Origin of the sequence: Alkalicoccobacillus porphyridii, assembly GCF_007293315.1 — a bacterium.
In the GTDB taxonomy this organism is placed as follows: Bacteria; Bacillota; Bacilli; order Bacillales; family Bacillaceae_D; genus Alkalicoccobacillus; species Alkalicoccobacillus porphyridii.
The window spans coordinates 115,344-346,029 of the sequence record NZ_VLXZ01000003.1; the positions used below are offsets into that span (position 1 = coordinate 115,344).

Sequence of the window (230,686 nt, forward strand, 5' to 3'; positions counted from 1 at the left end):
GATTGTCCAGGCTGCTACGCGATTAATACTTGCATCAAAGAAATCTAATCCAATATTCACTCTCTCAAGCGCATCTGACCGAACGATTTCATGTGCAATCTCTCTTAACTCATCATCAAAGGTCACCACATGATCACTATCCCAACGCACCGGACGCGAAACATGAAGCGCCACTCTCTCATTAAATAGAAGCAAGGATGATAGTTTGTTAGAAACGGTTTCTGTCGGATGGAAATGGCCAGAGTCAAGTAAGCAGAGCTTCTTATTTTGCTGGGCATAGCTCAGGTAGAATTCATGGGACCCTACCACATAGGCTTCTGATCCGATGCCGAATAATTTACTTTCGACAGCATCTAGAACTAGAGATTCATCATAGGACTCTGTAAAAATTTCATCTAAAGACTCTTTTAATCTTTTTCGAGGTGTGAGTCGATCACTCGGTACATCTTTATAGCCATCAGGTACCCAAATATTAACTAGAGAAGGCGTGCCAAGCTGCTCTCCAAAGTAGGCTGCAATCTTACGGCTTGCCTTACAATGATTGATCCAGAACTCTCGAACCTCTGGGTCTGGGTGACTTAGCGTTAAGCCGTCCTCTGCTTTTGGGTGTGCGAATACAGTTGGATTAAAGTCTAAGCCGAGACCCCTTTCCTTTGCCCATGCTACCCATTTCTCAAAGTGCTTTGGTTCGATAGCATCCCGGTCTATATCCTCTCCATCTGTTTCAGCGTAAATCGCATGCAAATTCACACGATGCTTTCCAGGGATAAGCGCCAGTGCCTGATCTAAATCTGCACGAAGTTCATCCCCGTTCCGTGCTTTTCCTGGATAATTCCCCGTTACATCTATACCTCCTGAGAGTTCATTTTGAGCGACTTCAAATCCAGTAATGTCGTCTCCCTGCCAGCAGTGTACAGAAATCGGTACGTTCGCTAATGTTTTAAAAGCCTCTTCTACATCAACACCAAACCGTTCATAATGTGTTTTAGCTTCAGTAAATGCTGTGTTAGCCATGATGAACCTCTCCTCTATGTGGGTTGTAGTATTTTAACGGACATGATCGTGCCACTATTTCTCGAGCCTCTGCTAAATTCCTAATCTTTCCCTTGGCGATCATTTGTACAATGACATTCCCAATAGCTGTAGCTTCAATTGGACCTGCGACAACTTTTTTTCCCGTTTGATTGGCCAGTAGCTGATTCACGTATTCATTCTGAGCCCCGCCGCCAATGATATTAACTTGATCAAAGGTGTTCCCTACGATCTCTTCTATCTGATTGATTGAAGCTTGATAACTGTGAGTTAAACTATGAAACACACATGCCGCCACGTCGCCAGATTTTGCTGGTACTCGCTGATTTGTCTCGATACAAGCAGCTTGTATCTCTTCAATCATATTGAGTGGATTCAAAAAGCGGGGTTGATCGACATCGATGATTGCTGGATCCTCTACTTTTTTACTTGCTTGCACAAGGTCATCAAAGGAATGGATGTCCCCATAAAGCCGTTTTACCTCTTGGATCATCCAAAAGCCCATAATATTTTTCAGAAATCTGAATCTGTAGTCGACACCGCCTTCGTTAGTGAAGTTATACGCCAACGCTTTTTTACTACAAATGGGTTCTTCATTCTCCACCCCAAGCAAGGACCACGTTCCAGAGCTAAGATAAATCGTTTCTTTAGATTCGGGTACAGCCGCTACTGCAGAAGCTGTATCATGTGTAGCTGGAATAATAACCTCTAAATCAAAGCCGAATTCATCAACAAGCTCTTCTCTAAGTCCACCTAAATGAGTTCCTGGCAAGACAATCTCTTCGAATAACTCAGAACGAACGCCAATGCTTTTAAGTAGAACAGGGTCCCATTCCTTGGTGAAGGCATTCATTAATTGTGTTGAGGTCGCGTTGGTATATTCATTGACCTTTTTTCCTGTTAGTAAAAAATGAAAGTAGTCTGGAAGCATTAAATATGACTGCGCTTGCTCAAGGATATCCGGGTGTGTTTTTTTCAAAGCTGCCAGCTGATAAATCGTATTAAACGGTTGGAATTGAATACCCGTATAGGAATAGATCTTCTCCTTCATCATATGCTGAGTGATTTCTTCCATTACGCCATCCGTCCGCGCATCACGATAGGCAACCGCTGGAGTCAGCATCTGACCTTCTCCATCTAACAACACAAAATCCACTGCCCACGTATCAACACCAATGCTGGTTGGTATAATGCCTTTGTCACGACACGCATGAACTCCCTGTTTGATCTCACTAAACAATGCGTCAACATCCCAGACTAACTGTCCAGATTTGCTTTTCATTTCATTTGAAAACCGATGAACCTCCTGAACAGTTAACTTCTGATCTGTTATACTTCCCGCCATCACTCGTCCACCAGATGCCCCAAGGTCTACTGCTAGATGATGAGTTGTCACTTTGAGTCAGTCCCCCTCCCGTGAAATCGCTTTCTTTTTTCAGTATATAAAAAGAATAGGAAAGCCAATAGGTCCTCATTTATCTAATTCTATGTCCTTATTTGCAAAAGAAATATTAGTATGATTTCTACTCTATTTTTATAGCTTGTTATGGTATGATTTTACTTAAAACCAGTAAAAAGGAGAATAAGAATGGATATAACACTTGGACTCATAGCACTTGGTGGAGGAGTAGCCATCGGCGGTTATTTTATTGGAGATGGACTAAAGAATTTCAAAAACCCTTCGGCTAGTAGTAACCATACAGAGGAGCTAGAAGATTGGGGGCAGCCTAAACTAATCAAACAAAAAGATGTACATCACCATTTAGGCATTTCAAAAGAAGATGCACACTCACTTATAAAAGATTACCCTACAATTCCTCACCTAACCATTAATGATCAAATCTATTACCCTACTAAAAAGCTTAAAAAATGGGCTAACACTTTGTCTGAGGAGCAATAAGACAGGGTAAGGCCCTTATATTTTGTAAATACGGATTCCAATCCCTCTCTAAACAAGCGGAGGAAAATGAATGGCCGACACCTGCGAGATGAAAAGGAGTCCACTGAAAAAGTCATATAGAAATGAGCTCATGTGCACCGCTACAGGAGAAACCTACGCTTTCCACGGGAACGGCCTCAGCCCTTGAAGTGGAAGTGCGCCACTTCAATGTCTTCACACTCGTTCTGTTCCGTAAGAGTCTCCGGTTTCTCCTTCCGCTCCTGTTCCCGATCAGACAAATGACCAACTTTCCTATTTAGGGAAATGAGGTCTTTTAAGTTTAAAAGATAAATACCCGCATCCCTGTGTAAAAAAATTATGTGGTACCTGCGTGTGTCACCTCTCACATGCTCGATACCTGCCCCACACCAAGCGGACGAAAATGGTGGGCCGACACCTGCGGGATGAGAAGGTTCAATGAGATAAATCGACGGAGTCGAGTTAGCTCATTACCTTCCCGCGGTAAGCGTGCCACCATTTTTGGGAGCGACAGCCGAAGACCCCCCACCTATTAAACAGATGCCCGAAAGTCCTTTGGAGTCATACCAAACTCCCTTTGAAATACACGATAGAAATAACTGACGTTGTCATAGCCTACCTCGTGAACGATGGTGGTAATCGGCAGGTCTGTTTTTGCCAGCATTTCCTTTGCCACAGCCAGGCGTTTTTCTTTTAGCAATTGCTTGAAGGTTTGGTTGGTAATTTGCTTAATGATTTTACTTAATGCATAATCCTGTAGCTCCAGCTGTGAAGCCATATCTTTTAACGTCGCTGTTTTATACGAACTATTAATATATTCAATTGTCTCTTGGACCCAGCTCGTATGTAGGGTTAACGTTTCGGCCCCTCCAAACTGATAATCACTTTGTGACAGCTCTACCAAGAGCAAACCCACCTTTAACTTCACTCGCGCTTTTGTCGCTTCCTGTGGTTGAAGCATTTCGTAGATAATAGATAGAAGAAGTTCCTGAATCGATTCATCTCCATTGGTGTTAAAAGTAAGATATTGTCCTCGATAAGAATACGTATACAAACTATCCATTAAAAATCGGTAAATCGGTCCTTTCATATTTAAAAAGGAAAAGATATACTCAAAGAAATTCGGCTGGATAATAAAATTGATGATGATATCCTCTTGTTTGCATGGCTGTATTTCATGATTAATATGCTGATTTAAAAACATCAGGTCTCCCTCGTTTAATGTGAGGGTTTTGTCTGCGACCGTTTGAGTGAGTGAGCCTCTTAGTACATAGCTGACCTCAATATAATCATGACTGTGCTTTGGAAAATGAGCAAAGCGTGTATGCTTACGTATCATCATCGATTCATCGTCAGCTAGAAATTTTTTGCTTTCCACCTGTGTAAAATGTGGTTGTGACGTATACGTTATAGTAGAGACCTTTTTATTTGAAAGGATCTCCTTTTCCTCCTTCGTTAATGGAGTAAGCTGTTTCAAGATGCGTTGCTTCATTTAATATCACCACTTCCGCTTTTTAATGAGGATTTATCTAAGTGAGGGCCTGTTATGATTGAACTTCTTGTTCCCATGCTTGAACGGCTGGGCATTATTGTTATGATTGCTTTTATTTTAACTCGATTTAGCTTCTTCCGACACCTTATTACATCCAACCATTTAAACATTCAACAAAAGCTGATTGCGGTTGGATTCTTTGGGTTGTTCGGCATTATTGGTACCTATTCCGGTTTAACCTTTAGTACAACAACTTCAGAGTTTGCACTTTGGGCAACAGATATAAATTCAGATGAAGCAATCGCTAATTTTAGGGTAATAGGTGTAGTCCTCGCAGGGTTGCTCGGTGGATATAAGGTTGGACTTGGTGCAGGATTGATTGCTGGTATTCATCGTTTCTTCCTTGGAGGCTACACGGCCTTTCCGTGTGGAATTGCAACCATCCTTTCAGGTTTATTTGCTGGATTTTTCCGGAAGGATCATCAACGTCCAACCATATCTAAAGCTTTAGTTATCGGGGCCGCTGCAGAGGCGGTTCAAATGCTTTTGATCCTGATCTTTGCCAGACCCTTTGACCGTGCTATGGTATTAATTGAAATGATTGCTCTTCCGATGATTATTGCAAACGGACTAGGCTGTGCTCTCTTTCTTCTTATCATCAAAAATGTAATTGATCAAGAAGATAAGGTTGGTGCCTCTCAAACACAGCTTTCTCTACGGATTGCCGACCAGACGCTTGCCTATTTACGGAAGGGACTAACCGTACATTCGGCTCAAGCCGTCTGTCAGATCTTACACAATGAGACACACACCATTGCCGTAGCAATGACAAATAAATCGAATATCCTTGCCCATGTCGGTCTAGCAAGTGACCACCACCAACAAAAAAGTCCGATTCAAACTCAGGTAACTCGTGATGTCATCCAATCTGGCCAATTAGTCATTGCCAAAAATCAAATGATTCATTGTTCTCATTCATCCTGTCCACTTAGGGCAGCCGTCATTGCTCCGCTTAAACTAAGAGGAGAAACCATTGGTACGTTAAAGTTTTACTTTCATTCTGAGAAGGATATTGGACCTCTTTCCATGGAACTCATCTCCGGATTAAGTGTACTGCTGAGTAGTCAATTGGAAATTGCGAATGCTGACCATGCGTATAAACTAGCTCAAGAAGCGGAAATCAATGCTCTGCAGGCACAGATTAGCCCGCACTTTCTTTTTAATTCTTTAAATACCATTACATCTTTAATAAGAATTGATCCTAAACAGGCTAGGAAGCTGCTTGTCTCTCTCTCGCATTTCTTAAGGCAAAATCTATCAGCAACAACGGAAAGCTCCATTACTCTTGAGCAAGAGCTAAAGCACCTGCAAGCCTACTTAACCATTGAGAAAACGCGTTTCTCAGATAAATTTATGGTTACATATGATGTGGATGAAACCTGTCTTAATCAAAGAATTCCTCCGCTCACACTGCAGCCGATTGTTGAGAATGCGATTAAACATGGGATTTATCCGTTAGATCGTCATTGCACATTAGAAATCACTATTAAACAGGATGACCAGAGGATGATTGTTGCTGTAAAGGATTCGGGAAATGGGATGAATCAAGACCGCGTTGAAGAGCTTGGGCTAGGCTATGTCTCCTCAGAGAAAGGAACGGGACTTGCTCTTCACAACATTAATCGCCGCCTTTCATTGATGTATGGTTCAGAAGCAGCATTGACTATTCAGAGTGCGCCGAATAAAGGAACCAACGTGAGTTTTGCCATTCCATTTAAAGGGGGGAGCCTAAATGCCACAAATGATCCGCACGTTAGTAGTTGATGATGAACGCTACAATCGAGAAGAGCTTATATACTTACTCAGTCAATATGAGACGATCGAGATCATCGGTGAAGCAGATACGGGAGAAGCATGCCTTGTACAAGCGATGAAGCTACAGCCCGACCTCCTGTTTTTAGATATTGAGATGCCCATTATGAATGGTATGCAGGCTGCAAAAGCACTCCAGGAGCTCAGGAACATTCCTTTAATTGTGTTCGCTACAGCTCATCCCCAATTTGCCGTAGAAGCCTTTAAGTATGAGGCAATCGATTATTTATTAAAGCCGTATGATGAGGAGCAACTCTACAAATCAATTGAGCGAATCAAACAGAGGCTACTAATTGAGGAGGCTCCTCAGCCTACAACCACTGGTAAGCTACCTGTAGAAGCGAACGGGGATGTTTATTATTTGGAACCAACTGACATTCTCTATATGTATCGAGATGAAAAGCTATCAAGAATTGTTTCAAAAAAGGGCAGATTTGAAAGCAAGACACCGTTAAAGGAATTAGAGTTGCGGCTAGAACCATTCTCCTTCTTCCGCATTCATAAAAGCTATCTTGTGAACCTGCAGGCGGTGACTAGACTTTCTCCATGGTTTAATGGGGCTTATCACCTTGAACTAGAAGGCGTTAAGGAACAGCTTGCTGTCAGTAGAAACTACGTTAAAGAACTAAGGAAACGATTGGAACTCTAGTCTACTGACCCCGAGTTCCTTTTTACATTTCAGCTTCAAATTCCTGCACCATGAGACCCATTTTTAACATGTTACTCTCTAAAAGAACTACACAGCTTCTATTCCTATTATACTAATGAAACCGTATTCAATCGTTGTAGGAGGAACAGTATGTATACTTTTTTAGGTGGTATTCTATTACTTATTGTCGGCTATTTTACATATGGTAAAATCGTTGAAAAAATCTTTATTCCAAAGGCTGAACGCACAACACCAGCCTATACAAAGGCAGATGGTGTTGATTACCTGCCCATGAGCCAAAATAAAAACTCATTAATTCAATTAATTAGTATAGCCGGGATTGGACCTATATTTGGACCAATTATGGGGGCTCTTTATGGACCTGTTGCTTTTTTATGGATTGTATTTGGTTGTATATTCGCCGGAGCTGTTCACGATTATCTAACAGGCATGATTTCCATTCGTAATGGTGGAGCTCACTTACCAGCACTTGCAGGGAAGTTTCTAGGTAAATCTATGAGGCACGTTGTAAATGCCTTTTCTATTCTTTTACTACTTCTAGTCGGAACCGTTTTTGTCACATCACCTGCTGATCTACTTGTTGATCTAGTGAATGGATCAGTTCCTGCTATTGTCTTTATCGTGATTATCTTTATCTATTTTGTACTAGCAACGATCCTTCCTATTGATAAAATCATCGGAAGCATTTACCCATATTTCGGTGCGTTATTGCTAATAAGTGCGCTAGGGATAGGTTTGGGATTAATTGTGAATAGGGCGGCAATTCCTGAGCTAAGCTTTACCAATTTCCACCCAGAAAGCGCACCGATCTTTCCATTATTATTCTTAACGATTTCCTGTGGAGCATTATCCGGATTTCACGCTACACAGTCGCCAATCATCTCTCGAACTACCCAGAATGAGAGTCAGGGCCGTAGAATTTTTTATGGCATGATGATTGCAGAAGGTATTATCGCGATGATTTGGGCAGCTGCGGCTATGAGCCTATTTGATGGACCGGTCAGCTTAAACGAGCTAATTAACACGATTGGTACAGCTGGTATTGTGGCTGAAGCTTCTACGCTTATGCTCGGTTCAGTATTTGGAACGCTAGCTATTCTTGGTGTTATTATTCTACCAATCACATCAGGGGATACGGCCTTCAGAAGTGCGCGGATGATTATCGCCGATTATATTAATGTTCCACAAAAAAAGATTGCTAGTAGACTATGGATTGCATTGCCCCTGTTTGTCATCTCAGTTTTCTTAACGACGATTGACTTCACCCTATTATGGAGATATTTCTCTTGGGCGAACCAGTCAACAGCTGTGATCGCACTTTGGGTTGGAACGATGTATCTATTTATTGCTAAACGAAACTATTGGATCTCCATCATCCCTGCCATATTCATGACAATGGCGTGTGCTACCTATATCTTAAACGCACCAATAGGATTCAACCTTTCTATGGCCACCTCCTACCCAGTTGCCGCTGTTATCACACTAGTGATCATCGGATTATTCTTTAAAGCAGCGAGGAAGGCTAGAGCTGATGGTCTGCCGCTTGAAGAGGATATTTCGGACTGGAAGAAGCCGGCGTAAGTTGTTTGAAGAGGCTAGGAAACTAACTAGCTAAAAAGGCAAAAAAGATCTCCCTCAACTCTATTTACGTTGATGGGAGATCTTTTTTATAATTTAACTGGTTTTTATCTCATTCATTAAAATTTATTCTGTACCAATGTATATTTCAAATTTGCCTATAATGGTTTTACCATCTTCTTTGTATAAAGGGATTTCAATATCCTGATTACGTTCCCTCTCTTCCTGTTTCTTTAGTGCTTCTACTGGTGATTTAGGTTTATCTGCTTCCCCTGTAACCTCATCTAAATCTATTTTTTTAACATAGCCGTTCGTTCCATTTGTTCCAATAGCAGAGATAAGATCAGGCTCCTCTTCGGAAGATTCTACAAATAGAGCAGACCCGTATGTTTCTCCTGCACCATTCTTTGGATAATCATTTTCTTCTAGCCCACCACCAAATGCTGTTTGAATAGAAAAGACCCCAACTAATACTCCGATCAGAAAAGTAGCTACTATCACGCTTATTTTTAGTGACTGTTTTATCATATTAATTGCTCCTTTGCATATTCAATTTGTTAGTTTTCGTGAAGTAATAGTGACATCCTTACCATAAATTATTCTCTTCTTAAGTATATATCAAATTTGTAAATTGAATAACAATGTAAATCCATTATTTTCATAAAGTTTAGTTCAAAGGATCCGCTTTATTTCCGACTTCTAATTCAAATTCGACAGCATTTTACATGACCCTGCTTTTCACGATATAGTAAACAGGATTTATTAAAAATAGAGAGAAAATTAGGAGTGTGAGTAACATGCGTGTAAACAAGACATTTGGATTAGGGTTATTTGCATTGTCAATGAGTGCAGCCGTGATGGTAGGATGTTCCAGTGATGACCTTTCTAGTAACGAGTCTGAGGAAGGTAATGGAGGTGGCGGAGATTTAGTCGTAGATATGCAATCAGATGCTGTTTCCTTAGATGTACACGGTTCAAACGATACGGCCTCTAGTAATGTAACTTCTAATATCTTTGAAACCCTAGTGACTCAGGATGAGAATTTGGAGTTGCAGCCAGGATTAGCTGAAGACTGGGAGCAGATCAGTGAAACCGAGTGGGAGTTCCAGCTACGGGAAGGTGTTACGTTTCATGATGGGACAGAGTTTGATGCAGAAGCTGTAAAAGCCAATCTAGATCGTGTATTGGATCCAGAGGTAAGCTCTCCACGTGCTTTTTTATTTGAAATGATAGAAGATATCGAAATAGTAGATCCTTATACAGTCCGCTTTACAACAGAATATCCGTTTGCTCCACTTGCAGCAAACCTTGCTCACTACGGCGCCGCCATCATGAGTCCTGCTGCAATTGAAGAGGACTATCAAGGAATGGAAGCTGGAGACGAAGCAGGTAGTTTCCTTAATGAAAACCCTATTGGAACGGGGTATTTCACCTTTGACACATGGAATACAGGACAATCTATCACATTGAATAAGAACGAAGATTATTGGGGCGATGAAGCAAACGTAGACACGGTAACATTCCAAGTCATCCCAGAAGGAAACACTCGTATCGCTAATCTTGAAACGGGTGCTTCTCATATTGCCAATAACATTAGCTCAAGTGATCTGAATCGCTTTGAGCAAACAGAGGGCATTAAAACGAACCAAACTGAAAGTGTTGGTATGCTTTACCTAGGCTTTAATAAAAATAACGAAACACTGAATGATCCACTTGTCAGAGAAGGACTTTCGTTAGCTATAAATCGCGCTGAGATCGTAGAGGGAATCTTTAACGGAGTAGGAGTTGAAGCAAAAACACCTCTTGCGCCAAAGGTATTTGGACATGATGATTCCATTGTTTTTAATGAGTATGATCTTGAACGAGCAAAAGAATTATTAGCTGAAGCTGGTTATGAGGATGGCTTAGAGATTGTTCTAAATACAAGTGATCAACGTGAACGCCAAGACATCGCCGCTTATATTCAATCAGCTTTAGTAGAAATTGGCGTCACAGTATCAATTGAAACAACCGAATGGGGTTCTTTCCTAGACCTAACCTCTCAAGGAGAGTCTGAGCTCTTTATTTTAAGCTGGTCTACAGTGAACGGGGATGCTGACATGGGACTGTATCCTTTATTCCATACTGATAACCAAGGTGCTCAAGGGAATCGTACATTTACCTCGGACGAGCAACTGGATGACATGCTTGAACAAGCAAGAATGAGCGAGGACGAGAATGAACGTTTAGCTCTATATAATGAGATTCAAACGTATGTCGCAGAGGATAGCACCATCCAGCCATTGATTCATGAAGAATATCTTGTCGGTCTTCAAGAAAATGTGCAAGGCTTCTGGCAAAGCCCAACAGGAGTGCTTGTCCTTCATGATGTTTCTATTCAATAACAAATGCAATCTTAACCTCGTACCATGCATGTGATGGTGCGAAGTTTTTAATTGATTATCTTGCATAGTCAATAATTCTTATAAGTTTTATCGGTTTTTTACCGATTAAAAGACTTACAAATTTTTGGTGCAGTGATATAATCAGTACAATACGTACTCGAACACTGCTTTAATATCTATGCTAGGAGGTTGAAACGATGGAATGGAAGATTCAAGATAAACTCATTTTAATTGGAGACAGCATAACAGAGAATGGACGATTTGAAGATCCTGAGGATGTTGGTATTGGCTATGCTTCCTTCATTCATCACTATCTCACAGTAAAACATCCTGAAGCAAAGCTTCAGATTTTAAACAAAGGCATTAGCGGAGATCGTATTACGGATCTTGAAGCAAGATGGGATCGTGATGTTCTCGCTCATAAACCTGATTGGGTATCGATATCCATTGGAATTAATGATGTGTGGAAGCAGTTTGAGCATCCTGAGATGGAACAGGTTGATATCCAACGATTTGAGCAGACCTATGAATATCTAATAAAACAAACTTTAGAGCAGACAGAGGCTAAGATTATATTGATGGAGCCAACGATTATTGAAGAGCATGCCGATTCTGATGAGAATCTAGCTCTTAAGTCATATGTTGAAGTCGTTCACCGCCTTGCTGAAACCTACAAGCTGTTGCTCGTCCCTACTCATCAAGCATTCATAAGCTATCTGAACTCAGAATCACCTGTACCTCTTACTACTGATGGTGTACATATGAACACGAAAGGTGATATTTTAATGGCATCAACCTGGCTAGAGACTTTCTACAAAGGCTAAAAAGAAGCCACTGAAAAAGTCATCTTGTAATGAGCTCATGCACCGCTACAGGAGAAAACTTCGCTTTCCACGGGAACGGCCTCAGCCCTTGAAGGAGAAGATCACTCCTTCAATGTCGGTCTGCCGCGTTCTGTTCCGTAGGAGTCTACGTTTTCTCCTTCCGCTCATGTTCCCGATCAGACCAACATTCCTAACTAAGTGGTTTAGCTGCGCTTACTGGCTTTCGCGCACGCACTCCACTTTTTCGCGCAGCACATGATCCTTTACGCGCATTTTCGTTTTTTTCGCGCGCTGACTTGATCTTTTCGCGCATGACCCGATGTTTTTCGCGCATTTTCCATCCGTGGGGTCGGGATGGTGGTGGATTGGCTGTGCTTACCGACTTACGCACTCGAGTTTAGATATTCTTCCGATGTATTTTCTGCACTTTGCGATGTATTCGGCTTTCTTCCTATGGATCTTCCTCTCATTCCTGATATTCTTGTGATAAGAGGGACCTTGTTCATATTTCACGTCATTAAACTAGCATTTATATTTAAGGTAATACGTCTTTTTCTGTGACCTCGACGAAAAGGTTCATTGAGATAAATCGACAGAGTCGAGTTAGCTCAATACCTTCCCTCAGGTGAGTGCCCCCATTTTCGGGAGCGGAAGCCGAAGAACTAATACTCAGATAAACCTCCAACGTATTTCTGAAGCAACTTTCTAACTTCGTTTAAACAACAAAAAAGCTGAATAATGAATGGAGAGACCCCAACATTTCCAGCTTTTTTTATAGTTATAATACTTCTCTCGACCACGTTTATTTCTTGAATGGTTGCTTATCTACATCTCCAGTCAGGTTAAGTTCAAAGAGACCGGACTCCTTTGCTGAACGGATGGCGATATAAACAAATGGTCCAAGAATTAGGCCCATCACGCCAAAGAACACATACCCAAAGTACATGGAAAGTACCGTCGGCAGAGCGGCAAGACCGATCGAATCTCCAAGGACCTTAGGCTCAACGATGCGCCGTACAATCAGCAAGACAGCTGCAAGGATAATCAACTGCACCCCTGTTTGCGCACTCCCAAGCACCATCGCCAAAATCCCCCACGGAACTAGGATTAAGGCCGGTCCCACATAAAGAGGTATAATGTCAACCAACCAGATCAATACCGACATAATTAATGCATACTCCGGTGAGATGAATAAAAGGCTGACATATGTAACAATAAATACACCAACACTTAAAATAAACTGCGCTTTCCAATAACCAAGAAACACCTTACTCATTCGTTGAAATACAAATCTAAGCTTACTTGCTGTTTCCATTTTGAATAAATTAAAAAATAAATTAAGCAGCCTTGGTAGATCAAGACTAAATAAAAACAAAGTAATTAAGTATACAAGCGATACAAATAACATGTTTGGAATAGCTGATAAAATAGACGTTATCGTAGAGAGAATATCAGAAGTAATGCCTACAGCACGGTCAAATAACCCTTCTGATTGCCTTTCCAGCTCTCTCACAATTTGATTTCCCTGCGGAATCTCAGCAATTGTCTGGTTAAAGCTTACAATAAAATTATCTATAAAGAGTTGAATCTCTCGTGCCGTTTGCGGGAGCTCAAGTGACCAATCATAAATAATTTGGATGACTCTCGTAAAGGTCAGGTATAACAGATATCCACCAACCGTCACAAATAACGTAAAAACGATGGTTACAGGCAGAATTCGTTTCTCTGTTTTAAGATGCTTTTTAAGCATTTTGACAAACGGCTCAAAGATCATAGCCGTTAGCAAGGCAAACAAAATCGGTGAAAATATTGAGAAATTAAAATAAACAAAGATCGCAACGGCAATAATAGCAATCAAGGTCAATATCCGTTTGACTAGTACTTGATTCAACAATTAGCATCCTCCTGACAACGTTTAAAAAAGGGTAATGCCTTGTTATTATATCAGGATAAATAAACGATAGACAATTTATTCATAACAATAATTTATAATTTAAATGCAGAAACTGATTTCTGAAGCTCTTCAGCAACGTGAGTTAAATAAACCGATGCACTTGCTACCTCTTCCATGGCCGCTGCTTGCTCCTCAGTCGTTGCAGCAACCTGTTGAGAGTGCCCGGCCGCTTCAGATGCTACTTTAGAAGCGGTCATGATCAGCTGATACATATTCTCTATTTTAGTTGACACATCATTCACCCAAACATTTGCCTCGTTCACTTGATCAGAGACCTTATGAACAGAATCAGAAATCTGATTGAATTCAACTCCCGCGTTCTCAACTAAACGTATCCCATCCCTAACAGCGAGGTTGGTTTCATGAATCGACTGCGTTGAGTGTGTGATCTGATTATCGATTCGCTGTGTGAACTCCTTTATTTGGGCAGCAGATTGCTGTGATTGTTCCGCCAATTTTTTAACCTCTGAAGCAACCACCGCAAATCCCTTTCCTCTTTCCCCAGCATGCGCTGCTTCAATAGAAGCATTAATGGCAAGCAGGCCCGTTTGTTCTGCTACATCTGTTACCAAAGCTGTCATTCGGTTGATTTCAAGTGACTGTTGTCCGAGCTCTTCTACTGCTTTAGTAACATCTTTGGCTCGATCATGTATAGATTTCATCTGCTTAAGACTCTCAGTGACAATGCCCACCCCATGTGCTGCTTTTGTTTTTGTTTCAATAGAGCTTTGATCTACTTTTTCCATAAAGCTTCTAATCGATTCTGCACTCTTGCCTATTTCACTCACAGAGTCTGTTGCCTTCGTCATTTGTTTCATCTGATGATCTGACCCTACAGCAACCTCCTGTATCACCGTAGCAATCTGCTCTACAGCTTGGTTGGTCTGCTCTGCGCCAGCAGACAACTGTTGAGACGAAGAAGCTACCTGCTCGGATTTAGTTAAGATTGACTGCATAAGGATGATTAAGCTCTGCCTCATCCGCTCATAATGCGTAGATAATTGACCTATCTCATCACGAGATGAGTCAGTAAGAGTGGTTGTAAAGTCTCCTTCTCCCGCCTTCATTAATGCATTACCTACATTTACAAGCCTTTTTTTGATTCGATGTGTAAACCAAAATACGCAGCAAGAAGCCACAATAATTCCACCGACCAATACTCCCCCAAGCCCAATCAAGATGGTTAAAATCGTTTGGTCAACTAACGCCTGCGATACACCTGTGTACCACATACCAATGACTTCTCCATTTGCACTATGTATGGGTTGGTATGCTGTTTGAGTCATAACTCCAGCTACATTTGCTTCACCATAGTATACTTCTCCGTTTGTTAGGACGGTCTCAATCACTGCATCTGAAGCTTTAGTTGAGATCGCTCTTTCTCCATCTACTTCAACATTTGTCGCTACCCGTGTGTCCCCTTGAAAGATTGTAACCGTTCCACCCGTCATATCTGCAATCTGATCAACTAAATCAAAATTCTCATTCAGTACTGTATCTCCTTTATATAGTTGGCCCGACTGAATGGTCCACTCTCCTGGTATTTCTCTTTCCAACGCATAAAAAGAAAGAGCTAAATCGGACTCCGCTTTTTCTAGAGCCATCTCTTTTATCCCCGATGAAACCATGTTCTGTATGACAATGCCTAAGACACATCCAAAAATAATAAGTAGTGATAGAACTAAAGTATTTAATTTAAATGAAAGTCCCTTTGTTTTTAGCATGTTCAATTCTTATACCCCCATATAAAAATTCTTTCTACTTTTTATATCGAGTTTGCATACCATATGTTGATTGGTTTTCCTTTTTATTGTGGCTTTACAACAAAAAAATAAGGGGGAGTTAAGAATAGAACCCACTAGCCGACATACCAAAAAATCCGAACGTAACGCTCCATACCAATATCATGGACGTTATATTCGGATTTCTTTAACTAAACAGGTTATACTGAGCTTGCTCCTTGTCCTCCATCAATTCTGTAGTACGAACCAGAGATAAAGGATGCCTCATCTGAAGCCAGAAAGGCCATAAGATTAGCAATTTCTTCTGCCTTTGCATAACGATTTAGGGGAACACTCGCTTCAAATTGTTTTCTTGGATCTTTGGCGCCTGTAAGTTCGGCATTTGATTCAATGGACCTCATCATTTGCGTATCTACTCCAGATGGAGCCACAGCCGTTACACGAATATTATTCGGCGCGCCTTCCAAAGCTGCTGATTTTGTTAATCCAATGACCGCATGCTTTGATGCTACATATAGAGCCATTCCAGGTGCACCAAGTAAACCGCCGTTAGAAGCTGTATTCACAATCACTCCGCTTTTTTGCTCCGTCATCACCTTCATGACATGCTTCAAGCCGTAAAATACACCTTTTACGTTAACGTTCATGACCGCATCAAAGTTCTCGGTTGTTTGCTCTGTTAAATTTTTGAAATCTCCGTTAATTCCTGCATTATTGATAAAGACATCAATGCGACCAAATGTTTCTTTTGTCTGGTTAACAAAGGCTTCTACATCTTCCTCTTGTGTGACATTGCCGTCCAAAAGTAAAAGGTCTGTAGCATCCATTTCTTCTACAGCTTTTTTTAAGCTATCGAGCTTCAGATCAACGAGCGCCACCTTCGCGCCTTCTGTTAAAAACTTCTTAGCGGCAGCGATTCCTATTCCACCTGCAGCTCCTGTTATGAGCACAACTTTGTCTTTAAAATTCATCGTACGAACCCCTTATTTAGTAATTTTTTACTTTTTACATACGAAATCTAATCACGTTAGCGTGATAAAGGAAAAAATTATGCTTTGTCCGATCTAAATTCGTTTGGTTCCTGATCGTTGATATCACTGTGATTTTTAGTTTGGCTCAGTCTGCCGTTCCGATGCTCGCCATGATTGGTATTTTCTTTAAATTGATTGTTATGCTTTTTATCTTTGTTTGACATGTTCATCCCTCTTTTTTAGTTAATAGTATTAGAATTCATCATTATTTCTAAACTATACATAGGGATTAGCCGCATACTAACCATTAGTATCATTCAGGAAACTATATTACTTTAAAGTGCGTACTATCTCCCCCCATCGTGTCGTTATATAATGGGCAAATACAGAAAAGACTGTATGTAAACAAACTTCTTGGAGGGACTTACACTAATGGCTAAAGTATTATTTGTTAAAGCGAATGATCGCCCTGCTGATCAAGCAGTAAGCGTTATGATGTACGACGCCTTTTTAAAGGCATATAAAGAAGCTAATCCTGGAGACACAGTAACAGAATTAGATCTTTTCAATGCTGATCTTCCTTACTACGGGAACGATGCTATCACTGCAAACTACAAAAAGAGCCAAGGCATGGAATTAACTGCTGAGGATCAAAAATTTGTTGATTTAACAGAACAATATCTTGCACAATTCTTCGATGCAGATAAAGTTGTTTTTGCTACTCCTTTATGGAACTGGACGGTACCGGCACCACTTGTAACGTACATTTCTTACTTGGCACAAGCTGGACGTACTTTTAAATATACGGCTGAAGGTCCAGTTGGACTTGCAGGTGATAAAAAAGTAGCTGTTCTTACTGCTCGTGGTTCTGATTATGCACTTGATTTCATGGCTGATAGTGAAATGGCTGCGAAGTTTGTGAAACAAGTTCTTGCATTCTGGGGAATCCTTGAGCCAACTGAATTGACGATCGAAGGTCACAACCAATACCCTGAGCGCACTCAGGAAATTATTGCTGACGGTTTAGTTGAGGTAACAAAAGCTGCTGCTTCATTCTAAGCTGACATAGAAGCCATTCTCTTTGAATGATTAATTTTAATCGGAGAGATATAAAACCCCGTATCGCTATGATGAATAGCGGTACGGGGTTTTTGATGATTACCGGGAGCACTGAACAAACAACTGCAATTATTTGAATTGAGATTTAGGCTTCGGCGTCGCTCCCGGAATGTGCCACGCTTTCCTACCGCGGGCGTTGAACTTAACTGGTTTGACGTCAGTGTTATTTCAACTCTGCCCGTAATCCGAGGTCACTGAAAAAGAAGCTTTATATGAAAGTGAATCTTCTTATAAACAAAAAACAGCCTTCATTTCCTAAAATAGAAACGTTCGTCTTTTGTTTGTTCAAAAAAGTAGCGGAAGGAGAAACCGAAGACTCCTGCGGAACAGAACGAGTCTGAAGACATCGAAGTGGTGGTTTTCCACTTCGAGGGCTGAGGCCGTTCCCGCGGAAAGCGTAGGTTTCTCCTGTAGCGGTGCATATGAGCTTAGTTCTGGATGACTTTTTCAGTGGCCTCCCGTAATCTCCTCAGTAGTCGGACCTATTCCGTACGCTGGGAAAGTGCATTAATCTGAACTGTATTCTTGCTTCTATTATTTTTTGCTAATTGATTGCTGTTAAACAACGTAGTATAACTTAATCAAACAATAACGGGCGTGCAATTTTATTTATTGCTGCTCCGTCTACCATTAATGTTTGCCCGCTGACGTAAGTAGCTTCATCTGACACCATAAATAAGCAAGCATTGGCAATGTCATCGACTGTGCCGATTCTTCCAAACGGCTGAAACTCTAGCGTCTGGTTGAATGCCTCTTCTGGGTCTTCAAGGCTTGCGAAGGTTTTTTGTAATAATGGTGTATCCACCGTACTTGGACAAACCGCATTCACTCGAATATTATGCGGTCCCAGATCTAGTGACATCTGTCTGGTAAGCGCGGTTAAACCGCCTTTTGATGTAGCATAGGCTGCCAAACGCGTAATTGTTTTTTCTGCGTGCCAGGACGCAATATTAACAATTGCGCCGCCTTCACGTTGCTTCATTTCTGGAATCGCATATTTTGAACAAAGAAAAGCACCTGTTAAATTAACGCCAAGTATTTGCTGCCACTCTTCGAAGGATGTTTCCTCGACAGATTTACGAACTGTCACAGCCGCGTTATTGACTAGGATGTCTACTCCTCCAAATGTGGCGGCGGCTTCTTTAATTAGCTCAATAACCTGCGACTCTTGGCTAACATCGGTCTCTACAAAGTGCGCATCCCTGCCTGCTTCCATTAGCTCTTGGACAAGCTTATCCCCTTGTTCACTATTCACATCTGCAATGACTACCTTGGCGCCTTCCCTTGAAAAGGTTCGGGCAATGCCTTCACCTATTCCTTGACTGCCTCCAGTGATAATCGCCACTTTATTCTTTAGTCTCATATGGACGCCTCCTATAGTAAAAAAGGAACCCTATGCTGAAACAGGGCTCCTTTTATTAATTTAAGCATTAATTTAAGCTACTTAAATCAAGCTTGTAACCGTTCTCGTCATTACTTTCTTTTTCAGGTGCATTAAAGAGTGTATCTTTATTAATCTTGTGTTTTTCGGCTGCACGGTCTGCATAAGCATCTGCTATTTCAGTGTCTTCGTTTAACACAAATTCAAGTGCATTAATTTGAGTACGAAGTCTTTGCACGGTACGATCCAGATAGATGTATACCTGTTGATCATATTGAGATAACTCTCTGAATGCCTTCTCATCAACCTGCATTTCTTTTACCTTTTTAATGCAATTTACAAGCTCTCCACGAAGCTCGTTGCGTTTTTCCTTCACTACTGCAAGATCTCTCATTTCCATGCCACCCTTTCTAAAGATGCGGTTTCTTTTATCGTACCCAAGTGTCCAACTACTTCTAGTATAGCTTGATCAGTCTCCCTTTTAAAGGGAAATTTTTCATTCAACGAGCATCTAGGTTATTTTTTCTTCTACTTGTTTATCCTGCTTTGCTCTGCTACCATGGAGTAATGTTTTGCAGGAAATGAGGACGTTACATCATGACAAACACACATGTACAATGGTCATCAAAGCTTGGATTTATATACGCTACAGCAGGTAGTGCAATTGGACTTGGTGCCATTTGGAAGTTTCCTTATATTGCCGGCCAGAGTGGCGGCGGTGCTTTTTTTCTAGTCTTTTTATTATTAACACTCTTTCTAGGGGTGCCACTTCTTATAGGTGAATATGTGTTAGGCAGACATACTGGTAAGGATGCCATTCTTACCTATCAAACATTGGCTCCACGTTCTTCATTCCAGTTAACAGGCTGGCTCGGAGTGATTTGTTGTTTTCTAATTCTTTCATTTTATAGTGTGATTGGTGGATGGTCCTTGCTCTACTTGGGATCTTCTCTTACTGGTCAGCTTTCCGGATTATCATTAGAGGAATCTCAGGATTATTTTGGTCATTTAATTGCCAGTCCACAGCTAGCACTTGGTGCTCAATTACTATTTATCCTCTTAACCGCCTTTGTAGTTGCAAGAGGGGTGCAAAAAGGAATTGAACGAGCAAGTAAATGGATGATTCCATCTCTACTCATCTTACTCGTAGTTCTAGCCATATACTCACTGAATTTAGACGGTGCTTCAACGGGATTGCGCTACTTACTAGCTCCTAATTTTGCCGCCGTTGATGGTGAGACAATTTTGTTTGCTTTAGGACAATCCTTTTTTGCATTATCTGTAGGAGTTTCCGTGATGGTAACCTTCAGTTCATATGCCTCAAAGGAGCAAAATCTACCAGCATCGGCCATGACGCTCGCCTTAATGAACATTTTTGTGGCTTTACTTGCTGGACTCGTTATTTTTCCAGGTGTTTTTACATTTGGCTTTCAGCCTGACGAAGGCCCAACACTGATCTTTGCCGTCCTTCCAGCAATCTTTGAACAAATGGCCTTTGGACAGCTGCTGCTTATTGCTTTTTTTCTATTATTTTTGTTTGCGGCGCTCAGCACGGCATTTTCGTTACTTGAAATTATTGTTGCTGCTTTTGTACGAGGTAATCAAGATAAACGTAAGAAGGCAAGCTGGTTCTTCGCTATTCTTATCTTTATCGCAGGAATTCCCTCTGCACTCTCATATGGCTTGCTTGCTGACCTAGAGATTTATGGACGATCCTTCTTTGACACCGTTGATTATCTGGCAAGTAACATTTTAATGCCTCTAGGTGCGTTATTAATCTGTTTATTTATCCCAAGAAAAATCAGCAAAGAGACACTCTGGCTTGAATTTCGCTCTGGATCAAATACAGGAAAACGACTATTTGCGTTGTGGTATGCCTTAATTAAATACGTTGTGCCACTTGCAATTTGTATTGTATTTATTGATCAATTATTCGGGCTCTTCGGAAAGTAGATCAATTACACCTAAAAAGAAACGGACACAGGTAATGTTGGCTGGTCCGTTTCTTTTTGTGCTCTTGGTTTTTGCTACTGATCATCTAACCTTTCTTTCACTTCAGAGGGTACATCCGACTCATCAACCTCTTCATAAGTGATCGCTCTATCCCCATTCATTTTCACTGTTAGATAGGCTCCTTGACGAAGTTGCTTAAGCCCCATAAATTCAATGATTTCACCTTCGCCATCCTCTGTAATACCAAGCGTTACATAATTATGGGTAGAGCGTTCATTTTCGTCCGAAACATCGGCAGTAGCTTCGCCCCCGTCCACAATCTTCACATAGTAATCTTCTTGTTGGATCATATTAAAAATCATATATCCTGCAATCGCCATGACAATGATAAACACTAATGTTAATCCTGCTTTTTTCATCTACATCATCTCCCTTGTCTATAAGTCTAAAGGAGTATAGAAACAGGAACTATTGAATTCACTTACAGTAACCTTACATTTTTGTTAGGTTTCTAAAATAACGCTTGGCTGAGATAGATAAAGAAGGTGACTGTGATACAGCTGGCAATCGTAGAAATTAACACAGCCTGAGCTGCATATTCCGGATGATTATCATATTCCAACGCAAACAGTGCGCTATTTCTCGACATTGGAAAAGAGCTTGCAATCAACAACCCTTGTGCTACCGTACCATCAAGACCCATTAGCCAGATAATCACTAAACCGATAAGTGGGGCCGCAATCAGTCGCCCAAAAATGGATACAAAAAAAATGAACGAGAATTGCTTTAAGCTAGGGTATGCAATTTGTGCTCCCAACACGAGTAGCGCTAAGGCAATAAACCCATTCGAAACTTGCTGCATAGGCGTTTGAATAAATGCTGGCAGCTCCCAAGGCATCTGATAAAAAATCAAACCCAGTACCAAAGCATAGATAATCGGTGTTTTAATAAGCTCTGCCAGATTACTCCAGAGACCCGTAGATCTAGTTGATGCTGAAACCATGACTCCATATGTATAGGTGATTAAATTTTGGAACATCAACACGATCACCTGGATAGAGATCCCAAGTGGGTTCCCAGCAAACACTAGTTGGCTGACTGGCAGCCCAAAATTACCCGAGTTCATTAATACAATGCTATTTTGAAAAGTGGGTGCAAGCTTTCGATCAATATTTAAAAGCTTCACAAGACCCCAACTCAATAAAGCCAGGATAACAAATTGAATGATTAAGAAGCCACCAATCTCCAGTAACAATCCTCCATCAAGCTGACTGTTCGATATATTCACAAATACCACAACAGGCAGAAAAAAGTAGGTTAATAGCTTCGATAAGGTAGCTAGATGAAAAGAGAACTTCCGATGCAGCAATGCTCCCGCTATTAACAACACAAAGATTGGCAGCATAACTTGAATCGTAATCTCAATTAAAAATGTCCACATATCCTGCTGATCCCTCTTTTTTATCTAATCTTTTAAGAATGAGCTAACATATTCAGCAGGTACCTCATTCAATGATTGAAAAATAAACGCTGGTTTTGAACCGCGATCCACTAATAAACAACGTACCCCTTCATAAAAATCCTCACACTCCATAAACTTTGCTGCTACCTGCTTATCACGTTCCAGAGCTTCTGAGAAAGAAGAAAGCTTCTTGCTTTGCTTCAGGTGAGCAAAGGTCACCAGTAACGAGACGGGTGAACGCTCAGAAAATAAGTTAATTAATCCCTTGGCCCATTCAGTTGAGTTACTTTGAAGTGACTCAACGATCTCAGGAAAGGACTGGTGCAGAAAGTGCTTTTTTATTTCAGGAGCAAGCGACTCTAGCTCACTTTTAATCGGAGTCTCACTGGCATCCTGAATGTGTTTTTTTAGTAGACGATCTACATTCGATTCCATTAACCAATTTGCTCGTAGTAAAGCGTCTCTCAGCTTAGATAAAGAATCGCTTGTCATGTAATAATCCGCAGCATTTATATACAGGACATCCTCTGCCCTAATGACCTTGCCCGTTAACCCAAGGTACAATCCTGTATTATCAGGTGCTTGATTTAGAAAATATCCTGCCCCAATATCCGGGAAAAAGCTGATCGCCGTTTCCGGCATCGCCCATTTGGTATTCTCAGTAACAATGCGATAGTTGGCCCCGTAAGAGAGACCCACTCCGCCGCCCATGACAATGCCATCCATCAGGGCAACAATAGGCTTGGGATAAGTGGATAGATAGCTATCCATATCATACTCTCTGTTAAGAAACGCTGTTGATTTTTTCCTACCTTCAAGTGAGGATCCGTTTTGGTAGAGCTCCTTAATATCGCCCCCTGCACAAAACGCCTTTGCTCCAGAACCTTCTACTAAGATAATACGTACAGCTTGATCTGTTTCCCATCTTCGCAGTGTGTCATCTATTCCTTGAATCATCTCTGAGGAAAGGGAGTTAAGTGCCTTTTCTCTTGTTAGCGTAATGATTCCCACTCCAGTATCCGTTACTTCTACATTTATATCTTTCATGTGTTTCCTCTCTTCCTACCTTCAGTCTACCATTCTGCGATACTTCCATCTTGATGTCTCCATACAGGGTTCCGCCAATTGTGTCCCTTTTCTGCCTGTTTACGCACATAGTCCTCATTAATTTCAATGCCTAACCCTGGTCCATCCGGTATTTCAACATACCCGTTATGATAGAAGAAAACAGTCGGATCCTGTATATAGTCGAGCAGATCATTTGTTTCATTATAATGAATGCCCAGGCTTTGCTCCTGAATAAAAGCATTATGACAGGTAGCGTCTACTTGAAGACACGCTGCAAGCGCAATTGGGCCTAGTGGACAATGAGGTGCGGCGGCTACATCAAAGGCTTCAGCCATCGATAGAATCTTTTTACACTCTGTAATCCCACCTGCATGAGAAAGGTCCGGCTGAATAATATCCACATAACCTTCTTTTAGAAGATTTTTAAATTCCCACTTGCTATACATGCGTTCTCCGGTGGCGATTGGAGTTGTCACATGATGCGCAAGTTCACGCAACCCTTCATTATTTTCTGGGAGTAATGGTTCCTCAATAAACATCGGTCGAAATGGCTCCAGCTCTTTTGCTAGCACCTTTGCTAAGGGTCGGTGGACTCTTCCATGAAAATCAACACCAACTCCAATGTGGTCCCCAACCGCTTCACGTACCGCAGCCATTCTCTCAACGGCTTCGTCAATTTTACTAAAGGAATCAATATATTGCAGTTCCTCGGTAGCATTCATTTTGACAGCTTGAAAGCCCTTCTCTACAACTGCTTGAGCTGAAGTGCCGATGTCACGTGGACGGTCACCACCAATCCAAGAGTAAACCTTCATCGAATGTCTTGCTTTCCCCCCAAGCAGTTCATGAATTGGTGCGTTATAAAATCTCCCTTTAATATCCCACAACGCCTGGTCAATGCCAGCAATAGCACTCATCAGGATCGCCCCTCCTCGGTAAAAACCAGAGCGGTACATTTTATTCCAATGGTCTTCAATATGCAGCGGGTTTTCTCCAATTAACCCTTCCATCAGCTCATCTACCGCGCCGCGAACCGTTGCGGCCTTGCCCTCCACAACAGGCTCACCCCAACCTGATATGCCTTCGCTTGTTTCAATCTTTATAAATAACCAACGAGGTGGTACTAAAAACGTTTCATAGGCTGTGATCTTCATTCTGTTCACCCTCCAGATACAAGATATTTACGTCCTTCTTTGAACATATCAGAAGAACAAGAAGAACTGCAAGCGCTTGCTCATTGAAGTGTTATGCTGAATGCTTTTTGACTGGGCGCAAATTTTTGTGTAAATGTTTATGAATAGAATGCGAGTGCGGCGAGTATTCCAGTGCACTTCGCTCGCATAAGTACGTGGAGTAGTTGGAATCCTTTCTTCGGTTCCGCTCCGAAGATAAGGAGATTTACCGAGGTCAGGTACCTGTGCTACGAGCATATCCTTTTATCTCAATGAACCTTTTTAGCTAGGCAACTGAAAAAGAAGGTTTTATATGATGGTGAATCTTCTTTTAACAAAAAAACAGGACTCATTTCCTTAAATAGTGTTGGTCATTTGTTTGATCGGGAACATGAGCGGAAGGAGAAAACGGAGACTCCTACGGAACAGAACGCGTCTGAAGACATTGAAGTGGCGCACTTCCACTTCAAGGGCTGAGGCCGTTCCCGTGGAAAGCGAAGTTTTCTCCTGTAGCGGTGCACACGAGCCCATTTTCAGATGGCTTTTTAGTTAATTTCTCATATTTTATTCCCTAATTTTCGTTAGGCAATGGAATAACTATTTACACAATAATAACTTGAATAAAAATAAAAGAGCTGAGTCACTAAGTAGGTTTCCTACTTAATGGCTCAACTCTCGATTAATCACCAAGTAACAGTTCTGGTAAAAACGTTGCAAATTGCGGAATAAAAATAACAATCATGATGGCGATCAAATATATAAACACAAAAATTAATATATACTTCAGCATCTTCATCATATTCGTTCCAGCAATTTTTGATGCTAACAAACTGGAAAGACCGTACGGCGGCGTGACTGTTCCAAGTCTAATCGCCATAACGGTGACAATTCCCGCTAACACCGGATCAATGCCAAGTGCCGTTTTAATTGGCAACAAAATAGGAACAAAAATCAACATCGCAGAGTTTGGTTCCATAACCGTTCCTACAATAAGGTAAAGAAGGGTAATCATAAGTAGGAATGTAACAGGTGAGAAGTTATTCTCTACAAACACATTAACAATCGGGTCTAACGCTTGATAATAGGTTAATACCCAAGATAGTAAGGAAGCTGCGGCTATTAATATGTAAATGGTAGCGGAATCAATGGTCGCTCTTTTTGTAACTTCATAATATTTCTTTGCGCTCCGTTCTTTCTTAATAAAGAAGGCTACAAACAGAACGTACATCACGGCCATTGCCGCTGCTTCTGTCGCTGTAAAGATCCCTGCTAGAATTCCTCCAATTACAGCTACAAACAGAGAGATAGGAAAAATACTTTTACGGAGTGCAACTGCTTTAGAAAGCTTTTCATCCTCCTTTAAACCAAGGAGCTCGTTATCAATTTCTCCAATATCATGTTTTCGTGCATAGATATAAGCATAAACCATTTGAGTTAACCCAATTAATATTCCAGGAATGATACCAGCTACAAAAAGTGCTGCAACTGACGTTTGTGCTAGGGCTCCATAAACAATGAGCAGAATACTTGGCGGGATAATCGAGCCAATGGTTGAGGAGGCTGCGGTCACCGTTGCTGCAAACTCTCGACTATACCCGGCTTTAATCATGGCTGGAATTAGTAATCGTCCCATGGAGGCAACATCCGCAACCGAAGAACCTGAAATTGCCCCAAAAAAGATACTCGTTACAATGTTCATGTGAGCTAGACTGCCTTTAAATTTCCCAACTAGTGCCTTTGAAATATAGATGAGATCATCTGTTACTCCCGTCAAATTCATGAGAGCCCCAGTGAGAATAAATAAAGGAATAGCGAGTAATGTAAAGCTCGAAAATGATTCAATCATGATGGAACTGGCCTGAGTTAAACTGACTAACGGCTCAAAAAGAAGGGGTAATGATGAAGCAATAATTAAGCTAAATACAACGGGCACCCCTAGGAACAAACAGATGAGGAAAACGACCATAATTGTTAATAATATCATTCGTCGTCTAGCCCCCTCTCAACTTTACTAAATACTTTTTTGGCATTAAGAAGATGGAAATAAAGCATAAAGATCGCTCCAAACAAAAGAGCTGCATAGTAGTACGTTAGTGATGGTCTAAACGATAAAAAACTAATTGGAACAAGCTCTCTTCTGTCTAACCCCGCTTGGAAAGCAGCAATGCCAATAAATAGCAAGATAACGACAGCAAATAAAGTGAGTGCCCACACAACGATGTCTTTTATCCTTGCTGATGCCTTACTCATATACTCACTAAATATATCTACTTCCAGATGCTGTTTATCCTTAATCGCTAGAGCTGACCCAATAAAGACAAGCCAGGTCACACATAGCTTTCTCACGACTTCAATTTCAGGAATTGAAATGGAGAATACATATCTCGCAATGACCCCTGAGAAAAGAGCAAGAGCCAACGCAATAATGGAAAGAACACCGATCACTTCAGCGATATTTACAAAATGCTTATTAAATCGTTTGATTAGCATGATATCCCTTCATCCATTCATAGATTTGGTTAGTTCCATTCGTTTAAAAGGCTGATATATTAATCAAAAATATCAGCAATAACTTCCTCTGCTCCTAGCTCTCTAGCAATTTCCATTCTCTGATTACGTGAAATTTCAATAAATTCTTCTTTGTCAAAATCCGTAAAGGTAATATTAAAATCTTCTACTAATCTGTCTTTATAATCATCTGCCATTTCGAATGCATGATCCGTATATTCAGATTGAACACGATCAGATGCGGCTGCAATCGCTTCCTTATGTTCGTCCGAGAGGTTGTCATAGCGTTCGCCATTCATGACCACAAAGCCTAATGCCAATACGTGCTGCGTTCTCGCTACATAGTCAACAACCTCGCCAAAACGGTTCTCAACCATTGAATCCAAGCTGTTATGGCCTCCATCAACAACTCCCGTTTGAATGGCGGAATACACTTCACTAAAGTTTACATTCAACGGATTCGCACCAAGAAGCTGCCACCATTCAAGCTCCGGTCCAGACCCACCGGTTCTCATGTTACGCCCTTGAAGATCATTCACCGATTCAATTGGAAACGTACTCATAATATTTCGTTCAAGTCCTCCAGTGTACATAATGGTTTCTAGACCTGGACTTTCACGAAGCAAATCCTCGAAATAGGCTAATCCATCAGTCTCATTCACGATAGAGTCGTAATGCTCCTGATCATCAAATAGATAACTTGTTGCTAGCACATCAAAAATCGGTTGATGCTCAGCAAACCATCCTGTATCTGTATAAATAATATCGATGTCACCCGATATGACGGATTGATAGCTGCTGGACGCATCTCCAAGCTGTCCGCCAGTAAAGACCTTCACGCTAATTTCGCCATCACTTTCCTCTTCAATCGCATCAGCAAACGCAATAAGCGCTTGTCCAAAAAACGTACTAGAGGAATTAATCGTTGCAGCTACCAATTCAACTTGGGGTTCATGAGCGTCTGCATCTACTTGCTCTGTACTTGAGCATGATGCCAGCAGCCCGACTGCACCCGTTATGGCGATTAATGAATACCATGACTTCCTCATCTCGCGAGTCCCCCTTTTTCACCTATAGAAGCTTATAGGTAGAATGCTGAATATGTTCACGTAAGAACGTAAAGCTAACATGTAAAAGATTATCATGGCCTTCAAGAATAGAAGGATATGAAAATTCTGGCGCACTGTAATCAGATGAAACATCTTTTTCACTTGCCACAACCGCTAGCTCATTCCATGACTTCCCTTCATCTGTTGATTCTGCTATTTTAAGCGGACTCCTCACCACTCCCCAGGTTGCACTTTCAAGCGTTTTAAGATTCAATCCGTCAATATCAGCTTTATCAAACCATGGAGGACGATTCTCTTTTGGTGGTGCCTGCTCTGCGTTGATGTGATTATAAATGACTAAGATGGACCCTTTTTTACTTGAAATCGCTTGGATCGAAGCATTATTGTTTGGCAACTCGATTTTCGCTGGTTTTGTCCATGTCTTTCCATCATCTGAGCAGGTTGTACGGTAAATGGCATCTGCCTTTCTACTACGGAAAAAACCAATAAGTCCATTGGATCCGCTTACAATTGACATATGCACTAAACCCTTACTCTCCGGCACTTCATATTCATCCCAGGTTCTCCCCTGATCCCGACTGATTTTCACTACACTGTAGTCATCCCCAAGAAATCCATTAGACGCTTTCATACTGTAATACGCCGGTAAAAGAATTGCCCCATCCTCTAAAACAACAGGAGGGTTACGAACGAAGGACCCTGGTTTATCAAAGAGCACAGAAGCATCTCCCCAAGTCTGACCGTTATCCGCAGACTTACGGATGTAAACAATAGCCGTATCTTGATGAATATCGTATTGAGCTGTATACATTAACCAAATTTGCTGATCTGGTGCCTCAAACAAGATTGGGTTTTGTTCTGAGCGCTCTGAATTCCCTTTAAATATAATAGGCTCGCTCCATTTTTGTTCTCCTTTAGCTAACCTAGAACATAATATCGAGACATCTGCTTTTCCTTCCTTTGTGCCTCCAAACCAAGTACATAATAAGTCACCATTCTGAAGCTGAAGTAAATTAGACGCATGATTGTGAGAAAATGGAGATGGAATCTTATTTGTAGATACATAGTTAAGCTGCATAACACGATCTCTCCTTCTTTATATTAAAAATTTCGTTGCCAAATGAATCGATTAGTTTAAGCGCTTTCAATGTTTACAATTATATAAACAACAGTTCCATTTTACAACCATAAGTTTTCTAAAATATTGATTTTTATATCTCTTGTTTCATATTTAAACACTAGACAGAAAGATTTACACATAGACAAGTCAATTATTGTAATTAATGACCAGTAAATCCATTCATTTTATCTGTTGCTATTTAGATAATTCACTTAGGGAGAGTGATCAGCCTACAGACCATTTTTATTAACTCATTCCATCGTTGTATTATTAAACGCACGTTATGATATATAGAGATACGACTCTTAATAGCAACGATATAGAGCTAAACATTCTATTGAGCACATAGCTCCTAAGATCGTGTGCTTGAATTGATCCCTTTATTAAAATATGGAATACTATATCCATGTCTCCTTTTTTGTAGACACCGCAAAACATCTATCAAGTGAAGTCAGGAGTTTTCCCTATGTATGCCTGCAAAGTGACTTGTCGAACGACCGTTTTTATCAAATACGATGAGGACACCCCCACACTTCAATCGACGAAGGCTTTCTTTAAACAACAGCTAAAAAAACGGTACAGATTGGTATCTGTCCGAAAAATATACGATCATAAACATTGGAAAAATGATTTTGGAGAGGTAGCTGCAACCATTGAGGTGGATGTACTTGTTAAGCACGATCCCTATGTAGAGTATACTTCTGACTATGAACTAAGAGCCTGCAGAATTGTACGCGAACATTTTTTCACCGGTGGAACGGCCACTCAGGCATTATATTCGAAGCTGTATCAGCCATTACGCACAAGGACGTTCAACTAAAAAAACAGCGAGTACGGGGAAGCTCCCGCTCGCTATTTTTGTTTAAACGTTTATTTAACACGTTAAGCCGTTCGTCTATATATGAAGAAATAAATCGATAATGGCCACCACAACACTGTAAAGATTGGATAAACGGCCCAAATCACGTTTGGTGAGGTTAGCACATTCACATTTATAAAGAAGATGGTGACCAGAAATGATCCTAAAACTGAATAAAGCATGGGTCGCCTAGCAAATGTAACAGATAACGGCCACCATAGGATGACAAATGTCGGAAAAATAAACCATGGAAATCCTGGTTCAAAGAAAAGATTTAATCCAATATAGTACATTATTAAGGCGATACTCGCTAAAACCGCAAACGTGGGGTTTCCAGCTTGTCGCCCTGCAAACGAAATAAGGGGCCAATACAGCAGTGGAAGCCATGCATATAGAATCCATAAATACTCAGGCGTTTGCACAAGATTAATCGTTAGTAGAACTATGATTAGAAGAAGAGAGGCAATAAGCGAGTACCACTTATAACCATTCTGTAATTTAAATAAGACGTTAAGAGGCCAAAATAAAATAAAGATGGCTGGGTAAATAGCCCAAATTTCACCCGGTGTAGTCAACCAATTTACGATAAAGAGAAATACAATTGTGAAAAGCGACGCGAACATAGAAAAAGGTACATACCCCTTCTTCATTACTTCCCTCCCCCTTGTCTTCGCCAGTAATAGTACATTGATAATGGCCACCACAGGATGACAAACGTTGGATACACAAACCAAATATTGTTCGGCGTATACTCTATATTCATAAACCACATTAGTGCAATAAAGAGGCCACTGCCCCACACAGAAAACCATAAATTCAAGCGCGTATGTTTCTTTTTCGTATGGCTAGATTGTACAGGTGTCTGCTGCAATTCAGCTTTGATCTCATCAATATCACCAAAATCAACAATTGTTTTATTTATAGCATCCTCTTCTGTTTTCCCTTGGATGATTAAATCTTGCGCCTTCTCTTGCAGGTCTAGGATAATTTCTTCTTTTACTTGAATGACCTCTTCTGTTTCAGGCAAATCGCGAAATAAGCGGTCCACATGATGCTGTATCTTTTTCATCAATCAAGCCCCTCCATAAATAAGTTCATAATTTCTTTCATTTCATTCCATTCCTTTATTGTTTCTCTTAAATAAGCTTTACCAAGGGTTGTAATGGTATAGTACTTCCGTCTCCCGCCTTGCGATTGTTCGCCAAAGTAGGAGGAGATGAGCTCTTTTTTCTCTAACCTCTGAAATACGGCATAGAGGGTAGCTTCCTTTATTTCAAAGTTACCCTCTGTTCGTTGGCTAATTTCCTTGGAGATTTCGTAGCCATATCGATCTTTTTCGTACACTAAACGAAGAATAATTGAATCTACGTGTCCCCTTAACATGTCACTGCGAATAATCTTACACCTACCTTTATATTACTCTGTCTGATAGAACTATATCTGATAGAGTAATTGTATACTGGATTACTCTACCTGTCAAAGTAATTTTAAAATTTTCCTACATGCGTAAAAAACGAGGTTACTGAAAAAGTCATGTAAAAATGAGCTGAATGGCGCCGCTACAGGAGAACCCTAGCACCCGCAAGAACGGCCTCAGCCCTCAAAGTGGAAAACCACCACTTCGATGTCTTCAGACACGTTCTATTCCGCAGGAGTCTACGGGTTCTCCTTCCGCTAACGTTCTGAATTAAACAACTGAAGAACGTTTGAAATCTTATAAAGATAATTTTCAATGATCTCAAAAAAACAGCGAGTGGTCACCCACCTCGCTGTTTTTCTTCTTATTCATCTAGTAACGCCTCGTACAAATCTTCTTCTGTTGAAACATCCATCAAGCTATAAGCAGTATCTCCGTCGATATCTCTATATGCCGGATCTGCACCGTAATCTAATAAGAGAATCGCTCCATCATAAAATCCAGAATAAATAGCAGTTATCAGAGGAGTCGTTTCATAAGAATCTAAAACATTAGGATCTGCGCCAGCAATGAGTACTTCTTCAAGTATATCCTGGTCAAAGGATTCTACTGCATACATTATGGCTGTATCACCATAAAGATCCTGTTCCTCAAGATCTACATCTTGGTTTATTAATTCAGTCACTGCTTGTAAATCTTCTTCATAGATGGCAATCATTAAGTCTGTCATTTCGTAATCATTATAAAAGTCATACTCGTCATAAGAACCTTCAAATTCTTCAGGTGACTCTCCAAATGCCCAATCGGAGCTTTGACCAAACTCATCAAATTCATCAACAAAAAGACCTGCAAATATGGCTCCAAGCGAAGTACCTACAAGGATTAGACCTCCTATGAATGCTAAGTATGCAGCCATCAGCACAGCCCCTAGTATCGTAACTCCGACCGCTACTTTACCTGCATTTTCCTTATACACTGGTCTTTGAGCGTTCTCCATAAATAAACTAACGGATTGAACACGTTTTGGTAAATTGGGATGTGTTGATAGAATTTCACTAATCCACACGGCCCCGTGAGATTCATTTTGGATTTGCTCTACAAATGCATCTTCATTCACTTCACGATAAACCTGTTTACCCACACTTAGAATAGTTAAAGCTCGCTTAGCAGCTCCCACATCATTAATGGTATATGCCGCCTCTCTGTCACATGTATATTCACAAGAGCGACTATAAGCCTGAGATAAAAATGGAATAAATTGTGCCGGGGCAATCAGAATACTCTTCCACACATGTCTTCGTTTAACATGAGACAATTCATGCGCAATGATAAAATCGAGCTCTTCCTTCCCTTCTTCTCGACCTAAGTCAAAAATCTCTGAGTAGAGTACAACCATGTTTCTTCCCCAGAATCTTGTGGCAAATGCATTAAGTATCCCTTCAGATTGAATGACAAATACATCGGGCACATCTTTTAAGCCCATTTGGTTCGACATTTTAACGACTCGCTCATAGACATCAGGGAATTGCTTTTCATTAATCCGTACGCCATTACCGCGTATCGATCCAAGCATCCGTATATTAAGAACCATCATTAATAGAAAAAATAAAAGAACAATAGCTATTCCAATAATGGAAACAATCGCAAATATGTAAATCATAATACTAAAAATTAAAGCTAGGATAAAATATACTGTTTCTCTGGTTGATACGATGTTCTGTTGGTCCAATTTCTTTCCTCCTGCAAATGAGTAATATAATTATCTATACCATCATAAGGAAAGTACGTTACATTTTCTACTATTATTTGCAGTTATCGATAGCTTTCATAAAAATAGTTCATGAACCGTTCCTCAGGATCATACTCTCGTTTCTTTTCAAAAAACTCATCAATACGAGGATACGCCTGTTGAATCTGATTCTTATCCGGAAACGTTTGATAGGTTAAATAGTAGGTGCCCTCTAGTTGGATAGCGGCGTCCACCATTCGTTTTGTAGCAGCCTGCATTTTTTCTTTACCTTCATCTGAAAGCTCATGATTAAACAGCAGGACAATAGCTAACGTGTCCTCACGTGCATAATTTAAATAAGCTTCGTCATTTTCTGTTGTAAAACGAACTGTAGCATTCAATAAATTAAGCTCTTCCTCTTCAACAATAGCTTTTAAATCCTGTATAAACTCAGGAAATCTATCTACTGGAAGAAAGTATTCTTGAAGAATATCAGTATCTTTGTCTGATTCATAATCTAAGAATTTCACAGGGGGACGCATAGCATTATTACGAGTGATGATGTCTGTTTCATCGGCATTTGCATAGAGCCTCTGTTGAAGATACCAAACAGCATTTTTCCCCCAATCATAGGAGCGCGATAGGTTAAGAAAAAAGGCATCTCGTTTAACATTTTTCTCTTCTTGTAACTCCCATACCTCGTCTTCTTGACCGGGATAAAGCGCATCCTCTGAATCTATTTTATAAAAAGTGGTCGCATACATTTCATCAAAAAGACTACCAGGTGTAGCTGATAATCTAGCAAAATGAAGACCAACCTCCTCCTGTTGCTTAATCGATTGCTTTATAAACTCAGGATACTCTTCAAACGTCAGTGATTCTGTTTTAGATACATAGACATCATTTTCCGTTAACTCAAGGGTCACATCTAAGATCACTCCATAAAGCCCAAAGCCACCAATGACTAGGCTAAACAATTCTTCATTTTCATCTCTGCTCACATTCTGAACGGTACCATCCTCACGTAATAGCCTAAAGGATTCAACCGTTTCAATGATTGGACCGAAGCGTGGATCACGTCCGTGAACATTTGAGCTTAACGAGCCACCAATTGTAAAGATATTTGAGGACTGCATCACTTTAACCGATAATCCATAAGGGTTGATATACTCCTGAATCTCTTCCCACGTAATGCCACTTTGTACTGTAATCGTCTGATTGTCTTCATCTAAATCAAGGACCTGATTATAGCCTTTCATATTTAACCATACAGAATCCTCATAAAAAGCATGCCCTCCCTGACTATGGCGGGCGCCGGCAATAGACACATTAAGCCCATCTTCCTTTGCCTTTAAAACCGCATCTATTAACGCTTCTTCTTCCCTGCCCTCTACAATTTCACTAACATGCACAGACTGATGACGGCTGACATCATGCGCTAATAATGGGTCATCCTCTTGTTGATTAAAAGAAACATAGGCAAAAAACAGCAGTGCAACCAGGCCTATACTTAGTAGCAGAATGAATACTTTTTTCACATGTTTATCCTCGCTTTGTAAGATGATTTTTTTATGTAAATGATACCATATCAGGAAGTTATCCATTGCAAAAAATGCGAAGTAGACGCACAAGGTATTCTTTGATATATTTTATAGATGATAATGATTTTCATTACTGATTAATATTGGAGGACGAAATAGATGATACATAAACAGCTGTCATTACTAGGCATCACACTCGCAGCTTTGCTTTTTGTGAGCGCATGCAATTCGAATTCAGAGAATACTCAGGGAGACGAGCAAGCAGAAACAAAAACATTTCAATCCGTTAGTGGCGATGTTGAGATTCCCGCTAAGTCAGAACGAATTGTCACAGACATTTATGCTGGTGAGTTCCTTTCCGTTGGTGCGAATGTAGTCGGTGCCGGTTCTTGGATCTTCGGTAACCCAACACTTAAAGAGCAGCTATCAGAAGTAACAGATATTGGTGATCCTGTAAATGTAGAAAGTGTTCTTGAGCTCGATCCTGATCTTATTGTAGTGATGTCGGACGAGCATTATGAAGAGCTTTCGCAAATTGCGCCAACCATCGTGATCCCCTATAACACAACAACAAATATTCAGGATACAGTAGAGATGTTTGGCGAACTTGCTGGAGCCCAAGAGCAAGCAGCGAATTTCATTCAAGACTTTGAAGAAAAAGCAGCACAAGCAAAAGAGGAGATCTCTGGCGTCATAGCAAAAGACGCAACAGTAGGCATCTATGAGATAACAGACACAGGATCATTCTGGGTCTTTACTGACAATGGTGGACGAGGCGGACAAGCGCTCTACAATGCTCTGGATTTAGATGCACCAGAGATTATTCAATCAGAGATTATAGACACGGGCGAAGTGAAAGAGCTTTCGCTAGAAGTTGTACCTGATTTTGCGGCCGACTATATGTTTATCACAGACTATAACCCTGATGGTACGAGCGACAGCCTCGACACGATGGAAAGCTCAGCCATCTGGCAGGATCTAGATGCTGTTCAAAACAATCGTGTGTTTATTAATGACTTTGACACGTTTTATCCGTATGACCCGATTTCCGTCTCACATCAAATTGATTTGTTTGTAAAGATGATTCAGGAGCGTTCGGAGGAGAATGGAGAATAATCCATATTAAAGTTAGCACCAGGAATTAAAGGGAACGTGCACCTCGCCAAAGAGATAGTACAAATAGCTGATGATATTCGCGCTTCTGTACATTGTTCATTGAATATTGTATGGTTAAATCACTAAATTCCATGAACAATCAATGCTTAGGATGTGTGAACGATGCGAATTAATAAATTCATTAGTGAAACGGGAAAATCTTCAAGACGCGGGGCCGATAAGCTTATTAACAGTGGACGCGTTACGATAAATGGAAAAGTCGCCAAACTAGGCGATCAAGTAAACCCTGGTGATCATGTAGTGGTGAACGGTGAGACGATTAATATCGTCAAAAACAATGTTTATATTGCCTTAAATAAACCCGTTGGTATCACGAGTACATCAGAGAAAAAGGTAAAAGGAAATATTATTGACCTGGTTAATCATCCACTCAAAATTAATCATGTGGGCCGTCTCGATAAGGATTCTGAAGGATTAATTCTACTTACCAATGATGGGGATATAGTCAATGAAATTCTTCGTGCCGAAAATCGCCACGAAAAAGAGTACATCGTCTCTGTTGATAAACCAATCACTCCTGAGTTTCTTAAGAATATGTCAGAGGGTGTGCGTATCCTTGATACCAGAACACTTCCATGTAAGGTGACTCAGCTTTCAAAATTCGAATTTGAAATTATCCTAACGCAAGGCTTAAATCGGCAAATCCGAAGAATGTGCGAAACATTAGGCTACGAAGTCTTTCGCCTACAACGAACACGAATTATGAACATCCATCTCAAGAACCTGCCCGTTGGCCAATGGCGCGATCTTACAAAAAAGGAACGAACACAGCTTTTTAAAGAATTGGACTACGAACCAAGAGAGTGGTAGATCAATAAGCCCCACTTCCAGAGGGAGAAGGGGCTTATTTTTCTCGTGGGCAGCGCGGATATACCGACTGCGTCCAAGTTTATGTGTAAATAAAGTCTGGAAGTTTTAGGACAGAGGGTTGCTCATGATTTATTTCTTCGTCTGTCGCTCCCAAAATTGGGGGCACGCTTACCGCGGGAAGGTAATGAGCTAACCCGACTACGTCGATTTATCTCATTGAATCTTTTTATCGAAGCCACTGAAAAAGAAGCTTTATATATGATAGTAAGTCTTCCCTCAAACAAAAATTGCGTTCATTTCCTTAGATAGGAATGTTGGCTTGATCGGGAACAAGAGCGGAAGGAGAAAACGTAGACTCCTACGGAAAAGAACGCGTCTGAAGACATTGAAGTGGCGCACTTCCACTTCAAGGGCTGAGGCCGTTCCCGTGGAAAGCGAAGTTTTCTCCTGTAGCGGTGCATGAGCTCATTTCTAAATGACTTTTTCAGTGACGGCCTTTTCCCCCGCAAGTGTCGGCCATCCTATTTTGTCCGCTTGTTTTAGGGTTGGCATCAGTATGACTATGTATAAAATAATAAAGACTTGACCCACATACCTATTTTGATAAGGAGAGTTACTATGAAACGAATTCCATTAAAAATGGTGAGAGCAAATACGTTAGAGATTCCTCAATATGCACTTCCTGCCGGGTTTACAATAAAACCATATGTGCCAGGTGATGAGCAGCATTGGGCAAGAATTGAAACGAGTGTAGGAGAATTTAAAAATGAAGAAGCAGCACTAGAACGTTTCCAAAAAGAATTCGCTCCGTATAAGGATGAAATGGAGAAGCGTTGTCTTTTTATTGAAAACGACCAGGGGGAGTACATTGCCACAACTACTGCGTGGTATGGCGACTTAAAAGGCGACGGTGAAATTTCAGGTAGAATTCATTGGGTTGGTGTGGATCCAAGATATCAAGGGAAGAAACTAGCCAAGCCCTTATTAAGTGCAGCAATGAATATACTCGCTCAGATTCACTCCAAAGCCTATCTCACGTCTCAAACAACAAGCTATCAAGCCATTAATATGTATTTAAATTATGGTTTTAAGCCGTATCTTACTGAAGAAAGTTGCGAGGAAGCGTGGAGCTTAATGGAGAGTACTTTAGATCGAGTGATCCCTCATAAATAGTAATCTAGATTTCGCAGGCGGCTGGTGAGCCTCCTTGTGCTGACGCACTGAGGTGTCTCACCTAGGCCAAGACCCACAAGTCTTCGTGCATTCCCTATGCTGGTTGCTTCCGTTGCTTTTTCACTTAGTTAAACCCCTTGACGACAATCTTACCAATCATCTTTCCACTTTCTACTTTGGCGTGGGCTTCTTTTATGGTTTTTGCTTCAATGGGTGATAGGGTTTCGGTTAAAGTGGCCTGCAGATGCCCTTCTTCAAATAGCTGACTAACCTGGTTTAATAGGTACTGTTGCTGGCTCATATCCTCCGTTTTATACATCGGTCGGGTGAACATGAATTCCCAAACAAATGTCACGCTTTTGCTTTGCAGTACATTCAAATCCAGCAGCTCTGGACTCTCTACAATGGAACAAATCTGGCCTTGAGGTTTAATGATTTCTCCCATTGCTTGCCAATGCTGTTCCGTACTATTCAAACAGAGGATGTAATCTACCTCTTCCTGCAATTGTTCCTTAAGGGACTCATGGTGGTTAATCACATTGTCTGCTCCTAGCTTCTGCACCCATGTTGTGGTTTCCTCACGAGAGGCTGTAGCAGTCACTCTGAGACCCGCTAGCTTAGCTAACTGAATCGCGATGGAACCCACTCCTCCTGCGCCTCCGATGATTAATAGATGCTTCTGCTTATTCTCTTCCTTAGCTTCTAACTTCACATCAAAACGCTCAAATAACGCTTCCCAGGCAGTGATTGTCGTTAGTGGTAAGGCAGCTGCTTTGGCAAAATCAAGAGAGCTTGGCTTTTTGCCAACAATCCGTTCATCCACAAGCTGATATTCACTATTGGAGCCTGGGCGTGTAATACTGCCTGCATAGTACACTTCATCTCCGACCTTGTAATCGCTAACCTCATCGCCAACTTCCACCACAATCCCACTCGCATCCCAGCCAAGAATACGCGGCTCCTCCTCTACCTGATCCTTTGGAGCTCTTACTTTTGTATCAACTGGATTAATTGAAACGGCACGAACGTTTACAAGAAGATCTCGTCCGGTTGGCACTGGCTTTGGAATCTCTACGTTTAAGAAACTCTCCTCATGTTCAATCGGTAAATATTTTTTCAAACCAACTGCTTTCATGGTTTCTACTCCTTTTCTTTATCCTGTTCACCTTCTTCCCTATTGCAAAGGGTACTTAAACGTTTAAAATGCCCCAGTCGGTGCCTCCATGTTCACATAACTCTAATAGACGAGCATATACTTGTACAAAATCTTTTTCGATTGAGTTAAACTTCCACTAATGTAAAGAGATAGAGGACGGCTAATGGTTTAGTTCTTCGACTGCCGCTCCCGAAAATGGGGGGGCACGCTTACCGCGGGAAGGTAATGAGCTAACTCGACTACGTTGATTTAGCTCATTGAACCTTTTCGTCCCTCAGGTGTCGGCCCTCCATTTTCGTCCGCTTGTTTAGATAGATATTAACGTCAGTATGTACACAATCAAAAGGACTTCACCTTTTTTTCGGAAAGGAGTCATCTATGAATACTGCTAACCCCTCAGTGGCTGCCTCTATGTATGCCTTTCTTTCTATTAGCTTTTGGGGTGTGTCTTTTGTATCTACTAAAGCTGTGCTTGGGGTGCTGGATCCTCTTTCATTATTGGTTCTACGTTTTGGAATTGGCGCGTTATTTCTTTTCTTATTATTGTTCGTTCAGCGAGCCCACTTGCGTCTTCGTTTGGCATATGTGCCTCATCTTCTTATCCTTGGTGTATTAGGGGTGTTTGTTCACCAATTAATTCAAGCAACTGCTCTTTTAACGATAGATGCTGCAAATGCGGGCTGGATGATTTCTTTTTCCCCGATTTTCACTGTCGCTTTGTCCATTCTCTTTTTGCATGAACGTGTGTCTGTATTTAAAATCGGTGGGATGATGATGGCAGTGATCGGCGTTCTTTTCATAACATCATCTGGACCCTCGCATACATTATCTTTCTCGCTTAACATTGGATACTTACTCATGCTCCTTAGTACATTAAATTGGGCCGTGTATTCTATCCTTCTCAAAAAGCTTTATATCCCCATGCCTTCCATCGTGATTACCTTTTATATGTGCTTGATTGGTTTTCTACTCACTCTACCCTTTATGATTCGACAGAAGGGGTGGGAGGCTCTGCCCTTGCTTTCGCAGGCTGAGTGGGCTCATCTTTTGTTCTTAGGTGTATTTGTTTCAGGCATTGCCTACTGGTTTTGGGCAAAGGCCTTAGAGGTCATGGAGGCTTCAAGAGTCTCTTCGTTTCTGTATTTAGAGCCACTTACCACACTGATTGCCGCTATAGTTTTGTTACACGAGCATATTTCACTCATAAGTGTACTTGGGGGTCTCATAATTATAGGAGGAGTAGTGTTAGTCAATCGGTCCAACCCAGCAAAGTGATAAGGAGGCTGGCATGACTTATCTTGAGCGAGTAAAGCTTCACTTACAGCCATTGGCATCTCCCAGTCCACAAGATATGCGACGTGCTCTGATTTCTTTAAATACCAAGCTTGAAGAACTTCTACCCTTTTTACATTCAACTGATAAAAAACCATACTATCGCAGACTGCTTTTTCAAAATGAGGAGGTTGAGCTCCTAGTTATGAATTGGTCTCAATTATCCTGTTCACCACACGATCACGGGGATTCCCAAGGGTGGATCCAAGTCATCAGTGGTTCAACCATTAATACGATATACTCGTGCAAACATGGTGAACTGCCAGAAGCCCTCTTCTCGAGAAAAGAGCAGAATGGATCTATATTTTATGCACCTAAAGCAGGTATTCACCGGATGAAAGCAAATGGAGGGCATGATTTAGTCACCCTGCATCTCTACTCCCCGCCCATTCAGAATATGAAGGTGTATGACCTAAAAGCGTGTGCGGCTTGTATCGTTTCGGATGAATGCGGAGCGTGGTGGCCAGAGGAACAGCATCAGAAAATAAAAGAAATGAAGCTAAAAAAGCCCGGTGCCCAGCCACTCGAAAAGCCAAAACAAAAACGGTAAGGTCACTGATGCAAAAAGTGTAGACACAAGAACTGAGACGGTAGCAAGCTTAACGTCTCCACCATATTTTTCTGCAAACAAACTAATGGTTGGAGCACAAGGTGTAGCTGATAACAACACAGCAACTAAAAGCCAATCAAGTGGCAGATGAAGGAAGAGGACGGGTAGAAATAAGGCAGCTGGTAGCACAAGCAGTCTTAGCAACGTAATGAGCCACACCAAGCCAGATCCCAAATATTGTTTTAAGTCATTTTTTGAAATAGAAGCGGTAAAACAACCAATCACAATCATCGACAGTGGCACCGTCATCTCGCCAACACTACTTAATGCGTTATTTAATGTGGCTGGCATCGAGATAGGAAGAAAAAATAAACAAAGTCCTACTAATGTGGCTACAAAACCAGGATTTCCCCAGATAGTAGAGAGCTTCATTCCTTCTTTCCCCTGACACATCAACCATATTCCATATGTCCAAATTAGAATAAAGTACACAAGATTAAATACAACCGCTATAAATAAAAACTCTGGCCCAACTAAATGTGATACCACCGCCACACCAATGAATCCTTGGTTACCAAATAAAAGTAAGCTCTGATACACTCCCGAGGTAAAAGGGTTGAGATTTAACATAACGGAGGACCATTTGGCAATACATGCTGTACCGGCTAGAAAATAAATAGATAAGAGGATGAGTAGACCAACCCCTTTTCCAAGGCTTGAATCAAACGGTACATCCATGGAGGTCACAATCAAACAAGGGAGCGTCACGTATAGTAAAAGATTAGTTAATACTGGCCTACCCACTGATGGAATCCAGCCAATCCAATAAGCCACCAAGCCAACAAAAAACATAAGGTATAGCTCAAGCAAGTCTCATCCCCACCCTTATAGAATAATGGTTGAGGTATTTTATTCATGGGTAGAAAAATCGGCACAAAATAAAAAAGCTTGTCGACCTTTCATTTAACGAAATGATGTCGACAAGCTTTTATTAGGCACCAGCGTAATCAAAATCAAACTGTGCATGATGAAGGCGACTGTAGGCTCCTTTTTTCTGGAGCAATTCCTGATGAGTTCCTTCTTCTTCAATTCCGTTTTCAGTGACAACAAAGATCCGATCAGCTTCCTTAATCGTGGCCAAGCGGTGAGCGATAATAATGGTCGTACGCCCAACCGCAAGCTCAGCAAGAGCACTCTGAATTGCTGCTTCTGTTTCCGTATCTAAAGCAGATGTTGCTTCATCCAAGATGAGGATAGCAGGGTTTTTCAAGAACATACGGGCAATCGATAAGCGTTGCTTCTGCCCACCTGATAGCTTCACTCCACGTTCGCCAATGAGTGTATCCAAGCCCTCTGGAAGAGACTTTATAATAGTTGTCATCTGCGCACGCTCTGCCGCTTCCCAGATTTCTTCATCTGTTGCATCAAGCTTCCCATAGGCAATATTTTCTCTGATCGAAGCATCAAATAAAAACACATCCTGCTGCACCACACCGATTTGCTCTCTAAGAGAAGCCATCGTTAGATCATGTATATTGTAGTCATCAATGGATATTTCTCCATTATCGATCTCATAAAAACGTGGTAGCAAAGAACAAATCGTTGTTTTTCCGGCACCAGAAGGCCCAACAAGGGCAACTGTCTCTCCAGCTCTAATAGAGAAGTTGACGCCATTTAACACCTTATCCTTGTTTTCATAACCAAAGACGACATTCTTATATTCAATGTCCCCCTTTAGCTTTTCCACATGGATTGCATTGGGGTTGTCTTCCTGTTCTGGCTTCATATTTAGTAGGTCGAGATAACGTCTAAACCCTGCAATACCCTTTGGATACATTTCCATCACAGCATTTAGCTTGTTAATGGGACCAATCATTACATTCGCCAATAGAACAAAGGCAACAAATTCTCCATACGTTAGCTGTCCATTAATCACAAACCATGTTCCACATAATAAAACAAAGATTAAAAGAAACTTCATAACAATTTGGCTTGAAGCCGTATATTTTGCCATAATCTTATAGGCTTTAAGCTTTGAAGCACGGAATCCCTTGTTATTATGAGAGAATTTTTCAGATTCATGACCTTCATTTACAAATGCTTTGACCACACGAATACCTGTTACATTATTTTCGACTCTCGAGTTAAAGTCGGCAATGCTAGAGAACATCCATGTCATTGCCACTGACATTTTCTTTCCAAAGAAGTACGTAAAAACAATCAGAAATGGTACAAGAACAAAGGTCATGACGGCAAGCTGCCAATTAATTGAAAGCATAATACCAAACGCACCAAGCAGCGTCATAATAGAAATTGCAACTTCTTCCGGACCATGGTGTGCTACCTCGCCAATATCCATTAAATCATTGGTTAAACGAGAAATTAAGTGACCCGTCTTTGTATTATCAAAATACTGAACCGATTGCTTTTGAATATGGTCAAATAATTCTCTACGCATGTCCGTTTCAATATTGATCCCTAACTTATGCCCCCAATATGTAATCACGTAATGGAAGCCACCATTAAAAATATATAAGGCCAATAAGCCAACTGCACTCCATAGGATAATCGTCCAGTTACCTGATGGAAGTAAGTTATCAATCACTTGATTAACAGCAAGCGGAAAAGCAAGTTCAAGCGCACCAGCTAAGATTCCGCAAAATAAGGTAAAAGCGAATAATCGTTTATATGGTTTATAATAGCTCATAAAAGCACGTAACATTTATGTTCCCCTTCTCTTACATCTGATATTCATTCTCAATTATATTCTACGCTACTCATATTTACTTGGCAATAACTAGTTTGGGAAGAAGTGAAGATTTAGGGAGTAACTCTGAACGTAAGGTATTCACAGAAAAAGAATCCGAACAACGTTTTCATACCGTTGCTCAGATTCTCAAATAATTCAAATGCTCTCTTTCTATGAATATGCTTGAATGACTTCTTTTATGGTTCCAATTAAAAAACGCAAGTCCTCCTCTGTTGATGTTAAAGGGGGAGCAACGATTAATACATTTCCACCTTCCGGAACAGTATCACTATTTTTTCCAATAATGAGACCCTTCTTCTGGCAGGCAGCAACTATTGCTTTCATTGTCGCATCTGACGCTGGCTGCTTACTTTCTTTATTTGTCACTAGTTCAATCCCATACAGAAAGCCAATGCCTCGAACATCACCAATAATAGAAAGCTCACTCAATTGGTGTAACTCAGATAGAACCGTTTCCTCTAACTCCTCCACTCGTTCTACAATCTCTTTACGCTCTATAATATCAATAGCTTTTAATGCAACGGCACATGAAGCAGGATGTCCCCCATATGTGGAGATATGTCGAAAATGGTTATCGGTAGAGCTCTCTTTAAATGAATCGTAAATACTATGCTTTACACAGGTTGCGCCTAATGGCAAATAACCACTTGTTAAACCTTTTGCCAAAGTGATGATGTCTGGTTTGAAGTGCTCAGCATGTAAATGACCAAACATTTTGCCCGTACGCCCAAAGCCGGATACTACCTCATCAAGGATTAATAAGACATTATACTTATCACAGATTTCTCGAACTCGGTCAAAATATAAAGAAGTTTGAGGATAAAGTACACCTCCACCGGAGATAACTGGCTCCATAATAAATGCTGCTACAGTTTCCGGCCCTTCCCAGAGAATCGTCTGTTCAAGATAATTTGCTGTCAACTCATCATCCCTCTCAAAATTTCCGAAGCTTGAACGATAAGCATAAGGTGGCGGAACATGTAAAAATCCCGGAGCCGGCGGGTCGTATTTCATCTTGCGGTTAGCCTGTGCTGTCGCACTCAGGGCACCCAAAGAGTTCCCATGATAGGCACGATAACGCGAGATGATTTTGAACTTCTCAGGATTTCCAGTCTGTTTGTGATGTTGTCTGGCGATTTTAAAAGCCGTTTCATTTGCATCTGAACCACCATTGGAGAAAAACGTTCGATACCCACCAAGAAGGTGATCAAGCTTTTCAGCTAGATCAATCGCTGGTTGATGACCAAACGTCAGAGGAAAATAAGCAAGTTGACTCATTTGCTCGGTAGCAGCTTCAATCAATTCTGTTTGACCATAGCCTAGATTTAAGCACCATAATCCCGATACACCGTCCATAAATCGATTTCCGTTCGTATCCGTAAACCACGACCCCTCACCCTTCTCGGCAATAAAAGGCACTGCGTCGGGATGGTAACGATGAAAGGCATGCCATAAAGACGATTGATCCTTTTCCTCCAATGTTTTGTTCATCGGCGTATTCATCATGCTACAAGCCCCCCTTTATAACAATTCCGTCAATTCAAGCACGGTTTCTAATAATACGTTTGCCCCGTTTTCACATTCCTCCCAGGTCGTGAATTCATCCTCATCATGACTTTTTCCACCTGCGCTCGGAACAAAGATCATAGCCGTTGGTAACAAGGAAGCAATAAACTGGGCATCGTGCCCCGCACCACTTACCATCTGTTTATAGGATAAATTTAATGAATCGGCTGATTTCTCAATAATTTGTCCTAGCTTTTGATCAAACCACACTGTTTCTCTAGACCATAGTTTCTTTGTAGAATATGAGCATACCCCGTCCATCGAATCTATTACGTTACCTAGAATTTGTTCCACCTTCTGTAATATGGCTTCCTCTCGATGCCTTGCTTCTACAGTAAAAACAACTTTATTTGGAATCACCGTATGAACATTCGGATAGACGTTAAATCGCCCCATGGTGTAAACCAACGTCTCATCTATATTTCCTAAACCCTGATGAAGCTCAGTTAGACATTGATTCGCTGCTGTTAATGCGTCTTTTCTCATATGCTGTGGGGTGGTTCCTGCGTGGTTCGATTCACCAGTAATCTCTATTTCATAGCAAACCATGCCTACGACGCATTCAACTGCACCAATTTGCAAGGACTCTGCTTCTAAGATTGGACCTTGTTCAATGTGAAGCTCCAAAAAAGCCTTTCCTTGTGTAAGGCGATTTTCAATTGATCCCTCAAATCCACTGTTGCTTAATGCCTCGGCAAATGACATTCCCTCTGTATCTGTTTTCTTCATCATCGTATTCTTATCAAACTTTCCAGCAATCACACCAGATGCCATCATTGAAGGCTCAAATCGGGCTCCTTCTTCATTTGTAAAATTAACAATGATAAGCGAACATGCCGGCTTCAGATTATGCTCAACAAAGGTACGAGCAATTTCCAATCCAGCGATTACGCCAAGTACCCCATCAAAACGACCGCCTTTTTTGACCGAATCAAGATGAGACCCTATATAAATCGCTGGCTGGTCAGGATCCTCTCCTTCTAATTTGCTATACATAGTACCTAAATCATCAACGCTCACTTGCATGTTTAGTGACTCACATTCGGTGCGGAAATATTCTCTAGCCTGTACGTCATCCTCCGTTAGTGAAAGTCTAGTCACTCCCTCATTTTCGGTCGCTCCAAATGAAGAGAATGTTTCAAGTGTTTGTCGTAATTGTGTTCCATTAATAGCTAGCTTCTGTTGTTTCATACGAGTCTCCTCTCATTCGCTAATTGGAGAGAAAGGATCGTTGTGAGATATTTCCTTGCATTCGCGTTTCCTAAAACGAGAGTAACCAATTCAGATTCCTCTGGCTTTTTCATCAAAACATCCGTTCCATTTAAGTGGTCCCTCATGTTATAAATCTGGTAGCCCTGCTCCAACAGCTGCTCAATTTCCTGCTTCTCGCTTATATACTGCAAATACTCAGCCATTTACCTTCCTCCTCATAGCGACTGATGTTTTATTTCTTCAACCAGCAGCTCATTAGCTTCATCTGTCTCATCAATGGTCCAATCTCTACCCACTGATAGCCCTAAAAAAAGTTCGTCCTTTGGATTCTCGAGCTCTGCTTGTTTGTAGATTTGAAACCACCAATACTTTGCACTTACGTAATATAACAATCCCCCAGTCACAAAGCCGACCAAGTAGGAGTAGCTAGGCACGAATAAGGATACACTTCCACCAATGATCCAAGATAACAAACCAGCTAGGTTCAATCCGTTCCAGTAGTGATATTGACCTTTTTCTTCATAAAGCTCAGTTACATTCACTCGCCTTTTACGAATGAAGTAATAATCACTTACCAAAATACCTACAATAGCAGCTAAGATGCCACCTACAACTAACAAAGCAGGTACAATAATCGCAAACAAATTCCAAGGCTGAACAAGCACCCCGATCACCCCGGCAATGAGTACACCTATCCAATGAGGTACACGAGGACCCCCAACATTTGAGAATATTGTAGCCGCAGGAATTAAATTAGCTGACGTATTTGTTGACCATTGTGCCAATGCAATCATCAGCATTAACACCCCGAGTATCAGAACATTACTTGTTGTCTCAAGCAATGCATCAACAGGGTTAGAGATTGAAACAGCAATATAAGAGACCGCTCCAACAATGACCATAAAGGTATGAACCACTGGCATCGCTATTAAGCTGCCAATCAATTGTCCTTTATTACGTTTAAACCAGCTCCTTTCATACTTTGGTGCTTTAATAAACCTGGATATGGAGGGCATATCGGCAGCTAAGGTTCCCCAGAAGCCCATAGTGGCCATCGCAATCACAGCAAACGAACCAACTACTGCCGTTCCCGTCACCGGGTTCTCGACCCAACCCCAAATGTCCCTCCCCGCAATCTGCGCTTGTTCTGATAAGGCTAAGTACATCCAACCAGATATAATCACAATAATAGGAGCTGCCAAATTGGCAAACCTTTCTACCGCCTTAATTCCAAAGGCTGTATTAAAAAGCTGAAGAGCAGCAAAGATGAGAAAACAGAGGAACCATTGATCGACCCCAAAAACCATAACTAAAATGGCGTTGATTCCTGTGGCACCAAAGAAGGTATTCACACCAAACCAGCAGGAGGCTACAAATCCTCTCATTATGGAAGGAATATGTGTGCCAATTGTGCCAAACGGAGCTCTTAAATAAACGGGGAAAGATAATCCATGTTCAATTCCGATATCTCCCGTTAACGTCATACAAATACCAATGCCAAGAGAACCGACAAGTGTTGCCAATATGACAAGGTGAAGTGGGAGCTGTTGAATCCCATCTCCTCCAATAGCAAATGCCGCTAAGACAACTGCCATACTCACCCAAAGAATGGCAAAGCCAGTGGTACTCATTTTTCGACCTTGCTGAGAAACAGGAAACAAATCAGGAGACTTCAAATACCCTCGTTTGGACATGTGAACACAACCTCTCATTTGCAATCTATTTAGTTTTTTTGTTACACATGCTCTGCTATAGCCGCATTTCTTAATGATTGACCGTATTTAGCTCGTTTGATATAGGTTCCATCTCCAACTGTTCCTTTGTATTCATTGTCCTGAATAATGACCTTCCCTTTTGACAATACCACCTCTACAGCTCCCTTCACTTGCTTCCCTTCAAACGCGTTATAGTCAACCTTCATATGATGTGTCTCGCTGGATATCGTTCGAACAACAAACGGATTAAAGATAACAAGATCTGCATCTGCCCCAATTGAAATTGAGCCCTTTTTAGGATAAAGCCCAAAGAGTTTAGCCGCCCGGGTTGACGTCACATCTACAAATTGATTCAAGTTAATTTTGCCCTCTGCCACACCCTCTGAATACAAAATACTCATGCGGTCTTCAATCATCGGCCCACCATTTGGTATCTTTGTAAAGTCGTCTATACCGAGTTCTTTTTGTCCTTTGAAGTCAAAGGAGCATTGGTCACTACCTATTGTTTGTAATCCCCCCGTACGTAAGGCATTCCATAATACGTCTTGATGCTTTTTTTCACGTAAGGGTGGTGACCACACATACTTTGCCCCTTCGAAATCTGGTTTCCTTAGCTCATCTATATCAAGTGTCAGATACTGCGGGCACGTCTCCCCCCAAATATCTGCTCCTGCACGACGAGCACGTTCGATCTGTTTTACCGCTTCCTCGCAGCTTACATGAACAACATAGAGCTGCGAGGAAGCCAGTGCCGTTAACTGACATGCACGACCTGTAGCTTCCCCTTCTGCTTCTACCGGTCGCGTTAAGGCATGATAAATCGGATCCGTTTGACCATTTGCTAATGCCTCTTTTGTTAGATAATCAATGACATCTCCATTTTCCGCGTGCACCATTACAAGCGCACCTAGCTCTTTTGCTTTTAGTAACGTACGAAATAAAGTTGCATCATCCGCTTGAAAGACATCTTTGTATGCCATAAATACCTTAAACGATGTAATTCCTTCCTCTTCAATCACCATTGGTAGCTCTGTTAATACTTCATCTGACATTTCTCCAATCATCAAATGAAAGCTATAGTCAATCGCTGCTTTTCCCTTTGATTTTTTGTGCCAGTTTTTAATCGCTTTATTAAGCGGCTTGCCCTTTTCTGTCAAACAGAAGTCTACAATGGTGGTTGTGCCACCAAACGCGGCCGCCGTTGTTCCCGATGTGAAATCATCCTTTGTCACCGTTCCTCCAAAGGGCATGTCTAAATGTGTATGTGGATCGACTCCCCCCGGAAATATGTAGCAGCCTTCTGCATCTATAACAGTGGCGTCACTTAGAGGAAATCCACTTCCAATAGCCGAGATTTGCTCTCCTTCAATTAAAATATCAGCTTCATATGTGTCTGACGCCGTGACAATAATTCCATTCCGAATAATGGTTTTCATCGTTATCCCTCCTAAGAATTTGAAGCATGTAAGGTGTTCATAGCCGTTTGCCTTTCATTCCACGAGAGTGGCGGTAAACCATTTGCTACCTTGACCATATCAATGACCCCATCTACCGGACAAACAATGGAACAAAGATTACAACCTACGCACTCGTCCTCATTTACCAATAAATACGATTTCCCAGCTCCATCTTTATAGCGGCTGATGCATTGATGCGCGGTATCCTCGCAGGCTATTTGACATTTATTACAGTTGATACAGGTCTCTGTGTTGATACGGGCAATGATTTGATGGTTGAGATTAACATTGCCCCAATCCGAATATTTGTGGACCGAACGACCGATTAGCTGATCCACCGAATCAAGCCCTTTATCATCTAAATAATTACTCAAACCATCAATCATATCCTCAACGATTCGAAAACCGTGATGCATGGCCGCTGTACACACTTGAATATTCGAGGCACCCATTAACATAAACTCCACAACATTCTGCCAGTTCGAGATGCCACCAATTCCTGATATGGGTACGGTTACTCGCTCGTTTTTAGCACACTCTGCGAGCATGTGAAGTGCAATGGGTTTCACTGCAGGACCACAATACCCCCCATGAGTTCCGATGCCATCAACATTTGGAACGGTATCCCATGTATGAATGTCCACCGCTGCTAAGCTATTCATTGTGTTGATGAGACTAATAGAATCGGCCCCACCCTGAACGGCCGCTTCCGCTGTGGCAGTGATGTCCGTAATATTTGGCGTAAGCTTAACGATGACAGGTGTCTCTGCTACCTCCTTAACCCAATAAGTCTGCTGTTCAACTAAGGCTGGCACTTGACCTGATGCTGCCCCCATTCCTCGTTCAGCCATTCCATGCGGACATCCGAAGTTTAGTTCTAATCCATCCACCCCAACCGCTTCCACTTGTTTGACAATCTCATGCCACTTTTCTTGCTGCGGCTCTACCATTAATGACGCAACAATTGCCCGATCCGGAAACCTTTTTTTGGTTTCGGCAATCTCACGCAAATTCACCTCAAGCGGTCGATCGCTAATGAGCTCAATATTATTAAACCCAGCAACCCTCTGCCCATTAAAGGAAACAGCAGCAAAGCGAGAGGTGGAATTAATAATCGGTTCTCCAAGCGTTTTCCAAACAGCCCCACCCCAGCCAGCCTCGAACGCTCGCTGTACTTGGTAACCTGAGTTTGTTGGTGGAGCACTGGCCAGCCAAAACGGATTAGGTGATGAAATCCCAGCAAGATTGCTATATAAATCTGCCATATACACTCCCCCTACGCACTTGTTTCTGTTCGTTGTCCAAGTAGCTTTTGATGAACACTATATGCGGTTTGTTTTCCTTGCTCAGCCGCAGACACGACCATCGCTTCACCCTGTCCATGTCCAAAAATCACATCTCCACACGCAAATATTCCACTAACCGATGTTTCTAATGTCTCAGGATTCACTTTAATGACTCCATGGTTTGTTTCAATCCCCGCCTGGTCCAACCATGTATAACGGGATTGGCCGATAGCACGGATAACAAAATCGACATTTAAAGAAAAACTACGATTGGTTTGCCTTGTTTTCCTTCTTCCATCAAGATCAGGTTCCGTAAGCTCCATTTCTACGCACTCTATCGATTTAACCCTTCCCTTCTCATCTCCAATAATTTTGGTTGGGGAGGTTAACCAGCGAAATTCAACACCATCCTGTTTGGCAAACTCATACTCAAAATCATAGGCAGTCATTTCTGCTACCGTCCTTCTATATAAAATTTTCACGTTGTCCGCTCCTAGTCTTACCGCACAGGTAGCCCCATCAATTGCGGTATTGCCTGCCCCAATAACGACTCCGCGTTTTCCAATAAATTGTTGGCTTAACTGTCCATCTTTCGTCGCCTTCACAAATTCAATGGCATCGTATACGCCTTCAAGATCTTCTCCATCGATGTGCAAAAGCGGCACGTTTGACATACCTATGGCCAAGATCACAGCATCGTATTTTTGTCTCAATTTATCAAAGCCAATGTCAACACCTACACGCGTATTCGTATGAATGGTAACACCCACAGATTTCACTTGCTCTACCTCCCAAAAGGAGACCTGCTTTGGGAGTCTGAAAGAAACTATGCCATATGTGTTCAAACCACCAGCTTCCTCCTCCGCTTCATAAATAGTGACATCATACCCCATCACAGCCAGTTCCCTCGCTGCCGATAATCCAGCTGGTCCTGACCCAACGATTGCCACCGACTTCCCTTTTGATTGACCAGCTTTAAACAAAACCTTTTCATTTTGCATCGCCCAATCTGTCGCATAACGCTGTAGCTTTCCTATTAAAATAGGTTTGGTAGATTCATTTAGTACACAAGCACCTTCGCATAACTCATCAGTGGGACATACTCTGGCACAGCTCGCTCCTACAGGATTCGCTTCCATAATGGTGCGTGCCGACCCTAGCAGATTATCTGTCGTTACCTTTTTAATAAACGACGGAATATCAATACCAGTCGGACACGCAGTTATACAGGGCGCATCGTAGCAATATAAGCAACGGCTCGCCTCCTCAAACGCTTCCTGAGCGGATAAAGGCGGTTCTACTTCTTCAAAATTCAAACGTAAACGCTCCAAATAAGCACTACTCAATGACAAATCCCTCCCTATAAGCTGACTAATAAAAATTTTTCTTCTTATGCCCACCATAAAAGCGCAATATTCAGATATCAATGACCTTGTCAGATAATGTGATAGATAATTCAATTACAAGCACAAATCCGAGAAAATCTGACAGGATCTGAGCGTCATTTACTAAGGCGCGTAAGAGATAGTTGTAACAATAAATTCCTTGTAATTCTTTTCACAAAATCATGACATCTTTCTTGGATTCCCAATAGACTTACATGGTATGATGAGGTATACAACTATTTTCGGGGGTGTTACTTTGGGTAAACGCTTGATGCTTTTTCTTTTAACCAACGTTTTGGTTATGACAACCGTCCTTATTGTTTGGGGACTGATTGTTAACTTTACTAATTTTGATTTGAGCTTCCAGGCTGGAGGTGAGATTAACTTAGTCGGTATTGCGATCTTCAGTTTAATCGTCGGTTTCGCTGGATCCTTTATCTCACTCGCGATGTCTCGTTGGGTAGCGAAGATGATGATGAAGGTCAAGGTACTAGATCCAGATGGTTCTCTTTCTTACGAGGAACGTGCAATCGTCGAAAAGGTTCACCGCTTATCACGAGCTGCTGGCCTTATGCATATGCCTGAGGTCGGGATTTATCAGTCTGGTGAAGTGAATGCTTTTGCAACAGGTCCATCTAAAAAGAGATCATTAGTAGCTGTTTCTTCTGGTTTACTACAAGCCATGGATGATGACGCAGTTGAAGGCGTTATTGCTCACGAGGTGGCTCACGTCGCGAATGGTGACATGGTAACAATGACGCTTCTACAAGGAATTGTGAACGCATTTGTTGTCTTCTTATCACGTGTGCTTGCTATTATTCTTTCTCGATTTGTTAGACCGGAATTGCAATTTATTGTTCAATTAGCATCAATCATTATTCTGCAGATTCTCTTCTCTATTCTGGGAAGCATTGTCGTCAACGCCTTCTCGCGTTACCGTGAATTCCACGCAGACCGCGGAGGAGCCGATCTAGCAGGAAACGATAAAATGATCCACGCACTTCGTTCATTAAAGCAACACGCCTCTCGCGCAGTTGTTCAAGATCGCACAGATGACTCAGCTGTACAAACAATGAAAATCAGTGGTAAAGGCGGCATGATGAAGCTGTTCTCTACTCACCCTGATTTAGATGATCGAATTGCTCGCTTAGAAGAGCGCTAAGAAAAAGCCAAACTTGCCGTCACCTTTCGTTAACCGAATAGGGCGGCAAGTTTTTTTGGAGTGAATTGAGGGATCGAGCTTCTTGCTAAAGTAGGCTATTTTCGTGGTAATGGATGTAAAGCTCTTGGTGAGGCTCTTCTCTTCTTGGTAAGGAGCTGGTCGCTCTTGGTTTTCAGCTGATTCTTCTTGGTATCGCCCTTCTCTTCTTGGTAAGGACCCGGTCGCTCTTGCTATTACACTGTTCCTTCTTGGTATCGGCATCCTCCTCTTGGTAAGAACCGGGTCGTTCTTGCTCTTACACCGATTCTTCTTGGTATCGACATCCTCCCGTTGGTAAGGACCCAGTTATTAATGCTTATTGTTCAAAAGTGATGGAATAAAGAGATACAACCTTGATTTCTCTTGGGACAATGGATAAGAGGTGATAGGGAATCGGCACGAAGCCTACGAAAGCGGCGGGAAATGAGACGGTATCGGCACGAAGCACTCAAAAGCGGCGGGGGGAGAGACACTATCGGCGCGAAGCCTATCCCCGCCTCTTGCTCTCCTAACGTTTCTTCTTGACACCCCCCGCAAATCCGCACACCTCTCACCCCCACCTCCCAACTCATAAGAAAAAACCGCAACCTATTCGGTCACGGTTTTAACGGTCCATCCTCTGCAAAAAATCGATCCACTCTACGTTCGACTTCTTCATTTTCAATAAGTGGCGGTGCATGGTGCGGCTTGATTCTGGCGTCAATGATGGTAACCTCACATCCCCAATGCTTATGACGAGTAAAACTGTTCACTCCGTACATATCATGAGACGGGTTACTTCGTGTAAAGGTTGTCCAAAGGAAATTGACCTTTGTTGCACTGACAAAGCGGCTATCGTCGGCCAAAATAAGTAATGGGCTCGAGGAGAGGTCTCCTACTTCAGCCAACTCACGGGTCAATGATTCAAGCTCCTGTTCAGCTTGCTCATAGCTTACAAAAGGGTCTAACTCAAAACTAACAACCCCAGGAGTTACAAGCTGAGCGTTTTTTACAGCTTGAAGTGCTACAAGTTTCTCTGGCACAGCCTCGCATAAGCTTCGTTTCTTCTCCCCATAGGCCGCAAACACAACCTTGCTCCCACTATTTAAACCAGTCCCACTGTAATCCAGTGTATCAATAGTGGTGTTCGTGTAAAAATGGAGATCGCGGCGCATATCCATTCGTTCCAGCACATAGCGGATAAAGGCTAGCTCATCATGAGTATCAATTGGCTCGTCCTCTTCTGCTGTAATGAACAAATATTTGGCTAAGCTAAGTTGCCCAAAACCAAGCACCCGATTAGCGATGGTTAATAACTCCGTAGGCTGCTTCACTTTTTGATAAGGTGTATATCGCTCACTACCAATAGCAAATAAGAGCGGGTGTACTCCAGCGGCATCTACAGCATGCACCTCTTTTACACCGGGAAGCTCCTGCGTTACGGCCTTACCTGTTAGTTCGTGAATGATCGCACCAAAGCTTGTGTCCTCCTGTGGCGGTCGCCCAACAACTGTAAATGGCCAAATGGCTTTTGGCTTCGCATACACTTTATGTACTTTTAAAACAGGAAATTCATGAATTAAGCTATAATAACCTAAATGATCACCAAACGGCCCTTCTGGCTTCGTTTCATCTGGATGAATTTCTCCGGTAATAACAAAGTCCGCATCATGACTGATGCAGTAGCCATCTTCATAGCTGTAACGGAATCTGCGTCCCGCAAGCAATCCAGCAAATAAGGTTTCGCTTAATCCTTCAGGTAATGGCATAACAGCAGATAACGTGTGAGCGGGTGGCCCCCCTACAAAAATACTAACCTTTAACGGCTCACCTTTTTTAGCGGCCTCCGTTTGATGTACGCCAATACCACGTTGAATTTGGTAATGAAGACCGATCTCTTTGTTCGGTTCATACTCATTCCCGTCAAGCTGCACTCTGTACATCCCCACATTCGCACTCTTTACACCTGGATTTGCGGGGTCCTCACTATAAACCTGTGGTAGGGTGACAAAGGCTCCACCATCCATTGGCCATGAATGAATGGGAGGAAGATCTGAAATTGAGATCTCTTCAAAACCAGCACCAGCAAGGCTAAACTTCTTTAGCGGCAAGGCTTTTAATGCAGCAAATCCCTTACTCGCATTTTTCAACGGCTGTTTAGCAGCTTTCATTGGATCGTCTCGCAGTTCAACAAGCTCTTTTATCTCATCCCAATTTTTTCGGAACATGAATTTACTACGCTCAGGCGTTCCAAATAAATTTGAAACAGCACGATACTTTGATCCCTTTACATTTTCAAACAGAATAGCTGGTCCACCCTGCTGATAGACTCTTCGTTGAATAGAGGCCATCTCCAGATAAGGGTCAACCTCTTCTTTTATACGGATTAAATGTCCATTTTTCTCTAGGTCTATAATTGTTTCTTCTAGGTTTCGATACATTTGAATTTATTGGAGCCTCTTGCTCTACCGCCCCATTCCTTTCTGCTGTCTATCAGCGCTTCTTACCTTCTATTGTATCATTAGTTACGGAGGGACTTGCAACCTTTGCCCTACCTGATTCAAGCAATATCCGTACCTTTAGTATCGCCACGTTTCTCAAGGAATAAAGCAATCAGTGCCGCACTTATTCCTGCCACCAACTTTCCAATCATCATATAAATCACCATATCACGATTCACACCTGCAACAAATCCAAGATGACCTCCAAGCACAAAGGCACCGCTTACGGAAAAGGCGACAACCACTACCTTGCCTCTAGGTGACATCTCCTTTAAAAGGAGAAAGGCCGGGATAATGTGAGCTAGCGACGCAATGAGCCCCGTGACCGACTTTCCATCCAACCCAATGACATGCCCTAGCTTTTCAAGGTACTTGTCCAAGAACTTAGATACAAAAGCTACAAGCGGAAATGCACCAGCCAAGACAATCGCAATCGAACCCACAATCATCAACCCCTCCGAAAAAGAAGCCGTATTTGAACTAATCTGATACCCTAATAGAATCTCTAAACCAATCACCATTAAGCCAAAAATGGCTAACACTTGAATGAACTTACCAAAATAAATAAACACCTTAATGGATTGATTCGGAATCTTCCATAAACCGATCATAATTAGGATAGAGAAAATAAATGGAATAAGTAAGTTTACCAGCATCATGCCTAGCTGAAAGCCACCCAACGCTCCTCCAATAAAGCACCCAAGAGGAATGGTGCTTAAGCCGATTAATATTCCTTTAGCAAAATATCGATGATCATCCTTTTGAATAAGCGTCAATGCCACCGGAAGAGTAAATACAATCGTTGGTCCTAACATAGTCCCGAGAAACACCCACGAGAATAACGCCGCTTCTGGATCGAGTGACATTCTTTCTGCTAACGCATAGCCTCCCATATCAAGCGCCAATAGCGTATTAGCGAAGGAAGCAGGATCTGCACCAATCCAAATATATAGAGGCGAGACAAAAGGGATTAATAGCTCTGCCGCAATAGGAGCTAACGTAATGATGCCAATCATCGCTAATGCCAACGTCCCCATACTAAACAAGCCCTCTTTAAAGGACTCACCCATACCAAATTTGTTCCCAATCATGAGATCTAGTGCACCGATCAGAAAAAATATCGCCAACACCAGCATGACCGCTTCGTTTATCCACATCATCCTACCAACAACAGCCTCTCTACCAATCTAGTTAATATTAAAATCAGTATACAGTTAGGAATGATTTTATGAAAGAAAAGTCCTGAGGTTACCCTAGACAGATCGTGACTAAAGTAGGGAATGATCGGATGACCACCCATTTTTATGCCATTAATTTCTTATTTGAGATATGCTTACATTTATAGTTATTTAATAGATAGTAAGGAGGAACATATGACAAGCGAACCAGTAAGAGATGCAGATGTAGAAGATGTACCAGTTTCAGAAGAGGAAGCACTAAAGCTTTATGTAGGAGACAAATACAATTACTATCAAAAGAAATGGGCAATTGGGGAGGATGGTAAACCAAAGCTTTTGAGCTTTAATGTTGGAGGTTTTTTTGGCACGTTTTGGTGGGCAGCCGGCCGCTCTATGTATCTATTTGCCACGTATTTCTTTTGCTTAGTGATTGGTGCGGATTTATTATTTTTACTAACAGACATCGCTTTGTGGGAAGGTGTAAGCTTTGGACTCATCGGTTTAGTGGTGTACGGATTATTCGGAAACCACACATACCATCACTACGCAACGAAAAAAGCAAGAAAAATGTTGGCAGAAAACCGCTCAAGGAAAGAAATTATGGATGCGGGCGGCTTCTTGTGGAGGAGATTCTTCGCCTGCCTCGGCATCTATTTTTTATATGCCAGTTTTAGCTTATTTGTACTTGGTATTGAATAGGAGTATTTTTAAAGAAGCCCCAGGCGGTTAAGCTTGGGGCTGTTATTGATGAAATGTCCTTGATTCTTTGTAAGTGTAGCGGTTTTTTTGGTTCTGTGATTAAACCTCTTGGTATCGCCTCTCCGCTCTTGCTAAGCAGCCGGTTCTTCTTGATCCCGCTCTCTTTCCTCTTGGTGTTGCCCCTTCACTTCTTTTCTATCTCTCCCTCACTGCTGCAGCCTCTTTTTCTCCTTCAGTAATGCCTGAAACTGCTGATCTAGCTTACTTTTCTCCTCTTCATTCATAACGGTGGAGAGGCGACCGAGTGTTTCGGTTAGCTGCATTTCAATAGTCAAGAGGTCTGGTTCATGGGCTTCTTCTATAACCTGTGGACGCTTGCTTGAATTAGAAGCTTTTACGACTGGCAAAGCATCGTCCAAGGATAGTTGATGAGTGGCCAGCTTCTTTACAAAGTCACGGTCATGACTAACAAAGATTATTGTACCTGGATAGGCAGATAACACCTCCGTTAATGCTTCTTTTGTTTCCAGGTCTAGATAGTTTGTGGGTTCATCAAGGACAAGAACATTATAATTGCCTAAAAATATCTTGGCCATGGAGGCACGCATGCGTTCTCCACCACTTAATACTGAAGCTTTCTTATGAACATCCTCACGTTTAAATGCAAGCTTTGCCAGAACCTTACGAACGAAGGTTTGATTATACGGACTATCGTTCATTACATTTTCTAAGATGGTTTGCTGATTATTTAAATTCATCAGATGCTGCGTGAAAAATCCTATTTTTGCGGGCTGTGCGATTGACAGCTGGGAACGTCTTTCCACAATGAGATTTAAGAGGGTCGTTTTTCCCGAGCCATTCTCTCCAACAATCGCTAACCGCTGTCCCAGCTTGACCTCTCCTTCAATCCTTTCCTTTAACAACCGTTCGCCAATCGCAAGCGGACATCCATTAAATTGAAGCACTCGTTTGCTGTGCAATACCGGAAACTCTGCTAGATCAAAGACGATGGTATCTTGGTCCTTTGGCCTTTCCTTTTTATCCAGCTGCTCCATCCTCGATTCAATTGCCTCTGCCGCTCGATTTAATTTTGCTTTTTGTTTACCGGCGCTTCTTTTGTGAAGCCTGGCCTCGGAATTGCCCATTCGAGTTGGTGCTTTTTTTATTCCATCAGATTTCACGCGCAATTCACGCGCCGCTTGCTTTAACCGATCTTTTTCTTGAATATATTCCTTATACTCTCTTTCCTGCTTATCTTTTTGTAGCTGCTTCTGTTCTATATAGGCGTCATAGTTTCCTTCATAAACCGTCACGCCCCCATCAGCGATTTCCCAAATGACTGTGCATAGCCGATTTAAAAATTGTTTATCATGAGAAGTTAATAACATAGCTCCTTGATACGCGGATAGCTCGCGTTCTAGCTGTCCAATGCCTGCCGCGTCTAAATGACTGGTTGGCTCATCGGCAATTAACATATGTGCATTTGATGTAAGTGTACTTGCTATCTTTAGCCGGGTTTGTTCACCACCACTCATTTGTTCATTAGAATGGTAGGGCAACTGCCACTTTGCATGGAGCTCAGCTGTGACAGATTGACTTACATCCTCTAACTGAGGAATATAAGCAATACTTCCATACCGTTCAATACTTCCTGCATCAAGCTCTGCCGTTCCAGCTAATGTTGTAAGGAGCGTTGATTTCCCCTCCCCATTCCGGCCTACAAGACCAATACGATCATTGTGGTACACATATAAGCTATCTATGGAAAAGATCGTGCGGCCCCCATAGCTTTTTTCTATATGCTCTGCTTTCAAAAACAACATAAAAAAACCCCCTCCAGTTGCTAGAGAGAGTTCGTCTGATGCTAATAACTATACCCAAATAAGGCCACACGCCTCCTAAAGACAGACGTAGGCTGGTTATAGATTTAGTACCCATACAAACATAGACGAATCTCATCTCTAAACATACTCGTTAATTTCCATTTAAATAAACGCGGACTGATAGCGCCGGCTATTTATTCAAATTCATTAAGATGTACTGTTTATTTGATAAGATTCTACTTCATTGTACGAGGTACCATCCTTTCCACTTAATTGCTATTATCTTTACACAAAAACAATCTCAATGTCAAGATACGGGTTCATTTTCAACAGCGGGCTGCTTAAATGAAAACAGTGCGAATCCGATGGAGAGTATGACTAAGATACTTCCTCCTATGGGCGCAGCTTCAACGGAGAAACCATTTACAACCAAGCCGCCAATTCCTGATCCAATAGCAATCCCAAACTGTAGAGCTGAGGTATTAATACTTTGCTGAATATCCGACGTACGCGGAGCCGTTTTTATTAGATATCCTTGTTGAGCAGGAGCAATCGACCAGCTCAACATGCCCCATATGATCAGGGAGACTGTAAAGAGAATGACCGATTGATTTGTTAGTGGCATTGTTGCTAATACAACAAAGAACAACACCGTAAAAAGAAGAACGGTTCGCTCCGGCCCAATTCGATCCGTCACCCAGCCACCAATTCCGCCACCACTCACAGCTGAAATACCAAAAACAAAAAACGCTACACTCACCCAATAAGGCTCGGCATTCATCGTGACATTTAGGTATTCCGCGAAATACGCATACATGGTGTAATGCCCCGCGAGTACCAACAGTGTAACCACATGTGCACTGGACAGCTTGACATTTTTAAGTGAACGAAGCTGATCACGTACCGAGCTTACCTGCTCAGGCGGCACAGGGTCTAAGAACTTCATAATAATCAATCCAGCAATGAGAGTGAGCACAGCAATAATTAAGAATAATATTCTCCAACCATACGCTTCACCTATCAACACACCAAGAGGTACACCGAGGACAAGCGCCGAGCTTACGCCCATCGTAATAATACCGATCGCACGAGAACGATACTCTGGCTTCACGATCTTTGGCGCGATGGTGAGAGATAGCACAATAATAAGAGCGGCACTCATCGAAGTAATGACCCGAAAGAATATCAGAACCCCATAACCAGGGCTGAGAAATGATCCAATATTCGCTAGAAAAAATACTCCTAATGCTATTAGATATAAACGCTTTCGCTCATATTTACTCGTCATTGATAGTAGCACCGGGCCAGAAATCGCAAACACTAGCGCAAAAATGGTGATGAGCTGACCTACCGCACCTACTGACACACCTAAATCCTTAGACATAACAGGGAGAATCCCCCCTATAATTAACTCCACCATTCCAACTACAAACGCCGAAACAGCGAGAACATATACTTTAAAATTCATGTTGAGGCACCTTCTTCTATGATGTAAAAATCCACCTGTGTTAGTTTACCTCACAAGTTCATAAACAACAAGAAGCCGGCTCAAATAGTTACTGGGAAAAGGAGGGCTAATCTCTTCCTTTAGGTTATTGCTTTGTTTTATTCTTGCATGTCATTCTAGCTTTCCTGCATGTCAAACTTCCCTCTCGCATGTCATTCCAGCTTCCTCGCATGTACATCGGCCCCATCTCCCACTTCGCTCCAAACCCAAAAAGAGCTTCCGCCACGGGAAGCTCTCCGTTGTTTTATAATGTCACCGCAGCAATCCATCCAAAAATGATAAGAGGGATGTTGAAGTGAATAAATGTCGGAACACAGGTATCCCAAATATGATTGTGCTGTCCATCAGCATTTAAACCGGCTGTTGGCCCAAGTGTACTGTCAGATGCAGGAGAGCCGGCGTCTCCAATGGCTCCCGCCGTTCCAATGAGAGAAAGCGTAGCAAGGGGGCTAAAACCCATTGCCGCACACATTGGTACAAAGAGGGCGGCAATGATAGGAACCGTAGCAAATGATGATCCAATCCCCATGGTAATTAGAAGCCCAATGAGGATCATCAGAATAGCGGCAAGACCTTTGCTATCACCCATCCAACTGACTGATGCTTGTACCAATTGTTCTATTTCTCCAGTTTCCCTCATCACTTCGGCAAACCCAGAGGCTGCGATCATAACAAATCCAATAAACGCCATCATTTTCATGCCTTCAGTTAATAAAGCATCAGACTCTTTAAAGTGCACGGATCCACTGCCAACTAACACAATCAAACCCGCAACTCCGGCAATAATCATAGATTCAGACGTCACCTGAACAATCACTGTCGCCACTATAGCCGCTGATGCACTAAGCAACGAATAGGTTGAATATGAGGAAGGCTTTACTTCATTTATAGCCCCAGCTTCTAGTGGCTTATTTTCATATAGACGTGACTTTCTATATGTGATAAACACAGCAATGATGAGACCGATCATCATCCCCAGTGTAGGAAGCAGCATAGCATAAGGCATATCAGTTAGAGAGGCGCTCATGCCATTTGCCTCAATATTATCTACAACAATGCCATGAAAAATGGCTCCAAATCCAAAAGGTAAGAGCATGTATGGAGCTTTTAAACCAAACGTCATGATGGTTGCGACAGCACGTCGATCCACCGTCAATTCATTTAGCACCTGCAAAATAGGAGGAATTAGAATTGGGATAAACGCAATATGAATAGGTACTAGGTTCTGGGACATACACGAAACAAAAAAGATGACCAAAAAAATAAGTACCTTTGGCAAAGTTTTAGAGCGGGCTTCCTCTCTTTTCCCGATTATTTTTATCGAAAAATCAACTAGTACCTGGGGCAGTCCCGTTTTTGAAAGGGCTACTGCAAACGCACCAAGTACAGCATAGCTTAATGCAATATTTGCGCTCGCACCGAGTCCTTCGGTAAATACCTCAACCGTGCCATTAAAGCCTAGGCCGCCCAAAACCCCTCCGGCAAGAGCTCCCATAATTAAAGCAATGACCACGTGGACACGTAACAAGCTAAGAACGATCATAAGTAAAACAGCTATAACAACAGCATTCATAAAAAAACATCCTAACATTCGCTTTAGTTCGATAAATCACTAAACCGAACTTTACCATCCTATTTGAGAGGATGTCAACCTTTCTAAATCCTCCATACTTTTTTCATTTTAGTTTTTGTTTGAGGATCCAGGGCACAGCGGCCTTCAGATCCTTACATACTAAATCTGCACCAAAGGACTGTTTGGTTCGTGCATGAACAAGAACGGTTCGACAGCCTGCATTTTGTCCCGCAAGAATATCAGGCTCCCGGTCGCCAACCATGATGCTTTCTCTGAGATTGATCTGATGCTTCTCTGCCAGTTTCTCTAGCATATAGGCCTTTGGTTTTCGACATGGGCAGTCTGAATTAGGTTTGTGAGAACAGTACATGATGTCATCAATAACGGCGCCATCTTGAGAAAGTTTTTCTTTCATACTCGTATGAATGGTCTCTACCTGCTCCTCACTCATATGTCCTAGACCCACGCCACCTTGGTTCGTGACAACCAGAATCGTAAAACCCGCCTCGTTGAATTGTCTTATGGATTCACCTACTCCGGTAAGTAAGTATAAATCACTTGGACGGTTAACAAATCTCACTCGATTTGATAGTACCTCATTAATGACACCATCACGATCTAAAAAAACGGCTTGGTTCATTCTCGACTTATTCCTCCGTATATTTTCCATAGTCAGGTACTGCATATTGATCAAAATGGTGGAGAAGTTGTTGCAATCCTTGCCTAAACTCTTCACCAAACATCGGCAGCCCGTGCCCCGGTCCGATAAAGCTTGGTTGATGCTGAGATAGCCTCTCGACAGAATCCTTAGCCGCTTTCCAATCGGTAGTAAAATACCGAGGTGGTCCTTGAAGCTGAGTCGACTGAGTTAGAACATCATAAAGAGAATCTTGCTTTACCGTAATGATTGCGTCACCAGATAGTAGCGCACCATCCTTCTGCCTGTATAGGGCGATTTGTCCTGGAGAATGACCTGGCGTGTGGATCCATTTCCATTCAGGAAAACCCGGTATTTTCTGATCGTCCGGAAGAGCACGAACAATTGGTGTTAAATCGATGGCTTCATAAGGAAATGTTTTAGATAATTTGGCTACTACCCCACCCTCGACGGTTGGGTCTGGTTTCACATAATCCTGCTTCCCAGTGAGATAAGGTAGCTCAAGCTCATGGCAATAAATATAAACTCCCCAGTGTGCGGCTAATTCGTATGCCGCTCCAACATGATCAAAGTGACCATGCGTTAAGATAATTCTCTTTGGCGGATACACATCGCCAAACTGTTCAGATAACGTTGATAAAAAGTGAGAGCTTGTTCGACTAATCCCACAATCCACAAGAAACCATTCTTCCGACTGACCAGGATGTCCGACCACAAAAATATTTACTATTTTATCAGTAAAACAGTAAATATCATCTGTCAGTTTTAAAAATAAGCCATCATGGGCCGAGCTTAAAGGTAAAGTTGGTCGTGGTGCTTTGTTTTGTTGGATGTCCATTTTATAATTCCCTCCAAGAACGTGCTATTTACATTCTATCTTATGTTGGCTACTAGAGTTGAAACCTATGCGGAAAAGTGTGAATAGTTCAACATGTTTACACGTCAAATCCACGGGAATTATACACCCTGTAAACAGAAAGAAGGAGAGATCTTATATGTTAAGTTTTATTTGGAGTTTAATTATTGGTGGACTAATTGGTTGGGCTGCAGGAGCGATTACAGGTAAAGGCGTACCATTTGGTATCATCGGTAACATCGTTGCAGGTTTTATTGGAGCCAATTTAGGAACGGCTATATTTGGCAGCTGGGGACCTTCTTTAGGTGGGTTTGCGATACTACCTGCTCTAGTTGGAGCCATTATTTTAATCTTAATCGTGAGTGTCTTACTTCGCGCGATTAGAAAATAAATATGAAGACCTAAGACTTCAGCTAGCCTGAAGTCTTTTTCTGTAAAATTCCAATAAAAAAATCTTCATGTTTAATTCATATCCGTCTGGGGTAATTTTCAATTATTTAGCATTATAATTTCTATAGTAGATAATGGCGGTGCAAAAAGATGAAGTCAGATAAACATTTGGTTAAACGCATGGATTTAAAAATAACGATCCCCTCCATTCTTATTGTAGGAATCTTTAGCTTACTGTTTGCTTTGTATACAAACGAATCTACAGAAACACTAAATTCCATATTTGATTATGTGGTTGAACAATTTAGATGGGGCTATATTTGGTATGGGGCTCTCATAACAGTAGCTGCTTTATATTTTTCATTTTCTAAATATGGACAAGTTGTGCTTGGTGACCCAAATGAGAAACCAAGATTTACGTTATTTGAATATTCCTCCATTCTCATAGCGATGGGGCTTGGAGCTACTATTATGAGAACAGGTATGATTCAGTGGGGCGAGGTTGCTGTAGATCCACCATTTGGATTAGAGCCAGGTTCGAATGACGCAATATTAGCAGGTAATTCATATAGTATGTTCCTCTGGAGCTTCCAAACCTTCGCCATTTTTGTCATGTGTGCTCCCGCTATGGCTTATATTCTTCACGTTCGCAAAAAACCTAAAATGCGTATTTCTGAAGCGTGTCGTTGTATTTTTGGGGATGCCTTTACGGATGGTCTTGGGGGGAAAGTATTAGACATCCTTTTCCTAGTCAGTATTTTATCTGGAGCTGCCGTTACCCTTGGCTTAGGTACTCCCATTGTTACAAATAATTTGGCCGACCTATTGCAAATGGAAGTTACACTTACAATGACCATTATTGTCACCCTGATTTGGGTAACCGTCTTTACGATAAGTGCCTATGTTGGAATAGATAAAGGAATAAAAAGATTAAGTACGATGAACATGTATCTAGCTGGCCTATTTGCTCTTTTTATTATCCTAATTGGGCCTGGAATGTTTATTCTGAACTATTTCACTGATTCGATTCGATATTTATTCTCAAGTTATATTGATTTCTCTTTTTATACAAACTCACTAAATACAGGTGAAAGTACACACGTGGAGAGTCACACCGTCTTTTGGTTTGCTTACAATGCTACATGGGCTATGCTACATGGTGTTTTTGCCGCTGTCGTTTCTAAAGGGCGAACCATTAAGGAAATGATCCTTACTTACCTATTGGCACCCACTCTTCTTTCTTGGGCAGCAACGGGTCTTTTAGGAGGTCTCGGTGTTCATCGTTTTATCACCGGAGAAGTGGATGTGTTAGATTTAGTTCAGAATCAGGATCCTGTTGCAGCTGTGCCTCATATTTTAGCGACATTACCAATACCTGAGATATCCATGGTTATATTTATCATCATCGCTGCTATATTTATGATAACGACACTTGATTCAACTACGTACACGATTGCAACATATATGTCCAAAGAGGACATGAGCAAAAAAGCACCATCAAAATATTTACGTATTTTTGTTTCTGTTGTCATTACTGTTTTGGCCTTAACATTACTTAGCATAGGAGGGTTAGCCCCATTAGAAGTTCTTTCTGGATTAATGGGCATTCCTATCATCGTCATTCAAATTCTAACAGTGTTTGCCGCTAAGAAGATGATTGACCAAGATCAAGCATTCATAACCAATGTTAGAAAGTCATAAGATATAATAAAAAGCTGCTCTCTATGGTCAACCATAGTTGGAGCAGCTTTATCTTATTCTATTTCCATCCACGTCTCAGCATACTTTTCCATTTCCTTCATTATCGGTTCAAGAGCAAGGCCCTTTTCTGTAAGTGAATATTCAATTCGCACAGGCGTCTCAGGTATCACATTTCTTTTGACAATTCCCTCAGCCTCTAAATCTTTAAGCCGCTCCGAAAGTACTCTGCCGCTGACGGCCATGGAGGATTCAATATTACAAAAGCGTTGAGGCCCGTGGGTGAGCTGATAGATGATTAGCCCAGTCCATCTTTGACTTAAGATGCCCATTGCTTTTTCGAATCTTGGACAAATTGACGTATCCATAAAGATCACTCCTCCCTTCTATTATATACCCGATTACCAAAAAATAAATTACTTTTTATAAAAAAGTTACTTGACACTATTAACTAATAAAAATATAATTACTTACATAAAGTAAGTTAGTTACAAGCTAGACGAATATTTTTCACATCTTTAGAATATATAGTGCAGGCGGTGTTTTACGCAATGGGATTCATAAATAAATTATTTGGTAAAGATCAAAAGGAGGAAGTAAACATGGCACAGGAACCATTAAAAATTGGAATTATTTTAGGAAGTACTCGTCAAGGCAGATTAAGCCCTCAAGTAGGAGAATGGGTGAAGAAGCTTGCTGACGAACGTGAAGATGCATCTTACGAAATTGTAGATATCGCTGATTATGAACTACCTTTTCTAGGGACAACTGATGGCACAGAACCTGGCATTGCTGGCTGGAACGAAAAGCTTGCAAGCTTAGATGGATTCGTTTTTATTGTTCAAGAGTATAATCATAGTATTTCAGGAGCACTAAAGAACGCGCTCGACTTTGCTCGTGACGCTTGGTATAACAAAGCAGCTGGTATTGTCAGCTACGGTTCAACGGGTGGTGCACGTGCAGCCGAGCATCTTCGTGGAATTCTTGGAGAATTAAAAGTGGCTGATGTTCGCACACATCCAACATTGTCTTTATTCTTAGATTTTGAAAACGGTCAAAACTTTACACCACAGGATCTTCACCATGCTAACATCACTGCGATGCTAGATGAGGTTAATGAGTGGAGCACCGCTTTAAAAACAATTCGTAAATAACAACAGGGAAGAAACGGTCACGCGTGGCCGTTTTTTTGTGTATGATTTTCTTGATAACTGCCTTATTTCTCTAAGTAAAGTCAACTTACTCTTGGTAATTTCTATCACTATTAATAACAGGTCGCTTCTTGGTAAATGTGTCGATCTTCTTGGTAAATCCAGTCTCGCTCTTGGTAACAGGTCTTCTCTCTTGCTAAGTTCTGCGCCTTTCTTAGTAATTCCAGCTTCGCTCTTGGTAACGGCCTCTTTCTCTTGCTAAGTGCGGTCCTCTTCTTGGTAAATCCAACTTCCCTCTTGGTAACAGGTCTTCTCTCTTGCTAAGTTCTGCGCCTTTCTTAGTAATTCCAGCTTCGCACTTGGTAAAGCACCTTGCTTCTTGATAAAACAACACTGCTTCTTGGTATTGTCCTCCTCCCTCTTGGTAAGGCCCGCTGCTTCTTGGTCTATCACTCATTCATCTTGATAAAATAACCACTCTTCTTGGTAAACTAAAAAAACCGCAGAGTGCATTTCACCCTGCGGTTCCTATTTTTATAACTCTTCCCCATTCGTTGCAATCACATTCTGATACCAAGCAAAGGAATCCTTCTTAGAACGTTTTAGTGTTCCATTGCCTTCATCATCTTGGTCAACATAAATGAATCCGTAACGTTTAGACATTTCTGATGTCGACATACTGACAAGGTCGATTGGACCCCATGCTGTATACCCCATTAGATCTACCCCGTCTTTAACAGCTTCTTTCATTTGCTCGATGTGCTGACGAAGATAATCAATTCGGTACGGATCATGTACGGAGCCATCTTCCTCTACTTTGTCGTACGCACCTAATCCATTTTCTACGATAAATAGTGGTTTGCCATAACGAGAATGGAAATCTCTTAGCGTGACGCGTAATCCTTTTGGATCAATTTGCCAGCCCCAATCAGAGGACTCAAGGTATTGGTTTTTGACGGCTCCTTCAATTAAATTACCGGCCGTTTCTTCAAATTCACCATGCGTCGTAACAGAGAGTGACATATAGTAACTAAACGAAATAAAATCTACAGGATACTTCTTAAGAATCTCATCGTCGCCTTCCTCTTTGTTCACTACAATGTCGTTGTCCGCAAAATAACGGTTCATGAAGGAAGGGTATTCCCCTTTAGCATGTACATCCGTGAAAAATAGATTTAGGTCATTATGTTCTTGCGCCTTTAGAATATCATCCGGATGATTTGTTACTGGGTATGTTTGCATACGAGCAAGCATACACCCTACCTGTGATCCTGGAATGATCTCATGTGCAAGCTTTGTAGCTAATGCACTTGCTACAAACTGATGGTGGGCTGCTTGATACGCAATCTGATCACTTGTTTTCCCTGGAACTTTATCAACTAACACACCACCACCAGTGTATGGGCTATGAACCATTACGTTGATTTCGTTAAATGTTAACCAATATTTCACAAGGTCTTTATAGCGTGTAAATACTGTTGCGGCGTAGTTGACGTAGAAATCAATCACTTCACGACTGTACCAACCATTGTATTTACGCGTGAGTTCAAGTGGTGTCTCATAATGAGATAGTGTCACTAGTGGCTCAATGTCATATTTGCGTAATTCTTTAAATACATTCTCATAGAACTGCAAACCTGCTTCATTTGGTTCCGCATCATTACCATTTGGAAAAATACGTGCCCAGTTAATCGACATGCGAAATACTTTAAAACCAAGCTCTGCAAATAAAGCAATATCTTCTATATAGCTATGATAAAAGTCAATTCCGTCACGTTTTGGGTAACGATCATGAATTTCTCCCGCAAGAACACCTTCAATATATTCAGAAGTAACATCCATAGAAAAGCTTAATCCGCGTTTTTCTTTCGGAATAAATGGGACCATATCTGCAGTTGACAGACCTTTCCCATCTTGATCAAAAGCTCCCTCTACTTGGTTAGCTGCTGTAGCGCCTCCCCATAGAAAATCGGGTTTAAATCCTTTGATTGCTTTAGTCATCTTCTCCACGTCCCTTTCTCTTTCTATTTTCTTTGGGGACCACTGCTCTGTAGTCCCCAAAGCTATTATTTGACTAGTGTTAACAGTTGTTCACCTTCAAAAATTGGACCTGAATCATTAATACTTAATACATCTAGATATTCAGAGGTATTGGTTACAATAATCATGGTTACCGTCTGCAAATTAGCAGCTTTAATAGCTTCACGATCAAATTCAATTAATTTTTGACCAATTTCAATCCGATCTTCTGCTTTAACTAACGCGTTAAAATGCTGACCTTTTAGTGATACGGTATCAATACCAATGTGAATCAAAATCTCTTCACCATTATCCCCTTTAATGCCAATTGCATGCTGTGAATCTGGTAAGACCATAACTGTTCCTGAAATAGGCGCCACAATATGGTTTTCAGTAGGCTCGATAGCAATCCCTTTGCCCATTATTTCCTGAGCAAATGTTGGATCGGATAAATCTTTTAGTGGAACCAGATCTCCTTTTAGTGGTGATTTAACGACGGCTCCTTTACCTGTAACAACGACTTCTTTTTTCTCTTCAACAGCAGTTGTAGGAGCTCCTTCTTCAGGAATATCCTTGAACCCTAACACTAGGACCAAAATAAACGGAAGTAAAAGTGATAGAACAAACAGAATTATAGCAACAACAATCGCCCCTACCGCACCACTTGGATCTGCGAATACCGGTAATGCGAACACGCCAACTAGACCACCAAGCGCATATGCTTTAAAGCCGTACCACCCTGCAAATGCCCCGAGTAAACCACTTGAGATCATCGCTAGAACAAATGGCTTTTTCAGCTTCATGTTTACCCCGTACATGGCTGGCTCCGTAATCCCAATGGTTGCAGAAATCCCTGAAGATACAGCAAGCTGTTTCATTGCTTTATTTTTTGAACGAACCGCTACCCCAAAGGCTGCACCGGCTTGTGCCAAGTTACTAATAAACATCATCGGCTGTAAGAATGAATCATTTCCGATCGTGTTGATATTTTGGATAGCAATAGGTGCAAATGCATAGTGCATACCTGTCATAATAATAAGTGGCATAAATCCACCTAATAACAATCCAGCTACTGGACCAGCAAAATCAAATAACCAAACAAAAACTTGTGATAACCCTGCTCCAATGTTAGTTCCTAGTGGTCCAATGATCCAAAGAGTGATTGGAACAACAATTAAGAATGTAATCATTGGTGAGAACATAAGAGATATAGCGGATGGCATAAACTTTTTGATCACATTGTAAACATATTTTAATAACAAAACAGCTAAGATAATTGGTATAACACTTGATGCATAGCTGAGAACAGGAATCGATATAAAGCTAAGTCCATATATAGAAAAGCTGGTTACATCGGTTAAACCATTTGCTGCATCAATAAAGGTTGGATACATCATCGTACCTGCAATGACTAATGCTAAGTATTCATTTGTTTTTACCTTACGAGCTGCAGAAACAGCTAAGAAGAATGGTAGGAAGTAGAATACACTATCTCCAATAGCGTTCAAAATTGCATATGAATCTCCCTCGTTATTTAACCATCCCAGAGTTACAAACAAAGCGAGGAAACCTTTTAATAAACCAGCCCCAGCTAACGCAGGAAGTATTGGAGTGAACACTCCAGAGATAAAGTCCATTGTTGCAGATACAACACCCTGCTTTTGACCTTTTTTCTCACCACTACCAGACCTACCTTCAAGCATTGGCTCCAATTCCTCAAAGACATCTGATACTTTGTTACCAACAATAACTTGGAATTGATCTCCTGAAAACTGTGCCCCAAGTACCCCATCAATTCTTTTTATCGAGTCCATATCCACTTTTTCTTTATCATTAAGATTAAAGCGAAGACGTGTAATACAGTGCCACGCTTGGTCTACATTGCTAGAACCGCCAACATTACCTAACACTTTTTCTGCAATTTCTTTATACTTTGACATGATAATTCCCCCTTTTTAGCCATAAAAAATACCCAAACAGACGGCCAGTGGCTCGTTCCATTTGGGTAATGCCTGATCAAATCAGTAACAATCCGCCATGATACTATTTAGTTGTTTGTCGATTAGTTACTCTCCAAACATGCAGTGTTAAATACAATCGTTCGTTTGATGATAAACTCCAACCATATCTCTTTTCGAGCAAGGTAGAAATTTTTTCAACTGCTTGATATGCCTTTTCATACTTTGTTTTCACAAGTTCTAGAAGTGTTAAATCCACTTCCTCTTGTTCTGTTTGATCCTGTTTAAACTGCCTGATAAAGAAGTAGCGTAGATGAGTAATAAACCTAGTATAATTAAGCGAATCCTCATCAAGCTTAAGCTGGAAGTGATATTGCACAATCTCAATGATTCGATTGATAACCTCTGTCATCTTAAGCGTTTCTTCAATCTTAGTCTTTTTAGCCTGCTGCCCATTAACAAAGTGATACGTAATAAAGGTTTCTTCACTTTTAGGAAGCAAGACATCAAGACGGTCAAACACCTGACGAATCGCATCTTTAGCTGCTTCGTATTCCTTTGGGTATAGATTCTTTACTTCCCAACGGTTTGTATCTGCATAATCAATCTGTTCATTCGCCCGTTTTACAGCAAAATTCAAATGATCCGCAAGAGTTAAATAGATATTGTTATTAAATGTAATACCCAGCTGCGCTTCTGTATTTTTAATAATTTCAACCGAAACATCGAGGACCTCAGAATCAATTTCATCCAATACCTGCAGCAACGGCTTGCGAGTTGATGATTGCTCAGCAACAAACTTACGACGTATGTTTTCTTCAGAAATAGAATCTCCCTTATTCTTTTGAAATCCAACGCCTGTGCCCATTACAATCCATTCTACTCCAGATGAATCCTTAACCAGTGCCACATTATTATTGAATGCCTTTGTAAATTTCATGGAATGTCCTCCATATCTCATAACACAACAAAATCCCATCTTAAAAACACATTTATAAACAATGCGCTCTTAACATAGGTAATGCCTGATCGAATCAGTAACAATCCTGATATGATGTTGTACCCATACTATACAACTGAATGTAAACGATGTCAATCTCTTTCAAAAAATATATCTTAAAGAAAAAACTGAAAGGATGTATATCCCTTCAGCTACAGTCACTTTATTACTTCTCATTTACTTCTCTGTCGATATAGTTTATTCCAACATTTTAGCTCTCCCTTTGAGGTGTCCTTCCGCCTCTAGCTAAAAATGTAAAGGATAAAAACGCACCAACACTCATCAAAAAGATGATAAGGCCCATTGGGACGGCTGTGTCTTCTCCGGCAATTCCTACTAAAGGTGCAGTCATAGCACCAATACTAAATGGAAGTAGTCCTAATAAAGCAGAGGCACTGCCTGCTTGTTCTGATTTACTCTCCATCGCTAGAGCAAAAGAGGTCGTACCCACCATTCCGATCATAGAGACAAAGAAGAAAATCGGGATCACAATAAAGAGTAATGGTCCTTCAATGAGGGTCATAACAAATAAGAAACCGCTGGCAACTACCGCAATAATTAACCCAATACGTAAAAAAGTGCGTTCTAGCACAATCCCTGCATAACGCCCAACTAAATGAGTACCTAAGATAATTCCAAGTCCATTTACACCAAATAACAGGCTAAATGTTTGCGGACTGACCTCATAAATATTCTGGTATACAAATGGTGTTCCAGACACATATGCAAAGATCCCTCCTACCATTAGACCCTGTGTTAACGCTAGTCCCATGAATAATCGGTCTTTCAATAAGTGTTTAAAGGTTTGTAATGTGCTTTTTATAGAGCTGGGTCTACGCCTTTCAACAGGTAGAGATTCCTCAAGCTTTGTGACAACCAGTAGCATAATAGTAAGACCGAGTATGGCAAGGACAATAAAAACCCAATGCCAAGTAGCTCCTGGTACAAGTAACACAGCTGCTCCAAAAACAGGTGCCATAATTGGAAATAAGCCATTTATGAGCATTAAAAGGGAGAAGAACTTAGTTAAATCATGCCCACTAAACAAATCACGAACTACAGCTCTAGAGATGACGATGCCTGCTGCGGCTGTGAATCCCTGAAGAAAACGAGCCCCTATTAATATGTATATGTTTGGTGCAAAGGCACAAATCACAGATGCCCCCGCGTACAATGCAATAAATAGAACAAGTGGTTTTTTTCGGCCTTGTGCATCACTTAATGGTCCGATCACAAGCTGACCAGCCGCAAGTCCTAATAAACAGGCAGTTAAACTTAATTGAACTAATGAAGCCGATGTTTCAAGATTCCTTGCAATATCCGGAAAGCTCGGCAGATACATATCAATGGTCAGTGGACCAAATGCGGCAAGCATCCCTAATAGTATAGCTAAACCAAGCCGCTTCTTTCCTGTAATTTGTTGTTCCAATCCAATCCCTACTCTCCTGTAAATCTTCATCATATGTGTTCTTAGCGTATACACGTACTCTCGTTCATGGTAAGATAATAAAGAGACTTTATAAACAAGGTTTATTAAGTAAACATACTATGTATCTACGATCTTTTCACAATCAATCTGTATGTAAGAACAGTATAAATCAATTTAATCAAAATGGAGCATTTAATGCTCAGAATTATCTATATAGATTTGGAGGAAAGCTATTTGAGCAGTTCAAATGGACGTTTTGTAAAAGAAATAAATTTGAATAACGTTCGAAATAATCTCGCACAGCTTGAACTAGCGACAAAACCTCAGCTTGCAGACGCCACGGGTTTGAGTGTCGTAACCATTAACTCCTTAGTCAAAGAGCTTCTTGTAACAGGAGAAATCCAGAAAGACGAGACAACTCCTTCTACAGGAGGTCGCCCCGCCGCTACATATCGATTTAATTATCAATATAGCCTTGCGCTGATCCTCCTGTTTAACGAACATCATTGGAAGGACGAGCTTGTGGCCTCCGTCGTGGATTTAAGAGGCGAAACGTTAATCAGCGAAACACATATTATTCCGGTTTTTCATTCCTCACACTTTGAGGACCTAATTAAACGTCTGCTCTCTTTATATCCTGCGATCAAAATTATTGCCATTGGTATTCCTGGACAAGCGGTAAATGGAGAGATTACTGTAAGCAGTCACGAACGATTAAAGGGCTTACGAATGGTTGATACATTGCAGAACACGTTTACTATTCCTGTGCTTTTGGAGAATGATGTAAATGCGGCTGTAAGTGGTTATTGCGCTCATACCTGTCAGGAGAAAAATACCTGTGTAGTCGCCGTATACTTTCCAGATAAATACCCACCTGGTGTTGGAATTTATCTGAATGGCCATATCGTAAAAGGTAAAAACGGCATGGCTGGTGAGATTAAGTTTCTCCCTTTAGATGTAACCTGGGATGGTGGTTGGGAGTCCGAGGAATTTATTGAGGTTGCTTGTACAATCGTACAAACACTTAATGCCGTCCTAGCACCTGATCAAATTGTTTTATATCAAAATGTAGTCTCAGAGAATCAATTTCAAACAGCATGGTCTCATTACGAATCAAAATATGAGATGGCATCTAAGCCAGATATCATCCTATCACGTCCTTTCCAGGATGATTTTCATGAAGGTATTCAAAGTCTTGCTCTCAAAGAGCTTAGACCAGAAAATAAATTATAAATAGTTAGGAAGTTACATACTTATGAGAAAGTTAATTTGGCTGGCATGCTTTGCCTACCTACTTACTGGATTTGGTCACATCATTATCGGCTCCGTGCTTGAACCAATGATCCATCATTATAATCTTAGTTATGGTGATGGTGGCCAACTAATTATGAACCAGTTTCTTGGATTCTTAGTTGGGGTGCTGATTGCTCCATTTTTATTAAAAGCGTTTGGCCGTAGAAGTGTTCTACTCTTGTCTTTAGCTTTGTTTGCCATCGCTCAGCTATCGTTATATTTGCTATTACCGTGGTCCATATTGTTAATGATTGTTCCATTTGGAGGAGCAGGATTTGGCATGATTGAAACAATAATAGCTGGAATGATTATCGGAAAATTACAGGAAAAGAAAGCATCGATTATGGTGCTGACAGAGGTCTTCTTTGGGGTTGGAGCATTAGCTGTGCCAGCACTGGCTGCCTTTTTTATTGCAACTGGCCAATGGAATGATATCTTTATTGTTGTTAGTTTAATTGTCTTTACATGCTTCTTGCTCTGGATGTTCCTGCGTTTTGATGAGTACGAATTTCTTCTAAAAAAAGAAGCTATCGATAAAAATGCAGCTGCACCCATTAAATTAAAATACCCAAAACCCGCTTGGCCCATTGTACTATTTGGCTCGTTCTTTTTCTTTTTGTATGTTGGGGTGGAAATGACATTCCCTAATTATCTTCCATCGATATTGTCACTCACCTCAGACCTCTCGCCTGCTGTTCTAGCGCTAAGTATTACGATTTTCTGGGGGGCTATGACCATTGGTCGCTTGATCATGTTTTTTATTGTCGAGCGAGTTGGTTTTTACCGATTGTTTGTGATCAGTGTAATTGGTCAAATGGTCACACTTGGCTTGTTTGCAGCGTCTCCTCATTACATCGTAAGCTTTATTGTTATATTCTTTGCCGGGTTGTTAATGGGTGGGATCTTCTCGTTAGGTCTGCTTGTTATAAATGAAGGCATACCCGGACTGGAGGATCGTACAACAAGTCTGATGATTGCCATGGGTGGTCTTGGGGGAGCTTTTCTGCCAAGAATAGCAGGAAGTCTTCTAGACCATTATCCCGTTGAGGTAACACTGTGGGCAATCTTTGGCATGGCTGTACTGATGGCGATACTTATGCTGATTATATCCAGGGTAAATAAACGATCAAACGAAATAGGTAAAAGCACTATGTAATTTGAAATAGTAAAGCCTAACAATTAAGATAGTCTCCTCTTAATTGTTAGGCTCTTATTATATAAGCTCTTCTCTTTTAAGCACTAATCACCGTGTAGCGCTGGTTTTGCTCTGTATGAAATGAAACAACGTCCGTATCAAACTGGTTGGTAGTAACATCGTGCCCTTCTTTGTTTTTAACTCGTATAGGAGTTAAACTTCTAATGAGACAATCGCCACCCAAGTGACTGATAATCTCTCCACTTTTTAATGAATGATCCGCCCATTTTAGTTCTAATTCAAATCCACCTCGTGCCTTTAACCCCTTCACAGAGCCTTCAGACCATTCATCCGGCAAGGCTGGAAATAGGTGAAGCTCTTGATCATGGCTTTGTACAAGCATTTCTGCAATAGCCGCTGTCCCTCCAAAATTCCCGTCTATTTGAAACGGTGGGTGATTATCAAAGAGGTTAGGCAACGTAGAATGGCTTAGTAAAGCAAGGGTGTGCTCATAGGCTAGATCAGATTTTCCAAGGCGTGCCCACATATTGATAATCCACGCCCGGCTCCAACCAGTGTGACCACCACCATGCTTTAGCCTTTCCTTGAGTGTTTTCACAGCGGCCTCAGCTAGTTCAGGCGTTTTATTTACCGTAATTTGATTTCCAGGGTGCAAAGCAAATAATTGAGAAATATGACGATGGCCAGGCTCTGCTTCTTCATAATCTTCAAGCCACTCTTTAATTTGCCCTCTTCCACCTATCTCTGGGGTAGGAAGCTTTGAGCGTAGTTCTTTTAAATCAGTGGCAAATTCATGATCACTATCTAATAATTCACTAGACTGTATACAACGAGAAAAGAGCGCGTGTAGTATCTGGCTATCCATTGAAGGACCTACACAAAGTGTACCTGATTCTCCGTTTGGCAAAATATAGACGTTCTCTGGAGAAACAGATGGCGCTGTAACCATTCTGCCTTGATCATTCTCCACAAGAAAATCAACAAAAAACAGCGCCGCTTCTTTCATTGTCTCATAGGATTTTTTGAGAAAAGAGAGATTCCCTGTGAACTCATAATGCTCCCACAGATGCAAGCTAAGCCACGCTGCCCCAAGAGGCCAGTTGGTGGCAGGCATATGTAGGTCCTGTGGAGCGGTATCCGCCCAAATATCTGTATTATGGTGAGCAACAAAGCCCCTGCAGCCATACATAGATTCTGCCGTTTCACGACCTGTCACCCTCATCCTCTCAATTAAATCGAATAACGGTTCGTGACATTCTGATAGATGGCACACCTCAGCTGGCCAATAGTTCATCTGTGTATTTATATTAATCGTAAATTTACTGTCCCAAGCAGGCTGCATATCTTTATTCCATATTCCTTGAAGATTCGCGGGTAAAGAGCCAGGTCTACTAGAGGAAATGAGCAGATATCTTCCATAATGAAAGTATAAGCTTATTAACCCGTTATCAGGCTCTCCGGCTTTTACTTTATCAAGCCTTTGATCTGTTGGCAGATGAGATAATGCCTCGTCATGTGTTCCTAAACCTAATTCTACTCTAGAATACAGAGCTTGATAGTCTTTTATATGGTTATCTTTTATCTGTTTGTACGTTTTAGAGCTGACTCGATCCAATTGATTGTTACACCACTGAGTAGGATCTTTATGCCGATAGGAGGTAGCAGCCGTTAAAAATAGCGTGACACTATCCGCATCTTTGACAATAAGGCGATTACCAATCGTTTGTACACTGCCCCCTTCAGTTGAGGCTTGTAATATACTCTTAAAACGGATGCCATCCTCTCCGCCGGTCACGCCCCCCATAAGCAAACGTTGACCAGGCAACACCTTGGATTCGTCTAGGTTGGTACCCTGTTTCCGATCCAGCATCGCTTTAAATGAAATAGAGTTCGGCTTAGATGAGGTTAAACGGATGACAAGCGACTCATCAGGAAAACTAGCCAGAATCTCCCGCTGATATTCAATACCTTCATATACATAACATACCTTGACTACTCCCGTGTTTAGATCTAGCTCTCGTGTATATTCTGAAGTCTCTGTATGATCATGATCAAAGGTTAGAAAAAGCTCCCCTAACGGCTGATAATGACGTTGCCTTTCAGGTACACCTGTCAAAGCTAATTCAGCAAGCTCCTCAGCTTCCTTTAATCTCCCTGAGAAAAGCAATTCTCTTACTTTTGGAAGATTGGCTAACGCATCCGGATTGTTTCGATTCCGCGGACCACCGTACCAAATCGAGTCCTCATTTAATTGAATTTGTTCTTTAGATTCATGCCCAAAAACCATTGCTCCTAACTTTCCATTGCCCACAGGTAATGCTTCATTCCATTTCGTAGCAGGTTGTAAATACCACAGCTTGTGCTCTGACATCTAATAATCGTCCCCTTTTTCCACTTAATTTCACGGATATGACTATGATTTTATTAGTAAAAGAGCTCTAATAAAGCGCTTTCATTATAATCAAACTTAATGCTACCATGATGGTTAATTCAATGGAAGTCGGAAACGGAATTTTCAGAATAAAACAGGATGGAATATTGAAATTAATTATTCTTAAAAGAACAACTGTTTCTGTCAGAAGTGAACAATCAGGCATCTGCACTCAAACATTCTGATGCAAAAGGAGATTTTTTCCCAATGTCTGCTTTTTACAGATCGTGCTACTCTTAGGATATCTTATACATGCGGGGTGAGGCCTATAGTGTTCACATAAAATTAGTTGGAAGGAGAAGCAGGTAGTTGAGTTGTCTGTGCCTAGCCTTAAAAAACTAAACTATGCGAAAGTAGGGATGAAAGTTGAAGTCAATCTTCTCCGTATTCATTGCCATGGTGCTCATGTTAGGTCTGTTTACTGCTCCCGTCAATGCAGAAAATGAAAGCGCTAACATAACAAGTGCTAATTTTGCCATGCAAGGTTTTGCGACACTGAATGGTGGTACAACCGGTGGTGCTGGTGGTACAACCGGTGGTGCTGGTGGTACAACTGTAACCGTGACAACAGGAGATCAACTACTTGCAGCGTTAAAGAACAAACCAAACAATACCCCTCTAACGATTTATGTGAATGGCACGATTACCCCTTCCAATACATCAGCTAGTAAAATTGACATCAAAGATATAAACGACGTTTCCATTCTAGGTGTGGGGACACGCGGTGAATTTAATGGAATTGGAATCAAAGTATGGCGTGCGAATAATATCATCATTCGTAATTTAAAGATCCATCGTGTAAACACCGGTGATAAAGACGCCATCAGTATTGAAGGACCTTCTAATAACATCTGGGTCGATCACAATGAGCTTTACAATAGCTTAGATGTGCATAAGGATTATTACGATGGTCTATTTGATGTAAAAAGAAATGCTAATTACATCACATTCTCGTGGAACTATGTACATGACAGCTGGAAAAGCATGCTGATGGGTTCATCAGATACTGATTCATATAACCGGAAAATCACATTCCATAATAACTACTTTGAGAACTTAAACTCTCGTGTCCCATCTGTGCGCTTCGGTGAGGCTCATATTTTTAGTAACTACTACAGCAACATAATTGAAACGGGAATTAACTCACGAATGGGAGCTCAGATACGTATTGAAGAGAACGCGTTTGAGAATGCTCGTAATCCAATTACGAGCCGTGACAGTAGACAGGTTGGTTATTGGCATCTAATCAACAATACATTTAGTCAGTCTACTGGTGACATTCCGACCTCTTCTACGACAACATATAACCCGCCTTATTCATTTCAGGTGACGCCTGTCAGTCAGGTAAAAGACGTCGTCCGCCAAAATGCTGGAGTAGGAAAGGTTTCACCATAGTATCAAGCCTTAAAAAAAGCCGTTCTCCCGGGGAGCGGCTTTTTTATCGTTCTAATTGGATGAAGAATTTATAGCGGTCCGCTCGATAGATCGATTTTACAACCTCAAATGGCTTTTGATTTTCTAGATAGCCCGTACGATGAAATAAAAGCACAGAGCTTTTTTCCTCAATCTCTAAGATCGTTGCTTCTTCTTTTGTAGCAGAACTCGCCTCAATGGATTGAGTCGCTTTTTTAATGCTTTGTTTCTGTTCATTTTCGACGTACCCATATAATGAATGGGAGGCCACCTCTTCCGTTAAACGAGGGAGAAGAGTTACGGGCATATATGAAGTTTCATAAGCCATTGGAATTGAATCTGCCAGACGAATTCGTTTAATTTCATAGATCTCAGTGCCTTCCTCCACCTCTAACCTGTTAGCTACATGATTTGTTGCTTTAACTCTCTGAAAGCTCAACATACGAGAGCTTGGTTCCATTCCCCTGGCTGCCATTTCTTCTGAAAAACTAGTAAGGCCCTGCAACGATTGCTCTAGCTTGGCTTGAGCGACAAATGTACCTTTTCCACGCTGCTTCTCGAGGATGCCTTCACTTGTCAGATTATTAATTGCCTGACGAACGGTCATTCGACTGATTTCATGTGTTTCTGAGAACTCTCGCTCTGAAGGAATGAGATCTCCCGGCTGCAATTGCTTCTCTTCAATCAGCTTCTTAATTTCTTCCTCAAGCTGATAATAAATAGGAAGATGTGATTTTTTATTAATCATTGATTAGTGCGCCTCCGCTTTTTGATTGACTACTGATAATGCCTCCTGATCGGCAATAATCGTAACATGAGGATGCTTCTGCAAAATAGATGCCGGAATCTGTTCATCTATTTGTCCATATAAACACTGGTAAAGAATCTCTGCTTTTTCTATCCCACTTACAATTAACAAGATCCGTTTGGCTTTCATAATGGTGGCAATACCGAGTGTGATAGCCTGTGTTGGGACCTCCGATTCACTTGAGAAATACTTGGCATTAGCCTGGCGGGTTGACGGTGTTAGCTGAACGACATGTGTCTCTGAATCAAAGCTTGTTCCAGGCTCATTAAAACCTATATGACCATTTTTCCCAATACCCAAAAGCTGTAGATCCACACCACCAAGTGATTGAAGTGTGTGAGTGTACCTCTCTGCTTCCTCTTCAAGATTCGCCGCTAAACCATTTGGTAAATACGTTTGAGTTTTTGGTATATTCGCAGGTTCAAAGAGATGTTTATTCATGTAATACGAATAACTCTGCTCGTCGCTTGGGGCTTTGCCGACATACTCATCCAAGTTAACCGTATGCACCTGTTTATACGAGGTCCCATTCAGCTGATGGTCCCGTACAAGATACGTATATGTACCAAGTGGTGTTCCTCCAGTTGCTAATCCTAGCACTGTTTGCGGTCGATCCTGAACGGTCTCAATGATGATTTTTGCCGCTTGCTGACTCATCTGATCATAGTTCTGTACTTCAATGATTTTCATTCTTTTCCTCCATTCCATTATACACAAGCTGCCCCCGACAAAATGTCAGCATCACTCGATTTTTATCGTTAAGGATCACGATATCGGCGTCTTTTCCAACGGCAATACTACCCTTACGATCATCTATATTTAACTGTTTTGCTGGATTGAGTGAGGCCATTTTAATTGCATCTGCTAAGGAACACCCTGTAAATTCAAGCATATTTCTTATCGCTTCATCCATTCGTAAAAGGCTACCAGCAAGTGTGCCATCTACAAGACTCGCTCTCCCATTCTCCACGTACACATCCTGTCCACCCAGATCATAGATGCCATTTTCTAAGCCCTTTGCACGAATCGAATCTGTAATTAAGATAATATTCTCAGATGACTTTTGTTGGAGGGTTAGGTTTACGATCCTAGGATCTACATGAATGCCGTCTACAATCAGCTCAGCCTTTAGTTTGTCCTCTAAAAAACAAGCACCCACTACTCCCGGTTCGCGGTGATGAAGACCACTCATTTGATTAAATAAATGCGTTACTTGCTTTGCTCCCGCTTGAACAAATGTATCTACTTCATGACAACTCGCATTTGAATGACCAATGGATGCAACAATTCCTTGTTTATCTAGATAGTTAAGTAACTCAGCTCCACCCTCCTGCTCTGGTGCTAATGTAACCAATTTTATTTGCTGGTTCGCTGCTTGCTGCCACTTTTGAAATAAGGATATATCTCCAGGCATAATGTGTTCCTTTGGTTGTGCTCCTGCCATGTCTGGATTAATAAAGGGGCCTTCTAGATGAACACCAAGTACCTCTGCTCCTCTAACCTTCTTCTGCTGAAGGATGTACTGACCTGCATTCTCTAAACTCTTTGTAATTGCTTCTTTACTCTGCGTCATGGTGGTCGCTAGAAAACTTGTTGTTCCCTCTTGCGGAAGTGTTTTTGCCATTGTCTCAAAGGAATCGTAATTGCCATCCATGGCATCTGCCCCGCCTGCCCCGTGAGTATGAATATCAATAAATCCCGGAACAGCTTTTATATGTGGTTGTAGGCTAAAGTCCAATATGTCATATGAATTATCAGGTTCTGCCCAATCTTTCATGGGTCCAAACGAATGAATGAAACCATCTGCTAGTATAAGAAATCCCTTTTCTATCGTCTGCTTTTCTATATATAAATTAATGTTTGTTAAAACATTGACTCTTTCCATATTAACCCCCTAATATAGTTGTCTATACCAGTTCTTTTTCCTTACTATACCTACCTTTAATTTCTCCGTCAAGAAGAGAAAAGTACGTTAGATAATCTATCGCACTGAAACAATGGCACCTAGACAAGCTGTTAAGGTGAAGGGATAACTAACTTGAAGAGGTGAACAGCATGAGAAGAGAAAGCAAAGCATTAAGTGTATTATGTATCGTTACCATGACTCTATCCATGTACCAGCCTAATGTTGCATCTGCCGAGTCCATCCCTTTCCCATTAAACAAGGATAATGACTACAACTTGGACGGAGATCATTTCTTACCATCTAATTTAGATACGATTAGTTGGGGGCATTTGCCGAACCGCCAATCAGAAGCCGTGATGGAGATATCTTCGGGTGAGACGATTACCGTTGATACCGTATCACATGAAGGCATTTTGGATGATCAAGGCAGAGATCCAGTAGAGTATTTTGCCGAGTACGGAATTAGTGAAGATGAAATCCTTGAAGAAGCTAAGACCATTGCCTATTCAGATATTGATCACGATTTTGATGATCACGGACCACATATCGTTACCGGACCTGTTGCCATTGAAGGCGCTGAACCCGGAGATGTGTTAAAGGTTGATATTCTCGCCCTGACACCACGTGTTCCATACGGAGTCATCTCAAATCGGCATTACAAGGGGGCTCTGCCAGAAGAATTCCCAGAGAACGAAGGGCCACAAGAAGGGGCAAGTGCAGATCAACCCGAACTCTATAATAATGTTTCCTTATTTACACCGATTGAGTTGATTGATGGTCAATGGTATGGAGAGATTATTGGAGAAGATGTACATTTTCCAATTGATCCATTTATGGGCATGATGGGTGTAGCTACGGATACCGATGAAGAGGTTCACTCCGTCCCCCCTACTCATACAGGCGGAAATATTGATATTAATGACCTAACAGCAGGAGCCACCCTCTATCTACCAGTTGAAGTAGCGGGGGCAATGTTTTACACAGGAGATCCTCACTTTGCTCAAGGGGATGGGGAAGTAGCCCTTACCGCACTTGAAGCCTCATTGCGCACAACCTTTCGCTTAACTGTACTCAAGCAGGGAGATGAACGAATTCCAGGTAATGCAGATGACTTCACACACCCATTCGGAGAAACGGATGAATTCTGGATCCCAATTGGACTAGATGAAGATCTAAACGAAGCGATGAAGGATGCGACAAGAAGATCCATTGATTTCCTAGAGGATGAACTAGGCATGGACCGCGCTAAAGCTTATGCCTACCTAAGTGCTGCGACGGATTACGAAGTCTCACAGGTTGTTGATATCACAAAAGGCATTCATGGCATGATCCGCAAGTCCGATTTTGCCAATAAAGTTGAGGCTCAAGATGGAGAAACCTTGCCTGATACCGCAACGAACAACGGAGGCTGGCTTGTGATTGGCGCTGGATTACTACTAGTAGGAGCTATCTTTTTCCTAGTAAGTAGGAGACTCAGAGCTTTAAGAAATTAATATAAGGAAAACACAGTGGCAGACCGTGGTCACTGTGTTTTTTTGTGTGGCGTGCGGTGGGCGTGTGAAGACTTTTGAGCATGCACGTGCTAGATTCGCGCATCTCGGGTCTATTTGAGCATTTCAAGAAATATTTTACTGATAGTAGCCTGGTGTTTGCTCACGCCCTCCCTTACTCGCCACCGCACCTCTACTCACTTCATATGACCAGTTCCATTCTCCCTGATCTAACCCTTTTTCCCATGTTTCCCGAAAGGTAACAATATAGACTTCATTGTCAATTTCATTAACAGTCACTTCCTGTTGCACGTCGTACCCATTAATAACACTCGTCCAAGTTCCTTCTTCTTTTGGAAAGTGATCATACTCTACATCACGAGCTGCATGGGCCTCTACTATGGCATCCTGCCTAGTAAATGGAGGTTGCTCGGGCGAGAGCCCTGTAAGAATAAAGGCTATAGCAACGGCTACTATAAGAGGAATCGAGGGCAACGTAAAGAACCTTGGTCTCTTTTTTCTAATAAAGTAATCTATCAATCCATAAGTTAAAGCAGCTGCCCCACCTATCACTGCTCCATTAAAGGATGAAATTAAACCAAAGGGCAGACCGAACAGTCCGTGTATCAACACATATATCCAGCCGGCCATCTGAATAAATGTTCGATCAACCCACTCAATGAATATGGATACTAATGATCCGTATATGAGGATAACGACACCGCTATACACAAAATAAATCATAAGCCACGATAAAAAATGAGTACCTAGCTCATATAAATATTGCTCACGTATGGCAATAGTATAGTCGGCTGATAAGTAGATAGATAGCATGCTTGTAGCAAAAAATGCAGCCTGAAGCTTTCTCGAGAGCCAACCCTTCTCCATAGAGAACTTTCCCCACTTTTGTTTTCTTTTATCATACCATATGTGAAGCGATGAGCAATATCAAATGATAGATAAAACAGACTCTTAGTATTTTCACTAAGAGTCTATTTAGTCACTTAATTTATGCTGCAATCCCCCATGGAGAAAAGACCCAATAGGTTAAGAGAACTATGATGACAATGACTGCACTGAGCCACTTTGCATGCTTCCAAGGAGTCAGATCGACTTTAACTTCAGCTTTTGGAAAGGTAAACGTTTTGGCTGAAGGTTGAAAGCGGCTAATGGCCCAAAGTAAAAGCAAGTCCACAAAGAATATGACACTAAACACGTACAGATAATGAATATCCGTAAACAGCTGCGTGGAGCTATATACGATTAAGTGGAAAATAAATGTCACCTTTGCAGCAAACGGTGTGGCATATTTAGAATAAAATCCAAGAATAATGACTGCCAAAAGCGGCATGCTATACAACCCATTAAACTGCTGGACGATGTGGAATAATCCAGCCGGAGCGAATGAAATCAATGGGGCGATGATTGTTGAAATCAGCCCAACGATGATCGTAAACATCTTTCCTGCTCTGGCAACCTGAGCATCCGTTGCATTTTTCTTTAACGGTTTATAAAAATCCAACGTCATTAATGTCGTCGTTGCATTTAATGCCCCAACAAATGAGCTTAGAATCGCTCCAAAAATGACAGCTGCAAAAAAACCAAGCATCCATTCTGGAAGAATTTCCGTCACAAGCATAGGATAGGCATTATCTGCTGGTTCTACTGAGTCCCCGAAGAAGTTGTAAGCAACTATTCCCGGAAATACTAAAAACAGAGCACCAAAGATTTTAAAGAACCCTACATAAAGAGCTCCTTTTTGCCCTTCTTTTAAATCTCGTCCCGCCAAGACCTTCTGCACAATTAATTGATTGGTACACCAAAAAAACAAGTTATTAAAGAACAACCCAAGAAACAGCGTAGGCCATGGCACCATCAGAGAATCAACCGCACCAAATGAATTTAATTTCTCTGGGGTTTGCTCTCGAATCGTTTCAAACCCTCCTAAAAAACTGCCATCTCCGAGTACAATTAATCCGAGGATCGGTATGGAAAGACCAGCTACTAAAAGTCCGAACCCATAGACTGTATCACTAAAAGCACTTAGTCTTAACCCACCAATTAATAAATAGAGCAGACCAATCACCCCGATAACTCCGGAGATTAGCGAAATAGCGACAAGAGATGAAACATTTAATATGCCTTCAATCGAAAAGATTTGGTTAAATACTAAGGCACCCGAATACAGAACCACAGGTAAAAACGAAATAACATATGTAAAGATAAATAATAACGAGGCAATTCGTTTCGTCGCCGTATCAAACCTAATTTCGATAAAATCTGTGACCGTATCAACGCCATGCTTTAAGTATTTTGGTAGGAAGATTAATGCAAGTGCAACGATGGCTATCGCCGCCGTTACCTCCCACCCCATCACTTCCATCCCAGTTTCATAGCTCTGTCCATTTTGACCCACTATTTGTTCTGTGGATAAATTGGTCATAACAACACTACCAGAAATGGTGATTCCAGTTAAACTACGACCACCTAAAAAAAGGCCTTCAGAGCTTGTTAAATCGACTCCTCTACTGCGCTTATAAGCGAACAGCCAGATGGCAGCCACCAATACAACAAATGTGACCACTGAAAATATGCCCAATCCAACCACTCCCTATCATATGACAATGTAATAATCTGTATAAGACATTATCTTTCCTTTTTTATTTATCGTTAAACCATTGAGTGCGCTTACCTGAAAATAAAATTTTTGTGTGGGAATGGAGGTGTTATAATTTGTGGATATAAGTGTGGATATTAAGTGTTTTCATTGCATCAATATTATTTTAGTTGTGCACTAAAATAAATTTCCATACAATAGGAATAAAAGATGATCTGGAGTGAGGACATGAAGATCTATCAAGCTACGACAAATGACATTGAGCAGGTTGCCTATCTATTTAATTTGTATCGGCAGTTTTATCATCAACCTTCTAATATAGATGGTGCTGTTTCATACATACGTGAACGACTGGAGCAAAAGGACTCCACGATATTTATAGCTGAGATGGAAGGATCTTATGTTGGGTTTGTGCAGCTCTACCCTACGTTCTCATCCATTGCGATGCAAAAAGCACTTATTCTAAATGACTTGTTTGTTTTGGAGGAAGCGAGAAAGATGGGAATTGGGGATATCCTGTTAGCAAGTGCGAAAGAGCACGCACTTCGTGAAGGCGTTACACGTTTAAGCTTAAGTACCGCTATTCATAATCATGCAGCGCAAGCCCTCTACAATAAACATGGCTATGAGCGTGATCAAGATTTTTATCATTACCAGTTGACCATTTAGGGAGAATGAAAGAGAGGGAGAAGACATCATATGATGCCTTCTCCTCTTTTTGAAGCGTACGATAATCTTGGTAAGTATATGTATCTTCTTGGTAACTCCAGCAAAGTTCTTGGTAACATGCTTTCGATCTTGGTAAAAAGCCTATCGTTCTTGGATAGACAGCAGATTTTCTTGGTAAAGCCGATTCCCTCTTGGTAACAGCTCAATTCTTCTTAGTATTAACTCAACTCTTCTTGCTTTAACCTAAATTCGTCTTGGTAAACTTCCACACTGCGAGTCAAGTCCTTATTATTGTGTAAATAGTAATACCGATACCTACCTTAAAACAAGCGGACGAAAATGGAGGGCCGACACCTGCGGGATGAAAAGGTTCAATGAGATAAATCGACGGAGTCGAGTTAGCTCATTACCTTCCCGCGGTAAGCGTGCCCCCATTTTCGGGAGCGGCAGCCGAAGAAACAAAATATTATCCGTCCTCTACCCTCTCCAGAGATATACGTGCCATACCTGTTACTCTCAGAGTATCTCCTTCTCCAAATGTAAGCGTGACTGAAGTTGCTTCCACGGTATCTTCAGGCATTTCATCCATTTGCTCTTGACCTTCTGCTTCTAAACCAATGATTTCAAACACTCGAGGTTCAGCTCCGGCAGTGAACAACTCTAGATTAGCAATGCCTGCAACGTTCGGGGTGATTTGATAGGTGCCTGGCTCAATATCTAGTCCAACCTCCCAAACTCCAGAGAAGAGTTCACTTGTATATTCAGTGGCTAAAGGCTGTAAAACGAGAGCTTGCAGTCCATCGAAGGATACGGTGTCCGTCTCTTCTAGCGTCATTGCGATGACATACGTACTATAAAATGGTCCATATAATGTATCATGGAAAAGCAGCTCACCCTCTTCAGAGTGTATATATACATTACCCGCTGACCCTTCTCCACCCTCTATCATCCAACCACCATCTGCTATCGCATAGCGTCCAGTTGGCACCTGAAGTTCGTGAAGCATTTCATCCTGTTCCATTTCTATGACGATCGAATCATCTGGACTCGCAGCCGGTCGCTCAGAGGTCTCTGGCCGTGGTTCACCAAACCGCTCTAATATCTCCGCCTTCTCTTCATTTAACAATTCTCCATTCTCCTCATATGCCTCCGCTTCGTCGGTTTTACTTTGACATCCGAGAAGGAATACCAAACATAGACCAAAAAGAAACCATTTATCCATACGAACCCCTTTAAGCATAGAATTTCTCGTAGTATTCTAATGTACCGAGCGGACCTATGGTTAAGTCTGTCCCTTTATACTCTAACAACCGTTGGATCCATTCTGTCTGTTGCTCGGCTGACAGAACATCAAAGGGAATACATAATAATCGGTTCGCCAAATATACATGATTGTCGGGCAAGGAAACAGCTGCGCATAATTGATCGTATTGATCTTTTTTGATGCCCACTTTTATATAATCACTCTGTTTCTCATGAAATCGTTGCTCATGGATAAATTGGCCATCCCGTAGATACAGAACACGATCTGCATAAAGGTCTAGGTTTTCAAGCAAGTGAGAGGCAACAAAGACAAGCTTATCTTGTTGCTTAAAATCAAGGAGTTGCTTTGAAATAATGGCTACATTCTCTACGTCTAGGCCATTCATGACCTCATCTAAAAGCATAATTTTCGTATCCGCGGCAACCATCATGGCAAAGCAGAGGCGTTGGCGCATGCCTAACGAGTAGGTTTTAACTTTTTTCTTAACGTAATGATCCATTTTTAACGATGCAGTAAGCGTAGGGATATGTGTTCTTGTGCCTTTCCACATGTCTGCATATAGCTTGAGGTGATCCATGCCCGTTAACTCTGCAAATAATTCGCTTTGATCAGGGAACGTAGTAAGCTGTTTATGGATCGCGACCTGCTGCTTCTCTGACTGATAGGAATAGGTTTTGTCGACGGTGACCTTTCCACTGTCCGGTTTGATTGAATGACTGATTACTTTAAATAACGTTGTTTTGCCCGTTCCATTAGGGGCAACCAGACCGATAATTTCTCCCTTTTTAGCTGTTAATGAAAGGTTCTGAAGCACCTGCTTATCTTTATATGCAATCGATACTTTCTTTAATTCAAGCAACCTTCTCACTCCTCTGCTTGTTAAGATAGGGTTTCTTGTGCAACAACGAGATTAGAAGCCATTGCACAAAGATAAAGGCTAGAAGGACAATCATTGCATAGCGGATATCAACCTGACTATTGCCTAAATCTAATGCCATCTCTCCCGATAAAACATAGGGTACATCCAAAAAGGAAGAGACATGAAGCCATGGAATCGTCCAATGAAAAATAGTTAGTAGATCCGCGACAAAAAAGAGAGCTATTGCAATAAAGATAGTCGCGTACGTATTTTTAACAAGCATATTTAACAGGATCGTTAAAAAGAGAACCGCCCCGATTCCAATCGTTAAACCAGCGAATACATAGAAAATATAAATGCCCGTTGAGACTGCCTGGTACTCCCCATTGAAATAGATTGTGACTGGATAAAGAAAGCTTCCTGTACCAGCCTCTAAATAACTAATGAGAAAGGCCACTCCAATGCCAAGTGCTAAAATAAGAAGCGTACTTGTAAAATAAACGGAAAACTTAGCTAAAATCTTATTGATAGCTGAAAGAGGGAATCCGTGCATGATCGTTTGGTGTGTTTTTTCATATACAACAATGGAGCTTGCAAACACAATAATAAAGACAAAAAGATAGAGCCCACTAATCGTTGTTAACGCATCAACTAGATAGTCGCTAGAGCCCTGTTCGTCTGTCATCAATGGCAATTGGTGCTCTTCCATGTAGGATAAAAAAGCCTCATCCTTATGTATCTGTTCTATCGGCACAATCAATCGTTCATGTATTCCAATGTTATCTAGCTCATAATTTCTTAATCTATTCGCATTAATTAGCCTTCCTTGTTCAATGTATTCTTCGAGCTCATTTTCCCTCAGATGCCAAATTTGCATATTCACTGCGGATAACTCTGCAAGTAAATTTTGATAAACCTCTTCGCCTTCAGGCTGTTCCCTCAAGTCCTCGGGGAAAAAATCAATCTGATAATTCACCGAACCACTTTCATATTGTTTTTCATGGTATAAATTTTCCATGTCTGTATCGTGATAGGTGTAGTAAAAGAGGCCAAAGAATAAAAAAACAACAAGACCGAGAAACCAATTTCGTTTGGTAAGAAACAATAGCTTTGTCTCAAATGCAGCAAATCGCCTAAACATACATGCCCCCCTCCTCTCACGCATAATATCTCTCTTTTGTGATGATCTTACTGAGGGTGAGTAAAAGTCCTTCGACCATAACAACGGTTAGTAACAGTATGACTAAGCCACTAATAAAGGTTATTGAATCTGTCATAAATAAATAATTCATTTCACCAGCTGCTATTTTTCCAAAGTCAATATATGTCTGGGGCCAGTACCCTACATCTATTCCTAAAACCGTTTCAGATGTCCGGTCTCTAAATACGCGTTCAAAGAGTAGAATAAACGACGTTACACCTAAAACAAGCCATGCTTGTTTCAATAAAAGACTGCCTACCATCGTCAGTCGAATAAATAAGAATAATAGAATGACTAAATAGACAAGCGATTTCAGCAAAAATGTTCCCATCGACATCAAGTCGTACTGATCAGATGTGAGATCGTCAAAGCTGGTCAAATATGGAATGGCTAAATCAAGATGCCCAAACCCATTTAAGATAGAAACTAAAAGCATACAAAAAGCGAGTAGTAAGGCAAGTGCCGTGGCAGTGTATGTCAAAACAACTCCACTCTTAAGATTGATGATTTTGTACCAGCTTATTGGCATTCCTTGCTTAATGGACGGATGCTCTCGATCTCGCATGAGAACATCGCAGCTAAAGTAAATAGCTAGAAAAATAAACCAAGGACCAGCAACGAGTAGTGCTTGCTCAAGTACTTGAATCGCCGACTTTTGTTCAAGCATTGAAAGAGTAAGCGGTGAATCCATATGTAATAATGACTGATAGCGATGATCTGTATAGTACTCGAAGTGCATTCTGTCCATATTCGGATAAGTTGAGCCTTCAAACATACTTGGATCAGATATGACTGTAAGCTCTGTCACATCGTATTGCAGCTTTAAGCGCAAATATCGTGCAGCATCTTGGTTTTCATACGCATGGATTAGCTTAGAACGGAGCTGATTATGAAAGAACGTCTCTACATAAATCGCTCGTCCCGTACGTGAATTTGTACCTGTGTAGCCTGATCGCACTCTTCCTTCCAGCATAAACTGATCATTTTCCAAATCAATCGCAATCTCCTCATGATCAAGCACATGAACCGTTTGCTTATCAGGAAGAATAATCAAGCAATAGCAAGCCACACCAAGTAATAAAAACAATATAAAATATAAATTCTTTTTACTCCTCACCATTAACCCTAGCTCATGAGTAAAGAATGAACGATACATAGCATAGCCTCTCTTATCTAGATGACATCCACAATATAAACAAAATTATCCATATTAATTGTAGCAGAAGAAATAATAGAAGTATATGAATCTTCGAACAAATTGTATGATCTACCAATCTCTCCCTTTCGAATTAGCGAACATGCACATTGTATAAAAACACTGGCTTGATATACTTGCGCTAATAAATTTCGTTATTGAAAGAAGGGACAAACAATGAGCTTGGTTGTATCAGAAGTAAATAAATCATTTGGTCAGGGGTCATCAAAAAAGCATGTATTAAAAGATATCTCCTTCACCGGAAAGGAACATGAATTTATTTGTATTCTTGGCCATAGCGGCTGTGGGAAGTCAACGCTTCTTAATGTGTTGGCGGGATTTTCTGCTCCTGATGATGGGAGTGTGACAGTAAATGAAAAGGCGATTAAAGGGCCGCACCGTGAACGTGGCGTTGTTTTTCAAGAGCATGCCTTATTTCCTTGGTATACCGTTTTAGATAACATTGCGATGGGACCAAGTCTAGAAGGGCTTTCTAAATCAGAGTCTCGAGAAATTGCCTCTTCTTATCTAGAGCTAGTTGGTTTATCAGATTGCGCCGATCAATTTCCAAATCAGTTATCTGGTGGGATGAAGCAGCGCGTGGGAATTGCTAGAGCACTAGCAAATAAGCCTCGCATTCTCTTGATGGATGAACCGTTTGGCGCCCTTGATATTCTTACTCGAGAGACGATGCGTAAGGAGCTGCTCTCTATCTGGTTACAACTTAAAACGATGGTTATTTTCGTCACCCATAGTATAGAGGAAGCGGTCCACCTGGCTGACCGAGTTCTTGTCATGAAACATGGAGAGATTGCTTTAAACAAGGAAATTACACTTGAGCGACCAAGAAAGTCAGATGATTCTGAATTCATTTCTATCTCCAAGGAGCTGCAATCTGTTTTAGAAACGATTGAATCCACACGGGGGGTGTCCTAAATGGCGGCAACGGATACACCTAAGGAGACCTTAGTCACAACGAAAAGAAAGCCTAAAACAAACTCGCTTCTCTTTGATCGTGAAGGTTTGTTTCGCGGAATCACCGTCGCTAGCTTTTTTATCATTTGGCAACTGATTGGCATGCTTAATCAACAAATTGAGTGGATGAACCCAACCTTCCTTCCTACCCCCGTTAACGTAGCTGAAGCTGCATTACGTTTGCAGGAGCAAGGTGTATTATTTGCACATATTTGGTCAAGTACTTGGCGGTTATTGTTAGGTTTTATACTAGGTGTTGTCATTGCGGTCATTTTAGCTTTTCTCGTTGCAAAATTTAAACCAATCCAAAATGTGATAGAACCACTTATCAATATGATTGGCCCTATCCCTCCCTTTGCCCTATTGCCAATTTTTATTATTTGGCTGGGTGTTGGTGAACTGCCAAAGCTCACACTTATTATGTATGCAACAGCCATTCCGATGATTGCCTATACAGTAGATGGGATCCGCAATGTGAATCCACTGCTGATACGATCAGCTTTGTCACTTGGGGCGACTCAATGGCAGGTATTTAAACGAGTGATTTTGCCATCGTCACTGCCTCCCATTTTTGTTGGAATGCGTGTCACTCTGGCGATTGCCTTTTCAGCGATGGTGGTTGCTGAAATGATCGGCTCGCATTCAGGGCTCGGTTACTTAATTATTGATTCGAGAAACTTCTTTCAGATGGACAATATGTTTTTAGCGGCAGCCTTAATCGGGGTACTTTATTCAATTTTTGCGCTTATTTTAGGTCAAATCGAAAAACGACTATTCAAATGGAAATATGGAACACAAATGAACGACGCCATTTCAAAATAAAAAATACGATCAGGAGTGGATATACGTTATGAAAAAAACAATAAGATGGATGAGTGCTGGAGCTGCGCTCTCCGCTATTACTCTTTTAAGTGCATGTTCAGATAATGAAGCACCATCAACCACAGGAGACTCAGACCTTGAAACAACAGATGTTACTCTTTACGGCGTGATTGATACTCAAGTATCTGCACAGCAGGTGATTGCTGATGAGATGGGATTTTTTGAGGATGAAGGACTAAATGTGACCAACACGATTGTCCAATCCGGACCTGATATCGGTCCGCTCATTGCAAGTGGGGATGCTGAGGCAAGCTTTGAAACAACGATTACCAACATAACCTTAAAAGCATCCAATGTAGATAATGTAATTGTTGCGCCAATGGCGAATATATCAGGTACTCAGGCGGTGATTGCCAGCCCTGAGTTCGAGATCAATAGCGCTGAAGACATTGAAGGAGCCACTATTGGTATGGTTCAGGGGGCTGGGGTGACCATTGCTCTTCAGAATATGGCTGATGAACTTGGTGTCGATATGGACCAGGTAGAATTTATTAATATGTCACCTACTGATCAAATTGCCGCTCTCGATAATGGGAACATAGACATCATGGCTGCTTGGGAGCCTTGGATTACAACCGGTGTAGAGCAGGGAGCGGAGTTTTTATTTAGTGGAAACTATTCTGAGCTACCTGGTGCAGAGGGAGAAGTGGAATGGATGCAATATTATTCTACCTTCCAAGTATCTGAGGAGTTTTTAGAAGAAAACCCTAACACGGTGAAAGCATTACTTCGCGCCCTGCAGCGTGCAACCGATTATATCAATGAAGATCGTGAAGGTGCTTTGGATATTATGGATGCATCTATTCAGAACCTTCCTCGAGAACAGATTGCAGAAATTATGGATCGGAATGTCTATTCCATGGAGATCAAGGACGACTTAAAACCAGGATCAGATACCATAGCTGACCACCTTGAACGTATGGGTAGCATTCAGTCGGTTCCCGCATTTGAGGACTATACTGACTTTACCCTGTTAGAAGAGCTTCAAGCCGAATAGCACATAAAGCACCAGATAAGGCAGACTGCCTTATCTGGTTTTTTGTGCGATGAATGCACCATGTATAAAACTCGATTACTCCACACATGGTAAGGGTGAGTACATAAAGTCCAATTGGGGGTGTGTCGTGTTTAGAAAATGGAAGCAGCATCGTCTTCAAAGAAAAATAAATCAGTCGACACGCCCCTCCACCCATTCCTTTGAAGAGCTTTTAAAAACCTGCAGGCTTTCTTCTGATTTCGAGATATATCAACTCTCAAAAAATAGTCCGATCACGCTCTATTATTATGCGTCTGTTATTAAACCGGAAATCCTCCATGACGAGATACTTCCTGCTCTTCAACAAGTGAATCAACTTTCCTTGGAGGAATTAAGACAAGCCATTTCTATTGAAAACAATGAGATTATAGAAGCTGTGGAAGACTTAATGGATGGCTTAATGCGGGGCAGTGTGATCATCCACTCCACTCAAACACCAAAGCAATTTCTATTAGTGCCAGCAGAGCATATAGAAAACCGTTCTGTCAGCCTACCTGAGGTGGAATTCAGTGTGGTTGGGCCAAAAGAAGCCTTTGTTGAACCTTTGCAGACCAATCTAAATCTTATACGAAAACGAATACCTATTCCTGAATTAGTCGTTAAGGAATACACAATTGGTGATCTCAGCAAATCTAAAACGGCAATTCTATATCTTCATGGTATCGCAAATGAACAAGTCGTTCATACGCTCACACAACGCATCACCGACATCCAATTTGATCAAATTGTCGATAGTTCGTTTGTGGCACAGCTGATCGCGGATGATTCCAATTCTGTGTTCCCACAATTAATTGATACAGAACGTCCAGACCGAGTAGCCTCCCTTTTGGCGGAGGGCAAAGTTGCAGTCATCCTGGATGGCTCTCCCCATGCACTAACCGGGCCTACTTCTTTTGTTGAATTTTTCTCAGCCTTTGAGGATTATTTTTTACCTTGGCCGATTGCATCTATCTTTCGGTTGATTCGGTTATTTGCCATCTTATTTTCCGTGTTATCTACCGCGTTATATGTAGCGGTTCTAACGTATCATTATGAAATGATTCCTACTACGCTACTTAATACATTAGTTTCTTCTCGAAGTGGTATACCGTTTCCACCGGTGTTTGAGGCGTTAATTCTAGAATTGGTCATCGAGTTATTACGCGAGGCTGGTGCTAGACTGCCCGCAAAAATTGGGCAAACCATCGGGATTGTGGGCGGTATCGTCATTGGAACAGCGGCTGTAGACGCCGGGCTAACCAGTAATATCCTATTAATTATTGTTGCCTTAACAGGACTTGCTTCCTTCACCACCCCCATCTATCAAATGGGTAATACCATTCGCCTCATTCGTTTTCCATTTATTTTAGCTGCTCAATGGCTTGGTTTTTTGGGTGTAGCCGCTTGTTTTGCCTTATTCTTGAGCCATCTTTTGGCATTAACTTCACTTGGTCACCCCTACTTAGTGCCTATCTACCCATTAAGAGTAGCGGACTTAAAAGACTCATTCTTCCGCTTGCCTTTTAGACTACAAACAAAGCGCCCGCAAAGCATAAGAGCACAAAAGCAAAACAGATTTAATAAACCTAATGAAAAAAATCACTTGATTCAACCTGATATAGAAGAATAGGAGGAGACAATGATTCCACATCAAAACACACCCTCAAAAAGTAGACAGCTCTCCCCTTTCTTTAGTTTCTTTATGACAACAGGTGTGCAAATCAGTGTGGGTATTTTAGGATTTGAGCGAATTCTAACAAAATATTCAGGTCACGATGCGTGGATCTCAGTCGTATTTGTTGGCCTAGCCGTTCATTTTTTTATGTGGTTATCGTACCAAATGTTGAATCATTACCAAGGTGATCTTGTTGATGTTCATACACAAACATTCGGTGCCTTTGTAGGCACGCTGTTAAATATCTATTTTCTATGGTATTATTCGTTACTTGTTTTCACGGTCATCAGTACGTACATTGAGGTCATTCAAATCTGGATGTTTCCTGATGTAAAAGCTTGGGTCCTATCTTTACTATTACTCGTAGTCTCCTATGCTTACGTAACAAAAGGACTACGTGTGGTTCTCGGGTTAGCTGTAATCAGCTTACTAATTACACTCCCGTTGTTGTTCGCTAATTACTTTACCCTTCCCGATACACATCCTGATAATATACTTCCAGTGTTTGATCATTCACTGAAAGATATCTTGGCTGGCTCCAAAGCGATGACCCTGAATATCCTCGGTTTCTGTGTGCTTTTTATGTGTTATCCTTTCTTCCGCAAAGCTCCTTTATCACAGAAATGGAGTCATCTTGGCATTGCCTTTAATATGTCGCTTTACCTTCTAGCCATTCTTTTAACCACCATCTATTTTAGCGAAGATCAACTCGAACAAACGGTGTGGGCAACGATTACTCTGTGGAAGGTGGTAGACCTTAGTGTGGTCGAACGGTTTGAGTATATCGGAGTCTCAATCTGGCTTTTTGTTGTCCTTCCCTCTATTTGCCTTCTTTTATGGTCAGCCAGTAGGCTCTTAAAGCGAATGCTACCTTGGAATCAGCGACAGCGAACCGGTCTAAGAATAATCAGCCTGCTTTTATTTGGTGGATCATTTTTTGTGGTAGGTAGAGAAGGAGTCGAAGCTCTAAATGACTTCACAGCAAAGGTTGGATTTTACACGATTTATGGTTACATTCCAATTCTATATCTCGCATTTCGAATACGTGTTTTTTGGAACAAAAGGAGGAGTGGGTAATGAAAAGGCTCTTGATAGTAATGGTATGCCTCGTAGCTCTTACCGGCTGTGCGCCTCGAACTAAAATCATTGAAGAGCTGCAATTAATTCAAGCGCTTGGATATGACTTTGAAAGTGATAGTGACTTTCGAACGGTGGCTGGCTCTCAGATTATCCTACCCCAAGTTGAAAACCTACCTGAAACTGAAGTGTTTTCTGCTGTTGGAAACACTTCCAGAATCACACGCAAAAAAATGCAAACCGAATCCTCAAAAACCTTGGTTCTAGGTCGTGTAAACCTAGTCCTTTTTCAAGATCAGCTAGCTGAGGAGGGGATCTATTATTTTTTGGATATTCTACAACGAGATCCTGTCATCGGGCGTAATGTTAGACCTGCAGTAGTGGAAGGAAAAGTGTATGATTTACTATCTCAAAATTACAAACTAGACATCACTGTTTATCAATATTTAAATGAGCTAATTGAGCAGAGTGAAAGTGAGATTTTACCCCAAGTCACCCTTCAAACACTGCTCTACCATTATTATGATGAAGGTAGTGATATGTACATACCCATGATTAAACAATATCAGGACCGTGCTCGAGTGACCGGCCTTGCATTGTTTAAAGGTGATCAATGCGTTCATAAGCTCTCCGTTAGAGAATCATCATATCTTAAGCTACTCAAAGAACCCTTTAACGGAGGATTTTATCAAATTGATCTTGATAACGGGGACTACGTTAGTTTAGAGAACGTGGATGCAGACCAAGACTTTACAATTAAAAACACTGAAAAAGGTATGCGTGTCACGATCACCGTAAATATCAAAGGCATTATAAATGAACAGGGTGATGTGAAGGGACCAAATCATTATAACGGGAGTGCACTTACTCATTTAGGCACGGAGCAATTTGAAAAACACTTAAAGAGCCTATTGAAGACATTTCAAGAGCTAAACGTCGATCCCGTTGGATTTGGCGCTAACGCCAGAAGTAAAATGAGGGACTTTGATATCGAAGAGTGGAAACGTGCGTATCCTGATTTAGATATTCAAGTGAAGGTGAACCTAGACTTAATTAGCAGTGGAATTACAGAAGAATAAAGGAATTGGTTCAATTGATGTTTTTAGATGATACTGACAGGGAACAAATTAAGGTCTCCCAATTCTTTTAATGTTCATGAAAGGATGGCTAATTTGAACCCAATCAAATATATCAAACGCACCTATAAAAAATTAAACAGCTTATCCTACCACCAAGTTATATATGAACTGAGATCCAACGTCTGGCTCATCTGTTTATTCTACGGGATAGCGGGATCTCTAATAGCCGCTGCTGCTTATGTTGGTGATATGCATATGCTCCTTGGAGAAGACGCTCCAGGATTTTTTCAAGCTGATTACGAGTTAACTCGGCAAATTGTTAGTTCCCTTGTTGCCGGTATTATTACACTGAATGCTTTTACACTGAACTCTATCCTCGTTGTGTTGACTAACTTTTCAGGCCAATTTACGCCTCGAATGCTGACAACCTTTATCTCAGATCGACGTACCCAGCATTTAATCGGAATATTTAATATGGCGTTTGTCTTTATTTTACTTACTTTCTTCTTAATTGATGAAGAAGTAACTTCCTATTATGCCATCATTCCTAGTTTAACGATTCTCGTTATGTTGCTAACAGTGGGCACCTTTGTCATTTTCATTAATCACACGATTAAATGGATGCAAGTACCTAATCTTATGCAAAATATGAAAAATGAATCACAGCAGCAAATTCTGACGACTCTTATTAAAGATCTTGAAGAATATCGTACGACGGATCCTAGTATGTCGATCTCCAAGCAGTTAATGGGGGAAGGTGTAACCATATCTGCCTCAAGGACGGGGTATATTCAAATTGTTGATTATAAACGGCTTATTCACTATGCCCAATCCGTTGATACGGTTATTCGTTTTGAAAAACGTATAGGAGAGTTTGTCCTAAAGGGCACCCCCTTACTAACCTATTGGAAAAATGGTCGTTTCCCTATTGATGAGAAGAAAATTATTAGTAGAGTGTTTATTGGTTCAAAGAAAACAGAAGTTCAGGATATTGAATTTGGCATTAACAAGCTTAAGGAGATTGCGATAAAGTCACTGGGTAATGACGACCCGGATACTGCTTCAAATGCGATATATCAGTTGTCGGATTTATTGCTGTCCATTTCTAAAGTGTCGAGATTCACTCCGTATTTAACAGATCCAGACAATGAGCTAAGGGTGATTATTAAAGAAGAATCCTTTGAGTTTTATTTATACTCAACCTTCTCTCACATCACGATTTATGCTAAAGAAGATCCCATTATCACAAACGATATTTTAGAAGCGATGAGTTTGCTTGTTCAAACCATTGACAAACAATTTCATAAGACATCCTGGGATTTTGCCTTAATGGTGGCTAAAGGATATCAAGCTCCCTTCTCATTTAAATATAATGAGAAGAAGTTCTATCGCTCACTAGAGAAAATCTCTAAAACAACAGGAAATGAGCAAGCATATCAAACTTTTATTGACGAGCTAAAAGAAAATCAGCAACAATCTCCTCCAGAAAATTAAATGTTTAACAACTCTCCATAGCGGTAACAGATGCTGTACACCATAAACTAAGGAGAGTGCTAAACATGAAAGCTGTAACTTTTCAGGGAAAAGAAGATATACAGATGAAAGAAGTAAGCGCCCCTTCTATTCAAGAGAACACAGATATTATCGTAAAGATCACAGCAAGTGGTATTTGCGGTTCAGACCTTCATTTATATCACGGGGGTATTGTCCCAGAGCAAGACTATGTCATTGGACACGAACCAATGGGCATCGTTGAAGAAATTGGCTCTGAGGTCAAGAACCTTAAAAAGGGTGACCGAGTTGTCATTCCATTTAACATAAGCTGCGGCGATTGTTTCTATTGTAATCACCAGATGGAAAGTCAATGTGATAATTCTAACGAAAGCCCACATTCGGATGCGGGAGGTCTCTTCGGCTTCGCTGATGACTTCGGAAACCACCCAGGCGGACAAGCTGAATACCTGCGTGTGCCATACGGAGACTCCACATCATTTAAGGTTCCTGAATCAAGTGAGCTTGAGGATGAAAGTGTCGTCTTCCTATCAGATGTCATCCCAACCGCTTATTGGAGCGTTAAACATAGCGGAGTAAAAAAAGGCGATACTGTCATTATTCTTGGTGCTGGTCCAATTGGTCTTATGGCACAAAAGTTTGCATGGATGGAAGGCGCCAAACGAGTGATTGCAGTGGATCAGGTTGAACATAGACTCGATCATGGGAAACGCACAAATCATGTAGAAACCTATAACTTCAAGGATAACCCCGAGCTCGGTCAGCAGTTGAAAGAAGAAACACAAGGTGGCGCCGATGTGGTCATTGACTGTGTAGGCATGGACGGGACCGTACCAAAAGGAGAAACCTTTGGCTCCGAATTCGATAATCAATTCGGTACCATCTCTCCTATCGTTACAGCCAGTGAATCCGTGCGCAAGTTCGGGACCGTACAATTAACCGGTGTCTACGGAACAGAAGCAAACGGATTCCCAATCGGAGACTTCTTCACCCGAAACGTATCATTAAAAATGGGACAAGCACCTGTTGTGCATCTTATGCCAGAGCTTTATGAAATGATCGAAGCCGGTACCTTTGACCCTACAGATATCATCACACATAAAATGAAATTTGAGGATGCATCAGAGGCTTACCGCATCTTTGACGAAAAAGTAGACGGCAGTATTAAGACGATTTTCAAGCCGTAATCAAGGGACTCTAGTCCATTAAAAAATCCGAACCGCCAATATTGGCGCGTTCGGATTTTTTGTGTGTATTGAATGTGGTGCAGCGTAGAGTGGATGTGCATGTGATGAGAGCTTTCCGATTTCTACATGCTGTTGTAGCTAAACCAGCTTCATAACGAGCTCTTCAAATGCTAATGTCTCCTCTGATGGAGATTTTGTTATCAGGTACGTTGATACCAAGGGTAGATTGAGCATTGGGAGCTCTGCTTCTAGCATTCTTCCTTCTGCCAGCTCTCGACGTACTGCCGAACGCGGTAGAATCGAGCACCCTAGACCTTCTTCGATAAAGCGCTTCGCCACGTGGACCTGGGACACTTTCATTTCCCTAAGACCTGGCACCAAATGCTTACATGAAAAAAGCACCTCATCCCAATACATCGGATGATTATGCGTTAATAACACGTGTTCCTTAAATACCTTTTCATAATCAACATAACCACCGGTTTCTGCGTCTCTTCCATCATGAGGCACCACAAAAAACAGCTTCTCTGTTTGAATTTCCCTACATGTCACTCCTACAGAGGCATGTGGCATGCGGGATATCCCGATATCTGACCTACCTTCCTCAACAGACGAACCAATTAATATAGATTCCATCACCTCTACCTTTACTTCGGTGCGAGAATTAGTTCGCACAAAAGCTTTCACCCAATGTGGAAGATAGCTAGTTGCCACAAGAGGTGAGACGGCAATTTTTACTTCGCTTAGATAACCTTGAATCTTTCTATCCATTTTCTCCATTCCAACAAGATAAGCATCATACATTGAATGTGCGTGCGATACAAACTCTCGACCATAATGGGTCAGCACAACCCTTCGACCCGTCCGCTCAAATAAGTCCACGCCTACAAGTTTTTCTAACTGTTGGATATGAACCGTTACAGTTGGTTGAGACACATATAAAGAAGAGGCAGCCTTTCTAAAATTCTCGTACTTGGCAGCTGCTAAAAAGCTTTCGATCCACTGTATATTCATCTGAGCTCCCCTCTCTGATTAATAATCTTAATCAGTACTACCACTATTTTTTAATTTTTATAATCATACCATCCAAGTACACTAAGGAAAATGATTGAAAGGATGATGATGATGTTTTCAAAAGGATTAGAGGGTGTTGTTGCTGCTCATACAGCTATCAGTCATGTAGATGGAAATAAGGGTAAATTGCTTTACAGGGGCTATGATGCAGGAGAACTAGCACGAACTAAGAGCTTTGAAGAGGTGGCCTATCTGTTGTTGAACGGCGAACTCCCTTCAAATCAACAGCTTGAAACATTCACTTTTGAGTTAGTAAAGAAACGAAAACTATTATCCGCACTTGATAATGTGATAACTTCACTGCCAAAAGAGCTCGAAATTATGGACGTTCTGCGCACCTGTATTTCATGTTTAAATCCACAGACAAACTGGCCACCTACAAAGGAAGAAGCCATCCACTTAATAGCTCTCTTCCCCACCATCATCGCCGCATGGATTCGTTATGAAAACGGGGAGAAGCCCATTAAACCAGATCAAACACTAGGTCATGTTGAAAACTATCTATATATGATAAATGGCGAAATTCCAACAAACGCACACAGCTCTGCCCTAACCGCTTATCTTATCCTCACAATGGAGCATGGCATGAACGCCTCAACCTTTGCAGCAAGAGTCGTCTCGTCTACAGAATCAGACTTACCATCGGCTATCTGCGGAGCGCTTGGTGCCATGAAAGGTCCCTTACACGGAGGTGCCCCCACTGGAGTGTTACAGCTACTAGACGATGTAACCTCTCATGCAGAAGGGCCAGAAAAGTTGTTGCGTCAAAAACTAGAGCGTGGAGAAAAACTAATGGGCTTTGGTCACCGAGTCTATAAAACTACGGATCCTCGAGCCAGCGCCTTACGTGACGTATTATCATCATCAGGAGGGGAGGATCACACACTTTCTAAAGCAGTAGAAGTGGAAAAAACCGCTACCCTATTACTTGCCGAATATAAACCCGGACGAGCGCTACACGTAAACGTCGAATACTACGCAGCCACTGTGATGGATGCCCTTTCTTTTAAATCAGAGTGGTTCACCCCGACCTTTTGCGTCAGCCGAGTTGTCGGTTGGTGCGCCCATGTACTTGAACAAGCTGAGGATAATCGAATCTTTAGGCCGGATCAGGAATATATTGGGGTGAGGGAAAGATAGTTTGTTAGAGAGGTGCAGTCACAAATTGCGTGGCTGTGCTTTTTTAATTGCCGCTTTTTTAGCTGCGCGTGGGGCTTCCCGCCGATTCCTCCTCTCTCCCCTACACAAATAGAAGCAGCGAACACAATGTGTTCACTGCTTCATTACATTTTTAATACGGACTAGACGGCTCGCTTAGCTCTTGTGCTTCTTTTACTGCAGATGATTTGTAAGGATCTCCTTTAGCTGCCTTTTCTAGTCCTTCTTTGACTCTGCGGCCATATTCTTCATTGGCCTGGGTGAGATTGTCCACCATTTGCTTCTGGACTCGTTGATCAGCCTCAAAAATTCCTGAGACAAGGTTTTTGATGAGCTCGTCTTTTTCCCAGTCTGATAAGCGTTTGTAGGTTTCACCGGCCTGCCCGAAGTTATTTGGTCGGTCGATTGGGGCTTGAACGACTTTGCCGCTTACTTCCGGTTCATGCGGCTTACCATTTCGATCTGCTTCCTTTAACCCTTCCACAGAGGGTTCAAAGTTAATATGTGGGTTGTGGGATGGCGGTGTGTCTACATGATAGGCCATCTGTCCATCTCGTTGATTGGTCGCTACCCTTTTCTTAGGAGCATTGATTGGCAGCTGCAGATAGTTGGCGCCGACGCGGTGACGTTGCGTATCTGAATAGCTAAATGTACGCCCCTGTAACATCTTGTCATCAGAGAATTCTAGCCCGTCCACTAAAACACCCGTTCCAAATGCCGCTTGCTCTACTTCCGCAAAATAATTCTGGGGATTTTTATTTAAAGTCATCTTCCCAACTTTATGCCATGGAAACTGATCCTTATACCAAAGCTTTGTGTCATCAAGTGGATCAAAATCCAAATTTGGATGCTCATGGTCTTCGATGATTTGCACATATAACTCCCACTCAGGAAAGTTCCCTTCCTCAATCGCATTGTACAAATCCTCGGTCGCATGGTTAAAATTTTCTGCCTGAATTTTTTCGGCTACTTCCTGGGTGAGATTCTTGATTCCCTGCAAGGGCTCCCAGTGATATTTCACCAGCACGGCCTTACCTTCTGCGTTCACCCACTTGTATGTATTAACGCCTGAGCCTTGCATCTGACGGTAATTTGCAGGAATGCCCCACGGCGAGAAGAGGAAGGTAATCATGTGTGTGGCTTCAGGACTTTGAGAAATAAAATCAAAAATCCGCCCGGGATCTTGGAGGTTTGTGACCGGGTCTGGTTTGAAGGCATGAATGAGATCGGGGAATTTCATCGCATCTCGAATAAAGAAAATCTTGAGGTTGTTCCCGACTAAATCCCAATTTCCATCCTCCGTATAAAACTTCACGGCAAACCCTCGTGGGTCGCGTAATGTTTCAGGTGAATGGGTACCGTGGGTCACTGTAGAAAAACGGACAAATACCGGGGTTTGTACCTCTGTATTGGTGAACACCTTAGCCCGCGTGTAGTTGGAAATTGGATCATCTCCAACCTTTCCATAGGACTGAAAAAATCCATGGGCACCAGCACCACGACCGTGCACCACACGCTCAGGTACTCGTTCTCGGTCAAAGTGACTGATCTTTTCAAGAAAATCATAGTTTTCTAATGTTGATGGTCCTCGATTCGTGACTGTTTTGATGTTTTGATTATCAAGAATAGGTTGTCCTTGACGATTTGTTAGGGTTTGATCCGTTTCATTTGCTGCCATACGCTGATCATGTGCATCACCGTCGTGACTCGCACTCGTTTCGGGATTCTTTTCCATGTTATAACGCCCCTTTTATTGGTCAATTTTGGATCGCACTTATTGTTGACCAAATTCGGCGTATTATTCTTGAGAATTTGTTAAATCTTCTTTTCCATAATGTAATCATCCATCACAAAGCCATTTCCGATCTCTTTCACCTCGGTGCGTATTAGTTCAAAGCCTTTTTTCTTATATACTTCTATCGTATGTGTATTTTCACGATTAACAGTAAGCCAAATCGCACCTAAGCCTCTCTGCCTACAAAGCTCTTCCAAATAAATAAGAGCTACACTAGCATACCCCTGACCCCTATACTGCTTTAGCAAATATAGCTTACTTAAAAATAGCTTACCGACCTCTTCTTTTACGCCTATATACCCTATTGGCACACCACGTAGATTCAAATCAAAGTACTCGTACCCTTCGTGATATATCTGTTTTTTTACAGCTTCTGCAGATTGAAACTGCTGAATCATATAATCAACCTGTTCTTTTGTAATAATCCCTATATAGTGTTCATTCCAGATACCAATCGCTAATTCGGCTAATGCCCCTATTTCTTCGTCGGTTTGGACAGTAGAAATTTCTATAATCATTCCTTCATCTCCTTCATCAATAACTCCATTATACGCCCATAAAAAAAAGAGCTAAATACATAATGTATTTAACTCTTGTCTTCTTGATATGTTCATTTATAACTCAATTTTCATTTACGGACGCTGTATCATGTGTCGGCTCTAATATATTCTCAATGTAGTCTTTGCCCCATTCATACATCGCATCCAAAATTGGCAACAAAGTTTCGCCATGCTTTGTAAGCGAGTATTCAACTTTTGGTGGAACAACCGGGTACACTTCACGATGCAAAATTTGATGGTCCTCAAGCTCTCGGAGTTGAGTCACAAGCATTCGCTGAGTGATGCCAGGCATAAGTGTCTTTAGTTCACCAAAGCGTTTTGTTCCTTCTTTTCCTAAATGCCAAAGTATCAGCATTTTCCACTTACCTCCGATGACAGAAAGAGTCAGCTCTTTTTCACAAATAAATACCCGATCACCTAAGTTTGGCATGGGAATCACCCCTTTTTCCTAGCGTACCATACAGTATACTTTTTAGCACTATGTGCGATTAAAATGCGTACTTACATAATTGATATGTACTTAGTATACTGTGTCTCAGACAGATAAATAAGATCATCAGTAGTTGAAGTTGATCTCGTTATGCGTCAAATCAGATTTTCAGAAGGAGATCATTTATTATGAAATTACAATTAGCATTAGACCTTGTAAATATACCCCAAGCCATTGAACTTGTAGCTGAAGTTCAAGACTCAATCGATATCGTAGAAATTGGTACACCTATTATAAACAGCTTAGGACATGAGGCAGTGCGTGCTATGAAAGAAGCCTATCCAAATCTAACTGTACTCGCAGATGTAAAAATCATGGATGCTGCTGGTTATGAAGTGCAACAAGCATCTAATGCAGGCGCAGATATTGTTACCATTCTAGGTGCTGCAGAAGATAGCTCAATCCGTGGTGCTGTGAAAGCAGCTAAAAAAGAAGGTAAAGAAATCTTAGTTGATATGATTGCCGTTAAAGATATCGAAACACGTGCAAAAGAATTGGATCAGCTTGGAGCAGATTACATCTGCGTTCATACTGGGTATGACCTTCAAGCAGAAGGCAAAGATTCTTTCGAAGACCTTCGTAAAATCAAAACAGTTGTCAAAAATGCAAAAACAGCAATTGCAGGCGGTATAAAGCTTGAAACCCTTCCAGAAGTGATCAAAGTCGGGCCGGATCTTGTGATTGTTGGTGGTGGCATTACATCCAAAGAGGATAAAAAATCAGCTGCACAAGAAATTAAAGCACTTATCAACCAAGGTTAATACATGAATATAACTAACTACCTAGAAGAGATCATCCACGAGCTGCAACATACCACTCAAGCAGTCTCAGAAACTGAAGCTGAGCAACTAGTGGATGCTATCCTATCCGCCAAAAAAGTATTTGTAGCTGGGGCAGGCCGCTCTGGATTCATGGGTAAATCATTTGTGATGCGTATGATGCATATGGGCATCGATGCCTATGCGGTTGGTGAAACGGTTACGGCCAACCTTGAACAAGGGGATTTATTAATTGTTGGAACAGGATCTGGAGAAACCAAAACCCTGATCCCATTAGTTGAAAAGGCGAAAAGCCTTGGAGGTACTGTGACCGCAGTCACTCTATCTCCGCAATCAACAATTGGAGAGCTTGCAGATCTGAATGTTATCCTGTCTGGAGCGCCTAAGGATAGACAAGATGTTCATTACGAAACGATTCAACCTATGGGCTCACTCTTTGAACAAACCTCTCTCCTTTTTTACGATGCAGTCATACTGCGTTTTATGGAGAAAAGAGAACTTGATTCTAAACAAATGTATGGCAAACATGCAAATCTTGAATAGCAAAAAAGAAGCAGGCATTCATCATGTCTGCTTCTTTTTATTTGAGTATCTAATTTAACTCCTCAGCAATCTCATCAACAACAATATTAAGCGCAATCGGTGAATAGTATCCAACCCATAATGCTGTGTCTTTTTCATAAACTTGGTCTTCGGTAACGGCCTTTAGTCCTTTCCATACAGAAGTGTCCATAAAATCTGCTGTTAGTTCTGCATTGGTAGCATCTTGAAGTAGGAAGAAGTGGTCAGCATCCATTTCAGGTAGGATTTCAATAGAGATCATGGAGCTTGTGTCAGCTTGCCCCTCTGCCAATTCAGGAGGTGTAAGTCCCAAATCATTATACAAAATTTCTGCCGTCCGATGATCGGTTGTATGAAGTCGGATCATATCGTCTCTCGGACGAATTAGAGCTACTGTCTCTCCCTCCATCTTATCTGCCAACTCTTCTTTTAGTCCACTTACTTTTTCATTGTAGTCATCCACAATTTTTTGCGATTGTTCCTGTTCATCTAATAGTTTTCCTATATTTAGCTGCACGTCTTTCCAGTCCTCCATGCGGTCAAATACAAGAGTAGGAGCGATACTATTCAGTTGATCATACATATCTTCATGTGCATCCGTCGCGATAATGAGATCGGGTTCAAGCGAAAGAATTTGTTCAACATTAGGCTCTTCATAGGTTCCAAGTAATGTAGGATCACCTGGTAGCTCACCTAGATACTCAGGAAGTCCTTGATCAGTTCCTGCATATACCGTTCCAATTGGCTGTTTGCCCAATGCTAATAGATGATCTAGATATTGTACATCAAGGACCACGATATCCTCTGGTATTTGATCGAAGGTGATTTCACCTTTAAGATGATCAATCGTCACTTCACTTTGTGATGAAGACTTTGCTTCTGCCTCAATTTCTTGTTGATCATTTTCCTCGTCTGATTGATTTGCACATGCCCCAAGCATCAAAAGAATTCCTGCTAATAGATTTATGGTCCATCCTTTTTTTATCATTTTAACGATCCCCTCTAATCTAATTGATATTGATAATCATCTCCACTTATACTACTATAAAGGTGCAATCCTTTACCGTCCATGGACATTCCCGTTGTACCATGTATGATAACGACACATTTGATTAGAAGGAGGGGATATTCTCATGCAAACGAACGAAAACCTCAAAAAAGATTTGTCAGCTTTTTTATATACATTAGAAAGTGCTACTTATTTTGAAACAACATCAACTTTAAAACAAGAACAAGCGCTTCATAGCTTGATTATTTTAAAGGAGCCGACTGGATGGATTGATCTAAACGGAGATATCCACCATATTGATGAGGACTCCATCTTTTTCTTACATGCTGACATACACAAACAGCAAATGATTCAGTTCCAACAACGTGTGTCCGGGTATCACTTTCAGTTTTTTTCATTAAAAGATAAAGGAAAAGGAAACTACGAAGCTAGCTCTCTTGCTTGTCCGCAAAAGCTAGTCACGGCTCAATCTTTATTACTCCAATCAAAAGCACAAGAAGTCATGAATCACCAAACTCAGGACAAGATGATGAGCAATATTCTATTTCAGACATTAATACACACCTTACTTAACGAACTAAAAATCGAAAAATCTGTATCGATTGAACAACTTATTCACAAAAGCAGAGAATACATCGACAACCATTACCAATTAGAAATCACTCGCGAACAGCTTGCTCAAATGACTGGACTGAACGCTGATTATTATTCAAGAAAGTTCAAACAACGCTATCAAAAAAGTCCCATCGCTTACTTAAATGATGTGCGACTGCGTCAAGCTAAACAAAGATTGATCCAAACAAACGAACCGATTCGTTCTATTGCGAAACAGGTTGGATTCAGTGATGAGTTTTATTTCAGTCGAAAATTTAAAGCAAAGGAAGGCTCTTCGCCTACCATTTATATCAATAAATTAAAACAATCAAACCGTGTTGCTTCTCTTAATCACCTTGTCACTGGTCACTCCATAGCACTTGGCTTAGAGCCATACGCAGCCATTAGGAATGATTCCTTTCCAATTACGATCAAATCTATTGAGATTGGTCATCATCAGCCTAACCTAGAAAGACTGTTTACTGTAAAGCCAGATCTCATTGTACGATGTGCAACAGCAGATCAAAAGCAAACTACTAAAGACGAATTGTACAATCAGATTGCACCTACAGTCACCCTAGCATTCCAAGACAGCTGGCAAAAAAATTTAGGTATTGTTGCCCGTCTAGTAAATAGAGAACAAGAGGCTAAGACCTTTTTGGAAACCTACCATCAAAAAGCTGAAATCGTTAGTAAACAAATAAAACAGAGCATCGGGAGCGGGAGCGTTTTAATACTCGGAATTGGAGAAGGCTCACTTTGTATATATGGCAAGCGGAATCTTGGTACCGTCCTTTATAACGACTTACACATCTCACAGGCTTCTGGTTTTGAAAACATTGATCATTTGAAAGTCATTTCTCTTCATGAATTGTCGATGATCAACCCTGACCATATATTGCTAACCATCTATAGAGATAAACATAGACTTCCTAGTAAACAGGCCATTCGTAAACAATTGCTGCAGCTACAGCAAAGTGCTGAATGGGCCTCTCTACGTGCAGTCAAACATAACAGAATCTATTCTATTTTGGACACGAATCATTTATATACGAGCTATAACGCATACTCTAACAGCCTATTTCTTAATAAAATGAACCAGCTACTAGTTAACGGTCAGTGAATAAAGTCTTAAATGTTCAGCAAAATCTCGTAAATGTCTATGTTCAACTTTTGCCTACTAACGAATAATGAATAATAACAGTTAGCTAGGAAGGTGAATTATGGCAATTAAGACCTCACAAATGGAACAACTTAAGCCTTTTAGCATTCTTCCCTGTGGCGCGAAAGCAGAGGGTTTACCAGCTAGTCATCTATTGGACGAAGAACTATGTCGTTCGTTTCTTTCTCAATATATGCTAGATATCAAGGCACCTAATCAAAGGGTTGCTGCCTCATTATTTATGAAGCAATACGCTAGAATAACCGTTGCAGCAGCTCTTTATCACATAAGCTTATATAATGGATTTGTATCTTTACCTATTGAACGATGTCTGTTTAGTAAAGACCGTACATTGCATATTCAACAAGATGAATGCGAGTGGATAGAATGGGACTGTGGAGATCGTGAAACGTGGCTAACGGAGATGTTGCACCCACTTTTTGCAGAGCACTTAACTCCTATGATTTTGGTGCTCCAGCGAGAATCTAAGCTTCCATCAAAAATCCTTTGGGAAAATGTAGCCGTGCGTATAAACTCTTTTTATCGCAAGATGTTGACACAGGAGCTTACCCCTGTAGAATCTACACAGATCAAGGATGACTTTCATTTCCTCAAAGAGGCAAGCGGAGACCTTTTTCAATTAAAAAAGAACCCCCTAGCTACCTTCTTACACTTAGAAACTGAGGCCTGCACACGTCGCACCTGCTGTATGTATTACTTAATGGGTAAAAATGAGTACTGTGGCGTATGTCCACTACCTAAAGAGGCTGGGACAAAAGTAATTAAACATAATGAAAAGACGAATGATCCTAAGTGAATTCATTCGTCCTTTCGTATTTTATTATTTTAACAAGCGTAAGGAGAACCCGAGACTCCTGTGGAAAAGAACGAGTCTGAAGACATCGAAGTGGTGGTTTTCCGCTTCGAGGGCTGAGGCCGTTCCCACGGAAAGCGAGGGATTCTCCTGGAGCGGATTTGTTGCAATGTTCGTGTTTTAAGTGAAGGTTTTATGTTTTGTCTCAGCCTGTTAGTATATTTGGCTCTAACAATTGAAAAATCTAGTTTATGAAATCCCTATTTCTACTTCTGTTAAAGTTTTATAGAAGTGTCCTACTCTTCCTTCTTTTTTGCTGTATACTTTCGAATCGCTGGCAGAATTTTTGTTCCAATTAACTCAATATTTTTCTCCAGCTTGTCAAAAGGTACGCCACCAAAGTCCATTTGCGCGACATATCGTTGGTGCCCATACAACTCGTGTTGATAAAGGATTTTCTCTATGATTTGATCAGGGCTGCCCACATTAATGATACTCCGGCTGTCAGCTCCCTGGGCAAAATGGTGCTCTGGAAAACCTCCTCCGTTGGTACGTTTCATACCTTCATTGATATGTGGATAGTACTCTTTGAGAGCCTGCTGTGTGGTTTCAGCCGCATAAAAGAAACCCGCTGTGGCCACAGGCAGCGTCGCAGGATCAATTCCTTTTTCTGTAGCTGCCATTCTGTAGGCATCAATCGTTTGCTTAAATGCTTCGGCAGGCCCGCCAAGATGGGCCATAAACATCGGCACTCCGGCATGCCCGGCTTTGATCGCACTGGCTGGTGATCCACCTACCGCGCGCCAGATTGGAAGCTTTCCACCTACTGGTCGAGGAAGAACCTTGGCATCTTTTAGTGGGGCTCGAAACGCTCCACTCCAATTGACCGTTTTCTCTGCATTAATTTTACGCAGCAAATCAAATTTCTCTTCATATAACTCTTCATAATTGTGTAGCTCATAACCAAGCAGCTCAAATAAGCCCACTCTTGAAGCCCGTCCCGCTACAATTTCGGCACGCCCTCCTGAAAGCAGATCAATCGTTGAGAAATCCTCATACACCCTCACTGGATCAGACGTACTAATAATCGTCGAGCTACTAGCTATTTTAATTGTACTTGTAGCTTGAGCAATCGCTGAAAGCACAACCGAATGCGCTTGTGTTGCAAAGTACTCCTGATGGCTCTCGCCCACACTAAAAAAATCCAACCCCGCTTGCTCAGCTAGCTGGGCCAAACGGATAATTTCCTTTAATCTCTGTTGTGCCGGAATTCTCTCTCCCGTCCATGGATTTGGCAAATGATCACCTAATGTATATAACCCAAATTCCAGCCCTTTTGCTGGATCCATTCGGTATGTCTCCACTCTTATCACCTCTGAACCATTATACGAGCCGATAGGATAAAAGAGCAAAAAATACCTTCTAACCATTACCCCTATCTTTTTTAGAAAAATAGTCACTGTGATTAAATCTGAACAATAACTTAAGCTAATTCAAAATCACAGCAGTAAGGAGGACTTCTCTACGGCTGTGATTTTTCTTGTAACTATTCAATTTTCTTTAGTTGGACAGGGATTAGAATGTTGAATCCTGGTCTTTCGGATAACACATCGTCATACGGGTGAATTTCCACCTTGATAGGCAATGGATCATACGTTTCAATTTCCGGATCTAGATATGGTTTATACGTTTGATTCTCTCGAAAGAACTCTGCCACTTGGTCGTAAGCTGTAGATAAGTCATCTTCTTTTTTATGAATAAACTCAGCATACGAATTAGCAGGAAGTCTAATTGGCTGCATACCTTCAAGTAGAGGACCAAAATCCAGTACTTCCATTGCGGCGTAGTAGGTAAATCCATCTGGACGGTCATGAATGCTTATACCAAGAGCCTGATTTGGATTAGCAAGCTGCGGGATGAAATCCGAGAATTTTTTTAATGTAGTAATCGTATGATGAATATCCCCTCGAATTGCTTCGTCAAAGGTACCGCTCCATTTATACCCGACAGCTAGAATGTCTTTTCTGACTTTTACTAAAGCTGAGTTCATCTGTTCCCCTCTTTACCTGCTATTTTATTTAAACAAACGTTTCATTAATTATTTGTTCTCACCAATTGGAATAAGAATCTCTGCTTTAAATTCATGCATATCATCCTCAGGATAAAAAATTTCAACTGGCATTGTATTGTTTAAATGAATTTGACTAAAGCCCTTCTCTGCCATCCAAGTAAATAGACGTTCATAGCCTTCTCCTATGGTTTGGTTAGAGCATTGTATTTTTGCATAACGCACTTTAGGCAAGCTAAATCCTATCATTCCCTCGGGTACATCTTTAATCTCTGAGACTTCCACGCAAGAAAAATAGGTTGCAACAAAGTTATTGCACATGTATGGGCTGAATATGACATCTCTCTTTTTAGATTCTCTAATCTCATGGACACGTGATTCGAAATCCAGCTGCAGGTTGATGGCTGCTTCAGGGAAAGCATTCGGAAAATTAGCGGTTGTACTTACTCCAACAAATTGAAAAGATGTGGTGATCGTTTCACACGTAAATGTAGCGACAGCTTGATTCATCTTATTTTCCTCCATATCTATTTATAGACTTTATACATCCACAATGATAGAAAATTGATTATCCTCACAATCAAAGAAGTCAAATCCTTTAATCGGTCCATGTTCTCTAATCTCTGTGACCTTTACACTTTTCTTTTTTAATTCAGAATGATAGTCTTCTAAATTTTCTACCGTGAAATTGTAAAAACTGTTTTCAAAACCAGTATGGTCAGGAAATGTAAGCTTTGGCTTATTATTTACCTTTACAAGAGTAACGTATTGTTTCTGTTCGTTAAAATAAAAATCAGCTCCTTGGTGCTCTGGCCATACACCAACTAAATTCAATCCAAAGGTATTTTCATACCAGCTACTGGCAGTCTGCACATCAAATACTGGAATGAACACCGCTCCTATTCGAACCATCTCTTCACCTCCCTCATCAGTTGTTATAGATACTAACGAAGAAAGAGACAGGTTTCTTACATTCTCCTTGTATTTATTTATATTTCTTTACAAATCGAAATTAGGTTTCCTTCAATATCTGTAAATAGAAAACAAAAAGTACGAGCAGAGTGTTGCTGTGTAATAGTGATTTCTCTCGCTGCTATAGTTACATATGTATCGTAAATTAGTTGAACATCTCTTTTTCGAAAGCCATCCATAAATTTCTCAAATTGCTCAGGCTCGATCATCTGTTGGTTTTCTTTGGACCTCTTTGGCGACATTCCTTTGTTTAACAGCTTGATTGAAACATTCTTTAATTTTTCACGCGCCCGATGGACACTGGTATGAACAGCCGATTCACTGTCACCTAATAAGCTTGCTGCTTCTTTTCCAGTAAATCGGAAAACATCTATTAATAGAATTAAAACAAACTGCTTTGGTGACACATAAACAGATAAAAGCTCCAGTGTTTCTCTGACTAAATATTCAGCTGGGTATTCCCCTTTTACTTGCTCTTCCACATATTCTTCTGTCGGTAGCTTCTTTTTTCTTGCGTAATCAATCCATGTATTTCTAGCTATTTTATATAAGAAAGATTTTGAGACATTACGATGTTGGTCTTTCCCCATAGCTACATAACATTTTAAAAACGTTTCTTGCAACAAATCCTCTGCTTCCCACGGACTAGAGGCTAAATAGCGACAATATACCTTCAAATCGCTATACCAATTGAGCATTAATTGATGGTTCATCTCCACACTTTTTCTGTTCATGCTTCCCTCCCCGAGAGTAAGTTAATGAATATTCAGATTTTTAACGCTGGAAAATTTACTGAAAATGATTCTGTGCCTTTATTTTAACAAAACAGGTTGGTTTTGAGGGGGGCGTAGAGATGTTTTTTGTTTGTTCTTATGTTTATTCAACCTTTCAGAAGGTAAGACAGACTAGATTGGTATCAGTAATTTGATTGGAGTCCGATCCCTGACCAGGACCTTACCTTTAGTTTCAATGACATTCCTTCCCTACCGCACAGTAAGATAGTGATGCAGGAAATTAAATTGAAATGACATTGTAAACATAGATAAACCGTTCTGCTTTTGCAGGACGGTTTAGTTGTACCTAAAGTTTTTGATAAAGCTCTCGTTGTTTTTTTAAAACATACTCAACGAATACTTCTTCGACATCATTTCTAGTAGCCTGATCCCAGCTATACTGTTCCCTTTATCATCTAGTGATGGCCCACAAATACCGATTCCGCATGTGCGTGGCAGTGAACCCATAATGCCTCCTGCTACACCACTTTTTGCCGGAATACCTACTTTAATCGCAAATTCGCCAGAGGCATTGTACATACCACATGTCACCATAAACGTTTTTGCGATACGCGCAAAATCTCGCGGAATAATTTGTTCACCTGATACAGGATCTGCGCCATCCATCGCTAACACACATCCAATCCGAGCGAGGTCTAAGCAATTCATCTCGATGGCACATTGTTTCGTGTATAAATCCATTAGATCTTCCACTGGTTCATCAATGACACCGTGCTGCTTCATAAAGTAACAAAGAGAGCGGTTTAAATGACCAGTTTTAAGCTCCGATTGAGCAATGATTTGGTTATAGTTAATGGATGGGTTCCCTGAGAGTTTTCGAATAAAATTCAACAAACGCTCTAGTCTATCCTCTACCGTATCCCCAATAATCATATGAGTAATAGCAAGCGCACCTGCGTTAATCATTGGATTTAAAGGTTTGGATGGTTTGTTGGTCTCAAGCTTGGCAATGGAATTAAACGGATCACCCGTCGGCTCCTGGCCTACGTGATCAAATACATACTCCTCCCCACGATCCATTAAAGCGAGTGCTAGTGTTAGCACTTTTGAAATGCTTTGTAATGTAAAATTCTCCTCCGTATCCCCGGCTGAATAACAGCGCCCATCCGGATAATACAATGCAACTGAGAGCTTATCTTGATTTGCGTGCGCAAGAGCAGGAATATAATCGGCAACATGTCCATCCACTGTCAGTTGCCTCGCCTCTTCAACCAGTCCTTCTAGTTCCTCACTTGAATGACACTGCATAATTGTGGCCTCCTATCCAGGATTACTTACTATTATCTAATAAAAATGCACATAACATTTATAAAGTTATGTGCAATTATATAGGGATTTATGATATTTCTAAAGTCTATACAATTATAATCCTGGCGTTAGTGTATACGAATTACCTGTTCCCGAAGTCACTACATTAAAAATGGTATAACGACGTTCCGGAAATTTTACTGCATATGTTGCATTACTATCAAGACCTTGAATAGTCACAACACTTGGTACAGGAACCGAATAAGCAGCCACCGAAGAGGTTAAGGTATGACTTTCCCGTAGTACCTGACCATCAACGATAATTTGTACCTTATCCTCTGAATCACCAGTGAAATCCCATATTAACATACGTGCTGTACCACCATCAAAATCACCAACTTCAAAATCTCTCGCATCAAGCTCAACTTCACTCATATCAGTTATGGTGAACCCAGATTCAATTGAGGAAGATGTACGATTTGCTATTTCCTCTAACCCTTGTTCTTCACTTAAGTTAGAGGAAATACTAAAAGCTATAATAAGAGTTACTAGTGATGTAATTCCAAATATGAACCGCATCTTTTTGGCTGGTTCTTGTATGTGTGAAGTAATTCTTGTTTGCTTTTTTCTTTTATGACTTTGTTTTTGTTCTTGATCTGGATTCATAGAAGGGTTTGGTGTCCATTCCTGTTTCTGAACATTCTCTTTTTGCTTTTTTTCTTGTTGATTCATTCAAACCCCTCCCCGGATTGATGGATTGGAGCAAGTGGATTTTTATAAAACCACCATGACATAAATACACGTACACATAAAACACTCAAAATTCCTAGAGAGATGGCAAAACCACGAGAAGGTATATTATATTCCGCCCAATAGTTAATAATAGTTGCCGCTATTCCAATTCCAATAAACATAAATAATGCAAGTTGTAAGATTGGCCATAGGATTGGTATCATTCGATAGTACACTTGGAAAGCTGGAACTCTAACAGACAAATAAAGAATAAAACAACACATACTTACCATAAATAAATACAAACCACCGTTTGGAGTACCATACTGTAACATAGTTCTAATATCTGAAAATGCCATTAGAGGTCCAATGACTGTTGTTATTGCGACAAAAATAAAAACAGGTGCAAATCCAACACCAAGAGTGGTGTTCATCATTTTTTTTAGGATATTCATGATAGTTCCTCTCTTTGCGCAACGTCTTCTTCCAAAATCGTTGTTAAAATCTCCATAGAAGCTTCACTTTGATCAACTAACCGGACGGCATGCTTTCTAATAGATGCTTCTACTACATTACGAACAAAACGTCCATTTCCACTAGATGCACTGTTTTCTTCTTTTACACATTGGGTTTCGAGTGTAATCTCAGCTTGTTTCGAGATGCTGTAACCTTTTTTCTGAAGCATGCCTCGGGCAATTTGTAACATTTCATGGGCTGTGTAGTCTGGAAATGGCATATGTTGAGGAAAACGTGAACGAAGTCCTGAATTTGAACTCCAAAAACCTTCCATCTCTTTTTCATATCCAGCTACGATAACAACTAGCTCCCCTTTTAAATCTTCCATCGCCTTCACAATCGCATCAATGGCTTCTTGACCAAATGAGTCTCCCGCTAAACTATACGCTTCATCAATAAAGAGTACACCTCCACGAGCACTTTCAATAACCTCTTTGGTTTTTAATGCTGTTTGCCCTGAATACCCGGCAACAAGCCCACTACGATCCGTTTCCACTAAATTATAAGAAGGAATAACCCCTAATTCGTTTAACCTTTTTGCAACAATCCTTGCTATAGTTGTTTTTCCTGTACCAGGATTTCCTGTAAAGGACATATGAAGACTTTGACCACTAATTTCAGGTAATCCCAATTCTTTACGTCGCTCATTCATAGCGACTTGTGCGAATAGATTTTCCATTAGCGTCTTTACAGACTGTAATCCTATGATATTAGTAAGTTCTTCCTTGGCGGTCGCTTCGTCTTCAGCTTTGGATTGAACCTCAAAATCCTCCAATCGAAGTTCTATAAGCGCATTTCCTATGATAGCTTCTGAGTCCGCTACACGTACCGACTGACGTCTAATCGCAGACTCTAACACATTCCGAACCATACGACCATTCCCGCTTGCTTCCCGCTTTTCTTTTTGCTTTTGATCAAATAAACGCTCCAACGTAAGGTCATGTTCATTAGAAAGTAAGAATCCACGCTGTTCAGTAAACATATGTAAAATCCTTACCAATTCACTCGGCTCATAATCTGGAAAGTGTACATGGAGCGGAAACCTAGATTCCAGACCAGGGTTTTTACTAAGTAAGGTTTTCATTTCGTCATTATAACCAGCCATGATAACAATCACTTCGTTTTTGTGAAGCTCTATTAATCTAACTAATTCATGGATAGCTTCATCCCCAAAACCTGACCCTTCCTCAGCCAGAGCATAAGCTTCGTCAATGAATAACACACCACCTAGAGCGGATTCAACAACTTCCTTTGTTTTTTCAGCCGTCTGACCAACATACCCAGAAACAAGTTCACTCCGACCTACTTCAACAAGATGGCCCCTTTTTAAAATGCCTAATTCTTTTAACATAAGCGCAATGGTTTGTGCAATCGTTGTTTTCCCTGTACCTGGATTTCCTGTAAAGACCATATTAAGTACTTGCTCTGTTCTTACTTCAAGTCCGGCTTCTTTACGACGTTTATTAGCAAAAAGTTGTTTTTCAAGCGTGCGCACAAATTCTTTTACAGAAGATAATCCAATGAATTTAGATAACGCTTCTTCCAACTGAAAGCTTTCCTCTTCCTCTGCACCAAAATCAAACGTGTGTAAAACATGAAAGTCGCCACCCTCTTCTGAAATTCGAGCAGCTTGCTTTCGAATAGCTTCTTCTAATATGTTTCTTACAAGACGACCATTTCCACTGTCATTCCTACCAGGGATTTGCTTTCGTTCAAACAAATTTAAAAGAGCAGGTGCAGCTTCGGGGGCTACTTGATAATCTCTTCCAACAGCCATAAGTTGAAGCATGGTAAGTAATTCTTCTGGTTGATAATCGCTAAATTCCACTTGTAAAGGAAATCTGGAAGGTAGACCCGGATTGGTTTTTAGGAACCCTTCCATCTCTTTCGTGTATCCCGCTAATATGACTACAAGATCCTCGCGATAATCCTCCATTCCTTTGACAAGCGTATCAATTGCTTCAGTCCCAAACGTGTCCTGCTTATTTCTTGATAACGCATAGGCTTCATCAATAAATAATACCCCGCCTAAGGCTTCTTGAACTTTGGCCATCGTTTTAGGACCGGTATGGCCTACATATTCGCCCACTAAATCTTGTCTAGCGACTTCAACAAGCTGACCTCTAGAAAGCACACCAAGTCCCTGCAAAATACCAGCAACTAACCTAGCAACTGTCGTTTTCCCTGTACCAGGGTTCCCGGCAAAAATCATATGTAAAGTTAATGCGGTATTTTGCATGCCCGCTTCTTTCCGTTTTGCCTGAAGCTCAATTGTGCTTGCTAATTCATGAACAAACGTCTTAACTTCTTGAAGTCCAATAAGTTGTTCTAATTTGGCAAAGGATTGTTCTACTGATGTTCTTTCCATTTGCTCTGGTTTAAATAGTAACGTATCATTTATTCTTAAATAAATTGCCCCATCTTTCCAGATTAGAGATTCTGATTCACGAAGCTGAGCCTTAGCTCTTTCACTGATGAGCCTCTCCACCACCTGCCCCATCGTCCACCGATGAATCAAACTACCGAACCCTTTATGTTCAATGGATAGCTTCGCTAAGTGCATTGGCATGTCTGATGTATACGTAACCTGTAATCCTGTTCGTTCTTTTACATGGGTTAATGCTCTTTCAATCATTTCAGTAGTGATTTGATACATTACATCTTGTGTTAGAGGAATGGTTTTAAGCTTTTCAACTAATTGGTCGCTGATAATCTTAGGTAAGTCTCTTTCCTTTTCTGCAACAAATACAAGTAAGTGATCTGCAGCATCAATAACAATTCCTGATTCCGTTCGAAACCAACCTTGCTTCACTAATAAAGTAACGTAATCAAGCACTGCCTGAGTAGCGCCATCTAGACCCTTCAACACAACAGTTGCTTTACCTAATGCAAAAGCGCTTGAACAATCACGAATAAAGTTAGAGTGTACATCCTTATCACTATAGATAGACATATCAAGTGTCATAACTTGAGGAGTAGGAAGCACCTTGTAATGATGAAGAGCTTGAACAGTTTGTTCAACCCCTTTCTTTTTCCCAGTACCATGTGGACCAAATACAGCAATTGCATTGGCTTTTCCATCAAAGCTTCCACCAAGAAGCTGTTGCTTCTTAAACCACAATAGGAGACCGTCAACATATTCTGATTGGCCATACACTTGAGATTTAACCATTTGTTCAGCTAATACAAAGGTTTGATCGAGTTGATCTGGTATCACCGCTGACTTCTTACGCTCTTTTGATGTCTGCTGAACACTTATTTCTTTAGGTAATGCTGCCCCTCCAGATGTAGAAAGACCAGGTGCAACTTGTTGATTCCCCAATTGAATAGCTTGGGGAGTCTGTTGTATCATTTGCTGATTTGGTTGTTTTTGTACTCTTTCTCTTTTCTTAAAATCTAATAGTTGCAGCTCGGGAAGCAAAATTCTAGACCATTTTTTAATTATCAACAATGTATTCCCCCACTTTAAAATGTTTAGTAGAATTTAATTTCTATTCATTAACATAATATATAGATACAGTATAAAATTATTTCTTCTGCATATCTAAAGAACTATATTTAATTCATCATAAACTAATAGAATTACTTTTATATTTCCTTATTATACTAGTAATATAGGTATACCGAAACACTAGAAGTTAAAATCAATAAAAGTGAACTAAAGTGGCTTGGCTTATAACAAATAATACAATGTTACGCAAAGGGAGCAGAGGGCTGATATTCATAAAATGTAAGAAACAACGTGATGGGCGAATGACGCTATTCAAACATGGCTTTACCAATTATAAAAACCAGCTGAGATGACCTCAAGCTGGCTATCACACATTATGACATTTTTAACTTTTGCCCTTCATTGTCTCGGTAAAAGTCCACCTGCTCCCGTACACTTTTTACGACGAAGGCAATCATTTCTTTATGCTGCTCTTCTAACCTTTTTGGATAAATTAAATAGAAACGCTGACAGAGATTCTCTTCATGTGGATCATAAATGGATAATCCTTCTGAATCTAACCATAGACTTGAGCGTGGTAATAATGTATATCCTACCCCTTCTCTCACAAGAGTCTTAGTATCACAAGAGTTTTCTAGTTCTATAATCTGTTTAGGGCGTATATTAAATGCGCGAAAGAACCTCTCTTCTATTAGCTCTCTTAATGGATAGCCTCGCTTTGGAATGATAAAGCGTGCATCTCTTAATAAAAAACTAGTGTGTCTGATATCTTGATATTTCTTATGTTTCTTTGAACCAACGAGAAGAATCGGCTCTTTAAACAATTCAATGCTTGCCACGTTATCTGGAATATAATCATTTTGATTTACTATAGCCATTTGCACGACTTCACAGCTTGTTAGCATAGGAAGTTCTATTGACGTACTTAGTTGAATTTTCCACTTTTTATAAAGATTCTGCTTTTCCATCATAGGCAAAAGTATCGGTGATATAACCCTAATCACTGGATTATTCACACCAAATTGAAATACTTCATTATCTTCCTCATCAGAGTATTGAGTAATTCGAATTCCTTCGTTTAGAGTAAGTAATGTTTTGTAAGCAAAATAATAAAATTTGCGTCCCTCTAATGTAAATTCAGCTCCAGCCTTGGTTCGAATAAATAATTTTTTTCCTACCTCATCCTCTAGTAGCTGCAGGCGTTTAGCGATGGTAGAATACGAAAGTGGATACGTTAAAGCTAGCTTATTCATACTTCTGTCATGGGCTAACGATGTAAATAACTCTAAATCTAACTTGTCCATGTTTCGCCTCCACTTTCTACTAATCATAATTCAAATCCTGTTAAACCTAGCATAAATGTGAGATTATATATCAGAAATAATTTACACATCTACCTGTACAACGTTATCATCTTGTTTGCCTACCCTTTTAAGCAAGTTCACAGTGAATAAAGCAAAAACCGATAAAATAAGCCCTAACAGTAAAAATGATAATGTATAACTCAAAAAAGGAAGAACTAAAGAAAAGTACATCGGATTTAATAGCTGGGCTGCACGGTTCATTAATAATCGTAAGCCAAAGGCAGTTCCCCTTTCCTGACTCGTGGTATGTTCTGAGATTAGAGACATGGAAACCGATTGATTAATGGCTAATGAAAACCCAGAGACAGCGAGCACGGCTGATATCAAGATGATGTTCTGGGTGATAGGTACAACCATCAGAAGCAGCATTGAGAAAAAGAAACTCCACATTAAAATGGTAGACATTGACCATACTTTTGTTAGTCGTTCATACACCGCTTTAACCAATAATCCTGCTGCAGATGCTATAGTTAAAAGAATACCAATTTGTAGATAATTAAAATCATTTACTTCTAAATAAAGAGGGACATAAGACATACGCGTGTCCACTATAAACAGCATCACAAACGAAGCGACTAAACCAGCAGCTACACCTTTATTTCTTACCAGGGCAAACGCTGGTGTCCTTCTTTCAGGTTGAACGGCTGATTCTTTATCTACATGTATTTTTTGTATGCGGTAGCCTGCAAACATAATGACCACGCAAATAACTCCATATAAAAGAAATACACTGAAATAACCAGCCCATTCCAAACTAAAACCTGCTGTAACGGGTCCTAGTAATTGACCAAGCGCCATATAAAAAGAAAATGTGGCGATTCTTTTGGCTTTACTAGGCTTAGCGGCCTCCCCTGTGATCATCACTTGAACGGTAAGCCAGACAAATAATTGCCCAATACCAGCAACGATTTGAGCAACAATTAATATAGAAACCTCCATAGATAGGAGATAGAGAATTGCACTAATACACATAAGCCAGGCTCCCCAACGAAACAAAACCTCTGCCCCGACCTTCTTGATATAACCTCCGATCGGAATGGCTAAAAGTAGGGGAACAACTGCATATATAGCGAGAATTAAACCAATTTGCAGCTCAGATGCTCCAAAAGAAAGTCCATACAATGCAATGACCGGTCTAGTTAACGAATGGGCAAACCAGTACAGTCCACAGCATATAGAAATAAATAGCCATTCTTCTTTTTTTCTTTCACCCATAGGATATCTCCGCTTTCAATCTAGAAAATAAGGTCTGGAAGAAATTCCAGACCCCAAAACACATAGATAACTATTCCACTGTCACCTTATTCTTATATTCACCAAAATCCATTAAATGATCGTAGAGGCCTGTTTCAAGTGTAGTCATATAGCTAAGTGTGTCGTCCAACGCCATGCAGTCTGCATATTTCGCATTCATATCATACAGGGCCATAGCATGAGAGGCCTGTCCTCGGTCAAACGTGCATTCTTCCACCACACCAATTCTATAGTTATAGGAGAAAGCATCTACAACGGAGGCTCTTACACATCCGCTTGTTGTGGTCCCCGTCACTATTAATGAATCCACCCCTAAATGTATGAGATGAGTTAATAGATTCGTACCATGAAATGCACTCGGCTTAAGCTTTTCAATATATATATCCGTTTCTAGAGGAGCAATTTCGCTTACAATATCGTTGCCTCTATACCCTGGGACCCCTTGCTGTTTTTCCACTTTTGAGTTTTTCCAAGCCCAACCTCCCCTATCAAATTTATCTGGCCTTGGGTCAATGCCTGTTGTATAAATAATTGGGATTCTTTTTTCCCTTGCTTTTGCAATTAACGTTTCAGTGTGGTGAATCGCATCCCACGCTTCTTCTCCACAGCTTAGCTTCCACGTTTTCACTGAGTCCTGTACTGGTTCACGCTTATGTCCGCTAAAATCATAGCTTACATCAATGATTAATAGCGCCGGTTTTGACCCAAGTCCCGCTCCTTGTCCGAATCCCGCTTCACCAAAGACTTCTCTATCTCGGTCCGTTAGAAACTCATCCCATACTTTCTTCATAGAATCTCCTCCTTATTTTTGAAAAAATGATGATTCAACTATATCTTCATAGGAAATAACATTGGGCTCTAGCATTTCTGCATTTACCACAACTTCTAAGTTTGTCTGAATCGATTGTTCTGTGATTTCTCCTGAAAACTCCCAATGCTGATCCTGAATTGCTCGGTCCATCATGCTTTTTAACATATCATCTTCAAAGGTAGGAAACTCCTTTTTGGCGATGGCTAATGCTGCTTCTGGGTCCTCTTCTATATATGCTAATCCTTTTTTCATTCCTTCAACAAAGGCTTCCACTTGCTCGGGATGCTCTTCTATCGTGTCTAATTGCACATTTATAGTAGAATATGCGTAATCTCCCATTTCCTCTGGAATATTATAAAACGGGGCTGTCCAAATACCCTCATTCATACCTTGCTGCAAGATTGGATCTGCTACTACTGCAATTTCCGCTTGACCCTCACTTACTACGCTTGGGATAGAGGATTGATCTACCTCCAATAACGTTACATCCTGATCAACGTCAAGACCCCATTCATTGAGCAAATAACGTGTAATTGAATTTGGCGTCCCGCCATAAGCAGTGGTTACTATTGATTTACCTTTTAGAAAGGTTGCCATATCCTCTTCAACACCTAAACCTTCTTTCGCAACCATATAGACATTTCCACGATTTACAACATTAATGATTGCCTTAAGGTCAGCATTTTTAGCCTTTGCAAATGCATTATGCTCAGGACCTCCAATAAATGCCCAGGCTTCATTCGTTAATACAGCATTTGTATGGGCGCTCCCTCCGGCAAGCGTGGTAATTTCGATATCGACCCCTTCAAAGTAATCCTCTTGTACGGCTACATAAAGAGGAAGATAACCAAAACCTCTCAGTGGCTCAGCAATAACTAGCGTCGGCACATCTCCATCCGCACCTGTTGAAGCACCTTGGCTACTTGAGCCGCCGCATGCACTTAAAACTATCAACATTAAGCTAGCAAATGTATAAAGTGTAAACTGCCTCATCTATATTCTCCTCCTATCCTTTGTGAAGGACACCTTGTAGTAGTCTTTTTTCTAGCCAAGAAATGATGAGATACAGGAACATTGAAAGTAATGATAAATTAAAGATACCTGCCCAAATCAACGAAATTTCGTAAGTCTGACCTGCGTAGAATATCATCCTACCTAACCCACTACTTGAACCGATGTATTCCCCAACAATGGCTCCCGTTAAGGCTAGGCCAATGTTAATTCTTAGAGCAGAGATGATAGCTGGCATCGTCCAAGGAACAACCACCTTCAGAAATACCTGCCACTTTGATGCACCTAGCGCAAATATCATTCGAATAAGATCTCGGTCCACTTGTTTCATGCCATTATAGGTCGTTAATGTAGTAATAATAATGGTAATCGCAATAGCCATAGCAACCTTTGAAGAAAGACCTATTCCAAAGATAAGAACAACAATTGGGGCTAGGGCTAGCTTAGGCATCGCTTCAAAAATAATTAGAAAAGGCTCGGCCACCTTTGCATAATACTTTGACCACCAGAACGATAACCCGATAGCTGCTCCACCCAATGTACCGATGAGAAATCCATAAATCGTTGATTGAAACGTATAAAACGTGTCATACCAGATAGAACCATTTGCTGCAATCACTAGCCAGGTCTCAAGAATTTCGGACGGCATACTCCAAAAAAATGAATTGATGATCTCTAATCGTGCAAGTAACTCCCATACGAGAATACCAAGGATAAAGACCCCCGCCCTACCAACATGTAAAGCCCATTCTTGAGGTTCCTTTTCCACTGATGACCATGTCTTCCGTTTAGCCGATTTTCTTATTTTTTCGAGATTAGAAGGTAGTGAGACGTTCTCTGCTGATTTAACATTACTTGTCAACTTACACTCCTCCTTATGCGCCTTCTTTTTGGCTCTTTCTCACTTCCTGTGAGAGGAGCTGAAGGGCTTCTTCTTTTAACTGAGTAAATTCGGGTGATGTTGTAATCGTTGGCTTCCTAGGTCTATCTAAATGAACAGGTAAACGAGACTTCACGGTTCCTGGTCTCGCCGTCATAATATAAATTTCATCTGAAAGATAGATTGCCTCATCAATATCGTGCGTTACAAATAAAATCGTCTTCTGAAAATCATCCCAGAGGTCAAGTAACCACTCCTGCATGTTCGCCCTGGTCTGAGCATCCAATGCCCCAAAGGGCTCGTCCAACAAAATAATATCCTTGTTATATAAAACGGTTCTCAGCAAAGCTGCTCGCTGTCTCATTCCACCTGATAATTGTGAAGGATAGCTATGTTCAAAGCCTTTTAATCCATACTTTTCTAAAAGGGGCATGGCAATTTCCTTTGCCTCTTTTTTAGGGGTTTTTAAAATCTCCATCCCGAGAATGACATTATCTAAAATAGAGCGCCATGGAAGCAGCAAATCTTTTTGCAGCATGTACCCAACAAGACCAGTCGCACCATTTACATTCATTCCATCAACAATTAACTCTCCATGACTAGGCTCATCAAGACCTGAGATAATGTTAAACAATGTGGACTTCCCGCAGCCACTTGGGCCGATGATACTGATAAATTTATGAGGGGGGACTTGCATTTCCACCTTATCAATCGCTGTCACCATCCCCTTCTTAGATTCGAAGGTTTTGGTTACATTTCTCAGTTCTACTTTAAAAGGTTGGTCCTCCATCTTGTTACCTCCTTTGTGTGTGTAAAAGAATTCTAGCACCTAAGAAAGTTCTTTCGTTCACGGTAGAATAATGAACCGAACGAGAGATTTATTGACAAAGTATTTTAATTATTCTGATATTATCATTGACAATGCTATGAGTTGGTCCATAAACTTAACTATTATTTTGACTTAAGGAGTGATGTTATTGTTAGATTCTACAGAGCAACAGATGCAAAGCAAGGGGATCTATTTACCAAGTCCAAATTTGCCTCTCAACGGTTACGTTTCCGTGAAGCAAGTGGGAAATTTATTGTATACAGCTGGACAGGACTGCCGTGTGAATGGAGAACTTCAATACAAGGGGAAGTTAGGGAAAGACTTAACAATAGAGGAAGGAAAACACGCTGCAGAAATCGTGATGTTGAACCTTTTAGCAGCAATCAAATTACATACGGGAAATCTTGACGAAATAAAACAAGTCGTAAAGCTACTAGCCTTTGTCAATTCCACAGCTACATTTGCGGACCAGCCCCTTGTCATAGATGGTGCCTCAGCACTGCTTATCAAATCATTAGGTGAAAGAGGGGAGCATGCACGCTCAGCTGTTTCAGCCAATTCTCTGCCGTACCATACACCTATCGAGATTGAAATGATTGTCGAACTAAAATAAAGGAGTAGGAACAATGCCGTTCCCTGCCTTACATGCAGTTAATAAACTGTTTAGCAAAGGGAGGAGGGGCTGATAAGATAACGCTCATTTGGATAATAAACAGGAGCGTATATTATTTACAGTCTATTGTGCTATGTATACCTATCTAGCAATTGGTGACTCTTTAACAACAGGCAGAGGATCTAACCGAGGTGGATTTGTACCTATATACAGACAGATGATTGCCCAGCAACTGCACCAACCCGTTCATTTAAGATATCTAGCCAAAAGCGGGCTTACATGTAAGCAAATTGTTCGCCTTACAGCTCGTCATACTAGCAAAAAGAAAATTTTCCATGCGAATATCATTACCGTGACAGCTGGGGGAAATGATTTGCTTGCGGCTTTATGGCAGCTACAGAGAGACCAATCCGCTGAAATGCTGATTAATACAAGTAAACAAATTAATCATTGCCTACACGAGCTTGTGCACCATATTTGTGAAATAAAGAAATCCTGTGAAAGTCCTTATATGATCAGGGTGTTTAACATCTATAATCCCATCCCGGGCATCCCTCTTTTAGATCGGCAGTTATCCCAGTTTAATCGAAGCTTGTATTCACTCGAACGAAATCGTCATGTGGAAATCGTTAATATTGGGAGCTTATTCTATGGAAAGCACGAGGAGTATCTTTCAAGTGACCGAATTCATCCAAATCAATCAGGGTACAATATGATGGCAGAAGCCGCTATTCAGACAGGGCTTTATCCACTATAAAAAGAGTGGAGATTCATCCACTCTTAACTTGCTCTTTATAGCTTCATTGATCCAATCTCTTCTCTTTTTGAATAGATCCAAAGGAACATGTCTTGATTACTGGCAACCAGTTCTTTATCCCCTTTAAAATAGGCCATAAAAATCATTTGAATGCAGAGCATCATGGTCCAAATAGAGTCTTGTTCTTCTTTTGTTAACGGACATTGACTATGATAACCTGCTACAAGATGATTGACAAAGTCTATCCACACTTCTCTTAAGGATTCATCCTGATACACTTCACTCAAGACACCTGTGGCACAATAACAAAGGTCAAACAGCTTTAGATTGACCTCTGCTAATTCAAAATCAATCACCCAGGATAATTGATAATCCTGAAAGATCATATTATGGATATGTGCATCGCGGTGGATTAGCTGCTTTGGTAACGATACGTTCATAAAGCGTATACTTGGTTCTAATTCATCCATCTGTTGTACAAATGTTGCAGGTAGATTCATGCTTACAATTTGCTCGCGGGCAAAGCCAAAAACTAATTGGTAGAAGTCTTTATTTTCATACCTCGTAAGATCATGTTTTTTCGCTAATTGCTGATGCATGTTGGCGATCGTCTCACCTAATAAATTTGGCACCTCTTTGTCACGTAGGCTTTCACTAGCGCTAAAGGGACGTCCTTCTAAATAAAAATAGACACAGTAAATAGCTTCCTCATCCTGTAACAGAAATTCTCCATCGGCATGTAAAAGTGGCGTCTGAACTGGAAATTTACGCAGTTCAAGAAACTCTATGATCTCTAGCTCCCGCTCAAGAGAGTCTTCATCCACTTTTCCCTTTAAAACTAGCTTATTTTCCTCATCTTTTATAAGTAGGACAGCCCTCTCTGAAAGCTCCTTATAATCATCTAATTCTATACCATAATTTCGACTAACCCATTCTATTATCATCTTACCACCTCTACTTTGCGTATTTATTTGGTAAGCCCTTCAAATATCATCTAAGATAATTTTATCATCTTTCATACGTTATTTTCTAAAATGATCCCAAGTAAAATCAATACTTAATATACCAATGGGTTTCTCCTTTGCGATATACGTTTCGCTACTGGCACTGGCAGGCACCCTAAAACAAACAAGATTTTTATAGTAGCCGAATGCTCTGCATATGGACGGGCGTTCGGAATGAATGCCACACTGATCTCGTGATTCATCAAAAAAGATACATGTCCCCAAAAGCCGTGGTTGGTTTTTTAGTTCCAAAAGTTTCTTATTTGGCATTTTACGTATTGCTTTTTTTATGTTGATTTTTTCTTGTTGAGTAATCGGAACCGGTCCACAGCATAAACCTTTACAGCCCTTACAAGGCAAATCTTTCATCATATACCCTCCTCTAAAGCAACACGACAAAAAAGCCTTTAGACGCAGAAAGAGTCGCTCTTTCAGTGCTGTCCAAAGACTTCGTTCGTATTTGTATTTATGTACATTATAACACTATATACTTTTTTCTAGAAGCGTTTCATGAGGTGTTTCCCTAAATACAAGCCACTCGCAGCAGCTTGAGAAAGTGAACTTGTTACGCCCGAACAATCCCCGATGACATAAAGTCCTTTAATGTTTGTCTGGAACTGTTCATCTGTTTCAATGATTGGGGAATAGAACTTACCATCAATCCCGTATAAAAGCGTGTCCCCATCAATTTCTTGACCAAGAAAACTTTGTAATCTAACAAAAAACTCCTCTACAATGTCTGAGTAGAGCGCTGGAACTTCTTCGTAAAGGTTCCCACAATCAGCTTCTAGACTCGGTCGTATTTGATTTTTTGCTAGTTGGGTGTTCTCGGTAGATTTCTTATTCAAAAAATCCTCTAGTCGCTGTACTACAATCCGGTCACCACCATCATTAATTTGCCCAATCACCTGCTTTGCATAGTCATTCGCTTCTTGCAAACTAACAAAGTAAACTGGTGTAAATAATGTAAAATTCAAATTCGAGGTGTCCGCTTCTTTCTCACGAAAATTTTGCCCATCCGGCATGACGAGCCCCTCTTGATATTTGCGGATAATCTCCCCTTTTGGATTCATACAATAGGTGGTGGATGTTGTATGTTTATATGTAAGAGCCAGCTTGGTTTCGAAAGTATCCTGCAAGACTTGCCGCCATTGTTGCTCGTGCATCTCAATTCTAATTCCTAAGTCTAGTCTTGTTTTCCCTCGTTTTACTCCTAAAACAGCGCATTGTTCTTCTAACCACTCTGTACCAGACCGTCCAGTGGCTACTACCAGTTTCCGAGAGGCAAAGCCTCCTTTATTGGTTGATAAAAAGAACCCATTCTGATCTTTTTCTATAGCTTCTATATCCACTTCAAAGACCATATCTATCTTAGAGCTTACACTTAGCACTTGATAAAATCGTTGAAAAACCTCGGTAGACAGCTTACTTCCTAAATGCCTCACTTCAGTTGATAACATCTGCAAACCAGCTTTTTTAGCTTTCTCGTTTAATGTTTCATTTGAAGTTGAATATTTAGCCACCCTATCTCCACCAAATTGGCAAAGAATCTCATCAACCTCGTTTAATAATTCGTCAAGTGTCTCGTCACCAAGTTTCCGTGACAGCTCGCCCCCAAAGCCACTTGCATAATTAAACTTTCCCTCAGACTTACCTAATCCAGCAAATCCGACATAGTTGTCTTGGTTGATGGAACTGTTTCTATCTGCCAACGGTTTACCCTTTTCAAGGATGAGAATCTTCTGGTTGTCATCAGATTCAGATAATGTTAATGCTAAAAATAAACTACTAACACCTGAACCTACAATGATGATGTCATACATTCTCTCATTCCTTTCCATTGCAAAGGTGAAATGTATTATCCATTCGTTTGATAGATGGTATCAAACGAGTCATATACCTTTACTTGATTACGTCCATTTCTTTTTGCTTCATATAGTGCCTGGTCGGCTTTTTTTATGAGTTGATCCAGTGATTCTTCAGAGTGAACTGAAGTCTCTGCTACTCCACTGCTAATGGTAACAGAGATGGCAATTTCTTGAGTTAAAAGGGGCTCAGACTCAAGTGATACTCGCAGTTGATTAGCCAACATTTCTCCTTCTACCGCTGTATAGTTACGTAAGCCTAGCACAAATTCTTCTCCCCCGTAACGGGCAAACAGTATGTCTTCACCTAGCTGAGTTTGACAAATGTACACTACATGCGCGAGTAATTGGTCTCCAACATCATGACCATATGTATCATTAACCTTTTTAAAATAGTCGATGTCAAAGATGATGAGTGTATAGGGCAACTCTTTCTGCTTAGCTAATAGTAACTCTTGCTCACAATTCTCGAAGAAAGCTCTCCTATTATAAATTTGCGTAAGTTCATCATGATACGCGCGATGCTCTAAAGTCATCTGTAGTCGCTTAAGCTCTGTCATTTCAGTGAAAATAAAGAGCAGTCCCTTTTGATTACCCAATTGCTTTAATGGGGTAATACGAACCTGATAGATGGATCCATGATGCGTGATCTCCAACTGAGCTTGCGCTTCTTTGGACCAATCTATTGAACTGAGCTCTAAAGGGAAGTCCGCTCCGGAAAGGCTATTCCAAACCTCTTGAAAGTCCAATCCATACCTTGATTTAGTCACCATATCAAACATGCCTTTAAACGCCTGGTTGTATTCAATCAGTCGGAGCTGAGCATCCAGGACTAATACACCATCATTAATGCTGTTAAAAATAGCTGCTTTTGCTACTGGCATCACTGAAAACATTCTTGAGGATTGAATCGCATACAAATATAAAATTGAGGTCAGCCAAAGGACCATTGGAACAGGATCTACACCAGGAGGAGTCCAGCCCTGAAGATAAATAAACGCAGTGACCATTGGAATTAATTGCCCAAACATCAGGCTAATCATTTGTGGCCAGTATACTGGTGCTGTCTCTTTCCAACGAAAAAGTAGTAAAAGAAAAGCAACAAACATACACGCAAATGTAAATGTTCCATAGATCCCATACCATATGCCGATTTCTAAATAAAGAAAAGGAGGTCCAAGGACAGGATCAATTTCAAACACCTTGTAGTGAAGATGGTGAAAATCATTGGTTGCCACCATAAAAAAACTAATTACTGGAATAGCAAACAGAGCAACCAATGACTTCTTAGAGGTATTAATTCCAAGATACTTCATGATAAATAATAAGCCAAGCGGAGAAGCAAACGGCAGTCCTATGTAAATCATAACCGTCAAGAATTTCATTTCTTCTAAGCTTGATCCCATTAACCCAAACGCTGATGCAAAACAATACACACTGATGGTGAATGTATATACGATAAAATATAGAGCGATATTCGTATAGTGATGCCTTCTTAAAAACACATAGATACATAGAAAAAGGTTAAACACACCCGAAGTACAGATCAATGCGATATACGCGGTTAAATTGGAAGTCAACTGGTTCTCTCCGCCTTTAGTCTGAATTTATAGTATAAATGTAGCATAAAAAAAGGTGTAGAGTTACGTTCATTTTACGAACGAAATCCAGTTAGACCATAATTTGTGAAGTGATGAATGAGAGACGCCATTTCTGCCGTTGATTCCTGTCTTCCATTGCCTAACCAGTTCTTAATCACTTCAATACTGCCACTTAGAATCAACAGTGGAATATAATCAGAAAGCTTTCCTCGCAGGTGATAATCATCTAACCATTTTTCCATGATAATTTGTTGCGTTAACTTCATGACTCTTCTCTTAAATGCTGTCTCGCCATGCTCACTTAAAAGCACCTGACAGATCTCACTCTTTGTAGCCACATATTCAAGAATTTTCTCAGTCATCTGCAGCACTTCTTCTTCTTTTTTAAAATTATAGCTGTTTAAGGTAGCGGTCATATCCACTACAATTTCTTCACCCATTTTATCTAACAAATCATAGGGATCCTTATAATGACTATAAAAGGTAGAGCGGTTCACATCGGCCAGCTCGCAAAGCTCTTTCACCGTTACAGATGAAATAGGCTTCTCCTTTAACAATTGAATTAACCCATCCTTGAGGACCATTTTTGTATATTGTTTTCGTCTATCTATTTTATTTGACATGATATGTCACAACCTTTTATCCATTTTATCCAACATATTCACAATAATTGTTGGTTAGCTAACACTTTTTAATCAACTGTTTGTTGTTTATCCAACACTGTGTCTTTATACTATTATGGGAAATCAACGAAAAGTCAATATAGGTGGGGAACATATTGCTCATTCAAAAAATCATTCAATATAAACGGTCTGTCGTTTGGTCTTTTGCTGCGCTGACCATTATTGCAGTTATCGCTCAATTTTTTGTATCCGTGAATTACAACATGGTGGATTATTTGCCGGACGAGGCACCTTCAGTTATTGGTCTAGAAGAGATGGAATCTGAGTTTACCGCTTCCATTCCGAATACAAACGTTTTGATAAAAGACGTATCAGTTCAAGAAGCCTTGAATTATAAAGAAAGGCTCGCCAATATCGAGGGAGTAACAGATGTCACCTGGTTAGATGACGTCATGGACGTGCGAATTCCATTAGAGATGGCCGATGTCAGTATGATCGAATCATATTATAAGGACGGCCATGCATTATTGTCGTTAACCATTGAATCGGAGGCTGAAGTAGCAGCGACAGACTCCATTTACCAACTTATAGGTGAAGAAAATGCCGTGTCAGGAGAGGCTGTAAACACAGCAACTTCTCAAAATATGACCAGTTCAGAGACGATATACGCTGCTGCACTTTTGGTCCCGATTATTATTATTATTCTGGTTGTCTCAACTAAATCATGGGTAGAGCCTATCTTCTTCTTAACAGCAATCGGCGTTTCCATACTCATTAATTTAGGAACAAACATTTTTCTAGGAGAAGTCTCCTATGTTACACAATCCGTTGCACCGATCTTGCAGCTAGCCGTCTCCTTGGATTATGCCGTCTTCCTGCTTCACAAATTCTCCGACGAGCTAAAGCTCGGGAAGAAGCCAGAGGATGCGATGGCTGTTGCTATGAAAGCCTCATTTCCGGTCATCTTTGTTAGTGCCCTTACAACCTTCTTTGGTTTTATGTCGTTAATGCTGATGGACTTTGGTGTAGGTGCAGATCTTGGGTTAAATCTGGTAAAAGGGATTGTCTTCAGCTTTATTTCAGTTGTGGTTTTCCTTCCTGCACTCACGCTTTACGGGTATAAATGGATCGAAAAAACAGAGCACCGAAACCTTATTCCAAGTTTTGAAGGAGTAGGAGCCAAGATTCTGAAATGGCGTATCCCTGCTCTTGTTATTGTATTTCTACTACTTGTTCCTAGCTTCCTTGCTCAAAGTAGTACCTCGTTCACATATGGACTCGGCGAGCTTCCTGAGGATACACGATCTGGTCAAGATATCAGAGAGATAGAAGAGACATTTGGACAGTCAACACCGATTGTATTGCTCGTACCAAATGATGATATTGCTAAGGAAGAACAGCTTGCGGTAGAGATTGAACAGTTGCCACATGTGGACTCAGTCATGTCCTATGCCACTGCTGTTGATCCTGCTATTCCGATTGATTATCTTGATGAGTCGATTGTCAGTGAATTTCAATCTGAGAACTATAGCCGCATGATTGTCATTACAAACGCTGGTGTAGAAGGCGATATCCCCTTCCAGCTCGTTGAGCAGACAAGGGAGCTAGCCTCCTCTTATTATGGGGATCAAGCACATAGCTTAGGAGAGAGTGTCACTCTGTATGACATGAAGGACATTGTAAGCAAGGATAATCAATTTGTTAATATTATGACGGTCATTACCATAGCGACCGTATTATTAATTACATTCCGCTCTGTGTCTATACCGATCATTCTACTCCTAACCATACAGGCGGCAGTTTGGATTAACTTATCCATCCCTTATTATACGAATGATTCGCTTGTTTTTGTTGGGTATTTAATTGTCAGTACCGTTCAATTAGCTGCCACCATTGATTACGGCATCCTATTAATGGAAACGTATAAGCATCATCGGGAGAACATGCCCGCTTTTGAAGCAATGAAAAAAGCCTTAGACGAAAAACTATTTTCAATTATTATATCTGCGGCCATTTTATCAAGTGTTGGCTTTATACTCTGGTTTACCTCATCAAATCCAACGGTATCCTCGATTGGACTACTACTTGGAAGAGGGGCAGCGCTCGCGTTTATTCTTGTTACCTTTTTCTTACCAGCATTATTACTTATTGGTGACAAACTGGTCAAAAAGACAACACTTAAATCAAATTTTTATGAGGAGGAAAAGTAATTGAAACGGACTACAACCATTACACTCGCGACAGCTCTTGTTGCTCAGCCCTTTATATTTACTTCCACTGCCTTTGCCGAAGAACCAGCGGAGGGCACAGTCTCATCAAAGGATGAAGTGGTTTATGCAAACCTTCTTGCAAATGGATCTGTCGAGGAACTGTATATAGTTAACGCCTTAAGTATTACTGAAGAGGGTATCATTCGAGACTACGGAGCCTATAACCAAGTAAAGAACTTAACCTCTCTATTTGACATTCAGCAACCGTCTGAAGACGAGGTTGAGCTCGAAGCTACAGAAGGCATGTTCTACTACCAAGGGAATCTACCTGGTGACACGCCTCTTCCATGGGATTTTGAGATTAGCTACTCAATAGATGGACAAAAGATTCAGCCAGAGGAGCTCTTAGGACAGGACGGTTCTTTTCAATTAGATATTGATGTAACTCAAAATCCAGAGGTGGACCCAGCTTTTTTTGAAAACTATCTACTTCAAATCTCAATCCCTTTGGACGGGGAACAGTTTTCACAAATTGAAGCGCCAGGGGCAACAATTGCTAATGCGGGACAAGATAAACAGCTTGCATTTACAGTCATGCCTGAAGAAGGCGGTTCATTTGAAGTCAATGCAGAGGTCAAAAACTTTGAAATGGATGGGATTGAAATTTCCGCTCTCCCTTCATCCTTCGCCATTGAATCACCTGATACTGAAGAGCTTACTGGTGAGTTTGATACGTTAACCGGAGCGATTTCTGACTTAAATGACGGTCTGGGTGAAGTGAAAAGTGGACTAGATGAATTGTCTTCAGGCTTAAGCCAACTTGAGGACGGCTCAAGCCAATATAAAAGTGGACTAAGTGAAACAGCCAATGCTGGTTCAGAGTTAGTGGCTGCTTCAAGCAGTATCCAATCAGGGCTGCTAGAAATTAGTGAAGGTTTAAATGGAAGCGATATGGATATGGACATTGGGCTTGATGAAGGGTTATTTGATGCACTTAACCAATTTGCAGCTGGCATGTCAGAGCTCGCTGGTGGAGTAGATGAATTAAAGACAGGCTATGAGCAGGCCTATGGCGCACTCAAAGAATCGATTGATGACATTCCCTCACATGAAATTAGCGAGGATGACATCCAACAGCTTTACATGGACAATCCAGAATCAGAAACAGTCCAGCAGCTTGTTGACACCTATGTTGCAGCTCAAACAGCTAAAGGCACATTTAATGCGGTAAAAGAAGCCTTTGATGCAGTCGGGCCTGCATTAGAGGAAATTAGTTCTTCCGCCTCTCAATTAGAGGAAGGCATGAACACATTCACCGCATCTGTGCAAGAGGCCTTTCAAGATCTTAATCCTGGTGAAGGCTTAGAGGAATTGAGTAGCGGGATTGCAGAGCTCGCCAGCCAATATGGAAGCTTCCATATTGGATTAACTGAGTATACAAACGGTGTTAGCCAGCTTTCTACAAGTTACAGTGAGCTCCACTCCGGTATTAGTGAGTCTGCGAATGGTTCGTCGCAATTATCTGGAGGCTTATCTGAAATACGTGGCGGAATGACAGAGCTTGAAACAGCCACTGGTGAAATTCCTGAACAAATGCAAAAAGAAATTGATGAGATGATCTCCCAATATGATAAATCAGATTTTGAAGCCATCTCTTTTACGTCAGAAGAAAATAACGATGTCATAAATAATGTCCAATTTGTTATTCAAACCGCAAGCATAACCTCGCCAGATGACAGCGAGGACGAAGTAGAGCAAGAGGAAGAACCAGGTATCTGGCAACGCTTTTTGCAGCTGTTTGGATGGAATTGATACAATGAGACGAGCATACAAGTGCTCGTCTTTTTTGGGGGCTGTGAGTGTCGCACATGGCGCGGGCTGACGGTACAGGTTAGGTGGTCAGATCTTGGTAAATTGGTGTTCTTCTTGGTGAGCAGGGAGTCACTCTTGGTAACAGGCTTAGGAGCTTGGTAACGATGTTCTATCTCTTAATATGGACCTTGTTTTTCTTGATAAAGGCATCTTACCCTTGATAACCCCTGGATTCTTCGTGATAAAGAGTATGTTTTTCTTGGAGAACTTCAAATTCATCTTGGTCATGCTCACGCCACTAAGTCTCCGCCAAAATTATTCATACTCTTTCCACTCCAATGCCCCTTCCTCTTCCAACTCCTCTATTACTTCTAGGAGTCTATTGTGATTTTGAACACGATAAACTTCATGTCTAAATCCTATATATTCCTCGGCAACCTCCACATCTCCAGAATAATTTCCTCCTCTAATGTTTAAACGGTACAGCCAGTCCGCACCAACTCTCTCTCTCATTTTACGCAGCTCCATATCCGCTGGTTCATTCATCAAACGTTGCATGATATCCTCTTCCTCAATTTTCGCAATTGGATCGATTCCTAGGCCGTCGACGATGGTAACCTCCACCTCATTCACATCCCAGTCCTGATCCTCCACCACCTGCTCAAACATAACAATGCGCACATGGTCATAAACGTAGTATCCAATCCTTCCTATAATAATAAGAATCAACGTAATTAAAAGAACTAATACTATAATGGCTAGCTTATAATTCTTCATAAAAAACTCCTTCAAGGTGAATTCCTGGGTGCATTTAGTAATAAATACCCTTTGTTATAAACTGATACTCCTGTATATTGGATAAATTGAAACGATTTCCAAATGAGATCGGGAAGTTTATACAAAAGGGTGATTAAATGAGAACACAGAGAGTATACGCGATGCATGTTGTAAGTTTGATCATAATAACTATTGTACTTGTATCTTGCCAGCCTGAAGATAGCACAAGCCTAGAAGTCGAGGATGTACCCGAGAACACTCAGCCTCCAGAGGTGGATGAAGAAGAAGCTGTATCAGAAGAACCTTTTGAGGAGGAGGAGCCAGAAGAAAATTCCTCACAAAAAGCAGAAGTGACAGACACTGTCCTTGATCATGACATCAAAACATTGGATGACTATGATGAAGATACCTTCCGCACGTTAAAGCAAGATTCTATGCAGCCGAGATTATTTTTAGGTAACGAGGAAGTCATTGGCGTTCAGCAACACTTAGGACTTTTTAAATACAATTTAACAGCTGAAGAAGAAATATGGAGAAATGAAGGTTTTATAGACGGTGAGCATGCTCAAATTGTTGATGAACTGCTGTACATCTATAAATCGAGCCAGCTTGTATCTATAGATATTCATTCCGGAGAGGTTCATCAGACGTACCCTATTGAAAAACAATATGATACGAAACCCTATATTTTTGAAGATTACATTGTCTGGTTTGATCAAAATGTCATGGAGGCATATGACATAGAGAGTGCCGAGCTGATTTGGGAGCATCCCTTTGGTCGAATAAATTCAGGACTTGCTGAAAGTGATGATGCGTTTTTTTATGAATCGGATATGAGTCTATATGCAATTGAAAAGGATACAGGCGATGTCATTTGGGAGGTAGAACGTCCTAATACAGTGACGGAAAGCTCTTCAAAAACCAAGTACCCTTACGTTCATGAGGGCTCTGTTTTTGTACAGTCGTATAATCACCCTGACGATGAAGTTGTTCTTATAGAGGTTGATGCTTCAACAGGAGAAACATTAAATGAGGCTTCCTTTGAAAACTCATACATGTGGTATAGGCAGCCACTAATGACCGACGATGGACTTATGATTTCCACTGACGTTGAAGGAGATGGAGACATTGTGTATATTGATTTTTCCATGGAGGAGAAATGGCGTTTTGATCATGCAGGTTGGACTTTAGTTGATTACCTTTATGATGATGGGATGTTTTACATCATCGCTTCAAAAAGCGAACCTGGGGAAGTCACGATTGGTGATTATCACCTTATTGTATTAGACACGGAAACAGGTGAAGCAAAAGATGTCATCGAGATTGGAGACGGTCTTATGGATGATCAGCTATATACTCAAAATGGAAAAGTGTACATAATGATTCAACAAGGTGATATTCAAACGTTTATTTATGATTATCAAGGTGATACCAATCGCCCTTTTGAATAAACGTAATACTATTAAAAAACCGCCTCATCGTTCTCAAGGCGGTTTTTTAATACTTTAGATAATAGAATCCATTGCTTTTGCTTTTTTCCGAGCTTCCTCAGAAAGGGGTTTCTTCAAAAATCCAATCATTATGCATGTTACAACGGATCCAAGTAAGATACATCCGATGTATAAAAGTGGAGCACTACTTGCAATCGGGATAACAAAGATTCCACCATGTGGTGCTTTTAGTGAAATGTCTAAGGCCATACATGCAGCACCACCAATAGCAGCACCTACGATGTTCGCTGGGATAATCCGTAATGGATCGGCTGCCGCAAAAGGAATGGCACCTTCAGTGATAAAGCTAGCTCCGAGTACATAGCTTGCTTTTCCAGCTTCGGTCTCTTGAAGAGTAAAACGATTTTTGAAAATGGTTGTGGCAAGAGCAATCCCAAGTGGCGGGACCATTCCTCCAACCATTAAGGCTGCAGAGGGTTCAAAGATATTTGCAGCAAACATCGCTAGCCCGAATGCAGATGCGGTTTTATTAATAGGCCCTCCCATGTCAGAGGCCATCATGCCTGCTAATAATGCACCTAAGATGGCTGCATTCACACCTGTAAGTCCTGTTAACCAATTTTCTAAGAATACATTCAACAATGACATTGGGGTATTTAGGATAAAGAACATAAAGGCCCCAACAATGAATGTACTCAATAATGGAACTAATAAAACTGAAATTAAACCTTGAAAAGCCTTAGGTACACCTTTGAAAGCTCGTCCAATATATTTAGCAGAAAATCCACCAACAAAACCTGCAATCATCCCACCTAAAAATCCAGACCCTCCAATGGTTGCAATCATTCCACCGATCATGGCCGGAGCAAGTCCTTGTTTGCTAGCAATACTAAAACCAATAAATCCTGCTAGGATAGGAACCATTAAAGCAAAGGCCGCTTCTCCTCCGACTTGACTAAAGAATTCAGCAAAGACATTGTATTGGTCACTTTCTGGATTTGCCGCGTCGATTCCAAACATAAACGATAACGCGATAAAAATACCGCCGACCACTACAAATGGGATCATGTAAGAGACGCCACTCATAATATGTTTATAGAAATTAATACCTGATTTTTTCTCTGGCTCTTCTTCATCAGATATATCTATGTTAGCTGATGAGTCTCGAATATCATACGAAAGAGCTTTATCTATCAATTGGTCAGCTTGACTAATTGCTTTTTTGACTGGTACATCAACAAATCGTTTTCCTTGGAGACTTTCTGTATCTACAGCAACATCATGTGCAACAATGATCGCATCGGCATTGCGAACATCAGATGCTGTCAATTGATTCTCTGGTCCGTTAGCACCGTTTGTTTGAATCTTAACTTTCATGCCACGCTTAGCTGCTGCTTCCTTTAAGGATTCAGCGGCCATATACGTGTGAGCAATTCCAGTCATACACGCAGTGATTCCAATGATATATTTTCCAGAGTCGGGCTTATCAGCGCTCTCTGTATCCTCAGGAATATCATGATCTTCAATCGCGTTCACAACATCATCTACCGAGGTAGCGACGAGTAATTTTGCACGGAATGTTTCACTCATTAGAAAGGTTGAAAGCTTAGACAGAAGAGAAAGATGTTCATCCGATGCATTTTCAGGCGCAGCAATCATGAAGATTAAATTAGTGTGCTGACCACCATAGTCAACACCATGTAGAGTTCTGCCCATCAAGATGGTTGGCTTAGTCACTGACTTTGACTTTGCATGAGGTATCGCTACTCCATACCCCACCGCTGTAGATATCTCATTTTCTCTTTTATAAATAGCCTTTTTAAATGACACTGGATCACTCGTCAGGTTATTCTCTGCTAATTTATCAACTAATTCATTAATTACATCGTCTTGATTGGTCCCTTTCAGATTTAAAATAATCTGATCTTTTGTCAAAATATCTATTAATTCCACAAAAAATCCCCCCTCGTTCTGCCTACTTAACTAAAGTAGTGATGCGCTTGATTTGTTGAGTTAAACAAGTCCATCTTCTTCTTCACGACTTCTTTTGCTGCTTTTCGTGCGCTTGGCATAATGACATCTGGCTCATAAGCTGTATCGTTTTCAATAAGGAAGCGACGCATCTCTTTAAAGAAGGCATTTTTCATATCTGTAGATAGATTAATCTTGGCTACTCCATGAAGGTACGTTTGCGAAATCTCTTCATCCTTGTTGTCACTTCCTCCGTGAAGAACAAGAGGGATGTCTACTTTCTGGTTAATCTCTTCAAGTAGATCCAGTTTTAATTCAGGTTGTCTAGCGTGTTTATACTGCCCATGAGAGGTACCAATTGCTATAGCAAGCGTATCAATACCTGTCTGTTCAACAAATGTTTTGGCGTCATCTGCATCTGTGAAAAGAATTTCATCTGCTCCACCTTCTGAGCTTCCTTCATTTGAACCAATTGTTCCTAGCTCCGCCTCTACAGAAACATTTACGCTATGAGCTAGCTTCACGACCTCTTTAGAAATAGCGATATTATCTTCAAATGAAGCGTGTGAAGCATCAATCATTACAGAGGTAAAACCGTTTCGAATCGCTGTCATAACATCCTCAATGGAACCACCGTGGTCAAGATGAATGACCATAGGTACTTTTGCATTGCGGCAGGCTTCACGTACATACGTAATAAAATCATTGCCTAAAAGTGCCACTTCGTTCGGATGAATCTGAATAATTGCCGGGGCATTCTGTTCTTCTGCTGCTTCAATAATGACTCTTACAAATTCACTGTTTGCTACGTTGTAAGACCCCACGGCAAAGTTGTTTTTGTACGCTACTTCTAGTAAATCCTTCATATTCATTAACATAATAAATCTCTCCTCTTCTTCATTAAATTTGATTCCAAATGGCCAGAAACTCTTCTTCATTCGTTGTATGGACAAGAGACCTTACACGTTCAATACTCTTGGTTTTTTGAAAAAACTCTGTAAACACGTATTCATTCCGCTCTACATCTGATGAGGGGATATAAATAATGACAAGCTGAACCTTTTCTGTTCCCCATTGAATGACATGATCGTTGACACCTATAACGACACGTTCCTTATACTCTTTCCTTTCAAAATATGGATGGGGAATCGCTACTAAGTTCCCGATAGAGGTATAGGACATGGTTTCTCTTTTCATAATGGGATCATAAAAAGTGTCTAGCTCACTAATTTCCAATAGATGCCGAATGGCTTTTTCAGGGCTTGTCTCATTTATCCAATAAATATCTGCTCGTTCAATAACCATATTTTGAGCTTCAAGAAAGAATCTTATCCTTTTAATATCCGCACTCTTAAAACTACTTTGGATGGAAACAACATTTGCATTGTTTTGAGCTGCCTCCGTTAAGTCCACACCTATATATAAATAGAAATCCGCAAATTCATATCCTGTCGAATACTTTTCAATCCCAACAATGTCTAATTCATCAAAGTAGGTTGTAATCTTTGAAGCCAGAAGCTCTGTACGCTCATACCCTCTTGTATAGAGTAGAATGGTTTTGCGCTTCTTTTTATCCTTTGACTGAATGATGACCTGGATGTGATAAGCCAGATAGGCAATTTCACTATCCTGTATCTCAACATGAAACTCTTTCTCTATTTGCAAAGCCAGATTTGAGGCTACGCTAAACGAAAAGAAATACTCTGCTTTTGTTTCTTTTACAAACGGATTATAGATCAGTAAATTGTGAGAAGCTGGATTTATAATTCGATAGATGTGATTAAGAATATTGTGCCTAAATCGATTCTTCGAATAGGTCGGCACATGATACACCTGTTCTACTTTACGTAGAATGTCTTCAATTCTTTTGACAATATCTGAATTGTGATTCGTGACGTCTTCTTTTTCCAGATCAAGCTGAAGCGACATGAGGTAATTGACTAAGAATACGACCTCATCCTCTGTAAAGCTTACATAGTCCTTTAATTGAGTACGAAAAGCTTGGGCCACTTCAAATTCCTTAAAGGATTTAAGATTATGAAGCTCATTGTTTTCTATCACAACAAACCGCTTCTGATTCATTTGATGGATCATAATAAGCAGTTGTACTGCTAGCTTTTTATACACCGTAAATTCAATGTTAAGCTGATACTCTATATTTAATTCATCCATTCGTTTAAAAACGTTTTCAATTGTTTCTGCATTGACCCATGAACGAAAATGATCAAAAACAAAATCCTTAAAGTTCTCTTTTTTAACGGGAATGGATGTAAAAAAACTCTCAAGTAACGTTCTTTTTTGAATCTCTGTTCCATTCAGCTTGATCCCTTTGAATACTCTTGTATTAATAGAAACGTCGATGCCTAAGGAATGGATATTCATCGTTAATCTTTGCATTCGACTTCGTATGGTTTGCGGTGAATAGAAAAAGGTTTCAGCTAATTCTTCATATGTTGTGTAATCATCACGGTTCATTAAATATTGGATGATTTCAAATTCAAGAATTGCTTCTTCAGGTTCTTTGTTAGTTAGATCAACCTCCTCTTGATTTCCAAGACTGTCATCAGTCACAATGGCGTATCCCTGCGGAGAGGAAATGATGACAATGTCACTGAAGTTTTCGTTAATATCCTTTATATAATTACGGATGGTTCGATCCGTAACATTTAACATGTCAGCAAGCGTTGCCGCTGATACGAAGCCTTGGTTTTGTTTTGATAGAAAGTCAATTAATTGTTTACGTTTTTCTTGCAAACGAACCACCACCTTTCTATATGTCCACTGTACGGCAGGGGATGTGAAAGCGCTATATCACTAGATTTTCCTACCTGTAGGAAAAAATTCACCTCTGTGATAAAAACATCTCAAGACAAAAAAAAAACAAACCCGTTAAGGTTTGTTTGTTGTCTTAAGGCACCATATTCCCCGCCGCCGCATAAAGCTCAAACCATTCCTGTCTCGTAAGCGGAATCTCTGATCCTGCCGCTGACTCTTGTAAGCGGGCTGCATTTGTTGTGCCAAGCACAACTTGAATATTAGCTGGGTGTCGTGTGATCCATGCCACAGCGATAGAAGTTGGAGTGACATCGTACTTCTTAGCGAGTCGCTCCAACACTTTGTTTAATTCTGGAAATCTTTCATTGTCACCAACAAATACTCCATCGAAGAATCCGGTTTGGAATGGCGACCATGCTTGCAAGGTAATGTCGTTTAAGCGACAGTATTCAAGTGTGCTGCTATCGCGATTTACAGCATTATCTGTATTCATGTTGAGTGATACGCCTGAGTCAATGAGTGGTGTATGAGCGATGCTAAGCTGCATTTGATTAACCACTAGCTTTTGCGTAAGACTCTTTTGTAGGAGTTCTATTTGTGTAGGGTTGTGATTGGATACTCCAAAGTAGCGAACCTTCCCTGAATGGTGTAGCTGGTCAAAGGCCTCTGCTACTTCATCTGGCTCCATAAGTGGATCAGGACGGTGCAGTAATAGGATATCTAGGTAATCTGTGTCTAACCTCTGCAGAATTCCGTCTACCGAGGAAAGGATGTGTTCTTTAGAGAAATCGTAATAGCCTTTTCTTATCCCACATTTACTTTGCAGAATTATTTTTTCCCGTATACTTTCATTTCCAGAAAGCGCTTTCGAGAAATGTTCTTCACAGCTACCCCCACCATATATATCTGCATGGTCAAACACATTAATACCCGCTTCAAGCGCTGTATATATTAACCCTTCCGTTTCCTTTACAGACAAATTATTAATACGCATATTGCCCATTATAATATTGGATACATTCAAATCCGTTCCTACTAAATCAATTTTTTTCAAGTCACTTCCTCCTTAAGATAAAAGTTAAATGTAACAACAGCTTACTAAAATGAATCGAGCCTGTATACTTTTATCCCTTTTTGGCGAGTTTTTAAACAAAGGAAAGGTTGCACCTACGACTTGTGTTAGCTGAAAATAGAAATATAAAGGAATTTGATGAACGATATCTCTACACTAAAATGGTCAGCATTCCCCGGGCATGACTCTTTCAAACCATGCTCTCTTTTACATCGAATCCTTCAAAAACTGCTTTGGCGACATGCCAATGTATTTCTTAAACACATGGCTAAAATATTTGTAGTCACTAAAGCCTGTTGTTTCAGCCACTTCATAGACGAGCACCTTTTCATTTTGTAGCTTATCAAGTGCTTTTGTAATTCGGTATCTTGTGAGAAATTCGTTAAAGCTATAACCTGTTGCTTCTTTAAGCTTTGTGTTCATACTCACAGTAGAAAGACCCACTTCCTCACTTAGCATAACGAGGGTAATCTTTTGATCATAGTACCTTTTAATAAAACGAACGGCCTCTGCGGCATAAGTCGCTTCTCCATCTGATGCTACGTTAAAAGAAAGTAAATCCTTCATCACATTGGACTGTTGTTTTTCATTCTCTTGTTGCTTATGCTCTTTAATTTCGATTGATAGTCGTTTTAAGGACTCAGCTAATTCATTTAAATCAATTGGTTTTAGGAGGTAATCACGAACCCCAAGACTAATTGCTTGTTGAGCATAGTTAAATTCGCCATACCCTGAAAGAATGATTGCTTCATATTGATAAATTTCCTTTGTCTCCTTAAGCATCTCAAGCCCATCCTTGAAGGGCATACGAATGTCAGTGATCACAATATCGGGATTGGTCTCAGCGATAAGTTGAGCGCCTTTTACTCCATTTTCTGCAGTTCCAGCAACCACACAGCCGCTATGAAGCCAATCCATGCGATATAAAAGTCCTTTTAATATAATTGGCTCATCCTCAATCAGTACGACCTTTAACATTCCTTCTCACCCCTTATATGGAATTCGCAAAGAAATAACCGTTCCTTCTTTAGGTTTCGTTTGTATCTCAAGCCCATACTCCTTACCATACAAAAGCTGAATGAGTTGATGCGTATTTTTTAGTCCGGTATGCTCTGTTTCTTGTATATCACCCGCTATAATAGACTGGATATTTATGAGTCTGGACAATTCTATTCCTAACCCATCGTCGCTCACTCGGATAAGCATTGTATCTTCTTCAAGCAACTGAATATCTAGTTCTATAGATAGGCTGCCCACTTCATTAATGTTGTGCTTAATCGCATTCTCTATTAAAGGCTGAATCATGAGCTTCGGAATGTTAGCCTGAGACAATCGAGGTTCAATTGATATCGAATACTCAAGCCTTTTTCCATAACGCATCAATTGCAGAGAAAAATAATCTTCAAGATAGTCCAGGTCTTTTCCAAGCGGTACGGTCGTATCACCAAAGTTTGAATTATATCGCATCAGCTTTGCTGTTTTAATAATCATCGTTGAAGCATTTTCAGGGTCAGCCAATGTCTCATATTTAATCATCTCTAATACATTAAATAGAAAATGAGGATTAAATTTTGCTTCTAAATGCTTTAGCTCACTCAAGCGCTTTTTCTCCATTATCTCTTGGTTCTGATCCACAAGCATTTGGATTTCATTAATTTTACTTTTGTATTCTTCATAAATCATTTGTACCTCATCATACATAAGCTCCGTTTGAAAGTGCTGATTGTGATTTTTTGTAGATATCATGCTAACCAATGCATCAAATGGCTGTAAGGACTTCTTAAGAATCTTAGGAGTGGCTAACCACACCACCGTCATAATAATAAAGCTACTAACAACCATCGTTAGAATGCCGTACAGTAATAACAAACGAAAGACATTAATCGAGGTCAGTGTAACCACCTTAGATTGATTCTCTTCTATAACGGTTTGTGTTTGATAGAAATAATCTCCCACATGAGGAATCAGCTTAGCATCGCTTTCAAGATGAAGCTTACCAAGAGGGCTAAGTGGAAATGAGTGATTATAAAAAATCACATTGTCATATGGATCGGTTACAAAGATCAGTTGATTGTTTAGTGGTTGAAGCTGGTTTTCTAGAAAAAATAATAAATAGCCTACTATCTTCTCATCGTCCTTTAAAGCAATAGCAAAAACGTAGGAAGCGTCATGATTCACATCTTGTATACGCTTAGTTAATCTCTCTTCCACCATTCCAATAGCCGCTGCTTTTTGAATGAACGGATGTAGGCGCTTACTTTCGTTGAGTTCTTGTTCTACCCCATCATAGTAACTAGTAGCTACAATCTCTTCTTCACCATTTACTAAGACAAAATCAGCATACATTTGACGTTGATTACGAAAGTCATACAGTATTCGATTCACCCCACTTGGCTCCTCCTCACCAGAGAGAAACCGACGAATGGATTCATCTTGCGCTAGAGCTACCATACCGGTTCGATATTCATCGAAACCGACCTGAACCTCTGAAGCTACTTGTTCATTTATCTTCTGATTCGGGTGAACAATCGTTAAATTAAATACAAGATACAATGAGAGCAAATAGACGATGAGTATAACTGCTATGATTACGACGGCATATTTGATAAAAGAACGTTTAATATCATCCTTCATTTTTCTACTCGCCATATGTGCCAACTCCACTACACACAGTTTTAAAAATAGGGCTACCTCGATCCTTGATCTAAAGGCAGCCCACTCTGCTTTTTATAAATTCATTTCCTTTTTGCCCGTTAGCTTAAAAAACAACAACAGGGAAAGGATTGATGTAACGGTTAAAATAGCTGAATAAGCGGAAGCATTTCCGAAATTTCCACGAATAACCTCCGAATAAATAGATACAGCTAACGTTTGTGTACGGCTTGAATAAAGAATGATTGAAGCACTTAATTCTCCAAGGATGGTAATCCAGCTCATAATCGCACCGGCTAACACACCTGGCATCATCATTGGAACAATGACTTTAAAGAATGTTCTTTTTTCAGAGGCACCTAAGCTAATCGCAGCTTCCTCCATGCTAGGACTTATCTGACTCACAATGGCTGTACTTGAACGGATCGTATATGGCATTCGACGAATAACAAAGGCCAAAATCATAATGAAGGCTGTACCCGTCCAGAAAAACGGAGAGTCATTAAAAGCAAAGACCAATGCTATACCCAATACAGAACCCGGGATAACAAACGGTAGCATGGAGATCGTATCAAGCAATGACGTAATCATATTTCGTTTACGCACCGTTAAATACGCAATAAAGATTCCTAACAATACAATGATAACGATTGCAAATAACCCTAGCTTATACGTGTTTAAGATCATCGATAAATCTCGATTAAACAAGATTGTTTCATAATTTTGTAAAGAGAAACGTCCTGTATATACCTGTCCACCTGTTGTTTCTAAGAAAGACGTGTACACAACGACTAGCTGCGGCAGAATGGATAGAAGCGCGATGACATATACAATGCCATGACTGAGCACGTTTTTAATACCATAGCTACGCTTAACTTCCATTGGCTTTAGAGCAGACATTGAATAAGAATACTGACGTGAAATAATACGTTGAACAAGGAATAAAGCAATCGTGACGATAATAAAGATTGCGGCAATAGCTGCGGCAAATCCTGCATCCCCACCAACCTCACTCATAAATTGAGTATATATTAAAACGGGGATGGTCCGATACCCTTCTCCGATAAGCATTGGCGTACCAAAATCTGCAATGACTCGCATAAATACCAGTAAGGAGCTTGCAAGAATCGTTGGTGTTATTAAAGGGACCACGATTTTCATTACGCGTTGAATTCCAGAATAACCAAGACTTTCCGCTGCTTCTATTAAAGAATTGTCTAAGTTTTTGAGTGCACCCGAAATGTAAATAAAGATTAACGGGAATGATTGAAGTGTTAACACAAGGACAATTCCAGCAAATCCATAAATACCATCATAATTTAAATTAAATGTATCATTGATAAATTTAGTGATGACTCCACCTCTACCTAATAACTGAATCCACGCATAGGCTCCAATAAAGGGTGGTGAAATATAAGAAACAATGATCAGAATTTGAATCGTCTTGCTTCCTAAGATTTTTACTCGTCTTAGGATGTAGGCAAGTGGCAAGCCAATGATAACTGCAAGCAGAGTACTAACAATGGTTACTTTAATACTGTTCCAAAGTGTTACCCAGTAGAATTTACGTTCAAAGAAATGGGCAAAATGCTGTAAGGTAAATGTGCCTGACCCAGAATCGTAGATACTTTTATTTAACACAAGAATAACGGGAAATAAGATAAATAAAGCGAAAAATAGCATAATAAATAATGTGATCAGGTTCCATCCATTCAGGCTTTTTCGAAGCATATTACTCACCTGCCTTAATCAGTGTCATCTCACTTGTCGCATCAAATACATTGATTAACCTAGGTTTCACCTTTACGTTCACCGATGTACCTTCAGGAATGATTGAGTGATCTTCAATATTCTGTACGACCTCTACAGATTCACCTGTCTTTAACGTAATAAAGTAATGCGTGTTGATTCCTAAGAACATGGTTTTATCTACAACACCAGAGATTGCATTGGCATCCTTGCTAACGACAAACTCTTGAGGTCTTACAGAAACAACAACCTGTTGTCCATCCGTCACAGTGTCCAGAAGATGATCCATTCTCTCGCTATATCCATCATTAAAGACAACAAAGGTTCCATCCTGTTGCTTTTGTACCGTTCCTTTAATTAAGTTTGAAGTACCAATGAACTGTGCAACGAATACATTATTTGGGCGTAAATAGATATTCTCCGGTTTCCCAATTTGTTGAATAATCCCCTTGTTCATGACGGCAATCCGGTCGGAAATAGCTAATGCCTCTTCCTGATCGTGAGTTACATAAACAGTCGTAATACCAACCTTTTGCTGAATATCCTTAATCGCATTACGCATCTCTACACGAAGCTTTGCATCCAAATTGGAAAGTGGCTCATCCATTAAGAGTACTTTAGGGTTTATAACTAAAGCACGAGCAAGCGCAACCCGTTGCTGCTGTCCACCAGAAAGCTTATCTGGCTTCTTAGCATGATGATCCTCAATTCGAACCACCTTCATGATCTCATTAATTCGATTCTGCATATCCTTCTTCCCTTGATTCTGAGCCTTCAGTCCAAACGCAATATTCTCCTCTACGGTCATATGTGGAAAAATCGCGTAGTTTTGAAAAACCATGCCCATTTTACGTTTATTAACGGGGATCGTATTGATGACTTGATCATCTAACTTAATTGCTCCACCTTCAATCGAGTTAAACCCGATAATCATTCGTAGCAAGGTCGTTTTTCCACATCCTGATGGCCCCAGCAATGTAAATAGCTCACCCGGTTTAATTTCTAAAGATAACCCGTCAATTACTGTATGGTCCTCGTATTTCTTTACTACCTTTTCAATGTGAATAGCTACACTCATGGTTGATCTCTCCTTTACCTTCTGATAAAAAATAGATATGCAGAGCGAATGATGTACTCTGCATATCCAGCTCATTAATTCATTGTTTGCTCAAGCACATCTACATAACGAGCGGTAATTTCATCCGTATGCTCGATAATATAATCCTCATCGTATTCCTCAAATAAGGAAATTTCATCCTGAGGAGTCATATAATCCGCGACCTCAACACCCTCTCGAAGTGGACGGACGGTTAATTCCATTCCCGTGCGACTTTGGACTTCCTCAGATAATACATAGTCTATAAATTTCTGTGCACCTTCTAAATTATCCGTGCCTTTAATAATCTGAACCGATTGACCAGGATACACGACACCTTCCGTTGGGAACACGACATCAACTGCTGCTCCACTTTGCATATAGTGAATGACCGGATCCTCCCATGTCAGTCCAACCACATACTCTCCATCAGCGACTCCTCGGTGAACTTGGCCAGAGCTACCTTGAACCTTGCCATTAAGATTAGCTAAAAATTCTTCAACAAAGTCCCATGCCTCATCTGCCAGTGGGTCTCCCTCTCCAGCCGCATACAGCATTGCCACCAATGATTGAAAAGCAGAGCTTGAGTTGACAGGGTCTCCAAAAGCGATTCGCCCTTTTAACTCAGGATTTAAAAGGTCTTCAAAACTATCTATTTGAATATCACCAGCAAGATCTGTGTTAACGATAAATACCGTTGGATCTGAAAAGGCTGGTGAGAAAAAGCCAGTTGTGTTCTTAAAGCCTTCCATCATGAATTCATCTTCTGGAGAAACATACTCCTCAAACAAATCCGTCTTATCATGTAGCATCGTTACGTCCGCTGCCCAGAGAATGTCCCCTTGTGGATTGTTACGCTCCGACTCCACACGCGTGACCACCTCACCCGTGCCTGCTGAAATCGTTTGAACCTTAATCCCTGTTTCCTTCTCGAAGTTTGGAATAACCGCTTCATTTAAGTTCTCGCTTCGAGTCGTATAAATAACAAGCTCACCTTCATCTGAGCCTGACCCGCCACAACCTGTCATCACCACTGCAGCTCCCGCTGTTAAAACCATATATTTAAGCGCTTTCATAATGAACCCTCCTCTTTACTTGCTAGCTTTATCTTATAGCAGCAATCAAAAAGTCGTAATCCTAAAATTGATAAAATGTATCTGATATTTGTATGAATTTGTATGAATAATGACATTTCCACCTATTCCTATATAGGAAAAATAAAAAAACAGCCATCGAGTGGCTGTTCGTTAGAATGATTATGTCCTTTAAATGTGTAATCGCTTTCCATTAATTATCCTATTTCAATGGTTGTAAAATCAAGATTTGCTAATGCTTGTGCAATTGATGAATATACCTTGTAACCTTTGAAGTCTATACCCAATTGAATGGACGTTTGTGCAATCTCAGGACGAACCCCAGATAGCGAAGTTTGAGTTCCGACCAATTTTAGTCCATTAATTAATTGAAAAAGCTGATTTGCTACTTGAGTATCAATGATTGGCACACCGGACAAATCTAACAGCAAACAGTGCACCCTTTGCTCTGCACAAAAATTAATTGTATTTGTAAATATAACTTTTGCTCGATGAGTATCAATCTCACCTACTAAAGGTAATAAAGAAATTTGATCATTTAAATGAATGATTGGGGAACTTAATTCTGTTATTAATTCACTTTGTGCATGAATAATTTGTTTAGATTTGATTTGCTTCTTTAAGCTAAATTGCACAACAATCTGTCTAAATGTCTCTGTGATTCTATCTATACTAATACCGTAATCTTCAAATGTGTGGTCTGCTCCATATATTGCAAAAAAGGATTTTACTCGATCTAAGTAAATTTGCTGGTTTCTCAGAAATTCATCTATAATCTCAGGTAATGGAGTCTCTAAATGACCTTGATCTGAGGTAACCTCTTCAATCCATTTATGAAAAGAATCTTCTCCAAACTCTTTTTCATCATTAAAGATTTCAATAAAAATCTCATGAAACTGATAATTTAGATCTTTAAGTGTTTCAACCTCACTAGAATTATCCGAGCTATAAACCCCACTTTTGTTTTTATCCAAACCATTATACCACTCTTCAGTTAATGAACAGAGATTATTTTTTAAATATTCGTAAAATTTCATTGTAATAGCATTCTCCTTGTTAGATTCATTGTAGTATAGGTTTTTTTGAAGCACAGAATGTATAAATGAACAGACAAATAAAGCAATGATCCTAAGCAACCTTTCTCCTATTACCCTATTAAACATTTTTTAAGCATGTTTTTTTAATATAATGATAGAAATGCAAAAAAACATGGCTAATCTGTGACCAAATGCAAAGGGAATAAGCATTTGCAGCAAAAAAAGCAGACACCGTTTGTCTGCTTTTTAAACTTTATTTATGCTTGTTTAAGAAGAGTAGATTTTTCCTTTACCTCTTCTAGTCCTAACACTTCTGCTGATGTCGTGTGAACATGATCAAGCAGCTTCTGATTTTCCATTAACGTCTGTCCATATGATGGCACCATTTCTTTAATTTTCGGCTCCCATTTAGCCATATTTTCAGGAAAGCATCGTTCGAGCACCTCAAGCATTACTTGCACGGCAGTCGACGCGCCTGGAGAAGCCCCTAAAAGCGCGGCAATGGATCCATCCTCTGCACTTATGACCTCTGTTCCAAACTGAAGTGTCCCTTTTCCTGCATCTGTATCTCTAATAACTTGCACGCGTTGACCTGCGACTACTAAATCCCAATCCTCAGTCTTTGCATTTGGAATAAATTCGCGTAGCTCTTGCATACGTTGTTCCTTAGAGAGCATCACCTGCTGTATTAAATACTTTGTCAGCGACATGTTTTTAGCACCTGCGGCAAGCATGGTTACTAGGTTATCTGCTTTTACTGAGGTGAAAAGATCTAAGACAGAGCCATGTTTCAGGAATTTTGGTGAGAAACCGGCAAAGGGTCCAAATAAAAGCATCTTTTGATTATTAATAAATCGTGTATCCAAGTGCGGAACCGACATCGGTGGCGCGCCGACCTTGGCTTTTCCATACACCTTGGCGTGGTGCTGCTCGACCACAGCTGGATTATTACAAGACATAAAGATGCCGCTTACCGGAAATCCACCAATATGCTTGCCTTCAGGAATGCCTGACTTTTGCAGTAGATGAAGACTTCCACCACCCCCGCCAATAAAAACAAACTTGGCTGTGTGACTAGCTATTTTACCGCTTTCAAGATTTCGAACCTTGACTTCCCACAAGCCGTTATCGGTACGCTTCATGTCCGTAACCGCATGATTATAGTGCATATTAACGCCTTCATCAACTAGATAATCAAACATCTTATGAGTTAATGCACCAAAATTCACATCGGTACCAGTATCAATTTTGGTTGCTGCGATATTATCGCCAGCTGGGCGATCCTTCATCATAAGTGGGATCCATTCCAGTAATGTCTCTGGATCATCTGAGAATTCCATCCCCTTAAAGAGAGGGTTGTCTGAAAGCGCTTTAAAGCGTCTTTGTAAAAAATCTACATTTGCTTCTCCTTGAACCATGCTCATATGAGGCAATGCTTTTATAAATTCCTGAGGTGAATCAATTAACTTTTGTTTAACGAGATAAGACCAGAATTGCATGGACACTTGAAATTGCTCGTTAATCTTAATCGCTTTACTAATATCGACCGTTCCATCCGGCTTTTCGACGGTATAATTAAGCTCACAAAGGGCCGCATGTCCCGTTCCTGCATTATTCCATTCATTGGAGCTTTCTTCACCTGCTCGAGAAAGCTTCTCAAAAACCGTCATGTTCCAATTAGGTGCTAATTGCTTTAAAATCACGCCTAGTGTTGAGCTCATGACACCAGCACCAATCAATATAACGTCCGTATCATGTTGTGTGTTCGTCATATAGTTTCAGTCCTTATTTATTAAAATTCGCAGAGAGGTTTTAAGTATGTTTGCTATATTACATTGTAGCACTATTATTATGAATTTAAAATAACTCCCGATTTTTTACATAAGAAATATTTACCTAAGCATTGTACGTATAGATATTCCAAGCGTTTTCATTCGATAAGAAAGATTGACTTGAAGTACACTTTAACCATTATAATCATTTTCATACAAGGCTGGCTACTAGGGAGAGAGGGTCATCATGGAGCGATTATGGACCAAATCATTTATCTTACTGACAATTGGACTATTTTTCTTGTTTACTGCTTTTTATATGCTCTTTCCAACATTGCCGCTTTTTATTGTTGAAATTGGTGGAAATGAGTCGCATGCTGGCTTAGCAATGGGTGCGTTTATGCTCACCGCTGTTCTATTCCGCCCCTTTATTGGCGGATTAATTGATCAATACGGAAGACGTGTTTTTCTTATTGCCGGTGTACTCCTCTTTGCGCTCTCGATGTTCTCTTATCAATTCGTTGGTGGCATCGTCGCATTGATTTTATTAAGAGTTCTTCATGGCTTGAGCTGGGGCATGTCAACAACGGCATTCCTCACTTCACTAACGGATATTATTCCCGTAAAAAGAAGAGGAGAAGGACTAGGATGGTCGGGCATGGCGATGACTTTGGCCATGGGTGTTGGACCCATGATTGGCATTTCGATCGCTCAAAATTCCTCCTATCAAGTGATGTTCCTCGTAGGCTGTGCGTTAGGTATCCTTGCGCTATTGTTAACACTTGTAATAAACATTCCTTTCACTGCACAAAAGGGAACGCTACGCATTGTATTCTTTGAGAAATCATTAACTTCTGTGATGTTGACCACTTTTTTGTTTTTTATCTCGTATGGAGGCATTACTACGTTTATTCCTCTTTATTCTGCGTCTATTGGGTTTAACTCAGGAACGTTCTTTCTTATATATGCTGCTACGTTAATTATTTCTCGGCCCTTATCAGGCAGACTAGCTGACAAATATGGATATGCCATCGTTGTTATTCCTGCCATTTGTACAACCATCCTTTCCTTAATTGTATTGGGCCTATTTACTAATCCACTCGGTATCATTCTGTCGGCTGTTCTATATGGGATTGGGTTTGGCTCCACCCAACCTGCTCTGCAAGCTGCGGCCATTCGTCTTGTTGCCCCCAACCGAACAGGTGTAGCAAATGCTTCATTTACGACGGCTGCTGATTTTGGGATTGGTCTAGGTGCAATCATTCTTGGACTTTTGGCCCCTTACACGGATTATTCCACTATGTTTATCATTAGTGCTATGTCAGTAGGAGCCGCTTTGTGCGTGTTTATTTTTCTTGTGAGAAAATCACTCGCTATCCAAACTCAATCTAGCATGACTTCTTCATAAACAGTTTGTTCGCTTCATCTTACTCTTTTAGATAAAATAAAATCATCTCATCTAAAGGAGTGGACGTATGCAATCAATTACAGGAAAAATAGCATTAATTACCGGAGCAGGTCGTGGCATTGGCAGAGCAACAGCCGAAGCATTTGCGAAGGAAGGTATTCATGTCGGATTAATTGGCCGAACGATCGAAAACCTTCAAAAAGTTCAAGAGGAGTTAAAGCAATATGATGTAAAAACTGCCATTGCCTCAGCAGATATCGCTGACTTAGATTCCATCACAGCAGCCGTTGAATCTATTCGTGGGGAGCTTGGTCCCATTGATATTCTTGTGAATAATGCTGGCATCTCAAAATTCGGTGGCTTTATGGACCTAACACCCGAAGAATGGACCAACATCATTGATGTGAATGTAAAAGGAGTTTATTACACAACACGTGCCGTACTACCGGAAATGATTGAGCGAAATACAGGTGATATTATTAATATTTCTTCAACTGCCGGTCAAAAAGGTGCGCCTATTACAAGTGCTTATACAGCATCTAAAGCAGCTGTGATTGGATTAAGCGAGTCATTAATGATGGAGGTTCGTAAGAAGAACATTCGTGTCACAACCCTTACACCAAGCACTGTTGCTACAGATATGGCAAAAGAGCTTAATCTGACTGATGGCAACCCGGATAAAGTGATGCAGCCAGAGGATTTAGCAGACGTCATGGTCGCTAACTTGAAGCTTCATCCGCGAGTTGTACTTAAAACAGCAGGGATTTGGTCGAATAATCCATAAGAAGAAAAAGGAGAAGCTGAGTAGTTACTTGATCAGCTTCTCCTTTTTATGTTGCAATATGCGTGAATAATGGCAGCAATGGCATGCTCCTCATGATGAATTGTGATCTCTGATGCGATGGCTTTTAAAGCTTCATGGGCATTTCCTACTGCATATCCATAATCCGCCTCTATCAGCATGGAGGAATCGTTGAGCTGATCTCCTACAGCGGTTATATAGGACCCCGCAAATATTTGCATCTGCCTTAATTCTTGCAGTGCTCGCCCCTTTGAAATACCGGTTGGCAGGAGTTCTAAATAGGTGGAGTCGGACTGTACATACTCGGGAAGTAGCTCACCTACAGCCTGCTGCGCATCTATAATTTCCTCACCGATTACAAGAAGCTTATTCAGCTTAGAGGGACTAGTGAGACATTCCTCGCATTGTACATTGTCTTTTTGTTCATATTGTAATATCAATTCGTTTCGATAAGGCACAATGATTCGATCTCCAATATAGCCAAGCACTGCCACTCGCTCCGATCTTAGCTTCCATAACCGATCAATCTCTTGATCTCTATCTGTAAGCAAATAGGTGCGAAGCATTTGCTTGTCCTTTGGGCAATAAATACAGGTCCCATTGCCAAGGATGACAGGATTTTGGATATCAAGCTTATGAATAAACGGTAGAGCAGAAGGCAGCAGGCGCCCAGTGGCTATCGTAAATTTCCCACCACTCACTTCAAACGCCTTAATCGCTTCTTTGTTTTCCTGACTAATCTGTTGGTTTCTATTAAGCAAGGTGCCATCTAAGTCTGAAATAAGCACCTGCTTACACATAGACATGTAAGTCCGTTTGATGGCTTTGCTCTAGAACGTGATTGACACGTGCACCCGTAGCACGATCATAGATGTTTAGCCCCTCTGCTTTTACTTTGATATATACAGTGCTATCGGGTAAATAGTTCCCCACTCCAATTTCTTTAGCCAACAACAGCGACTCTCCACATCGAATGTGGACAATAGTTTCCGAACCAGCTGGTAAAACGGTTTTAATTGTGCCTGTCACAGCATTCTTTAACGGGGTTTTCGATATGCTTATATCCTCTGGACGAACAGTTAAGACCACGTCCTCCACCAACTCAGACACCCACTGTTTACTCATCTCAATCTTCCCGAGATCAGACTGTATTTGCACCGTAGTCTGACCATGCTCTTTGCATGTAGCATCTAAAAAGTTGTTAGCGGGGTTTCCTATAAACTGAGCCACTGTGAGATGATTCGGATATTGATAGAGCTGAATGGGTTTATCCACCTGTAAAATCCGTCCCTCTGAAAACACAGCGATTTTTGTAGACATTGTCATCGCTTCTATCTGATCATGGGTCACATAAATCATGGTTGTTTTTAATTCATGATGCAATCGTTTTAATTCTGCACGCATCTCTACTCGTAGCTTTGCATCAAGATTTGATAAGGGTTCGTCTAATAGGAGGATTTTAGGCTCTGTTACAATAGCGCGAGCAATAGCCACACGCTGCTGTTGTCCACCTGATAATTCAGAAGGGTATCGGTCCTTGTAGGTTAAAATTTGCAACTTCTCAAGAGATATCTCTACTTTCCTCTGAATCTCTTTTTTATTTAGCTTGCGCCCTTCCAGCCCAAAAGAAACATTCTCGAACACTGTCATATGTGGCCATAACGCATAGTTTTGAAAGACTAGGTTTAATTGACGCTCAGCTGGAGGAGCAAAAATATGAGCTTTGCCGTCAGCAACAATCTTGTCACCGATTACGATAATGCCTTCCTCTTGCGTCTCAAGACCAGCAAGCAAGCGAAGAGTGGTTGTTTTTCCACAGCCAGAGGGTCCAAGAAAGGTCATAAAATCCCCTTCTTCAATTTCTAGGTTTATGTCCTTTAACACGTGTTGCTTATCAAAATACTTGTTGAGACCTTGCAATGTAATGAATGCCATGTCTTACCCCCCAATTCCTTTTGTAAAATCGATCTTTCCTAATTTACTGGCTATATAATAGGTGATCAAAATAATGACGACAATGATCAGCATTAAGGCGTTGGCGTATTGCTGGAACCCTGACTCAGCATACTTAAACATAAGCGTAGGCAGCGTATTATTTTCTGGCGTAATTAATAGAATGATTAAGTCTAATTCTTTAATGACACTAATAAAGAGCAACAAAAAGACGGAGAAGAGTGTTTTTTTACTTAATGGAAGTAAGATTTTAGAGAATCGCCTAAACCAAGAAGCTCCCTGCACATATGCTGCTTCCTCAAGCTCTCCACCAATTTGATGCATCGTGCTTGCGCCGGAGCGAGTCGCTATCGGCAGCTCATTTACTACGCAGATTAAGATAATAAGCGTAAGTGTTCCGTATAATCCCGGTAACAGCCAGCTTGGTGTGGCGAACATGGATAAATAAATAGCAGAAAAAGCAATGCCTGGAATCAAATAAGGCAGATAGCTGAGCTGTTCAATCGAGCGTCCATCAAAGCGATTTCTGCGCTTTGAGATAATGTAACCAAACACTATCCCCATTAAGGCTGCAATGCTTGCTGCCACAAAGGAAATTTTCAATGAATTTCCTATCGCAGAAAAGAGGGCATCATTTTTTAGCACGCCTACCTCACCTGAAGCAATCGCAGGATTAGATTCACCTAACCAGAAATGAAGCGTAAAGTTATCGAATGAAAATTGGCTATTTGTCATCATAAAGGTCTGCAGAGTTAATACAACAAGAGGGACTGCTGATACAGCGCCCATGCCCCCTAGTACGATCCATGTTAATGGACGACGCCATCTCTTGAGAGAATAAAGGTGTTTACGAGAATCTTTGCCTGTAATCGTAGCAAAGCTCTTTCGTTTGCCAACTGCTTTCTGATTAAAGAAGATTAGGAGAGCACATACCATAAGTAGGACAATACATAAGACATAGGCTTCTGAAACCATACGGTTTTGAATGCTAGAGTGAAGCATCGTTGCGATCGTGTAATATTTAGTAGGTAGTCCTAAGAAGGCGGGTACACTAAAAGAGCCTAAGGATTTAGAAAAGGTCAAAATAAAAGCGGATGAGATGGCCGGAATAATAAGTGGCAAGGTAATCTTGCGAATGGTTCTGGCACTACTTGCTCCCAATATACGAGCGGACTCTTCTAAACTAGCATTTACCGCTCCTAAGGCGACCGATAATAACAAAAAGAAAAAGGTAAAATAATTTAAAGTCATGGTTAAGACAATCGGGACAAAGCCATAGGCTAGCCAATCAGGTGGACTTATTTGAAACAGGGAATAAAATAGACCCTGTCCCCCACCTATTCGATCATTTTTGAACACCGACATCCAAGCAAAAGCCATGACCCAAGACGGTAGCATATAAGGAATAATCGCTAGCATCGTAACCGATTTTTTATAACGAAAATCTGTCCGCATGACTAACCAGGCAAGCCCTCCACCTAACAAAAATGAAAGCACAGACACGCTTAATCCGATGGATAGGGAGTGCATTAACGGTCTATAAAAGATTGATTGACTGATACTTCCTGAGAATACGTTCAGCCAGTTTTGAATGGTAAACCCTGTCCCATCGGAGCGGGCATCCTCCTGAAAGCTTTCCAGGAGAATTTGTCCAATGGGGAACGCCACCATATATAGAAGAAAAAGAAGAGCAAGCGCAGACATGAGATAAACTGGGTTTGTAAGGACTTGTATCAGTCTATTCACGACTGGAATACGTGAGTGAAAACTAGTAATCATCTTCACGGGAAGGCCCTCCTATTCTTATTGATTCTCTAAGATAAAATTACGGACCTCATTTGTATGGTCATACAGGTATTCACCATCATACGGCCAAAGATCTAACTCATCGCTTGAACGCTGTCCTTCTACAGAAACATCGGTTCTAGTCGACCACGAACCAGGCACGTTATATGGACGGAAGCCTTCTCCTTGTCCGTCAGCCTCCCCAGCCATCCAGCGGATCAACAGTTTTGCTGCTGCCGTATGCTCAGCATTGTTTGCCATATATAAATATGACGTGCCAGCCACGGACATTTTTGGATTTACATCATATAAAAATTCTGCGTGATAGCCTTGCTCCTCAATATGACGAGACTTACTAGATGTTGTGATCCCTACTGGTGGGTTCTCTTGTCCAGGGGTCCCAACCGCTTCTACCACATCATCTCCTGAGCTAAGAAACACAGGATCATTGGCTAATAATTGCTTAATAAATTCATATCCTGCATTATCAGTACCATCTAGCTCAATGTCTGTTCCAAATTTGTCTTTATAAGCAGCTTCCATCTCATCTGTATTTTGAACGATGGTTGTTAATAAATCTAAGGTATCAGAGGAAAGCAACGGATCATCCATTACAATTTTGCTCTGCCACTGATCATCGGTTAAATCCCACCAGTTATTAATTGGTGATTCATCGTAGGCTTCCGTATTCACAAAGATCGTTCGAGTGGAGAAATAAAATGGCAGACCCGGTTCATCTAAGAAAGGCTCGTCTAAGCTTGCTACTAGATCATCCGGAGCATACTTATGGAGCATCCCCTCACTTAAGAGCTCACCGGAAACAATCCCCCCTCCATCTTTTACAAACACTACATCGGCAGTATTTAACCCTGCCTCCTGCTCTCGGGTAACCTTTTCAACGATTTCAATGGTCCCTAAATCAAATGCTTCTACTTGAATACCAGGGTACTCCTTCTCAAAGCTTGCTTTCACATCCTTAATGCGGCTCGATTGGGAGTAAACAACAACCTTTCCTTCTTCTTTTGCTGCCTCATACAACTCCTCAGGGGTTTCATTTGCTTCAAGGTCAGCTTGCTCAAGCCAGGTTGAGTCCTGTGCCGTCGCACTGTTCGAATCATTGCTTCCACAAGCAGAGATTACAAATAATGAAGAGAACACGAGTCCAATTGCTGGCCATTTATAGGTATTTTTTTTCATGGGGAGCACTCCTTTTTATACACTCGTTAGTGAGTGGTTATCTTTATTTTTCTTCCATACTTCCTTCAACATGTCTGCCGCACCAACTCTGGTCTTTAATACAGGGGAAATTCCTACACGGTACGCTCGCTCTTTAATTGCAGCCTTTAATTCCAAAGCCGTCTGACAATCTTGATCAAAATCGTTAAACACAGCACCGAATTGGATAGGCAAATGCGTGTCACTTCCACAGACAACAGGCTTACCCACATTCTCGGCAAATTTAGCAACGTTTATTTGAGTCTGTTCGAATCCTTGACGGAATAGGTCACGGCCGTTTAAGTCAAAGGCATCTAGCTGAGACAGTTGCTCTAGATTGAGCTCAGTTAGAGGGTTACTATCTCTTAAAGGATGGGCTCCGATCTTTAATAATGGATGACCTTTAGCAAGCTTCATTAACTCAGAGAAAGGGATAAAGTGATTTTTTTCAGTGTAATCATCGAGCTTTGAACGAATGTCTTGTATAGAAGTGCGTGGACCAATGAAGAGAATATGGCCCCCTTCCTTTACATCGATCTCTATACCTGTAAATATTTTAAAGCCATCTACATCGTAGTGATCTCCTATGTACGGGTACTTTGCGTCCAGCGTCTGCATCACATCATAAAAGTGGTGCGTGTTAAAATGCTCTGTTAAGGCCGTTGCATTCAGTCCCGCATCACGTGCGTTTTCAATCATTTCCTCAAAATAAGGTAAAGAGAATTCCGTTTGTTTTGTCCATTTGCCATGAGTGTGAAAATCAATTCTCATAATGACCTCCTGTATATAACGTGTACGACCTAAGCATGCACGTGAAGTGTTAAGGAAATATAAATTGATTGTAAAAAAAGCATCATAATTCAAAAATGTATGTTTTTATACATTTATTCCTTGTATACTTTCCTTAAATGAAGGGAAGGGGAGGGTATGATTGATACCTTTTGAGGAGAATGAGCTCACTAAAAACCAGCAACGAGTTGCTAACTACATCTCTAAAAACATTGAAAACATCGCTTTTCTAACAGAAAAGGATATCGCCGATGCATGTTTAGTTAGTAGTGCCTCTGTATCTAGGTTTTGGGAGGCTATTGGCTACAGAAATTTTAAATCGTTTAAACGGAATCTGCGAGAGCAATACACCTCCACTCCAGTAGCAAAAACAGAAAAGACGATGCAAAAGTATGGACAACACCCTTTTTTACCGATGATGGAAGCACACATTCACAACCTAGAAACGACTCTAGCACGATTATCAGAGGACGACTTCAGGACAAGCCTGTCTCTGCTTATCCAGGCTGACACCATCCATTTGTATGGAAACGGAGCCGCTCAATTTATGGTCGACCTCGTGGCGTTTCGTTTAAGACGGTTTGATTGTAAGGTCAACACACTCGCTCCAAGTGGGCATGAAATCTTTGAAAATTTAATTCATATCCATCCCCCAGATGTGTTAGTGGTATTTGGATTTATGAATTTTTCTCCCGAGCTGCAGGTCATTTTTGACATGGCCCAAAGACGGAACATACCGATCGTGTTGATCACAGATCGACTGATTTCTCCCATGAGAAAAAAAGCAGCAGCCATTCTTTATTCGGAAAGAGGCGAAAACAACGAGTTTCACTCTTTAGTATCGACACTGGCTATTGTTGAGGCTTTAGTGCTTGAAGTCGGGCGTGGTAAAGGCGCTACTGCCATTAGCAAGCTAAAAGAATTACAGGAGCTACGTAAGCAATATGCGAGTAAGCTGCCGAAGCAATAAGGGTAGGAGAGGAGATAATGATGAACTATTACAACGATGGAAAGCTAGTCATTCGTCCTTTGATCGAATCTGACATTCCCAAATTGGTTGAAGGATTTGCTGCTCAGAAATGGCAGAAACCACGGGAGCTTTTTGAAGAGTATTACCGTAGACAAAAACGAAACGAACAAAAAATGATTCTGGCTGAAAAAAACGGAGAGGTCGCTGGATACGTCACCCTACTACCAAGTGCTAATCCAGGTCCTTATGCAGCTCAGAACTTTCCAGAGGTTGTTGATTTTAACGTACTCATTAAGTATCAACGGTCTGGTATCGGAACCAAGCTAATGGATGTAGCAGAAGAATTGGCTACCTCCTATAATCGTTATGTGACTCTAGCTGTTGGCTTACATTACGGGTATGGAGCTGTTCAAAAAATGTATGTCAAACGGGGATATATCCCTGATGGCTCAGGGGTTTGGTACAAGGATCAGCAATTGGAGCAATACGCTCCATGTGTAAATGATGATGACTTAATTCTATACTTTATAAAGGCTTTATATTAAAGAGAAACGGACAGGTGTCCGTTTCTCTGTTTTATCGCGGGCGAGGCCGACTTCTGAGTAGAGGTTGCGTTACTCTTAATTTTCTTCGTATTGATTCATACTTCTTAATAAAACTCGGTTCCTCTTGCTAATAAAATCATTCTTCATGGTGTCGCATTACACTTCTTGAAAAAATGGTGCTCTAATCATATTTCTCTCAATCATGTTTACTTAACACATCATGCTATCTCACTTCACCTGATATAGCACCTTTGACCTTAGCTCATGTACATCCTTTATAACATAATCGGTGTAAGAGGAGAGAGTTGAGTAGGTTCCGACACCCGATAGGACACCCACCCCATATAAGCAGTGCTTTGAAAAAGCGAGATCTACATCGGTATCTCCCACGTGAATAACTTGCTCAGGCAATAAATTCATTTCAGAGCAAAATGCTTCCATCGCTTCTTTTTCTGGTTTTTTGTTATAGCGATCAGCCGTACCTACAAAGTCAATATACTTATCAATTCCGAGCTTTGTTAACGTAGCCGCTGTACTATTATAATTGTCTGCGGTCACAATACCAATGCTGTAACCTGATTGTTTCAACTTAGAAAATAAGGACGGTAGATCACCAATAGCCTCGATCCGTTCAAGCTTATGCTCAATGTCTTCATCGTACGCTTGGTTTATTTCTTCGAGTACTTTATTCTCCGGTGCATGTAGGATTTTTGCAAAAGCGGAAGCAAAATCCTTTGTGGTTCCACTAGCTAAATAGCCATGCTCACTTACGCAATTGCCATATAATCCAATGCTGTTTGCTAGCTTTGATATTATGCTTTCGTCGTTAGGGTAACCATTTGCAGTAGCTACCTTTTCTATGACTTGATAGGTAGCCTCAATCCAAACGGATTCAAAACGAATAAGGGTCCCATCCTTGTCAAATACAATTCCTTTTACATTTATACTCATGCTAACCAAGCCTTTCTAAGACATCTCCCCAAGTGTGCAGGGATGGGGTGCGCTCTCCAAAGTAGACTGGATTAGTGAACCCAACCAAGGTTCCATCTTGTTTTCGAATGGTCAGACGTAGCCACGAGTAGGTGTGCTCATCCCATTGAAACTCAAAGGTATCCTTGATTCCCGATGATTCTCTGATCACTTCCCCTTTTTCAACCCATTGAATGACAAGCGGTTCATCCGAATCCAAAGTAACCCTGGCGATACCTACTGCTGTTGTAAGCTGACTTCCAGCCCGTTGCCCTTCTGCGTCAAAATCTATTTGGAGATTCTCTCTTGTAACAAATACATGTCCTTTTTTCACGTTTCGTAATAGCGCCTCTGCGCTATTGGACTCACTCCATACGAAGGTACCAGGGTCGCCAATAAGGGATGGCTGTTCACTTTCAGGGTAGTGATCCTCCGGCCTAAGATGAGAATCGGAGCCTCCGATGCCTGTCAGTCTCCAGCCATCATTCGTTAACAGATCCCACGCTTCTAGCGCATGTTCCGTTGCTTGTGCATTGTCTATATACGTTGGATCATTCCATATTTCAAAGGTGTCAATGAGCTCAAGCGGAGTATCTTTAAACAGCCATTTCCATATGGTTAAAAAGGGATGGTTTATCGAATTTAACGATCCTGCTTCTCTAGACTTATTAAGGATGGCATTCATTCCACCTTCTGTTTCCATGGCAGCCACATCAAAATCTACAAAGGGATACTCCTTTGCGCCTAGAATATTAAAGTGTCCAGCCTTAGCTGTTATTTCGATCCCGGGAATAACTCGGATTTGTTCAGAAGCACACCATGAGGTTGGCACGAGATTATGATCGGTTGCTACGAAAAAGTCCAACCCTTGCGCTTTAGCACTTATTAAATTTTCTTCTCTAGTCATTTGACCGTCTGAGGCAATGGTATGAGTATGGAAATCGCCCTTGTACCATCTTTTTGTTTGTTCAGATGCTTTTGACCACGGAAACTGCTCCAATAAAAATTGGCCATTATCCTTTGTCCACGAGACACCATATTCTGCCTTAGAAGCTTCATTCGTTTCAATTAATTTAATGGTTGCGACCTCAGTATGAGCAATCTCTTTCCCAGCCACCTGTACTTGTAATGTCCAGTCCCCTTTTGGCAACGGACCTGAAATGGTGTTGGGACTAGTGCTTTGACTTGTGTGACTCACCACAACAGGCTGAATGGTTTTGCCACTAACAAATTGAGCTCTTACTTCTTGATTAGCATCAATGATCTGGTACTGCAGCCACACTTCCTGAAGCATATTCACATGAATCATTAAATGGCTAGCGGCTCCCTGCTCCCATTCAAAGGGTATGCTAAACGAAGCTGTATTCTCTGCAGTCATTTTTACTGATATCCATTGATTTAACATGAGTTGACCTCCTTACTCATTGACCTTATCCAACGCAGCCTGAGCCTGCTCTTTTGCCTCTGCCAACGCTTCTTCAGCAGGAATGTTTTCGAGCTCGACCTTATCCGCTGCGATATTTAAGGCATCGATAATTTGATTGCCTGTAGGATCAATAAAAGCAGAAGCACCAATTTGCGCTTGCTCAAATGGAATCATCAAATAGGGATTTTCTTCAGCAAATTCAACATACGACGGGACTTCCATAGCTGATTCACGAACTGGAATGTATCCAATAGTTTGTGCCCAATCTGCAGTCACTTCTGGAGAGGTAAAGTAAGACATCCACTTCCATCCTGCTTCTTTTTCTTCATCAGACAAGTCGTTTGGAATAGCCATGACCAGTCCATCAATCGATGGCTGTGCTGGATTTCCGTTCATCCCGGGTTGGATCGCTGAATCAATGATGTCAAAATCGAGGTTCCCTTTATCCCCAGAAGAGCCTGTGTAACCCGCTACACTTCCATTTATCACATCATCAATCGTTCGATACCAATATTCCCAGCCTTGTCCTCCAGAGTTAATTTTCATTAAGTCGTCCTCGTGAAGAGCTGTACGGATAAACTCCCATGCCTCTACCCATTCTGGACTATCAATTAAGACTTCAGTTCCCTCATCATTAACAATGAGCCCGCCGTTACTCTGAGCTATATCTATGAGATTTGATTCTCCCCACATAGGAGCCCAGCCATATGACGCATCAGTCTCTTCTATAATTTTATTCCCAGCTTCAAGTAGACTTTCCCAAGAAGAAAATGCTTCGTCTGCATCAATATCTGCCTCTTCAAACAAATCCGTCCGATAATACATCACTTGTGTGGTTCCGTAACCTGGTAAGCCGTAATATGTATCATCCAGCATGACATTTTCCATAAATACAGAAAGATAATCCGCTTCTTCAAACGATTCATCGGTATCCATAAACTCATTAAGTGGGGCTAGTATGTCTCGCCCTGCTAAATCGACCATCGTTGAATTCTCTAATAGTGCCACAGCAGGCGCTGTATTAGAAGCGAGTGCCGCTTGGAGATTTTGATAGGTTTCCGAATAGTCAGCTTGAGAAACCCCTTTAAGAACAACCTCATCCTGGGATTCATTAAATTCAACGATGAGCTCCTCCATTTTATTCCCTGCCTCACTACCTAGACCGTACCAAAATTCGATTTCCACGGGGCCATCTGTTGACCCACTTCCTTCTGTAGAGCACGCAAAGAGTCCTGACATTAAAGCCACTCCACCTAATAGCATTCCTAGTTGTTTTTTCATCTTGATTACCTCCTGGTTTTTTGGAATTTATCCTTTTACACCATTATCACTAATGCCTTTAACAAACCATTTCTGCAAAACTATAAACAAGATAATGAGAGGGGCTACGGCGAACACATTGGCAGCCATAATAAGCGGCCACTGGCTAGAAAACGTGCCTTGAGCGGTAAAAAACTGACGAAGCCCTACAGTAATTAAGTATTTTTCTTGGCTTGAAACAATTAAGGAAGGCCATAGATAGTTGTTGTACATCTGGACAAAGCTAATTAAACCCACGGTAAAGATAGATGATTTGGCCATTGGAAACATTATGCGCCATAGAATTTGCCAATCCCCTGCTCCATCTGCCCTTGCTGCCTCAACCATTTCTTTTGGCACTTGCAAGAAGGCTTGTCTAATCATAAAAATACAAAAGACACTGGCCAAATTGGAGATAATAATACCTGATAACGTATCTAATAATCCGAGTCTTGCCAATATCACGTAGCTCGGCACATAGGTTGCAGCTGCCGGCAGCATATAGGAACCGAGAATAGCCATAAACAGCAAATGCTGCCCCCAGAATCTCAGCTGAGTTAATGCATAAGCAAGCATACAGGATAAGATAATTTGGAAAAGCACGATCATTACAGCTGTAAAAATACTGTTCCATATATATAAACCAAAAGGCGCCATCTCCAGGGCTTCAATGAAATTTTGCCATTGTGGACTTTCCGGGAACCATGTAAGCGGGACAGCAAAAATCTCCTCCCCCGTTTTGAGTGCGCTCAATAACATCCATATAAATGGAAAGATCATAACTAAACTAATAATGCTAAGCGTCCCGTATAATAGGGCACGCTTTGGCAGGTGATGCCAAGTGGTTTGCTCCATAATCGGGACCTCCTTAATAATGGACGTACTTTTTAGTTAGGCGAAATTGCAGGGCCGAGATGAGACCCGTAATCGCTACTAGTAGGGTCGCTACAGCCGTTGCCTGACCCATATTAAACTGCTCAAAGGCTAGCTGATAATAATAATATAAGAGAGTACGCGTACTACCGGATGGTCCCCCTTGCGTCATAACTTGGATTTGATCGTATGCCTGTAACGCATCGACGGTAGTAATGATACTAAGAAATAATGTGGTAGGCGATACCATCGGGAGAGTGATGGTTCTAAGCCTCTGCCATGCCGTAGTATCCTCTAAATGACTGACTTCATATAGATCCTTTGGAATACGCTGAAGCGCCTCACTGTAGAAAATCATCGCCCAACCTGCATTTTTCCAAACTGTAACGATAATAATGGCCCATATTGCAAACTGGGAGCTTTGGAGCCATGCTGGCTGTGGTAAATTTAGCCAGCCTAAGAGCTCATTCATTAACCCAAGATCAGGCTCAAATATCCAGGTCCATACGATCGACATCGCTACCATAGGAGTAATCCATGGCGAGAATAAAAAGGCTCGAAAGATCGTGCTTCCCTTCAGCTTACGATTTAGCAGCAAGGCTAGTAAGAGTCCGATTACAAGTGTAGGAATGATCGTCATAATCGTGAATACAAAGGTATTATTTAGTGCCTGATAGAAGGCGCCACTCGTTAAAAGTGTTGTATAGTTATCGAGACCAACCATATTGTAAGAAGGACTAATATAATCCCAGTCTGTCAAACTTAACCATAACGATACGGCCATTGGTACAAACCAGAATACGATTAACGGAATCATTGGAATCCCCACAAATACGAGTAGCTTCACCACGCTTACTGATCGCTTCATAGCTTCAGAGCCTCCTCTGTCACTGGATCAAAGAAGCGGCACTGCTGTTCCTGAAAACATACTCGGATTTGATCGCCTAGTTTTACATTGGTAGCACCAGGTAGCCGTGCGATGATCTTATCTTCACCAGTATTTAAGGTAGCAAATAAATGAATGCCGGTCTGCTCCGTATATTCAACGACCACTTCCAAGCCTTCTGTCTCAACAATCTGTATATGCTCAGGGCGAACACCAACAAGTATTTCGTTTCCTCTAACTTCTTCAGGTATTGCGTTAGTTGTTTTGATTATTTGTGATTGAGAAATCCTAACTCCATAGCTCATCACTTTTCCTACTATTACATTCATTGGCGGAGAGCCTAAAAATCGAGCGACAAAGAGATTAGCTGGATGCGTGTAAACATCCATTGGACTGCCAATTTGTTGTATAAGACCATCTTTTAACACCACAATTCTGCTTGCCATAGTCATCGCCTCTGTCTGATCATGGGTTACATAAATCGTGGTCGTATTAAGTTTTTTATGTAGACGAGTAATTTCTGCTCGCATTTGTACTCGCAATTTAGCATCGAGATTAGATAGTGGTTCATCCATTAATAGGATTTCAGATCCCCGTAAAACCGCTCTTCCTAGAGCTACTCTTTGTTTCTGACCACCCGATAAGGCCTTAGGCTTCCGGTCGAGTAAAGGCGACAAACCTAACAGCTCCGCAACGGAATGTACCTCTTTGATGATCTTCTGCATGGGAACCTTTCGCATTTTTAAACCGTAAGCCAAATTATCAAATACCGTCATATAGGGAAAGAGTGCATAATTTTGAAAAACCATTGCCACACGGCGTTCTTTTGGGCGAGCGCGATTCATATTCCTCCCATCAATTTCAAGCTCTCCGTTTGAGATCTCCTCCAACCCAGCAATCATCCTGAGCGTGGTAGTCTTACCGCAGCCCGATGGACCAACAAATACAATAAATTCCCGCTCTTGAATGCTTAATGAAAAATCCTGAACAACTGGTTTTTGGTTGTCATACGACTTTTCTAAGTTACGAATCACAATTTTCCCCACATAATCCCCCCTTGATACTGTGCATTTAATTGTTTTATTGTGTGATTACAATTTACGATAACATATATTTGTGGTTTTTTGTTGAATATTGTGTTTATTTTTCGTAAATATCATTATTACATGGGTTTTAGATTGGATTTATGTGGACATACATAAACGGTTCAGTTTAAACTGAACAAGAGAATCATCTCGGCTCTTCCTTAGAGATAATATAAAGAAATATGGTGATGAATAAGAATGTTAGCTCATGAAAGATATCGCTTGATCCTTGAAGAATTGGAGCAGCATGACATTGTTAAAGTCGGAGGGTTAACAAAGAAGTGTAATGTCTCAACTGAAACGATTCGTAGAGACTTGGAGCATTTAGAAAAGGAAGGCCTACTAAAGAGAGTTCACGGCGGTGCCATTCCTCTGCCTACAAATATTACTCAGACAAATTTTGTTCTGAGAGAAGAGCAATACCAGCTTGAGAAACAAGCGATCGCTCGGCACGCTATAGAATTTGTTACTGAGGGTCAATGCATCGCTCTAGATGTCAGCACAACCAATACCGAAATTGCCCGAACGCTGGCAAAGAACTTTCAACAGCTTACGATCATTACTAATTCTCTTACCATAGCAGAGGAACTGAAAAACACAGCCTTCACTGTTATTCTTCCTGGAGGAGTTTTGCGTAATTCAGAGCTTTGTATTGTGGGAGATTCGGCTATCCAATTCATCAATGGCTTCCACATCGATTTGTTCTTTATGAGCATTAGCGGTATTTCATTGGAAGAGGGTTTGATGGATTACGGGGTAGGGGAATGTGATGTAAAACGTACCATGTACAAAAATGCAAGACAGGTTTATGTGGTAGCTGATCATAGTAAGTTTAATGTCACCGCCATGCTTCGTATTTGCCCAGCAGATGCTACAAATGGCATTATTACAGACGCTGGTGTAGAAGAAGTAACACTGAAAGAATATGAAGATGCTGGCGTACTTGTCTTCCCAGCAGAACAAAAATAAGAAGCCAAGCGGATATCCCACCTGGCTTCTTCCACTTACATCCCCAACGAAAAGAGAACAATCGCTAACACCAAACCAATAAATGGGACAATCACAGTGACAGCTCCATACGCTGGATACGCATCCTGATATCGCTCTCGACATATTGAAGCAATCGTCGTGACCGTGTATCCTCCGTGTGGCAGTGAATCCAATACACCTGAGGATAGTGCCGCAACCCGGTGTATTTGGTCAGCAGGCACACCCATATCCATGTAATGAGGGGCAATTAGCGGTAAAGCAATCGTTTGTCCGCCGGATGAAGATCCTGTGATCCCTGCTATTAACAGGATTGCAACGGCACTTCCAATCAGAGGGTTCCCAGGTAGATCCGTCATAAAGGCAACCGTCTCAGAAAATGCGTGTGTATTTCTGGCTACACCACCAAAACCCACGACTGCAGCTGTGTTACCAATAGCAATTAACGCACCTGTTGTTCCATCTGTAATGGTTTGACCTAGATGAACAAAGTATTTGTAGTTAAACAGTAAAACCATAATACTTCCACTCAATAAAGCTACAATTAAAGCTGAATGCTCCAATGTATCATGAAACGTAAACGACACAGCTAACACTGTAAGTAGTGGAAGAAAACTAATAACAGGGTGTGGCAGCTTTTTGTTCTCAGCAGTTGGGTCCCCTACCCTTAACACAAAGGTCTCACCCTTCTTAACAGCTCTTTGGATAAACATTCGCAACCACCAATATCCAATAATCATCATGACTACCGCTACAACCAAGCTCACTTCCCAAGCTGCATAGGGGGAGGTATTTAGAATTGGAATTGGAATCCAGTTTTGAATTTCTGGTGAGCCCGCTGAAGTCATTGTAAACGTAACAGACCCAAAACCAAGCGCTGCAGGGATAAAGCGTCGTGGTAGGTTTGCCTCTTTGAATAGGCTGATTGCCATAGGATACACAGCAAATGCAACAACAAAGAGACTGACTCCTCCGTATGTTAATATAGCGCAGGCAATCACAATTGCCAGGGGTGCATTCTTTAAGCCGATCCGCCTAACAATCCACTGAGCCACACTATCTGCTGCTCCACTGTCCCCCATCAGTTTGCCAAAAACTGCTCCAATTAAGAACATAAAAAACCACGTGGCTACAAACCCTGAGAAGCCTTCCATGTAACTACCGAGAAAAGATGGCTCTCCTTCTTGAACAAGCTGAGGAAAAACTCCTAAATCACTTGTAATGGCTACAATGAATGCAGCGATTGGAGCTGAAATTAATAAATTCATTCCTTTTATAGTTAAGTAAATAAGTAAGGCAAGACCAAAAATTAATCCAATGAAACTAAGCAAATCGATCCCTCATTCCCACGCTAGGAAGCGCTTTCCTGATAGGGATAGGAGGATCGCTTGCCAGTTCCTCCTACCCTACTGTTTTTCGTTCTATTAACTGCCCATCAAATGACAGGCGAGCAGGCTCGATTTGATTACCCTCAATCTCCTTAACAAGTAGTTCAACAGCAGCATTAACCATCTGGTCCATTGGCTGACTCCATGTTGTTAGCTCATACGCTGGCCAAGAAGCCATGGAAACATTGTCAAACCCTATAACCGACACATCTTCAGGGACTTTTAATCCTTTTTGTCTAATTGCATCCATTGCACCAAAAGCCATAATATCATTGCCACAAATGATCACTTGAGGACATCCGCCTTCAAGAAGGTCCATTGTTGCCTGAAAGCCACCTTCGTAGGTGTAATTCCCTTGTTTCTCATGTGTGATCGTGGCTGACAGGGTTTGAATACAATCCTTCAACCCCTTCAAGCGATCCATCGCTGTTGAGGTTTCCATTGGTCCTGAGATAATAGCCAGATCTTCATATCCTCGCCCTGTTAAATAGGATCCAATTTCAAAACCCGCCTGATAATTGTTACAGCATACAGAATTAGTTGAAGGCGTATCTATATATCGATTAAACAAAACTACCGGTACTTCTGAAGTTAAGAAAGGCTGCAGAGCATCTGAAGTTGGAGTTGCATCCGTAATGATGACGCCATCTACCTTATAATCTAAAAGGCGATGCAGTTCATCTTCATTCACTTCTTCATTTTTGGCACTAATGAATATTAGGTGATAGCCCTCTTTAGACAGCTTCTGAGAGAAACGCTCTAGCACCTCTGGATAGAATGGATTTTTAATATCCCTCATAATGATGCCAATCATATTCGTTTTTTGGGTAATCAAACCTCGTGCAATGGCATTCGGACGATATCCTAGCTCATTAGCAGCAGCCATTACGCGTTCATAATTCTCTTTTGACACGTTTGCACCCGATCCAAATACTCTGGAAACGGAGGACTGTGAAACGCCAGCAAGCTTTGCGACATCTATTGCGGTTACATACTTCTTCATATGACCCTCTCCTATCTTCCGACAAGAAAGAGTATAGCACACCTAACGCGATTAATTAGTTCCCGTATCGTTTAACACGGAGAGTGGCCTGTGCTTTATGACCATGAAATCCTTCAAGCTCGCATAGACGTTCTGCATATCGGCCAATTTCTGCGCTTGCTTCTGGCGTGCACCGTTGATACGTACAGTTTTTCAAGAACTTACCAACCCACAATCCACCAGTGTAACGCGCAGCCTTTTTAGTAGGTAGCGTGTGGTTTGTACCAATCACCTTATCCCCGTACGCTACATTGGTTTCTGGTCCAAGGAACAGTCCTCCAAAATTGGTCATATTCTCTAAGAAATAATTCGGATCCTTTGTCAGCACCTGAACATGCTCATAAGCCAGCTTATCAGCCTCAATGACCGCTTCTTCAAGGCTATCAACTAGAATAATAGATCCATTATCCTGCCAAGCCACTCTTGCAATATCAGCAGTCGGAAGAGTTTCTAGCTGTCTTTCAATCTCAGTTAACGTCTCCTCAGCAAGCTGCTTTGACGTAGTAATAAGCGCTCCCGGAGAAGTAGGACCATGCTCTGCCTGGCCAAGAATATCTGTAGCAACCATCTCTGCATCAGCCGTCTCGTCTGCAATGATTAAGGTTTCTGTAGGACCAGCAAACAAGTCGATTCCAACTCGACCAAACAGCTGTCTTTTTGTTTCTGCAACAAAGGCATTTCCTGGACCAACAAGCATGTCGACTGGCTCCATGTTCTCTGTTCCAATGGCCATCGCTGCCATTGCTTGAACGCCACCTAGAATATAAATCTCATCTGCTCCCGCCATATGCATGGCTGCAACCGTAGCCGCAGGGATCTCTCCGTTAATTGGAGGAGTGCACCCAATGACTCTTTTTACGCCAGCTACTTTTGCCGTTAATATGCTCATATGAGAAGAGGCGACCATTGGGTAACGACCACCTGGAATATAGCAGCCTACACTATTAACCGGAATGTTTTTATGACCTAGAAATACACCAGGTCTTGTTTCAATTTCAATATCTTGAATCGATTTTCTCTGCTCCCTTGCAAAGTTACCAATCTGCTCTTGTGCAAACTGAATATCATGAATGGTCTGCTCTGGCAAAGAATCTATTATTTCTTTTATCTCTTCTTCATTTAGAAGAAAGGATTTCGGAGACCACTTATCAAATTTCTCCGAAAGATCTCGAACCGCCTTTTCCCCTTCATTTTCAATTCGATCAATTAATTCTTTCACCGTATTTTCAACCTTAGAGTTAGACTCCTGAAGCTCTAATTCACTTTTTCCTGTTTTCAAAAATTCAGCCATTTAAATTCCTCCTATCTTTTGAATACGTATGCAAAAATCTCATAACTGAATACGTATGCAACTATAGGCAAAAGTATAATCGATCCAGGTTCATCTGTAAACCCTTACATATCTATTTCTTTTAGATAATTATTATCACAATTAAATAACCCATCTACACCATACAATGTAAATGGGTTCATACAACGTTTATAGCTCCTTTACTTCTCCTTCTGCCTCGACTTCCTCTTTCACTTCTATGGGCAACGTTTTTTCCTCTGTTAGCAAGGCAAGGGCTAAGGCAAAAAAAGCGAGACCTGTCACTGTGCTACCTATGATTGTCGGCACACTTATTTCTGAAATAAGTAATAGACTGACTGTGACAATGAGCGCTGGAGTGATCATTAAAATTTTTTTTTGATTCAATGCAAAAACCCTTTCTATGTTTTCATTCAAATCGAACCAGCCTGGCTTTTAGTTCCATTGGAGGTGCCGTAGTGTATCAAGACCGCCACCATCCTTGCTCAAATTTTTTCGTTAGAATGTACTTGTTATGTAGCCGATTCATTAGAAGTTAAAACCTTTAAAGGTTCCTATAAAATGAAAAAATAAAAAAGAGGCGCTTTAGGCCCCTTTCAAAAAAGAATTAAAAATGTTATTTTACGTAAACTCACGGAGTCCCTTTTCTGTCGGAACCATGTGGCTTTCATAGTTGTGGACTTTAAATTTTAAGCGATCGACAGCTCGTTGCATGGTATCTATTCGATGCTGTAAATCCTCAAGTTGACCATTTAAAATATCTAAACGTGCAGGGATCGTGCTATCATCACTATCTTTAAATAGCGAGATGTATTCAATAAGTGCCTCGATTGAAAGCCCTGCATCTCGCATATGTCGAGAAAACTCAATCCAGCGAATATCTTCGTCATCAAAGACTCGTACCCCGTTAATATTCCTTTTCACTGTAGGGATTAGTCCAATACGCTCGTAGTATCTAATCGTATCTGCTGAAACACCTGTTTTTTCACTAACAGCTTTAATGTTCATCTAATCACCTTTCTTATTTTGTTTGATTTTAAGGACTAATTTCAATACCGATCTAAACAAGCGAACGAAAATGGAGGGCCGACACCTGCGGGATAAAAAGGAGGCAACTGAAAAAGTCATGTAAGAATGGCTGAATGGAGCCGCTACAGGAGAGCCCTACGCTTTCCGCGGGAACGGCCTCAGCCCTCGAAGTGGAAGACCACCACTTCGAGGTCTTCAGACTCGTTCTGTTCCGCAGGAGTCTACGGGTTCACACCCGCTAACGTTCTGACTTAAATAATTGAAAAAAGTGCGCAATCTTATTGCGCAGTCTTATTGCGCAGTCTTATAAAGACGTTTTTCAGTGGCCTCGTTAAAGTATAAACCTTGAAGTGGACTCCAAGACAAGGAAATGTAATAGCTATCAAACATTTCAAATACTAAACTCCTCTGCTTGACTTAGAGTGAACTCCAGGGCTTAGTCTAAGCTAAAAGAGGGTACAGCTCTCTTAACCATAAGGAGGTAGTTTATAGTGATAAAAGCAAAAGCACGAGCAGTAGATGGACCCGATCAATCCTTCAGAGTCGCAGAAATTAATAGAAGAGATTTAGATTTGCACGATGTCCTCATAGAAATCAAATATGCAGGGATTTGTCATTCAGATATTCATACGGCTCATGGAGAATGGGGAGAGGTAAACTATCCCTTAGTCCCTGGGCACGAGATTGCTGGTGTTGTTACAGAGATTGGACCCGAAGTTACCCAGTATAAAGTCGGTGACCGTGTAGGGGTAGGCTGTATGGTTGATTCATGCGGAACCTGCGAGAATTGCCTAGAAGGTGAAGAGCAATACTGTTTAAAAGGAAATGTACCTACTTATGCGGGTGTAGACAAGTATGGTGAGCCCACACAAGGTGGCTATTCAACACATATCGTTGTCACCGAAGGGTTTGTTGTAAAAATCCCAGACAATATTGAACTTGATGCAGCTGCGCCCCTTCTTTGTGCGGGCATTACAACCTATTCTCCATTAGTAAGATGGGGAGCAGGACCAGGTAAAAAAGTGGCCGTTGTTGGTATGGGGGGCCTTGGTCACATGGCTGTTAAGATTGCTCACGCCATGGGAGCCGAGGTAACCGTACTTTCACAAACACTAAATAAAAAAGAAGACGGATTACAATTTGGTGCTGCCCACTATTATGCAACAAGTGAACCTGACACATTCACTCAGCTAGCTGGTACGTTTGATTTGATTATTAATACAGTCAGCGCAGAGATTGATATGAATGCGTACCTCTCATTACTTACTCTTAATGGCACGTTAGTTAACGTCGGAGCACCTGGCGAACCTCTGTCATTAAATGTGATGTCACTCATTAGTCATCGCAGATCATTTGCAGGTTCAATGATCGGTGGAATAAGAGAAACCCAAGAAATGCTCGATTTTTGTGCCAAGCATGATATCACACCGAATATTGAAGTGATTTCTGCTGATGACATCGACCATGCGTATAAACGTGTGTTAGCTTCAGATGTTAAATACCGTTTTGTGATTGATACGAGTACACTGTAAACGAATAAAAAAATGCTAGCCCCACCTACTTAGGATGGGAGCTAGCATTTTTTATACCATCCAACTTCTACGCTTCGACCGTAAATCCATGATATGATGCTTAATGATATGGATGGAGGATGCAACATGAACACACATCGTTGGATGAGTACGCGCTTTTTTAGTTTCTTTTTAACATGGGGAATTTTCCTGCCTTATTGGACGGGCTGGCTCGTTTATTCAAAGGAATTATCAGTCACTGATGCGAGCCTAATTATGAGTATGGGGTTGATCGCAAGAGGACTTTCTACGTTGTTTGCTTTTCCCTATCTATCAGGTAGGTTCAGTAATAAAATCATTTTACGAGCTGCTGGGGTAGGTACACTTGCCTCAGTTCTCTGCTATATTCCCGCACAATCGTTTAGTCAATTATTAATTGTCACGATTCTATTTCATCTATTCTATCCGCCATTAATGCCAATTTTAGATACAGCGGCAGGCATGCTTGTTCAGCATAAGCAGCTACAGCATTACGGAAAAAGCAGGCAGTGGGGATCAATCGGATTTGTAGCCGTTGGAATCGTACTAACACTTTTCATCGCCACCTTTGGAGATGACGTTATATATTATGCCTTGCTACTGGGTGTTGCTGCTTTAGTCTACCTTAGCCTTCGACCTGCGCCAGCTATTTTATCTAAAAAGCCACCCTCAACCCTAATAAAGACGGGCGGTTTGCTTAAAATGTTTCATATGAAACATTTCTGGTTAGTATTACTGATTGTTATTTTGATACAGGCTGCACACGCCTCCTATTATAATTATGGTTATCTCTATTTACAGGAAATTGAAACACCTGGCTACTTAATTGGGGTTATTATTAACATCGCAGTGCTTGCAGAAATCGTTTTTTTTGCCATGGCCGATCGACGGTTTCAACGGTTTTCCATTGGCTCGCTATTAGCACTAGCAGCTTTTGGTGCAACATTGAGGTGGGTGCTTGTATTTGCCTTTCCAAATGTCTGGGTCTTCTCAATTGCCCAGCTTCTACACGCCTGCTCCTTTGCAATGGCTCATTATGCCTTTATGCAATATCTAATACAAAATGTTGCATCCGAGCTTATTCCTAAAGTTCAAGGCCTTTATTCAGCTCTTGCTCTTAGCTGGAGTACAGCGGTGTTTACGCTATTTGGTGGATATTTATATGCAATTGAACCGGGATATGCATTTTTGGGCATGGTTGTGAGTACGGTGCCGGCATTGGTATTGGCCCTTATTTATCGACGAGTGGGCGAGCCTGAGGTTTTTATGGATAGAGGGCAGCATTGATTCGTTTCTTCTGCTGCCGCTCCTGAAAATGGAGGCACTTACCTGAGGAAAGGTAATGAGATAACCCGACTACGTCGATTTATCTCATTGAATCTTTTTATCCCGCAGGTGTCGGCCCTCCATTTTCGTCCGCCAAACACTTATCAAGAACAATCCACATAATACCAAGAGAGAAACGGATTTTATCAAGTAAATTCATTATGTTAGCAAGAAGCAACCGGCGTTACCAAGACGAATGGATATATAATCAAGAGAATCGGGACTTTTACCAAGCTCTGAGGTCACTTACCAAGAGCTTCTCATGCTTTAACAAGAGGAATTCATATTTACCAAGACCCCCTCCGCCTCCACAAAAAAGAGGAAACGGCCCCCGTCTCCCCTTTACCAACTTCTCTTATCTCCAAAACGTAATCTGCTCTGCATGGATTTGGCAGGCACCATTAAAAAGGACAGCGGGCATTAATCTGCCGCTGTCCTTTTTCCATTATGCTTTTGTTCGTGATTAAGCAACCATTCCTTACGCCATACTTCGCCCGCATAGCCCGTCAAAGTCCCGTTTGAGCCGATAATGCGATGACAGGGAATAACGATACTCAGCACATTTTTCCCATTTGCATTTCCTACTGCCCGAACGGCTTTTTCTTTTCCAATGCTCGTAGCTAACTCCTTGTATGTGCTCGTCTTCGCATAGGAAATGGCTTCCAGTGCCATTCACGTACTCCTCTGAAAATCCGTGCCCTGCACTTCATAAGGAAACGTAAACTCCATCCGCTGCCCTTTAAAATATTCATCAAGCTGCTGATAGCATGTTCTAAGAACAGATGGTGTATCTGAGCATGGTTTTTGATCAGATAGCCCCTTTTTTGAAAACATAATAGATGTTATCACTTCTGTTGTACCAATGATCTCGATCACACCAATAGGAGAGGTGTAGTCTACCTTATACAAAACTGTCATACAATGACCTCCAAAGATAAAAGACGGCATATGCCTGCCAGCCTTCCCAGTTTACAGCGTATGATTGGATTTCCTCTATAGATGGCTTTTGTTCCAAGCCTAATTGATGCTGTAACGCCTGGTGTAAGCCAACATCCGCAATCGGAAAAGCCGATGGAATGTGCAGGCATTTCATCATGACGTAATCAGCGGTCCAAGCTCCTACGCCTCTGATGTTGGTGAGTTCTTTATGAAGCTCATGCTGATCCATCCCTTGTAGGGTCTCTTTTGTTAATGAACCCTCGGCCATCATTTCAGCGATTCCAGTGATGTATTCAGCCTTTCTTGCACTGAACTGAAGCTCGCGAAGCTCAGCTACTTCCACGGAAGCTATCTGCTCTGCTGATGGGAATATCCAATATGTTTCTCCACTGTCGGAAAAACTCTCTCCATATTGTTCAACAAACCGTTTCTTTAATGTATAAGCAAACGTCAAATTAATTTGCTGGCCTAAAATGGCCCAAACCAACGCTTCAAATAAATCAGGCATACAGATGATACGAAGACCAAAATAGCTGTGAGCTAGTTTTTGCAAGATTGGATCCTGCTCCGCCACATAATAAAAAGCAGCAAGATCCTGGTCTAGGTCAAACCATTCCCAAACAAAAGCAGCAATCTCCTCACGAGTAGCTGCAGATGAGATGTCACCGTGAAGAAAATCTATCCTTATCACTTTATCAGCCGATGTAACACGGATAAGTATGTTTGATTTATTTAGATTAAGGAGCTTATAAACCGCCTCTTCTGTTGTACGATGTAATACTTCATGATCGGCTCTGCCTAAAAATACTAAACACTCCTCAAAGCAAAATTCAGGCGGAGGAAGTAGTTCCACATATGTTTCATAATCAATCCAGTTCATATATGAGTCGCCTCCTGTACTCGCTGGGAGAGCAGTTCTTTACACGTCGAAACACCTGATAGAAGGTCGACGGACTTTGGAACCCAACCTCATAACATATCTCAAGATTGGTTTGCTTTGTATGTGTTAGGAGATAGGCCGCCTTATCAATTCGTATTTTGTCTATATACGTGCGAGGCGTTTCCGACATCTCCTGTTTAAATAAACGCTCTAAATAAAATGGACTGACCCCAACATGCAAAGCAATATCGCGTAGCTGCAATGGCTTCTGATACTCATTTATTAAAAATGATGTCACCTGTCTAATTAGCTGGCGGTGCGGCGACTCCTCTCGCTCAGGCTGGCATCTTTTACACGCACGGTATCCTGCCTCCTCAGCTTGCTCTTTCTCCAGATAAAATTCCACATTCACTTTCTTAGGCTTCCTTGATCGACAGGAAGGCCGACAATAGATTTTTGTCGTTTTTACTGCAGTAAAGAACAAACCATCATAGGAAGCATCGCAATCCAAAATATGATCCCACATCTCTTCAAATGAAAGCTGGCCTACCCTATTACTCGTTTCCATTCACCTATGCCTCCCTATCTAATCGAGGTACCCTCTAATGTGCTTATCTTAACAAGAATGCATGACCCATTTCATCCTAATTCTTGCGCTTATGGTCTGAGAATATGTAAAGTTTAATACACTGACATGATAGAAATGAACGTTATTTTTCTCCATCAAGGTTAAATCTTTTTTAAGTAGGTTATAGAGAACTAGTTGGGCTACTATTTTTAAAAGGGAGCGAAATGTTATGAGAATTGTTGATGTTCAAGAAAAAGCGGTACCTATTAGTAGTACGATTAGCAATGCATTTATTGATTTTAGTAAAATGAACGCTTCGATTGTTGCTGTGAAGACGGATGTCATTCGAGATGGAAAGCCCGTTGTGGGTTATGGATTTAATTCAAATGGCCGCTACGCCCCTAGTGGTATTTTAAGAGAACGCTTTATCCCTCGTCTATTAGAAGCAAGCCCCGATGAGATGTTAAATGAAGCTGGTACGAACCTATCCCCAGAGAAGATCTATGACATTCTAATGCAAAATGAAAAGCCCGGTGGTCACGGGGAACGAACGGTTGCAGTGGGAACGCTAGATATGGCAATCTGGGATGCTGTAGCCAAAATTGAAGAGGTCCCACTTTACCAATTATTAGCGGACCAGTATGGTGATGGCACAATTGATGAAAAAGTATTTGTGTATGCAGCAGGTGGCTACTACATGCCAGACAAAGGTCTTTCTGAGCTAAAGGATGAGATGAAAACGTACTTGGACATGGGCTATTCAAAAGTAAAAATGAAGGTTGGTGGCGTTCCGTTAGAGGAGGATTTGAAACGAATTGAAGCCGTCATTGAAGTGGTTGGCTCTGGAGATAATCTCATGGTAGATGTGAACGGACGTTTTAACCTAGAAGAAGCCATTCGCTTTGGAGAAGCGATTAAAGATTATAAGCTGTTCTGGTACGAGGAAGTTGGCGATCCTCTTGATTACAAACTGCAGGAGGAGCTCTCAAAAGTCTACCCTCATGCCATTGCAACCGGCGAGAATCTCTTCTCTGTTCAGGATGCAACCAATCTTATTCGCTACGCCGGCATGAACCCAAAAACCGACTTTCTTCAGTTTGACTGTGCCCTCAGCTACGGACTGGTCGAGTATATGAAAATACTTAACATGTTGGACGAGCACGGTTGGTCCTCCCGCAACTGCATCCCACATGGAGGACATCAAATGTCGCTTAATATAGCTGCCGGACTACATTTATATGGAAACGAATCCTACCCAGGTGTGTTCCAACCATTCGGCGGATTTGCGGACGGACATTCTGTAGAGGATGGGTTTGTTACACTGCCTGATGCCCCAGGGGTTGGCTTTGAGGCGAAGAATAACTTGTATGATTTATTAAAAACGTTGTAGAGAGTATTGGAAACGAACAAACCGTTCGTTTCTTTTGGAGTGGGGGCGGCTCTTGCTTTGACGCTCGTTCCTCTTGGTATCCGGAGCTTCTTTCTTTGTATCAGGAGGGGGCTCTTGCTTTGGCCCTTGTTCTTCTTGGTATCCGGAGCTCCTTTCTTGGTATCGAGTGATGGCTCTTGCTTTGGCCCTCGTTCTTCTTGGTATGCAGGGCTTCTTTCTTGGTATCGAGGGTGGGCTCTTGCTTTGGCCCTTGTTCTTCTTGGTATCCGGAGCTCCTTTCTTGGTATCGAGAGTTGGCTCTTGCTTTGACGCTTGTTCCTCTTAGTATGCAGGGTTTCTTTCTTGGTATCGGGGGTGGGCTCTTGCTTTGACGCTCGTTTCCTCTTAGTATGCAGGGTTTCTTTATTGGTATAGGGGGTGGGCTCTTGCTTTGGCCCTTGTTCCTCTTGGTATGCGGAGCTTTTTTCTTGGTATCAGTGATTGCCTCTTGCTTGACGCTCGTTCCACTTGTTATGCGGAGCTCCTTTTTTGGTATCGGGGGTTGCCTCTTGCTTTGACGCTCGTTCCTCTTGGTATGCGGGGCTTCTTTCTTGGTATCGGAGGTGGCCTCTTGCTTTGGCCCTTGTTCCTCTTGGTATGCAAGGCTTCTTTCTTGGTATCGAGAGTTAGCGCTTGCTTTGGCCCTCGTTCCTCTTGGTATATAGGGCTTCTTTCTTGGTATCAGGAGGAGGCTCTTGCTTTGGCCCTTGTTCTTCTTGGTATGCGGAACTTCTTTCTTGGTATCGAGGGATGGCTCTTGCTTTGACGCTCGATCTTTATTTTGTACAATTTACCAACTGCCATTCTTGACACATAAAATGAAACCGCTTTAAACTGAAATGGAAATGACATAAATGGGAAAAACGAATAAGGAAGGATGTGTGGAACGTGAGTATTATTGAAAAGTTTAAACTAACCGGAAAAAAAGCCTATGTAACAGGAGGTGCAAGAGGTATTGGCAAAAACATCGCTACCGCTCTTGCAGAGGCAGGTGCAGACGTAGCCATTGTTGACCTTGATTTGGACGAAGCTCAAAAGGTTGCCACCTCCATTCAAGAAGCAACTGGAGCCCAAGCCATTGCCGTTCAAGCAGACGTTACGAAAGCCAATGATGTTAACCATATGATTGATCAAATCGTCACTCAGTTCGGCACCATTGATATCGCCTTTAATAATGCTGGTATCTGTATAAATGCTCCAGCCGAAGAGATGACCTTGGAACAATGGAAGCAAGTCATTGATATTAACTTAACCGGCGTGTTTCTAACCTCTCAAGCAGCCGGAAAGGTCATGATCAAACAAGGAAGCGGCTCAATCATTAATACAGCATCTATGTCAGCACATATCGTCAACTTCCCCCAGCCACAAGTCTCGTACAATGCCTCTAAAGCAGGCGTCATCCAGCTAAGTAAATCACTTGCTGTAGAGTGGGCCAAAAAAGGTGTACGCGTCAATACCATCAGCCCAGGATATATTGGAACAGAATTAACGCTTAACTCACCCGATCTGCAACCTCTTATTAAAGAATGGGAAAGCGTATCACCTTTAGGTCGCATCGGCAAGCCAGAAGAGCTACAAGCTATCGCCGTCTACCTAGCAGGGGACGCCAGCTCCTTTACTACCGGATCTGACTTTGTTATTGATGGGGCTTTTACGAGTATCTAGCTAGCGGCCACACATTCTGGTTAATTCTTTCGTTTTCGTCTACATTGAAAATGATAATTAGATAGAAAAGGGACTCACGCTTGCTCATGAGTCCCTTTCTTTATGAACGATTATTTTTAAGTAAACTGTTGTAGTCAAAATAAATAATAGATAGAACCAAATGATAAGTTCACCTACACTCTTAATAGAAAAAGGCAAACTAAAAAAGGTGACTGCCATTATGACAGAGTAAACTCCATAGCTTTTAGCAATCTTACCTTTATTTGCAGCATTCAATCCCTTCAAAAATACCAATGAAAAGAATGAAATGAACGCTACTTTCCTTTTTACACCCACTAAATAAGAGAGCAAAAAAAGTACTAGAGACAAGATAGTACAAATTAAAAAACCTTCAGGCATGGTAGACTCCTTTTGCTATTGCAAGTACTCACTAAGCTGAAAAGACTGGATGAGCTTATCAAAGGTTTCTCGTTCCGCTGAAGAGCTTGTCGTATAAATGATCGTGAATGCTTGAGAATCCTCTTCCTCTTCTGGGAAAATATATGCCCAATAAATTTGATTTTCTTCTTCCTCAAGTGCACCTGTAAAATATCTCATGCCTTGCTCCATTTCATGGTTCACAACACCGTTATAATTGAGAGAATCAGTGAACTCTCCAACATGACCATCTCTTAATTCCTCTGTCACACCACGATCATACGTAAGCTCTACAATTAGTTCCTCTTGTTCACCCACAGAATACACAAAAGCTTCTTCGCTATCATCTATTACCGTATGTGCGTCTTCATCCATCACTGCATCACGTGGAATAAGCATATCAAACCCATCCAGCTCTCCACGCATTCGATAAAAGCCTTCTTCCTCTTCTTCGTTTGATACAAGGAATTGCTGTGTGTACTCATCTTCAACAGCCCGTCCATCCTCATTCTCCTCTAGAATCTCTTCCTGAACATCAGGCTCACTCTCTGGCTCTTGAATCGTTTCAGCCTCACTACATCCGAGCAATAGCCCAGCACACAACATACCAATTGCAGCTGTCCTCCATTTCATCGTAGAACTCCTCTCAAATGGTCTTAATACGTTTTATCCATAGTTACTCTACTTCCACAGAAAGTGAAATTTCCCTTTAATTAAAATGTATAGACTGCTCCATTTTTTGATGTATGGAACAGCCTAAGGTTAATTCATAATGTATTTTAAATAATCTTTTATAATCTCCTTACTCTGTTCTCTATTCACTAGATGTGGTTCTAAGTAGAGATTCAAAGCTAATCCATTTATAAAAGCATATAGCTTTTCTTTTTCTTTCTCTTCATCTACATCTTTAAGCAGTGATTCATTTTTTAAAAACACGATTGCAGCTTTAATGGCCTTTTCGAGCTCCTCATTATTAACAGTAAATCCTTTTTCCGTTTTTCCATATGTGATAAAAGCAAACCAAACCTCCATTTCTAATAGAGTCTGTTTGTCAGTAGGGATAAATTCCAAGAGGTATTCCACCACTTTATCTTTTGGCTCCATCTGTTTGTTATCCAGCTTGATTAATCTGGTGACCAGCTGTTCCTTTACTAGCTCCATGGCAAACGTTAATAGGCCCTCTTGTTTGGAAAAATAGTGTCGTAAAGCCCCTTGTGACAACCCAGCTTCACTAGCGATTGTCCTAGATGTGGCATGATGAATACCCTGTTCACTAATGACTTTCCACGTCGCTTGAGCAATTAATTGCTTTCTTTTTGTATGATCAACTATTTTTGGCATACATGTAGAATATCATTTATTTTAACTCAAGTGAATTAAAAAATTGATCCTACGCTCTTTTTATGTTATGTTTTAAATAATTCAACTGAGTTAAAAAGAGGTGTTACAAATGAATCAATGGATTATCAATGTCCAGTGGGAACTATTTATTGCCATTGAAGTATTAGGATTTATCTCTCTCTTATTATTTGGTTACATCAGATATAAATTAAAAAAACCTAACCTATCTAAAGGATTTATCATAAGTTTTATTGCTTTAACTGTATTAGAGATGATATTAGCTTGGTATGTTTATTCGTTAACAGGCGAGATCTCTGCGTTCCAGATCATTATTAGCCTGTTTGTTTTATACGCAGTGACGTTTGGAGTGCGAGACTTTAAGAAGCTCGACAGATGGATGAGAAAGAAAATTGATGAAGACAATCTTATAACTGACGCGGACTATCGAGAAATGGCGAAGCAAAAAGATTCACGATATCAAGCCAAATACTATGCCATTTCATGGGTATCTCATCTACTTATTTTTCTAGGGACACAAGTATTATTTTTTGGTCTTAGTGGACTTAGCTTTGAGGAATCAATGGCTTATTTATCAGATTTAGGTTGGATGGGTAGCGAAAGCTTTGAAGAAACACCTTATGCTAATCAAGCGTTCCACTCAACCTCAATGATATGGGGAATTATTCTAGTGGTCGATGCCATTATATCTGCAACCTATGTGTTCCAAAAAAAAGATAAAAAGGGTGATTAAGTCGATGTATAAGTTTTTTTATGTATTACTCATCTCACTTGTAGCTGACTCGTATTGATCTTCTGTTGCACACGCTACTAGTATACCTGTACATACACATATCATAGCTAGCATCCATTTCAATAGCCCACCTTCCTTTCCCGTGAACAAAACAGCTATCAGTGAGAAGAAGCTGTTTAACTCTTGAAATGTTAATCTTTTGGCACCTGCATATACGTAATAGTATAGGGCTGTGTTTTCATATCATTTACCTGTTGCTCATACTTTTGATGAAATGTAATGAATTCATCAAGGGCCGTTTGCAAACGTTCTTGTCCTTTTATTGTGCTCTCCTCAACGGCTTCAATTGTAGCTAAAATGGATTCCCCTTCACTTGAATCAAGGATACCTTTGACTTTATGTTGCAAGCCGCCTAGACCACTCATCATCTCCTGAACATGGTGGGCGACATGATTTCTCTTTTGATCATAACAAGCTTCTCCTTCAAGTTTATAAGTCCCTCTTAAACCATAAGTCTCCAATATCATTACCTCCTTTAAATCTCACCAGATAGATATTTAAACATACCAGCAACATTATGATCCCTATCAAAAATTAATTCAATTCCTTCCCGCATCGCATTAGCAGTTGTTTCAATTTTTTCTCGATTCATCCGGGACATAACAGCTAGGCCTTCAATAGGAGGATCTATCAGTGCATTAAACTCCTCATGAAACCTTAAATTTTCTATTAACCCATGATTACTTGAAGGAATGAGATGTTGATAGGCACGATAGTTACTTTCCATCGTATTCATTTTTTGTATTAATGTTTGTTTTTTATTTTCGTAAGCATCTACATATATTTGTTGAATCATAGCTTGGTAAGTTTCCACCATATTCTCTTGATTATTTAAAACATCAATCATAGCCTCATACGCATCTAAAGTTCTTGATAGATTTAACTTAATATGATTCTGACCGCCCCGACCTTCGATTAATTCAAGATACATTTCATCATTCTGATAGAACTTCCCTTCTGATAATTCATTCATCAAAGCTTCAAGACTGTGATGTTTGTAGGCTGCTTCTGCTACACCTTCAAAGTGTTCTTGAATTCTATCGATAGCGCCTTTCATATTCATTTGGTATTGATAAAATGTCACTACACCATCAGTGATCATTCTAAGACCACTTGTCCCCTCTCCTTCATATGCTCGTAAATAAATAACCTCCACACTATTTAATAATGTATCAAGATCTTCATTCATTTCTTTCGCTTCTTTAGAAGAAAGATAACCAGACTTCTCCAAACCTTCTACTAGACCTACCATTGAACTCTTTAATGAATCAAAATCAATTGGATCTGAACCAGGTTGGTTTTTGTAAAAAGATAAGGCCGCTTCTTTTGCTGCTTCAATTGCCCCATCCCTACCATCTTCGGCGTATACTTCACCGAATGGAGCGAGAAATTCACTAAGAAGACGTAAATCTTCTTGCGGTATGGCCTCGACAGCTTGAACAAACCCAGAGTTTTGACTATCTGTCTCATACTCCGACACATTACCCACTACAAACATTCCGGGAAATGCGTCTAACGCGTAAAGAAAGTCACTTGTTGAGCGGGATTGATTGATATTGATGCCCTTTTCCTTATAGTACTCTACTGCGAATTCCTCTATTTCATGAGGAGGAATGGATCGAATATCAGAATCTCTATATTTATTAATTATTTCCCTTCTAAATTTCAAATCAATTTCGTTTTGCTGATAAACATTGGACTGAGCTCCATTAAAAGTATCAATTGATTCAAATGTATTAGAGTTTAATTGCATCGAGGATAAAGTGTTATGTGCCTTAGAATGTCCCAATCCATAAAACACTATTTCTCCACCATAAACTTTTTCTACTTCTTTTAAAAACACACTAGATTCTCTAGCATATTCTGCACCACCACTCCCAACTCCAACTCCAAAAATGTTATCTACCCAATCTTCGGAAGACACACTCCCTCTAGAAATAAAAACTAAATCAGTCTGTTCTTCCTCTTTAAACACTAAAGCTGTACCTTTAGCGTCTGTACTAAACTCTTGTTTATCGTTAGGGTTGTTCATGTGATGAATATCAAAATCCTTTTCAAGAGATCTACCCTTCTCTTCTAGATATATCCTTTGTATAGCTTCTTTTATTTCTTCATTACTCATATTTGGAAATTCATATTCTAAATCTACAATTCTCATCTGCAACACTTCATCCACAAGAATTGAATTCTGCACATCTATTCCCCCATTTATTCAACCTTAAAAAGTTAAAGATCTGATAATGTCATCAAATATCTTTTTATGATCCTCAATATTAATTTCATTATTATCTTCACTAATCGCAGTAATGTTATAGATTAATGATATTGCTTCTTCAGATTCATCTGAAAAAACATAAGCCCAAAGAACATAGAATGACGGATTATCTTCATATTCTTCTTCAAAGAAACCTTGATATATTGTAGTTAGTTCAACCTCTTCACTTTTAATCTCACCATCATAATCTAAACCCTCAACAAAACTCTCTAAGTATGACTCCCGAAGATCAGTTGAGAAATCTCTGTGGTAATAAATATCAAAGCTTAGATTATAGTTGTCATCTTTATTAATATCCCAAAATATGAACTTTTCTACTGCATTATCTGTTATCCTATAATCTTTGTGATCAACCACCGCATCCCTCGGTATCAACATCTCAAACCCACCTAACTCCCCACGCATACGGTAAAATCCTTCTTCCTCTTCTTCATTGGATACGAGGAATTGGCTTGTAAATTCGTCTTCTGCTGCTTTACCCATGTCTTCTTCAGCTCCTTGCTCGTTATCATTTGGTATGGGTTCAGGCTCATTTGCGTTCCCGCATCCCATTAGTAAAGCACTGGAAAGTATACCGGCCACTATCAATCGCTTCATCTTGTTGTCTCCCTTTTTTGGTTGAAGGTTTTATGTTCATCCCTTACATAAATTGTCTATTTTATTCCACTACCCTTATCCAAGCATATAAAAACCTAAATTTTCCTTCAAGTGGAATTCCCTGATTCAATTAAAACCATACTTACCTCCTAGTGAATCCTGCTTATAATAATTCACTTCAAATTCCAATAGCCTTTCCTCTTTATATTCGGTTATACGTTAAAGAGGAGGACGAATCATATTCGACGTGGTTCAACATCTTTTTCACTATTTAGATTAGGAATACTGTAAAATAAACATATGAAATATGAACTATATAATTATTAATTGGCAATCAACACGAACTTATTTTATAGAAACGATGTAGATATCTCATACGACATAAACCGACTACTACAGATGATGGGAGGCTTTAAAATGCCTGAGGAACAAACGAGGTATTCTCGACTTGCGAATATTACAAAAATGATCAACATGAAGCAGGATCTTCGTGAGGCATTGGAGCAAGTAACACTGGCCATCTCTGAGGAGATTGTGCAATGTGACTCTGTGGGTATTTATTTGCCACAGGAGGACGGAACATTTAGAGGTTATGTTGGTAAACCAGATGTTATCAATGGTATGACATTGGACATGCATGTCATTGATACGCAATATGATCTACTGGCTAAAGAAGTGATTGAAACCAAAAAAACGATTTATATCCCTGATACGTCTAAAGATTCCCGTCCCGATCCTCGTGCAGTAAAAGGCTTTCAAATTAAATCCTTATTAGTGCTCCCTATTTCTGTGGAACAGGAGCTATTTGGTCTGATGTTCCTATTTGATTATGGAATTCCTATGAACTTAACAGATCAAGAGATTCAAACGGTTGAGGCCTATGTGAACATGGCCGCCGTTGCTATTCAAAATGCAAACAATCTAGCCTATAAACAACATCTGATTAATGATAAACAGCTACTGCTTGATGTGAATCGTGCTTTATCCATGTGCTCAACCTATCAAGCGAGCTTAGACACATGCTTCTCCTACCTAACAAAGGTACTTAATAATTCAAATATAGGCGTTCACTTATTGGACCCAATCGCAGGAAAACAAATCAAACCCGCTAATTTAAGCAAGGACAGTGATTGGACCGAGGAAAATTGGATCAAAACTCATGAGAAGACACAGTTTGACCAGGATAATGATCCATTAGTGCAGGAGGTTTCTGAAACAAAAAAACCGATTCAGATTCCAAATGTATTTGAGGATGACCGACCTAACCATGACTTATGCCGTAACTTTGGTATTAAGGGGCTAGCAATGTTTCCATTGATCTCAATGGGGAAATTTCTGGGTCAAATATCCATTGTCAACTTAGATAAAGAGCCGTATTTGTATCTAGATTCAAAAATGCAGCTTGCTCAATCCATTGTTGATGTAACAGCCTCCACCCTTTCTATTCTCCTGTATGTTGAAAAACAAGAGATTATGATTGAGAAGCGCACCTTTGAAGTGATTGAAAAAAACAAAGAACTAGAGCATGTTGTTACAGAGCTGAGACAGCTAAGCCGTGAGAAAGAGTTAATTCTTAATTCTGCTGGTGAAGGGATTTTTGGGTTAGACCTCAAGCGGAATATCACGTTCTGTAATCCAGCTGGGGCTTCTATGCTCGGGTATGAATCTGAGGCTGAATTAGTCGGGCACCCCGTTGAGCAAATTATGTATGGAAAAGAAAATATAGAAAGCTGTTTAGTACATGTCTCATCAACTCAAAGATATACGACGGACACGATTTTTTATAGAAAGGACCTTTCTAGCTTTCCAGTAGAATATGTGATTTCTTCCATTAAAGAAAAAGATCACATCGTTGGCGAGGTGGTTACGTTCAAAGACGTAACCCAACGAAAACAGCTTGAAGAAAAGATTAAATACCATGCGTATTTTGATAGTTTAACAGATCTGCCTAACCGGGTTCTATTACTAGACCGCCTTACACAGGGCTTAGAATATGCAAAACTCCACAATGAAAGGTTAGCTGTTCTCTATTTAGACTTAGATCGCTTTAAGCTAGTAAATGATTCGCTTGGTCACAGCTATGGCGACCTATTGCTAAAGCAGGTCGCTAAACGTCTGTCTGAATGCGTATCAAAGGGTGCTACGGTGTCGCGGCAAGGAGGAGATGAATTCACGATCTTTTTGCCAGCTGTCAAAAGCGAAAAGGACATTGTGAAGGAAATACATTGTATTCACGATGCCTTCTCTATTCCGTTTCAGCTCGGGGATCATGAGATGTTTATAAAAACAAGCATCGGTGTTAGTCTTTTCCCAGATAACGGAGACACAACCGAGATGCTGATTAAAAATGCGGACACGGCTATGTATAAATCCAAGGACACGCCTGGGAACAGCTTTCATTTCTTCAGTGAAGGCATGGATACAAGAACCTTTGAGAGCATCCGTTTGGAAAATGACCTGTACAAAGCTTTAGAAAACGAGGAACTAACGATTGTCTATCAGCCGCAAATTGAATATCAAACGAAGACCATCCGTGGCGTTGAAGCTTTGTTGAGGTGGAATCACCCAACAAAAGGGATGATTTCACCAGATACCTTTATCCCCATTGCAGAGGAAACTGGCTTAATTGTGCCGATTGGAGAATGGGTGTTACGAGAGGCGTGCAAGCAGCTGAAAGAATGGCATCAAAACGGATATCCTTTGATTACAATGGCGGTGAATCTCTCGGTACAGCAATTTGAGCAGAGTCAGCTGTTCACAATGGTTGAGCACGTATTAGAGGAAACAGGGCTGTCACCAGAGTATTTACATCTGGAGATTACAGAGAATCTAATTGTCAAAAACACCGAACGAACTGTGACCACTATGAAGCAATTAAATGATCTCGGGATCAAACTAGCAATTGATGATTTTGGCACAGGTTATTCGTCACTAAGCTATCTGAAAAAATTGCCAATCTCTACATTAAAAATAGATAAATCCTATGTGCAGGACATGCTTCGTGACAATGCCGCCATCACCAAAACGATTATAACGCTCGCGCACAATTTAGGTCTTGAAGTGATTGCTGAAGGTGTCGAAACGAAGGAATTAGCCGATTATTTATCCGAGTTAAACTGCCAGATGATGCAGGGATATTTTTTCAGTAAACCAGTACAATCGTCTGATATTATGATAAAATATTTCCAATAGTGTGTGAATCTATAAACTGAGGGAGATAGGATCATGAAAGCAGCGCGTCTGGTATTAGACTATCTAAAAAGTAATGGTGTCAGTCACATCTTTGGCATTCCAGCAGGATCCGTTAATGCATTTTTTGATGAACTTTATGAAATGACGGAGATCACCCCTATTGTTACAAAGCATGAAGGTGCCGCATCCTATATGGCTGCCGCTTACGCCAAGTATTCAGGAGAGCTAAGCGTAGCCATTGGCTGCAGCGGTCCAGGCGGAACCAATCTTGTCACAGGAGCGGCAAATGCCATGCGTGAGCACCTGCCCGTTTTATTTCTAACAGGTGCCGTACCGGTGAATACCGTTGGCCTAAATGCATCACAAGAATTAGATGCTGAGCCAATCTTTCGTCCCGTCACCAAATATAGTGTAACGGTAAATGAAGCTAAGGACGTTTTGCCGGAACTAGCAAAAGCCGTTGAGATAGCGATATCAGGCGTGCCCGGTCCTGTTCATGTCGCTATTCCGATTGATGTACAGCATGGTGTGGTGGATGTCGTCAATATGCCTGCACCACCTGTCAGAGAGCAGATGGTTCCCGACCTTGAAAAGATTAAACAGGTAGCTGATGCACTTGTCACTCGAAAAAGCGGATATCTCTTTGTTGGTCAAGGCGTGCGCAACTCCGTGGAGCAGTTACTAGAGCTTGCCGAAATGCTTAAGTGGCCGATTATCACAACCCCTCAAGCAAAAGGCTATATCCCAGATGACCATCCCCTTCTAGTTGGCGTGTATGGCTTCGCCGGTCATGAAGCCGCGTCCCAACTCATTGCAGGAGGCGAAGGTGAGATTCTATTTATAGTCGGATCGAGTCTTGGTGAAACGGCAACCAATAACTATAACGTGAAGCTTGCAGAAAACCGTTTTACCGTGCAACTGGATTTTGACGAGACTGTTTTTAATCGTAAATACAAAACAGACCTGCCCGTACTCGGAGATATTAATCTGAGTCTATTATTCTTAATTGAAGAATTGAGAACAAGAGGCCTAACACGAACCGAGCTTGGCGAGAAAGAAAAAACGACTGATACTGAAGATGTAGCAGAGTACAACACAAAGAATGTGCTCTTGAACCTACAGCAGTACCTGCCTGCCTCCACTCGTTATACGATTGATATTGGTGAGTTCATGGCCTACGTCATTCATCATATGAAGGTAGTCGACTCAGACACCTATGGCATCAATGTACACTTCGGCGCCATGGGAAGCGGAATTGGCTCAGCAATCGGCTCCAAGCTCGCCGAACCAGATCGCCCAGTTGCTTGCATCACCGGGGATGGCTGCTTCTTCATGCACGGGATGGAGATTCTAACTGCTAAGGAATACAACCTACCGATCCTTTTTGTTGTTATGAACAACGCGCGCCTCGGCATGGTATACCATGGACACTCGCTGCAATTTAAACGTACGCACCCAACCTTTGAACAGCAGCAAATCAACATCAGCGCCATGGCCGCCTCGATGAACATTCCAACCGTTCGCGTCTCTGATATGTCCGACCTTACTCAGAACGTGGTTGATCAACTAACAAACCTCGACGGCCCCGCCGTTCTCGAAGTCGCATTGATTGATCAAAACACACCCCCAATGGGAGATCGCGTAAAGTTCCTATCATCGTTCGGTAAATAGATTATGAAAAAGGGGGAGATCGGCATGTTACGTTGCCTGTCTCCCCTTTTATTTTTTGGCAGTGGGGTTGGGGGTTCTTGCTATTTGTGGTGGGGCTCTTGGTATTTTCAGCTTTGCTCTTGGTATCAGGGCTCGCCTCTTGCTACATGCGGGGCTCCTCTTGGTATTTTCAACTTTGATCTTGGTAACAGGTCTTCGCTCTTGCTACTTGCGGCGCTTCTCTTGGTATTTTCAGCTTTGCTCTTGGTAACAGGTCTTCGCTCTTGCTACATGCGGCGCTCCTCTTGGTATTTTCAGCTTTGCTCTTGGTATCAGGTCTTCGCTCTTGCTACTTGCGGCGCTTCTCTTGGTATTTTCAGCTTTGCTCTTGGTATCAGGTCTTCGCTCTTGCTACTTGCGCAACTCTTCTTGATAAAATCAGCCTCGCTCTTGGTAACTGGCCTCGCCTCTTGCTACATGCGCAGCTCTTCTTGCTAAAAAAAGTATTCCTCATTATAAAATTTAATCGACTTCCCTACATTTATAAATGGGAATACGCTCCGCGAATTACTTGAACAACCGCGCCAATAGTTTGGCCTTTGAAAGCATCTTGTACAGCTTCACCTGTAGGGCTCACGTAATAGCAACCACCCGTCTCCTCATTGTACGAGTAGCCTAAGTCTGTGAGGGCATCTTTCAATTCTTCAGGAATGGTGGATGCACCTGTTTGTTCTATAAAATATGACGTTGGGTATATCTTTACATCCAGATCACCTGGGCCGGTCCATACCACAAAAAGGTCGGTTTCATTTTGAATGACCCACTGATCCTTTGAAAATAGCGAAATTTTCGCCCCGTCTAAAGCAGAAATCGCATCTAGATTTACACCAAACATTTCATTAATAAATTGGCGGATTTCTGGTCCCGTAAGCTCTCCATCGTGTTGAGCGAGGCGAGTGGCGATGGCCTCTTCAGCTGTTGTACCTGGAGGAAATACGGCCCCAGAAGATTCAGTAGATACAATCGGAAGCTCGTTTAGGTTGATGGTGTAGACGGATTGAACGATGGATACAATACTGGCTGTGGTGATAGATGTGCTTAAATTATGTAGCTGGTTGTCCATAGATTGTGCTTTATTCATGTAGGTGGCCTCCGACAACAAATTGTATTTTTTTTTAGTTTATCATGTTGTACTCTTTTTTTATCAATATAGCTTGCCATTCTACCTGTTCCACCTAATAAAAGCTCAAAAAAAGATGACTTTGGCTCATTCCAAGTCATCTATCTCTAGCTTATTCTTCAAAGGTATCTTCAAGCTCGCCATCAACAACCTCAACACCTTCTGGGGCTTGAAATAGCGATTCATCAAACTCTGGATTTACTTCATACTCCACTACTTCAATTGTGCTATCTGTATCTCCTGCAGCATTCTCTGTATCAGCCACAGTGGAATGTTCTGTTTTAATTTCAAAATAGGTTTCTTGATCAAACCAATAACTGGTTACTTCCCCATCCAACGTGGCTTCAATCTGATAGGTAAGATAGCCATTTATTTCTTCCTCACCAACGTACGCCAATTCTGCCTCTTCTAGTAAGCTCTGATATTCACTCGCCCATATCGTCATGTCCTCTTGGTCGGCACTCGCTCCCGTTTCGAAACGAACAGCCTGATCATCGCCTTCATCGTAGGTAATCGTATAGTTGGGATCATCTAAGTCACTAAATTGAATGTTTGTTTGTTGCTCAGCAGCAAAATCTTCGCCTTCCTCTTCCCCGTCTACGAAGCTTTCTAACTCAAGCCGAGTGAACAAGGCTCCATCCTCAATGAAGTTCCATTGGGTTTCTTTTGTACTCATAGAAATACTGCCTTCTGGAACATTCTCTTGTTCACCATCTAATTCGACATCACTCTCTCCATCCACTACTATGTATAGGCCTGTGAGATCGTCATAGAAAGCGATCGCCTCGTTTAAAATATCTTCAGGCGAAGGAGTGTCCGCATCTAATTCATTTTGATCAGAATCATTTTGTTCCACTTCTCCGTTTGCTGCGCCAAATTCCTCCTCGCCCTGCTCCTCTTCTACACAGGCACTTAAAAACACTAAACCTGTAAGGGCACAAACCAATAATTTCTTCATACACTCATTCCCCTCTAGATGATTATGGCTGTTTACCTCCTTATTCACCACATCCGCCTCATTAAAACTTTATTCTTTTTACCGATCTTCCCTTCTTTGCTGACTTGTCTACTAATTCCACACAAAAAACCCACAGCTTCTCAAAAGCGTGGGCTCCAACTGACTCACTTATCCTTCTTTTCTTGCAAGTTTCACGAGAACATGGGCCAAATGATGCTTCTCATCATCGTCACTGACTTTCCATAATTCTTGGAGAAGCTTTTCTTCAGTATTTTTAGGGTCTTCATGGTTTTTCAGATACTCAGCCACCCGTTCTGCCCCTTTAGCCAACTGATTTTCGCTTAGACCGAGTTTTTCACCTTTATTTATCTTATCGCTTAAATAATTTTGGAACTCATCAAAACTATTTAAAATGTCTTGTTTCTGATCTGAAGACATATTTTCGAGTTGTTCTTCGGCTTGTTTCTTTGGATCTGCCACAATAATCCCTCCTAAATTTGGTTCTACTGTATCGCTTCCCCCTCTAAGAATGCCCTAAACAATTAGAGTGACATTCGTATAAATTTTCTGAAGAAAACCTTCCCGCTCTTTTATAAATGAAGTAGTAACCTTTATCCGTTTAATCCTATTAACTCAGGGTATAGCGAGAATAGACAGGATATTCTACCATTTGTAGGAGGCTAAACATGAGAGCAAATCAAATCCCCCGCTCCCCGGACTCTATATGGCTTACTGAAGCGAGCCAATCTACTTTTCCTAAGCTCGAGCAGGATCTTGAAGTTGATGTTGCAATAATTGGAGCCGGGACGACTGGGGTAACGGCTGCTTATCTATTAAGTCAGGCCGGTCTCGGCGTAGCTCTTATCGAAGCCAATCACGTCCTACATGGAACAACTGGCTATACGACGGCTAAGATCTCCTCCCAGCATGGAGCACTTTATCATAAATTAATCAAACAAGCAGGAGAAGAGAAGGCAAGATTATATTACGAGGCTAATGAGAATGCCTTAAATTTTATTAGAGAACTAGTAGAAAAAGAAAACATAGACGCAGAGCTAGAGACAAAGGATGCCTTTATTTATGCGACGAGTGAATCTTATGTTGAAAAAATCAAAAATGAAGCTGACGCATATCAACAATTAGGCATTAAAGGGATATTAGAAGAAGGCGATGTTGGATTGCCCTTTGACGTGTTGAAATCCCTCCGTCTTCCCAACCAAGCGCAGTTCCATCCTGTAAAGTTTTTTGGAGGCTTGGTTCCATCCATCTTAAAAAACGGTGGGCAGATCTATGAAGGGACTCGTATTGAGACGGTTAAAGGGAAGAGGAATCCCACTGCCATAACAACGGATGGGTATACCATAAAGAGCAAGCATTGCATCGTCAGCTCACATTTCCCACTTAATGATAAAACAGGACTCTACTTCACTCGTCTACATGCCCAGAGATCTTATTGTTTGGCCGTAGAGCCCAAATCAGACCTGCCAGATGGTATGTCATTGAACATCGAACCAAATGGTACTTCCCTACGGTCGGCAACAGGACCGAGTGGTGAGCCTCTACTGTTAATTGGGGGAGCTGGTCACACTGCTGGAAAAATAGAAGACAGCAGCTTTCAATCCTACGAGCAACTTAAACAGTTTGGTGAAAAGTGGTTTGGGGTTGAGGACATTCCCTATCGTTGGTCTTCTCAAGATTTAATCACACTAGACTCCATCCCTTACATCGGTCAAAATGTCGCCGGGGAAGACCATATCTATGTCGCCACAGGCTTTGGCAAATGGGGAATGACGAACGGGGTAGCCGCAGCGCTTCTGATACGCGATCTGATTCTTGATCAAGATAACCAGTACACCACTTTATATGATCCACTGCGAACCAAATTAAAGAAAACAAGCATCGCTAGTTTTGTACAAGAAAATACCGATGTCACCAAGGAGTTCGTTAAAGGTAAGGTGCAAAAAAGAGATAAGGAGCTAGAGGATTTAGAGAACAATAAAGGGGCGGTAATTAAATATAACGGGAAACAAACTGGCGCGTACAAAGACGAGCAGGGGAACGCCCACCTTCTCAATATCACCTGTACTCATATGGGCTGTACCCTAAATTGGAATGATGCCGAACGTTCATGGGACTGTCCGTGTCATGGAGGTAGATTTTCTTATACAGGAGAGGTGTTGGAAGGCCTTCCAACAAAGCCGTTGGATCGAGTAAAGTAAAAAAGCAGCTGATACTCGCTGCTTTTTTTATACTTTTCTTCAATCCTGATGTAAAATAAAAACATCATATCTGAAGTAGGAAAGGACGTACACTCATGACGAAAAAACCCGCTGAAATCAGCAAAGATGGTTCTTTTAAGCGTCAAACCAATCAATTCACCACCCCATTTGGAAATAATTCAAATGAACTACCAATCGAAGCAGGACGGTACCGACTCATTTGGTCAGCTGCCTGCCCGTGGGCGCATCGCGCAGTGATTGTCCGCAGGATTCTTGGCTTGGAGGATGCCATTAGCTTAGGAACGGTTAGTCCGACGCGTCCAAGACTAGATCGGGTGGACTGGGAGTTTTCGTTAGATTCAGAAGGAGTCGATCCTGTTCTGGGTGCTCAGTATATGAGTGAACTTTACCAAAATACAGATTCAGACTATTCCGGTCGTCCAACGGTGCCTGCGATGGTTGAGGTTGAGTCCAAAAAAGTTGTGAACAATGACTACTTTACACTCACTAATTCCTTTGAAACTGTTTGGAAGCCTCACCACAAAAAAGAGGCACCGGACTTATATCCAGAGCATCTTCGCGAAGATATTGACTCGTTAAATGAAGTCATCTTTCACGAGATTAATAACGGGGTTTATAAATGCGGATTTGCCCGCTCTCAGGAATCATATGAGACCGCCTACGAGACGTTATTTGCACGGTTGGACGACTTTGAACAGCGACTCTCCACCCAACGATTTTTGCATGGTGACTTTATCACGGATTCTGATGTCCGTTTGTATTCAACCCTTGTTCGTTTTGATGCAGCTTACTACACGGCCTTCAACACGAACCGAAATCTAATTCGTGAATACGAGCACATGTGGGGGTATGTGCGTGATCTCTATCAAACAGCTGGCTTTGGTGACACAACTGACTTTGATGCCATCAAACGGCACTATCACTTATCGATCACCATCTCACCAGACAAAGCAGAGCCAACCATTTTGCCAAAAGGTCCGGACGTAGCTGTTTGGGATTCCGCACATCACCGCGAAGAGTTAAGCGGAAAAAAAGAAATGTTTTTCTACTCTTAAATAGATGGGCAGATGATAACAATGAACAACCTACACATTCAGGATGCAACAAAAGAGATGTATCCTGCCATAAAAACACAACGCATTGAAGCCTATCGCATCTATAAGGACAAGCTTCCTGTGGACCACTGGAAGGCTCTAGAGCAAACCCTCTCCTCAGATGCCGATGAGCAAGAGGGTGTGGAGCTAATGGTCGCCATTCTTAATGAAAAAATAGTTGGCAGCGTGGTCCTTTTTCCAGCCAAGACCACCGCCTATGAATTCATTGACGAGCTCGACTATCCGGAAATCCGTATGCTTGCGGTCGCCAAAGAAGCACAGGGTAAGGGTGTTGCCTCTGCCCTAGTGAAGGAATGTATCAAGCGCACTCACGCAAAAGACCTACCAGCTATCGGCCTGCACACCGGAGAGTTTATGACCGATGCCATTCGCCTCTATGAAGGGTTCGGGTTTCAGCGATTGCCTGAGTTTGACTTCGAGCCGGCAGATGATGGCATTGTAGTGAGAGCATATCATTTAGAGTTAGCGGAAAGAGCCTCTGTGTAAATTACGCAAAGGCTCTTCTTACTTTTTCTGATGCATATAGCGTCAGCCAACGACTTCATTCCTTGAAAGGATCGTAAAAAGATGTTCTGCAATGTCTTCACTTGAATACTCTAGTGAATTCTTGATCCACCATTCAATCACCCCAATAACGGCCACGGTCCAAAATTGAGCAAAAATCTCTCGATCCATCCCTTGGTTGATTCCCTCCAACTTCACTTCAATGAACATATTCTCTTTTAAAAGGGTTAATAATTTTTCTCTGAATGTTTCTACACCCTTAGTTTCTAACAACATGATAAAAATATCAGAATTACTCTTAATATATTCTAATGTCTGTAAAAGCAATGCTTGCTGACCAGCTTCATGAAGACTGCTTTGATTAGGGGTACATGATTCAATCAATTTATTTAATTCTGCATCCATACATTTGTGCAAAATATGGTATTTATCTTCATAGTTTAAATAAATCGTTCCCCGACTCACATCTGCTTCTTCAGCAATCTCATGAATGGTGATGTCTTCAAAGCTTTTTTGGTTCATTAACTTTATTAGGGATGCTTCTATAGCTCTTTGTGATTTCTTTATTCTTCTATCCACTCGTCTTCACCTTCATTATTTTTATTTTCAATGAACAATGTCACTGATTCTGTTCAGTAATGTACAGTAAAGCAATTATTAACCATTGATATAGCCAATTGTATCACGAATAATAAACATATGTTTATTAATAAACATATGTTCATTAAAATTGGAGAGGTTGGAGTATATATGAGAATCTTAGTTCTGGGCGCAGGAGTAATTGGAAGTTATTTGACACATTCGTTACTAAAAGCTGGTCAGGATGTAACCATATTAGCCAGGGGAAAACGAGTTAAACAGCTACAAATGGATGGGTTAGTGATCAAGCATTTTCTTCAAAGAAAAGTAACCACCGATAAAATAAACGTTATATCTACATTAACGGAAGACGATTTCTACGATTTAATATTCGTTGTCATGAAATATAATCAATTTCCCTCCATCTACTTAGACATCGCACAGAATCGCAGCGAAAATATTGTGTTTATAGGGAATAATGCTAATCCTACTGGCATGGAGAAGGAGATTCAGAAACTTTCAACCATCACCAAAAATATTGGCTTTGGATTTAACGCAAGTGGAGGAATAAGAGAGGATTCTGGTCGGGTTGTTTCTACTCACGGAAAAGGAAATATTATCTTTGGAGAATTTAATAACAATATCCCTCTGCAAAAAAGGGTAAAAGAAGCTTTTGGAGATCATTTTAAGGTGACAATCGAAAAAGATGTGGAAGCTTGGCTACTAACGCATTATATATTTATTATTCCATTTGTTTCGCTATTGTATCTACATGATTTTGATGCTAAAAACCTATCAAAAAGTAAAGTGGATTTAACGATGATGATAGAGGCAACATACGAAGGCTTTTCTATATTAAAGGATAATGGTTTTAACGTAACTCCATCCGCACAAGAAAAATTATTAAATCATAAACGACTCTATTATGTTGCAATGAAACTATTTTTAATATTACCGATTAATCAAATGGTGTCGGGAGGTATGGATGAGATTGTAGCTTTGTATGATCAATTTGAAAAACAAAAAAACGAGTCCAATCTAAAAACAAACAACTGGGATCAGATAAAAAAGCATACGATGAAAAAATACCGAAACGATATAGTTTAATTTGATAAGACCTGCCTGCCATGTCAAAAAGACGAGAGCCTCCCCTCGTCTTTTTTATACATCCTATACGTTTGTTTTATTCATCTTCCCCAAGCACAATCACTTCGGTGTCCAAATCAACATCAAAGGTGCTTTTAACGGTCGTTCGCACTAAATCAATTAAATCCAAATAATCCTTTGACGTGGAATTATCAATATTAACGATAAAACCGGCATGCTTTTTAGAAACCTCTGCTCCGCCAATGCGCACCCCTTGCATCTTACTATCCTGAATTAATTTTCCTGCAAAATGCCCTGGTGGACGCTTGAAAACACTACCGCATGAAGGATATTCAAGCGGCTGCTTTGATTCACGCGCTTCCGTTAAAACATCCATTTTTGCCTTAATCACAACCGGGTCAGCTGTATCTAGCTTGAATTCAGCCTCTAAAATAATATAGTCGCTGTCCATAAAAGTCGTTTTTCTATAGCTAAGTTCGAGATCTCCCTTATCAATCATCAGAACATCACCAGACTGTGTCATCACGGTTGCTCTCTCAAGCACATCGGAGATCTGTCCGCCATAGGCACCGGCATTCATGAACAAAGCACCGCCCACGCTTCCAGGAATTCCGCAGGCAAATTCAAGACCTGACAGACCGAAATCTAAGGCAAGTCTTGATGCTTCAATTATCGCTGCTCCAGCCTGAGCATGTAGTCTTTCTCCTTCTATAGAAAGGTTCGTCAGTTTACCCATGCCAATAGTAAGGCCACGTATACCGCCATCCTTAATAATGACATTTGATCCACTACCAAGGACAGTCAAAGGAAGATCATGCGCTTTTCCGATCTCTAAAGCCGCTTGTAATTCTTCAATACTCTCCGGTGTCACAAAAAGATCAGCCTTGCCCCCAAGCTTCGTGTAGACATGATCTCTGAGAGGCTCCGATAATCGAATGTTTTCGGTCTTCATATATTTGATTAATTCATTATAAATAGGTTCATATTTCATTATGCTCGCACCCCGTAATCTTTAATAACCAGATACCTAGTATACAATATGAGCAATGAATTGCTATCGTTCATTTGAATGATTTTTTACTCTAAACTGGTATAAAGATTATTGTAACAGGTTTTTTTAATCATTTCAGGTCTAGAATTGATCTCAAATCAGGCGGTGCAATTCTTGCTTTAGTTTTACATCGTAAGCAAAATTGGTAGGCCCGCTGCTGATGCAATAATGCCAATGATGAGAATCCACGCTGTGGGTCTGGCAAAGTTTACGGTCCAGCCAACGCCAAAGCGTTTTTCCAAAAATAGCGCAGGATCACTTGGATTAAAATAAATCTGACCAAGCTTCCAATACCTATCATCATCTCGATCCACAGAGTCCGTGTGCTCAGATTCAGCGGTACGAATTCTACTTCCACTTTGCCCTGTTGAAAAGGAGAGCACGAGTGCGGCAATCAAAATAATCCCACTAATGATTAAGCTAATGATGGTCACCAGCTGTTGGTTTTGCGGGTAGAAGTACGTCCATTGCATAAATGAAAACATTAGCGTTAAAAGAGTTGAAGTGAAGAGGAGGAATAAGGACCATCTTCTTCTAAATAACTTGAGCTGTTGAAAGGATTTATCAGGTTCATCTGCTTGTAGTTGTTGTTTGCTCTTGGCAATCATCGTATTGATAAAGATAAACAGTAAGATAAGATACGATTGCATAATGGGTAAAAGAAAGGCTGTACGATAGCTTTTCTCAACTGCATTCGTCACCTCTCCAGCAAAATTCATTTGCATGGGTAGAATGTTTGGCAACCGATCATAAAATAATGCCGTCAACAATGTTGTTATAATCGTTAGTGCAAACGGAAGGCCATACCAAAGATTTGAATAAGTTAGCTTCTGTGAACGAAAGTCTGTGCGGATAACCACCTTTTGCGTTTTATCCTGAGCCCAATTAGCCTCTTTTTTCATCTGTTTCATTTCGGTATGGAACCGTAAGTAAACAACAAATGAAAGGATTAAGAAAAGCAAAATAACTGCGGCAAATACTAAACTTAAACTCTCTTCAGTCAGAGTTATCCATGTTCCAACCCCAATGAACCCACCAACTAGCAATACCGTTAATAGTGCCATATACTGCACATACCGCTTCCTCATCGTTTGCAGTGGCGTTGAATCATACACACTCTCAGGAATCGAAACCCCGAAGCTTTCTGTTCTGCGGGTTAGATAGGGTATAACTGATAAGATGAGCGCAATGGGTAACAAAACAAGTGACAAAACAATGATAAGTGTACTCGTAGTCATTTTTTATCCCCCTTACTACCAAATTCATCAAGTACTTCTTGGTACAAAGCCTCAATGGATTCCTGAGTTAAATCTTTACAAAGTGCTTCCGCTACAATCGGGCGCAGTGTCTGCTTCAGCGATTCCTTGTAAGCATTGTCCGCTTTCGGTACACCCTCCGGATGAATAACCACACCCTTTTGACGGTGAATTAGAATGTATCCTTCTTGTTTTAACTGCTGGTAAGCCTTATTCACAGTGTGCAGGTTAATGCCTATGTCAGATGCTAATGAACGAACAGACGGCAGTGGGTCATTAGGATGTAGCTCTCGCTTCGCAATGCCGATAATCACCTGCTGCATAATTTGCGTGTAAATGGCATCCTTTGATTCAAAATCAAGTGTAATGAGCAAGTGAAGGACCTCCTTTTTCTAGTCATGCAAAACAATACATTTAAATCCAGGAAGTTAAAATGGAGATGATGACGAAGGTCACATGAGTAGCCATATGAGCAATCATTGCCGCTTCAAGTCCCTTGCGCCAGTAAAGCCAACCATAGATAACACCACCAAGACCATTTAAAAAGATCATTCTAGCAAATATAATTGGAGTCATCTCTGTTGCTGCAACCGTTGCGCCATAATGCCCTAATCCAAACAGTAGAGCCGATAGAATGATTCCACTCCAAACAATAACTGAGCTGGGTTGAGCATTTTTGCGTTGAAAAATTTTCCACAGGATGAAGACAACTAAAGTCATGACACCCCACCGAAGCATTAATTCTTCCGCAATTCCCCCATATAAAAGCCTAGTAGCAAGATCAAAGAAATCAATTGTCGATCCAGCATCTGAAAGATAAAGGACTTCTGGAAGAAAGGGTTGAAGCAGGAAATCTACAGTTAACATGATGACACCACCCATTACCCCGAGCAGAGAAGAAATGTTAAAAACCCCCGCCAAGCGACTCAGCAATGGCTTACCATACCGATCTTTTTCATAAACAAACGAGAAGAACCCCGTTCTCTCAGCTAGAAAGTGCCCAACGAGCAAACCAGCAACAATAAACAGCAAAGGATTAATAAGTGATAACAAGGCTAACAGTTCAACAGGAAGAGTTAAAGGCACGCCAAGTTCTTCTAACTGCTGCGGCAGGAGCTCAACTAACATGGGAAGTAAGGTAAGAACAGCAACAATTCCTATTAAGAAAAAAACTAAAAACGACCGCCATGGCTTTCTAGATGGCTTCATGGTTTCACCTCTTTATTTGACATCGTGTTGAGAAAGAAGGATCATACATCCTTCAATTCGTTCTATCTGTTATATTTATAGTATAACAGATAGAACGAAGCGTCAATGGAATTTTTTTAATAATGGGGGAGAGGGGATTTGCTCACCATATCGACATGCGGAGGCTCTATTTACATGCGGCGATCCTTATCGACACGTGGAGGCTCTCTATTCACATGCGGCGGTTCTTATCGACATGCGGAGGCTCTCTATTCACATGCGGCGGTTCTTATCGACATGCGGGGGGTCTCTATTCACATGCGGCGGTTCTTATCGACATGCGGAGGCTCTCTATTCACTTGCGGCGATCCTTATCGATATGCGGGGGCTTTCTATTCACATGCGGGGGCTCGTTATGGCACCTATGACTTCTACAAGCCCCAAGCTAAGATACTTTTAAAAAGAAAGGCTATTTGCATGAGTCTTTAGTAATGAGTAGATTGGGTACCCATCCTACCTTGTGAACAACTCCAGCCCCCTTTATACTGAAACCTACGCAACGTATCAGATAGGAGTGTATGTAATGAAATACGTAATCTCAGCCATCTTACTACTAATCCCTCTATCTTTTGTAGATTTTTCGCCGTTAAAAGTAGAAGCACAGGGCATCATAACTGGTTATTCTTCCTCACCACAAACAGAGGAGAATGGAGAAGCCATTAAGAGCCAAGCTCCCAAGCAATACTTCCAACAAAGTAGACTCTACAATTCTGAAGCGGAGATTCCATCTCGAATTTACTTTAGTGATCGAGGGTATGGTGGTTATTTAGGAAAAGTCAGTCATGAAAAGCTCGTAGATAATATTTACAAAGCTGACTTTGCTGGATATCTTCCTCCTATCTGTGTGGATTCGGCCTGTCCTACTTTAATTCAAAAGTAATTAAACATAATGAAAAGACGAATGACCCTAAGTCATTCGTTTCAGATTTTATTTTAACGAGCGTAAGGAGAACCCGAGACTCCTGTGGAAAAGAACGTGGCAGACCGACATCGAAGTGGTAGTTTTCCGCTTCGAGGGCTGAGTCCGTTCCCAAGGAAAGCGAGGGATTGTTGCAATGTTCGTGTTGAAGATTTTATGTTTTGTCTCGGCCTGCTTTTTAAATTCTCTTATCCCACAAAATTAAAAAAATGCGGCCACAACGCACCGCATTTCTCAATTTCCTACATAATATTAAATAAACAATCCTACGACCGTTCCTGACATCAAACTAACCAATGTAGCAGCTGCCAAAAGCTTTAGTCCAAAGGAAGCCACCTGTTTTCCTGTTTTTTCATTAATGGCTTGTGCTGTACCGGCAACAATACCGACAGAACCAACAGCCGCAAAGGACGTCAGGAATACAGAAATGATGCCCGTCGCTCTAGGTGTTAAATCCATATCTACAAAGTCCAACATGGCCACAAACTCATTGGCAACGAGCTTGGTTCCCATTAAATTACCTGCTTGAAGTAAATCAACGGTTGGGATCCCCATTAACCAAGCGAACGGTGCGAAAATATAACCAAGTAATTCCTGTAGTGTCAGTCCAATCGTTGCTGCAAACAACCCATTCAGCATAGCGATTAATCCAATAAACGCCACCAGCATGGCTGCTACAATCAAGGCTACCTTCCCACCATCTAACGCCCCTCTACTAATGGCGTCAAATAGTGAGGACCCTGATTGGTCACGTAATACCTTTGTGTCCACCTCCACTTCTTCATCTACATCACTTTTCTCTACTGGTGCAATGATAGAAGCGATAATCAGTCCATTAAACATATTTAATAGCATAGCGACTAATACATATCTCGGTTCAAGCATGGTGAAATAAGCACCAATAATAGAAGCAGAGACAGAGGCCATCGCTGACGTGGTAACGATGAAGACACGGTTTTTTGTCATCGTGGGCAATTGACTCTTAATAGCAAGTAACGCTTCAGATTGTCCAAAGAAGACACTGTTCACAGCATTAAACGTCTCTACCTTTGGTAATCCTGTAATCTTCGCCATTAAACCGCCCACATATTTAATTGCCATGGGTAGAACCCCTGAATACGTTAATATAGAAAGTAAAGCGGATGTAAAAATGATGATCATTAAGACATCAAGGAAAAAGACAGATCCTCCCTCAACTATCATCAAATCACCAAGAACAAAGTTCACCCCTTCATTTCCATAGGAAATTACAGTAGCAAAACCGTTTGAAATCGTCTCTATGATGAAGAGACCTACGTCTGTTCTAAACATAAGTAAAGCAATGGCTGCTTGAAGTCCCAGCATAATGCCCACGGACTTATAATTAATCGCTTTCTTATTGTTAGACATGAGAAAAGCTAGTCCTAAAAAGACTAATATCCCTAATACTCCAATTAATATAGACATGAATAACCCCTTTAAATCAGTATATAAGTAGGGAAAGAAAGGAACCCGTACCACTTCTACATATAGGACAAATGAATAAACATCCTCGTTAGACTATATCGTAGCCTTCACACCAGTTTCAAGCGAACCGTAACATTTCCAACTTTTACAAATTATTCGTCCTAAAAATGGAAGAATAACTGTCAGATAAAAGTGGTTTCAGGCAAGACTAATCAGGTAATAGAATGTTAAAAAGTAGGAGAGATGATCATGAAGCCTACCGAACACGATGTTAAAAACCCTAAAAGTCCACCATATAAGAAACTCCTGATTGCACTTTTCCTTGGAAAACTCTCAGCCTTTGTTTTGTATTACTATGTTCTTTGAAAAAAATGAAAAGGAGGTTTGTCCATGCATTACGGTGAAGCGGCCATTCGTACATTTTATCTCGGTATTTTCATCTTTTTAGCCCTTGGCTTTTTATTTATATTACTCCCATTTTTCTTTAAAAAGGCACAGCAATCGATCAAGCTCATTTCTTTAACAGTTGGCAGCTTAATTATGATTCTTGCTATAGCTATATTTCTGAACTCAAATCGATATGGAGTATTGAAGTTGTTCTTCTAGTGAAGAATTATAAAATAACGTATCTACAATCCTCTCTACATACAGCGTTTCTTGTACCTCTTCATTTTTCCTATTACCCTTCTTCTTAAACCGCCAACCATCAAATAATATAAATAAAATAAATAATTGACAGAAGGAATGAATATTGTGACCATATTACTTGGAACCAAAATCAAACTATTCATACAAGAAGGGGTAACAACATGGCCACTTTCACAATTAATCAAGAGAATAATAGCTCTGAGTCACTTCCCTCATTTTCCCTTACGATAAGTGATTCAAATATTACAACGATATACAGCGATACAGATATGCAGACTGAGCTGGCCAAGAACCTCATTGAAAATACGAACATTCCAATTTTTGACCAAAAAGATGGTTTATACACGCGTATAACTGTTCAAGACAATGTAGCTTTTTTTCACAAATGGTTTGGACATGGAACGACCCTTCCTGAAATTCTTGTTCAGTTTGAACTTCAGCATTGCGCAAAGAAACCATTACACACATGCTCGGAATCTGAAATTCGACGGGTTTACTTTGCCAAATACTTTATGAGTGCACCCGAATCCATGGTGTTTATTGAGCCCATTCATGGTGTTGATATTAAGACCACTCACACCTTCATTTCCATGCTCGAAAAGATAAAAGCCCATCCAGTTCCCGTCCTTATCTTAGTAGCGAACATGGAGCATGCCTTGTTACTTGGAGATATCCCTTACAAGCTCCAGCATAATGGCTTAAACAAAATTGAGATTGCTGATGAGGATGCAATGGAGGAAGATGAGACGCCACCTCCCACGGCGTTTGATCACTTATTCAAAATTCCAGCGAAGATCGATGACAAAATTATCCTATTTGATCCGCTTGAGATTGATTACATAGAAAGCCAGGATGGCAAAGGAAAGATTGTCATTAATGAAGAATCCTATCTCATGGATTCAACGCTTGCCGAAATTGAACAAAAGTTAAATGCTTATGGATTTTATCGGTGTCATCGATCGTATATCGTGAACCTACAAAAGGTACGTGAAATTATTACCTGGTCAAAAAATGCCTATTCTCTCAGGATCAACAACAGCGTACAATCGACCATTCCACTCTCGCGGACCAAAATTCAGGAGATCCAAGAGAAATTCAGCCTTAAATAGGTACCATTCAACGGGAATAACTGGTGCATCAAGCCTCTTCTCGCAGTATTTGATCATATAATAGGTACCATTCACTGTGATTTGGGTACATCTCGTTTGAAATCTAATGCTTGCTTACCTCCTCAGAGCTATGATGAAGGCAAGACAAACGAAGGAGGATTTCAAATGATGAACGCAGTCGAAGTAACGGGAATGAAAAAAGTATTTGGTTCACATACCGCCATAAACAATGTGACGCTTACCGTAAAAAAAGGAGAAATTTTTGGATTACTTGGTCCAAGTGGATCTGGCAAAACAACCACTAACAAAATATTAACGGGGGAACTAAAGCCTACTTCCGGTGAGGTGAAGGTGCTCGGAATGAACTCAACAAAGTTTGGTACTTCAGAGTTCAAATCTAAGATTGGCATCTTATCCGATAACAGCTCTTTGTATGAGCGTCTGACTGTTTATGATAACTTAAAGCTATTTTGTAAATTATATGGTGCGCCCTTAGAACAAATTGACGTGCTGCTTAAGGAAGTTAATCTTCAGGAGGCGCGGTCAAAAACCGTGTCGAAGTTATCCAAAGGCATGAAGCAACGTGTCTTACTAGCTAAAGCTCTCATTCACAAGCCTGAGCTCGTCTTTTTAGACGAACCAACATCTGCCCTTGACCCTGGAAATATGGCTCATATTCATCGCGGGTTGCAAAGGTTAAATGAAGCAGGAACCACTATCTTTTTAACCACTCATAATATGGAGGAAGCAACAGAGTTATGCGATCGTGTAGCCTTTCTTCACAATGGAGAGCTGCAAGAGATAGACACACCTTCTGCCCTGCGCTATAAATACTCAACCCATGCGTTTCATGTGGAAACCTTTGCAGGTGAACAGCTTGTCATCAAAAACGAACCAAAGAATGCAGATCACATTAACGAATTAATCATAAACAATCAAATCAAAACCATGCATACCGATCACCCGACCCTTGGTCAAATCTTCCTCAAAGTAACTGGAAAGGAGCTGGTATAATGAACATTCAACGCATATCCGCCATCTTCGAAAAAGACATGAGAGATTTTATGAAGAATATGATGCTACTTGTTATGCCAGGTATCCCGATTGCGATGGCCTTACTTTATGGTCAGCTAGGTGAGGACGCTGTGCCCATTGAAATGATCTATATTATCGTCGGTTCTGCTTTTTCAGCCGTGACCAGTGCCATTATGATGACCATGATGGCCGAAGAAAATGAGAAGAATACATTACGAGGGTTGATTCAATCCCCAGCTTCATTTGTAGACATTCTTATTGGAAAAAGCCTAGTTACCGCCATTATAACCTTTGTCGCTCTTACAATATCTCTAGTCATTATTGATATTGATCCGTTTTTAGACTTCAGAGTGATGATTGGACTACTTTTACTGTTTCTGTTCTTTCTGCTGCTTGGTATCGGAATTGGTCTGTTCTCAAATACACTTGCCTCAACGTCCGTTTACCTAATGCCCGTCATGTTTCTGTTTGGTTTTACTCCATTGTATACGTCTCTTGGAGTCTTTGATGAAGATAGTATCATCACGACAATCTTTTCTTACTTTCCCATTTTGCAGGCCATTGAAATCCATGATAGCAGCTCATGGCTACCTCTAGGCATACTGTCACTATGGGTTATTGGTTCAGCGATCTTTGTTATTATTTGCTTTAAGAAAACAACCACGGATGACTAAGAAGGGTTTTAGACTGGCCACCTGCGAATGCTGGGTGGTTGGTCATTTTCTTATTAAGAGAACACCATGTGAAAATGGTTTCATGAAAAAACTCTAAGGAAATGGACAATTATGAAGACTGGAAATGATGGAAACTCCCGATCGTAGCTTTATATCTTCATAAATCAAACTCTCTATTAAGAGTAAAACCAATGGAAAGAGGAATCATTTTTATTAGAATGGGGTCTCTCACCATCCTAATCCCTACATTTATACTGTTGTTAAACGGTTACTTATCTCAGACACTTGTTTTTAGTATGGCTATTATTCTTCTAGTAATTACTATAACTACAATTACAATTCTAGAAATAAAACTGGAGAAGAAATGGAGCGCTTTTCTTTCAGTTATCTCGGGCTCCTTTGCACTTCTTATTGCAATATATATGCTGTTTTCTAATTCTTAAGATATTTATGATGCCATGACTGATTATGTAGAATACTTTAACGGATTAGTTGATAGCCTAATATACAAGGGAGAGAAGATACACTCTTTCTCCCTCAGTCTTCTTAACTCTCATCTGTTTTGTAATCTAAGAGCTTACACTAATATCGCTCCCTGCCCCTCCAATATTCCTTGCAACTCCCTCACATCAATGTCACGAGGATTACATTCCTGTTTATTAGCAATGGCTGCTGCAGCCCCTGCCGCTTCTCCGAGAGCAAGGCAGATTGCTTGCACCCTAAAAGAACCTAGTGCTTCGTGTGTAGCGGAAATGCAGCGGCCAGCTACGAGGAGGTTGTGAAGCCCTTTTGGTAATAAGGAACGGTATGGGATATCATAGTGGGTTCCTTTTGGTAGCTTATAAATTTCTGTGGTGTTTGAATCGGGAGAATGGATATCAATCATATAGCATGACTGAGCGATACAGTCATCAAACTGTTTAAGCTCAACAATGTCTTCCTGTGTGATTACATAGTCGCCAATCACTCTACGTGTTTCACGAATGCCTATTTGCGGAGCGGTTTGTAAGAGCTCAGCATGAGTGAAACCAGGTACGTATTCTTTTAGAAAAGCAATGCCATCGAGTACCTGCTCACGTCCGATGACCTCGGCTTCTGTTAATTCTTTTGGATCAAGTGCACTTTTCCCCTGAACACGTCCAAAGTTGACACCCACTACCTTTTCCATCCACGGAACCGTGAAGATGGCTGCGACATGATCTCGGTTCACCTTGGTCAGATAACCGTCTTGTTTTGCTTGGGCGATTTCATCTGCAAAACCTGTTGCATTTAAGTAGAAATGGCCCTGGTCTGTCTTCCAGTGTCCACGCCGGTTCTGATCATCTAACATCTTTCCGAGCTTCTCCGTTTCTACATTACCAAGTACATACATGAGTGAGGAGGGCTGTGTGCCTCCATCCTTTTCTCTACCAATCTTGCATTCTGCTCCTGCTCGTTCCGCAAGGTCCCCATCACCGGTTGCATCAATAAAATGCTTAGCCACAATAGCTTCCCTACCCGCCTTGCTTTCAATAACAATCGCTTGAATCGTCCCGTTCATAGTTATTGCATCAACTATCGACGTATGACATAGCAATTCAACATTCGCTTCTTCTAATAGCTCAAAGGCAAGAATCTTATATTGCTCTGCATTAAACGGCTCCCACCCTTTGCGGTCGGTCATAATCAACCCGCCACGCTCATGTAATTTCTGTCGGATCTCTTGAAAAATTCCTCCTGTAATAAATCGCTCCTTGTCATGATATCCGTACGCAAATGACGTCACCATGCCAGCTGTTCCCATACCACCTAAAAAACCATGTGACTCAATTAAGACTGTCCTTGCTCCATTTCGAGCAGAGCTTAAAGCAGCCCCAATACCAGCAGGTCCACCTCCACACACAACAACATCTGCCTCTATGCGAACTGGTATCTGGCGTTCTATTTCTTTAATCCTTTTCATTACAATCAATCCTCCGTTTTTATTCTTTGGATCCGGACATTGCCAGGCTCTCAATAAATTGCTTCTGCGCAAAGAAAAAGACAAGTAGCACAGGTAATGTGGCGAGAACAGATGCACTCATGAGTGAACTCCAATCTGTTCCAGCTTCATCAGTAAAGAGTGAAAGAGCCAGTGGCAATGTCATCAATTCTCTTGAGTTAATAAAAATAAGCGGTTCCAAAAACTCATTCCAGTTAGTTAAGAAGGTGAAAATGGTCACTGTTGCTAGGGCCGGTTTTGAGAGTGGTAGCATAATTTGCAAGAAAATTCGAAAGCGTGAACAGCCATCAATTTTCGCCGCATCCTCTAGCTCTGCAGGAACCTGGCGGAAGAACTGTCGCATAACAAATATGCCAAACGCTCCACCAGCGCCAAAGATAGGGATCAGAATAAGCGGCATATGCGTGTCAATCCATCCAAGCTCTCTCATAAACAGAAACAATGGGATGATGGTCACTTCACCTGGAATCATCATGACGCTTAGGAACAGAAGAAACATGACATTCCTGCCCTTAAACGGAATACGCGCAAAAGCATATCCTGCCATAGACGCAAGCATTACCGTGCCTATGGTTACAAGAGCGCCTATATAGATGCTATTAAACATCTGTTGTAAAAAGTAAGTACTGCTAAGCACCTCAATATAGCTACCAAATTGGATGGGGTTTGGAATAAAGGTAGGCGGAAATGAAAAGATCTGATTCGGATCCTTTAGTGATGTCGTCAGCATCCAGACGAATGGCAATAACATGAGAGCAGATACAGCCACCAATAGACTATAACGAACAATAAAGGAAGTAAGATTAATCTTCATTGTAGACCCACCTCTTTCTCAGCGACCATTGAACCAATGTGAAAGCAAATATAATAAAAAACAAGATAAACGCTGCAGCTGCCGCATAGCCCATTTCAAATAATCGGAACGACTTTTCCCAAATGTAATACACAATCACTTTTGTGCTATTTTCAGGACCCCCGCGTGTCATGACGAAGATTTGCGCAAAGATTTTCATCGCACCAATTATGGTAATAATCGTTGCAAGGAAAATAGTTGGCGAAATAATCGGTAACGTAATGTTACGGAACTGACGCCACCTCCCTGCACCATCAATCCGGGCAGCCTCATATAAATTATTTGGAACCATCTGCAAACCTGCCAAAAAAAGTACCATATTTAATCCAACATTCTTTAATACACTTGTGATCACAACAACAGGCATGGCAAGGCTGCTATTATAAAGCCACGCTTGCTGATCTATACCAATTAGTGCAAGTATAGAATTCACAAATCCAAAGTCCGTTGCAAACATGTATTTCCATACAATTGCCCAAACGACTAAGGAGGTGACAACAGGTACAAACATAATTGTTCTGAATATACCCATTCCTGGAATGGGATGTCGAAGTAACAATGCCAGACTCAGTGCTAAAGCTATATTTAAAGGAACAAGGCCAGCAGTAAATACAATCGTATTTTTCATCACTTGACCAAATTCAGGATCTTGAACAATGGCTTGATAATTAGCTGTCCCAACAAACTCGGCTTGGCCTAGCAACGGCCAGTCAGTCAAGCTCATATAAAACGCAAAACCGATTGGAATAAACATAAAGATGGTAAATCCAAGTAACATCGGGCTGATAAATAGCCAACCCGATAGCGTGTCTTGATTAATCCACGTTATTTTTTGTAAACCATCTCGCTTCTTGTTCACCTTCGCATTTACATCCAAACTCATACCTACTCACCCCAAGACACTATGCTTATCATTGTTCAACTAATGGATTAATGTTATCTTCCATTTGTTGCAAAATCTCATCTGTATCCTTTGTTTGACCAAATAGCTGATCGAATCCCTGAAGAATGTGGTTATCAATATTTTGCCATTCTGGATGGATCGGCAAGACACGAGACTCTTCACTTAAGTCCAAAATGGTTGTTTCGATACTTTCTCGTGGTGGATTACCAGGCTGTTCAATAAATGCATCTGATTCAAGAACCGATGTACGTGGTGGCGCAAAGTACGTAGATGTCGCTTCCATTCCTTCTTGACTTGCAAAGAAACGAATCAAATCAAGCGCTTCCTCTGGATACTCACTTCCATCAAACATGACATAGCCAGCCTGCCCTAGGATTGGCGAACGCCCTTGTGATCCAAGTGGAACTGGCGCAATATCCCATTCAAAGTCATCAATTCCCCTTGCAGTAGAAACATAGCTATACACATCGAAAAACATACCAATGTTGCCAGCCTCAAACGCAACTTGGTCACCAGCTCGAGGGTGAGACATGTCTTCAAACATCATTCGCTTCAGCATGTCAAAGGTGCTAATACCTGCCTCACTATTCCAGGTAAATTCCGTCATATCCTCGTTAAAAAGATCTCCACCTTCTGCACGTGTATGGGCCAGTAAGTTCTCCCACGTCTCCCATGCCCGGAAGAAATTAGCTCCATATACCCCTTCTTCCTCAGCGATAATCGCTGCTGACTCTTCAAACACTTCCCATGTCCATTCACCGCTTGCCTCAAGCTCCTGAGGCGTAGGTAGATCATTTTCTTCAAATAGTGTCTTATTATAATAAATAATGTGAGGTGGACTGGAGAAAGGGATCCCATACAATGAGTCGCCTTCTTCATACTGCGTAATGGTTCCAGGCAGAATGTCATCAAATTCAAATGCCGGGTCATCCTTTAGTGCTGAAATGTCTTGTAAAATACCATTTTCAATGAATTGTGGAACCATACGTTCAGCTGCCCAGCCAATATCGGGCAATTCTCTCCCAGCAGCAAGTACAGTCGTATTCTGTTGATAATCAGGAAAAGGTGTTGTTTGAATCGTCACGTTCACATGTGGATTGTCCTCATAATAAACATCTAACAACTCTTCATACACTGCGATGTGATTTTCATTTCCCCATGTCGAGAAGGTCAATTCAATTTGTTCATCTCCATTGGCGTTTGTATCTGCTCCGCCTGATGATGAACAACCCGCTACAACAAACAATGCTGCAACACTTACTCCCCATTTTTTCATAGCCTAGCCCCCTTTACTGTTCTTATAGACAGCTTAAAATAAAGCGCTTTCATTTTTTAGGTACCTCTCTTAAGATTTAGTATCTTTTTATAAGGTAATCGGAATACATATTGTCACCTTTGTTCCTACGCCACGTTCGCTTTCAACCGTAAGTCCATATGGCTCTCCTAACAATAGATTCAACCTCTCTGCAATATTCGCTAACGCAATCCGATTGCCATCATGAAACTGTTGTTGCTTTGTTCTGATCCTCTGCAGTTGTTCTAACTCCATACCTTGTCCACTATCTGCCACTTGAATATAGCACTTACCGTCTTCTTGCCATCCTTTAATACAAATGTCGCCTTTGATGCCACCATGTATGTGTCCATGTTCAATTGCATTTTCTAATAATGGTTGTATCGTAAGCTTCGGAATTTTTATTGTAAGTAATTTTTCAGGTACAGAAATAGAGAAAGTAAGCTGACCTTCCAAGCGCTTCTGTTGAATACTTACATAAGATTCAACAAAAGCTAGCTCGTCCTTTAATGGGACAAATCGTGTTTTCTGATCAATACTATAGCGAATTAATTTCCCTAAAGATGCGACCATATCAGAAATCTCGTATTCTCTCTTAGTGATCGCCATCATGTTAATATGCTCCAATGTGTTATAGATAAAATGTGGGTTCATTTGGCTTTGGAGAGCTTTGATCTCTGCTTCTTTTTCTCGTATTTCAGTTCGATATACACGTGCAATTAATTCATTGATTTGTTCCATCATATGATTAAAACTAACCGACAATTGTCCTAGCTCATCCTTTGAATATGTTTTGATTCTATGATTGAACTCCCCTTTTTCCGCCAATGCCATATGATGACGCAACTCAAAAATTGGTTTCGTTAAACGTCGTTCCGCAAGTAGTCCTAACATAATAATAAGCACTGTCGCTGCTGCCATTAATCCTAATGTAAACATACGAAGCGACTGTGAAGCACCGAAAATCTTATGTTCAGGTAAAAACACAATGGTTTGTACTTCTCCTCCTGGAGTTTCCCGAATGACCGGCAAATACGCGATTCCATCGGCTACCACCGATTCTCGCTCCACGAAGTCACTAATGATGTATCCCTCGTTTTGGAGCATTCGATAGACTGGTTTTCCTTTCTCAAAGAACAAATTTCCTTGATTATCAATAATACTAATGGACGGGTCTTCTGATAATGAAACATCCTCAAGTAGCGACTCTATAAAAGTTAATTGAATATCGATCTTAATCATTCCCAAATGGTTAAAGCTTTCAGGATCGCGAATGACACGCCCCACCGAAAAAACATCTGTCTCTGCTAATAGATAGGATGGGTTATGGGTGGGAAGAAGTAATGATCGTCCATCTCCTACCATAAGTGTCTGATGCCACTCATCCTTCACATCGTTTGTCATACGGTGAACAGACCGAGGAGAACCTAGATTGCCAAACAAACTACCATCGTTAGCCATTATATGAATACCTGATAATTCTTGACGATTGTAGGACAACGTTGATAAAAACGAACTCATTCGCTCAAGCTCATCTGTTTTAGGAAAGGTATAGTGAGTTGGGTCTTCATGATCCTGTAATATAGCCAAGACTTCTCGATCATATAATGGTAAAAGCGAGAGTCTGTGCATTTCTTCAATATACGCATTAACATTTTGGTTTACCTGATCAATAATTTGGACAGTGAAGCGATAGGTTTGATCCTCTAAGGTTTTAGAAAAGTAGTAATAGGTGACCATACCTAATACATTTAAAGGGATTAGTACGATACATAAAAACAAAACAATAATTTTTTGGCGTAACGCCATAGAGGTTGCTCCTTTCATACAAAGATCAGTGGGTTCAAGAATGGCGGTACTGTGAAGGAGTACAGTTTTTAACTTTTTTAAAAATTTTCATAAAATGCTTTTCACTTTGATAACCAGACATGCGGGCGACCTCGTATACACGAAGATTGGTTTCCTTCAGTAATTGTTCTGCTCTGTGAATTCGCTTAGCTGTCACATAATGTGAAAAATTCTCTCCCGTTTCATTTTTAAAACATTGGCTAAAATAACTTGGGTGTAAATGCACAAGCTTAGCTACAGTTTGTAACGAAATTTCCTGATCTATATTACGCTGAATATAAGAATCAACCTGGCGAATCATCTTGTTCTCACTCGTACTAGTGAAAACTTGGCTAAGACTTCTTTTTACCTCATCAAACGCCAAAATCATCTCTGTCCGCTCAATCGGCTTTAATAAGTATCGTGTTACCCCCATTTGGATGGCTTTCTGCGCATAAGTAAATTCCTCATGTCCACTAACAATGATAATAGGTAAATTTGGATATTGAGTTCTAACTTCCTTTATAAGCGACAATCCATCACGCTTTGGCATCCGAATATCCGTAAGTAATACATCAGGGCAATCATATGTGAGTAATTCTAACGCGCGTTCTCCGTTATCTGCTTCACCAATGACTTCAAAGTCAGTAACAAGCTGATCTATAAGAGCAACCAACCCTTGACGAATCATTCTCTCATCTTCTGCAATCACGACTTTATACATGTCCTCATCTCCTTATCAAAAAAGAACCCCCGTTTTTACAGAAGGTTCCTTTAAACATACACATTCATAGATGGTCAGCCTAGTTATTTTCATTAAATACATTATTCGACAACTTTAAAAATTGATTTAAAGAGGTATCAAGTTGAACTCTCTCTTTATCAGTATTTGCCTTCGCTAGCGCAATTTTTGTACTTCCTCGCTGTCCCGCCTCATAGATCATATACAATTTATCCTCTGAATAGATAAATGAACGTGACGCAGCACGGCCATTTTCAGGAGTTGATTCAATAGGCTGATAAAAAGATCCAAGATGAACTTCTTGATCAAAGTTCTCTCCAACATCTACAACATACTGGTTTCCAGAGCTTCCATGGACGGTAACATAATGATTCCCTTCATAAGGGAAGTAATAAGCGCCTGATAAATTACCACCTTGTCCTGTTATTGGCGAAATAAGAGGCTCTTGCTGTGTTTCCCAATTCCGACCATCATCAGACCAAGCTAAATAGATCTTACGTGTCTCTTGATTGTTTCCCATTAACATCATAATGTATTGATTGTTTTTTCCAGAAAGCTCATACTCGAATACCCTCGCATAAGAAGCCTCACTAATGTCGGAAAAATCAGATGTGTCGACCACTGTTTGTTCATAATCAAAATGAATACCATCTTCAGACGAAGCTAAACGAGTCTCAGTATTTTCTCCATGAAAATACATAAACAACTTCTCTTCCTCTGAGTTCCAAATTGGATGAGCGGATGCTACATGAGATACGCTATAATGGGGCTCCCAATTACGTTCAATAATTGGGTTATTGCTGTACTCTGTCCATGGACCTTCTATAGAATCCGCATAAGACATTGCGATGCCACCAGGACCATCATGAGGTCCATAATACATATAATACTCTCCCAATGGCTCCTCAAAATAATCAGTAGCTCGTATGACAGAAGGGAAATCATACTCTCCAGTTGGATTATATTCCATTTCTGAAGGCTCAATAAGTGTTTTCATGTACTCAAAGTTCGGCATCTCATGAGCTTTTGCATCATTAATACCTATTATAAGTATTAACAACACAGACATTGTAATCGCTTTCAGAAATACTCTCATAAATACACTCCTCTCTAATTTAATTAACCATATCAATTAATGTCTACTTTTTTAATTCTCATATTTTAAGATTTAGTAGTGTTATGATTAGATTTGGCCATACTAAGATTATTCAATCCAACTATTGAAAAAGCCAATCCATAAATTGCGGATTAGCCCTAAATCATCCTATTATTCAAACACGTTCGTCTTAATCCCCTTCTCCTCAAGAAACTTCTCTATCTTCGCCTGTTCACCTCCATTCACAATGTCAGGCGTGCTTCCTATACCTTTGAGATTATTTATGGAAATCTCTCCATCAGTTAGTTCATCTATCGTGTCATCAAACTCAATAAAGTACTGATTTAGCGTTGAGATATAGTTACTGATATGCTCTGACTCGTTCTGATAACCCTCTGGTAGAGTGTTTGTTGAAATGTATGTAGAGAAATTCTCATCGTTTTTTTGGAGTAATGAATTAATTTCCTGATAGGCTTCTTTTTCTTTCTTATCTAGCTTTCTATCTGAATCTAATATCTCTTCATATAGATATCTTGCTCTATGTAAATCTCCGCTGCTGTCCAAATAAGTTTTTAGGTTACCCTTTATTTCAACTTCAGTAATAGAATCATTGGTTTGATTCGTCTCAAAGATTTCAATATCCTCTATATTCTTAATTTCTATACTCTCAGCTTCTACCGTTTCTGTTTGATTACAAGCGCCTAAGATCACGACGCTGAGTAATCCAAGTAGTAATTTCCTCATATTACCCTCTCCCTTTTAACATCGCCATATTCCATTTAAGATGGTTGATGAATAGTTTCATAAACGCTTTTGCGATGTAATAACCAACTACTGCTAATAAAGAGCCTATCACAACCCCTTTTATAACCTCATACACCTCGTGCATGCCAATAGTGTGGAACCCATTCACAATTCCCATCACAATTAAAATGATTGGGGATGCAATCATAATAGGAACACCAATGATAAAAGCCAATATGATTGGTGAGAAAATTAGCAGCAAAAATAAGCTACCGATTACCATCATAAAATTCATTATACTTAAACCCATAATTGATAATACGGCGTTCGAAATGTTTTTGAAGCTCTTTTTGTCTTCCACCTTTTGCATGGCATAATCTGCATTTAATTCTTTTGCAATGTCTTTGGGATCGCCTAGATTCCTTGATATGTTTTCTTCACTCTCTTGTTCACTTGCACCCTCTACATAGTGCAGTGCATAATCGTCGAGAATATCTTTCTTTTCTTGGGCAGACATATACTTAAGGTTCTTTTTTAATAGGTTCAAAAACTCATCCTTGTTCATTTTGTTCATTCTCCTTGATAAAAAAGTTGATGATGTCAGTAAACTCTTTCCACTCTGACTTCAGCGCAGCAAGCTTACACTTTCCTAAACTTGTTATGCTGTAGTACTTTCTAGAAGGACCATCCGTAGAAGCTTGAAGATACGTAGTTACGTATTCTTCGTTTACCAGCCTACGTAAGATTGGATATACAGTTCCTTCTGTAATATCCATTCGACCTGATATTTTCTTTACTAGAGAATAACCATACTCGTCATTCTGATTAATGATTAATAAAACCACTAACTCTAAGACACCTTTTTTAAACTGAACATTCATAAATAACCACCATTACTAATTTATGTTTATAGTATAACCCCTAGTACTATGTAATGCAATGTAGTGAAGTAAAAAACTACTTGCATTTCAGATTAATAGTTACTAAAAAATAGAAAAATATCGCAAATGAATACTTCATTTGCGGATTTGCACGTTATTTCTGAACCTGTTTTCCAATCGGCGTCAGGATACCATCCATGCTATGCGTGTTTTTCTTTTTGCGATAGGCTTTTATCTCTTCATCTGATTTGTTATTTGTCCACTGCACAAGGGTGTCACGTTCCCCCTCGTATGTGTAAAAGGGAATGCTGAAGCCACAGGAGGTTTTCACGGTGTCTATTTTTGCTCTTATAATTTGCCGCGCACCGGGTAGCATGTCAAAATGCGGTGCAAGTTCATGCCATTCAGATGTGTTAGGCAGGATCACCTCGGCTCTGCCGTAAAGGCGTAGGATCATCGGAGCCCCTTCAAAAGCCATAAACATGATAGTCATGCGGCCGTTCTCGGTTATATGAGCACTTGTTTCATTGCCGCTCCCCGTTAAATCAAGGTATGCCACTTCATTTGTAGATAAGATACGAAAGGAATCATAGCCTTTGGGAGAGATGTTGACGTTTCCTTCCTCGCTTAATGGGGCTGAGCCAACAAAGAAGACCCGTTGCCTGGTTATAAATGCTTCATGAGCTGGTAGGATAGATTCATATGTTTTTGCCATTAGAATGCCTCCTTGTAAATGCCTTTTATTTGTAACTATACGTTTAGTGTATGATAGACATATAGATAAAAATAATATATATATTTTAATTATTCATAACTTTTATTTATGTATTAGGAGGCAGGCATTCTATGAATCTGCATGGCTTACGGTTGTTTTACCATGTTGTCCAGGAAGGAAGTATCACAAGAGCTGCCGAGGTGCTTCACATTAGTCAGCCGGCTGTTTCAAGTCAACTAAAGGTCTTTGAAGCGGAAATGGGTGTCTCCTTATTTACTAAAGAGGGGAGAAAGCTGCAGGTCACTCCTTTTGGTATGAAGTTAGCAGAGAAATCAAAAACGTTATTTGCTGTTGAGCACCATATCGAATCATTTATTGATGATTACCATCATGCCAGAACCGGCCATATACATATTGCCGCTACCTATTTACCAGCCAACTTTATGCTTCCAAAGTGGGCTGGTGCGTTTAAAGCGAAGTTTCCAGAAGTTGATTTAACCATTGAAACAAGTAATTCGAACGATGCCTTTTTACAGCTAGCTGAGTATAAAGCTGATATTGCCATGTATGCTGGCAGTCCGGAACAACGTCCAGAGCAAATTATTTGGGATGAGATGTTTGAGGATGACTTGTGGTTTGTCGTCTCTCCATCGCATCGCTTAGCAAACAAAACAGTTTCCTTAGATGAGGTGGCTGCCGAACCCTTTGTCATGCGGGAAGAAGGCAGCTCTACAAGAAGCCGCTTATATGCCATCTGCCAAGCAAATGAAGTGAGACCACCGCAAATCGCCTTGCAGTTTACCGGATTACATGAAGCTCTTTCAGCTGTGATGGCTGGCTTTGGCGTCAACTTTGTCTCTTCCTTTGCTGCAAAGGAATACGCCTCACGCGGTCGATTAGCAAGAGTATTCGTGCCGGGTATATCCGCCATCAATAAAATTGCCATTTGCACAAGAAAAAATGAGCCGCAAAGCGAGCTTGTGGAAGCTTTTATTGAGCATTGTAAAGAAATCAAATAAGGGGAGGTGCTTTGGAGTGAGCTTACAAACAGAGAATATCTATCCCAACTGTCCAATTACTATTAGAACAATTCAGTTAGGCGTCCTAACAAAATTAAAGCTTATCGAGAAGTTCCGACAACACTCTATATTACTAAATGAGGCTGGAGAGAAATTATTTGCTAGTGATCTATTTACGACCTCTGAAACTAATTATCTTTTAACGACGGTTGAATTATCTGTTGGTGACCTTGGTCTCTATGAGGGAGCAACAACCGATCAGTTATTTAAGAGAGCAAAAGATCTTAACTTGAGTTTGGGTCCCCTAGAGCTCGGTCCACTTCTTAGGCTTCAGTATCTTGATCAGCCTGAAGGATTTTTAGGAAAACCTATACGGCAAAATCAAGCTCCATTCGGCTCAATCACAATCTCATCAGAGATTCTGTCTGAGAACGATGATTTCCCTAAAGGCTTTTATATTAGAAAAATAGACGGAGCGTTATGGTTACGTGGATACCGTGCGGATCAGCTCCATGTTTGGCAAGCGGATGATCAGTTTGTCTTTTGCCGATCATAATCTCACATCGGCGGTATATAAATATTCAAGAACACGGGAACCGTCATAATGCCGATATTAACTAAGAAATGTGAAAATATCGCCCACCTTAAACTTCCTGTCGTAAAATAAATGATAGACCGGGACGATCCCGAGTATAGTCAGATTGATAATTACGTGATAATGATTATTTGCTATTGAAAATACGCCCCACGTGAATGGATGACTCAGCACAAAAAAGAGTGCAGAGTAGCACACACTTATCCATTTTGGAAACCATTCAATAGCTGCATCGAGTAAAAGCCCTCGCCAATAAAGCTCTTCAAACCAGGGATTAACGAGAGCAAACGCTAGCCAAAGATTGATAATTAAGATTAAATCAAATAAGTGATAGTTAAAAACCAAGATGAGCATCGGGAACAAACCGAATATGAATGCAAGACTGATCGATAGTTTGGAGGGTTTCGATTTCTTGACCCAGCTTGTGATTTTTTAAAGTACATGATACTTATAAAAAGAACTGTCCAATAAAAAAGCCCAGACCAAATCCATGGTCTGGACTCCTTCATCACTTATCTCTTCCTCCGAATTCCCATCGGCTGATTTGCAACTTCTGGCCATTCGTCTTTTTCAAGAAGTGGAAGCTTTGATATTTCCGTCTGAACCTCCGCTGGGAATGGGGCTGGACGACCGATACTCTGGTCCATGCCCATAACCATTTGTTCGCTTGTCGCAACGGTATTCCCTTGGTCATCTTTCATGACAAACCAAAGGTGCATGCGTTTTGGGTCAACATCAAGTAGTTTCATAGCAACATGGAGTGTTTGTCCTTGATGCACTTCTGATACATATTTGATGTGAGCTTCAAGCGTAAAAATGGTGTATTCAAGCTTTGCTATTCCTGTTGCGTCCAAGCCGATGTGAGCCATGAGAGCATCTAAGGATAGGCTAAATACTTTTGCATAGGCAGCGTCATTCATATGGCCATTATAATCGACCCAAGCCTCTTGGACGTTGCCTGTCCACACGTCTACCTCTTTTACGTTACTCATGGTGGCGCACCTCTTTCTCCGAGGGCCAGAACCCTTCTTCATCAAGGAGCTGCATCAGTTTTATCAAAAAGCGATCTCGACGTTGTTCCAGCTCTTGAACGTTGCTATCACCACTTTGGATGGCGGTACCTTCAATGACCTTGCCTCTTAATTCTTCGGTGAGTTCAGGGGCAACCAGTCTGGTCCATGGAAGCTTGAGGGCTGGGCCGAATTGCTCAAGCATATGCGCCATGCCTTTTTCTCCGCCAGCGAGATGTAGTGTTAAGAAAGGTCCCATGAGTGCCCAACGCAGCCCTGGTCCGTAGACAATTGCATTATCTACTTCTTCCGTTGTCGCTACACCATCATTGACGATATGAAGAGCCTCGCGCCAGATCGCCTCCATTAATCGATCCCCAATGTGTCCGTCAATTTCACCAGACATGACAAGGGGTTTCATGTTCATTTGATCATAAATCACTCGTGCATCCTCTAATACGGAGCGATCTGTTTTTTTCCCAGCAGCCAGTTCCACAAGTGGAATAAGATACACGGGATTAAAAGGGTGTGCGACAATCACTCGTTCTGGATGGTGAGCACAGTTTTCCTGCAGGACAGATGGCATATAGCCAGATGTGCTAGATGCGATAATAGCTGTAGCAGGTGCATACTCATCCACCTGAGAGAGCACTTGTTTTTTTAAATCCTCTCGTTCAGGTACATTTTCCTGAACAAGATCCGCGTCCTGAACAGCCTCTTCCAATGTTTCTACAAATGTCAGGTTATCAATCGAGGCATGTTCGGTCATGCCATAGTTCGTTAAGCTTTCCCACACATCATTCAGATATTTTTTTGTCTTTTCTTCTGCACTAGGAGCAGGATCAAACGCGCGAACCTTGTGTCCGTTAGCAAGGAAACGAGCAATCCACCCGTTTCCGATCACTCCAGTGCCTATAACCGCCATTGTTTTTTGTGTCATAATCTTAGACCTCTTTCTATTGATTAAACCTTTTAAGATTCAGAGCTTCGCGTGCTTCTTGAGGTGTCATTGGCTCGAGGTTGATCTCCTTTAGGACGTCTACAGCCTTATCGACTAACTGAGCATTGGTTCCAAGGACGCCTTTTTCAAGGTAAAGATTATCCTCTAAGCCCACACGAACATTTCCGCCAAGCTTTGCTGCTTCAGCTACAATCGGCAGCTGCAACCTGCCAATGCCAAACGCTGACCATGAAGATCCCTCTACAATTCGATTTTGCATATACGCAATGGTTTCAGCATCTGCTGCCGCGCCCCAAGGAATGCCTAAGCAGAATTGGTACATCGGATTCCCGTCAATTAATCCTTCACTAATCAATTGATTGGCTAATCGAATCTGGCCGGTATCAAATACCTCCAACTCCGGTTTAACTCCGCTCTCTTGAATGAGCTTTGCATGCTCACGTAACCAGTTTGCTGGGCCAAGATAGATTTGGTCACCGAAGTTTAAGCTTCCACAGTCCAATGTACAAATTTCCGGAAGCAATGCCCCTACAGGCTCATGCCTCTCTGAAGGTGTTTGGATATCACTACCCGCTCCCGCTTGATATGGGTTTTCAGGATCTGGGATAAAATCTCCCCCGCCTCCAGCCGTGATATTTAGAATGACATCTGTTTCATGCTCACGAATACGTTCCACTACTTCACGGAATAAGGCAAGATCATGACTGAGCTGCCCCGTCTGTGGATCACGTACGTGAATATGGGCGATGGCTGCCCCTGCCTTTGCTGATTCAATCGCCGCTTCTGCAATTTCCTTCGGTGTTACCGGTACATGTGAGCTTTTTTCCGTTGTGTCTCCAGCCCCTGTGACCGCCGCTGTAATGATTCTTTTATTATTCATGAATGTATGCCTCCCTGATTATGTTTCAACGTAGTTTCTTTAAACGGCAGAATGGTAAAAATCTCCCCGCTCTCAAAAAATTCTACTAACCTCTCAACCCAATGGTAATAAGCAACCCAATCGTCTAGCTCCTTGTTAAGTGAGTGGATTCTATTCTGCACTTCAATAGAAGGCTCCCCTTCAATAGACTCCTCGAGCCCGTTAATACGCTCTCGCAACCTTCGTTCGAGCATACTATTTTCTTTAGATACTTCCTTCCAATTAGAAGTTAGAACAGAAATAAATGCATGAATATGGTCTTCTTCATCTATCTCTAATAACTTCATCGATTTCAGTTTTGCCCCAGATGGTCCTAGAGGCTCCATCTCGTTCTCTACTTGCTTTAGCTTTGCTACTAATTGTTCATTTGATATCGAGTTCAAACAAGATCTCCTCTCACTATTGCAACCCATAAAAAATACATGCAGTTTGTAAAGTTATTATTGCACGAATTTTATCAAATAGTTATCTTTTTTTCAACCGAAACCATGTGCTCAGCTAGATATGTAGAAAAATTTCCACCAATCGTTTCTGAGGATTACTAGAAGTAGCTATAAGAGTGACAATGTTCACCTCTGGTCTGCTCACAGAAATGGTAACGATTTCAATTGACAAAGTTTTCAGTTACAAATATACTGAAAGCGCTTTATAAAATGTAAAATTGTGAAAAAAGGAGGAGTTTGATGAGGAAGAATTGGATCGCTTTACTTATGACAAGTCTAGTAATCTTCGTTCTTGCGGCTTGTGGCTCAGGGAATGATGGAGATACAGCATCAGGTGAAGGTGGCGACACCGACGGATTAGAATCAAATCTAGTAACAATTGCAACAGGTGGTGCTTCTGGCCCTTATAACATTATTGGTACAACGCTTGCTGACAATTATTCCAATACGTTTGATGTGAACTCACGTACGCAAACCACTGGAGCGTCTGCAGAGAATTTAAACTTATTGGCAGATGGGAAGGTAGAGATGGCGTTTGTGATGAGTGATGCACTAAGTCAGGCGTTAGAAGGGGAAGCAAGCTTTTCTGAGCCGTTAGAGGGTATTTCTCAAGTAGCCAATCTGTATCCGAACGTAGTGCAAATTGTCGCTCGTGCTGATGCTGGCATTGAAACCCTTGAGGACCTTAAAGGGAAGCGTATTGCGGTAGGTGACCAAGGCTCTGGAGTAGAGCTGAATGCTCGTGCGTTATTAAATGGAAATGATATCACTTATGATGATGTACAGGTCGATTATCTTGGATACGCGGAGGCAGCGGATGGTCTAAACGCAGGTCGTATTGATGCCGCCTTCTTAACGAGTGGTCTGCCAAATGCATCAGTACTAGAGCTATCTGAGACATTAAATATTAATATCGTTAAAGTGCTTCCAGAGCAGGTCGAGGCCATCGTAGATGAGCATCCGTACTTTGTATCACTTGAAATTCCAGAGGGCACCTATGACAACGAGGAAGCCATTCCAACAGCTGCTGTGCCAAATGCGCTTGTTGTCCGTAGTGACCTGAGTGATGATGATGTGTATAAGCTAACAAAAGAGTTCTTTGAGAATCTTGATACATTAGCAAACTCTCATCAGGCGGCTTCTGAGATTTCAATTGATCATGCACAAGAGGGATTAATTGCCCCGTTACACCCTGGAGCAGAACAATACTTCGATGAGCAGTAAAAAAAAGAAAATCTGGATTGGGAGTGCGTTTCTCATCGCGCTCCCTCTTCTTCTGTTTTACCGCCTGCCTGTGATTGAAATCTCAGGGGAAGAGTCTTCTTATTTTATTCGTGAGGATGAGTTTGAGCTCGGCTGGATTCACTCAATCGAAAAAGAAGAATGGGTCGAACATTATGAAAGACAACAAGACATACTCGTTCTAACTGAGACCCACTTTAAAACCTTTGGGGCCGGGACACCTTATCAAGGAGAGGAAACGACTACAGAAGACGGGTTTATACGTATGGCGCTGAACATTGAACACGAAGAATTAAACGTTACAATTTCTGAGCACGTTCAAACGACCCTGTTTATTCTTGATCGCGAAGTACCCCTATATCATTGTTTTGAACAATATGAATCAG

At 40.9% G+C, this 230,686-nt stretch carries 208 protein-coding genes and 1 pseudogene (2 of these 209 only partly in view); 67 read left to right on the forward strand and 142 right to left on the reverse strand.

All coding sequences use genetic code 11. From position 1 onward, the window contains the following. Positions 1 to 1,014, reverse strand: partial view of an L-rhamnose isomerase gene (gene rhaA / locus FN960_RS05960; protein WP_143847782.1) — the 5' portion only. 240 nt of this gene lie to the left of the window's left edge; only the first 1,014 of its 1,254 coding nucleotides appear in the window; its start codon is at positions 1,012 to 1,014; its stop codon lies beyond the left edge, outside the window. Beyond that, on the reverse strand, positions 1,007 to 2,428 hold the full coding sequence (gene rhaB / locus FN960_RS05965) for a rhamnulokinase (protein WP_143847783.1): 1,422 nt from the start codon (positions 2,426 to 2,428) through the stop codon (positions 1,007 to 1,009). The genes rhaA and rhaB overlap by 8 nt, the downstream gene beginning before the upstream one ends. Positions 2,429 to 2,620: 192 nt before the next feature. Here rhaB and FN960_RS05970 point away from each other — a divergent pair, with 192 nt between their 5' ends. Beyond that, entirely contained in the window at positions 2,621 to 2,932 is a 312-nt protein-coding gene (locus tag FN960_RS05970; protein ID WP_143847784.1) for a DNA-binding protein, read from the forward strand. Between the two features lie 550 nt (positions 2,933 to 3,482). Here the strand turns inward: FN960_RS05970 and FN960_RS05975 are convergent. Beyond that, entirely contained in the window at positions 3,483 to 4,442 is a 960-nt protein-coding gene (locus FN960_RS05975; protein ID WP_143847785.1) for an AraC family transcriptional regulator, read from the reverse strand. Positions 4,443 to 4,496: 54 nt separating this feature from the next. Between FN960_RS05975 and FN960_RS05980 the strand changes: the two genes are divergently transcribed. The 3 genes from FN960_RS05980 (at position 4,497) to FN960_RS05990 (ending at position 8,565) form a co-directional block, all read left to right on the forward strand. Further along, the gene (locus FN960_RS05980) at positions 4,497 to 6,266 is read left to right on the forward strand and encodes a sensor histidine kinase (protein WP_143847786.1); all 1,770 of its coding nucleotides are present in this window, start codon (positions 4,497 to 4,499) and stop codon (positions 6,264 to 6,266) included. After that, positions 6,235 to 6,963 carry a LytR/AlgR family response regulator transcription factor gene (locus FN960_RS05985; RefSeq protein ID WP_143847787.1) on the forward strand — a complete coding sequence of 243 codons (729 nt, stop codon included), beginning with the start codon at positions 6,235 to 6,237 and terminating at the stop codon, positions 6,961 to 6,963. The genes FN960_RS05980 and FN960_RS05985 overlap by 32 nt, the downstream gene beginning before the upstream one ends. Before the next feature lie 150 nt (positions 6,964 to 7,113). Further along, positions 7,114 to 8,565, forward strand: coding sequence for a carbon starvation CstA family protein (locus tag FN960_RS05990; protein ID WP_143847788.1), 1,452 nt, complete (start codon positions 7,114 to 7,116; stop codon positions 8,563 to 8,565). A 123-nt stretch (positions 8,566 to 8,688) separates the two neighbouring features. Here the strand turns inward: FN960_RS05990 and FN960_RS05995 are convergent, their stop codons facing one another. After that, a complete protein-coding gene (locus FN960_RS05995) occupies positions 8,689 to 9,090 on the reverse strand; it encodes a peptidase M56 BlaR1 (RefSeq protein WP_143847789.1) in 402 nt (133 codons plus the stop codon). A 269-nt stretch (positions 9,091 to 9,359) separates the two neighbouring features. Between FN960_RS05995 and FN960_RS06000 the strand changes: the two genes are divergently transcribed. Together FN960_RS06000 and FN960_RS06005 are read left to right on the forward strand one after the other, a co-directional pair. Beyond that, positions 9,360 to 10,946, forward strand: coding sequence for a glutathione ABC transporter substrate-binding protein (locus tag FN960_RS06000; RefSeq protein ID WP_143847790.1), 1,587 nt, complete (start codon positions 9,360 to 9,362; stop codon positions 10,944 to 10,946). Between the two features lie 197 nt (positions 10,947 to 11,143). Continuing rightward, positions 11,144 to 11,770: an SGNH/GDSL hydrolase family protein gene (locus FN960_RS06005; protein ID WP_143847791.1), complete on the forward strand. Its 627-nt coding sequence runs from the start codon at positions 11,144 to 11,146 to the stop codon at positions 11,768 to 11,770. A gap of 802 nt (positions 11,771 to 12,572) precedes the next feature. Here the strand turns inward: FN960_RS06005 and ytvI are convergent. The 4 genes from ytvI to FN960_RS22755 all read right to left on the reverse strand — a co-directional run bounded on the left by ytvI (position 12,573) and on the right by FN960_RS22755 (position 16,661). Next, positions 12,573 to 13,664, reverse strand: coding sequence for a sporulation integral membrane protein YtvI (ytvI, locus tag FN960_RS06010; protein ID WP_143847792.1), 1,092 nt, complete (start codon positions 13,662 to 13,664; stop codon positions 12,573 to 12,575). A 92-nt stretch (positions 13,665 to 13,756) separates the two neighbouring features. Then, a complete protein-coding gene (locus FN960_RS06015) occupies positions 13,757 to 15,448 on the reverse strand; it encodes a methyl-accepting chemotaxis protein (RefSeq protein ID WP_260681952.1) in 1,692 nt (563 codons plus the stop codon). 218 nt (positions 15,449 to 15,666) lie between these two features. Next, entirely contained in the window at positions 15,667 to 16,437 is a 771-nt protein-coding gene (locus FN960_RS06020) for an SDR family NAD(P)-dependent oxidoreductase (RefSeq protein WP_143847794.1), read from the reverse strand. 77 nt (positions 16,438 to 16,514) lie between these two features. Continuing rightward, on the reverse strand, positions 16,515 to 16,661 hold the full coding sequence (locus FN960_RS22755) for a hypothetical protein (RefSeq protein WP_185970943.1): 147 nt from the start codon (positions 16,659 to 16,661) through the stop codon (positions 16,515 to 16,517). 208 nt (positions 16,662 to 16,869) lie between these two features. Between FN960_RS22755 and FN960_RS06025 the strand changes: the two genes are divergently transcribed. Then, positions 16,870 to 17,496: an FMN-dependent NADH-azoreductase gene (locus tag FN960_RS06025; RefSeq protein ID WP_143847795.1), complete on the forward strand. Its 627-nt coding sequence runs from the start codon at positions 16,870 to 16,872 to the stop codon at positions 17,494 to 17,496. A gap of 637 nt (positions 17,497 to 18,133) precedes the next feature. Here the strand turns inward: FN960_RS06025 and FN960_RS06030 are convergent. Both FN960_RS06030 and FN960_RS06035 read right to left on the reverse strand, forming a co-directional pair. Continuing rightward, a complete protein-coding gene (locus tag FN960_RS06030) occupies positions 18,134 to 18,919 on the reverse strand; it encodes an SDR family NAD(P)-dependent oxidoreductase (RefSeq protein ID WP_143847796.1) in 786 nt (261 codons plus the stop codon). Positions 18,920 to 18,986: 67 nt separating this feature from the next. Further along, on the reverse strand, positions 18,987 to 19,331 hold the full coding sequence (locus FN960_RS06035) for a hypothetical protein (RefSeq protein WP_143847797.1): 345 nt from the start codon (positions 19,329 to 19,331) through the stop codon (positions 18,987 to 18,989). A gap of 203 nt (positions 19,332 to 19,534) precedes the next feature. Between FN960_RS06035 and FN960_RS06040 the strand changes: the two genes are divergently transcribed. Further along, a complete protein-coding gene (locus FN960_RS06040; RefSeq protein ID WP_143847798.1) occupies positions 19,535 to 20,890 on the forward strand; it encodes a sodium-dependent transporter in 1,356 nt (451 codons plus the stop codon). 74 nt (positions 20,891 to 20,964) lie between these two features. Here FN960_RS06040 and FN960_RS06045 read toward each other — a convergent pair whose 3' ends face one another. From FN960_RS06045 to FN960_RS06080, 8 genes are all read right to left on the reverse strand, one after another. Continuing rightward, positions 20,965 to 21,309, reverse strand: coding sequence for a YxeA family protein (locus FN960_RS06045; RefSeq protein ID WP_143847799.1), 345 nt, complete (start codon positions 21,307 to 21,309; stop codon positions 20,965 to 20,967). Positions 21,310 to 21,401: 92 nt separating this feature from the next. After that, complete coding sequence (locus FN960_RS06050) at positions 21,402 to 22,331, reverse strand: AEC family transporter (RefSeq protein WP_143847800.1); 930 nt, start codon at positions 22,329 to 22,331, stop codon at positions 21,402 to 21,404. 24 nt (positions 22,332 to 22,355) lie between these two features. After that, positions 22,356 to 23,399, reverse strand: coding sequence for an enoyl-CoA hydratase/isomerase family protein (locus FN960_RS06055; protein WP_143847801.1), 1,044 nt, complete (start codon positions 23,397 to 23,399; stop codon positions 22,356 to 22,358). Between the two features lie 26 nt (positions 23,400 to 23,425). Continuing rightward, positions 23,426 to 24,574, reverse strand: a complete 1,149-nt coding sequence (gene dgoD / locus FN960_RS06060) for a galactonate dehydratase (protein ID WP_143847802.1) — start codon at positions 24,572 to 24,574, stop codon at positions 23,426 to 23,428. A gap of 697 nt (positions 24,575 to 25,271) precedes the next feature. Next, complete coding sequence (locus tag FN960_RS06065) at positions 25,272 to 26,576, reverse strand: TRAP transporter large permease (protein ID WP_143847803.1); 1,305 nt, start codon at positions 26,574 to 26,576, stop codon at positions 25,272 to 25,274. Then, complete coding sequence (locus tag FN960_RS06070) at positions 26,573 to 27,082, reverse strand: TRAP transporter small permease (RefSeq protein WP_143847804.1); 510 nt, start codon at positions 27,080 to 27,082, stop codon at positions 26,573 to 26,575. The genes FN960_RS06065 and FN960_RS06070 overlap by 4 nt, the downstream gene beginning before the upstream one ends. A gap of 59 nt (positions 27,083 to 27,141) precedes the next feature. Continuing rightward, on the reverse strand, positions 27,142 to 28,149 hold the full coding sequence (locus tag FN960_RS06075; protein ID WP_143847805.1) for a TRAP transporter substrate-binding protein: 1,008 nt from the start codon (positions 28,147 to 28,149) through the stop codon (positions 27,142 to 27,144). A 22-nt stretch (positions 28,150 to 28,171) separates the two neighbouring features. Beyond that, a complete protein-coding gene (locus FN960_RS06080; RefSeq protein WP_143847806.1) occupies positions 28,172 to 29,248 on the reverse strand; it encodes a sialidase family protein in 1,077 nt (358 codons plus the stop codon). 508 nt (positions 29,249 to 29,756) lie between these two features. Here FN960_RS06080 and FN960_RS06085 point away from each other — a divergent pair. Further along, positions 29,757 to 30,110 carry a hypothetical protein gene (locus FN960_RS06085; RefSeq protein ID WP_143847807.1) on the forward strand — a complete coding sequence of 118 codons (354 nt, stop codon included), beginning with the start codon at positions 29,757 to 29,759 and terminating at the stop codon, positions 30,108 to 30,110. Between the two features lie 62 nt (positions 30,111 to 30,172). Here FN960_RS06085 and FN960_RS06090 read toward each other — a convergent pair whose 3' ends face one another. From FN960_RS06090 to FN960_RS06110, 5 genes are all read right to left on the reverse strand, one after another. Next, positions 30,173 to 30,799: a hypothetical protein gene (locus tag FN960_RS06090; RefSeq protein WP_143847808.1), complete on the reverse strand. Its 627-nt coding sequence runs from the start codon at positions 30,797 to 30,799 to the stop codon at positions 30,173 to 30,175. Next, positions 30,799 to 31,218, reverse strand: coding sequence for a permease prefix domain 1-containing protein (locus tag FN960_RS06095; protein WP_143847809.1), 420 nt, complete (start codon positions 31,216 to 31,218; stop codon positions 30,799 to 30,801). Before FN960_RS06095 ends, FN960_RS06090 begins: the two co-directional genes overlap by 1 nt. Beyond that, positions 31,218 to 31,547: a PadR family transcriptional regulator gene (locus tag FN960_RS06100; protein WP_143847810.1), complete on the reverse strand. Its 330-nt coding sequence runs from the start codon at positions 31,545 to 31,547 to the stop codon at positions 31,218 to 31,220. The genes FN960_RS06095 and FN960_RS06100 overlap by 1 nt, the downstream gene beginning before the upstream one ends. Positions 31,548 to 31,930: 383 nt before the next feature. Further along, positions 31,931 to 33,295 carry a M48 family metallopeptidase gene (locus tag FN960_RS06105; protein ID WP_260681940.1) on the reverse strand — a complete coding sequence of 455 codons (1,365 nt, stop codon included), beginning with the start codon at positions 33,293 to 33,295 and terminating at the stop codon, positions 31,931 to 31,933. Positions 33,296 to 33,378: 83 nt separating this feature from the next. Then, positions 33,379 to 34,833, reverse strand: coding sequence for an FAD-binding oxidoreductase (locus FN960_RS06110; RefSeq protein WP_185970944.1), 1,455 nt, complete (start codon positions 34,831 to 34,833; stop codon positions 33,379 to 33,381). 165 nt (positions 34,834 to 34,998) lie between these two features. Here FN960_RS06110 and FN960_RS06115 point away from each other — a divergent pair, with 165 nt between their 5' ends. From FN960_RS06115 to FN960_RS06125, 3 genes are all read left to right on the forward strand, one after another. Next, on the forward strand, positions 34,999 to 35,952 hold the full coding sequence (locus tag FN960_RS06115) for an iron-hydroxamate ABC transporter substrate-binding protein (protein ID WP_438799850.1): 954 nt from the start codon (positions 34,999 to 35,001) through the stop codon (positions 35,950 to 35,952). A gap of 162 nt (positions 35,953 to 36,114) precedes the next feature. Beyond that, positions 36,115 to 36,822, forward strand: a complete 708-nt coding sequence (gene rluF / locus FN960_RS06120) for a 23S rRNA pseudouridine(2604) synthase RluF (protein ID WP_143847813.1) — start codon at positions 36,115 to 36,117, stop codon at positions 36,820 to 36,822. Between the two features lie 618 nt (positions 36,823 to 37,440). Next, on the forward strand, positions 37,441 to 37,995 hold the full coding sequence (locus FN960_RS06125) for a GNAT family N-acetyltransferase (RefSeq protein ID WP_143847814.1): 555 nt from the start codon (positions 37,441 to 37,443) through the stop codon (positions 37,993 to 37,995). A gap of 124 nt (positions 37,996 to 38,119) precedes the next feature. Here the strand turns inward: FN960_RS06125 and FN960_RS06130 are convergent, their stop codons facing one another. Continuing rightward, on the reverse strand, positions 38,120 to 39,130 hold the full coding sequence (locus FN960_RS06130; RefSeq protein ID WP_143847815.1) for a zinc-binding alcohol dehydrogenase family protein: 1,011 nt from the start codon (positions 39,128 to 39,130) through the stop codon (positions 38,120 to 38,122). A 399-nt stretch (positions 39,131 to 39,529) separates the two neighbouring features. On the opposite strand from FN960_RS06130, the gene FN960_RS06135 reads away from it, so the two are divergent. Both FN960_RS06135 and FN960_RS06140 read left to right on the forward strand, forming a co-directional pair. Further along, positions 39,530 to 40,426, forward strand: a complete 897-nt coding sequence (locus tag FN960_RS06135) for a DMT family transporter (RefSeq protein ID WP_143847816.1) — start codon at positions 39,530 to 39,532, stop codon at positions 40,424 to 40,426. A gap of 13 nt (positions 40,427 to 40,439) precedes the next feature. After that, entirely contained in the window at positions 40,440 to 41,033 is a 594-nt protein-coding gene (locus FN960_RS06140) for a cysteine dioxygenase (protein ID WP_143847817.1), read from the forward strand. Here the strand turns inward: FN960_RS06140 and FN960_RS06145 are convergent. The 9 genes from FN960_RS06145 to FN960_RS06185 all read right to left on the reverse strand — a co-directional run bounded on the left by FN960_RS06145 (position 40,983) and on the right by FN960_RS06185 (position 52,442). Next, complete coding sequence (locus tag FN960_RS06145; protein WP_143847818.1) at positions 40,983 to 41,903, reverse strand: AEC family transporter; 921 nt, start codon at positions 41,901 to 41,903, stop codon at positions 40,983 to 40,985. The genes FN960_RS06140 and FN960_RS06145 overlap by 51 nt on opposite strands. A gap of 121 nt (positions 41,904 to 42,024) precedes the next feature. After that, positions 42,025 to 43,755: an ABC transporter ATP-binding protein gene (locus FN960_RS06150; protein ID WP_143847819.1), complete on the reverse strand. Its 1,731-nt coding sequence runs from the start codon at positions 43,753 to 43,755 to the stop codon at positions 42,025 to 42,027. A gap of 198 nt (positions 43,756 to 43,953) precedes the next feature. Further along, complete coding sequence (locus FN960_RS06155) at positions 43,954 to 45,306, reverse strand: aminotransferase (protein WP_143848058.1); 1,353 nt, start codon at positions 45,304 to 45,306, stop codon at positions 43,954 to 43,956. Between the two features lie 18 nt (positions 45,307 to 45,324). Next, positions 45,325 to 46,560, reverse strand: coding sequence for a Zn-dependent hydrolase (locus tag FN960_RS06160; RefSeq protein WP_143847820.1), 1,236 nt, complete (start codon positions 46,558 to 46,560; stop codon positions 45,325 to 45,327). Next, on the reverse strand, positions 46,557 to 46,784 hold the full coding sequence (locus FN960_RS06165; RefSeq protein ID WP_143847821.1) for a hypothetical protein: 228 nt from the start codon (positions 46,782 to 46,784) through the stop codon (positions 46,557 to 46,559). The genes FN960_RS06160 and FN960_RS06165 overlap by 4 nt, the downstream gene beginning before the upstream one ends. A gap of 12 nt (positions 46,785 to 46,796) precedes the next feature. Continuing rightward, positions 46,797 to 48,275, reverse strand: coding sequence for an NCS1 family transporter (locus tag FN960_RS06170; protein ID WP_143847822.1), 1,479 nt, complete (start codon positions 48,273 to 48,275; stop codon positions 46,797 to 46,799). A gap of 41 nt (positions 48,276 to 48,316) precedes the next feature. Next, positions 48,317 to 49,732, reverse strand: coding sequence for a dihydropyrimidinase (gene hydA / locus FN960_RS06175; RefSeq protein WP_143847823.1), 1,416 nt, complete (start codon positions 49,730 to 49,732; stop codon positions 48,317 to 48,319). 11 nt (positions 49,733 to 49,743) lie between these two features. Next, the gene (gene preA / locus FN960_RS06180) at positions 49,744 to 51,018 is read right to left on the reverse strand and encodes an NAD-dependent dihydropyrimidine dehydrogenase subunit PreA (RefSeq protein WP_143847824.1); all 1,275 of its coding nucleotides are present in this window, start codon (positions 51,016 to 51,018) and stop codon (positions 49,744 to 49,746) included. Positions 51,019 to 51,029: 11 nt separating this feature from the next. Then, positions 51,030 to 52,442: an NAD(P)-dependent oxidoreductase gene (locus FN960_RS06185; RefSeq protein ID WP_143848059.1), complete on the reverse strand. Its 1,413-nt coding sequence runs from the start codon at positions 52,440 to 52,442 to the stop codon at positions 51,030 to 51,032. Positions 52,443 to 52,680: 238 nt separating this feature from the next. Between FN960_RS06185 and htpX the strand changes: the two genes are divergently transcribed. Continuing rightward, the gene (gene htpX, locus FN960_RS06190; protein WP_143847825.1) at positions 52,681 to 53,586 is read left to right on the forward strand and encodes a protease HtpX; all 906 of its coding nucleotides are present in this window, start codon (positions 52,681 to 52,683) and stop codon (positions 53,584 to 53,586) included. Between the two features lie 635 nt (positions 53,587 to 54,221). Here the strand turns inward: htpX and FN960_RS06195 are convergent. Together FN960_RS06195 and eutH are read right to left on the reverse strand one after the other, a co-directional pair. Continuing rightward, the gene (locus tag FN960_RS06195; RefSeq protein WP_143847826.1) at positions 54,222 to 56,045 is read right to left on the reverse strand and encodes a UbiD family decarboxylase; all 1,824 of its coding nucleotides are present in this window, start codon (positions 56,043 to 56,045) and stop codon (positions 54,222 to 54,224) included. A gap of 119 nt (positions 56,046 to 56,164) precedes the next feature. Beyond that, a complete protein-coding gene (gene eutH / locus FN960_RS06200) occupies positions 56,165 to 57,265 on the reverse strand; it encodes an ethanolamine utilization protein EutH (RefSeq protein WP_306461604.1) in 1,101 nt (366 codons plus the stop codon). Between the two features lie 213 nt (positions 57,266 to 57,478). Between eutH and FN960_RS06205 the strand changes: the two genes are divergently transcribed. After that, positions 57,479 to 57,982 (forward strand): hypothetical protein, encoded by a 504-nt coding sequence (locus tag FN960_RS06205; RefSeq protein ID WP_143847827.1) that lies wholly within the window; start codon positions 57,479 to 57,481, stop codon positions 57,980 to 57,982. Positions 57,983 to 58,188: 206 nt separating this feature from the next. On the opposite strand, the gene abc-f is transcribed toward FN960_RS06205, so the two are convergent. From abc-f to FN960_RS06230, 5 genes are all read right to left on the reverse strand, one after another. Next, positions 58,189 to 59,805 (reverse strand): ribosomal protection-like ABC-F family protein, encoded by a 1,617-nt coding sequence (gene abc-f, locus FN960_RS06210; RefSeq protein WP_143847828.1) that lies wholly within the window; start codon positions 59,803 to 59,805, stop codon positions 58,189 to 58,191. Positions 59,806 to 60,112: 307 nt separating this feature from the next. Then, on the reverse strand, positions 60,113 to 61,273 hold the full coding sequence (locus tag FN960_RS06215; protein ID WP_143847829.1) for an MFS transporter: 1,161 nt from the start codon (positions 61,271 to 61,273) through the stop codon (positions 60,113 to 60,115). Positions 61,274 to 61,556: 283 nt separating this feature from the next. Further along, positions 61,557 to 62,885, reverse strand: a complete 1,329-nt coding sequence (locus tag FN960_RS06220; protein ID WP_143847830.1) for a Na+/H+ antiporter family protein — start codon at positions 62,883 to 62,885, stop codon at positions 61,557 to 61,559. A gap of 103 nt (positions 62,886 to 62,988) precedes the next feature. Beyond that, positions 62,989 to 63,525 (reverse strand): D-glycero-alpha-D-manno-heptose-1,7-bisphosphate 7-phosphatase, encoded by a 537-nt coding sequence (locus FN960_RS06225; RefSeq protein ID WP_143847831.1) that lies wholly within the window; start codon positions 63,523 to 63,525, stop codon positions 62,989 to 62,991. A 7-nt stretch (positions 63,526 to 63,532) separates the two neighbouring features. Further along, positions 63,533 to 64,381 (reverse strand): MBL fold metallo-hydrolase, encoded by an 849-nt coding sequence (locus FN960_RS06230; protein WP_143847832.1) that lies wholly within the window; start codon positions 64,379 to 64,381, stop codon positions 63,533 to 63,535. Between the two features lie 157 nt (positions 64,382 to 64,538). Here FN960_RS06230 and FN960_RS06235 point away from each other — a divergent pair, with 157 nt between their 5' ends. Next, positions 64,539 to 64,790 (forward strand): GlsB/YeaQ/YmgE family stress response membrane protein, encoded by a 252-nt coding sequence (locus tag FN960_RS06235; protein ID WP_143847833.1) that lies wholly within the window; start codon positions 64,539 to 64,541, stop codon positions 64,788 to 64,790. Between the two features lie 149 nt (positions 64,791 to 64,939). After that, a complete protein-coding gene (locus tag FN960_RS06240; protein ID WP_143847834.1) occupies positions 64,940 to 66,490 on the forward strand; it encodes a BCCT family transporter in 1,551 nt (516 codons plus the stop codon). Positions 66,491 to 66,543: 53 nt separating this feature from the next. On the opposite strand, the gene FN960_RS06245 is transcribed toward FN960_RS06240, so the two are convergent. Then, positions 66,544 to 66,855 carry a winged helix-turn-helix transcriptional regulator gene (locus FN960_RS06245; RefSeq protein ID WP_143847835.1) on the reverse strand — a complete coding sequence of 104 codons (312 nt, stop codon included), beginning with the start codon at positions 66,853 to 66,855 and terminating at the stop codon, positions 66,544 to 66,546. 183 nt (positions 66,856 to 67,038) lie between these two features. Here FN960_RS06245 and FN960_RS06250 point away from each other — a divergent pair, with 183 nt between their 5' ends. Next, a complete protein-coding gene (locus FN960_RS06250; protein WP_143847836.1) occupies positions 67,039 to 67,641 on the forward strand; it encodes an NADPH-dependent FMN reductase in 603 nt (200 codons plus the stop codon). Between the two features lie 531 nt (positions 67,642 to 68,172). Here FN960_RS06250 and FN960_RS06255 read toward each other — a convergent pair. The 4 genes from FN960_RS06255 to FN960_RS06270 all read right to left on the reverse strand — a co-directional run bounded on the left by FN960_RS06255 (position 68,173) and on the right by FN960_RS06270 (position 74,044). Beyond that, positions 68,173 to 69,639, reverse strand: coding sequence for a glycoside hydrolase family 1 protein (locus tag FN960_RS06255; RefSeq protein ID WP_143847837.1), 1,467 nt, complete (start codon positions 69,637 to 69,639; stop codon positions 68,173 to 68,175). Between the two features lie 65 nt (positions 69,640 to 69,704). Further along, positions 69,705 to 71,597, reverse strand: a complete 1,893-nt coding sequence (locus FN960_RS06260) for a beta-glucoside-specific PTS transporter subunit IIABC (protein ID WP_143847838.1) — start codon at positions 71,595 to 71,597, stop codon at positions 69,705 to 69,707. A 103-nt stretch (positions 71,598 to 71,700) separates the two neighbouring features. Then, positions 71,701 to 72,555 carry a PRD domain-containing protein gene (locus FN960_RS06265; protein WP_185970945.1) on the reverse strand — a complete coding sequence of 285 codons (855 nt, stop codon included), beginning with the start codon at positions 72,553 to 72,555 and terminating at the stop codon, positions 71,701 to 71,703. Between the two features lie 271 nt (positions 72,556 to 72,826). Continuing rightward, complete coding sequence (locus tag FN960_RS06270) at positions 72,827 to 74,044, reverse strand: multidrug effflux MFS transporter (RefSeq protein ID WP_260681942.1); 1,218 nt, start codon at positions 74,042 to 74,044, stop codon at positions 72,827 to 72,829. A gap of 234 nt (positions 74,045 to 74,278) precedes the next feature. Between FN960_RS06270 and FN960_RS06275 the strand changes: the two genes are divergently transcribed. Both FN960_RS06275 and FN960_RS06280 read left to right on the forward strand, forming a co-directional pair. Then, on the forward strand, positions 74,279 to 75,277 hold the full coding sequence (locus tag FN960_RS06275) for an ROK family protein (RefSeq protein ID WP_260681943.1): 999 nt from the start codon (positions 74,279 to 74,281) through the stop codon (positions 75,275 to 75,277). A gap of 22 nt (positions 75,278 to 75,299) precedes the next feature. Next, positions 75,300 to 76,493, forward strand: coding sequence for an MFS transporter (locus tag FN960_RS06280; protein WP_143847841.1), 1,194 nt, complete (start codon positions 75,300 to 75,302; stop codon positions 76,491 to 76,493). A gap of 76 nt (positions 76,494 to 76,569) precedes the next feature. Here the strand turns inward: FN960_RS06280 and FN960_RS06285 are convergent, their stop codons facing one another. After that, complete coding sequence (locus FN960_RS06285; protein WP_143847842.1) at positions 76,570 to 78,864, reverse strand: glycoside hydrolase family 95 protein; 2,295 nt, start codon at positions 78,862 to 78,864, stop codon at positions 76,570 to 76,572. 456 nt (positions 78,865 to 79,320) lie between these two features. Here FN960_RS06285 and FN960_RS06290 point away from each other — a divergent pair, with 456 nt between their 5' ends. Then, positions 79,321 to 80,319 (forward strand): pectate lyase family protein, encoded by a 999-nt coding sequence (locus FN960_RS06290; RefSeq protein WP_185970956.1) that lies wholly within the window; start codon positions 79,321 to 79,323, stop codon positions 80,317 to 80,319. 43 nt (positions 80,320 to 80,362) lie between these two features. Here FN960_RS06290 and FN960_RS06295 read toward each other — a convergent pair whose 3' ends face one another. From FN960_RS06295 to nagA, 3 genes are read right to left on the reverse strand one after another with little or no spacing between them, the layout of a single operon-like run. Beyond that, positions 80,363 to 81,085: a GntR family transcriptional regulator gene (locus FN960_RS06295; RefSeq protein ID WP_143847844.1), complete on the reverse strand. Its 723-nt coding sequence runs from the start codon at positions 81,083 to 81,085 to the stop codon at positions 80,363 to 80,365. A gap of 3 nt (positions 81,086 to 81,088) precedes the next feature. Continuing rightward, positions 81,089 to 81,835, reverse strand: coding sequence for a glucosamine-6-phosphate deaminase (gene nagB / locus FN960_RS06300; RefSeq protein WP_143847845.1), 747 nt, complete (start codon positions 81,833 to 81,835; stop codon positions 81,089 to 81,091). Continuing rightward, positions 81,822 to 83,030 (reverse strand): N-acetylglucosamine-6-phosphate deacetylase, encoded by a 1,209-nt coding sequence (nagA, locus tag FN960_RS06305; RefSeq protein ID WP_143847846.1) that lies wholly within the window; start codon positions 83,028 to 83,030, stop codon positions 81,822 to 81,824. The genes nagB and nagA overlap by 14 nt, the downstream gene beginning before the upstream one ends. Positions 83,031 to 83,200: 170 nt before the next feature. On the opposite strand from nagA, the gene FN960_RS06310 reads away from it, so the two are divergent. Further along, positions 83,201 to 84,544, forward strand: coding sequence for an acetamidase/formamidase family protein (locus FN960_RS06310; RefSeq protein ID WP_143847847.1), 1,344 nt, complete (start codon positions 83,201 to 83,203; stop codon positions 84,542 to 84,544). Between the two features lie 135 nt (positions 84,545 to 84,679). Here the strand turns inward: FN960_RS06310 and FN960_RS06315 are convergent, their stop codons facing one another. Both FN960_RS06315 and FN960_RS06320 read right to left on the reverse strand, forming a co-directional pair. Continuing rightward, the gene (locus FN960_RS06315; RefSeq protein ID WP_143847848.1) at positions 84,680 to 85,429 is read right to left on the reverse strand and encodes a hypothetical protein; all 750 of its coding nucleotides are present in this window, start codon (positions 85,427 to 85,429) and stop codon (positions 84,680 to 84,682) included. Positions 85,430 to 85,550: 121 nt separating this feature from the next. After that, complete coding sequence (locus tag FN960_RS06320; RefSeq protein WP_143847849.1) at positions 85,551 to 87,140, reverse strand: solute:sodium symporter family transporter; 1,590 nt, start codon at positions 87,138 to 87,140, stop codon at positions 85,551 to 85,553. Positions 87,141 to 87,368: 228 nt separating this feature from the next. On the opposite strand from FN960_RS06320, the gene FN960_RS06325 reads away from it, so the two are divergent. Continuing rightward, the gene (locus FN960_RS06325) at positions 87,369 to 87,827 is read left to right on the forward strand and encodes a GNAT family N-acetyltransferase (protein ID WP_368854045.1); all 459 of its coding nucleotides are present in this window, start codon (positions 87,369 to 87,371) and stop codon (positions 87,825 to 87,827) included. Positions 87,828 to 88,293: 466 nt separating this feature from the next. On the opposite strand, the gene FN960_RS06330 is transcribed toward FN960_RS06325, so the two are convergent. The 4 genes from FN960_RS06330 to FN960_RS06345 are packed head-to-tail and all read right to left on the reverse strand — an operon-like array spanning position 88,294 to position 92,307. Next, positions 88,294 to 89,049, reverse strand: coding sequence for a hypothetical protein (locus tag FN960_RS06330; protein ID WP_143847851.1), 756 nt, complete (start codon positions 89,047 to 89,049; stop codon positions 88,294 to 88,296). 10 nt (positions 89,050 to 89,059) lie between these two features. After that, entirely contained in the window at positions 89,060 to 89,950 is an 891-nt protein-coding gene (locus tag FN960_RS06335) for an ABC transporter ATP-binding protein (protein WP_143847852.1), read from the reverse strand. Then, on the reverse strand, positions 89,943 to 91,091 hold the full coding sequence (locus tag FN960_RS06340) for an ABC-2 transporter permease family protein (RefSeq protein WP_143847853.1): 1,149 nt from the start codon (positions 91,089 to 91,091) through the stop codon (positions 89,943 to 89,945). The genes FN960_RS06335 and FN960_RS06340 overlap by 8 nt, the downstream gene beginning before the upstream one ends. Before the next feature lie 16 nt (positions 91,092 to 91,107). Continuing rightward, on the reverse strand, positions 91,108 to 92,307 hold the full coding sequence (locus FN960_RS06345; protein ID WP_143847854.1) for a hypothetical protein: 1,200 nt from the start codon (positions 92,305 to 92,307) through the stop codon (positions 91,108 to 91,110). A gap of 216 nt (positions 92,308 to 92,523) precedes the next feature. Between FN960_RS06345 and FN960_RS06350 the strand changes: the two genes are divergently transcribed. The 8 genes from FN960_RS06350 to FN960_RS06385 all read left to right on the forward strand — a co-directional run bounded on the left by FN960_RS06350 (position 92,524) and on the right by FN960_RS06385 (position 101,748). Further along, positions 92,524 to 93,282 (forward strand): ABC transporter ATP-binding protein, encoded by a 759-nt coding sequence (locus tag FN960_RS06350; RefSeq protein WP_143847855.1) that lies wholly within the window; start codon positions 92,524 to 92,526, stop codon positions 93,280 to 93,282. Continuing rightward, positions 93,283 to 94,143: an ABC transporter permease gene (locus FN960_RS06355; RefSeq protein ID WP_143847856.1), complete on the forward strand. Its 861-nt coding sequence runs from the start codon at positions 93,283 to 93,285 to the stop codon at positions 94,141 to 94,143. It abuts the gene before it with no gap. Positions 94,144 to 94,171: 28 nt separating this feature from the next. Continuing rightward, the gene (locus FN960_RS06360; protein WP_143847857.1) at positions 94,172 to 95,200 is read left to right on the forward strand and encodes an ABC transporter substrate-binding protein; all 1,029 of its coding nucleotides are present in this window, start codon (positions 94,172 to 94,174) and stop codon (positions 95,198 to 95,200) included. A gap of 127 nt (positions 95,201 to 95,327) precedes the next feature. Then, positions 95,328 to 96,848 carry a spore germination protein gene (locus tag FN960_RS06365; protein ID WP_260681944.1) on the forward strand — a complete coding sequence of 507 codons (1,521 nt, stop codon included), beginning with the start codon at positions 95,328 to 95,330 and terminating at the stop codon, positions 96,846 to 96,848. Between the two features lie 9 nt (positions 96,849 to 96,857). Further along, the gene (locus tag FN960_RS06370; protein ID WP_143847859.1) at positions 96,858 to 97,970 is read left to right on the forward strand and encodes a GerAB/ArcD/ProY family transporter; all 1,113 of its coding nucleotides are present in this window, start codon (positions 96,858 to 96,860) and stop codon (positions 97,968 to 97,970) included. After that, positions 97,970 to 99,049 (forward strand): Ger(x)C family spore germination protein, encoded by a 1,080-nt coding sequence (locus tag FN960_RS06375; RefSeq protein WP_143847860.1) that lies wholly within the window; start codon positions 97,970 to 97,972, stop codon positions 99,047 to 99,049. The genes FN960_RS06370 and FN960_RS06375 overlap by 1 nt, the downstream gene beginning before the upstream one ends. Before the next feature lie 93 nt (positions 99,050 to 99,142). Then, positions 99,143 to 100,543: a DUF2254 domain-containing protein gene (locus FN960_RS06380; RefSeq protein WP_260681945.1), complete on the forward strand. Its 1,401-nt coding sequence runs from the start codon at positions 99,143 to 99,145 to the stop codon at positions 100,541 to 100,543. 65 nt (positions 100,544 to 100,608) lie between these two features. Then, on the forward strand, positions 100,609 to 101,748 hold the full coding sequence (locus FN960_RS06385; RefSeq protein ID WP_143847862.1) for an alcohol dehydrogenase catalytic domain-containing protein: 1,140 nt from the start codon (positions 100,609 to 100,611) through the stop codon (positions 101,746 to 101,748). Positions 101,749 to 101,886: 138 nt separating this feature from the next. On the opposite strand, the gene FN960_RS06390 is transcribed toward FN960_RS06385, so the two are convergent. Then, entirely contained in the window at positions 101,887 to 102,762 is an 876-nt protein-coding gene (locus FN960_RS06390) for a LysR family transcriptional regulator (RefSeq protein WP_143847863.1), read from the reverse strand. 105 nt (positions 102,763 to 102,867) lie between these two features. On the opposite strand from FN960_RS06390, the gene FN960_RS06395 reads away from it, so the two are divergent. Then, positions 102,868 to 103,962 (forward strand): citrate synthase/methylcitrate synthase, encoded by a 1,095-nt coding sequence (locus FN960_RS06395; RefSeq protein ID WP_185970957.1) that lies wholly within the window; start codon positions 102,868 to 102,870, stop codon positions 103,960 to 103,962. 151 nt (positions 103,963 to 104,113) lie between these two features. Here the strand turns inward: FN960_RS06395 and FN960_RS06400 are convergent, their stop codons facing one another. The 3 genes from FN960_RS06400 to FN960_RS06410 form a co-directional block, all read right to left on the reverse strand. Next, positions 104,114 to 105,658 (reverse strand): catalase, encoded by a 1,545-nt coding sequence (locus FN960_RS06400; protein WP_143848063.1) that lies wholly within the window; start codon positions 105,656 to 105,658, stop codon positions 104,114 to 104,116. 137 nt (positions 105,659 to 105,795) lie between these two features. Continuing rightward, the gene (locus FN960_RS06405) at positions 105,796 to 106,293 is read right to left on the reverse strand and encodes a GNAT family N-acetyltransferase (protein WP_143847864.1); all 498 of its coding nucleotides are present in this window, start codon (positions 106,291 to 106,293) and stop codon (positions 105,796 to 105,798) included. A gap of 103 nt (positions 106,294 to 106,396) precedes the next feature. Then, a complete protein-coding gene (locus FN960_RS06410) occupies positions 106,397 to 106,765 on the reverse strand; it encodes a winged helix-turn-helix transcriptional regulator (RefSeq protein WP_143847865.1) in 369 nt (122 codons plus the stop codon). A 188-nt stretch (positions 106,766 to 106,953) separates the two neighbouring features. Between FN960_RS06410 and hxlA the strand changes: the two genes are divergently transcribed. Beyond that, positions 106,954 to 107,586, forward strand: coding sequence for a 3-hexulose-6-phosphate synthase (gene hxlA / locus FN960_RS06415; protein ID WP_143847866.1), 633 nt, complete (start codon positions 106,954 to 106,956; stop codon positions 107,584 to 107,586). 3 nt (positions 107,587 to 107,589) lie between these two features. Next, the gene (gene hxlB / locus FN960_RS06420; RefSeq protein ID WP_143847867.1) at positions 107,590 to 108,147 is read left to right on the forward strand and encodes a 6-phospho-3-hexuloisomerase; all 558 of its coding nucleotides are present in this window, start codon (positions 107,590 to 107,592) and stop codon (positions 108,145 to 108,147) included. A 49-nt stretch (positions 108,148 to 108,196) separates the two neighbouring features. Here hxlB and FN960_RS06425 read toward each other — a convergent pair whose 3' ends face one another. Next, positions 108,197 to 109,153: an ABC transporter substrate-binding protein gene (locus FN960_RS06425; protein WP_143847868.1), complete on the reverse strand. Its 957-nt coding sequence runs from the start codon at positions 109,151 to 109,153 to the stop codon at positions 108,197 to 108,199. Between the two features lie 145 nt (positions 109,154 to 109,298). On the opposite strand from FN960_RS06425, the gene FN960_RS06430 reads away from it, so the two are divergent. Then, positions 109,299 to 110,891: an ABC transporter substrate-binding protein gene (locus FN960_RS06430; RefSeq protein WP_143847869.1), complete on the forward strand. Its 1,593-nt coding sequence runs from the start codon at positions 109,299 to 109,301 to the stop codon at positions 110,889 to 110,891. A 100-nt stretch (positions 110,892 to 110,991) separates the two neighbouring features. Beyond that, positions 110,992 to 111,747 (forward strand): IucA/IucC family C-terminal-domain containing protein, encoded by a 756-nt coding sequence (locus FN960_RS06435; RefSeq protein WP_143847870.1) that lies wholly within the window; start codon positions 110,992 to 110,994, stop codon positions 111,745 to 111,747. Positions 111,748 to 112,040: 293 nt separating this feature from the next. Here FN960_RS06435 and FN960_RS06440 read toward each other — a convergent pair whose 3' ends face one another. The 15 genes from FN960_RS06440 to FN960_RS06510 all read right to left on the reverse strand — a co-directional run bounded on the left by FN960_RS06440 (position 112,041) and on the right by FN960_RS06510 (position 127,635). Continuing rightward, entirely contained in the window at positions 112,041 to 113,108 is a 1,068-nt protein-coding gene (locus tag FN960_RS06440; protein ID WP_143847871.1) for an LLM class flavin-dependent oxidoreductase, read from the reverse strand. Positions 113,109 to 113,290: 182 nt separating this feature from the next. Further along, positions 113,291 to 113,794, reverse strand: a complete 504-nt coding sequence (locus FN960_RS06445) for a GyrI-like domain-containing protein (protein WP_143847872.1) — start codon at positions 113,792 to 113,794, stop codon at positions 113,291 to 113,293. 48 nt (positions 113,795 to 113,842) lie between these two features. Next, a complete protein-coding gene (locus FN960_RS06450; RefSeq protein WP_143847873.1) occupies positions 113,843 to 114,322 on the reverse strand; it encodes a GyrI-like domain-containing protein in 480 nt (159 codons plus the stop codon). A gap of 30 nt (positions 114,323 to 114,352) precedes the next feature. Further along, positions 114,353 to 114,724 (reverse strand): VOC family protein, encoded by a 372-nt coding sequence (locus tag FN960_RS06455; RefSeq protein ID WP_143847874.1) that lies wholly within the window; start codon positions 114,722 to 114,724, stop codon positions 114,353 to 114,355. 77 nt (positions 114,725 to 114,801) lie between these two features. Further along, positions 114,802 to 115,518, reverse strand: a complete 717-nt coding sequence (locus FN960_RS06460) for an RNA polymerase sigma factor (RefSeq protein ID WP_143847875.1) — start codon at positions 115,516 to 115,518, stop codon at positions 114,802 to 114,804. 378 nt (positions 115,519 to 115,896) lie between these two features. Continuing rightward, positions 115,897 to 116,826: a glutaminase A gene (gene glsA, locus FN960_RS06465; RefSeq protein ID WP_143847876.1), complete on the reverse strand. Its 930-nt coding sequence runs from the start codon at positions 116,824 to 116,826 to the stop codon at positions 115,897 to 115,899. Between the two features lie 114 nt (positions 116,827 to 116,940). Next, the gene (locus FN960_RS06470; protein WP_143847877.1) at positions 116,941 to 117,558 is read right to left on the reverse strand and encodes a hypothetical protein; all 618 of its coding nucleotides are present in this window, start codon (positions 117,556 to 117,558) and stop codon (positions 116,941 to 116,943) included. Further along, entirely contained in the window at positions 117,555 to 118,013 is a 459-nt protein-coding gene (locus tag FN960_RS06475; RefSeq protein WP_143847878.1) for a hypothetical protein, read from the reverse strand. Before FN960_RS06475 ends, FN960_RS06470 begins: the two co-directional genes overlap by 4 nt. Beyond that, positions 118,010 to 121,525, reverse strand: coding sequence for an AAA family ATPase (locus FN960_RS06480; RefSeq protein WP_260681946.1), 3,516 nt, complete (start codon positions 121,523 to 121,525; stop codon positions 118,010 to 118,012). Before FN960_RS06480 ends, FN960_RS06475 begins: the two co-directional genes overlap by 4 nt. Positions 121,526 to 121,899: 374 nt before the next feature. After that, positions 121,900 to 122,829 (reverse strand): LysR family transcriptional regulator, encoded by a 930-nt coding sequence (locus FN960_RS06485; RefSeq protein ID WP_185970946.1) that lies wholly within the window; start codon positions 122,827 to 122,829, stop codon positions 121,900 to 121,902. A gap of 81 nt (positions 122,830 to 122,910) precedes the next feature. Then, positions 122,911 to 124,104 (reverse strand): MFS transporter, encoded by a 1,194-nt coding sequence (locus tag FN960_RS06490; protein ID WP_143847880.1) that lies wholly within the window; start codon positions 124,102 to 124,104, stop codon positions 122,911 to 122,913. Between the two features lie 70 nt (positions 124,105 to 124,174). After that, positions 124,175 to 124,933, reverse strand: coding sequence for an isochorismatase family protein (locus FN960_RS06495; protein WP_143847881.1), 759 nt, complete (start codon positions 124,931 to 124,933; stop codon positions 124,175 to 124,177). Positions 124,934 to 124,945: 12 nt separating this feature from the next. After that, a complete protein-coding gene (locus FN960_RS06500) occupies positions 124,946 to 125,947 on the reverse strand; it encodes an ABC transporter substrate-binding protein (protein ID WP_143847882.1) in 1,002 nt (333 codons plus the stop codon). A 13-nt stretch (positions 125,948 to 125,960) separates the two neighbouring features. Then, the gene (locus tag FN960_RS06505) at positions 125,961 to 126,827 is read right to left on the reverse strand and encodes an ABC transporter permease (protein ID WP_143847883.1); all 867 of its coding nucleotides are present in this window, start codon (positions 126,825 to 126,827) and stop codon (positions 125,961 to 125,963) included. A gap of 13 nt (positions 126,828 to 126,840) precedes the next feature. Further along, positions 126,841 to 127,635: an ABC transporter ATP-binding protein gene (locus FN960_RS06510; protein WP_143847884.1), complete on the reverse strand. Its 795-nt coding sequence runs from the start codon at positions 127,633 to 127,635 to the stop codon at positions 126,841 to 126,843. A gap of 187 nt (positions 127,636 to 127,822) precedes the next feature. Between FN960_RS06510 and FN960_RS06515 the strand changes: the two genes are divergently transcribed. Beyond that, a complete protein-coding gene (locus tag FN960_RS06515) occupies positions 127,823 to 128,287 on the forward strand; it encodes a RidA family protein (protein WP_260681947.1) in 465 nt (154 codons plus the stop codon). A gap of 88 nt (positions 128,288 to 128,375) precedes the next feature. Further along, the gene (locus FN960_RS06520; RefSeq protein ID WP_143847886.1) at positions 128,376 to 129,044 is read left to right on the forward strand and encodes a GDSL-type esterase/lipase family protein; all 669 of its coding nucleotides are present in this window, start codon (positions 128,376 to 128,378) and stop codon (positions 129,042 to 129,044) included. Between the two features lie 35 nt (positions 129,045 to 129,079). Here the strand turns inward: FN960_RS06520 and FN960_RS06525 are convergent, their stop codons facing one another. From FN960_RS06525 to FN960_RS06545, 5 genes are all read right to left on the reverse strand, one after another. After that, positions 129,080 to 129,988 carry a phosphotransferase enzyme family protein gene (locus FN960_RS06525; RefSeq protein WP_143847887.1) on the reverse strand — a complete coding sequence of 303 codons (909 nt, stop codon included), beginning with the start codon at positions 129,986 to 129,988 and terminating at the stop codon, positions 129,080 to 129,082. Between the two features lie 78 nt (positions 129,989 to 130,066). Beyond that, entirely contained in the window at positions 130,067 to 130,417 is a 351-nt protein-coding gene (locus FN960_RS06530; protein WP_143848065.1) for a YkgJ family cysteine cluster protein, read from the reverse strand. Positions 130,418 to 130,545: 128 nt separating this feature from the next. Then, on the reverse strand, positions 130,546 to 131,871 hold the full coding sequence (locus FN960_RS06535) for an NAD(P)/FAD-dependent oxidoreductase (protein ID WP_143847888.1): 1,326 nt from the start codon (positions 131,869 to 131,871) through the stop codon (positions 130,546 to 130,548). Between the two features lie 35 nt (positions 131,872 to 131,906). After that, the gene (locus FN960_RS06540; protein WP_143847889.1) at positions 131,907 to 133,493 is read right to left on the reverse strand and encodes a histidine kinase N-terminal 7TM domain-containing diguanylate cyclase; all 1,587 of its coding nucleotides are present in this window, start codon (positions 133,491 to 133,493) and stop codon (positions 131,907 to 131,909) included. A gap of 74 nt (positions 133,494 to 133,567) precedes the next feature. Next, a complete protein-coding gene (locus tag FN960_RS06545) occupies positions 133,568 to 134,137 on the reverse strand; it encodes a TetR/AcrR family transcriptional regulator (RefSeq protein ID WP_143847890.1) in 570 nt (189 codons plus the stop codon). Positions 134,138 to 134,400: 263 nt separating this feature from the next. Here FN960_RS06545 and FN960_RS06550 point away from each other — a divergent pair, with 263 nt between their 5' ends. Next, positions 134,401 to 136,347, forward strand: a complete 1,947-nt coding sequence (locus FN960_RS06550) for an efflux RND transporter permease subunit (protein ID WP_438799854.1) — start codon at positions 134,401 to 134,403, stop codon at positions 136,345 to 136,347. Further along, entirely contained in the window at positions 136,348 to 138,159 is a 1,812-nt protein-coding gene (locus FN960_RS06555) for a YhgE/Pip domain-containing protein (protein WP_143847892.1), read from the forward strand. A 315-nt stretch (positions 138,160 to 138,474) separates the two neighbouring features. Here the strand turns inward: FN960_RS06555 and FN960_RS06560 are convergent, their stop codons facing one another. Next, entirely contained in the window at positions 138,475 to 138,936 is a 462-nt protein-coding gene (locus tag FN960_RS06560; RefSeq protein WP_143847893.1) for a hypothetical protein, read from the reverse strand. Positions 138,937 to 139,073: 137 nt separating this feature from the next. Between FN960_RS06560 and FN960_RS06565 the strand changes: the two genes are divergently transcribed. After that, complete coding sequence (locus FN960_RS06565) at positions 139,074 to 140,387, forward strand: outer membrane protein assembly factor BamB family protein (RefSeq protein ID WP_143847894.1); 1,314 nt, start codon at positions 139,074 to 139,076, stop codon at positions 140,385 to 140,387. A 54-nt stretch (positions 140,388 to 140,441) separates the two neighbouring features. Here FN960_RS06565 and FN960_RS06570 read toward each other — a convergent pair whose 3' ends face one another. From FN960_RS06570 to FN960_RS06620, 11 genes are all read right to left on the reverse strand, one after another. Continuing rightward, the gene (locus FN960_RS06570; protein WP_143847895.1) at positions 140,442 to 142,340 is read right to left on the reverse strand and encodes a PTS fructose transporter subunit IIABC; all 1,899 of its coding nucleotides are present in this window, start codon (positions 142,338 to 142,340) and stop codon (positions 140,442 to 140,444) included. A gap of 26 nt (positions 142,341 to 142,366) precedes the next feature. After that, positions 142,367 to 143,236 (reverse strand): ketose-bisphosphate aldolase, encoded by an 870-nt coding sequence (locus FN960_RS06575; RefSeq protein ID WP_143847896.1) that lies wholly within the window; start codon positions 143,234 to 143,236, stop codon positions 142,367 to 142,369. Positions 143,237 to 143,258: 22 nt separating this feature from the next. Further along, complete coding sequence (locus tag FN960_RS06580; RefSeq protein WP_143847897.1) at positions 143,259 to 145,112, reverse strand: BglG family transcription antiterminator; 1,854 nt, start codon at positions 145,110 to 145,112, stop codon at positions 143,259 to 143,261. 154 nt (positions 145,113 to 145,266) lie between these two features. Next, positions 145,267 to 146,187 (reverse strand): aldo/keto reductase, encoded by a 921-nt coding sequence (locus tag FN960_RS06585; protein WP_438799796.1) that lies wholly within the window; start codon positions 146,185 to 146,187, stop codon positions 145,267 to 145,269. Between the two features lie 225 nt (positions 146,188 to 146,412). Then, positions 146,413 to 147,183, reverse strand: a complete 771-nt coding sequence (locus FN960_RS06590; RefSeq protein WP_143847898.1) for a response regulator transcription factor — start codon at positions 147,181 to 147,183, stop codon at positions 146,413 to 146,415. Between the two features lie 6 nt (positions 147,184 to 147,189). After that, positions 147,190 to 148,854, reverse strand: a complete 1,665-nt coding sequence (locus FN960_RS06595; RefSeq protein WP_143847899.1) for a sensor histidine kinase — start codon at positions 148,852 to 148,854, stop codon at positions 147,190 to 147,192. Between the two features lie 78 nt (positions 148,855 to 148,932). Beyond that, positions 148,933 to 150,588 carry an ABC transporter permease gene (locus FN960_RS06600; protein WP_143847900.1) on the reverse strand — a complete coding sequence of 552 codons (1,656 nt, stop codon included), beginning with the start codon at positions 150,586 to 150,588 and terminating at the stop codon, positions 148,933 to 148,935. Position 150,589: 1 nt separating this feature from the next. Next, complete coding sequence (locus FN960_RS06605; protein ID WP_143847901.1) at positions 150,590 to 151,759, reverse strand: ABC transporter ATP-binding protein; 1,170 nt, start codon at positions 151,757 to 151,759, stop codon at positions 150,590 to 150,592. Beyond that, positions 151,759 to 152,778, reverse strand: a complete 1,020-nt coding sequence (locus tag FN960_RS06610) for an extracellular solute-binding protein (RefSeq protein WP_143847902.1) — start codon at positions 152,776 to 152,778, stop codon at positions 151,759 to 151,761. Before FN960_RS06610 ends, FN960_RS06605 begins: the two co-directional genes overlap by 1 nt. A 215-nt stretch (positions 152,779 to 152,993) precedes the next feature. Beyond that, positions 152,994 to 153,833 (reverse strand): STAS domain-containing protein, encoded by an 840-nt coding sequence (locus FN960_RS06615; RefSeq protein ID WP_260681948.1) that lies wholly within the window; start codon positions 153,831 to 153,833, stop codon positions 152,994 to 152,996. A gap of 257 nt (positions 153,834 to 154,090) precedes the next feature. Then, positions 154,091 to 155,605: a malate:quinone oxidoreductase gene (locus tag FN960_RS06620; protein WP_143847903.1), complete on the reverse strand. Its 1,515-nt coding sequence runs from the start codon at positions 155,603 to 155,605 to the stop codon at positions 154,091 to 154,093. Positions 155,606 to 155,852: 247 nt separating this feature from the next. Between FN960_RS06620 and FN960_RS06625 the strand changes: the two genes are divergently transcribed. After that, on the forward strand, positions 155,853 to 157,013 hold the full coding sequence (locus tag FN960_RS06625; RefSeq protein ID WP_143847904.1) for an MFS transporter: 1,161 nt from the start codon (positions 155,853 to 155,855) through the stop codon (positions 157,011 to 157,013). Between the two features lie 67 nt (positions 157,014 to 157,080). Further along, positions 157,081 to 157,797: a 3-ketoacyl-ACP reductase gene (locus FN960_RS06630; protein ID WP_143847905.1), complete on the forward strand. Its 717-nt coding sequence runs from the start codon at positions 157,081 to 157,083 to the stop codon at positions 157,795 to 157,797. A 32-nt stretch (positions 157,798 to 157,829) separates the two neighbouring features. Here the strand turns inward: FN960_RS06630 and FN960_RS06635 are convergent, their stop codons facing one another. From FN960_RS06635 to FN960_RS06655, 5 genes are read right to left on the reverse strand one after another with little or no spacing between them, the layout of a single operon-like run. Then, positions 157,830 to 158,603, reverse strand: coding sequence for an HAD-IIB family hydrolase (locus tag FN960_RS06635; RefSeq protein WP_185970947.1), 774 nt, complete (start codon positions 158,601 to 158,603; stop codon positions 157,830 to 157,832). 4 nt (positions 158,604 to 158,607) lie between these two features. Further along, complete coding sequence (locus FN960_RS06640) at positions 158,608 to 159,750, reverse strand: ABC transporter ATP-binding protein (RefSeq protein WP_143847907.1); 1,143 nt, start codon at positions 159,748 to 159,750, stop codon at positions 158,608 to 158,610. Positions 159,751 to 159,753: 3 nt separating this feature from the next. Further along, positions 159,754 to 161,547 (reverse strand): ABC transporter permease, encoded by a 1,794-nt coding sequence (locus FN960_RS06645; protein ID WP_260681955.1) that lies wholly within the window; start codon positions 161,545 to 161,547, stop codon positions 159,754 to 159,756. Positions 161,548 to 161,571: 24 nt separating this feature from the next. Continuing rightward, entirely contained in the window at positions 161,572 to 162,750 is a 1,179-nt protein-coding gene (locus FN960_RS06650) for an ABC transporter substrate-binding protein (RefSeq protein WP_143847909.1), read from the reverse strand. A 15-nt stretch (positions 162,751 to 162,765) separates the two neighbouring features. After that, positions 162,766 to 163,539: a PHP domain-containing protein gene (locus FN960_RS06655; protein ID WP_143847910.1), complete on the reverse strand. Its 774-nt coding sequence runs from the start codon at positions 163,537 to 163,539 to the stop codon at positions 162,766 to 162,768. Positions 163,540 to 163,699: 160 nt separating this feature from the next. Between FN960_RS06655 and FN960_RS06660 the strand changes: the two genes are divergently transcribed. Both FN960_RS06660 and FN960_RS06665 read left to right on the forward strand, forming a co-directional pair. Then, entirely contained in the window at positions 163,700 to 164,527 is an 828-nt protein-coding gene (locus tag FN960_RS06660) for a MurR/RpiR family transcriptional regulator (protein WP_143847911.1), read from the forward strand. Between the two features lie 17 nt (positions 164,528 to 164,544). Continuing rightward, positions 164,545 to 165,072: a GNAT family N-acetyltransferase gene (locus FN960_RS06665; protein ID WP_260681949.1), complete on the forward strand. Its 528-nt coding sequence runs from the start codon at positions 164,545 to 164,547 to the stop codon at positions 165,070 to 165,072. Positions 165,073 to 165,300: 228 nt separating this feature from the next. Here FN960_RS06665 and FN960_RS06670 read toward each other — a convergent pair whose 3' ends face one another. Genes FN960_RS06670 through FN960_RS06695 form a run of 6 tightly spaced genes read right to left on the reverse strand, consistent with a single transcriptional unit; the run spans position 165,301 to position 171,571 of the window. After that, positions 165,301 to 166,023, reverse strand: a complete 723-nt coding sequence (locus tag FN960_RS06670; protein WP_143847912.1) for an HAD family hydrolase — start codon at positions 166,021 to 166,023, stop codon at positions 165,301 to 165,303. A 1-nt stretch (position 166,024) separates the two neighbouring features. Then, complete coding sequence (locus FN960_RS06675; protein ID WP_143847913.1) at positions 166,025 to 167,446, reverse strand: CehA/McbA family metallohydrolase; 1,422 nt, start codon at positions 167,444 to 167,446, stop codon at positions 166,025 to 166,027. Positions 167,447 to 167,458: 12 nt separating this feature from the next. Next, a complete protein-coding gene (locus FN960_RS06680) occupies positions 167,459 to 168,748 on the reverse strand; it encodes an ABC transporter substrate-binding protein (RefSeq protein WP_143847914.1) in 1,290 nt (429 codons plus the stop codon). A gap of 27 nt (positions 168,749 to 168,775) precedes the next feature. Then, entirely contained in the window at positions 168,776 to 169,621 is an 846-nt protein-coding gene (locus FN960_RS06685; RefSeq protein ID WP_143847915.1) for a carbohydrate ABC transporter permease, read from the reverse strand. 13 nt (positions 169,622 to 169,634) lie between these two features. Beyond that, positions 169,635 to 170,507: a carbohydrate ABC transporter permease gene (locus tag FN960_RS06690; RefSeq protein ID WP_143847916.1), complete on the reverse strand. Its 873-nt coding sequence runs from the start codon at positions 170,505 to 170,507 to the stop codon at positions 169,635 to 169,637. Then, positions 170,504 to 171,571: an ABC transporter ATP-binding protein gene (locus tag FN960_RS06695; RefSeq protein WP_143847917.1), complete on the reverse strand. Its 1,068-nt coding sequence runs from the start codon at positions 171,569 to 171,571 to the stop codon at positions 170,504 to 170,506. The genes FN960_RS06690 and FN960_RS06695 overlap by 4 nt, the downstream gene beginning before the upstream one ends. A 237-nt stretch (positions 171,572 to 171,808) precedes the next feature. Here FN960_RS06695 and FN960_RS06700 point away from each other — a divergent pair, with 237 nt between their 5' ends. Further along, entirely contained in the window at positions 171,809 to 172,579 is a 771-nt protein-coding gene (locus tag FN960_RS06700) for a DeoR/GlpR family DNA-binding transcription regulator (RefSeq protein ID WP_143847918.1), read from the forward strand. Positions 172,580 to 172,614: 35 nt separating this feature from the next. On the opposite strand, the gene FN960_RS06705 is transcribed toward FN960_RS06700, so the two are convergent. From FN960_RS06705 to FN960_RS06725, 5 genes are all read right to left on the reverse strand, one after another. Then, the gene (locus FN960_RS06705; RefSeq protein ID WP_143847919.1) at positions 172,615 to 173,928 is read right to left on the reverse strand and encodes a GntP family permease; all 1,314 of its coding nucleotides are present in this window, start codon (positions 173,926 to 173,928) and stop codon (positions 172,615 to 172,617) included. Positions 173,929 to 173,998: 70 nt separating this feature from the next. Further along, positions 173,999 to 174,988, reverse strand: a complete 990-nt coding sequence (locus FN960_RS06710; RefSeq protein WP_143847920.1) for a LacI family DNA-binding transcriptional regulator — start codon at positions 174,986 to 174,988, stop codon at positions 173,999 to 174,001. A gap of 55 nt (positions 174,989 to 175,043) precedes the next feature. Next, the gene (gene hisD, locus FN960_RS06715) at positions 175,044 to 176,318 is read right to left on the reverse strand and encodes a histidinol dehydrogenase (RefSeq protein WP_143847921.1); all 1,275 of its coding nucleotides are present in this window, start codon (positions 176,316 to 176,318) and stop codon (positions 175,044 to 175,046) included. Positions 176,319 to 176,507: 189 nt separating this feature from the next. Next, positions 176,508 to 176,723, reverse strand: a complete 216-nt coding sequence (locus FN960_RS06720; RefSeq protein WP_143847922.1) for a hypothetical protein — start codon at positions 176,721 to 176,723, stop codon at positions 176,508 to 176,510. 234 nt (positions 176,724 to 176,957) lie between these two features. Next, complete coding sequence (locus FN960_RS06725) at positions 176,958 to 177,344, reverse strand: MerR family transcriptional regulator (RefSeq protein WP_143847923.1); 387 nt, start codon at positions 177,342 to 177,344, stop codon at positions 176,958 to 176,960. A 512-nt stretch (positions 177,345 to 177,856) separates the two neighbouring features. Here FN960_RS06725 and FN960_RS06730 point away from each other — a divergent pair. Both FN960_RS06730 and FN960_RS06735 read left to right on the forward strand, forming a co-directional pair. Beyond that, positions 177,857 to 178,897 carry an NAD(P)-dependent alcohol dehydrogenase gene (locus FN960_RS06730; protein ID WP_143847924.1) on the forward strand — a complete coding sequence of 347 codons (1,041 nt, stop codon included), beginning with the start codon at positions 177,857 to 177,859 and terminating at the stop codon, positions 178,895 to 178,897. 126 nt (positions 178,898 to 179,023) lie between these two features. Next, a complete protein-coding gene (locus FN960_RS06735) occupies positions 179,024 to 180,202 on the forward strand; it encodes an MFS transporter (RefSeq protein WP_143847925.1) in 1,179 nt (392 codons plus the stop codon). A 459-nt stretch (positions 180,203 to 180,661) separates the two neighbouring features. Here the strand turns inward: FN960_RS06735 and FN960_RS06740 are convergent. The 3 genes and pseudogenes from FN960_RS06740 to FN960_RS06750 all read right to left on the reverse strand — a co-directional run bounded on the left by FN960_RS06740 (position 180,662) and on the right by FN960_RS06750 (position 182,628). Next, positions 180,662 to 181,159: pseudogene (locus FN960_RS06740) on the reverse strand (methylated-DNA--[protein]-cysteine S-methyltransferase). Beyond that, entirely contained in the window at positions 181,143 to 182,060 is a 918-nt protein-coding gene (locus FN960_RS06745) for a DNA-3-methyladenine glycosylase family protein (RefSeq protein WP_143847926.1), read from the reverse strand. Before FN960_RS06745 ends, FN960_RS06740 begins: the two are co-directional and overlap by 17 nt. Continuing rightward, the gene (locus FN960_RS06750; RefSeq protein ID WP_143847927.1) at positions 182,047 to 182,628 is read right to left on the reverse strand and encodes a bifunctional transcriptional activator/DNA repair enzyme AdaA; all 582 of its coding nucleotides are present in this window, start codon (positions 182,626 to 182,628) and stop codon (positions 182,047 to 182,049) included. Before FN960_RS06750 ends, FN960_RS06745 begins: the two co-directional genes overlap by 14 nt. A gap of 229 nt (positions 182,629 to 182,857) precedes the next feature. Here FN960_RS06750 and FN960_RS06755 point away from each other — a divergent pair, with 229 nt between their 5' ends. Together FN960_RS06755 and FN960_RS06760 are read left to right on the forward strand one after the other, a co-directional pair. Then, on the forward strand, positions 182,858 to 184,018 hold the full coding sequence (locus FN960_RS06755) for a mandelate racemase/muconate lactonizing enzyme family protein (protein WP_143847928.1): 1,161 nt from the start codon (positions 182,858 to 182,860) through the stop codon (positions 184,016 to 184,018). 927 nt (positions 184,019 to 184,945) lie between these two features. Beyond that, a complete protein-coding gene (locus tag FN960_RS06760) occupies positions 184,946 to 185,722 on the forward strand; it encodes an SDR family oxidoreductase (RefSeq protein ID WP_143847929.1) in 777 nt (258 codons plus the stop codon). A gap of 84 nt (positions 185,723 to 185,806) precedes the next feature. Here the strand turns inward: FN960_RS06760 and FN960_RS06765 are convergent, their stop codons facing one another. From FN960_RS06765 to FN960_RS06775, 3 genes are all read right to left on the reverse strand, one after another. Next, the gene (locus FN960_RS06765; RefSeq protein ID WP_143847930.1) at positions 185,807 to 186,121 is read right to left on the reverse strand and encodes a hypothetical protein; all 315 of its coding nucleotides are present in this window, start codon (positions 186,119 to 186,121) and stop codon (positions 185,807 to 185,809) included. 15 nt (positions 186,122 to 186,136) lie between these two features. Next, complete coding sequence (locus FN960_RS06770; protein ID WP_143847931.1) at positions 186,137 to 186,772, reverse strand: YvcA-related protein; 636 nt, start codon at positions 186,770 to 186,772, stop codon at positions 186,137 to 186,139. Positions 186,773 to 186,901: 129 nt separating this feature from the next. After that, complete coding sequence (locus tag FN960_RS06775; protein ID WP_143847932.1) at positions 186,902 to 187,480, reverse strand: TetR/AcrR family transcriptional regulator; 579 nt, start codon at positions 187,478 to 187,480, stop codon at positions 186,902 to 186,904. 109 nt (positions 187,481 to 187,589) lie between these two features. On the opposite strand from FN960_RS06775, the gene FN960_RS06780 reads away from it, so the two are divergent. Beyond that, positions 187,590 to 188,231 carry a YfzA family protein gene (locus tag FN960_RS06780; protein ID WP_143847933.1) on the forward strand — a complete coding sequence of 214 codons (642 nt, stop codon included), beginning with the start codon at positions 187,590 to 187,592 and terminating at the stop codon, positions 188,229 to 188,231. Positions 188,232 to 188,422: 191 nt separating this feature from the next. On the opposite strand, the gene FN960_RS06785 is transcribed toward FN960_RS06780, so the two are convergent. The 3 genes from FN960_RS06785 to FN960_RS06795 are packed head-to-tail and all read right to left on the reverse strand — an operon-like array spanning position 188,423 to position 191,163. Further along, the gene (locus tag FN960_RS06785) at positions 188,423 to 188,752 is read right to left on the reverse strand and encodes a hypothetical protein (RefSeq protein WP_143847934.1); all 330 of its coding nucleotides are present in this window, start codon (positions 188,750 to 188,752) and stop codon (positions 188,423 to 188,425) included. Positions 188,753 to 188,766: 14 nt separating this feature from the next. Beyond that, positions 188,767 to 190,485: a DUF6792 domain-containing protein gene (locus FN960_RS06790; RefSeq protein WP_143847935.1), complete on the reverse strand. Its 1,719-nt coding sequence runs from the start codon at positions 190,483 to 190,485 to the stop codon at positions 188,767 to 188,769. A gap of 24 nt (positions 190,486 to 190,509) precedes the next feature. Then, complete coding sequence (locus tag FN960_RS06795) at positions 190,510 to 191,163, reverse strand: YvcA-related protein (RefSeq protein ID WP_143847936.1); 654 nt, start codon at positions 191,161 to 191,163, stop codon at positions 190,510 to 190,512. 417 nt (positions 191,164 to 191,580) lie between these two features. Between FN960_RS06795 and FN960_RS06800 the strand changes: the two genes are divergently transcribed. Next, positions 191,581 to 194,355 carry a sensor domain-containing phosphodiesterase gene (locus FN960_RS06800; protein WP_143847937.1) on the forward strand — a complete coding sequence of 925 codons (2,775 nt, stop codon included), beginning with the start codon at positions 191,581 to 191,583 and terminating at the stop codon, positions 194,353 to 194,355. Between the two features lie 33 nt (positions 194,356 to 194,388). Next, positions 194,389 to 196,026, forward strand: coding sequence for a thiamine pyrophosphate-binding protein (locus FN960_RS06805; RefSeq protein WP_143847938.1), 1,638 nt, complete (start codon positions 194,389 to 194,391; stop codon positions 196,024 to 196,026). A 520-nt stretch (positions 196,027 to 196,546) separates the two neighbouring features. Here the strand turns inward: FN960_RS06805 and FN960_RS06810 are convergent. The 3 genes from FN960_RS06810 to FN960_RS06820 form a co-directional block, all read right to left on the reverse strand. Continuing rightward, positions 196,547 to 197,146: a hypothetical protein gene (locus FN960_RS06810; protein ID WP_143847939.1), complete on the reverse strand. Its 600-nt coding sequence runs from the start codon at positions 197,144 to 197,146 to the stop codon at positions 196,547 to 196,549. A 151-nt stretch (positions 197,147 to 197,297) separates the two neighbouring features. Beyond that, positions 197,298 to 198,143, reverse strand: a complete 846-nt coding sequence (locus FN960_RS06815; protein WP_143847940.1) for a LolA family protein — start codon at positions 198,141 to 198,143, stop codon at positions 197,298 to 197,300. Between the two features lie 168 nt (positions 198,144 to 198,311). Next, the gene (locus tag FN960_RS06820) at positions 198,312 to 198,581 is read right to left on the reverse strand and encodes a DUF3243 domain-containing protein (RefSeq protein WP_143848069.1); all 270 of its coding nucleotides are present in this window, start codon (positions 198,579 to 198,581) and stop codon (positions 198,312 to 198,314) included. Positions 198,582 to 198,829: 248 nt separating this feature from the next. Here FN960_RS06820 and FN960_RS06825 point away from each other — a divergent pair, with 248 nt between their 5' ends. From FN960_RS06825 to FN960_RS06835, 3 genes are all read left to right on the forward strand, one after another. Then, complete coding sequence (locus tag FN960_RS06825) at positions 198,830 to 200,362, forward strand: FAD-dependent oxidoreductase (RefSeq protein ID WP_143847941.1); 1,533 nt, start codon at positions 198,830 to 198,832, stop codon at positions 200,360 to 200,362. Between the two features lie 95 nt (positions 200,363 to 200,457). Continuing rightward, on the forward strand, positions 200,458 to 201,438 hold the full coding sequence (locus tag FN960_RS06830; protein WP_143847942.1) for a glutathione S-transferase family protein: 981 nt from the start codon (positions 200,458 to 200,460) through the stop codon (positions 201,436 to 201,438). A gap of 21 nt (positions 201,439 to 201,459) precedes the next feature. Further along, positions 201,460 to 201,984: a GNAT family N-acetyltransferase gene (locus tag FN960_RS06835; RefSeq protein WP_143847943.1), complete on the forward strand. Its 525-nt coding sequence runs from the start codon at positions 201,460 to 201,462 to the stop codon at positions 201,982 to 201,984. Positions 201,985 to 202,026: 42 nt separating this feature from the next. On the opposite strand, the gene FN960_RS06840 is transcribed toward FN960_RS06835, so the two are convergent. Then, complete coding sequence (locus tag FN960_RS06840) at positions 202,027 to 202,581, reverse strand: TetR/AcrR family transcriptional regulator (RefSeq protein WP_143847944.1); 555 nt, start codon at positions 202,579 to 202,581, stop codon at positions 202,027 to 202,029. Positions 202,582 to 202,752: 171 nt separating this feature from the next. Here FN960_RS06840 and FN960_RS06845 point away from each other — a divergent pair, with 171 nt between their 5' ends. Next, positions 202,753 to 203,688, forward strand: a complete 936-nt coding sequence (locus tag FN960_RS06845; protein WP_185970948.1) for a ketopantoate reductase family protein — start codon at positions 202,753 to 202,755, stop codon at positions 203,686 to 203,688. 76 nt (positions 203,689 to 203,764) lie between these two features. On the opposite strand, the gene murB is transcribed toward FN960_RS06845, so the two are convergent. The 4 genes from murB to FN960_RS06865 form a co-directional block, all read right to left on the reverse strand. After that, positions 203,765 to 204,679: a UDP-N-acetylmuramate dehydrogenase gene (murB, locus tag FN960_RS06850; protein ID WP_143847946.1), complete on the reverse strand. Its 915-nt coding sequence runs from the start codon at positions 204,677 to 204,679 to the stop codon at positions 203,765 to 203,767. Positions 204,680 to 204,864: 185 nt separating this feature from the next. After that, the gene (locus tag FN960_RS06855) at positions 204,865 to 205,977 is read right to left on the reverse strand and encodes a DUF1648 domain-containing protein (protein WP_143847947.1); all 1,113 of its coding nucleotides are present in this window, start codon (positions 205,975 to 205,977) and stop codon (positions 204,865 to 204,867) included. After that, positions 205,974 to 206,318, reverse strand: coding sequence for a GntR family transcriptional regulator (locus tag FN960_RS06860; protein WP_438799857.1), 345 nt, complete (start codon positions 206,316 to 206,318; stop codon positions 205,974 to 205,976). The genes FN960_RS06855 and FN960_RS06860 overlap by 4 nt, the downstream gene beginning before the upstream one ends. Before the next feature lie 91 nt (positions 206,319 to 206,409). Further along, positions 206,410 to 207,204: a CPBP family intramembrane glutamic endopeptidase gene (locus FN960_RS06865; RefSeq protein ID WP_143847949.1), complete on the reverse strand. Its 795-nt coding sequence runs from the start codon at positions 207,202 to 207,204 to the stop codon at positions 206,410 to 206,412. 562 nt (positions 207,205 to 207,766) lie between these two features. On the opposite strand from FN960_RS06865, the gene FN960_RS06870 reads away from it, so the two are divergent. Continuing rightward, on the forward strand, positions 207,767 to 208,123 hold the full coding sequence (locus tag FN960_RS06870) for a hypothetical protein (protein WP_143847950.1): 357 nt from the start codon (positions 207,767 to 207,769) through the stop codon (positions 208,121 to 208,123). Between the two features lie 291 nt (positions 208,124 to 208,414). On the opposite strand, the gene FN960_RS06875 is transcribed toward FN960_RS06870, so the two are convergent. Next, positions 208,415 to 209,608, reverse strand: a complete 1,194-nt coding sequence (locus FN960_RS06875) for a NupC/NupG family nucleoside CNT transporter (protein WP_143847951.1) — start codon at positions 209,606 to 209,608, stop codon at positions 208,415 to 208,417. 390 nt (positions 209,609 to 209,998) lie between these two features. Between FN960_RS06875 and FN960_RS06880 the strand changes: the two genes are divergently transcribed. From FN960_RS06880 to FN960_RS06895, 4 genes are all read left to right on the forward strand, one after another. Beyond that, a complete protein-coding gene (locus tag FN960_RS06880) occupies positions 209,999 to 210,214 on the forward strand; it encodes a hypothetical protein (protein ID WP_143847952.1) in 216 nt (71 codons plus the stop codon). A gap of 203 nt (positions 210,215 to 210,417) precedes the next feature. Then, the gene (locus FN960_RS06885) at positions 210,418 to 211,365 is read left to right on the forward strand and encodes a LytTR family transcriptional regulator DNA-binding domain-containing protein (RefSeq protein ID WP_143847953.1); all 948 of its coding nucleotides are present in this window, start codon (positions 210,418 to 210,420) and stop codon (positions 211,363 to 211,365) included. A 165-nt stretch (positions 211,366 to 211,530) separates the two neighbouring features. After that, a complete protein-coding gene (locus tag FN960_RS06890; protein ID WP_143847954.1) occupies positions 211,531 to 212,379 on the forward strand; it encodes an ABC transporter ATP-binding protein in 849 nt (282 codons plus the stop codon). Then, the gene (locus FN960_RS06895) at positions 212,379 to 213,074 is read left to right on the forward strand and encodes an ABC transporter permease (RefSeq protein WP_143847955.1); all 696 of its coding nucleotides are present in this window, start codon (positions 212,379 to 212,381) and stop codon (positions 213,072 to 213,074) included. The genes FN960_RS06890 and FN960_RS06895 overlap by 1 nt, the downstream gene beginning before the upstream one ends. Positions 213,075 to 213,651: 577 nt before the next feature. On the opposite strand, the gene FN960_RS06900 is transcribed toward FN960_RS06895, so the two are convergent. The 11 genes from FN960_RS06900 to FN960_RS06950 form a co-directional block, all read right to left on the reverse strand. Beyond that, positions 213,652 to 215,016 (reverse strand): FAD-dependent oxidoreductase, encoded by a 1,365-nt coding sequence (locus FN960_RS06900; RefSeq protein WP_143847956.1) that lies wholly within the window; start codon positions 215,014 to 215,016, stop codon positions 213,652 to 213,654. 19 nt (positions 215,017 to 215,035) lie between these two features. Continuing rightward, positions 215,036 to 215,869: a carbohydrate ABC transporter permease gene (locus FN960_RS06905; protein ID WP_143847957.1), complete on the reverse strand. Its 834-nt coding sequence runs from the start codon at positions 215,867 to 215,869 to the stop codon at positions 215,036 to 215,038. After that, on the reverse strand, positions 215,859 to 216,791 hold the full coding sequence (locus FN960_RS06910; RefSeq protein WP_143847958.1) for a carbohydrate ABC transporter permease: 933 nt from the start codon (positions 216,789 to 216,791) through the stop codon (positions 215,859 to 215,861). Before FN960_RS06910 ends, FN960_RS06905 begins: the two co-directional genes overlap by 11 nt. A 28-nt stretch (positions 216,792 to 216,819) precedes the next feature. After that, positions 216,820 to 218,088, reverse strand: coding sequence for an ABC transporter substrate-binding protein (locus FN960_RS06915; RefSeq protein WP_143847959.1), 1,269 nt, complete (start codon positions 218,086 to 218,088; stop codon positions 216,820 to 216,822). A gap of 87 nt (positions 218,089 to 218,175) precedes the next feature. Continuing rightward, positions 218,176 to 219,915, reverse strand: a complete 1,740-nt coding sequence (locus FN960_RS06920) for a cache domain-containing sensor histidine kinase (protein ID WP_185970949.1) — start codon at positions 219,913 to 219,915, stop codon at positions 218,176 to 218,178. Between the two features lie 34 nt (positions 219,916 to 219,949). After that, on the reverse strand, positions 219,950 to 220,657 hold the full coding sequence (locus tag FN960_RS06925) for a response regulator transcription factor (protein WP_143847961.1): 708 nt from the start codon (positions 220,655 to 220,657) through the stop codon (positions 219,950 to 219,952). Positions 220,658 to 220,736: 79 nt separating this feature from the next. Continuing rightward, complete coding sequence (locus FN960_RS06930; protein ID WP_143847962.1) at positions 220,737 to 221,771, reverse strand: glycoside hydrolase family protein; 1,035 nt, start codon at positions 221,769 to 221,771, stop codon at positions 220,737 to 220,739. Between the two features lie 171 nt (positions 221,772 to 221,942). Beyond that, positions 221,943 to 222,515, reverse strand: a complete 573-nt coding sequence (locus FN960_RS06935) for an NDxxF motif lipoprotein (RefSeq protein WP_143847963.1) — start codon at positions 222,513 to 222,515, stop codon at positions 221,943 to 221,945. Position 222,516: 1 nt separating this feature from the next. Continuing rightward, the gene (locus FN960_RS06940) at positions 222,517 to 223,080 is read right to left on the reverse strand and encodes an HAAS signaling domain-containing protein (RefSeq protein WP_143847964.1); all 564 of its coding nucleotides are present in this window, start codon (positions 223,078 to 223,080) and stop codon (positions 222,517 to 222,519) included. Then, a complete protein-coding gene (locus FN960_RS06945; protein ID WP_143847965.1) occupies positions 223,067 to 223,396 on the reverse strand; it encodes a PadR family transcriptional regulator in 330 nt (109 codons plus the stop codon). The genes FN960_RS06940 and FN960_RS06945 overlap by 14 nt, the downstream gene beginning before the upstream one ends. Before the next feature lie 154 nt (positions 223,397 to 223,550). After that, entirely contained in the window at positions 223,551 to 224,111 is a 561-nt protein-coding gene (locus FN960_RS06950; protein WP_143847966.1) for a pyridoxamine 5'-phosphate oxidase family protein, read from the reverse strand. Between the two features lie 131 nt (positions 224,112 to 224,242). Between FN960_RS06950 and FN960_RS06955 the strand changes: the two genes are divergently transcribed. After that, positions 224,243 to 225,130, forward strand: coding sequence for a LysR family transcriptional regulator (locus FN960_RS06955; protein WP_143847967.1), 888 nt, complete (start codon positions 224,243 to 224,245; stop codon positions 225,128 to 225,130). A gap of 16 nt (positions 225,131 to 225,146) precedes the next feature. Then, the gene (locus FN960_RS06960) at positions 225,147 to 225,686 is read left to right on the forward strand and encodes a helicase (RefSeq protein WP_185970950.1); all 540 of its coding nucleotides are present in this window, start codon (positions 225,147 to 225,149) and stop codon (positions 225,684 to 225,686) included. A 57-nt stretch (positions 225,687 to 225,743) separates the two neighbouring features. Here FN960_RS06960 and FN960_RS06965 read toward each other — a convergent pair whose 3' ends face one another. The 5 genes from FN960_RS06965 to FN960_RS06985 all read right to left on the reverse strand — a co-directional run bounded on the left by FN960_RS06965 (position 225,744) and on the right by FN960_RS06985 (position 228,998). After that, the gene (locus FN960_RS06965) at positions 225,744 to 226,079 is read right to left on the reverse strand and encodes a CPBP family intramembrane glutamic endopeptidase (RefSeq protein WP_143847968.1); all 336 of its coding nucleotides are present in this window, start codon (positions 226,077 to 226,079) and stop codon (positions 225,744 to 225,746) included. A 158-nt stretch (positions 226,080 to 226,237) separates the two neighbouring features. Beyond that, on the reverse strand, positions 226,238 to 226,717 hold the full coding sequence (locus FN960_RS06970; RefSeq protein WP_143847969.1) for a thioesterase family protein: 480 nt from the start codon (positions 226,715 to 226,717) through the stop codon (positions 226,238 to 226,240). After that, positions 226,710 to 227,675: a 3-hydroxyacyl-CoA dehydrogenase NAD-binding domain-containing protein gene (locus FN960_RS06975; RefSeq protein WP_143847970.1), complete on the reverse strand. Its 966-nt coding sequence runs from the start codon at positions 227,673 to 227,675 to the stop codon at positions 226,710 to 226,712. Before FN960_RS06975 ends, FN960_RS06970 begins: the two co-directional genes overlap by 8 nt. Positions 227,676 to 227,691: 16 nt before the next feature. Next, entirely contained in the window at positions 227,692 to 228,576 is an 885-nt protein-coding gene (locus FN960_RS06980) for a beta-keto acid cleavage family enzyme (protein ID WP_143847971.1), read from the reverse strand. Next, on the reverse strand, positions 228,573 to 228,998 hold the full coding sequence (locus tag FN960_RS06985; protein WP_143847972.1) for a hypothetical protein: 426 nt from the start codon (positions 228,996 to 228,998) through the stop codon (positions 228,573 to 228,575). Before FN960_RS06985 ends, FN960_RS06980 begins: the two co-directional genes overlap by 4 nt. Positions 228,999 to 229,298: 300 nt before the next feature. On the opposite strand from FN960_RS06985, the gene FN960_RS06990 reads away from it, so the two are divergent. Then, the gene (locus tag FN960_RS06990) at positions 229,299 to 230,282 is read left to right on the forward strand and encodes a TAXI family TRAP transporter solute-binding subunit (RefSeq protein ID WP_143847973.1); all 984 of its coding nucleotides are present in this window, start codon (positions 229,299 to 229,301) and stop codon (positions 230,280 to 230,282) included. Beyond that, positions 230,272 to 230,686, forward strand: the 5' portion of a protein-coding gene (locus FN960_RS06995; RefSeq protein WP_143847974.1) for a DUF1850 domain-containing protein. The gene runs 59 nt beyond the window's last position; 415 of the gene's 474 nt are visible here — the first part of the coding sequence; it begins with the start codon at positions 230,272 to 230,274; the stop codon falls past the right edge of the window. Before FN960_RS06990 ends, FN960_RS06995 begins: the two co-directional genes overlap by 11 nt.

What these genes read in the sequence shown, in the direction of transcription:
- FN960_RS05970 (WP_143847784.1), top strand. Translation starts at nt 2,621, where the DNA reads ATGGATATAACACTTGGACTCATAGCACTTGGTGGAGGAGTAGCCATC.
- FN960_RS05975 (WP_143847785.1), bottom strand. Translation starts at nt 4,442, where the DNA reads ATGAAGCAACGCATCTTGAAACAGCTTACTCCATTAACGAAGGAGGAA.
- FN960_RS05980 (WP_143847786.1), top strand. Translation starts at nt 4,497, where the DNA reads ATGATTGAACTTCTTGTTCCCATGCTTGAACGGCTGGGCATTATTGTT.
- FN960_RS05985 (WP_143847787.1), top strand. Translation starts at nt 6,235, where the DNA reads ATGCCACAAATGATCCGCACGTTAGTAGTTGATGATGAACGCTACAAT.
- FN960_RS05990 (WP_143847788.1), top strand. Translation starts at nt 7,114, where the DNA reads ATGTATACTTTTTTAGGTGGTATTCTATTACTTATTGTCGGCTATTTT.
- FN960_RS05995 (WP_143847789.1), bottom strand. Translation starts at nt 9,090, where the DNA reads ATGATAAAACAGTCACTAAAAATAAGCGTGATAGTAGCTACTTTTCTG.
- FN960_RS06000 (WP_143847790.1), top strand. Translation starts at nt 9,360, where the DNA reads ATGCGTGTAAACAAGACATTTGGATTAGGGTTATTTGCATTGTCAATG.
- FN960_RS06005 (WP_143847791.1), top strand. Translation starts at nt 11,144, where the DNA reads ATGGAATGGAAGATTCAAGATAAACTCATTTTAATTGGAGACAGCATA.
- FN960_RS06015 (WP_260681952.1), bottom strand. Translation starts at nt 15,448, where the DNA reads ATGCTAAAAACAAAGGGACTTTCATTTAAATTAAATACTTTAGTTCTA.
- FN960_RS06020 (WP_143847794.1), bottom strand. Translation starts at nt 16,437, where the DNA reads ATGAATTTTAAAGACAAAGTTGTGCTCATAACAGGAGCTGCAGGTGGA.
- FN960_RS22755 (WP_185970943.1), bottom strand. Translation starts at nt 16,661, where the DNA reads ATGTCAAACAAAGATAAAAAGCATAACAATCAATTTAAAGAAAATACC.
- FN960_RS06025 (WP_143847795.1), top strand. Translation starts at nt 16,870, where the DNA reads ATGGCTAAAGTATTATTTGTTAAAGCGAATGATCGCCCTGCTGATCAA.
- FN960_RS06030 (WP_143847796.1), bottom strand. Translation starts at nt 18,919, where the DNA reads ATGAGACTAAAGAATAAAGTGGCGATTATCACTGGAGGCAGTCAAGGA.
- FN960_RS06035 (WP_143847797.1), bottom strand. Translation starts at nt 19,331, where the DNA reads ATGAGAGATCTTGCAGTAGTGAAGGAAAAACGCAACGAGCTTCGTGGA.
- FN960_RS06040 (WP_143847798.1), top strand. Translation starts at nt 19,535, where the DNA reads ATGACAAACACACATGTACAATGGTCATCAAAGCTTGGATTTATATAC.
- FN960_RS06045 (WP_143847799.1), bottom strand. Translation starts at nt 21,309, where the DNA reads ATGAAAAAAGCAGGATTAACATTAGTGTTTATCATTGTCATGGCGATT.
- FN960_RS06050 (WP_143847800.1), bottom strand. Translation starts at nt 22,331, where the DNA reads ATGTGGACATTTTTAATTGAGATTACGATTCAAGTTATGCTGCCAATC.
- FN960_RS06055 (WP_143847801.1), bottom strand. Translation starts at nt 23,399, where the DNA reads ATGAAAGATATAAATGTAGAAGTAACGGATACTGGAGTGGGAATCATT.
- dgoD (WP_143847802.1), bottom strand. Translation starts at nt 24,574, where the DNA reads ATGAAGATCACAGCCTATGAAACGTTTTTAGTACCACCTCGTTGGTTA.
- FN960_RS06065 (WP_143847803.1), bottom strand. Translation starts at nt 26,576, where the DNA reads ATGATATTATTAACAATTATGGTCGTTTTCCTCATCTGTTTGTTCCTA.
- FN960_RS06070 (WP_143847804.1), bottom strand. Translation starts at nt 27,082, where the DNA reads ATGCTAATCAAACGATTTAATAAGCATTTTGTAAATATCGCTGAAGTG.
- FN960_RS06075 (WP_143847805.1), bottom strand. Translation starts at nt 28,149, where the DNA reads ATGAGGAAGTCATGGTATTCATTAATCGCCATAACGGGTGCAGTCGGG.
- FN960_RS06080 (WP_143847806.1), bottom strand. Translation starts at nt 29,248, where the DNA reads ATGCAGCTTAACTATGTATCTACAAATAAGATTCCATCTCCATTTTCT.
- FN960_RS06085 (WP_143847807.1), top strand. Translation starts at nt 29,757, where the DNA reads ATGTATGCCTGCAAAGTGACTTGTCGAACGACCGTTTTTATCAAATAC.
- FN960_RS06090 (WP_143847808.1), bottom strand. Translation starts at nt 30,799, where the DNA reads ATGAAGAAGGGGTATGTACCTTTTTCTATGTTCGCGTCGCTTTTCACA.
- FN960_RS06095 (WP_143847809.1), bottom strand. Translation starts at nt 31,218, where the DNA reads ATGAAAAAGATACAGCATCATGTGGACCGCTTATTTCGCGATTTGCCT.
- rluF (WP_143847813.1), top strand. Translation starts at nt 36,115, where the DNA reads ATGCGAATTAATAAATTCATTAGTGAAACGGGAAAATCTTCAAGACGC.
- FN960_RS06125 (WP_143847814.1), top strand. Translation starts at nt 37,441, where the DNA reads ATGAAACGAATTCCATTAAAAATGGTGAGAGCAAATACGTTAGAGATT.
- FN960_RS06130 (WP_143847815.1), bottom strand. Translation starts at nt 39,130, where the DNA reads ATGAAAGCAGTTGGTTTGAAAAAATATTTACCGATTGAACATGAGGAG.
- FN960_RS06135 (WP_143847816.1), top strand. Translation starts at nt 39,530, where the DNA reads ATGAATACTGCTAACCCCTCAGTGGCTGCCTCTATGTATGCCTTTCTT.
- FN960_RS06140 (WP_143847817.1), top strand. Translation starts at nt 40,440, where the DNA reads ATGACTTATCTTGAGCGAGTAAAGCTTCACTTACAGCCATTGGCATCT.
- FN960_RS06150 (WP_143847819.1), bottom strand. Translation starts at nt 43,755, where the DNA reads ATGTTACGTGCTTTTATGAGCTATTATAAACCATATAAACGATTATTC.
- FN960_RS06155 (WP_143848058.1), bottom strand. Translation starts at nt 45,306, where the DNA reads ATGAATACGCCGATGAACAAAACATTGGAGGAAAAGGATCAATCGTCT.
- FN960_RS06160 (WP_143847820.1), bottom strand. Translation starts at nt 46,560, where the DNA reads ATGAAACAACAGAAGCTAGCTATTAATGGAACACAATTACGACAAACA.
- FN960_RS06165 (WP_143847821.1), bottom strand. Translation starts at nt 46,784, where the DNA reads ATGGCTGAGTATTTGCAGTATATAAGCGAGAAGCAGGAAATTGAGCAG.
- FN960_RS06170 (WP_143847822.1), bottom strand. Translation starts at nt 48,275, where the DNA reads ATGTCCAAACGAGGGTATTTGAAGTCTCCTGATTTGTTTCCTGTTTCT.
- hydA (WP_143847823.1), bottom strand. Translation starts at nt 49,732, where the DNA reads ATGAAAACCATTATTCGGAATGGAATTATTGTCACGGCGTCAGACACA.
- preA (WP_143847824.1), bottom strand. Translation starts at nt 51,018, where the DNA reads ATGGCAGATTTATATAGCAATCTTGCTGGGATTTCATCACCTAATCCG.
- FN960_RS06185 (WP_143848059.1), bottom strand. Translation starts at nt 52,442, where the DNA reads ATGGTGGGCATAAGAAGAAAAATTTTTATTAGTCAGCTTATAGGGAGG.
- FN960_RS06195 (WP_143847826.1), bottom strand. Translation starts at nt 56,045, where the DNA reads ATGTATCGAAACCTAGAAGAAACAATTATAGACCTAGAGAAAAATGGA.
- eutH (WP_306461604.1), bottom strand. Translation starts at nt 57,265, where the DNA reads ATGATGTGGATAAACGAAGCGGTCATGCTGGTGTTGGCGATATTTTTT.
- FN960_RS06205 (WP_143847827.1), top strand. Translation starts at nt 57,479, where the DNA reads ATGACAAGCGAACCAGTAAGAGATGCAGATGTAGAAGATGTACCAGTT.
- abc-f (WP_143847828.1), bottom strand. Translation starts at nt 59,805, where the DNA reads ATGTTGTTTTTGAAAGCAGAGCATATAGAAAAAAGCTATGGGGGCCGC.
- FN960_RS06215 (WP_143847829.1), bottom strand. Translation starts at nt 61,273, where the DNA reads ATGAATTTTAAAGTATATGTTCTCGCTGTTTCGGCGTTTGTAGTTGGA.
- FN960_RS06220 (WP_143847830.1), bottom strand. Translation starts at nt 62,885, where the DNA reads ATGAATGCTGTTGTTATAGCTGTTTTACTTATGATCGTTCTTAGCTTG.
- FN960_RS06225 (WP_143847831.1), bottom strand. Translation starts at nt 63,525, where the DNA reads ATGAACCAAGCCGTTTTTTTAGATCGTGATGGTGTCATTAATGAGGTA.
- FN960_RS06230 (WP_143847832.1), bottom strand. Translation starts at nt 64,381, where the DNA reads ATGGACATCCAACAAAACAAAGCACCACGACCAACTTTACCTTTAAGC.
- FN960_RS06235 (WP_143847833.1), top strand. Translation starts at nt 64,539, where the DNA reads ATGTTAAGTTTTATTTGGAGTTTAATTATTGGTGGACTAATTGGTTGG.
- FN960_RS06240 (WP_143847834.1), top strand. Translation starts at nt 64,940, where the DNA reads ATGAAGTCAGATAAACATTTGGTTAAACGCATGGATTTAAAAATAACG.
- FN960_RS06245 (WP_143847835.1), bottom strand. Translation starts at nt 66,855, where the DNA reads ATGGATACGTCAATTTGTCCAAGATTCGAAAAAGCAATGGGCATCTTA.
- FN960_RS06250 (WP_143847836.1), top strand. Translation starts at nt 67,039, where the DNA reads ATGGGATTCATAAATAAATTATTTGGTAAAGATCAAAAGGAGGAAGTA.
- FN960_RS06255 (WP_143847837.1), bottom strand. Translation starts at nt 69,639, where the DNA reads ATGACTAAAGCAATCAAAGGATTTAAACCCGATTTTCTATGGGGAGGC.
- FN960_RS06260 (WP_143847838.1), bottom strand. Translation starts at nt 71,597, where the DNA reads ATGTCAAAGTATAAAGAAATTGCAGAAAAAGTGTTAGGTAATGTTGGC.
- FN960_RS06265 (WP_185970945.1), bottom strand. Translation starts at nt 72,555, where the DNA reads ATGAAATTTACAAAGGCATTCAATAATAATGTGGCACTGGTTAAGGAT.
- FN960_RS06280 (WP_143847841.1), top strand. Translation starts at nt 75,300, where the DNA reads ATGAGAAAGTTAATTTGGCTGGCATGCTTTGCCTACCTACTTACTGGA.
- FN960_RS06285 (WP_143847842.1), bottom strand. Translation starts at nt 78,864, where the DNA reads ATGTCAGAGCACAAGCTGTGGTATTTACAACCTGCTACGAAATGGAAT.
- FN960_RS06290 (WP_185970956.1), top strand. Translation starts at nt 79,321, where the DNA reads ATGGTGCTCATGTTAGGTCTGTTTACTGCTCCCGTCAATGCAGAAAAT.
- FN960_RS06295 (WP_143847844.1), bottom strand. Translation starts at nt 81,085, where the DNA reads ATGATTAATAAAAAATCACATCTTCCTATTTATTATCAGCTTGAGGAA.
- nagB (WP_143847845.1), bottom strand. Translation starts at nt 81,835, where the DNA reads ATGAAAATCATTGAAGTACAGAACTATGATCAGATGAGTCAGCAAGCG.
- nagA (WP_143847846.1), bottom strand. Translation starts at nt 83,030, where the DNA reads ATGGAAAGAGTCAATGTTTTAACAAACATTAATTTATATATAGAAAAG.
- FN960_RS06310 (WP_143847847.1), top strand. Translation starts at nt 83,201, where the DNA reads ATGAGAAGAGAAAGCAAAGCATTAAGTGTATTATGTATCGTTACCATG.
- FN960_RS06315 (WP_143847848.1), bottom strand. Translation starts at nt 85,429, where the DNA reads ATGGAGAAGGGTTGGCTCTCGAGAAAGCTTCAGGCTGCATTTTTTGCT.
- FN960_RS06325 (WP_368854045.1), top strand. Translation starts at nt 87,369, where the DNA reads ATGATCTGGAGTGAGGACATGAAGATCTATCAAGCTACGACAAATGAC.
- FN960_RS06330 (WP_143847851.1), bottom strand. Translation starts at nt 89,049, where the DNA reads ATGGATAAATGGTTTCTTTTTGGTCTATGTTTGGTATTCCTTCTCGGA.
- FN960_RS06340 (WP_143847853.1), bottom strand. Translation starts at nt 91,091, where the DNA reads ATGTTTAGGCGATTTGCTGCATTTGAGACAAAGCTATTGTTTCTTACC.
- FN960_RS06345 (WP_143847854.1), bottom strand. Translation starts at nt 92,307, where the DNA reads ATGTATCGTTCATTCTTTACTCATGAGCTAGGGTTAATGGTGAGGAGT.
- FN960_RS06350 (WP_143847855.1), top strand. Translation starts at nt 92,524, where the DNA reads ATGAGCTTGGTTGTATCAGAAGTAAATAAATCATTTGGTCAGGGGTCA.
- FN960_RS06355 (WP_143847856.1), top strand. Translation starts at nt 93,283, where the DNA reads ATGGCGGCAACGGATACACCTAAGGAGACCTTAGTCACAACGAAAAGA.
- FN960_RS06360 (WP_143847857.1), top strand. Translation starts at nt 94,172, where the DNA reads ATGAAAAAAACAATAAGATGGATGAGTGCTGGAGCTGCGCTCTCCGCT.
- FN960_RS06370 (WP_143847859.1), top strand. Translation starts at nt 96,858, where the DNA reads ATGATTCCACATCAAAACACACCCTCAAAAAGTAGACAGCTCTCCCCT.
- FN960_RS06375 (WP_143847860.1), top strand. Translation starts at nt 97,970, where the DNA reads ATGAAAAGGCTCTTGATAGTAATGGTATGCCTCGTAGCTCTTACCGGC.
- FN960_RS06385 (WP_143847862.1), top strand. Translation starts at nt 100,609, where the DNA reads ATGAAAGCTGTAACTTTTCAGGGAAAAGAAGATATACAGATGAAAGAA.
- FN960_RS06390 (WP_143847863.1), bottom strand. Translation starts at nt 102,762, where the DNA reads ATGAATATACAGTGGATCGAAAGCTTTTTAGCAGCTGCCAAGTACGAG.
- FN960_RS06395 (WP_185970957.1), top strand. Translation starts at nt 102,868, where the DNA reads ATGATGATGTTTTCAAAAGGATTAGAGGGTGTTGTTGCTGCTCATACA.
- FN960_RS06400 (WP_143848063.1), bottom strand. Translation starts at nt 105,658, where the DNA reads ATGGCAGCAAATGAAACGGATCAAACCCTAACAAATCGTCAAGGACAA.
- FN960_RS06405 (WP_143847864.1), bottom strand. Translation starts at nt 106,293, where the DNA reads ATGATTATAGAAATTTCTACTGTCCAAACCGACGAAGAAATAGGGGCA.
- FN960_RS06410 (WP_143847865.1), bottom strand. Translation starts at nt 106,765, where the DNA reads ATGCCAAACTTAGGTGATCGGGTATTTATTTGTGAAAAAGAGCTGACT.
- hxlA (WP_143847866.1), top strand. Translation starts at nt 106,954, where the DNA reads ATGAAATTACAATTAGCATTAGACCTTGTAAATATACCCCAAGCCATT.
- hxlB (WP_143847867.1), top strand. Translation starts at nt 107,590, where the DNA reads ATGAATATAACTAACTACCTAGAAGAGATCATCCACGAGCTGCAACAT.
- FN960_RS06425 (WP_143847868.1), bottom strand. Translation starts at nt 109,153, where the DNA reads ATGATAAAAAAAGGATGGACCATAAATCTATTAGCAGGAATTCTTTTG.
- FN960_RS06430 (WP_143847869.1), top strand. Translation starts at nt 109,299, where the DNA reads ATGCAAACGAACGAAAACCTCAAAAAAGATTTGTCAGCTTTTTTATAT.
- FN960_RS06435 (WP_143847870.1), top strand. Translation starts at nt 110,992, where the DNA reads ATGGCAATTAAGACCTCACAAATGGAACAACTTAAGCCTTTTAGCATT.
- FN960_RS06445 (WP_143847872.1), bottom strand. Translation starts at nt 113,794, where the DNA reads ATGAACTCAGCTTTAGTAAAAGTCAGAAAAGACATTCTAGCTGTCGGG.
- FN960_RS06450 (WP_143847873.1), bottom strand. Translation starts at nt 114,322, where the DNA reads ATGAATCAAGCTGTCGCTACATTTACGTGTGAAACGATCACCACATCT.
- FN960_RS06455 (WP_143847874.1), bottom strand. Translation starts at nt 114,724, where the DNA reads ATGGTTCGAATAGGAGCGGTGTTCATTCCAGTATTTGATGTGCAGACT.
- FN960_RS06460 (WP_143847875.1), bottom strand. Translation starts at nt 115,518, where the DNA reads ATGAACAGAAAAAGTGTGGAGATGAACCATCAATTAATGCTCAATTGG.
- glsA (WP_143847876.1), bottom strand. Translation starts at nt 116,826, where the DNA reads ATGCAGTGTCATTCAAGTGAGGAACTAGAAGGACTGGTTGAAGAGGCG.
- FN960_RS06470 (WP_143847877.1), bottom strand. Translation starts at nt 117,558, where the DNA reads ATGAATCAACAAGAAAAAAAGCAAAAAGAGAATGTTCAGAAACAGGAA.
- FN960_RS06475 (WP_143847878.1), bottom strand. Translation starts at nt 118,013, where the DNA reads ATGAATATCCTAAAAAAAATGATGAACACCACTCTTGGTGTTGGATTT.
- FN960_RS06485 (WP_185970946.1), bottom strand. Translation starts at nt 122,829, where the DNA reads ATGGACAAGTTAGATTTAGAGTTATTTACATCGTTAGCCCATGACAGA.
- FN960_RS06490 (WP_143847880.1), bottom strand. Translation starts at nt 124,104, where the DNA reads ATGGGTGAAAGAAAAAAAGAAGAATGGCTATTTATTTCTATATGCTGT.
- FN960_RS06495 (WP_143847881.1), bottom strand. Translation starts at nt 124,933, where the DNA reads ATGAAGAAAGTATGGGATGAGTTTCTAACGGACCGAGATAGAGAAGTC.
- FN960_RS06500 (WP_143847882.1), bottom strand. Translation starts at nt 125,947, where the DNA reads ATGAGGCAGTTTACACTTTATACATTTGCTAGCTTAATGTTGATAGTT.
- FN960_RS06510 (WP_143847884.1), bottom strand. Translation starts at nt 127,635, where the DNA reads ATGGAGGACCAACCTTTTAAAGTAGAACTGAGAAATGTAACCAAAACC.
- FN960_RS06525 (WP_143847887.1), bottom strand. Translation starts at nt 129,988, where the DNA reads ATGATAATAGAATGGGTTAGTCGAAATTATGGTATAGAATTAGATGAT.
- FN960_RS06530 (WP_143848065.1), bottom strand. Translation starts at nt 130,417, where the DNA reads ATGAAAGATTTGCCTTGTAAGGGCTGTAAAGGTTTATGCTGTGGACCG.
- FN960_RS06535 (WP_143847888.1), bottom strand. Translation starts at nt 131,871, where the DNA reads ATGTATGACATCATCATTGTAGGTTCAGGTGTTAGTAGTTTATTTTTA.
- FN960_RS06545 (WP_143847890.1), bottom strand. Translation starts at nt 134,137, where the DNA reads ATGTCAAATAAAATAGATAGACGAAAACAATATACAAAAATGGTCCTC.
- FN960_RS06550 (WP_438799854.1), top strand. Translation starts at nt 134,401, where the DNA reads ATGGTGGATTATTTGCCGGACGAGGCACCTTCAGTTATTGGTCTAGAA.
- FN960_RS06560 (WP_143847893.1), bottom strand. Translation starts at nt 138,936, where the DNA reads ATGAAGAATTATAAGCTAGCCATTATAGTATTAGTTCTTTTAATTACG.
- FN960_RS06565 (WP_143847894.1), top strand. Translation starts at nt 139,074, where the DNA reads ATGAGAACACAGAGAGTATACGCGATGCATGTTGTAAGTTTGATCATA.
- FN960_RS06575 (WP_143847896.1), bottom strand. Translation starts at nt 143,236, where the DNA reads ATGTTAATGAATATGAAGGATTTACTAGAAGTAGCGTACAAAAACAAC.
- FN960_RS06590 (WP_143847898.1), bottom strand. Translation starts at nt 147,183, where the DNA reads ATGTTAAAGGTCGTACTGATTGAGGATGAGCCAATTATATTAAAAGGA.
- FN960_RS06595 (WP_143847899.1), bottom strand. Translation starts at nt 148,854, where the DNA reads ATGGCGAGTAGAAAAATGAAGGATGATATTAAACGTTCTTTTATCAAA.
- FN960_RS06600 (WP_143847900.1), bottom strand. Translation starts at nt 150,588, where the DNA reads ATGCTTCGAAAAAGCCTGAATGGATGGAACCTGATCACATTATTTATT.
- FN960_RS06605 (WP_143847901.1), bottom strand. Translation starts at nt 151,759, where the DNA reads ATGAGCTGGATATGCAGAGTACATCATTCGCTCTGCATATCTATTTTT.
- FN960_RS06610 (WP_143847902.1), bottom strand. Translation starts at nt 152,778, where the DNA reads ATGAAAGCGCTTAAATATATGGTTTTAACAGCGGGAGCTGCAGTGGTG.
- FN960_RS06615 (WP_260681948.1), bottom strand. Translation starts at nt 153,833, where the DNA reads ATGAAATTTTACGAATATTTAAAAAATAATCTCTGTTCATTAACTGAA.
- FN960_RS06620 (WP_143847903.1), bottom strand. Translation starts at nt 155,605, where the DNA reads ATGACGAACACACAACATGATACGGACGTTATATTGATTGGTGCTGGT.
- FN960_RS06625 (WP_143847904.1), top strand. Translation starts at nt 155,853, where the DNA reads ATGGAGCGATTATGGACCAAATCATTTATCTTACTGACAATTGGACTA.
- FN960_RS06630 (WP_143847905.1), top strand. Translation starts at nt 157,081, where the DNA reads ATGCAATCAATTACAGGAAAAATAGCATTAATTACCGGAGCAGGTCGT.
- FN960_RS06640 (WP_143847907.1), bottom strand. Translation starts at nt 159,750, where the DNA reads ATGGCATTCATTACATTGCAAGGTCTCAACAAGTATTTTGATAAGCAA.
- FN960_RS06645 (WP_260681955.1), bottom strand. Translation starts at nt 161,547, where the DNA reads ATGATTACTAGTTTTCACTCACGTATTCCAGTCGTGAATAGACTGATA.
- FN960_RS06650 (WP_143847909.1), bottom strand. Translation starts at nt 162,750, where the DNA reads ATGAAAAAAAATACCTATAAATGGCCAGCAATTGGACTCGTGTTCTCT.
- FN960_RS06655 (WP_143847910.1), bottom strand. Translation starts at nt 163,539, where the DNA reads ATGAGAATTGATTTTCACACTCATGGCAAATGGACAAAACAAACGGAA.
- FN960_RS06665 (WP_260681949.1), top strand. Translation starts at nt 164,545, where the DNA reads ATGATGAACTATTACAACGATGGAAAGCTAGTCATTCGTCCTTTGATC.
- FN960_RS06670 (WP_143847912.1), bottom strand. Translation starts at nt 166,023, where the DNA reads ATGAGTATAAATGTAAAAGGAATTGTATTTGACAAGGATGGGACCCTT.
- FN960_RS06675 (WP_143847913.1), bottom strand. Translation starts at nt 167,446, where the DNA reads ATGTTAAATCAATGGATATCAGTAAAAATGACTGCAGAGAATACAGCT.
- FN960_RS06680 (WP_143847914.1), bottom strand. Translation starts at nt 168,748, where the DNA reads ATGAAAAAACAACTAGGAATGCTATTAGGTGGAGTGGCTTTAATGTCA.
- FN960_RS06685 (WP_143847915.1), bottom strand. Translation starts at nt 169,621, where the DNA reads ATGGAGCAAACCACTTGGCATCACCTGCCAAAGCGTGCCCTATTATAC.
- FN960_RS06690 (WP_143847916.1), bottom strand. Translation starts at nt 170,507, where the DNA reads ATGAAGCGATCAGTAAGCGTGGTGAAGCTACTCGTATTTGTGGGGATT.
- FN960_RS06700 (WP_143847918.1), top strand. Translation starts at nt 171,809, where the DNA reads ATGTTAGCTCATGAAAGATATCGCTTGATCCTTGAAGAATTGGAGCAG.
- FN960_RS06710 (WP_143847920.1), bottom strand. Translation starts at nt 174,988, where the DNA reads ATGAAGAAGTATGTAACCGCAATAGATGTCGCAAAGCTTGCTGGCGTT.
- hisD (WP_143847921.1), bottom strand. Translation starts at nt 176,318, where the DNA reads ATGGCTGAATTTTTGAAAACAGGAAAAAGTGAATTAGAGCTTCAGGAG.
- FN960_RS06725 (WP_143847923.1), bottom strand. Translation starts at nt 177,344, where the DNA reads ATGAACATTAAAGCTGTTAGTGAAAAAACAGGTGTTTCAGCAGATACG.
- FN960_RS06735 (WP_143847925.1), top strand. Translation starts at nt 179,024, where the DNA reads ATGAACACACATCGTTGGATGAGTACGCGCTTTTTTAGTTTCTTTTTA.
- FN960_RS06745 (WP_143847926.1), bottom strand. Translation starts at nt 182,060, where the DNA reads ATGAACTGGATTGATTATGAAACATATGTGGAACTACTTCCTCCGCCT.
- FN960_RS06750 (WP_143847927.1), bottom strand. Translation starts at nt 182,628, where the DNA reads ATGGAAACGAGTAATAGGGTAGGCCAGCTTTCATTTGAAGAGATGTGG.
- FN960_RS06755 (WP_143847928.1), top strand. Translation starts at nt 182,858, where the DNA reads ATGAGAATTGTTGATGTTCAAGAAAAAGCGGTACCTATTAGTAGTACG.
- FN960_RS06765 (WP_143847930.1), bottom strand. Translation starts at nt 186,121, where the DNA reads ATGCCTGAAGGTTTTTTAATTTGTACTATCTTGTCTCTAGTACTTTTT.
- FN960_RS06770 (WP_143847931.1), bottom strand. Translation starts at nt 186,772, where the DNA reads ATGAAATGGAGGACAGCTGCAATTGGTATGTTGTGTGCTGGGCTATTG.
- FN960_RS06775 (WP_143847932.1), bottom strand. Translation starts at nt 187,480, where the DNA reads ATGCCAAAAATAGTTGATCATACAAAAAGAAAGCAATTAATTGCTCAA.
- FN960_RS06780 (WP_143847933.1), top strand. Translation starts at nt 187,590, where the DNA reads ATGAATCAATGGATTATCAATGTCCAGTGGGAACTATTTATTGCCATT.
- FN960_RS06795 (WP_143847936.1), bottom strand. Translation starts at nt 191,163, where the DNA reads ATGAAGCGATTGATAGTGGCCGGTATACTTTCCAGTGCTTTACTAATG.
- FN960_RS06800 (WP_143847937.1), top strand. Translation starts at nt 191,581, where the DNA reads ATGCCTGAGGAACAAACGAGGTATTCTCGACTTGCGAATATTACAAAA.
- FN960_RS06805 (WP_143847938.1), top strand. Translation starts at nt 194,389, where the DNA reads ATGAAAGCAGCGCGTCTGGTATTAGACTATCTAAAAAGTAATGGTGTC.
- FN960_RS06810 (WP_143847939.1), bottom strand. Translation starts at nt 197,146, where the DNA reads ATGAATAAAGCACAATCTATGGACAACCAGCTACATAATTTAAGCACA.
- FN960_RS06815 (WP_143847940.1), bottom strand. Translation starts at nt 198,143, where the DNA reads ATGAAGAAATTATTGGTTTGTGCCCTTACAGGTTTAGTGTTTTTAAGT.
- FN960_RS06820 (WP_143848069.1), bottom strand. Translation starts at nt 198,581, where the DNA reads ATGTCTTCAGATCAGAAACAAGACATTTTAAATAGTTTTGATGAGTTC.
- FN960_RS06825 (WP_143847941.1), top strand. Translation starts at nt 198,830, where the DNA reads ATGAGAGCAAATCAAATCCCCCGCTCCCCGGACTCTATATGGCTTACT.
- FN960_RS06830 (WP_143847942.1), top strand. Translation starts at nt 200,458, where the DNA reads ATGACGAAAAAACCCGCTGAAATCAGCAAAGATGGTTCTTTTAAGCGT.
- FN960_RS06835 (WP_143847943.1), top strand. Translation starts at nt 201,460, where the DNA reads ATGAACAACCTACACATTCAGGATGCAACAAAAGAGATGTATCCTGCC.
- FN960_RS06845 (WP_185970948.1), top strand. Translation starts at nt 202,753, where the DNA reads ATGAGAATCTTAGTTCTGGGCGCAGGAGTAATTGGAAGTTATTTGACA.
- murB (WP_143847946.1), bottom strand. Translation starts at nt 204,679, where the DNA reads ATGAAATATGAACCTATTTATAATGAATTAATCAAATATATGAAGACC.
- FN960_RS06855 (WP_143847947.1), bottom strand. Translation starts at nt 205,977, where the DNA reads ATGACTACGAGTACACTTATCATTGTTTTGTCACTTGTTTTGTTACCC.
- FN960_RS06860 (WP_438799857.1), bottom strand. Translation starts at nt 206,318, where the DNA reads ATGCAGCAGGTGATTATCGGCATTGCGAAGCGAGAGCTACATCCTAAT.
- FN960_RS06865 (WP_143847949.1), bottom strand. Translation starts at nt 207,204, where the DNA reads ATGAAGCCATCTAGAAAGCCATGGCGGTCGTTTTTAGTTTTTTTCTTA.
- FN960_RS06870 (WP_143847950.1), top strand. Translation starts at nt 207,767, where the DNA reads ATGAAATACGTAATCTCAGCCATCTTACTACTAATCCCTCTATCTTTT.
- FN960_RS06875 (WP_143847951.1), bottom strand. Translation starts at nt 209,608, where the DNA reads ATGTCTATATTAATTGGAGTATTAGGGATATTAGTCTTTTTAGGACTA.
- FN960_RS06880 (WP_143847952.1), top strand. Translation starts at nt 209,999, where the DNA reads ATGCATTACGGTGAAGCGGCCATTCGTACATTTTATCTCGGTATTTTC.
- FN960_RS06885 (WP_143847953.1), top strand. Translation starts at nt 210,418, where the DNA reads ATGGCCACTTTCACAATTAATCAAGAGAATAATAGCTCTGAGTCACTT.
- FN960_RS06890 (WP_143847954.1), top strand. Translation starts at nt 211,531, where the DNA reads ATGATGAACGCAGTCGAAGTAACGGGAATGAAAAAAGTATTTGGTTCA.
- FN960_RS06895 (WP_143847955.1), top strand. Translation starts at nt 212,379, where the DNA reads ATGAACATTCAACGCATATCCGCCATCTTCGAAAAAGACATGAGAGAT.
- FN960_RS06900 (WP_143847956.1), bottom strand. Translation starts at nt 215,016, where the DNA reads ATGAAAAGGATTAAAGAAATAGAACGCCAGATACCAGTTCGCATAGAG.
- FN960_RS06905 (WP_143847957.1), bottom strand. Translation starts at nt 215,869, where the DNA reads ATGAAGATTAATCTTACTTCCTTTATTGTTCGTTATAGTCTATTGGTG.
- FN960_RS06910 (WP_143847958.1), bottom strand. Translation starts at nt 216,791, where the DNA reads ATGAGTTTGGATGTAAATGCGAAGGTGAACAAGAAGCGAGATGGTTTA.
- FN960_RS06915 (WP_143847959.1), bottom strand. Translation starts at nt 218,088, where the DNA reads ATGAAAAAATGGGGAGTAAGTGTTGCAGCATTGTTTGTTGTAGCGGGT.
- FN960_RS06920 (WP_185970949.1), bottom strand. Translation starts at nt 219,915, where the DNA reads ATGGCGTTACGCCAAAAAATTATTGTTTTGTTTTTATGTATCGTACTA.
- FN960_RS06925 (WP_143847961.1), bottom strand. Translation starts at nt 220,657, where the DNA reads ATGTATAAAGTCGTGATTGCAGAAGATGAGAGAATGATTCGTCAAGGG.
- FN960_RS06930 (WP_143847962.1), bottom strand. Translation starts at nt 221,771, where the DNA reads ATGAGAGTATTTCTGAAAGCGATTACAATGTCTGTGTTGTTAATACTT.
- FN960_RS06935 (WP_143847963.1), bottom strand. Translation starts at nt 222,515, where the DNA reads ATGAGGAAATTACTACTTGGATTACTCAGCGTCGTGATCTTAGGCGCT.
- FN960_RS06940 (WP_143847964.1), bottom strand. Translation starts at nt 223,080, where the DNA reads ATGAACAAGGATGAGTTTTTGAACCTATTAAAAAAGAACCTTAAGTAT.
- FN960_RS06945 (WP_143847965.1), bottom strand. Translation starts at nt 223,396, where the DNA reads ATGAATGTTCAGTTTAAAAAAGGTGTCTTAGAGTTAGTGGTTTTATTA.
- FN960_RS06950 (WP_143847966.1), bottom strand. Translation starts at nt 224,111, where the DNA reads ATGGCAAAAACATATGAATCTATCCTACCAGCTCATGAAGCATTTATA.
- FN960_RS06955 (WP_143847967.1), top strand. Translation starts at nt 224,243, where the DNA reads ATGAATCTGCATGGCTTACGGTTGTTTTACCATGTTGTCCAGGAAGGA.
- FN960_RS06965 (WP_143847968.1), bottom strand. Translation starts at nt 226,079, where the DNA reads ATGCTCATCTTGGTTTTTAACTATCACTTATTTGATTTAATCTTAATT.
- FN960_RS06970 (WP_143847969.1), bottom strand. Translation starts at nt 226,717, where the DNA reads ATGAGTAACGTAAAAGAGGTAGACGTGTGGACAGGCAACGTCCAAGAG.
- FN960_RS06975 (WP_143847970.1), bottom strand. Translation starts at nt 227,675, where the DNA reads ATGACACAAAAAACAATGGCGGTTATAGGCACTGGAGTGATCGGAAAC.
- FN960_RS06980 (WP_143847971.1), bottom strand. Translation starts at nt 228,576, where the DNA reads ATGAATAATAAAAGAATCATTACAGCGGCGGTCACAGGGGCTGGAGAC.
- FN960_RS06990 (WP_143847973.1), top strand. Translation starts at nt 229,299, where the DNA reads ATGAGGAAGAATTGGATCGCTTTACTTATGACAAGTCTAGTAATCTTC.